The sequence below is a fragment of the Bacillus inaquosorum KCTC 13429 genome, from assembly GCF_000332645.1.
GTDB lineage: Bacteria > Bacillota > Bacilli > Bacillales > Bacillaceae > Bacillus > Bacillus inaquosorum.
On record NZ_AMXN01000004.1, the window covers coordinates 339,485 to 566,730 of the forward strand.

Sequence of the window (227,246 nt, forward strand, 5' to 3'; positions counted from 1 at the left end):
GAAAGCAAAACTCACGTTTATGATTGTCGTAGGAGGCGTACTGCAGGGACTCGGCATGTCCTTGTTTTTATTTCCGCATGATATTCCGACAGGCGGGGCAGCAGGTATTGCGGTGCTGTTGCATTATCTGTTTCAAATTCCCCATGGCTTTTCAGTGTGGGCTGTGAATGTGTCGATGCTTTTTACCGCTTTAAAATGGCTGGAAATGAGAACATTCACCGGCACCCTCGCTTCGATTACCGTCACCTCTGTATCGGTATTAATCTTTGATGCGATTTTTCCGGATATCACATCAAACCTGTGGCTTGATCTGGCAAGCGGCGCTGTGTTATTGGGACTCGGCATCGGACTTTTATACAAATACAAAATTTCAAACGGAGGATTTGGAGCCCTTGCGCTGATGATTTCCATTTACCGTGGCGGGAATCCCGGAACAATCCTGCTCATCATGAATTGCATCATTTTTATGGTGACCGCGTCTATTATTGCATGGGGCATCGTCATTCAAGCCCTGATATGCCAAGTGATATCGACAAGAGTCATCGACTTCATCTATAACATCCGTCTGACTTCACTCCCCTATCTCACGCCTATGTACCGCCATAAAAAATAATAGGCAGAGGCTCTCTTCACGACGAGAGCCCCGCAGCCGCTGTTTTACAAATAAAACGTATCGGATCTTAGCCCTAAACGCAGCGTCTCTAACGCGATCGCATCATGAAATGGGATATTGGCCAAATTCACATTCGACCCGATCCTTTGAATAAACCCTTGCTGGAGCGTTTTGTTCGGCGCTTCAAAAATCAGCCTGCTGATATCAATATCCGAGGAAATGATGTCATCAACAATTTGAAACCGGACATCGCCGCTGCTGGAACATATTCCTCCTGTCCCGCTTTCCCTTGCCTCCGTAATCACTTTTTCCGCGCCAGCTTCCATATCCTCAACGATATACTCTAGCCATTCCTCAGAGCTTTGCCGGCTTGATAATTCCGCATCCTTGCTGCCCACCTCACTGAGCACAAGAAATTCATCAGAAAAATCGGCAATGTAAGCCGCTTTCTCTTTATTCGTCATCGGGAGCGTACCGTTTGAAATCTCGATATATTCACAGCCGAAATAGGTGCAATACCGATGAAATTCATTCACTTTTTTCTGGCTTACATACTTCTCAAATAGTGTGCCGCCAAAGAAAAATTTAATGTCATGCTCTTTCAGCGCGCTGATCTTTTCTTCAAGATCTTTCGTAAGTAATGATGTGCCCCAGCCGAATTTCACAAAATCAATATAGTCGGACGCTGCGGCTATCACATCTTTGAAAAATTGCAAGGGATAGCCGTTATCTATTAAAATGGTCTGCCCGGTTTCTCTCGGCTTGCTTGTTCTCACTGGCAATTCTAGTGAAAAATCATTCATATCATGACCCTCTCTATCGTTGGAACTTCTCTTTCTTGTTTCACTTTCATCACGAAATCGCCTGTCAATTCTTTTGTACAGTACGCGATGTCTTCCGGATCAAACAATGGCTGGCAGCGGTCAAAAAATTTCTCCGCAACAGAAGAGCGTTTTATTCTTTCGATCGTCTCCGCAGCGGTTACCGCATTTGTCCCTTCAATGATGTCCTTGATATACTCCGCACACGCCATGTCGTCATCACCAGACGGATGGGAAGCGACAATATTCATGACACAATCCTTTGCGGCTAGCGTTCTCACATGCTCTGCTGTTGTTCTGGCGTTGGAAAATCCGGTCACGAACAGATGCTGGGCGTTCAGCGCCCCTAACGCCGCTGTGACGCCGTTTGTTGTTTTCTGGATCAGGCGCTTATCCGCCATACCCTGCATCGCCATCCGTTTTGGAGAATTATCCAAATCAAATCCGCTGATACCGACCCCCTTTTCCTCTCCCGTCAATACGTAATCCGGATAGGTTTCTTTCAGCGCAAAGGCTTCCTCTGCTGTTCCGGCCAATAATATCTCTTTCGCCCCGCCGATAAACGCATAATGGGCGACCGTAAAGGCTCTGATGACATCAATGACGATGTTAATATCCGCCGGGGCTAGCGAATGATGATGCCCCTGATAAATGGTAATCGGCATAATACCTCTCCTTGGGCATAAAACCATTTTGCTTAAAAGCATATTCAGCCGGTCTCTTAATGGTTCCGCTCCCTCATTTTAGGCGGCGCCGCCCCTAAAAACCCTGAACGTTTATGTGAAAAATGAATAGTCTGCCTATAACTCGATCAATAGATAAGAAAACAGACAGATGCAAACGGGGGGAAAACGTTGAACGAACAAATCATCACATATGACACATGGAACGACACGCTGTCCAAGCAGATAACGGATCAATTGATCGATGAGCTCGATGTGTTGAAATGGGCTTACCGAACATATGGGGAAAAGATTGTGTACGCGTGCAGCTTTGGCGCAGAAGGGATGGTACTTCTCGACCTCATATCAAAAATCAACAAAAACGCGCACATCATATTTTTGGATACAGGGCTGCATTTCCAAGAAACATATGAGCTGATCGAGACCGTCAAAGAGCGATATCCGGGATTGACAATCCAGTTACTCGAACCCGAGCTGAGCTTAAAAGAACAGGAGACGCAATACGGCGGTGAGCTGTGGAAGCATAACCCGAATCTATGCTGCCAATTGCGGAAAATCGAACCGCTGAAAAAGCATCTGTCCGGCATGTCAGCTTGGATTTCAGGGCTGCGCCGGGAGCAGTCGCCTACGAGAAAGCATATTCAATACGTGAATCTGGATCAAAAGTTTAAGCTCATCAAAATTTGCCCGCTCATCCACTGGACATGGGATGACGTTTGGACGTACATCCGCCTGCACAATTTGCCTTATAACAAACTGCACGATCAACATTACCCGAGCATAGGCTGTGAAATGTGTACATTGCCTTCCGCGGACCCGAACGATGAGAGAGCTGGAAGATGGGCCGGACGGGAGAAAACAGAATGCGGCCTGCATCAAGAATAGCGTCCGGCATGCCCTTGCCATGGAATGATGTTGACGCGCTGCTCGAGGTTTTCAGCCAGCGCAGAAAAGAAAACAAAGGAAACGTAAAAATGGAGGTTGAACACGTTGAATGGAAACGAGCCCCACGGAGGGGTGTTAATCAACCGCTGCGATCCCGCATGCCATTTTGAAGGGTGCACGTGCGAAGCGGAGCTGGATCAGCTTGCACTGAGCGACCTGGAGCTTATCGCGATCGGCGGCTACAGCCCGTTAACAGGTTTTTTGGGAGAAAAAGATTATCATTCTGTTGTGAAAGAGATGAGGCTGGCAAACGGCTTACCGTGGAGTCTGCCGATTACGCTGCCTGTCGGAGAAAAAACAGCAAAACAGCTGTCTGCCGGAGATCGCGTCAAGCTTGTGAAAGACGGCATCACCTACGGCATGATCACAGTCATTGATATATACCAGCCCGATAAAACACAGGAAGCACTGTCTGTTTTTAAAACAAACGATCCTGCCCACCCAGGCGTAAAAAAATTGCTTGAGCGTCCGGATTACTATATCGGAGGGCCTATCACGGTCAGCCGCCTTCCCGTTAAATCCTTCGAACAGTTTTACGCAGCGCCCGCAGAAACAAGAGCGGCCTTTAATAAACTCGGCTGGAAAACGATTGTGGGTTTTCAAACCAGGAACCCTGTTCACAGAGCGCATGAATACATTCAAAAAACAGCGTTAGAAACGGTCGACGGTCTGCTGCTTCACCCGCTTGTCGGAGAAACGAAGTCAGACGATATTCCGAGCGATATCAGAATGGAGAGCTATCAGGTTTTGCTTGATCACTATTATCCAAAGGATCGGGTCATGTTATCGGTTTTCCCTGCTGCCATGCGGTATGCAGGTCCGCGGGAAGCGATTTTCCATGCCCTCGTCCGCAAAAACTACGGCTGCACCCATTTTATTGTAGGCCGTGATCACGCGGGTGTCGGCAGCTATTACGGAACATACGACGCGCAAAATATTTTTCAATCATTCACAGAGGAGGAGCTGGGCATCAAGCCGCTGTTTTTCGAGCACAGCTTTTACTGCCGGAAATGCGGAAACATGGGCACCTCGAAAACATGTCCGCACAGCCCGAGAGACCACATCCACTTATCAGGCACAAAAGTGAGAGAGCTTCTCCGCCACGGCAAAAAGCCGCCTAAAGAATTCAGCCGCCCTGAGGTCGCAAACGTGCTGATCAAGGGTCTTCATCAACAGCCAGTTGCCATCCAGCAAAACAGCGGGGGATTGCAATGACACACAATCCAAACATCATTTGGCACCCCGCTGCAATCTCGAAGTCTGACAGACAGTCCTTAAACGGGCACAAAAGCTGCGCCCTCTGGTTTACCGGACTGTCCGGCTCAGGAAAGTCGGTGCTGGCCAATGCTGTTGATGAAAAGCTTTACCGCATGGGCATTCAGAGCTATGTGCTTGACGGCGATAATATCCGCCATGGCTTAAACAAAGATCTTGGATTTCAGACTGGAGACAGGATTGAAAACATTCGCCGCATCGGAGAAGTGGCGAAGCTGTTTGTCGACAGCGGGCAAATGATTTTAACGGCTTTTATTTCTCCATTCAGAGAGGACCGGGACATGGTCAGAGCGCTCTTTCCTGAGGGAGAGTTCTTCGAAATTTATGTGAAGTGCCCGCTGCATGTGTGTGAACAGCGCGATCCGAAAGGACTATATAAAAAAGCGCGAAACGGAGAGATCAAACATTTTACCGGGATCGATTCACCGTATGAAGCGCCGCTTTCACCCGATTTCATCATTGAGACAGACCAGACATCTATTTCCGACGGAGCTGATCTGATCATTACAGAACTGCAAAGCAAAGGAATCATATAAAAAAACCCGATCAATATCGGGTTTTTTCTCATGTTCCCGCAAACTGTGCAATCAAACGGTTGATCTTCTCTTTTTCTTCATAAAAAGCTCCGTGCCCGCTGTTTACAAACGGAACCAATTCCGACTGTTTGATGCCGCGCTTCAATTCTTTCGCAAAATCAAACGGCGCAATTTTATCCTTTCTTCCGTGCAGGATCAGCGTCGGAACCTTGATCGATGCAAGATCCTTTCTGAGATCCTCGTCTCTTAATGCAATGCCCGAGTGAATCGTCCCGTAGGAGGAAGCCTCCAGCATCAGATTGAGAAACCAAAGTCTGAGCTCCGGAGACACGTTTTTCTCAAAAAACTGTGTCCCTAAATCAGCCAGTGTTTTGGGCCGATCCGTTTTGAATTGTTCAATCATATCGTCAATATCCTGCTTCCTCATCCCGTACGGATAACCCGGTCGTTTTGTAAATGCGGGCGCCGCTGCAGACAATAATATCAGCTTGCCAATATCGGCTCCTTCATGCCTTGCCATATAACGGATGGCGATTGCGCCGCCCATCGAAAAACCGGCAAGAACCGCGTTCTCAAGCTGCAGCGTATAAATGACTGCCTTCACATCATCTGCCATCGTGTCATAATCGTAGCCTTCCCACGGGCGATCAGATTGCCCATATCCCCGTAAATCAATGCCGATAAAACGGAATCCTCTTTTCGGAAGCTCATTCATTTGATATTCAAACATCTTATGATTCAGCGGCCACCCGTGCAAAAAGATGATCGGCCTTCCATGCCCGATATCCTCTACAAACAGTGTCACATGCTCCTCGGTTTTGACGTAATGCCCCATTCCATATTCCTCCTGTTCCCTTTTCTTTCCCGGCCTGTAACCGCCTTGACGTACAGGAAGCTTTCCATTTATGCTTACAAAACAAGCGGGCTGCTGTACCAAGAAAAGGCTCTTCACGGTTTACTATATGTATCAAATTCCATAACGATCTATTAAATTGATCCCGAAGGCCTCTGGTTTTCGGGCAGTAAAGGATGTCATCACATGAATAAAACAGTGATTCAAAAACCGCACATACCGGAAAACCTGCAAACCGCCGATTTTTACGAAACCGCTACGCAGGATGATGTCATCAGCATGTATTTGTTTGAAGATTGTACAATCTGCGGCGAAGATATTGAAAGACTTTGTGTGGAAAAAACGGTATTCAGAAATGTTGTGTTTATCGATGTATCTTTCCGGCATATCGAACTGACAGATGTGATCTTTGAAAAATGTGATTTGTCGAACGCCGATTTCAGCGGGGCTGTCATTCACAGGACTTCAGTAAAGCAATCAAAAATGGTTGGAATGAATTTGGCGGAATCAACGCTGCGGAATGTTTCATTCGAGGAATGCCACGGACATTTCAGTTCATTTTCGTACTCAAATATGAAACAAGTTCGATTTGATCACTGTGCCCTTATGCAAAGTGAGTGCAGCAATATGGCGCTCCAGCAATCACACTTTGACGGGTGCGAACTGGAAGGCGCCAGCTTTACCGGCACGTCCCTTCAAAATATGGACATCAGCACCTGCCGTTTTGAACAGCTTCATGTCTCCCTCGACAAATTGAAAGGCTGCAAAATCGCGCCGGAGCACGCGATTGCTTTCGTCAGGGCGCTGGGAGCTGTCATTGTATAACAAAAGCTTAGGACATCAGGCGGCGGGCTGTATCGGCTGCCGCTTTAATGCCTGTTTCCAAATCCGCAAGAGATGCATAGGAATATGACAGCCTGATGCTGTTTCGGTCTTCGCCGTCATAAATGGAACCGGGATTCACCAGCACCTGCTGTTTCAGCAATTTATGAAAGAAACGGCTGATAGGCAAGGTTTTGTGAAATGTAACCCAAATATAAAAGCCTCCGGCGGGAATCCGCCACGTCGCGATGTCCCCTGCATACTGCTTAAGAAAATGAAGCGCCGCGTCTCTCCTTTGTTTTAGCACCCTCCGTATCCTTGTCAGATGCTCTTCATAATACCCCTGTGACAGCCACTCGGCAGCCGCCCACTGGGACAGGCCGCTCGATCCGTAGTCTGTCTGCATTTTAATGTCTGCCAGCCTTTCAATGACCGGCTCCGGTCCGACAAGCCAGCCGATTCGAAGGCCGGGGCTCACTGTTTTTGAAAAAGTGCCCAGATACAGAATATTGCCTCCATGATCCATTGCTTTTAAGGACTGCGGCGGTTTTTCTTCAAACCATATATCACCGTATGCATCATCCTCAATGATCGGCAGCTGCTCTTTTTTTGAAAGGCTGATGATCTCTTTCCTTCGCTGTTCTGACATGACAATGCCTGTCGGATTATGAAACGACGGAATCGTGTAAAGCAGCTGTCCTCCGTATTGTTTTCGATAAGAAGAAACAAGCCCCGCTTTGATACCTGCTTCATCCATCGGCAAGCCGCGAAGCCGCATCCCCGCTGATTGAAACACATGCAAAGATTGAAGATAAGAAGGTTTTTCAGTCAAAATGACAGAACCTCGTTTCAGAAGCCCGATCGAGATGAGCTGAAGCGCCTGAAGCGCGCCTGACACAATTAAAATCGCTGACGGTGACACATGGATCTGCTTTCCTTTTAAATGCTCCGCCACCGCCTCCCGCAGCTGACGGTTTCCTTTCGGCTGCTCGTACCCTAAAGACAGACCGTGCGGATTGATCTGCTGAAACATCCGGCGCATTGTATCAGCAGGCAGCAGATCCGGTGAAAGCTCTCCTGTGCCTAATCTGATGATATCCGCTCTTGGTTCATTTTGATTTATATCCTGAATGATAGAAGAATTAGGGTGATGAATTCCTGAACGGACGTAATCGCTCCAATTGAGCGGAGGCTCAGCGGCCAGCACGCTCCAAGTACTGTTTACAACCTTCGTGCCGCCTCCTCTCCTCCCCTCTAACAGGCCTTGAGACGTGAGTTCATCAATGGCTGCTGTCACTGTGCTGCGGTTGACTTGAAACATGTCGGCCAGCGTTCTCTGTGAAGGGATTTTCGTCCCTACAGCCCACTCTCCGTGAAGAATTTTGTCTTTCATGTATTGTTCAATCTGCCGATGCAGCGGAATATCCGAATCTCGGCTTGGCTGCCATTGCGACATAGTCATGCCCCCTTTTTTCACATTATACATTTGGCTGGTTCTAAACCCAACCAAATGGCCGGAGACATGATAGAAAATCTCCCTTATGATTGAAACAACAGATGTGAAGGGAGTTTTTTCAGCATGAATGCAATCATCCACGGAGTTGTGCTAGCGTTTGGCTTGATTTTGCCGCTGGGAGCGCAGAATGTGTTTATTTTTCATCAAGGAGCGTGGCAAAGGCATATTTGGCGGGCACTCCCCGCCGTCATCAGCGCTTCTGTCTGCGATACCCTGCTCATTGTGTCAGCGGTTGCTGGTGTATCTGTCATTGTGCAGCAGGTGCCTGTGTTTGAAACGGTAATGATGGCCGGGGGATTTTTATTTCTCCTCTATATGGGCTGGGTGACATGGAACAGCCGTCCGAAAGCAAACCAAAATGAGAAAAATACGTTCACAGCGAAAAAACAAGCTGCGTTTGCGGCCGCCGTTTCTCTATTAAATCCACACGCTATTCTGGACACGATCGGTGTCATCGGCACAAGCTCACTCCAATATTCTGGGCTTGAGAAATGGCTCTTTATGGCTGCCTGTGTCACTGTCTCTTGGTTTTGGTTTATCAGTCTTGCGATAGCGGGCCGGCTGTTTCAGACGATAGATACGAGCGGCAGGCTTATGCTGATTGTAAACAAATGCTCTGCAGTGGTGATGTGGGCAGCAGCAGGATATTTCGGGGTATCGCTCTTCAGCAATTGAAGGAATAACAATTGAAACAGCGAATGTCTTAGAAAAGGAGGCAATGCTAATGACTGATGCAAAACAGTTTTATGACTACCATTCTTGGGCAAACAAGCGAATATTTAACCATATCGAAAACCTGCCGGAGGAAACTGCTTATCAAGAAGTAAAGAGCGTATTCCCTTCTGTCAGCGACGTGCTGCTTCATATGTGCAGGGCTGACTACATTTGGCTGAACGTTCTTTCGGAAGTTGCCTACCAAGAGATCATAGACAGCGTAGGCAAATTCGAGTCCGCGCAAGGTGATATAGCAGCGATTAAACAGCATGCTTCCGAGTTGGAGGCACAGTATCATGATTTCTTCAGCCGACAGATAGACTTGGAACAGACCTTCTCAATGAAACATCCGAAACTCGGGACACTGGAAACAACCTATGCAGACATCATCCTGCATGTCGTCAATCACGGCACTTATCACAGAGGGAACGTGACTGCAATGCTGAGACAGCTTGGCCATTCAGGCGTACCTACTGATTATGTGTATTATTTATATGAAAAGAGCGAAAGCAAGGGCTAAACTGTCCTTGCTTTTTTTGCTAAGAACGATTTGCGGAAGTTGCAGGCGCAATATGATAACGTTTACAAACTAGTATGAGCACGACTCACATCCAGCTGTACAGGCCTGCCGCTTCGATACGAATTGGTCGCGGCAATGCCGACTTCTAAATTGATCGTTGCATCGACATCCGTCACGATCGGCGTTGTTCCATTCCGGACACACTCGGCAAAGTGCTGCAGCTCTAAGCAGTAGGCTTCATGAAAACGAGTTTGAAAGTCTGGGATAATATCATAGCTGCTCCCTTTCGCCGACAGGATGGTCACATGTTGATTTCTCAATGTCCCTATGAAAATACTGCCCTCTGTCCCAATAACTTCCGCCCGGATGTCATGTCCGTATGGAGAGGTTCTGCTTGCCTCGACATCTCCCGCTGCGCCGGAGTCAAATTCTATATACGTCAGCGCCTGATCCACATCGCCGTACTGCTCCATAAACGGGTTGTTCAAGATCCTGCCGTGTCCCGAAACAGAAGTGATCTCCGCACCGAGCAAATATCGGGCAATATCATAGTCATGGATAGAGCAGTCAATAAAGATCCCGCCGCTGTGTTTGATAAACTCTGCGGGAGGCGCTCCTTGATCGCGCGTAAAACCTTTATAATAGATGGGTTTGCCGATTTCCCCAGCGTCGATCCGCCGTTTGGCATCTGCGTACGCGGGATCGAACCGCCTCATAAAGCCGACTTGGCAAATAACACCTGTCTCTTTCACTTTTTCAGAAACTGCTTTTGATTCCTCAAGGCTTAATGTCAGTGGTTTTTCAACGAAGATTTGCTTACCGTTCTCCGCTGCTTTGATGATCATATCGCCATGTGTGCTTGTCGGCGTTACGATAATGACAGCGTCAATGCCGGGATCTTCTAACAACTCGTATGGGTCCTCTGACCATTCTTCGATACCGAATTCTCTGGCCACCTGCTCCGCTCTCCCTTTCAACGGGTCACCGACACTGACCAGTTTTGCCCCCGGAACACTGGTGACGAGATTTTTCGCATGATAATAACCGAGCCTTCCTAACCCCAATACTGCGCATCTTACTTGATGTTCCACGTCCCATCCTCTCCTTTATCTCATTTCAGGATCGCTTCGAGAAAGCGCTTTCTCTTACCAGCTAAAAAAACAGCGGTTCAATCCGCTTTAACACGTTGCGCAAGCGCTTTCTTAAAAGATGATTTCATTTTACACCGCCTCTTGTTAACACGCAATATGTTTTTTAGCTTCAACTGTCAAAACGAAAAGAACCCGCTCATTTGCGGGCTCATGTTTTGAGTGGTGCTGTAGAAAGTCTGACCACAAGCTCAGGCGGCAGCACTATTTTTTGTTTCGTCTTTCGTTTTCCTTCGATTGCTTCTGCCAGCAGTTCGATGACGCTTCGCCCCATATCTTTAATCGGCTGGGCCACGGTGGTCAGGGGCGGGGCAGCCATTTCTGCAAGTATCGTGTTATCAAAACCGATGATAGAAAGGTCATCGGGCACTTTTATGCCTCTTATTCTCGCAGCTTGTATGGCGGCGCAAGCCAATACGTCGTTGAAGGCAAAAATAGCCGTTGGGGCGTTCCTGTCCAGCAATTTTCCCGCTTCTTCCTTGCCGCTTTCCAAAGAAAACCGCGTCGGGATGATAAGCGATTCATCGACAGGCACGCCCGCTTCCTCCATCGCCTGACGGAAGCCTTTGATTCTGTTTTTTTCACCCGTCGTTGACCCATCTCCCACAATGCAGGCGATGTTCGTGTGGCCGAGTGACAGAAGATGCTTGGCAGCCTCATACCCGCCACGAACGTCATCCATCACGACAATATCCATCGGAAGCAGCGGCTTATCCTGAGAAATCATGGCAAGCGGAATTTGCTCGCTGGCGATTTCCTCCAAAGCAGACATGCTGCCATGATTCTCAATTCCTGTCGCAAAAATAATCCCGTCCACCTTTTTCTGCTTCAGCACTGAAAAATATTTCGTTTCTTTTTTCGGATCGTAATCGGTGCTGCAAATCATCATTTGAAAACCGAGCTCATCCGCTCTTTCCTCAATGCTTTTGGCAAGTTCGCCGTAAAACGGATTTGAAATATCAGGCGCCACGAGAGCGATCATATTCGTCCGTTTTCCCGTTAACGCCGCGGCGTGGACATTGGGCGTGTATGCCATTTCCTTCATGACATTCATCACCTTCTGCCGCGTTTTGCCGCTGATTCTGCCCGTATTGTTAATGACACGCGACACAGTTGTGATCGAGACACCCGCTGCCCTTGCCACATCGTAGATTGTTGTTTTCATGTTCATCCCTCGTCTGGTTATTGAACTTTCCGGCTGACAATTTTCCGGTATTCAATTGGTGAAATGCCTTCTATCTGCTTAAAGAGTTTTGAAAAGTATGTCGGGTCTTCCATTCCGACCGTTTCCGCAATGACGCCCATTTTATCATTTGTAGAGGATAAAAGGCGCTTCGCTTCCGTCATTCTCACCCGGTTCGTGTATTGCGCCGGTGTGACGCCGAGCACCTGCTGCATGCAGCGGCTCACATAATCCTGATTATAGTGAAGGGCGAGCGAGAGATCTTTGATTGTCGTCTTCTCCTTAAAATGCTCCTGTAAGTACCGGGCCGCCTCCCAGGCAACCCGCTCTTTTGCAGATGGAATTTGAAATGCCTCTTTCTGAAGGTGCAGCATCAGCTCCTCAAATAAGATTTGCTTTCTAAGCGGCAAATCGGAGTTTTCCGCAGAGTAATCTATGAGCCTTTCAAACTGCTGCGCCAGAAACTGCGGGCGCTGCACCTTGCCTTTTCTCGGCAAAGCAAGTCCGTAGCGGGCCGGCTCCTCGAAGCTCCCTTTTTCCTGCTGAAGCTCAGACCAGTTGCTCCCTCCCTTTGCCGTAAATTCATATCGATGTTCATCAAAGTGAAGCCAATAATAGGAGGTTGCTTCATCACTGCCCTTCGTCCCATAGTGTTCAAGACCGGGAGAAAGCAAGATGTACTCGCCGCCTTCAACAGAGAACGATTTTTCATTTTCCGTTATATAAAGCGTTCCCTGCTTGACGTATATCAGATCAAATACAGAAAAAACGCGCTTCACATGGGTTTCTCCCTTTTTAAAAACCCCTTCTCCGGCTGCAATAAATACCGGAAAAGGCGGGACTGTAAACAGGATGCAAGGCATTTTGATCATCCTCCTTATTAAGTCGGATTTTTGCAAGAAGTATCGTTTCTCTCCCTTTTTATTATAAGGAAATGGAGGTACACTTTAAAACGTTGATTTTATTTACGAAAGGGGTTAGACACGATGAAACAAGCTGTCTTCAAATCAACTGCTTTGAAAAAACCCGCTGACAAATCGTTCTCATTATTTTCGCTTACTTGGCCGATCTTTATTGAGGTCTCATTATATATGTTTATGGGTAATGCCGATACACTCATGCTCAGCCAATACTCAGATAACAGCGTGGCGGCGGTCGGTGTCAGCAACCAGATTTTGAATTTAATTATCGTGATGTTCAGCTTTATCGCAACAGGAACGACTGTGATCATTTCACAATTTTTAGGGTCACGGCAAAAGAAAGAAGCCATGGAAGTCGCTTATGTGTCAATCGGCGCCAACTTCTTCATCAGCCTTGCCATCAGCGCCGTCGTCTTTTTCGCGGCTGTCCCTCTGCTTCATATGATGGGATTATCAAACGAGCTGATGCCTGATGCGAAGGTCTTTTTACAAGTTGTCGGAGGCCTGTCCTTTATTCAGGCTTTAATCATGACATTTAGCGCGATCTTAAAAAGCTACGGCTACACAAAAGATACAATGTTTGTCACAATCGGCATGAACATTTTAAACATTGCCGGAAACTTTGTTGTGATTTTCGGTCTGTTCGGCTTTCCTGTTCTCGGCGTCGCCGGTGTGGCCATGTCCACATCTATCGCCCGCGTCATCGGATTAATCGCGATGATTGTCATTGTCAACAAACGCATCCAGTTGAAGATGTCATTGAAAAAAGTCTTTCATATGCATAAAGAGCATTTGCGCAAGCTGCTGAAAATCGGCATCCCTTCTGCGGGAGAACAGCTTTCATACAACCTTTCGCAAATGATTGTCACTTATTTTATCGCCATCATGGGCGCACAGGCTTTGACAACAAAAGTGTATACGCAAAATATTACGATGTTTATTTTGCTGTTTGGCACTGCAATCAGCCAGGGCACACAAATTTTAATCGGCCGCTATATCGGCGGCAAACAGTTTGATGCCGCGTATGAGCGCTGCATGAAGAGCTTATATTGGGCACTCGGAATTGCTGCGGCCACATCGGTTTTGATGACGATCTTTTCAAAAGACCTGATCGGCATCTTTACACAAAGCCCTGATATTATTGCGACTGCGAGTCTTTTAATTGCCATGACAATTATCCTTGAACCGGGCCGCTCATTTAATGTCATTATCATTAACTCCCTGCGTGCCGCGGGGGATGCGAAATTCCCGGTTTACATGGCAATGATTTCGATGTGGGGCATCGGCCTCCCGCTTGCTTATCTATTCGGCATCCACCTCGGTTTCGGTCTTGCCGGCGTTTGGATTTCCTTTATTGCGGACGAATGGGTCCGTGGAATCTTAATGTACAGAAGATGGCGCTCCCGTATCTGGATTCAAAAAGGTGTGGCGTAACACCCGGCTCAATAAGGCCGGGTGTTTTTTATATGTCAGACAGAATCCGCTTCACTTCATTCTCTGTGAGGGCGTATTGATGTTGAAATACATCATACTGCTCCGCCCGGATTTTTTCTAAAACAGCCCGGTACAAATGAAGAGCGGCTTTCACCGTTTTTTGTGAATATAACGGAAATAGCGGCAATGCATCCAGACACTCCTCAAGATAGGCTTCCGCTTCAAAAGCGATATACTCCCATGTCATAGTAAACGCCTTATTCACGACGCCATTTTGAAGGTCGTCCTCTGTATATCCAAATTGCTGCATCACCTGCCGGGGGATGCGGTTTTTTTGCTGTTGGTCCGTGCCGATATCTCTCAGAAGCCGAATCAGCTGAATCGCTAAACCGAGAGAGCCGGCTGCATGTGTAAGCTGTTCCTGATGCCGGCGCGCCATAGTCGGGAGAAGCATCAATCCGGCCGAGCCGCCCGTCTGGTATGCGTGCATGAGCAGTTCATCAAGGCTTTCGAACGGTTTATCTTCCGCTTTCTGTGCGGTAATGAACTCACGGAATGGCTCGCTGTCCAATGTAAAGGTCTGATACGCGTGGCTGAAAGCCTTCCATAAAACATGATTCCCGTTATATGTCCCGGAAAAAACATGCTCAGCCTCAGCTTCAATGGCAGATAACGCCTTCTCATCCGCATTGGCTGCCGTATGGCAAAACGCCATAACCGCCCAAGCTGCCTGCCTTTGCTTCAGCGGAAGAAACGAGAATGCTTTGTAACAGGCTGGTTCGCGGGCGCTGACGATCTGGCCGCACTGCTGATAGACTTCTTTTATCTCTTTCATTTCTTTTCACTCCTATGTATCACTGCTTCTTCAAGTCTATTATGTTTTCTCGCAATTGTATATGAAGAAAAAGCCGATTCCTTTGCGCAGAATCGGCTTTTTCTTTATCCCTCATCAATATCAATGCGATACGCTTCAAACCATGTATGAATTTGAGCAAGGTGGGCGATCAGCTGAGGCCCCTTCATGAGCTGCCCGAACCATGGAACCTTGAAGGAGGAGCCTTCTGTTTCTAAGAGCTGATCCAATTGTTTTCTATCCAGCAGGGTATGGAGCACGGAGTCCTTTTGGCTTCTGATCGTTTTCAGCCATTCGCTGACGCCTTTTGTATATTCCGGGTGGTGTGTTTTCGGATACGGGCTTTTTTTGCGATACAGAATGTCATCAGGCAAAATGCCTTCAAGCGCTTTACGGAAAATGCCTTTCTCCCGGTTGTCATGCATTTTCATTTCCCACGGGATATTCCAGACATATTCCACGAGCCGGTGATCCGCGAACGGCACCCGCACTTCAAGGCTCGCCCCCATGCTCATCCGGTCCTTGCGATCCAAAAGATTCGTCATAAACCAAAGCATATTTAAATAGAACAGCTGTCTTCTTGCTTTGTCCACACCCGTTTCTCCGTCTAATAATGGCGTTTCTGCCAAGGTTTCTTCATATTTGGCATTTACGTATTCTTTGAGATTCAATTTGTTCTGCCACGAATCAGAAAGCAGCTTGATCCGCTCCTCCGTCGACCTCATCCATGGGAAGCCCGACTCAACGTCTGCCATATGGAACCACGGATACCCGCCGAAAATCTCATCCGCGCACTCTCCCGACAGGCTGACGACAAAGTCCTTTTTGATTTCCCGGCAAAACCACAGCAGAGACGAGTCGACATCAGCCATACCAGGCAAATCTTTGACCAGCACGGCTTCCTCCAAATGATCGACGAGATCTTTTTGGCTGATCACGCATTTGTGGTGCGTCGTGCCGAAGGCCTCTGTCATTTTTTCAATCCATGGTCCGTCATCATTGGGCTGAAAGGCACTCGCTTGAAAAAATTTATCGTTCTCTTCGTAATCAATCGAATAAGTATGAAGCGGCGCTTTCCCTTCCTTTTCAAAATGGTCTGCCGCGATCGCAGTAATGGCGCTTGAGTCCAGTCCGCCTGATAGGAATGTGCAAACCGGCACATCCGACACAAGCTGCCGCGTCACCGCATCCTGAAACAATGATCTGACATTGGCAACAGTATCACCAAAACCATCAGTATGTTTTTCGCTTTGGACATTCCAATAACGCCAAATATTCAGCCCGTCTTTGGAAAACGTCAGCGCATGGGCCGGCCGGACTTCTTTTATGCCTTTAAATACGCCGGTGCCCGGGGTTCTGGACGGCCCAAGCCCGAAAATTTCAGAAAGTCCTGTTCTGTCCACCCGTGCTTTTATATCAGGGTGTGCAAGGATCGCTTTGATTTCCGACCCGAAGAGAAAAGAAGAGCCTTGCTTCGTATAAAAAAACGGCTTCACGCCGAGACGGTCTCTCGCCGCAAACAGCAGATCGCGCTTTTCATCCCACACAGCAAAAGCAAATATGCCATTGAGATGGTCTACACAGTCTTCCTGCCATTCAATGTAGCTGTGCAGCAGCACCTCGGTATCTGATGTCCGCTCGAACTGATGGCCCCGCGCCCGCAATTCTTTGCGCAGATCTTCCGTGTTATACAGCTCGCCATTATAAATAATGGTGTACGTATTTCCTTTAAAGGTGCATGCCATCGGCTGGCGTCCGCCTTCTATATCAACGACCGCAAGCCTTTTATGTCCGAATAAAACATGATGCTCTCCCCAAACGTTAGAATCATCAGGCCCCCGTTTGGAAAGAGTGTCTGCCATTCTGTTGATCGTTTGTTTTTCCTGGACGAGCTGCTTTTTAAAATCGACCCAACCCGTAATTCCACACATGTGATATCAGCTCCAATCCCGTTTCTTTCGTAACAATTTCGTTTCTTTCAGCACCTTAGTAAGTTTATGCATCTATAGGCAGATAGTTGATTTGTCCACAAAAGAGTTGTATGGGACAGGCTTGAATTGGATAGAAAGGAGAGGAAAGAAGAAAAAGGAGACAGCATGTATGGAACGGAAACAATTGATATATACAGAGGAACGAAAGTGGGAGTACGGCACCATCCTCATCGAAGACGGCATCTGTTTAATCGAAAACGAGGAAGGCGATATACTGCTGGCGGACAGTCTCCATCACAGCCCAATCTGGATACAGCATAAAGGAAAGTGGGAGCAGGCCGGCTTTCAGGATCAATTGATTCTGGCATGCGGTGAAGAAAACATCACCCTTTCCGGCGGAGAACGCATCCGCTATGAAAAATCAGTCAAGCGGCCGCTCATGGCACTTTTGGATTCGCTTGATGACGAAACCTTTCTCGCATTTTTGCAGCACTTGCACAGCTTCGGCTTATCGGTATTCGATTGTGTGTTTTCTTATAATAAAGGCGTTTTTTCGAATATTTCGGAGGAGCAGGGTGTTTCTTTTTATCACTTTTCAAATGATACCGCCCAATGCGCGGTGCAGCATCACTACAGCAGCGAAGGGACGGGAGACCGGTTCGAATGGACGGCATCAAATGGAAAGCGATCCATTATGTATTCAGCGGTCCAGCGGGGGCGCAAATAAAAAAAGCGGTGCAGCGAGGCACCGCTTTTTGATTACTTTTCAACAACAACTTTTACATCTTTGCTTTCTTTTTTGTCTGTATCAGCAGCCGTGACGTAAAGCACCGTTCCGGCTTTTTGTTTTTTAATTTTCACCGTGAACGTTCCTTTCGCGTCAGCTTTGGCAGAAGCAATGACTTTCTTTGATTTGTTTTTCACTCTGATCGTTGCCTTGCTGTTCGCCTTCCCTTTCACTGCCGTATCTTTCGTTTTCACAGCATTTACTTTCGGTGTGCCGGAAGGTTTTCCTTTGACGACGACAACTTTATACGATGTTTTCGCATCGCCTTTTGTTGCTTTCACATACAAGACTTGATCTTGTTTTTGAGTCGGGATATTGACCTTGAACTTACTGTCTTTTCCGGCTTTGGCGCTGCCGAGTTTTTTCTTGCCGTTCATCACCTCGATCAGCGTGCCTTCCTTCGCACTTCCTCTGACGGCTGTTTGTGTGCTTTCAAGCTTGTTGACCTTGAGCTGTACATCAGCTGCGCTGACAGCCTTCATGACATTCAGCCGCCCGTAGCCTGAGTGCCAGTCTATTCCAGGCGTCTTTGGAATGTCAATCGGATCGCCATTATCGTCATACAATTCCTCTTCCCCGCCATCGACGCTTTCAAAGGAAATATCGTCCGCCGTCTTTTTCAAAATATCCTCTGCTTCTGTTCTTTTCAGCTTAGGGTTTTGAGCAAACAGCAATCCTGCAGCAGCGGCAGCATATGGCGTCGCCATGGATGTTCCGCTCATGTACGTGACATTCCCGTTAGGCACTAAGCTCGGGATATCAGACCCTGGAGCAGAGATATCCAGACCTTTTCCATAGTTAGAGAAATCCGCGGTCATATCCATGCGGTTCGTTGCTCCGACTGACATCACATATTTAGATGAAGCAGGATACGATAAGAAATTGGCTCCGTCATTCCCGCTGGCTGCGGCAATTAAGACATTTTTGTCAGCAGCGTATTTCAAAGCAAATTCAATCACGCGGCTGTAGCCTCCGCCTAAGCTTAAATTAATCACCTTTGCTCCTTTGTCAGCAGCATATTTGATGCCGAGAGCAATTTGTTCAGTATCTCCTGCTCCTGTGGAATCAAGCACTTTTACCGGGATAATTTTCGCTTTGGCGTTCAAACCAGTCATTGAATAACCGTTATCGCTTTGTGCAGCAATAATGCCGGCGACGTGCGTCCCATGCCCCTGGTCATCCATTGCGTTGTTATTTCGTCCGACAAAATTACGCCCGAGATCGGTTCTTACTTTTCCTTTTAAATCAGCAAGCGTGCTGTCCACACCTGTGTCTACTACCGCAATTAATGTATCGTTCAGCTTGCGTTTAGACAGCAATGTGCTGGCAGGCTCGTATTTCACATCCGCATTTTTAATTCCGCCGTTATCACCATTGTTTTTAAGCGGCCATTGGTACGGGTATTGAATATCCTTTGACAGGCTTTTGTATTCCTGTACAGGTTCTGCAAACTCTACGTTAGACATCTTGGATAATGTCGTAGCAGCGCTTTTCACCCGTTTTGCGCTTGCCGTATATGTGCCGTTTTGTTTCTCATCTTTCGGCAGTTCAAATGAGTAGAGATTGTCAAACAGTTTCTTTGCCTTTTTCACATTAGAAATGTCTTTTTTCGATTGCGCGCTTGCAGAAAAGCCCTTCATTTCGTTATGTACTGACGAGAGGCTTTTATTGTCTTTCACCTTGAAAATGACCTTTGTTGTCTGAACTTCACTTTTTGCCGCAATATTGTTTTCTGTTAACACTGCTCCTGCTGTTTTGCCTTGCAGCTGCTTGATATTTAATCGTTCCGCCTGTATCTTTATCTCCTCTTTAAGGAAAGACGGGACTGATTGTAAAGCTTTATCGTATAGCCGGTTGATTGCCTTTTGATCCTTTTCAGTAATCTTATATGAAGATGACACACCGTTTTCTGACACATCATCAAACAACGGCTTTAATGTCACAAGATCCTGATAAATTTCATTTCTCGCTGTTTTATTGAGTGCGAGCTTTGCCACGATAAACGGCGCCGCTTTGTAGTAAAGGCTAGTCAGCTCTTTGCCTTCTGCTGTTTGGCTCAGCTGCTCATCACGTATCGCTCTCAGCTTGTCCAGGATGCTTTTTCCCGATTTTTTCTGATCGACACTCATTTCCACCGGACAAGCTTCTTCCTCTTCTAAATCTGACGGCTGCTTTTTGGTGCCTTTATATCCAATCGTATACTTGGCTTCCGCAGCTGCTTCTGCCGTTCCGCCGTCCTCTGGTTCTTCTTCACCTAGATATTCAACTTTTACATAGTAAGGGCCGCTCCACGCGTATGGAAAATTGATTTCGCTTTTTCCATCCTCCGCTGTGTAAGAACGGTACATCTCAAACGTTTCATCTTTAAGCGCTTTTTCCATACTTGGATATACAGATACATTCAGTGCTGAATCACTCTTTACGGTCAATGCCATATGTGAATGATTCTGAATATCCACTTTTCCCGGAGTCACTTTGTACCATTTCACCTGTTCCGGTTCCTTCATGGTGCCTGTCTGTTCTTTGCCGTTTTCCAGAGCCGCCGCCTGATCGATCGCACCGGCCGCTGCCGCTTTGGTTCCCGGAGAAAAAAGGCTGAAGATCAGTGCAAAAATAAGCACTGCCGCCACAAACGAGCTGAATTTTTTGCGTTTCATGATATCCCTCCTGCAAAATAATGAATCTACTTGAAGGTATCATAATTTCATAGGACGAGATACCGCTTACAGGGAATTTTAAGGTTATTTTAAATGATTTGGAATATAAGGAGGGAAATATACAAAAACCCGACTCTATCATAGAGCCGGGTTTGCGTTTTTCTATTAAAACAATCGAAAACCGATTGGCAAATGCAGGCCGAGCAGCACTGTCAGCACAAGTACAATGACGAAGCCGATCCATAAGCCTCCGGTTGATTTGTCTTTTTTCTTGCGGATGAGGAGCATTTCCATCAGACCGATGGTGATAATGCCAAGAATCATTTTTCCGGCGTATTCTCCGTTCCAGTTGGCGAAACGGACAAACAGCTCAGCTCCTGTCAAAATAATAAGGATATAGAATAACCGCAGAATCATATGAGTGATTTTTGCGCCCTTCGCACTTTGTGACGAATACAGCGAGTAGCTGACGAAAAGCAGAATCAGCGCTACCACCCATGTTGTAATATGTAGGTGTGTCATATATGTTCCCCCTATCAGATAAATTACCCCACTTATAGTACCATGAACTTGTCCTCTGCCACAAAGATAGACTCAGAAAAAACGGGCGGGTCCGAGTCCGCCCTCCTGTTTGATTCAGCCGATTTGGTTTGACAGCGTTCCGATCGGGTCAATCGTAATGTCGATTTTGTCACCTGACCGCAAGAATTTTGGCGGATTAAATCCCTTTCCGACACCAGACGGCGTACCGGTGGCAATGATGTCTCCCGCTTCAAGCGTCATCCCCTTTGAGAGGGTTTCAATTAATTCTGGAATGGAAAAGATCATATCGCTCGCCGATCCCGATTGGCGCAGCTCGCCGTTGACTCTCGTTTCAACCTTGAGGCGCTCAGGCTCCTGAATCAATGATTTATGTACAAGCACGGGTCCCATCGGACATGTCGTATCCAGGCTTTTTCCGATAAAAAACTGCTTATGCCTTTTTTGCAGATCACGCGCCGTGATATCATTCACAATCGTATATCCGAAAATATGGTCATATGCGTCTTCTTTTGATATGCGAGTGCCGCTTTTTCCGATGACGACAGCAAGCTCTCCTTCATAATCGAGCTGAGAGGTGACCTCTTCATGGCTGTTTACAATATCACCATGCCCTGTAACCGTTACTGGCGATTTTGTAAACACCATCGGATGCTCCGGAATGTCAGCCTCGCTTCCCATTTCAATCGCGTGGTCCCTGTAGTTTTTGCCGATGCAGATGACATTTTTTGACGGCTTAGGAATAGGTGCATGAAGCTTCACCTCAGATAATGAATAAATAAATGATCCCAGCTCATCATTCGGTTTCTTTGCCCACTCTGCCAGTTGCCTTGCATGCGCAACGAATTTATCCCCTTCTGCGATACATTCAATCAGCGATCCCGGAATCGTCTCAAGTTCAAACAGTTTTTTTTCAGCCTTTTGCAAATCCATAATTTTATCATCATCAATGATCAGGCCGACAAATATTCGGTTGTAAAGTTCCCCTGTCGCAAATTTCATGTTATTCCTCCATCATCTTTTAAATCAGAATGCTCCTTCATGTATTCTCTGTCGAATGCTGAAATCCCTTTTTCTCGTGTCCGTTTTCATTTCGTTTCAGGACGGGCTTGCTGCACATATCATACAAATGGCGTTTTGAGGAGGAGGAAAGAATATGGAGAACATACACTTATTTTTTCATCGGCAGCAGCTGAATAGAAAAGGAGCTGCCAAGGGGCTTTTGGTGACAGACCGATCAGTTTCTCCCATTCTTCTCACACAGCGTGACAGAGCGGAAAAGGCATCCTATGAAATCAGCTGGGAGAAGTCTCTGCTTGGTGAAAACACACTTTTTTTGAATGCGGAACAGGATGACCCGTCATTGATGCGGCGCAGGCTCGCCTATTGTTTTTTTGATCAGATCGGCGTTCCTGCTCCCGCTGCCTCGTACAGCTTTCTGACCATCAATGGCCAGCCAGAAGGCATTTATTTGAGCATCAAGAACCATCTGCTAGCCGATAGGGCAGGTTACCAAGTGAAGACCGCCGATCCGAGGGTTCCGCTGTCCGTTTTCAAAGATGGATCTGCCGCGTTCTTACATGAATTTCTCATGCTGATCCGTACAGCTGGAGATGACGAATTAGCTGAGCGCATTAAAATGTATTTGGATGTCAAACTGTTTTTTCTGTGGCTGATCGGCAGCGCCTGCACCAATCAAGGCTTTTATTACACATTGTGTTTAAACGAATCCGGCCGGCTTCACGTTTCCCCGATAGAGACCAGATCGCTTGCCGCACACGGAAGATCTGACGAAGACCCTCTGCTGACTAAAGGGCAGACGCTCTCGTCAAGGCTTCTTTCCATTCCCGCCTTCCGGTCGCAATATCACACGTTAATGAAAAACGTGCTGAATCGGTCGTTTACAATTGAACGATTGTCTCCTTTCATCAGAGATTGGCATCTTGACATTTGTCAAAAGGCTGATGATGATCCATTCATAAAAAAAAGCCCCTTGCAATTCGAAAAGGAGCAGACAAATATACTTAGAGAAATAGAGGAGCGGCAGGACTTTTTGCAAGCACACTTAGCAAGACTATAGTCCTTCCTTCCATAAAAAAGCGCAACAAAAATTGTCGCTTTTTCAGTCAAATTGACGAAAGGCAACCTTTTCAGCAAAAATAGGTTATACTAACGATATCCTGTATTTATCAAAATAAAATTCTAGAATTGGAGATCGTGTAATGAACAGTAAAATTGAAGAAATGAGAATCACACTAATTGAAACAGCACAAAAATACGGCATGAATTCAAAGGAGACGATTCAATGCAGCCAAAAGCTGGACAGTCTGCTGAACAGCCGAATTAAAGAAGAAATGATTTTTGGGGGATATCCTGAAAACTCCCGTATGTGAATCATTTTCTATAACGATTTGAATACACCACATGTAACTCCGCTTTTTGCTCAGCACTTCAGGGATATACCTCAGGGCGAGAATGTGCCCGCCCAAAAACGGATACCGCAGCACGACATACTCCAAAAAGCATTTCCTACACGCAAAAACACCATAGAAACTGAAACAAAAATCACGCAGGCGGATAGCGGCATCCATCGCCGCATTTCCGCTCAGTTTATTCAATACCCGCTTTTGAAATGTTTAAACATAACGGTCCGAAAAATGCGATCGCTTACATTTGAAGCCGATATGTCCCCTCTAATTTTCTCTCACACATATGTGCATTTGTCATAAGCTATCGTGAATAGCCCAATTAAAATCAAATTCTAATTATACTTTACCTGCCTTTTTTCAATATTTCAACAAAGGATGTGCTCGTATGCCGGCCATTGTCGGAGCGTTTAAAATTAATGCGATTGGTACGAGCGGAGTCATTCACATCGGGGACTGTATTACGATTTCTCCTCAGGCCGAGGTCAGAACGTTTGCCGGTGCGGGCAGTTTTAATACCGGTGACAGCCTCAAGGTGATGAATTACAAAAACGCGACGAATGTGTATGACAACGATGCAGTTGATCAGCCGATCGTAGGGAATGCGTAAAGGAGTGTGCTTCATGAACTTTTATATTAATCAAACCATTCAAATTAACTATCTCCGGCTGGAATCAATCAGCAACTCCTCCATTCTGCAAATCGGAAGCGCCGGGTCCATTAAATCGCTTTCTAACCTGTACAATACAGGCAGCTATGTAGAAGCGGCCCCCGAGGTTTCCGCTCAGGGGGAGCCAGTTGAATTAGATGAGCCCGATACAGGAACATTGGTCCCGCTCCAGCCTCCTGGCCGTTAATCATATGAAAGAGGTGAAAGAACATGTATGACCAATCTGTTTCCTCTTACTTGCAAAACTTGAATTCCTTCGTTCAGCAGCAGGCGCTTCATATTCAGCAGCTCGAACGGCAGCTGAAAGAGATTCAAGCTGAAATGAATACGATGAAACAGCGGCCGGCCACTACCATTGAGCGTGTGGAGTATAAATTTGATCAGCTGAAAATCGAAAGGCTCGACGGGACATTGAATATCGGTTTAAATCCGACAGACCCGAACAGCGTCCAAAATTTTGAAGTCAGCCAAACGGCACCTGAAATCGGGATGATGCAGCAGGAAGAGAGCGCCCAGCTCATGCAGCAGATCCGCCAGAATGTCGACATGTACTTAACCGAGGAAATCCCAAATGTGTTGGAGCAGCTTGAAAATCAGTATGACAGCAGGCTTGACGATACAAACAGGCATCATGTCATTGAAGACATCAGAAAACAAATGGACAGCCGGATTCACTATTATATGTCCCATATCAAAAAAGAAGAAAACACACCGCCTAAACAATATGCAGAACATATCGCTGAGCATGTGAAGCGTGACGTGATCCGTGCTGTAGAACATTTTCTTGAACATATCCCATCCGAAATGAAAGGAGATGATCAAGCATGATCTTTACAGTCATCAACCGCAACCTGGAAGTCGGGGATATCCGGATGAATGGTGTATCCAGCTCCTCTGTTTTCCACATCGGAGACACTGAATCTATCTATCTTTCTTCTATTTTCGATACGCCGCCTGAATCTCTTATCATCGGGCCGTTTGCTCCGCTGCCGTCGAATAATGCTTAAGCGTATTTCCCGCATCAGGCTGATTAAATTTAACTCTCTTGGAATATCAAGTGTGTTTCAAGTTGGCGATACAAACGAAATCGATATGAAGATAAAAGTACTGGCTGTTCAGCGCTCGCTTTCAACGTTTTATGAAAATGAAGGTTCATTTAACAGAAAGGAGTACCAGATCTTTCAGCAGCAGGCAGTGAAGCCGATTCCCGAAACAGGTGTACAAAGCGCATTTTGCCACGAAGTGCCGGTCATTCATGTACGCAGCATCAAAATTCAAGGGGTCTCATCCTCTTCTGTTTTTCATGCGGGGGCGGCTTCGCATGTCCGCGGCGATGCGAGAATCAAACATATTAGACAGATTCAGTCACCGCGCTCACAATCGCCCGCCAAGAGCATATAATAAACAGAGACTTCGATAAAGGGTGTCGTTTATGCCAGCAATTGTCGGGCCTATAGCTATCAATTCCATATCGGGCGGAGTCGTAAACTTTGGTGATTCCTTTTACCTATCTCCGAAAAGCTCTTCAAAATCTGCGCTCGGTTCGGGAGCAGGAAACACGGGAGATTTCCTTCTATTAAACAATGCAATCAACGCGACAAATTATATAGACCCCGATGTCAGTGATCAGGATATGGTTGGAAATGGATAAAAGCAGCCGCTCTGCAAAGAGAGGGCTGCTTTTTGGTCATTTTTTCTTTTTTTCGTTCATTTGATTTCTTTGTTTTGATCAGCTTCTCAGGCGGCTGTTTTCTGATCCATTTGACAAACCGGGCAAGCTGCGGATCGCTTCTGAGTTCATCTATTCCGTTTAAGCGAACCGCAAGCTCTTGATTTGTATATAAGGCATGAATCTGTTTATGGCAAGGAATACAGAGCATCGCTGTCGGCAGGAACGTTCCGCCTTCTTCCTTCGGTGTGAGATGGTGCTCTGTCAGCTGGACATCGCTTCGGCCGCACAGCTCACATATTCCGGCAGTCTGCTTTGCCATATTCGGTCCTCCCTTACATCAACTCAAGTGATACCCGTGTACCGCGGCCGCTCGGTTCAGCTGGATGGACGATCAGCTTTTTCGGAAGCCGCGCCCGAAGCTCCTGCACATGGCTGATGACACCGACAGACAGATTGTCTGACTGCAGTTTTTCCAAGGCTGTCACAACCGTATCCAGCAGATCTTGATCGAGGGTGCCGAACCCTTCATCTAAGAAAAAGAACTGGAGCGGGTATTCTCCGCGAAGCTGGATCTGCGCAGACAGCGCAAGAGCGAGAGAAAGCGAGGTGAGGAAGGTCTCTCCCCCAGACAAGCTGGATACCGGGCGTTTGACGCCCCCATTCGCGTCATCCCGCATCACGAATCCGCCTTCTGAATCCACTTCAATGGCATAGCGCTGTCTCGTCAGCATGCCAAGTCTTGCTGATGCGTCCCGCGCAACGCTTTCAAGCTGCTCCTCAGCTAAAAATTCGACGAAGGTATTGCCTTTAAACACAGCTTGCAGCTTGTCCAGCCTGTCGATATGTGTTTGCCATTTTTTCAGTTCAGCTTCAATTTCGTTAAACCGTTTATGATGATCGCGAATGACGGCAAGTGCTTTCGCTGCCGCGCCTTTTTCCTCTATAGCAGCGCCAAATGCGTCCTCTGCTTCTTGTAATGCCGTAACGGTTTCGCTCCATTCGCTCTCTGATAAGGCTCTGCCGGCAAGTATCTCTGCTACACGTTTTAAGTTTGCAGCATTTTGCTTCAGTTTATCCATAAACTGGTCTATGCTGGCTTTCATCTTTTCAAGCTCATCGGCTGGAATGAGACTTTGCTCCACCTCTTCAGTCCGGGTAAAGCGGGTGCTTTTCGCATGCTCAAGCCAATCGGCTTCCGCTTTTTCCAATCTGCCCTTCGCCTCCTGCAGGGTGAGCTCGCTTGCTGAAGCGCGGCTTTTCGCCTGATTGAGTTTCATCTGGGCGCCTTGCAGTTCTTCACATAGAGATTGCTCTTTTTCCTTTAACAGCTTTAGATTCTGCTGGACAGAGCGGAGTTTGATTTCAATCGAATTTCCTTTTGCGTAATCTCCGAGTTCGTGCTCATAATCCGCTATCACGCTCTTGATGCGTTCAGCCGCATAATGAAGCTCCAGCTTTTCACGCTCAAGCTGATGCCCTGACACCCGCAGCTTTTCTTTTTGTGCTTCATGCTCAGCAAGAAATGCGATGCTGCGCTCAATTCGTTTCTCGCATTCTTCTGCAGCCCGGTCTTTTTCTTCAATGGCTTGCTGCCATTTTTCCGCTTTATCCACAGCTTGATCCTGAAATGCTTCTTTAAACATGTTCAGGCGGCTGTCCATTGAGGCCTGAAGCTCGGCGATGATGTTTTCAATGCGGTCAGCCTCTCTTTTTTCAAAACCGATTTTTTCATTAAGCTGCTCGGCTTTTTTTAAAGACTCCTGATAGGCACTGATCATTTGTGCCATTCGTGTTTTAACAGAAAGAATGTCCTGTTTGACTCGTTTCCATTCAATGTTGGCATGATCGAATGCATCATGCACCGGCAGATTTTCGTAAGAAGCTGCTGCTTCAAGGTTCTGCGCTTGAATCGTTTGCAAAAACGGACACTGTTCAATAAAGCGCGCGGACTGTTCTTCAAGAGTGATTTTAGCTGAAAGAATCTCCTGGCTGAGAGCTGCCGCTTCCGTCAGCAACACATCTGTCTGTTTGATGTCCTCTTCAAGATTGCTGTCTAGCTCATATGTTTCATGTGCTGAGGCCGATGGATCATGATGGGTTGAGCCGCAGACTGGACAAGGTTGTCCGGCGGTCAGCTTTTCGGCTAACTCTTTTGTCAGCAGTGCCACCCTTGCTTTTTCACGCTGCGAGTGAAGCTCGTGTTGTCTTTTTCTAGCCTGGTCAGTCATATGTGTTAATGACCGTTCCGTCTCGCATACCAAATGGTACACGGTTTGTACAGCCTCATATGCCTGAATGATGTTGTTTTTTTCAGCTTCCATCTTTTGAACGAGTGTGTTCTTCTCCTCATGCATCTTCTGCAGCGCAAGATTCAATGCGTCACTTCGTTTTTGCTCTTTTGTGATTTGCTCCTCAGTTTGTCTGATGCGCAATGCCATTTCTGCGGCCTGCTGACAGCTTTTTCGCTCATCAGAAGTCACCTGCAGGGATTTAAGCTGCTGCTTTAATTCCGTCTGTCTGTTTTGTCCCCGTGTCAGACGGTCTGTTACAGTCTCCAATTCATTCATGACAGATTGAAGAGCTTCTTCTTTCTGCTGGAGTTCAGCCTTTTTGCGAGCTTTCTCTTGCTTGGCCACGCTCAGTTTGATTTCGATCTCCTGCAATCGGGAAAGCTGTTCCTGCTCAGTTAAAAGCTCAGGCTCCTTCTCGCTTTTATGCCGGCGCCACGCTTCATACTCTTCATGTTTTTGATGAAAGAAACCTGTCCGGTCTGCTAACTCCTTTTGAGCAAGCGTTTGTTCCTTTTCAGCTTTCTCTTCATGCTGAATCGCTTCTGCGTATCGGTCCGCATAGGGCTTCAGAGCGGCGGCTGTTTCTGCTTCCAGCAGGCGCTTTTGCAAGCTGTCTACGTGCGGCTGTTCCTCTTCGAGACGTTTTTTCTCTTCTTCGTAAGAGGATTTTTCCTTTTGGACATTCCAAATCTCCTGATGCTCCGTAAACCGCTCCTTTGCCTGATCACGATTCTTCTTCATCGCTTCCAGCCGGGCTTCAGCTTGTTCGAGAGCCTGTTCCGCCTGCTCAACCGCTTCCGAGCTCGCCTCCCCGAGACCGGACTGTTCAGCAAGCATTTCATTTTTTCTCGCATTGGCTTCCTGCGCCTGCCTTCTCAGCTTTTTCACAAGCCGATCTCCATACTGCTCCAAATTAAATAAACGCTGAAGCATATGTCTGCGCTCCGCCCCTTTTAAAGACAGAAATTCAGCAAATTTCCCTTGCGGCAGGACCACCGCTCTCGTAAAGTCGTCGATCGTCAGCCCCAAGAGCTCCTCCACTCTTTTATTCACTTCGCTGGCTTTATCAGCCAGCACCGTATGCTCATCCTTGATTTCGATAAAGCGGCAGAGTGCCGTTTTCACCTTCATTTCATCGGTTCTCTTAAACACGCGCTCGACTTTGTAAGAGATTTGATGATTCGTCTGAAGCGCAAAGGTAAAGGAAACAGACAGCGTATCTTCCGCATGGTTTAAGATCCCGTGCGTATTATTCGCCGCCCGCTCCACCTTTCCGTATAAAGCAAGCGTCATTGCGTCGAGGATGGAGGATTTACCGCTTCCTGTCGGGCCGAAAATGCCGAAAACACCGGCACCGGAAAGGCCTTCAAAATCTATCGTCTGCTCCTCTCTAAAGCTGTGGAGCCCCTTAATGCTTAAGGCGATCGGCTTCATTTCGCATCCTCCTCTTCAACGCCTGATGCAAGCTCTAAAAACAGCTTCACCATTTCTTCATCCGGCACCGCGCCGCCAGTTTGTTTTTCATAAAATTTCTTAAAGCGGTCCTCGATCGACACATGCTTAACCTCGATCCGTTCCCGGTCTTTGTTCTGTTCTTCATAAACCGGCCTGATATGGATAAAGCCCGGGTGCGCCTTCCTCAGCCTATGAATTTCTTCAAGTGACAGCTGGTCCGCCACACGAATTTCAAGGTCAATCCAGGCATTCTGATCTCTGCCTTCATCCAGCCAGCTGTACACCTCGCTTAAGCCATTTGCCGCTTTCCACTTCACAAGAGGCTTGCCGCTTGATAATAAAACCTCATTCCAAGAGGCCTCTTCCCCCGGTTTTGCGTCCACGATTGTCACTGATTTGGCGTAGCCCGCTTCAGAAAAGCTGTAGGCGAGCGGAGATCCTGAATAACGCGCAAGGGTCCGCGCCCGCTTGATCGTTTGCGGGCGATGCAAATGGCCGAGCGCCACGTAAGCGGCATCCGCCGGCAGGCTTTCTGCAGACACGGTATAAGCGCCGCCGACTTCAATCGGGCGCTCAGAATCCGTTTGGTTTCCGCCTGCGACATAAATATGGCTGGCGGCAATCTTCACTGCATCGTTCCGGAACCGGCTTGTCATATGCTCAAACGCCTGTCTGATTTTCACGTCATAATGATCACGGAGCAGCTTTTCATCAAATGTATCGGAAAGCACTTCATTTAACCGCGCTTCAGATGGGTACGCCAGTGCTCCGACAGCCAAAAGCTCCCCAGTTGAAGGCACTTCAATATGAAGCGGTTCTGTTGTCGGATAGCCGATTAAATAAATGCCGTTTTCATGTGTCAGCGGTGAAGCGGCGGACAAACGGTCAGGATTATCATGGTTTCCGGCAATAATAACAATCGGGCGCTTCCCTCTGTCACTGAGCGCAGACAAGCTTTCATAAAACAGCTGCTCGGCTAAAGCCGGCGGGTTCACGGTGTCAAACGCGTCTCCCGCCATTACAATGGCATCGATCTGCTCTTCCTTTACAATCGTATTCAGTTCATCAAGCACATCGGCCTGTTCACTCAGCCTGCTTCTTCCTTCAAGTGTTTTTCCAAGATGCCAGTCAGCCGTATGTAAAATCCGCAAATACTTTCACCTCTCTTTTGTATAGAAAACGAGATCTGCTCCGCCTGAATTCCCGGAGCTTAAGGATCTCGCTATAATGTCAGAATGTGCCCTCCGTCAAAGAAATAAAGCGCACATCCCTTTACCTTTGTTTTTGCAATTTGCTCAACTGCCTTCGTGTACAGCTGAATTTGCGTTTCGTATCGTTTTTTCAAGATCGGGGCCGCTCCTTCAAAACCGTGCTGGAATTTGCCCTCAATCCGGTCTGATTTATAGTCTAAGAGATATAAACCGTCCTCAGTTTCATAGAGACAGTCGATGATTCCCTGCACTAAAAGCGGCTCATCCGCCTCCTGTGCATCAGGATAGATCTCCTTAGCCGGAAGCGCTAAACTGAATGGCACTTCCCGGTCCTTCCATTTAGCACCGATCAGCTGTCCGCCGATTTCTGTATGGAAAAATTGAACGATTTCTTCTATATCAATAGCGGCTTTTTGTTCTTCAGTGAGCAGCTCTTTTTCATAAAGCTTGTGAACCGTCTGCTCCGCTTCTTCTATTGTCGGCACATGTGTGAGCGGGATATGCTGCATAACCGTATGCATGGCCGTCCCTTTTTCCGCCGCTGTCAGTCCTTTTTTCATCATAAAAGCGGGACGCCTGTACAGAATGCTTCCGTCAGCCGGTTTAACGGGGGCCCTGCCGCTGTATTCATCCTCGTACTCTCTTTTTCTCTTGATCTCAGAAACTGACTGCTTTGTGCGAATTTGCGTCACCTCATGATGCGGATATGTCCAGCTTAGCTGCTTCCGGGCTTTCTCATCAAACGCAAACGGGCCGGGAACTGGTTCACCTCGGCGGATCGCTTCTAGGCGCTCGCTTTTTTCTTCCAATCTTTCTTCCAGATCATCATCCAGCAAATCATAGGAATGGATCATTTGAACGGCAAAACGCGCAGGGTGGCCTGATATGTCAGCATGCGCTCCCGCACCGTTTTCAGCCAAAGCCTCCAAGTCTCTGTGTCTGGCAAGAGCAGGTCCAATGAAATCTAAATAGGTTTTTGCCTGATAGCGGTCAAATTCCGGGAGAAGCCAGTCAGTTTGGGACGCAGTTGCCTGCCATTTTGCGAGCTGTTTCTGATGATCCTTGCACGAGCCAATCAGAAACAGCTTTTCCTTCGCTCTCGTTAATGCGACATAGAGAACACGCAATTCCTCTGACAATAGCTCCCTGCGCATTTTTTTCTTCATGGCAATGAGCGGAAGCGTCGGAAAGCTGATGCGCAATTGCGGATGAATAAACTTCGTGCCAAACCCGAGCTCCTTGTCCAGCAGGTACGATTTGTTCATGTCCATCATGTTGAAGTTCCGTCCGAGACCCGCTGCAAACACGACTGGAAATTCAAGCCCTTTGCTGCTGTGGATCGTCATTAAGCGGACAACATCCTCCTGCTCGCTGAGCGCTCTCGCCGTTCCAAGATCATCGCCCCGCTCCTGCATGCGTTCGATAAACCGCAGGAAACGGAACAGGCCGCGAAATGCCGTCGATTCATATTGGCGCGCCCGGTCATAGAGAACGCGCAAATTGGCCTGGCGCTGTTTTCCGCCCGGCATCCCGCCGACATAATCCATGTATTTTGTATCGCGGTACACTTCCCAAATCAGCTCAGATACTGAGTGGTTTTTCGAAAACGCACGCCATTTTTGCAGATGTCCGTAGAACGTTTGCAGCTTTTGATAAAGCTCGTCGTTCCGGTCGCCGGCAGCCAAGTAGTCTTTCATCGCTTCATAGTACGGCGCTTTTGTATTTTCAAGCCGGATCAAAGACAGCTCGTTTTCATCTGCCCCGACAATCGGTGAGCGCAGAACAGAGGCAAGCGGTATATCCTGATACGGGTTATCGATCACCTTCAGCACAGAAAGCGCGACGGCGACTTCGACTGCTTCAAAATAGCCTGACGTTAAATTGGCGTAAACCGGTATGCCCTGTGCTCTCAGCTCCTCCATGATTTGCGGCGCCCACGGCATGGAACGTAACAATATCACGATATCGCGGTATTGAATATTGCGGTGTGTTTTCGTTTTTCCGTCATACACCTTAAATGGCGATGAAATCAACTTACGAATTTCCTTAGCGATCGCTTTCGCCTCGAACTGCACCGTTTCCAGCTCTTCTGCTTCCTCGCCGGCATCCGTCTCTTCTGAGTTGTCGATCAGCAGCAGCTCTGTTTCCGTCTCATCATTGTCCGGGTACGCCGCACCAAGCTTCAGCTCAGCCTGCTCGTCATAATCAACCTCACCGATTTTGCCGCCCATCAGCTGTTTAAATAAAAAGTTTGTGCTGTCTAAAATATCAGCCCGGCTTCGGAAATTCTTATTCAGGTCGATTTTCCGTCCCGTGCCTTCTCCGCTCTCTGTAAACCGTTTGTATTTGGAGAGGAAAAGAAGCGGCTCTGCAAGCCTGAATCGATAAATCGACTGTTTGACATCTCCTACCATAAACAGGTTGCCGGTCTCTTCCGATCCGCTTGTGACGAGCTGCAGGATCGATTCCTGTACTAGGTTGGTATCCTGATATTCGTCAACGAGCACCTCATGAAACTGCTCCTGATAAAATCTTGCTGCCTCGCTCGGCTCCTGTTCGCCTTTGTCGTTCTCAGCTGTCAAAATGGATAAACAGTAATGCTCCAAATCTGAAAAATCAATGATTGATTTTTCCTGCTTCGCGGCTTCGAATCGTTTTCCGTAGCTGATGACAAGCTGTACGAGTGTTTCAATGACAGGCTTCATGTCGGCTAAGCTTTTCAAATGCTGTTCAGGGCTTCTCGTAAAGTAGTCGGTTTTGAGCTTTTCGAGAAGTTTTTTTGCGCCATTTCTCAAATCCGTCGCTTCTTCAAGGAGCGCAGGATCAAACTCGTCACCTTTTACTGCTTTCGCTCGCTTAAAAGAAACTGCGGGCACCCGCTTATAAAGCTCAGTGAAATCGTCCTGATGCTGAATCAGTTCATCAATCTGCGCAAGATCATCAAGAAAATTGTCAGCGCGCGGCGCCGGTCCGCCCGGCGCTTTCGTCAGTTCAAGCGCGCGCTGCAGCTTCTCCTTCGCTCCGTTAAGCACCATCGCAATATCCTCTTTGACATATTGATAAAACGGAAGCTCTTCGATTGCGCTCTTTTCCGATACATCATATAAATGAACAAAGCTTTCCAGCCATGCCTCCGGGTTTGGGTGAGAACGGGAATACTCGTACACCTGTTTGACGAGAAATTGCAGATCCAGATCGTGCCGGTCTGTCGTGTAGCGGTCAACAAGCTCAAAAAACGCCTTTTCGCCCTTTGCGTATTCGTCTTCAAACAGCTCGTCCAGCACTTCATCTCCGAGCAGCTCGCCTTCTGTCTGATCAGCAATCCGAAAGCCCGGATCAAGATCGATCAAGTAGTAATATTTCTTCAACACTTGCAGGCAAAAGGAATGAAGTGTCGAAATGCTGGCCCGGTTTAAAAGAGACAGCTGGCGTCTGATATGCAGCGAGCCGGGGCGCTTTACAAGCTCTTTTTCCAGGGCATCCGCGATCCGGTGTTTCATCTCTGCCGCTGAGGCGTTTGTAAATGTCACAACGAGAAGCTGGTCTACATCAATCGGGTTTTCTTCTGCGGTAATTTTCCGGATCATTCGTTCAACGAGCACAGCGGTTTTACCGGAGCCCGCCGCCGCTGCCACAAGAATATCCTGGCCGGTTGAAACAATGGCATTCCATTGGTCATCTGTCCATGTGCTGTCTGCCGGTTTAGGAATGTTCATTGCCATCCGCCTCCTTTTTTATCCACTCAAGTATCGTCTTGTCCTTTTCAGCCTTTAACGGGCGATACTCGTTTTCTTCTAATGATTCATCAAATTGGCATACTGATTTGAACGCACAGTATGTGCACGGCGTCTTGTTCTTCATTTTATAAGGCTCAATCGATACGCGTCCGTCGGTGATTTGTTCGCCTGCTTCTTGGAAGGTGCGGCGCACATGCTTCGTCAGCAGCTCAAATTCCTTTTCGCCGACTGCCGCCGAGTCCGATCTGAGAGAGCCGTCTTTTTTCAAGCCGGCGTTGATGATATTTGACCGTCCCTCTTGAAGAGTCGTATCCATGAGGCGAATCGCTTCCTGATCGCCGAGGAGCAGGCCCTTCATCTTAAATTTCTTAAAGATCTCCTGTTCGATCTCGTCAAGCCCAAGCGGGAGGTTAGATTGAATCATCGGGTCATGAATATGGAAATACAGCACTCCGGCCGGCGTCGCTCTCATTCCGAGCCAGTCGGCTGAATGAGTAATTGATAAATCAAGGTACGTCAGCATTTGCAGCGCCAGTCCGTAATATACTTCCGCTAAGTCAAGGCCTTTGTCGCTTGATTTATAATCGACAATCCTTAGAAGCAGGCCTTTTGAGCTTTCCGCTTTATCTACTCGGTCAATTCGCCCGACGAGCTCCATCGTGCAGCCGTTTTTCAGCTTAAAGGTCAGCGGCGGAAGCGGCCCTTTTCCTCCAAAGCCCAGTTCAAGCCCGATCGGCACGAAACCGCTCGCTTTCGCATGCTCGCTTAAAATGCCGGACACGCGTGTCACAATTTTTTGCAGTTTTTCCTTCACATAATAATGCCGGTTTGAGCTGAGCAAAATTTCCTTTTGCAGTTTCGGCGCCAGCCGCTCTACCGCATCATGGGAGAACAGCTCGCACTGCTCTTTCGTTAAATCGCGCCAATCCATTTTTTGCTCGCGCAGCCGGTCTGAAATCAGCTTTAAGCTGGAATGAAACAGCTGGCCGATATCCGGTGCTTCGAGCTTGAAAAATTGCCGTTCCTTCAGATGCAGCCCGTGTGACGCAAAATGGGAGAACGGGCACGCGTTAAAGGTTTCCATTCTCGATACACTGCCCTGAATGCGTTCACCATAGAGCTGTCTCGACACGCTGCGTTCAAGCTGCTTCACTTCATTCCGGAAAAACAGGCTTGAGAATAACTTTTTCGATTGCAGCCTGTCCGGCTCACTCATCAGCACATTGTACGTGCTCCACCAGACGTCGCTGATGTCGTATTCCCGAGTCCATAACCTGAGCTGGCTCGCGGTAAAGGACTGTGCCACGCTTTTATTGACGACATACATCAGCTGTTCCTCATCGCTGACCTGCTCAGGTTCATTTGTCAACAGGCGCTCCTTATGCTGCGGAAACAGTTCTTCCAGCCGCTTAATGACAATCGACGGCAGAAGCGTTTTTCCTTCCGCATCAGCAATCGGATACGATACGTACAGCCGGTCAGACGGACTGGAAAACGCCATATAGATGAGGAAATGCTCATCAAGCAGACGCTCCCGCCCGCCTGAGGAAAGCTCAACCCCAACCGTTTTCAGCCATTCCCGGTCATCATCCGACAGCACTCCGTTTTCATCTGGGCGCGCCGGCAGAACGCCGTCGTTTGCCCCCAGCACAAAGGTACAGGAGGTGCCATACATTCTGGACAAATCCATATTGCCGACAAACACCTGGTCAAGCGCAGGCGGAATAAGAGAAAATGTAAGCGACTCTGCGCCGGCTTCCATCATTTGCTGAAACAAATCAAGAGAAATCTCATCATCCCCCATCATTTCAACAAACTCCTCAAGCAGCTGAATGACTGCATCCCACGCCTGCTGATGCTGCTGTGCTTCAATGATTCTGCCGTCTTCCTCTGCACGCTGTCTTTCCTGATCCAGCTTCAGCGGCACATCCGTCTCTTCTAGATAGCGGTAGAGCGCCTCCGCCTTCTCCTGAACCGTCTTTGCTTTTTTCATTCGTTTCTGGAGCTGAAAAAGCGGAGGAACAATCCAGTCGCGTGTGTCATTCAGCATGTTTTCCATTTCGATTTCCTGGTCGGTCTGCGCAAAATCATCATCCAATGACACAAAACGTCTGTAATGGAAACGGTCGCCCTTTGTCCAGCGGTCACCTTTGATCCCGTAGGCGATACAGTAATTTTCAAGCTGATCGACCTGTTCTCTCACCTTAGTCTTCGGCTCGTTAAGTGGGAATAGCAGTTCGGTTTTCACGCAGCGAAACACTGCTTCATAACGCCAATTCCCTTTCAAAACATCAAGGCTCGACCGGATAAATTCGATTAACGGATGGTTCAGCATTGATGCTTTTCCGTCAATGAAATAAGGAATCTCGTAATCTGCGAAAACTTCCTTCACCATATCCTTGTAGTCTTCCGGCTGGCGCGCAAGAATCGCTACATCCTTATAGCGATAGCCCTTCTCTCTGACAAGAGCGTGAATTTCCCGGGCAATGCCTTCCAGCTCAGCTCGTCTGTTTGCGGCCTGCATCACAGTAAAGGCCTCTTGTTTTTCTGCGTACGGAACGGCTGGACGCGCTTCATACTGCGCCTCTAGATGCGCCAATTCCGGTGTGCGCGTATGCCGTTCAGTCCCGCCTAACTCTTTATACGTAATGTCCAGATTCAGTTCCTTCGCCTTTTGGTGCAGGCGGTAATAGGTTTTTCCCGTCATTCTGAACAATTCCAATTCATGCGGCTCCCGCTCATATGACGGCTTGTCCGCTGTCAGCGAAAACGTGATGTGCTCTGCATGAACCATAAGCTGCTCCAACACCCTGAATTCCTGCGGTGTAAACTGATAAAAGCCGTCCACATAGATATGCGCGCCTTTTATATCTTCTGCAAGCGGAACATGCTCTGCCAGCAATGTTAAATAATCCTCAGAGTGAAGGTATTGACCTGCAAGGCTTTTTTCCATCTGTTGATATAAAATCGATAAATCATGAAGCTTCTCAGATAAAATACGTTCTCCGCGATACTCGGAAGCCGTTCCGCTTTCCGCCATCCGGCGGATGTCTTCCGGTTCCAGACAGTAGCGCTTAAACTCTGTCAGCATCCGTTCTACCTGTGCGGTAAACCCGCTTTTGTCACTCGCTTTTTGATAGACTTTAAACTCCTGTTTATGCTCCTCAATGAGCTTCCGCAGGAGCATCTGTACGCCTGTGCTCGTAAGAAACGGCCTGCTCATGCCTCCCGTATGCTGGAGGACGCGCCAGGCCAATCGTGAAAAGCTGAACACTTGAGCACGTATCATTCCGCCCATATCAGGCGTTTTAGCAAGCTCGTATTCCATTAAAAACGTCATTTGATCCGGGACTAGAAAAATGATCGGTTTCCCGAATGGAGCCCGGCGCAGTTCATCCTGAATGCTGTCGATGATCAGCTTCGTTTTTCCACTCCCGGACCTGCCTACTAAAAACTCTGCTCCCAATTAGAAGACCCCTCTCTTTTTATCTCTATATATTTTATCGAATGTTGACGAAAATGACCAATCTGATCTATTGGTAAAAACGGCCTTTTCGCATATAAAAAGCTGAATTTCTCCGCACATGTCTCCCCGCCCTACATATACTTTTACGAAAGCCCAATTCCTAGGAATGGAGTTGACCCCTCGTGTATTACAGCTACTACCCCTATCCGGCGCCATACCGGGAAGATCCTGTTTTGATTCGGAATTTAAAAAAGGCCATTAACGGAGAATTCAGCGCGATTCAATGCTATCGCAAGCTTGCCGAACTTACCCGCCGCGATGGAGTCAGAAAACAGATTGAAGAAATCAGGCGTGACGAAATGCGCCACCTCCGTGAATTTTCCACACTGTACGGTGCCATTACCGGCAAACACATCATGCCAAAACAGACGGAGGAATGCCCGAACACTTTCACGAGAGGGCTGGACGCCGCTTTTAAAGATGAACAAGAAACAGCCGACTTTTACTTGCGTGCGGCCGAGGAAACCCCAAACTTAAAAGCGAAAGGCATCTTTACGCGCGCCGCCCGTGATGAACAAAATCACGCTGTCTGGTTTCTATACTTCTTGATGAAACGTTAAATATACCTGCACAGTGAATACCCACATATCCCCTCACCCAAAAACGCACTCACCTGTCTTTTTCAAATAAAGCCGGGAAACATAAAACTATACACTGCCACACAGGGGGGGATCAACCATGGAGCAAAATTCAGAAGCTTGTATTGAGGCTTGCATTGATTGTATGGAGGCTTGTAATCATTGTTTTACAAAATGTCTTGAAGTAAACGCGTATCACGATCTCAGCGGCTGTATCCGGCTTGACAGGGAATGCGCGGATATTTGCGCGCTGGCAGTCAAAGCCATGCAAACGGACAGCCCGTTCATGATAGAGATTTGCGCACTTTGCGCCGATATTTGTGAAGCGTGCGGCACTGAATGCGAAAAGCATGACCACGATCATTGCCAGGCATGTGCGAAGTCCTGCTTTGCCTGCGCTGAACAATGCCGCAGCATGGAAGCGTCATAAAGGACGGAGAGGGTTCAAAAAAAAGAACCCTCTTTTTCATTTGGACAGCCACACGGAGTACAAATCAATCCACCCCTCTTCATCAAGCATCAGTCCTTTCACATTCTCACTTGATGTCACCTGCAGCACATTTTGATACAGCGGAATCGCATTGAACTCCTGTATAAGCTGGCAGTCAATATCCCGCAGCATATTGATTCTCGAACAGCGGTCAGGCGTCGAAAAAATGCGTTCTGACATTCCTGAGCATATCTGTTCCAGCTTTTCAGATAGGTGTTGACTCAAAAAACTGTTCTGCGACAGCAGCAAATGCAGAAAACCAAACTCACTGTCTTGATAAAACGTCGCACTGTCATGAATGATATCCGCCATTTGCACGATTTCGGGCCGGCGCAGATCAGCAGGGTCACAGAATTGAAGTTCTAGCCTGATACCTTGTTGGGCGCAAACATTTTGAATCCACTCGGCGTCCTCACGATGATCCGTTTCCGAAAAGGTATACAGCACCAGCGTTTCTCCCTCGTACCCGCTTTGCTTCAGCAATTCAGAAGGTGAAACGCCGCCCCAATCTAAAAGATTCGGATGCAAAAAAGACGTAACCGGGATTCTGCGGTGCCCTCCCGCTTCACGAACAAGACGTTGAGAGGAAATCAGCAGGCGGAGCGCTTTTCTAAAGCTTCGGTGCTGAAGAGGCCCCTTCTTTTTCAGATTGAGCGACAAATACTGAACATGCCTTTCATCAAAAACAATTTGCTGCTCAGGACATGTTTGTTTTTCTTGAATGGTAAAACCGTTCATCTCTCCGGCTTGTTCCGAAAACACAAACTCAACGCGATCCAAAAAGGGCCGCCCTTTGAAGTAGTGTTCATTGGCTTCAAGCACCAGCATCTGGCGGTGATGCTGAATCACCCGAAAAGGCCCTGATCCATTGATCCCGCCGCCCTGTTTCGCCGGCAGAATGGACAGCCGTTCATCACAAAGAACATACGGCAATAGCTCATTTGGCTTATCGAGTATGAGATCCACACAATAAGGGCCATTTTCTAAGACTTGCTTCACTCCGTGTAACAGCCATTTATACGGGTTGTCAGCCTGTGCCAAAAAGCGTTGAAACGTAAATGCAACATCCCGCGCCGTCAGCGGCTGTCCGTTATGAAAAGACACTCCCTTTCGAAGAAAAAATCTCCATCGTTTTTTCCCCGCCTCTTCCCATCCATGAACCAAATGAGGCTTCGGCTCCTGCACAGCCGGATCTAATGTGAGCAATGTATCAAATATCTGTTTGACGAAGTGCCCCTCAGACCGCAAAAATATCTGGCACGGGTCCAAACTGCTGACAGCTCCAGGGGTGATGAACAGCCGGAGCACATCCTTTTCTCCATCCCAGCCGGTCTCTGTCACAAAGCCGAATACCTCAGAAAACCAAATGTCATATTCGTTTTGAAGCCCCGGAAACGCGGATTGATACTGCTGAAGCAGTTCCTTTGCCTTTATAAGCTTTCCAGCCATTGTATATTCCTTGGCAGTTTGAAGAAGCAGCTCCTCCGGCTGGCGAAGAAACGCGATTTTCGATTTACGGCCGCGCCCCGCCCCGCTTTCCCGGATAATCCAATTCTTGTTCTCCAGCTTATGTAATATGAGCTTTGCATTTCTTTCTGTACAAAATAAACTGTCAGCCATTTCAGTGAGCGTCATTTCGTTCATTTGCCCAAACGCAGCGCTTCCTGTTTTTACGAGTGCCACGTAGTGCTCAATCAGCTTCAATCCCCGCACCTCCCGACAAAAGGGGAATCTTTTTCTCTTCTTTTCTTCACTTTTTGGGCCGCCGCCTCTTCTATACACTACTACTATACCAAACAGCGAAAGGCGGCGATCACATGTTGACCAGCTTTCAATCTATAAAATCGAGATACACTGCTCCCGTTTGGCTCCGCTTTTTCGGAGAAATGCTGACAAGCCTGACAGGTGCAATGATGGGTCCTTTCATGGTGCTGTATCTGCATGAACAATTAAACGGCAGTGTCATGATTCCGATGCTTATCATCAGTCTTCAGCCATTTGCTGATATTTGCTTGACGCTCGTTGCGGGACGGGTGACGGACCAGCTCGGGCGGCGCACTGCGATTTTGATCGCACTGATTCTGCAATCAGCTGCCATGACGGGGTTTGTGTTTGCCGAGCATGCGTATTTTTTCGCCATTCTCTACGTCATGAATGGCATCGGGAGATCGTTGTACATACCTGCTTCCCGCGCCCAAATTGCCGAAAGTACGCCGGAAAGCAAACGTTCGGAAGTGTTTGCGGTCATCAATGCGATCTATTCGGCGGGCCTGACGGCAGGGCCGCTAGTGGGAATGCTGCTCTACAATTATAATCCCGTGTGGATATTCGCTTTAGATGCCGCGGCATTGTTTACCTACTTTCTGATCGCTGCACTGAAACTGCCAGAAACAAAGCCGCTAAAGCCAGCTGTTACACCGGAAATGACCACAAGCTTTACGATATACAGGCCTGTACTGCTTCTGTTGCTGCTTTCTCTCCCCATCAGCATGTTATACGCGCAAACAGAAACAACATACAGGATCTTCAGCAAAAACATGTTTTCTGATTATCTGTCAATACTGACGATCTACTCGGCGGCAAAAGCTTCATTCAGCTTTGTTCTCCAAGTTCCTCTTGTAAAAGGGACAGAAAAGCTTTCAATGAAAACAATCCTTTTCATTACTTACATCTGCTACTCCCTTGCGGCTGCCGGCTTTGCATGCTCAGCCTCCCTGACAATGCTTTTAGTGACGGCAGCGGTGATGACGGTTGGCGAGAGCATCGGATTGACTCACATCCAGACCTTCATTTCGAAATTGGCACCGCCCCATCTGCTCGGCCGGTTTTATGCGGTATACGGCCTGCATTGGGATATCTCCCGCTCAATCGGACCCCTGGCAGGAGGGCTGATCCTGACATCGTTTGGCGGAGAAGTGATTTTTTACTCCCTTGCCGCGTGTCTGCTGGCAGCTGGTTTATGCCTGACTTACACAATAGAGAAGCTCGAACACAAGGTCATAAGAAAAATGAATGGTTAATAGAAAATAATTCATAATTTCTTTATCAACGAAAATATACTATAGTAATAATACATTCACTACGTGAACAATTGGAGTGTTACGTGAAAAGGAAGAAGGGTTTTACATTGAAGAAAGACGAAAATCTCCTCAAAGATCTATGGTTTATCGCAATCAGTGCAGCCGGGGGGTTTATTCTTTCATTAACCGGAATGTCGATTGGATGGATGATCGGAACGCTGATTGTCGCCTGCTGCCTCGCCATGATACGTCCGGCATGGCTCATGATGGCGCCAGACCAAAAAGGAATTAACCGCCGATGGCTCGCCCTCGGACAGATGATCCTCGGCATCGAATTGGGCCAAAAGCTGAACTTATCCGTCCTCTCTGTTCTTAAAGACCATTGGTTTTCAGTCGGCGTTATGCTGATATTGTCTATACTGCTGGCCATGCTGTCAGGATATGTGCTTTGGCGTTTCAGCAAAACGGATATGATGACAAGCTTTGTCGGCACGGCTCCCGGCGGGCTGTCTGCCATGCCGAGCATCGCGCAGGAGGTCGGCGCCAATACCGCCATTGTCAGCCTCGTTCAAATGATGCGGGTGCTGCTCGTGGTGCTATCCATTCCATTTTTAGTCATCCTGATCTATACAAAACAAGATTCTTCCGCAAGTGCCGCAGCAGAAACGCTTTCCTCAGCAACGGCAGATTTTAGGCTTGCTCCCGTTCTGTGGACCGCCGTTCTTATTCTCGCTGCCTGGGGAGCTTGTAAAGCTGCGAAACGTTTAAAGTTCCCGGCTCCATGGCTGCTCGGCAGTATGCTCGGTGTGGCACTTGTCCACGTTGGCGGAGCTGCGGTGACGGGACACGACATGATGGCTTGGTGGCCGTCACAAGCTAACCACGTATCGCAAGTATTTCTCGGGGCTACGATCGGCTCTAAGATGTATAAAAGCATGTTTTCCGGCGTCACCCGTGTTATCATCGTCGGTTTTGTCTCATCCGTCGGTTTAATCGCGGCTATGTTTTTGAGCGCCTTGATCGTTTCCAAGCTGACAGGCATCTCGCTCATCACTTCTGTTCTGGCATTTGCCCCCGGCGGCATTGCAGAAATGGCGACGACATCTGTTACCTTGCATGCCGATTCCACCTTTGTCGTCGCGGTTCAGGTCATACGCGTCATCCTTGTCATTGCCCTGTTGCCGCCGTTTTATCGTCTGCTTCACCATCTTCATGGTGAAAAAAAAGACAAAGAAAGCTCGATCAGCGGCAGCAATGCCTAATTGGAAAAACAATCCTCCCATGGTACACTTACAGCAGATGGGGAAGGAGTGACTCTTTTGCTGCGCGACAATCCCGAGAAAACAATGCACTTATATTATGGAATATGCTTAGGAATCTGGCTGATTTATAATGTGGTGACATCCGGCTCCCCTGGACTGCCGCTTACGATTTTAGCCGGAGGAAATCTGATTTACCTTACCATCCTGAAAAAGAAAGAAGAAACGTGAAAAACACGCACCTCAGTGCGTGTTTTTTATTTAAAAACGTTGTGAAGACCATCTTCCATTTCTTCTGACGACGGATACCACTTTGTCACCAAATCCCGAAACAGCCGTTCCGCAAAAAGAATCTCTTCCTCTGTATACCGGTCAAAAAATGACAGAAAACGCTGTTCGACCTTCTGATGATAATATTTATGCAAATTGTGAAGTTTTTTCCCAGCCGGCGTCAGTCGGAAGTAGACCTCCTTTTTGTTATCGCTGAGCTGAGTTCTATGAAGGAAACCTGCGCCGAGCAATTTTGTGCTGATGCGCGATACAGTCGCTTTTGTCGTATTCATTTTTTCTGCTATAGACGTGACATTGATTGGTTCATTGTCCCCGACACAGGATAGAACATGAATTTCTGTCATCGACAATTGAGATTTACTCCCGTGCTCGGCATCAAGCTTCTTCAATTGGTCAGCCAAAAAGGCTTTAATGAGCCCCTCCCATTTCTCCTGCTGATGAATGAGCTCCGCATACAATTCAAAAAGATTGCGTTTCGTATGATCTGTGTTCATCGGGTTTTCCATCCTTTTTCATTCGATTGATTCTTCTATCATACCGTTTTGTTACAGATGAAACAATCGAATTGCCTTACACCCGGCTGGTGACGGAAAGCCAGCGGCTAATCCCTTTTTGAATCAACTCGGCACAATTGGGCGCTGATGCATCCACGGCCCAGGCAACATGTCCGTCAGGGCGAATTAATATTGTATGCACGTCCCTTAACTCTTCATTCGGTTCTGCAAGCGAGGCGGTTACCGTACACAAGCCTTTCAATCGGCTATGCTCATCAGCTTCTTGCATCAATGACAGCAAAACGAATGTCCCATTTTGGAGACAGCTGTACAGCCGTTCCGAACTGCCGTCGGAAAAAATCAGCTCCATATCAGGAAGCCTTGACCCGTTCAAGCGATGCGGCGGCATGTCTGAATCAGCTTCATACCTGACATCGAGCGCAGAAATTTGCCCCGCTACATATCGATTCACTTCAGGATAGGCAAGCAGCTCCGACATCATACTCCGCAAATGGAGGCCTGCTTGAGTGAAATCAATCAGTTTTGTCTGCGCCTCCGTGTTCCTCAGGAGCCCTTCTGCAGCCGGGTGCCGCTCCTCATGATAGCTGTCTAAAAGCCATGAAGGCGCAGCGCCCTTGACGGCCGCCGCCAGCTTCCATCCAAGATTCATCGCATCCTGAAGGCCGACATTCAGCCCTTGGCCGCCCGCTGGAAAATGAATATGCGCCGCATCCCCTGCAAGGAAGATTCTGCCGTCGCGGTACCGCTTCGCTTGGCGTGCGGCGTTCCCGAACCGTGACATCCAGGAAGGCTCGGTTAAACCGAAGTCAGTCCCGCAAATTCGTATGAGATCAGTTTTCAGCTCCTCCTCAGTGACAGGCACATCTTTCGGCGTCTGCGTGCGATAAGGGCTGATCACGACGACACGGTATCGGCCCGGAGAAAGCGGCACGATCATGACACCCCCCTCTTTTGTGCAAAGGGACAGCACGCCTGACGGCGGCGGAGAATGGAGCGCCACATCTCCAAGCGCTGCTGTAATGGTGCTGTCTGTTCCCGGAAACTCAATTCGAGCCTGTTTCCGGACAGTACTTCCTGCTCCATCGGCACCAACGACAAACATGCTTGTGATCGTCCGCAGACTGCCGTCCCGATCCTTGAAAATCGTTTGCGCCTCTGCTTCGTTTTGCGTAACCGCCAGCGCCTCTGCCCCGCGAAACACCTCTGCCCCCAAGCTTCGCGCATGTTCCTCAAGCAGCTGCTCTGTTTTGGCCTGCGGAAGCAAAAGCGTGTAAGGACAGCCCGTATCCAAGCCTGAAAAATCAAGACGGGTATCCAGCATCGAAAAGTGCCCGGAAGGTATCTTGCTTCCCTTGGATACGAAACGTTCCAGCAGCCCTCTCATCTCAAGAAGCTCCAGCGTGCGGGGATGCAGCGTCAGCGCCTTAGAATGCGAAACAGGCTTTTCAAGCCGCTCAATCACACATGTTTTCACCCTAGCCATCGCAAGCTCAGAAGCCAGCATAAATCCGACCGGCCCTCCCCCTATAATCACTGCTTCAACATTCATCCAAATCACTCCTTTTGTTTCATATAAAACTAATAAAAATCAATAAAAATAAAAGAAAAACCAAAAATCAAATATTTTTTGTTACACGCGTAACAATTATGATTATAACTCCTTACAATTTTTTCTTCAACACATTTTTCCAAACCAGCACAAAAAAAGACGCCGCTTCAATTGGCGTCTTTTTGTTCAGCATCGGAAATCACACCGACTATATTTTTTTCTCTAATTGGACCAAAGTGCCGGCTGTCGAAGCTGTATATGCGATTATCTCCAACGACAAAATATTGACCTTTCGGCACCTTGCTTGTTCCTGTCACATCTTTCAACGTAAAATCACCTGTTACATGGCTTCCGGCGGAAACTGATTTCAAATGCTTCAAAAATGGTTCAGCAACCTGCTTTCCGTTCACATACAGCTGATCATCTTTATATTTGATCGATTCACCTGGCAAGCCGATTACCCGCTTAATCAGCACTTTTTGATCAGGGCCTTTAAAAAGGACAATATCAAAACGATGGATGGTTTTAAATCGATGCGAAAATTTATTGACCAACAGTTCGTTCCCTTCCTGAAAGGTCGGGTTCATGCTGACGCCTTCCACTTTATAATCAATAAAGACGGCATTTTTAACCTGAATGGCGAGAACGACGGACACTACACCGGCAAGAAACCAAAACCGTTTTTTCATGTTACTGTCTCCCTCCATCATGCTCACGCTGACTAGCTCTCACATGCAGGTACCGCTCCACCTTTTTGCCGACATACCATAAGACAGCGATCACCAATACGGCGATGACCGTTCGAATCGGCTGTGTGATCAGCGCGTGCAGATCATATCCGATGAAGCTGATCATAAAAATCATGACAAGCTTTCCCGAGGCAGCCGCCAAAATAAACGGCCGCGTTCCGATCCTTGACAAACCGGCAACAACATTCACCGCGGCTGACGGTGTAAACGGAAAACAAAGCAGAAGAAACACAGGGCCGAAGCCGTGCCTTTCCACCCATAACATCAGCTTTCTGACCGACGGATGACTGCGGATAAATCCAAGCAATCTTCTCTGTCCGTATTGACGGACAATCAAAAATACGAGAATAGATCCAGCAGTTGATCCCGCCCAAGACAAGATGAATCCTTCCCACAGGCCAAACGAATTCGTATTCGCCACCACAAACACGATCAGCGGCAAAAAAGGGAGAAATGCTTCAACTAAAGGCAGCAGCACAGCTATGAGCGGACCGAAAGCCCTATAGCTTTGAAATAATTCAGTTAAATGTTCTTGTGTAAAATAGGATAAAAAATGCTCCAACATTTATACTCCTTACCGGGTTTGTCTATCCTTATTCTACACATTATCAGCAAAAAACTAAAAAGTTTTGGTGATTTTTTCTGTCTTGAAACATTTCCCCAGCCGATATAGAATACATATAGAACAAACGTTCCCGTTGGAAAGAAGGAGTCAGCAATGCCGAATTTGCAGGAGGAAATATACGAATTAATTGAACGGGCTCTCTTTTTGCCCATGGCAATTACAATTTTTAATCGTGATCTCGCCGGAATTGAGCAAAGCACATTAAAATTGAAGCATCCTTATAAACAGCTTATCAGCGAATCATTAAAAATAGCACAAAAGGATTTGATTGAAGTCAGAAAAGAACTGAGGAAAAGAAAAATTGCGATCCACGAGGCGGAACGCGATGAGGCCTTTACGCTTTATGTATTTGTGATCGATGGTTATGAAGAAAAGCACCGCTATTTTAATCCTCGAATCCGGGAGCAGGTCAGCGAATTATTAACGTTCTATCTATTTGCCCCTGACAGGCCATGAGTCTTTTGGATCATTCTGCGCTCTTCCAAGACTGCCCGCTCCCCTCTTCGGGCGATTCCAACAATAAATATCAGATAATTCACACTATACAAACAAAATAAATTTATTTATAATTCGAACCACAGCCTTTTCACCCCAAAAAATGACATGTGCTGCCATATCTGCGACATCATTTTCAGTGCGCAGCACAACCCCACCCTAAATCGAAGGAGGATTTTATGAAACTGATTCACGTTCTCGCCGCTTTGCCCTTTATCGGAATTTTACTCGGCATCCCTTTTGCAAATAAAGTGACTCCCTATGTGCTCGGCATGCCGTTTATTCTTGCTTATATCGTGCTGTGGGCTCTTTTAACCTCTGCGTTGATGGCGCTTGTGTATGTCCTCGACAACGAAAATAAAAAGGAGGGAGCAGAATGAACGCAGCTCTCATGATCATTTTTGGCGTCCTGCTCTTGAGCATTTTTCTCGGTATACGCGCCCAAAAAGGAAAAGACATGAACCTTGAGCAGTGGACGGTCGGAGGCCGCGGCTTCGGAACCGTGTTTGTCTTCTTATTGATGGCAGGCGAAATTTATACCACCTTTACGTTTCTCGGCGGAAGCGGCTGGGCCTACGGGAAAGGCGGACCGGCCTTTTACATCATCGCGTACGGCTGTCTGGCCTATATCCTTTCTTATTGGCTACTTCCGGCAGTTTGGACGTACGCAAAACATCATAAGCTGATGTCGCAGTCTGATTTTTTCACCAAAAAATATAACAGTCCGCTGCTTGGCGTGCTCGTTTCACTGGTGGGCATCGCAGCGCTCATTCCGTATCTTGTGCTGCAGCTGAAAGGCCTCGGGCTGATTGTATCGGAAACATCGTACGGCAAAATTTCTCCGGCCGCCGCCATCTGGATCGGCGCCATTTCCATCACGGTTTACGTTATGGTATCCGGCATTCACGGGTCTGCCTGGATATCGGTTGTGAAAGACATCATGATTTTGGTTGTCGTTCTGTTTTTAGGTGTGTATTTGCCGATTCATTACTACGGCGGATTTCAAGACATGTTTCAGCAGATTGAAACGGCAAAGCCGGGCTTTCTTACGCTTCCCGATACGGGACAAAGTGCAGCGTGGTTCAGTTCAACCGTGCTCTTGACAGCGCTTGGTTTTTACATGTGGCCTCATACGTTTTCCGCTTCGTATTCAGCCGAAAACCCAAAAGTCTTTCGCAAAAACGCCATTATCATGCCTTTATACCAGCTGGTTCTGCTCTTCGTCCTTTTCGTCGGCTTTGCGGCTATCCTGCAAGTTCCAGGTTTGAAAGGCGCAGATGGAGATCTGTCACTTTTGAGACTGTCACTGCAAACATTTGACCCTTGGTTTGTCGGGATCGTCGGCGCTGCCGGACTGCTGACGGCGCTTGTGCCGGGTTCTATGATCTTAATGTCAGCCTCCACGCTGTTTGCAAAAAATGTGTACAAAGTGTTCGCTCCCCGCACGACAGATAAGCAAGTATCGGCGCTTGCTAAGTTTTTAGTGCCGGTGTTCGCGCTGATTTCGGTGTACTTTACCTTTAAAGGCGGGAATACCATCGTTACGCTGCTATTGATGGGCTACAGCCTGGTTACACAATTATTCCCGGCCCTTCTGTTCAGCCTGTTTAAGCATCATATAGTAACGAAGCAGGGAGCATTCGCAGGCATTATTACAGGTGTCGGAGCCGTTTCTTATATTACATTGACAGAAACAACAATCGGCACTTTATTTCCGGCGCTGCCGCAAGCCGCAAAAGATTTAAATGTCGGCATAGTCGCCTTGCTTTTGAACATTACGGTCATGATGGCAATCAGCCTTATGACAAGAAAAGCAAAAAGCGCTGCGGCCGATCAGGCGGCATAAGCATAAAAAAGCAATCTGGACATCAGATTGCTTTTTCTTGTTTAGCGTTCACAGGCGATATAATCTTTATCGCGGTCTTTCTTTTTATTGGCATCATAAAGAGCCTTGGAGACGTAAGGCTTGTACTTCGTTTTTCCGCCTTTGTTTTTCACCTTCGACGTGCGGGCCACCCCGCCTTTGTATACTTTATTTAACTCCTTGCAGTTCTTATAGACCTTCACCTTTGTTTTGGCTTCCGCCACATGGTCTGCCCCGTATGAAAAACCGAAAACGAGACCGAGTGACAGCAAGACCGTAGCCGCTTTTTTCATGACGATATACTCCCCTCTTATCCAATATTTAGTTGTTTTATAGCTGGATTTTATCATAATTCATACAGTCCTATTTTACAAGATAAATATGGAAGAAGGGCTGGTTTTTCCTTGTCTTTCAGCGTTCAAACTGCCAAAACATGTTTTTCTCCATATGCTCAGGGGTACACATACGAATGTACACCAAACAGAAAAGGAGCGTTGACGATGTCTGATTCAAATCTTAGCAATCCTTTAACAGCATTTTTTCATGATGAATTTCCTGAACAATACCAAGAACCGCCCGGCCTGCAGCAGAATATGAAGCCGGTGCCGGATTGCGGAGAAAAAAGCTACAAAGGATCTGGCAAGCTGACTGGACGAAAAGCGCTTGTCACCGGCGGCGATTCCGGTATCGGCCGCGCTGCCGCGATTGCTTACGCCCGGGAAGGCGCCGATGTAGCCATTAACTACCTGCCTGCGGAACAGCCTGATGCTGAAGAGGTGAAGAAACTGATAGAAGCAGAAGGGCGAAAAGCAGTGCTGATCCCCGGAGACTTGAGCGACGAATCCTTTTGCCAGGACCTAGTCAAACAGGCGCATCAGGAACTCGGCGGACTCGATGTGTTGGCGCTGGTTGCCGGCAAACAGCAAGCGGTCGAAAACATTGAAGATCTGCCTACTGAACAAATCTATAAAACATTTGAAGTGAACGTCTTTTCCCTTTATTGGGTTGTAAAAGCGGCGCTTCCGTTGTTGCCGGAAGGCGCGTCGATTATTACCACCACCTCAGTAGAAGGCTATAATCCAAGCCCGATGCTGTTAGATTACGCAGCAACGAAAAACGCCATTATCGGCTTTACCGTCGGACTGGGAAAACAGCTGGCTTCCAAAGGCATCAGAGTGAATTCAGTTGCACCTGGGCCAATTTGGACGCCGCTGCAGATTTCCGGCGGACAGCCGACGGAAAACATCCCGAAATTCGGCCAAGGCACGCCGCCATCACCGCTAAACCGCGCTGGACAGCCAGCAGAATTGGCAGATGTTTATGTATTTTTAGCTTCAGAGAATTCAAGCTATGTGACATCCCAGGTATACGGCATCACCGGCGGAATTCCGACGGCCTAAAGCAGGAGAAGGAGCTGCCCTGTTCGGTCAGCTCCTTTCTATTTTCTAATACCGCTCCCCGAGCTCACGCAAAATAAAATCATAAATCATCTTCGTCCGCTCTTCCTTCGGGTACAGCATAAATTCCTGCCTTTTCGGCACGCGGTGTTCGATTCTGTCCTGGAATTTGGTTCTGAGCCATGCTGTCCGGTAAACCTGGTTTTCGAACGAATTGCAGGAGATCGGCAGCTCCATCGTTTTGCCGTTCGAAAACGTCACTTCCGTATCGTCGAATTCAGTCGGTTTGAATTCTTTCACATGCACATGGGAAATCCAGCCGCATTGGGGTCTTGTCGAAGAAAGTGTAGGGAATAAAAAGATTTGGTTCGAAGGGTCCACCATGATCGGCGGTTTGTGTGAAATTTTTGTCACTTCATAAGTTCCCGCTTTTCTTCCCGCATAGCTTGATCCGAAAAACCGGCAGCTTCTATCGACAATTTGCAGCGGCTTCATGCTGACGTAAAACACGCAGTCTTTTTCAATAATTTTGGAATAGATTTTGCCGTCGATTTCTTCTGGCAGCACAGCAATTGTTGCGCCGTTTACTTCATACGATTCTAAAGGTGCGTCAGTTTTCTGACTCATATTATGGCCTCCATCCTTTTTCTGCAAAATTTATACTAATAATCTATCATCTGTTTTTATAAAACGACAGGTTTTTTTAACAAATAAGCTAAAATCATCTTTTAATGATATTTATTGGTACTAAATAACTAGTAATAAACCGATTTTACCTTCTTATGATCTTCCGGTTTACGGCATTTTGCAGGATATGTCGATAGATTGCCAAGTATTAGTTGTCTAAAAATTATAAAAATTTATTGATTTTTTCGACTTATATCCATATACTATAAAAAAGGCATTGGGGGGATTCTTTATGAAAGAGAAAAAATCGTACACTGAGCTCATGAAGTCCCGCAACACGCAAAAAACAAAAGAATTTGATGTCACAATGACGGATGTCTACATTCAAATGGTGCTCGATGAATCCTTGTATAAGCGTCGGCTTGCCATGCTGACGGACCAAATCAACAAAGCCTTGGACGAAAAAGATAAAGATGCGTTTCTTACGCTCTCTAAAGAATATGCAGCGCTCAAGCAGAGCGAATAAGCCAATCCTCAAGGATTGGCTTTTTATTACCCATTTACAATTGTTCCGCCATTAACGTGAATCGTCTGTCCTGTGACATATGTGGAATCGTCACTCGCAAGGTATAAATAGCTTGGCGCCACTTCCACCGGCTGTCCCGGGCGTTCCATCGGCACATCTGACCCAAACACTTCCACATCCTTTGCGGCAAAGCTGGCCGGGATAAGCGGTGTCCAAATGGGGCCCGGCGCTACTGCATTAACCCGTATGCCCTGCTGAACAAGCGACTGGGAAAGTGATCTTGTAAACGTAACGATCGCTCCTTTTGTCGCTGAGTAATCGATCAGCGTTTTATTCCCTTTATAGGCGGTAATTGAAGCGGTATTAATGATAGAGCTTCCCTTTTTTAAATGAGGCAGCACCGCCTTTGTTAAGTAAAACATGGAGAAAATGTTCGTTTGAAAAGTTCTGATCAGCTGGTGGCTTGTGATTTTTTCAATGCCGGGCTGGACATGCTGCTCAGCTGCATTGTTAACCAATATATCAATCGACGGAAATGCTTGGCTTGCCTGCATGACCACATTATTGCAAAACGCTTCATCTCCGACATCTCCTGCAATCAGCAGGCATTTTACCCCTTCCTTTTCTACATACTGCTTTGTTTCCTCGGCGTCCTGATGCTCATTCAAATATACAATGACCACATTAGCCCCTTCTTTTGCGAATAACACCGATACAGCACGTCCGATCCCGCTGTCTCCTCCAGTAATAATAGCGGTTTTGCCCTCTAATTTTTTCGCTTTCTTCGGCTTATCAAAAACCGGACGGGGATCCATGAGATATTCAAAGCCCGGCTGCTGGTTCTGATGCTGAGGCGGCAATGTTTTCTTTTTTTGATTCGCCAATGAAATCACTCCTTTTCAACCCTACTATGTTATGAACAATGCCTGCTTCCTATGTATGAAAAGATAGAATATGGAAAAATTAAGAATAAATCTGATTGGAGGTATAATGGCTTGGCTAATCCATATTTTGCAAAGGAAGCACCCGAAACATACTGGAAAACATCGACTGACCTGCCTTCTTTTCCGGCGCTTCAAGAGGATACTGAATGTGATGTCACCATTATCGGGGGCGGGATTACGGGAATCACAACGGCATATGAACTCACGAAAAGAGGCTTCCGTGTCGTCTTGATTGAAGCAAATCAGGTCCTCAACGGCACCACTGCCCATACAACCGCTAAAATTACCGCACAGCACGACATGATTTACGATGAATTGATCCGCAATTTCGGGTTGAACCACGCGAGGCTTTATTATGAAGCAAATCAAAACGCAGTTGATTACATAAAAGGAATTGTGGATGAACATCAAATTAATTGCGAATGGACCGAACAAGACGCTTATCTCTACACAGCAAATGAAAACGCCGTACAAAAAATCCGCACTGAACATGAGGCATATACAAAGCTTGGAATTGAAAGAGACCTTATTAAGGATCTTCCGATTCCCTTAGGTTCTAAGCTGGCGCTTGTCATGAAGAATCAAGCCCAATTTCATCCGCTGCAATACTTAAAAGCGCTTCTGGAGCAGATTGTTCAAAAAGGCGGACGGATTTTTGAAGACACAGTTGCGCTTGATATCAAAAAAGGAGAAAGGCCTGAAGTCATTACAAAAACCCGGCACGCCATTAAGAGCCGCTTTATCATATGCTGCTCCCACTTCCCTTTTTATGACGGAGGCGGATTATATGCAACGAGAATGTACGCTGACAGATCCTATGTCCTCGCCATCAAGCCGAAGATCGAATATCCCGAGGGCATGTATTTGAGTATCGATAAGCCGTCAGTGGCGCTCCGCTATACCCTTGTAAACGGAGAAAAACTGATTCTCTTCAGCGGAGAAGGCCATAAAACCGGCCAGGGAAAAGACATGTCGACACATTACGAAACACTGAGACAAATGGCTGAAAGCACGATCGGCATCGAAAGCATCCCATATTATTGGTCCACCCAAGACCTCGTGACAATTGACAAAATTCCGTTTATCGGACCGATGTCGGAAAATGAGGACAATATTCTTGTAGCGACCGGGTTCAAAAAATGGGGCATGACGTCATCAGCTGTCGCGGCCACTCTATTGTCAGACCTTGTGGAGAAAAAAGACAATCCATACGAAAGCATTTTCACGCCGTCCCGTTTCCATCTGAACCCCGGACTGCAGAAAGTGATTTCTTACAATGCCGATGTCGCCAAGCATTTCATTAAAGGCAAGCTTGAAAAGCCTGACGTCCAATTTGAAGAGATCGCGGCGGGTGAAGGAAAAGCCGTCACCATTAACGGCAGACGTGCGGGAGCATTCAGAGATGAAACAGGCTGCCTCCATCTCGTCGATACGACGTGCACCCATTTAGGCTGCGAGGTCGAGTGGAACGACGGCGAGCATACGTGGGATTGCCCGTGCCACGGGTCACGCTTTAAGCCAACCGGAGAAGTTGTGGAGGGCCCTGCCATCAAACCATTAAAACAAATAGACCTCAATTAAACCGTTCATTTTAATGAACGGTTTTTATAAATATTTTTCATCTGCATCTTCATTCATGTTCCCCTTGACCGATAAAAAAGAAAAAGGCTTAAAAAGCCAAAAAGTAAAAATTATATTTTTCCCAAGGGGGATCACTGTATTGTTATTTAAAAAAGATAGAAAACAAGAAACAGCTTATTTTTCTGATTCAAACGGACAGCAAAAAAACCGTATTCAGCTCACAAACAAACATGCAGATGTCAAAAAACAGCTCAAAATGGTCAGATTAGGAGATGCCGAGCTTTACGTTTTAGAGCAGCTTCAGCCATTAATTCAAGAAAACATCGTATACATCGTCGATGCGTTTTATAAAAACCTTGACCACGAAAGCTCATTGATGGATATCATTAATGACCACAGCTCAGTTGACCGCTTAAAACAAACGTTAAAACGGCATATTCAGGAAATGTTTGCAGGCGTTATCGATGATGAATTCATTGAAAAGCGAAACAAAATCGCCTCCATTCATTTAAGAATCGGCCTCCTGCCAAAATGGTACATGGGCGCGTTTCAAGAATTGCTTCTGTCCATGATTGACATTTACGAGACATCTATTACAGATCACCAAGAACTGCTGAAAGCTATTAAAGCGACAACTAAAATCTTGAACTTAGAACAGCAGCTTGTCCTTGAAGCGTTTCAAAGCGAGTACAACCAAACCCGCGATGAACAAGAGGAAAAGAAAAACCTTCTTCATCAGAAAATTCAAGAAACCTCCGGGTTGATTGCCAATCTGTTTTCAGAAACGAGCAGATCTGTTCAAGAGCTTGTGGACAAATCTGAAGGCATTTCCGAAGCATCCAAAGCCGGCACAGTGACATCCAGTACTGTTGAAGAAAAGTCTATCGGCGGGAAAAAAGAGCTTGAAATCCAGCAAAAACAGATGAACAAAATTGACACAAGCCTTGTCCAAATCGAAAAAGAAATGGTCAAGCTGGATGAAATCGCACAGCAAATTGAAAAAATCTTCGGCATCGTCACAGGCATTGCTGAACAAACAAACCTCCTCTCGCTCAATGCTTCTATTGAATCTGCCCGCGCCGGCGAACACGGAAAAGGCTTCGCCGTAGTGGCAAACGAAGTGCGGAAGCTTTCTGAGGACACGAAAAAAACCGTCTCTACCGTGTCTGAGCTTGTGAACAATACGAATACACAAATCAACATCGTCTCAAAGCATATCAAAGACGTGAATGGGCTAGTCAGCGAGAGCAAAGAAAAAATGACACAAATTAACCGCTTATTCGATGAAATCGTCCACAGCATGAAAATCAGCAAAGAGCAATCAGGCAAAATCGACGTCGATTTGCAGGCCTTTCTTGGAGGGCTTCAGGAAGTCAGCCGCGCCGTTTCTCACGTGGCAGCATCTGTTGATTCGCTTGTCATTCTGACAGAAGAATAAACATCAAAAACCGGCATGCCATGCAGCCGGTTTTTTCACGTTTAGTATGTTAACTAAAATTAAAATTAAGTTGACATACTAATTTTCTGCATTTATTGTATAACCATATTTTATTACTGTTTGGAGGATTTCACATGCTGAGATTAATAGACATGATGCATATTGCCATTTTTACCGCACTGATGGCAGTGCTTGGCTTTATGCCCCCTCTCTTCTTATCTTTTACACCTGTTCCAATTACATTACAAACGCTTGGTGTGATGCTGGCGGGCAGCATCCTCAAGCCTAAGTCTGCTTTCTTAAGCCAGCTTGTCTTTTTGCTGCTCGTTGCCTTCGGAGCGCCGCTTTTGCCCGGCGGACGAGGCGGGTTTGGCGTTTTTTTCGGGCCGAGCGCGGGCTTTTTGATCGCTTATCCCTTCGCCTCATGGCTGATCAGTTTAGCTATTTCCAGACTGCGAAAGGTGACTGTATTGCGTCTCTTTTTCACTCATATTGTATTCGGCATCATCTTTATTTATCTGCTCGGTATACCAGTACAAGCTTTTATCATGCATATTGATTTGTCACAGGCCGCCTTCATGAGCCTTGCATATGTGCCTGGTGATTTGATAAAAGCAGCTGTATCTGCGTTTCTGGCCATTAAAATCACCCAAGCCTTGTCTCTTTCTGATACGATATTTACGAAAGGAGGCTGATTTTATGACAATTACTCATACCTATTCATCTATTGCCGAAAAATCGCCCGGGCGTGTGGCGATCCATACTGAATCGGAGCAAATCACGTACCAGGATTGGGCTCTTCTTGTCTCTCAAACCGCAAATTGGCTGCGGTCGCTGCCGAGCATGCCGAAGCGTGTGGCGATTCTGCTCCCGAACAGCCTGGCGTTTTTACAGCTGTTTGCCGGAGCTGCAGCGGCGGGATGCACGGCTGTTCCCATCGACACACGCTGGAGCGCGGCTGAATGCAAGGAGCGGCTGTCCATAAGCAATGCGGATCTTGTGGTTACTTTAGCCTTTTTCAAAAACAAACTGACAGATAGCCAGACACCTGTTGTTTTGCTGGATAACTGTATGGCAGATATTTCTGAGGCAGCCGCTGATCCCTTGCCTACCATTGATCCGGAGCACCCTTTTTATATGGGATTTACGTCGGGCTCGACAGGAAAACCGAAGGCCTTCACGCGATCTCACCGCTCATGGATGGAGAGCTTTACGTGTACGGAAACAGATTTTTCGATTTCATCAGATGATAAGGTTCTGATTCCCGGGACGTTAATGTCCTCTCACTTCCTATATGGGGCTGTCAGCACCTTGTTTCTCGGAGGAACCGTTTGTTTGCTGAAAAAGTTTTTCCCTGCTCAAACGAAGGAATGGCTGAACCGTGAATCAGTCAGCGTTCTCTATACCGTACCGACGATGACAGACGCCCTCTCCCGAATTGAGGCCTTTCCCGACAGTCCTGTGAAAATCATTTCATCGGGTGCAGACTGGCCGGCAGAATCTAAGAAGAAGCTGGCCGCAAAATGGCCTCATCTCAAGCTATACGATTTTTACGGCACATCAGAGCTTAGCTTTGTGACATATTCCTCACCGGAAGACAGCAAACGGAAGCCGCATTCAGCCGGCCGCCCTTTTCACAACGTCCAGATTGAAATCCGCAGCGCTGCGGGAGAACGCTGTCAGCCAGGGGAAATCGGGAAAATATTTGTCAAAAGCCCGATGCGGTTTTCCGGCTATGTCAACGGCAGCGCACCAGATGAATCCGGCTGGATGACAGTGGATGATATGGGCTGTGTCGATGAGGATGGCTTTCTATACATATCAGGAAGAGAAAACGGGATGATCGTGTACGGAGGATTGAATATTTTCCCAGAAGAGGTTGAACGTGTGCTTCTCTCCTGTCCAGAGGTTGAAAACGCGGCAGTCGTTGGAATCCCTGACGAGTATTGGGGAGAAATCGCTGTAGCTGTCATTCACGGAAACACTGATGCCAGAAAGCTGAAAGCTTTGTGCAAACAGAAACTGGCATCCTACAAAATCCCGAAAAAATGGGTGTTTACAAACTGCTTGCCGGAAACGAGCAGCGGAAAAATCGCCCGTTCCAGCGTGAGGAAATGGCTAGAAGAGGGTGCAGTGTAACTTGAATGCGGTTATTGTTGATGCAAAACGAACGATCTTTGGAAGACAAAACGGGCTGCTGAACCACTTTCTCCCGGAGGATTTGGCGGCTCCTATCATCAGCTGTCTCAGCCGAAAGCTAGAGAATCAAATCAACGAGGTGATTCTCGGAAACGCGACCGGCAGAGGCGGCAATCTCGCCAGGCTGTCAGCTCTGCAAGCCGGACTGCCTTTATCGGTTCCCGGGATGACGATTGACAGACAGTGCGGCTCCGGCCTTGAAGCTGTACGCTATGCCTGCAGTCTCATTCAAGCGGGAGCCGGCACGATGTATATCGCGGGCGGCTCAGAAAGCAGCAGCCAATCGCCCTTTTCAGAGCGGGCCCGGTTTTCTCCAGATGCGATCGGTGATCCTGACATGGGCATAGCAGCAGAATATACGGCAGCACGCTATTCCATCAGCAGAAAAAAGCAGGATGAATATGCGCTTCTCAGCCATCAACGCAGCAGAAGCGCGCATGATGGCGGATATTACCGTGAAGAAATTGTTCCTCTCGGGGAATTGGAAACGGACGAAGCATTTCTGAAAAAGCGGCCGATAGAAGCAATGATTCCCCGTGCAAAGCCGGTTTTCGACACCAGCTCCGGAACGGTTACAGCAGCCAACAGCAGCGGCATATCAGACGGAGCGGCCGCTCTCCTTGTAATGGAAGAAGAAAAAGCGGCAGCCCTAGGGCTTAAGCCAGTGCTCCGGTTTATCGGCAGCGCCGTCAGCGGGATTCACCCAAACTATCCGCCCGCTGCACCGGTTGATGCGATCCGTAATCTCTTAATCACACACAATTTAACACCTGATGATATCGATTTATATGAAATCAATGAAGCCTTTGCCGTCAAAATTTGTGTCTGTTCTCAAGAACTCGGCATCCCCTTTTCAAAAATCAATGTGCGCGGCGGCGCGTTAGCTCTCGGCCATCCGTACGGCGCATCAGGGGCAGCTCTGGTAACCAGATTGTTTTATGAAGCGCAAAGACGGACAGACTGTCAATATGCCGTTGCTGCTATCGGAAGCGGCGGCGGAATCGGGCTGGCTTTATTATTTGAAATTATGGCATAGGCTTTTTCATAGGATGCGCGCTTTTGATTTAGTATAATAGCGATATAACCAAAGTCAGGAAGGGGATTTTATGACAGCCGTTTGCTTAGTAAGACATGGAGAAACCGATTGGAACCTGCAGCAAAAATGCCAAGGCAAAACCGATATCCCGCTGAACGCGACAGGTGAACGCCAAGCGAGAGAAACCGGAGAATACGTAAAGGATTTTTCTTGGGATGTCATTGTAACGAGCCCGCTGAAAAGAGCGAAAAGAACCGCGGAAATCATTAATGAATATCTGCATCTTCCAATTGTCGAAATGGATGACTTTAAGGAACGCGATTACGGCGATGCGGAGGGCATGCAGCTGGAAGAACGGACAAAGCGATATCCGGATAAAAACTATCCGAATATGGAAACGCTGGAAGAGCTCACTGACAGGCTGATGGGCGGTTTGGTAAAAGTGAATCAGGCGTATCCAAACCAAAAGGTGCTGATCGTCGCGCACGGCGCAGCGATTCACGCACTGCTGACGGAAATTTCCGGCGGTGACCCAGAGCTACAAAGCACTCGCCTTGTCAACGCCTGCCTCAGCAACATTGAATTTGCAGAAGAGAAATGGCGAATTAAAGACTATAATATCAACAGCCACTTATCCGGCTTTATCAAATAAGAAAAAGACAGGCATTCGCCTGTCTTTTCTTTTATTTCTTCTCAGCTGGCATCTCTTGCTGAAGCTCATCCAAAATAGCATTCGCCCCGTCCACACTGCGGCGCAGAGACCATACTGCGCGGTCCACGTGGTACACATGTCCGTTTTTTACTGCCTTCAGCTTCTTCCACAGCACATTCTTTTCGATCGGGCGTTTGCCGTCCGCATCGATGTCATCTGTTTTGCCTGTCATCAGGATGATCACATCCGGATCTGTTTTCAGCAGCTGCTCAAGTGTCATTTTCATGTTCACTGAGTCGCCGCCATTGCCTGATTCGCTGTTATCTGACGTGCTGATTGCATATTGATAGCCAACCTGTGTTAAAAGTCTTGATGTAAAGAAATTTTCATCTCTGGCCATAATCGTATCGTTTGTATTTCCAATTAAAAGCACGGACGCACTGTTAGCACTGATTTTTCGCTTTGTCTCATTAAGCTTTTCTTCATGCGCCGTCAGCTTTTTCTCCATTTCCTGCTCCTTGCCGACTGCTTTTGCAATCGTAAGTGAAGCGTCAATTGTATCCTGATAATCCGCGTTTAAATTATCAAGCGCAATCGTCGGTGCGATTTTTTTGAGCTGATCGTATACCTTTTTATGCCGGGTCGTGTCAGCAATAATTAAATCGGGTTTTAATGAAGCGATTTTTTCCATGCTTGGCTGTGAGCGGGTGCCGACAGATGTGTAGCCGTCAATTTTCTTCAGCACATCCTTGTTGATCAGCTGCTTCGCTTTATTATCATCGGCAACCCCGACAGGTGTAATGCCAAGATCAAGCAGCGTGTCGATAAAACCCAGCTCAAGAACAACAACCTGCTTCGGATGCTTAGGCACATTTGTCTTCCCTAAATCATGTGTTACCGCCACTTTATTTTCTTTGCTGTTTTGATTGCCGCTTGAAGACGAGCAGGCAGCCGTTAAGACAGAAAGAAGTAAAACTGTAAGAATAATCAGTGTTTTCTTCATGCGTTTTAGTCTCTCCTGTATGTAGTTTCTAAGAGTAAGATGTCCAAGAGATAGTATAACACGGAATGAGAATCATTATCACTAATTATTTTTAAAATGAGAAGAGAAAGTCCGGCTTACAGGAAAAACATATCTCACTGTAACTAATAGGAAGAGAGGAGGAAATGGTATGGATAAAAATCAAATAGGTTTCTTAAAGGAAAAGGAATGGTTAAAAACGGCCATGCTTTCAAGTGATACGGAAGCATTGAATCAACATCTGGCTGATGACCTTATTTTTGTTAAACAAGCATTGATGTTTTGGATCAGCGCATCGGAACGCATTTTGAAGGTGAATTTACTTACACACGCGAGCGGCAAAACAAGAATGGCAAATGGCAGATTGTTTGGGGACACAGCAGTTCATCAGCTTAATACCTTGTACATATTCTTGAAAATACAAAAGCTTGCAGAAAAACATAGTTTTCTCTGCAAGCTGGGCCTGTTAAAGCTTCACAATGATTCTTCCTTGAATGCGATTTTGCAAAATATCTTTTAACGCAGCCGGCGCTTCTGCCAATGGTACTTCCCTATCCACGATTGTCAGCAGCTGATCAGGCTTGAGATCGGAAGACATGCGCTCCCAAACAGCGGCTCTGACATCCATCGGACAGTACACTGAGTCGATTCCTAGCAGGCTGACCCCGCGAAGAATAAACGGATACACCGTAGCAGGAACCTCTCCCCCGCCCGTTAAGCCGCTCACCGCGACAGCTCCGCCATATTGGATTTTGCTTAAAAGCGAGGCAAGCTGTTTTCCGCCGACTGGATCAACCGCTCCCTGCCATTGCTGCTTGGACAGCGCCTTAAGCGTTCCGTCATAGACATCTTCCCTGCTGATCACTTCGCTTGCACCGAGCTGCTTCAAATAATCAGCCGCCTCCTGGTTTCCGGTGCTTGCCACCACTTCATAGCCCCGCTTGTTCAGCATCGATACAGCAATTCCGCCGACACCGCCGGTTGCTCCTGTGACAAGCACGCTCCCTTTTTCCGGAGACAGGCCGTTCTGTTCAAGCCGGTGCACCGATAACGCCGCTGTAAATCCAGCCGTTCCGTACACCATCGCTTCTTTTAAAGTAAGATTTGTTGGCAAAGGCACCAGCCAGTCACCAGGCACTGAAGCATATTCACTTAATCCGCCATCGCGGGAGACACCGAGCTCATAACTTGTTGCAATCACTTCATCTCCCTCGGCAAAACGCGGATCATTGGAAGAGACAACCGTACCCGCAGCATCAATGCCTAAAATAAGCGGATACTCTCTGACGATATTTCCACCTGCTTTTCCTGCCAGGCCATCTTTATAATTGATGCCGGAATAAGCAATTTTAATCAGGACGCCATCTTTCGGCAAATCCTCTGTTGACATGGTTTTTACATTGACTGAAACATCATCGGCATTTTTTTCTGCCAGCAATGCTTGAAATAACGTTGACATTCGGCACACTCCTTTTCGTTTCTATCGTAACCGAAGAACGTTCAAAAAACCAAATCATCAAGCTTCCATTTTCACTTCGCTGGCACACTGAGACGATAATGGACAAATGCAGTATCCTCTTCATAGCCGTTTTGCTCATATAAGCTTCTTGCCGTCAGGTTGTGGTGTTCAGTCTGAAGCGATAAACGACTTGCCCCGTTTTCCGCTGCATAATCCTTTGCGGCAGACAGCAGCTGCCCGCCAGCTCCCTTTGTTCGCGAATGAGGAGCGACAAATAAGTCATTTAATATGTAGATTCTTTTCATTGACACAGAAGAAAACGTTGGATAGAGCTGGGTAAAACCTATGAATTCTCCATTTTCTTCAGCTATCAAAATAATAGACTCGTGATTTTCCAGGCGCGCTTTCAAAAAAGCCTCTGCCCCTTTCAGATCGGACGCCTGCTTATAAAATTCCCGATACTGGTTAAATAACGGCGCGATGGCTGCTGCATCTGATGTCTTTGCTTGGCGAATGTTCATCTCATTTCTTCCTCCCTCTCTATAATCGTTTCATTTTAACTTTAATAGAATTTTCTGTAAAGTTTATTTTTCAGAATACTTTTATCAGCATACATAGAAAAAATATCACGATAATATCCATTGATCTCACGGAAACATATGCAGGTCATTTGAAGGATTTTTTTCGACAGGAATTTGCGGGGACTCAGGAGCATTTAACCTGAAAAAGCATGACATTTCAGCATAATGAACATTTACTCATGTCTATTTTCGTTCTTTTCTGTATAAAATTAGTTATTTCGAGTCTCTACAGAAATAGCGAGAGATGATATACCTAAATAGAGATAAAATCATCGCAAAAAAATGGGTCTACTAAAATATTATTCCATCTATTACAATAAATTAACAGAATAGTCCCTTAAGTGGGGCTACTCTGAATCTTTTTATAAAAGGAGAGGGTAAAGAGTGAGAAGCAAAAAATTGTGGATCAGCTTGTTGTTTGCGTTAACGTTAATCTTTACGATGGCGTTCAGCAACATGTCTGCGCAGGCTGCCGGAAAAAGCAGTACAGAAAAGAAATACATTGTCGGATTCAAACAGACAATGAGTGCCATGAGTTCCGCCAAGAAAAAGGATGTTATTTCTGAGAAAGGCGGAAAAGTTCAAAAGCAGTTTAAGTATGTTAACGCAGCCACAGCAACATTGGATGAAAAAGCTGTAAAAGAATTGAAACAAGATCCGAGCGTTGCATATGTGGAAGAAGATCATATTGCACATGAATATGCGCAATCTGTTCCTTACGGCATTTCTCAAATTAAAGCGCCGGCTCTTCACTCTCAAGGCTACACAGGCTCTAATGTAAAAGTAGCTGTTATCGACAGCGGAATTGACTCTTCTCATCCTGACTTAAACGTCAAAGGCGGAGCAAGCTTCGTACCTTCTGAAACAAACCCATATCAGGACGGCAGTTCTCACGGCACACATGTAGCCGGTACGATTGCCGCTCTTAATAACACAATCGGTGTTCTGGGCGTAGCGCCAAACGCATCGTTATATGCAGTAAAAGTTCTTGACTCAACAGGAAGCGGCCAATACAGCTGGATTATTAACGGCATTGAGTGGGCTATTTCCAACAATATGGATGTTATCAACATGAGCCTTGGCGGACCTTCTGGTTCAACAGCGCTGAAAACAGTAGTTGATAAAGCCGTTTCCAGCGGCATCGTTGTTGCTGCCGCTGCCGGAAACGAAGGTTCATCGGGCAGCACAAGCACAGTCGGCTACCCTGCAAAATATCCTTCTACCATTGCGGTAGGTGCGGTAAACAGCAGCAACCAAAGAGCTTCATTCTCAAGCGCAGGTTCTGAGCTTGATGTAATGGCTCCTGGCGTGTCCATCCAAAGCACACTTCCTGGAGGCACTTACGGTGCTTACAACGGAACGTCAATGGCGACTCCTCACGTTGCCGGAGCAGCAGCGTTAATTCTTTCTAAGCACCCGACTTGGACAAACGCGCAAGTCCGTGATCGTTTAGAAAGCACTGCAACATACCTTGGAAGCTCTTTCTACTATGGAAAAGGGTTAATCAATGTACAAGCAGCTGCACAATAATAGAAAAAAAGAAGCAGGTTCCTCCATACCTGCTTCTTTTTATTTGTCAGCATCCTGTTCTGAGGCAGGATGTTCTGGCGCATTCTCTTCTTTTTCCGCTCGTTGAATCCGTTCCATAATCGAAGGATGGCTGCCTCTGAATATTTTAACAAGCTCCGGAGGATTGACCTGGCTCAGTCCCGTCACGGCCAAATCCTGAAACGTTTTGACAGCGGCTTCTCTGTTTTCCGTCAGCTCGATCCCATACTGGTCAGCCTTATTCTCTTGATAACGCGAGACGGCATTAGAAAAAGGCGTGACCGCAAAGCTCAAAACGGACACCAAAAGCAATAACAGCGGCAGTGCTGCAAGGTCATGCCTTCCCTCTAAATGAAACATGCTGCGGGTAAAGCGGACCGTCCGCTTGTAAAGCTTATCAATGACATAAAATCCAGCGAGCGACACGAGCAAATAGCCGGCCAGTCCGATATAGACGTGCTTCATGACATAATGGCCCATTTCGTGGCCCATAATAAAGAGAATTTCTGAATCATCAAGTTTGTTCAGCGTTGTATCCCACAATACAATCCGTTTGTTGGCCCCAATTCCTGTGACATAGGCATTAAGCGCATTTGTTTTTTCAGACATGTTCACTTCATATACATGATTAGCCGGAATATCGGCTTCTTCTGCCAGCTCTAAAATCTTGCTTTCAAGCTCTTTGTTTTTCAGCGGATAAAAATCATTGTATAAAGGATCGATAATGACCGGCTGAATAAAAAACAGAAACAGCGAAAACGGCACAGTTAACAGCCAAGCGTATAACCACCATTTTTTTTCATGCCTTTTGATCAGCCAATAAAACACGAGAACGCAAAGCGTAAAGATCGGAAAGCTGATCCAAAAGTCTATGACCAGATCCTTAGCCCAGCTGGCCGCTGTCTGTGTAGAAATGTTATAGTCAAGCGATACTTGATAGCCTATCCAATCTAAAGGCAGTGTCACCAAAGTTGTGATCAGCGAAAGCACAAACACAAAACCAATGATCTGCAAAAACCGAAAAGGCAAGGCCGCTTCCATCCATCCCTTGATTTTCTTAGAAGCGCCGCTGACCAGCAATACAAAGAACAAAAACCAATCAAGAGGAATCCCGATAAAAAATAAAAAATTCTTTACATTCGAATACTGCTCGGCCACTGCCAATTCAGACGGCTTCATGAAAGAAGCCGGATCAGCCTGCGTCCCTTTCACGGCCTCCGGTACTGCGGAATCACCGGACAGGAAAAAATACCAATAAAAAAACAGCCCGTACAGCACGTATGCAAGCCCTGCTGCCGCAATCCACTTCCGCATAACGCCTCACTCCTCACATCAACCCGTTACTTCTATTGTAATCATAAATTCAAATTCTTAGAACCAAGCTGTGCGCTCGTACTTTTCCGTCCTTTTAAGCATGGAAAGCCCGATCGCTGGGAAAACTAACAATGTTTGGAGTGATGCAAATGAAAAAAATAGTGGCAGCCATCGTGGTTATCGGTCTTGTGTTTCTTGCATTTTTCTATCTTTACAGCCGGTCAGGCGATGTGTATCAATCGGTAGACGCGGATTTGATTACGCTGTCTTCAAGCGGCCGGGAAGATATCGAGATTGAAAAAAGGCAGCACGTCAAAGACATGCTGGACATTATGAATCAGGGAAAACAGCTGAAGACAGAAAAAACATCAACCCCTGATTACGAAGGGACAATCAAGTTTCATAAAGACCGGTACGACTCATTCAGACTATGGGTTGACGGCAGCCAGCAAGCCGTTTATTTGAAGGACGGCACATACTACAAATTAAGTAAACGCGATACAAAGGCGCTGCTAAACATTATTAAAAAAGAAGCAAAGGATTAAAAATGAAAAAGCGAAGCTCCGCCGCTTCGCTTTTTCATTTTTTTCATATTATTGAGGCAAAATATCTCTCAGCGCCCGTCTGAGCAATTTCCCTGTCGCATTTTTCGGAATGTCGTCAAGAAACGTAATGGCAGCAGGCCGTTTGTATTTTGCCAGATGTTTTTCACAATGCTGCATGATGTCCGTTTCTGTTACACCAGAGCGTTTCGGTACAACATATCCCTTTACCGCTTCCCCGCTTTGAGGGTCCGGCACACCGATGACAACCGCCTCCTTGACATCCGGGTGGCTGTACAGCACTTCCTCCACCTCACGCGGATACACGTTGTATCCTCCTACAATGATCATGTCTTTTTTCCGGTCAACAATGTAAAAATAGCCGTCCTCATCCCGTCTTGCCAAGTCCCCTGTATAAAGCCATCCGTCTTTTAACGCATGCTTTGTTTCCATCGGCATTTTATAATAGCCTTTCATTACATTAGGACCTTTCACGATCAATTCACCGACCTGGTGATCGGGCAGCTCGCGTCCGAGCGGATCTACGACCTTGTTTTCGACATGTAAGATACTTGTCCCGATAGAGCCCGGTTTTCTGCCCCTGTCGAACGGGTTAAAGCACGTGACGGGTGATGCTTCCGAGAGCCCGTAGCCTTCCAAAATGGTAACGCCGAATTTTTCTTCAAACGCCGTCAGCAGTGCGACTGGCATGGCCGCGCCTCCTGAAATGCACAGCCGGATGGAAGAAAAATCATCTTTCTTTCCGTTTTCATGCTGAAACAAGTAATTATACATCGTAGGCACACCGGCAAAAATGGTCGCCTGCCTCTCTTTAACAAGCTTAAAAACAGATGCCGGACTGAATTGAGGTTCAATCAAGACAGTTGCGCCGCTCATCAGCGGAGCATTCATGCAAACGGTTAAACAAAACACGTGAAACATGGGAAGAGCGCAGACCACATTGTCCTTCTCATCCATTCCCAAATAACCGGCGACATCGTTGGCATTGCTGTACAAATTCTGATGGGTCAGCATTGCGCCTTTCGGTTTTCCGGTTGTTCCTGACGTATATAAAATAACCGCGGTATCATCAGGGACAAGCTCTGGCCTTTGTTTAGCGACAGATGTCGGACGCAATATTTTTGCAAACGTTGTCAATTTCATCCTGACCTCTGGGTCTGAAGCTGCCGGCTCAGCCTCTCCCGTCTGGCATAAAATGACGAGCTCAACCTTCGGCAGCGATTCATGCATGCTTTCATAAAGCGGCAAAAGCTGATCAACGCCCACAATCGCTTTTACATCGCCATTTGTCAGCATATAACCGATTTCTGTCGGCGTGTACATCGGATTGATGGGTACAGCCACAATTCCGGCCTTTAACGCACCAAAAAACGCGATGATAAAATCCGGCGAATTGCCAAGCAGTAAAGCAAGATGGTCCCCTTTCTCCATACCGGCTTCCTGAAGGCCGTCCGCAAATCGCTGAATGCTTTCATTCAGCTCCTGATACGTCATCATGTGATCCTTAAACCTGCATGCGATGCTGTCGGGCTTCTCAGATGCTGTCTCTTCCAATTTCGAAACGAGATTCATTCTCCCACCCCTTAAAGTGAATGAACAGTCATTCATTATTGAAGATAAGCTTTCCCCTTCATTATAGAGAAACAGAAAAAAACACTCAAGAGCAAAAAGCCCCGAGTGTCCATACTGTTATAGTTTCTTCAATGCTTCGGCAATCGGAGTATCTCCTTCTGTCAAATCAAAGGCCCGATTTTCCGTATTGGTTTCATCCAAAGAGGCAATGACCGTTTTCGCAACGTCATCACGGGAAATAGATCCTCGCTCCAGATCCTTCGCTGCTGAAACAGTTCCCGTTCCAGGCTCATTGCGAAGCCCCCCCGGACGGATAATCGTATAGGTTAAGCCGCTGGATTCGAGAATTTTATCAGCGTAATGCTTGGCCACATAATAAGGTTTAAGTGCTTCATTCCAATTTTCACGGTTGTGGGCTTGCAGGGCGCTGACCATGATAAACCGTTTGATTCCGGCGATGTCCGCAGCTTCCATTGCTTTTGCCGCTCCGTCAAGATCCACCAGCAGCGTTTTATCATAGCCTGTGCTGCCGCCTGAACCGGCTGTGAAAATGATCGCGTCACAGCCTCTTGCCGCCGCGGCGATTTCTTCCGGGCTGCCCTCCAGATTCGCAAGCACAGCTTCTGCACCGGAAGCTTCGAGAGACGCTTTCTGTTCTTCTTTTCTGACCATCGCTCTGACGGAATGATCAGGATTGTCTTGGAATAAAGAAACGAGTCTTTGACCGATTTGTCCGTTCGCTCCGATTAAAAACACTTTCATGTGAATCCCTCCTGCCTCCATTATTTCAAAAACACAATCGCTCTTTCAAACAATGTGTTTTGCCTTAATAAATCAGATCAAGGAAATCCTCTTTCGTAATGTTCCCAAAGTAATGCTTGAGATTCACATCATCCAGCACATCAGCGATAACGCTGCGTTCATATTGTTTTCCGACCAGCAGGTTTTCAATTTCAGATACATCACCGACACCGAAGAAATCTCCGAAGATTTTGCAGTCCTCAATTTTGCCTTTCTTGACTTCCAGGCGCAGATCAATCGACCCGATCGGATAGCGTTTCGAATGATTAAGGTTAAATTTCGGTGAGCGTCCGTAGTTCCAATCCCAATTCTGATAGCGCTCTTTTGAAATTTGATGGATGGCCTCCCAATCTTTTTCCGTCAGCTTATACTCCGGCACATTTTGAATGTCATTTGTGTTAAAAATATGGCGAAGCAAATGGCTGCGGAATTCTTCCGTGGTCATTTTATCGTCAAGAAACTCACTGATGTTTGCCACACGGCTTCTGATTGACTTGATCCCTTTTGATTCAATTTTATCCTTTTTCACCTTTAATGCTGACACAACATGATCAATGGCTGAATCAAACATGAGAGTGCCGTGGCTGAAAATGCGTCCTTTTGTCGCAAACTGGGCGTTTCCGGATATTTTCCGGCCATCTACGACAATGTCGTTCCGGCCGCTCAATTCCGCTTCAACCCCGAGCTGGTGCAAAGCCTGGATCACCGGCTCAGTGAACTTTTTAAAGTTATGAAAGCTGTCCCCGTCATCCTTTGTGATAAAGCTGAAGTTCAAATTCCCCAGATCATGATACACAGCGCCTCCGCCTGATAAGCGGCGGACGACGATAATTCCGTTTTCCTCTACATATTTTGTATTGATTTCTTCTATCGTATTTTGGTTTTTCCCAATGATAATAGACGGCTGATTCACGTAAAAGAGCAAATACGGCTGTTCTGGGTTTAAATGCTTTACACAGTACTCTTCGATAGCAAGATTGATCCGCGGATCATTGATGTTTTGATTGTCTATAAATAACATGGTGCTCCTCCTTTATCCTTCCCACACAAAACCTGATTTCGCAATATTCACTTCGCCGTTAAAAACGGTTTTCGCTTCTTTGCGAAGATTGTCATGCACGCCGAAATGCGGCAAATGCGTCAGCAGCAGCTCTCCCGCTCCCGCTTCTTTTGCAATTCGCCCAGCTTCCAGGCTGTTCATATGGCCTGCGCTTGTCCCGTCTTGATCGGCATAAAAATTGCATTCTGAGATCAACAAATCGGCATTTTTCGAAAACGGAATAAATGAATCCTGATAGCTGGAATCAGCGGTATATACGACAGTATGGCTGCCATCCGTAATCCGCATGGCATAGCACGTCACCGGGTGAATTGTTTTTAAAAAGGTGATCGTAAACGGACCGACAGTCAGCGGCTGATCCGGCTGATAAGCAATCCCTTTTGTATGTGTTTTATATGTAAGCTTTTGAAACTGTTCTATATCAGCATCATGTCCGTAAATCGGAAGCGTGTGCTCTCCTTTGCCGAGAAACGAACCGACTTGCTTGGCAAATTGCAGCGGCCCGATGTCAGCGATATGGTCATGGTGATAATGAGACAGAACCACCGCATCCAGCTTTTCCGCCGGCACATATCCGAACAGCTTAGATAATACGGCACTGCCGCAATCGACAAGCAAAGAGTAATCACCTGACTGAAACAAATAGCCCGACGTCGCTTCATTTGCGGCCGGAAAACCGCCATAGCATCCGATAACTGTAACTTTCATAATGTCCTCCTATCTTTTCAAGAAAATTGATCCTCCTTCAATATACCCATTTTTCTTAAAAAAAGCATGTTTTAAACATTGTATCAAAACAGTTGTTGATTTTTATCATCTGTTATATTACAATAAAAGCATTACAAAGGGGAAAGAGGGATTGGTTATGCTAGAAAAAATGACTGATTTTTTTAGAAACCTGCCTCCGAAAAAGTGTGCAGAATGCGGAAAAAAGATAGATGAACAGCATGAATGTTATATAAATATTTGCAGCGACTGTATAAAAATAAACGATATGTAAAGGGGCGAAAATCTCACACATACAGTGTGAGATTTTTTTATTCGTTTAACTTATATATATTTAAATAATAGTCAGGTTAGGTCAAAGCTCACCCGTTTTTAGATAATTCTGGTGATTTATATTGCATTTTGCAATATTCTTTATTTTCAAAATATAATTTACTATAGACGAATTCGATTCTTATCTATTATAATTTGATCTAATAGTGAGATTAAATATATGTCTATTCATGATATATGTTGATACTTTGTTTTTTGGGAGGTAATCTATGAAAAGAATTAAGTTTGGATTAGCCACACAAATATTCGTTGGACTTATTCTAGGTGTCATTGTTGGCGTTATTTGGTATGGCAACCCAGCATTGCCTACTTACCTGCAGCCAATCGGGGATCTCTTTTTACGCTTAATCAAAATGATAGTGATTCCTATTGTTGTCTCCAGCTTAATCATCGGTGTAGCCGGTGCAGGAAATGGAAAGCAAGTCGGTAAATTAGGCTTCAGAACGATTCTGTACTTCGAGATTATTACGACTTTTGCCATTATTCTCGGACTAGCCCTTGCAAACATCTTCCATCCGGGTACAGGAGTTAATATACACGAAGCTCAAAAAACGGACATCAGTCAATATGTTGAAACTGAAAAAGAACAAAGCAATAAATCCGTGGCGGAAACGTTCCTGCATATTGTGCCAACAAACTTCTTCCAATCCTTGGTTGAAGGGGATCTTCTTGCCATCATCTGTTTTACAGTGCTATTTGCATTGGGAATTTCAGCGATCGGCGAACGGGGCAAGCCTGTATTAGCCTTTTTCGAAGGTGTATCCCATGCCATGTTCCACGTTGTAAACCTTGTGATGAAAGTAGCGCCATTCGGCGTTTTCGCGCTTATCGGAGTGACTGTGTCTAAATTTGGACTCGGTTCTCTACTCTCTCTCGGAAAGCTCGTCGGATTGGTGTATGTCGCCCTTGCTTTCTTCTTAATTGTCATTTTCGGGATTGTCGCAAAAATTGCCGGAATCAGCATCTTCAAATTCCTTGCTTACATGAAGGACGAAATCTTACTGGCGTTCAGTACGTCCAGCTCTGAAACGGTTCTTCCTCGCATCATGGAAAAAATGGAGAAAATCGGCTGCCCGAAAGGCATTGTTTCATTTGTTATTCCGATCGGATATACGTTTAACTTAGACGGTTCCGTTCTCTATCAATCTATTGCCGCGCTGTTTTTGGCACAGGTATACGGCATTGATTTGACAATTTGGCACCAAATTACGCTTGTGCTCGTATTAATGGTGACATCTAAAGGGATGGCTGCCGTGCCTGGTACTTCTTTTGTTGTCTTGCTTGCGACACTTGGCACCATCGGCGTTCCGGCTGAAGGACTTGCCTTTATTGCCGGTGTAGACCGCATCATGGACATGGCACGTACAGTTGTCAACCTGACTGGTAACGCGCTTGCTGCCGTTGTTATGTCTAAATGGGAAGGCATGTTTAATCCTGCGAAAGCAGAAACGGTCATGTCCCAAGCAAAAGCAGACCAAAACGCAACCATTTCCGGTTAATGAAAAGCCTGCGGGGTTCTTGCCCCGCAGGCTTTTTTAATCTTTAACAAGCTCAAACAGCTCTGTAATCAAAACAGTATCCTCATTCAGCTCCAGTTCACCGTTTTTGATCAGTTCCGCCCATGCCATCCGATGGTCCTCCTGAAACTCATCAATTCGATCTCCATTGTCCTCTCCTTTGACTAACCTCATATCAGGCGCTCCAAAGGTCGTTTCAAACACATCTGTCACTTTTATATTGCATCTCGGCTTGTCATGTTTATCATAAACGGTAACAAGCTGACCCGCTGTTTGATACACGTCACTCAATTCAACTTTTGAATATAATGATTTCGGCGCGCACGTGGCTGTTTTTTCTCCGGCGAGGATTTGCTGAATCAGCTGTTCCCCCAAGCCGCCATCACCTTCCCAGCCGAATGTGCTTTTGAGCTCATAAATCTTCATTCGCCTTCCCCTTTAAACCATTGGTGACTGTACATAATAGTACAGAAGCTTAGCCGTATGGCGAAGAGATGATTTATGGGTGCGTTCAAATGCATGCGAAGCGTCAATTCCCGGCCCAATAAGGCCATGCACAATATCATGCCCGGATTTGATCGCTGCTGACGCATCAGACCCGTAGTACGGATAAATATCAAGTTTGTAGTCGATATGGTGCTTCTCGGCTAAATGGACTAAATGCTTTCTAAGCTGATAATGATACGGCCCGCTCGCATCCTTCACACAGATTGATACTGAATATTCATCTGTCGCCTGCCCGTCTCCGATAGCACCCATATCAACCGCCAGATATTCGACCGTTTCAGGAGGAATATTCGAGTTCCCGCCGTATCCGATCTCTTCATTATTTGAAATGAGAAAATGAGTTGTATACGGCAATTCAATGTCTTCTGTTTGAATCTGATGAATTAAGCGGAGCAATAAGGCGACGCTTGCTTTGTCATCCAAATGGCGCGATTTAATAAATCCGCTTGATGTGATCTCAACACGGGGATCAAACGACACAAAATCTCCGACGCCAATGCCAAGCTCTTCCGTATCTTTCCGGCAGTGAACAGGTTCATCGAGGCGGATCTCCATATTCTCTTGATTCCGCTCAGCTTTACCCGCGTCTTTGTATACGTGCACAGACGTTTGATGCATTAAAATTGTGCCTGTATATGTTTTTCCCGAGGCGGTTTCAATTTGGCAATACTCCCCCTCAATCGAGTTGTAGCGGAACCCGCCGATCAAATCGATTTTCAGCCGGCCGTCAGCTTTAATTTCTTTTACCATTGCGCCGAGGGTGTCAACGTGCGCCGTCAGCATGCGGTGCCGGGATGTATCGCGTCCGGGAAGCGTTGCAATTAAGCCGCCCTTATGGTTCCGAACCGTTCCTACCTTCCATTCTTTTAAAAGGCTTTCAATATAATTGATCACCTCATATGTATTTCCTGTCGGGCTTGGAATCGATACAAGTTCTTTAATGAGCTCCATCGTTTTACGTACGGACGTCATAGGACATTCCTCCTTTTATTTTTCTATTTAAAATATACTCTTTTCCCGAGGGACCCGTCCAATCTTTTCCTATCAATCTCTCATATGCTGTAGAGAGCATGGGAAGAGGAGGGATATCTATGTGCTGTCGTCATTCACATGAACAGAAATGTCGTTGTCACGATTGGTTCGATGATTTTTGGTTCTTTGACGAGTGGTTCGATAAAGATTTCCACGACCATTGCAAGAAAAAGAAAGAATGCCATGACCCTTGCGAGAAGAAGAAGAAAAAGAAACACCATTGTTTCTCTTGTAAAAAACACAGACACTCTTGCTGTCATTGCTAAAGACTGAATCAGAAATATTCTGATGACCCATGCTTAATGAATATTTCCATTCACATTTTTCCAAGCGGGCATTACTGCTGCTTGGACCTTTTATTGAAACAGCCTTTTTGCTTTTACAATCCAATAAACTGATACGGCCGCTATCAGAGCAACAATGATTTCAACAGCAGCAGCATGTTCTATGATTCTTTTTTGGTATAAAACCGCCGGTACATTAAACAGCGCATGTAAAAGAATAGAATACAGCAACAACAGCGGCCGGCGGCTTTTAACCGCATACAGGACAAGCAGCGACAGCCCGATCTGGACAGCAATCGCACTGATTCTTTCAATTCCGCCCAGCAGCCACTCATACGAAGGAGTATGCAGCAACTGTTCCTGAATCGGCAAAAGTGCCTGTTTGATGTCGTCATTGATCAAAAGCTGTTCAAACGTTCCGCTATTGATCGCAAACGCATATACAATAAGCGAGATAGAGGACAAGCCTGTAATCAGGATGGCCTCAAGCCCGCCATGTCCTGCTCCGAAAGCCAAGCCATCCGCCCAAGTATGATGGCACTTCATAAAAAATCGCATCATAATATACCGCCCGCACTCCTCAAAAATTCCGGCCATCAAGCACCCGTAAATGCCATACCATAATGGATGTTGCATCGCTTCTTTCGTCATTTCATTCACTTGCAGTACATAAACATGAACGCCGCCCTCCAGCAGCTGAGCAAAGACAAAAAACGTGAGAGCGCCAATAAAAAACACCTTCAGCGAGGCGCCATACCTTCGCTTAAACCATACAATCAGTCCGATCGGCAACAAAAACGCAATAGCCCCGGATATCGCCATAAAGACTACTGCTCCTTGACTGACCATTTTTCAGCCTCCTTTTTCTATTTCATAGATTCCCTATTTCACAATTTCTCTTTTTTTATGAAAAACCCTTCTTTTTAGTACCAGATACTAAGATCTAGTGATATAATCTGACCATAAGGAGTGATTCATATGTCAAAAGCAAAAATTACAGCTATCGGAACCTATGCACCGAGCAGACGTTTAACAAATGCAGATTTAGAAAAGATCGTTGATACGTCTGATGAATGGATCGTTCAGCGCACAGGAATGAGAGAACGCCGGATTGCAGATGAACAGCAGTTTACCTCTGATTTATGCATAGAAGCGGTGAAGGATCTCAAGAGCCGTTATGAAGGGACTCTTGATGATGTGGATATGATCCTCGTTGCCACAACAACATCAGATTACGCCTTTCCGAGTACGGCATGCCGTGTGCAGGAATATTTCGGCTGGGAAAACACCGGCGCCCTGGATATTAATGCGACGTGCGCCGGGCTTACATACGGCCTTCATTTAGCAAACGGATTGATCACATCCGGCCTTCATCAAAAAATTCTCGTCATCGCAGGGGAGACATTGTCAAAGGTAACGGATTATACGGACCGAACGACATGCGTTCTGTTTGGCGACGCAGCGGGTGCGCTGCTGGTAGAACGAGATGAAGAGACACCTGGATTTCTTGCGTCTGTCCAAGGAACAAGCGGGAACGGCGGCGATATTTTGTACCGTGCCGCACTGCGGAATGAACTAAACGGGATGCCGCTTGCTGGTTCCGGTAAAATGGTCCAAAACGGTCGCGAAGTGTATAAATGGGCAGCAAGAACCGTTCCCCGCGAATTTGAACGCCTTTTACATCAAGCAGGGCTGACAAGCGGCGAGCTCGATTGGTTTGTCCCTCACAGCGCCAACTTGCGCATGATCGAGTCGATTTGTGAAAAAACACCGTTCCCGATCGAAAAAACGCTCACCAGTGTCGAATACTATGGAAACACGTCCTCTGTTTCGATTGTTTTGGCGCTAGATTTCGCAGTGAAAGCCGGGAAGCTGAAAAAAGATCAAATCGTGATGCTTTTCGGATTTGGCGGCGGTTTAACCTATACAGGATTGCTTGTCAAATGGGGAATGTAATAAAAAAAGAACTTGTTTCCAAGGAAACAAGTTCTTTTTCATTATGAAGCCGGCTGTTCTTCTGATGTTTCTTCCTTCCGGCTTAAAATCGTAAAGTAAGTAATGCTGAGCAAAATCATAACAAGGGCGATACCGATTAAGACGCCGGCCATTTGCCACATGTAGCCAAAATCCCCGTTTGAAATGACCGCTCTGAATCCGTTAATGCTGTAGGTCATCGGCAATGCGCCGTGGATGACCTGATAGAAATTCGGAAGCAATTCAAGCGGGAAGGTTCCTCCGCTCGCTCCCAGCTGCAGCACTAAAATAATGACTGCGATAAATCGTCCCGGGTTGCCCATCGTTGTGGCCAAAAATTGAATCATCGCTAGGAAAGCGAGACTCGTAATGATCGTAAACACGTAAAATCTCCACGTGCTCTCAACCTCGAGACCAATTCCCAGAAGAAGAACCGTCGCCACAATCAGCGATTGAATAATTCCAACGAGCATCATGACATTGAATTTGCTGAAGAACCACTCAAAACCGTTTCTCGGACGTCCTGACGCTTCCTTCAGCGGGAAGACAACCGTCAGCATGATGCCTCCGACATACAAGCCCATTGACAGGATATAAGGTGTCAGCCCTGTTCCGTAGTTAGGAACGGAATGAATGGCGTCATCATTGGTTTTCACCGGATCGGCAAACATGCCGTATGTTTGATCGTCAGCATCGATATCTCCTGTTTGATCTGCCGCATCCTTCAGCTTACTAGACAGCTCTCCTGTACCATCCAATAGCTTGCCTAAACCTGTATCAAGTGACGCAGACCCGTCTGCAAGTTTTGATGATCCGCTTTGGACCTGTTTAGACCCGTCTAACAGTTTAAACAAGCCCCCGGATACTTGGCTGCTTCCTGTTACCAATTGCTCTGAGCCCGCTTTTGCTTTTGCAAACTGCTTATTATATTCACCGATACCGGCTGTTAATTTATTTTGGCCATCTGTCAGCTGCTGTGAAGCATTGTATAGCTTCTCAGATCCAGCAGTTAATTTGTCAATCGCGTCTTGAGTAGCTTTTGCGCCGTTATAAAGCTTAGAGGTAGCTTCCGGCAATGCCTTCACCTGTGCAACCTCCGCTTTCACATCTTCCAATGAGCTTTTTATCGTTGCAATGTCAGGCAGCTGATCAGCTGCAGGAAGCTGGCTTAGCATTTGATCAAAATCAGGTGCATCAACTTTCGGAAGCTGCTTTTCAACAGAATTGATCAGCTGGCTTTTTTGCTCCGCTGTTAAGAAATCACTCGAGTTGATGAGATTTTTAAATGCCTGATCTCGGTTTTTCAAACTGTTTTCAAAGTCAGACAGTTGTTTCTTAAATTCCTTCATCGCAGTTTCTGACTTTTCCAAGTTGTTCACAGCTGTTTCAAGCTTCGTTAAATCGAGCGCATTAATGAGCTTTTCCGCTTTTGCTGCTTTCTCCGACTCTTCTTTCGCTTTACTGTTGAGCTGATCCAGCCCGTTTGTCAGATTAGGCAAGCCCTGCTGCACTTTTTGAAGTCCGGCATTAAGTTCATTCAACTTGCCCGTTATCTTGCCTGATCCTGCTGCAAGTTTGTTAGAATTATCATAAATCTGATTGCTGCTGTCCTGGAATTTTCCAAGCGAGCTGTCAAGCGATTGGATGCCATTTGTCACCTGAGCTGCTCCATCTGCGAGCTGTGCCGTTTTGTCGCTGATAGTAGCTGTGCTTTCCTTCAGCTTCGCAAGATTTTCTTTCAGCTGGGCGCTTCCGTTTTTCGCATCCTTTGTGCCATCATCAATTTTTTTCGCTCCGCTGCTCGCGTCGCTCAAACCTTTGGCGATATCTTTAAAGTTATCAAAAATGACTTTCGTATATTGCTCGGTCACTTCTTTTGAAACAGAGGCTTTCAGTTTATCAATCGCTTTTTCACCGATCGTTGCCCCTACATAGTTTGAACCGGCATTCGTATGGTATTTCAGATCGAGCTTTTTCGGATTTTTGTCCAATACAGTGCTGGCATTCTTAGAAAAATCCTCAGGAATCTCGACAACTAAATAGTATTTTTGATTTAATAAGTCCTTTAATGATTGGTCGAGATCACTGGAAAAATGCCAATCAAAGTTTTTATTATCCTTTAATTCTTTGACCAGGTCATCACCAATTTGAAGCTTTTCTCCTTCATACGTTGCTCCTTTATCTTGATTGACGACAACGACAGGCAGCTGGTCAACTGTGCCGTATGGGTCCCAATAAGCCTTTAAGAACACGCCGCTGTAAATAAGCGGGACAAACAAAATGGCAATGATGGGAATTAATAATTTTTTACTCGTTACGATGTCTTTCCACTGACTTCGTATTGTGTTCATCCTGATGCCTCCATTCTAAAACTGACTCATCATGAAAAATGGTCATTTTCTTGCAAAGAGAAAGGATTATCTAGTTGGCTGACAATCCATTGACAACATACAATTCAAGCAGCTCCGCAATCGTCTCTTTATCAAGCGGGGGATGCTGTTTTTCCCAATCAAAAATGAGCGCGATATAAAGCTTCAGCATCACAAAAGCTGTCAGTTCAGAGTCGCACGGCTTGATTGCACCGCTCTGAATCCCGTCTTCAATCTTATTTTTGATATAAGACAGAATGGCTCGCTCCATTTTCTGGATCACTTCCTGAACTGCCATTGTACCAATCTCAGCATTTTCTTGAAAAATTTTAATCGTCAGCTGATGTGTTTTCCTGAACTCCAGAATGGCAAACAGCGCTCTGTGCACATTTTCATGGAACGGAAGGTTCGGCTCCATCGCTTCGTCCGCTTTTTGTTTCATTTCCTTCAATAAAGTAGTGAAAATCTCATCAAACAACTCTTCTTTGTTTTTGAAAAAAGTATAGATGGTTCCCTTCCCCACGTTCGCAAGCTTTGCCACAAGATCCATTGTCGTCGCTTTATACCCGAACTGCGTAAAAGACTTTGTGGCCGCCTCCAAAATGAGCTTTTTTCGATCTATTGACATTGTATTCACCTCGAAACTGACCGTTTGAACATTTTAGTCATTAAGTACATATGCAAATGTATCATAACCTGCTAATCAATTCAATCATTTTTTTACTCAATATTGCCATTGCACAATAAAAAAAAACCTCCGCCATACCGCGGAGGTTTTTAACTGAATAAATAGGTAAGCGCGTCAGACACGGCAGCTTTTCCTTGATCAATGCAGTCGGGAATACCGACACCTTCAAAAGAAGCGCCTGTCATGTAGACACCCGGATATGCGGAGGCCAGTGATTCTCGCAGCTCCTTGATACGCTGCTTATGGCCGACATGGTACTGCGGCATGCTTTCATGCCAGCGCGTGACACATGTCATTTCCGGCTCCCCGTTTATGTTCATGACTTTCTTTAAGTCTTCTAACACAATGTTGATAATGTCGTTATCTGAGAGATCGACAATGGATTCGTCTCCGGCTTTTCCGACATATGCCCGAAGCAGCGTTTTGCCTTCCGGCGCTGCGTGCGGCCATTTTTTGTTTGTCCACGTACAGGCTGTGATCGCGAAATCGCTGTTTCTTGAAATGACAAAGCCCGTCCCCTCATGCTCCATTTGGACAGCGCCTTCAGGGAAGCCCAAGGCGACATTTGCCACGGATGTAGAGTGCATATTTTTCAAATGAGAAATCGCAGGAAGCTCAGAAAGCATTCCCGCAGCCGCTTTATGCGGAGCAGTCATAATCACTGATTCAGCATCAAGTGTGACGCCGTTATCCAGATCAAGCGAGTAGCCAGTGCCGCCGCGGCTGATCTTGGTCACTTTTGTGCCTTTGTACACCTTCGTCAGCTTTAATTGCTTTTCAATCTCTTCTACAAGGGTCTGCAAACCGGTTGTCAGTGTCTGAAACTGCCCTTGTTTTTTAGCCGTCAGCTGCTGGCCGGAGCCTTGAGGCCTTGTTTTTTTCATGCCGAGGATCAGGCTTCTGTGCTTTTGTTCCGTCTGGTAAAATTGCGGGAATGTCGACATCAGGCTGAGTTTATCAATGTCGCCTGCGTAGATGCCTGATAGGAGCGGCTCGATTAAATTCTCGACCACTTCATCTCCGACACGTCTGCGGAAAAATTCTCCCAATGACTGGTCGTCTTTTGATTTGCTTGCAGGCAGGATGAAATCCATAGCGGCTCTTGCCTTCCCAGACAAAGAAAATAGGCCGGTTGAAACGAACGGCGCAATTTTTGTCGGGATCCCCATCACGGCACCCTTTGGCATCGGATGCAGGGTGCGGTTTACAAGCACATAGGATTGCCCGGTCGCATTGTTGACAAGCAAATGCTCAAGCCCTACATCTTTGACAAGCTGCGGAGCGCTTTTCTTCCGTTCCAGAAATGAGTCAGGCCCTCTTTCGATGATATAGCCGTCTTTCTTGACAGTCTGGATTTTCCCGCCGACTCTCGGACTTGCCTCAACAAGTGTCAACTCAAGCGGCAGATTTTTTTCTTCGATTTCTTTTTCCATATAGAAGGCGGCGGCTAAACCGGTAATGCCGCCGCCGATGATGACTACATGTTTTTTGCCGTCATTCATGTTCATCGCCTTCTTTAACGTCCTAATTTTTTTAATACAACTGTTGCTAATGCGTCAATAAATTCCGGCTTTGCATTCGGCATTTCCGGGCGGTAATAGCTTGCGCCGATATCGTCAGTAACCACTTTGCATTCATAATCATTATCATAAAGCACTTCTAAATGATCCGCGACAAATCCGACAGGGACATATACAAATGCCTGATAGCCTTTTTGTTCGAATAAATCACGTGTTAAATCCTGCACATCAGGTCCGAGCCAAGGATCAGGCGTGTTCCCTTCACTTTGCCAGCCGACCGCATATTCGGAAACGCCTGCGCCTTCAGCAATCAATTTCGCCGATTCATGAAGCTGATCCGGATACGGGTCTCCAAATTCTTTGATTTTTTCCGGCAGGCTGTGTGCGGATACGATGAGCATCGCGTTTTCTCTTTCATCCTCAGGCATTGACGCATATGTTTCCTTCACTCGGTCAACCCAGTATTTCACGAACTTCGGTTCATCGTACCAGCTTTCAACAGACGTAATCGTTAAGCCGCCAAGTTTTTCAGCCTCTTCTTTGGCACGTTTGTTGTAGGACTGCACGCTGAACGTGGAGAAATGCGGTGCCAGCACGATGCTGACTGCTTCTGTAATGCCGTCCTTATGCATCTCTGACACAGCGTCTTCAATAAACGGCTCGATATGCTTCAGCCCGATATACGCTTTAAATGTAATCTCGTCCTGAATCTCATTTAAGTGCTGTTCAAGCTTGTGCGCTTGCTCTTCTGTGATTTTGGCAAGCGGTGAAATGCCGCCAATTGCTTCGTATCTGTCTTTCAAATCTTGAAGCATTTCAGGCTCAGGCTTTCTGCCTCTTCTGATATGTGTATAATAACGCTCGATATCTTCTTCTTTATAAGGCGTGCCGTACGCCATAACGAGAAGCCCCATTTTCTTTCTACTCACTGTTTACACCCTCTTTAATGATCTGATACAAACATTTTGACAGGATATCATCATGATACCAAAAGATATGCTTAGGAATATTGACCCATTTTTTTGTTTTGTGAATATTTATGGACAAATGCTGTCAGTTTTTTCAAAACCTCAGGACTGACGTCAGGAAATACTCCGTGTCCAAGGTTGAAAATGAAGCTGTCCGATTTCATGCCCTGATCAAGTATTTCCGTCGTTTTCTTCTCAATGACTTCCCATGGCGCAAGCAAAATGGACGGGTCCAGGTTGCCCTGCACTGTTTTGGTGATGCCTTTTGATCTGGCTTCATTAATGCTGAGTCTCCAATCGAGCCCGACCACATCGAGTGGAAGGTCATGCCAATCACCTGCCAGATGGCTTGCACCGACGCCAAACATGATCAGCGGCACATTCTCCTCCGCAAGCTCTGAAAAAATCCGGTTCATTACGGGTTTGATGTATGTTCTGTAATCTGTCTGATTCAGCGCGCCGACCCACGAATCAAAGATTTGAATCGCTTTTGCGCCTGCCTTAATCTGCGCTTTTACGTACACGATTACCATGTCGGCAAGCTTGGACATCAGCAAATTCCATGCATCCGGCATGCTGTACATGAAGGCTTTTGTTTTATTGTAATTTTTAGACGGACCGCCTTCGATCATATAGCTTGCCAGTGTAAAAGGCGCACCTGAGAAACCGATGAGCGGGACGTTCAGCTGTTCATTGACAAGCAGTTTAATCGTCTCAAGCACGTACGGCACGTCCTGTTCCGGATCAATCTGGCCGAGTTTTTCAATGTCCGCCAGAGACCGGATCGGCTGATCAATCACAGGCCCGATCCCGTTTTTGATTTCAACATCCACACCGATTGACGGCAGCGGAGTCATGATATCTTTATAAAGGATTGCAGCATCGACACCGTATTGCTCAACCGGCAGTCTTGTGACATAGGCACAAAGTTCGGGCTGATGTGTAATGTCAAACAATCCGTATTTTTCCTTCAGCTTACGGTATTCCGGCTGTGAGCGCCCTGCTTGTCTCATATACCATACAGGCGTGTGATCCGTTTTTTCTCCACGTGCAGCTTTTAAAAACGTCTCGTTAAACGTTTCTCGTTTACTCATCTGATTTTCCACCTTTCATACTGCAACCATACGTTCGTATTTCTTGACTTATTACACTATACCTCGTTTTGGGCAAATGGTATAGAAATGAGGCTCAAAGTTCAAAAAATCGCCGAATTCCATTAAGAGGAAAACAATTTAGGCTGAACGTAATCGGTTCCTTCCCCTTCTCTTTTTGTCTGTGTATTATAAGGCACAATTTTATAAGAAGCGCCCGAAAACAAGTTGGCATAAGGGATTTCATAGCTTCCCTTTCCTTCAACTGAATCAAGAAGCGTCTCCTTGCCGTCCTTATTTACATAAATTCTGTATACAGCCCGATCATCCTCTTGGGCATTCCATTTTAATTCAATGGTAAACAGTCCCGCAGCTTTAAATGTGTAATCCGCTGTCAGTGTTTTGACCGGCTCCAGCTCAATCGGGCTTTCCAGTTCTTTGACGTTTTTAGGCTTTGTAAACACAGAACCGGTTTCTCCTGCCTGTGTCAAAATATCCTTAAACAGTCTCGTCGGATACGCGCTGCCGCCTTTTAAATAATGGTTTTGATCCGTTTTGTCATAGCCCATCCAGATAGCTCCGGTTATTTTCGGCGTATAGCCGGCAAACCAGGCGTCCTTTGTCGCGCCGGAGACGCCTGTATAAGACGTGGAACCGGTTTTTCCCGCCAGGTCTCCGTGATAGGTGCCGGACGTGGCCGTTCCCTTTTTGACCACCTGCTGCAGCATTCTTGTCATATTCCAGGACGTCTGCTTGCTGAATACCCGCTTTCCTTCTTCTTTATGATCGGCAATTGTTTCTCCGTCTTCATCCATTATGCTAGAAATAAAGTACGGCTCAGTATACATTCCATTCGCTGCAAATGTATGGAACGCGCTGGCAAGCTGAAGCGGTGAAACGCCTTTTTCCAAGCCGCCGAGAGCGAGGGCAAGGCCTTCATCAGGGATATCAATGCCGTTTGCTTTCAAATAAGATTTTCCTGTTTCGACGCCGATCTCATTCAGCGTCCAGACAGCCGGCGCGTTTTTGCTGTACGTAATGGCGTCAGACATGGTCACTTCGCCCTCATACCGGCTGTCATAGTTTTTCGGCGTATAATCTCCGTAGGATTGCAGCTCATCCTTCAATAGAGAATATGGCTTAAATTTCTTTTCCTGCATCGCCGGTCCGTATACTGCAAGCGGCTTAAATGTGGAACCCGGCTGGCGTACAGCTGTGACGCGGTTATATCCTTTGGCTGTGTAATCTCTTCCGCCGATCGCCGCTTCCACACCGCCTGTCTTGTTATTGATAAAGACCGCGCTTCCTTCAGCATTTTGATCTGTTCCAGGATAATAGCTTCCCTGCTTCATCACCTGATAAGCCGTCTTCTGCAGCTTGGAATCAAGCGGCACCTTGATCGTGTATCCGCCTTGAAGGAGCTGCTCTCCGGAAATGGAGTACTTGTCCTCCGCCTCTTCAATCACAAGATCAATATAGCTGTCAAACCAGGGAGTTTCCGACTGTTTCTTTACGTGCAGCCCAAGCGTTCGGCCCTGCGCGCTGACAGCGTCTTTCGCACTGATGTAGCCTTGGTCATTCATCATGCCGAGAATCGTATCACGCCGCTCCTTATTTTTATCAGGATGCAAAACAGGAGAATACGTAGAAGGCGCCTTCGGAATAGCGGCCAAAACCGCCCCTTCGGATACAGTCAAATCTTTTACTTCTTTATTAAAATAATAGTGGGATGCCGCTTGTATGCCGTAGACCCCATGTCCGAAGTAAAGCTGATTCAAATACATTTCCAGCAGCTTGTCCTTGCTGTAATCCCGTTCAAGGTTGATCGCAATGATCACTTCTTTTGTTTTTCTTAAAAACGTTTTGTCATGTGTCAGAAAAATATTTTTGGCAAGCTGCTGGGTGATCGTGCTTCCGCCTTCCACCTTTCCGCCTGCTAATATATCGCGGTACACGGCCCTTCCGACAGATTTCACATCAATGCCGTGATGCTCATAGAACCGTTTATCCTCAACAGCGATAAACGCTTCTCTGACCTGCTTCGGAATCTCATTGATCGAGACCGGCTCGCGATTTTCTGTATACAGGCTTGCAACCTCATCTCCGTTTTGATCCACAATTTTAGAAGAGGCATGAAGAATCAGCTTCTTTTCATCTATGACATAATGCCCGAGAAAAATAATTGAAATATATCCTATTAAAGCGAGAAAAGCAGTTAACACTAAAATAATGATCGGTATAAATAGTTTCTTTTTCTGTACCTTAAACATAAACTCACCTCGCCTTTCTAAAGGTAGTATGGGAAAAATTGTTTGGAATTATGTTCGAAGCACTCGCCAATAGAAACTTATACCATTGTTTTGATATACTAGCAAGCAGGAGGTGGCTGATATGAAGGTTTATATTACATATGGGACAGCCGATTTTTTAAAAACGATCGTAAAGAAGCATCCCTCAGAAAATATCCTTTTGATGCAGGGCCAGGAAAACGCAATTTTGATCCACGAAACAAACGGAGATACAGTTTTCCAGGCACCCCACGCTTATGAAGTCATTGACCAAGTCGGAGAGATGAAGCATCCCGGTTTTGCAGTATTGAACAATATTGCCGTCACTCAGGAAGGACGTCCGCTGTTTGAAAACAGATTTAAAAACAGAGCGGGAAAAGTCGAAAACGAGCCTGGTTTTGAAGCGATTCGCGTACTGCGTCCGCTTGACAGTGACACCTATGTCATTCTGACCATGTGGGAAACCGAAAGAGCCTTTCAAGACTGGCAGCAGTCAGATTCATACAAAGAAGCCCACAAAAAACGCGGCACGTCTGCCGGAGTTGACACAACGTCAATCTTCTCCCGGCCTTCGTATGTCACCACATATTTCGCTGTCGAATAGCTGCCGGCATGTCCGGCAGCTTATTTATTGGAGGAAAGCAAAATGAAGTATACTTGCCCAGTCTGCGGGTTTAAGGGACTGACTGAACCGGCATATGTTAGGGAAGGGAATTATTCCTATGAAATCTGCCCGTGCTGCGGTTTTCAGTTCGGATTTGACGATTACGACATGCAACGCGAGGATGGTTCATATTTCGAACCATCGGAAAGCATCGTCGCCTACAGAAAAAACTGGCTTGCTGATGGGAGCGTCATTTTTTCTCCTGAATGCTTCCCAGAACATCAGCAAAAAGCGAACAGAGTGTTACAGCATCATTTGATTGAACAGCTAAAACAGCTCAATGTTCATCTTCCATCATAACCCTGCCTTCTGTCCCGGCACCTTCCGCCCGCCTATGAATAATCTGTAGGAAGCGGAAGGAGTGATCAATGATGGAAATCGGGATTTTGTCTGTCCATGTTCTTTATGTGTTTTTTATCGGGGCGATTATCCTATTTATGCTGCTGCGGAAAGATACGACCTTTATTTCCTTATTCGGCATTTTTATCATATCATTATGGGCCAGCCATTCACTTTCAGCTTCTGTCAGCAGTTTATTCCACAGCTTTATCTACGCGGCTGGCGAACTGCTGCCCACGATTTTCATCATTTGCTTTATCGTTTCGATGAGTGATTTGTTAACGAAAACAGGGATAAATGAAGCGATGATTTCTCCCTTTATACGCCTTGTGAAAGGTCCTGTAATCGCCTACTGGCTGATTGGCGGCCTGATGTTCGCCATTTCCCTCTTCTTCTGGCCTTCTCCAGGTGTCGCTTTGGTCGGCGCCGTCCTGCTTCCGGCAGCCGCCCGCGCCGGTTTGCCGCCTATTGCCGCCGCCATGGCCATGAACTTATTCGGCCACGGTTTTGCCTTGTCAGGAGACTTTGTCATTCAGGCGGCACCAAAGCTGACAGCAGATGCAGCAGGCATTCCAGTCGGTGATGTCGTTTCGGCCAGCATTCCTCTTGTGCTCATTATGGGCGTGACCACAACGACTGCGGCATGTCTCATGATTCAGCGCGAACGCAAAAAACAGTTACGTCCAGCTTCTTTTACCCCCGTACTTTCTGAGGAACAAAACACCTCGCTGTACTTGCCAAAACGTCTGCGATCCACACTGGCTCTTTTGATTCCGCTTGTCTTTCTTGCTGATATCGCCTGCATGCTCTTGTTTAACCTTCAGGGAAATGATGCGACCGCATTAATTGGCGGGTCTGCGATCTGCATCCTCATGATCGTTCATTTTCTCGTGTATAAGCAAAAAGGACTTGAAAAAATCACTGGCTATTTCATTGACGGATTCCAGTTCGGCTTTAAGGTTTTCGGCCCCGTCATCCCGATTGCCGCTTTCTTCTACCTTGGTGACTCAGGATTTGAAACCATACTGGGCACTTCACTCCCTAAAGGTTCCCACGGAATTGTCAATGATCTTGGCATCGCTTTATCCCATACGATGCCCATGTCAAAGGAGCTTGCCGCCGCTGCCCTAACTGCAGCTGGGGCCATAACCGGCCTAGACGGATCAGGGTTTTCAGGTATTTCTCTCGCCGGCTCTATCGCCAAGCTCTTTTCCTCCGCTCTTCATGCTGATCCAGCCGTTCTGACCGCACTCGGTCAAATATCTGCCATCTGGGTGGGCGGCGGAACACTGGTCCCATGGGCGCTGATTCCCGCTGCAGCCATTTGCAAGGTCGATCCTTTTGAGCTTGCCAGAAAAAACTTTATCCCCGTCGTGATTGGCCTTTCAGTGACAACCATCGCAGCCATGGTTCTGCTTTGAAAGTAAGTTGAAATATTCAGACTTTTTCTATACAATCATGGAAAAGCATAGAAAAGGGGGAAGCGGCTTTGTCCATATCCACACTGCAGAAAGAGATTAACAAACAGCTCGACAGCTGTTTTGAAGAAATGGTCGAGATCAGGCGCCATTTTCATATGTATCCTGAGCTCTCGTTTCAAGAAGAAAAAACCACCGCCTTTATTGCTTCCTATTATGAATCGTTAGGAGCTCCGATCCGCACGAATGTCGGCGGCAAAGGGATTTTAGCATATATAGAAGGAAGCGAACCCGGCCCTACCGTCGCTTTGCGGGCCGACTTTGACGCCCTCCCCATTCAAGATGAAAAAGATGTTCCTTACGCTTCCAAGGTACCAGGTGTCATGCACGCATGCGGCCATGACGGCCATACGGCAGCTCTTCTCGCAGTGGCGAAGGTCCTTCACCAAAACAGACATGAGCTGAAGGGAACGTTTGTGATGATCCACCAGCATGCGGAAGAATATTATCCGGGAGGCGCAAAGCCAATGATTGATGACGGCTGTCTCGAAAACGCGGATGTGATATTCGGCACGCATCTTTGGGCGACTGAGCCGCTCGGAACCATTCTCTGCCGCCCCGGCGCCGTGATGGCGGCGGCAGACCGATTTACGATCAACATTCACGGGAAGGGCGGACACGGCGCTCATCCGCATGATACAAAAGACGCCGTCCTGATCGGCTCGCAAATCGTTTCCTCTTTGCAGCACATTGTCAGCCGCAAAGTCAATCCGATTCAATCCGCCGTTATTTCGACAGGCTCTTTCATCGCCGACAACCCGTTTAATGTTATCGCAGACCAAGCGGTACTTATTGGCACAGCGCGTTCTTTTGACGAAAATGTCCGCAGCATGCTGGAGAAAGAAATTGAAGCAGTTGTAAAAGGAGTGTGCACCATGCACGGCGCGTCCTATGAGTACAACTATGAACGGGGCTATCCGGCAGTTGTGAACCATCCTGCAGAAACAAGCCACTTGGTCAGCATCGCAAAGAACACTGAGGGCGTTCAGTACGTCATTGACGGTGAACCGCAAATGGGCGGTGAGGATTTTGCTTATTACTTACAAAACGTCAAAGGCACTTTTTTCTTTACAGGTGCCGCTCCTGAACAGCCAGAACGAGTCTATTCCCATCATCATCCGAAATTTGACATCAATGAAAAAGCAATGCTGACAGCGGCCAAGGTGCTTGCGGGTGCCGCGATCACATATCATATGCTATAAAAAAACAGCCGGAGTGTTTATTCTCCGGCTGTTTCCTTTACTATTCTCAGATGAAAAACGTGTCTTGCCGTCTCGCCAAGCTGAGCAAGCAGCTTATAATTGGCAATACCGCCGACTGCCGCTCCTACTCCCGGCAAAAGCTGAAAAAGCTTCACGACGTCGATATAATCGCGATATTCCTGCTGGAACACTCTCCAGTCGATGCTCTTTTTCTCCGTCTCCCAATTTTCAATGACAGAAAAAAGCGATTTGCGGCAGTCATCACTCGAAAACGCAAGCTGAAACACGAGCAGCAAGAACATTCTTTCTTGTGCATCCTTCACATCAAAGCCATAAATTGAGGATAAAGTAAATAAACACTTCATCTTAATCGAAAGCAGCAGCGGGAAATCGGCAATGCCTAAAAAAATGCCGCCAGCTCCGGTGCCGACTCCCTCAGCAGCTGCCACCTTCTGATAAGAAACAATTGTTTTTTTCGCCAGTTCGTTTTTTTCACTGAGCGACAGTGTGCTTGTATCCTTCTTATAGGTGATAATATTGGAGCCGGCCATCGTCGCTTCCACCATTTTTTTCACGCTCTCGGTGACAACCGTATGGATTTTTTCAGGAATCCGCTCATTCACCTTCGTTTGCACACGCTTCGAAAAGCGTTCAAACATGGAATCCTTTCGCAAAAAATGCATTTTCCATTGAAGGGCTTCCTGCATCAGCAGCTGATTGTCTGTCATTTGACCTACCCCTTTTTCAAGCTCACAGCTTGCCATGTTTTTTCAGTCTGGTTGTCATATAAGACGGCAGAACAACAAAAATCAGAACGGCAGAACCGATTAGCGCGTACAGAAAACCTGTCATGCCGGCAGCATAGGCAGATGCAGCAGACATCAGCAGCGCTTGAACGCTAAGTACAGTTTTTAATAGAGAGAAATAGCTTTTCAGCTTCGTTTCTTTTGTCACAGGGTAAAGCTCTTGAAGCGCCAGATGGTCAAAATGGCCGAACAGCGGCAGAAGCTGAACGCCCGTAATGAAAATGGTAAACACAGTCAAAACCCCTGCAATGAGCGGGCTTGCCGACACATACATAATAATCAGCGCGAAAATGACCGTTAATCTGACGAGAATGCCCAAATAATCACTTGAACGCAAAAAGGCGCGGGTGAACATGTAGGCAAACGTTTTGCGCTGTTCAAACGGCACGAGCCGCAGCAAAAAGTCGAGGTAGGCTCTCCGTTTCGCTTGCTTTCGCAAATGCGGCACGTCAGTGAACAGGTTGGCAATCCGATAGAAACGCTGCTTCCGTCTCAATTCGGACTCAATATGGCTCTCCCATTTAAACGTTTTCCGTTTTGCTGAGGAAGACATATACAGATAAAGAGCAGCCATAATGACATAGACCACAAGCGCATACATATAAACAGATTGGAGCACAAAATAAAGAACAAGCGTATTCGCCGCAAAGCGAATGATCACATCCATCCGTTTCATGCCTCGGTCATTCTGGAAGGTCGTACGCCATTCCATCACCTGATTCCACGCTTTCAGAAGCAAAAGCTGTGCAAATACTGCCGCATACGATGCGAGCGAAGCTCCCGGTGCGACAGCAAAATAAAGCGGCATCGCAACGATGCTCAGTGCAATCAGCGGAAACAGCTGAGACACATAGCTGTAGACAAACGCCTGCTTCAAGTAAGGCTCCATTTTCGCTTCAAGCGGCAATAAGAAGACAAGGTCAGCCTCCTTCAAAAGCGTCCGCACATAAGAGCTTGTCAACACGAGCGAAAACAGCACGGCCATCACCCAGAAGGACGGAAAGTGAGCGGGAATGTCCCGTATCCATTTGCTGTACCAGCTTGCAGCGCCCGCGAGAAAAAAGATCAAAACAATGACGAGGTGATCGTTGAGCATATATTTCATGTACGTTCTTGTTTCTTTGATATGCTCCTGCAGCCGCGACTGCCAAATATCAAGCATATTATTCATGGCCAGCGTCTTCCTTTGTAAGCTCAAGATACAAATCGTCCAGCGCCGCGTCCTTCATTCCAAACTGCTCTCTCAGCTCGGACAGCGTGCCGCGCGCCCGCACCTCGCCGTTATGTAAAATAATAAACGAATCACAATAGCGTTCTGCCGTTGCCAAAATGTGTGTTGACATCAGGACGCTCGCCCCGCCTTTTTTCGCTTCATTCATTCGCTCAAGCAGTGCGTTAATCGCAAGCGGATCAAGCCCTAGAAAAGGCTCATCAATAATGTAGAGCGCGGGCTCTGCCAAAAATGCGCACATAATCATAACCTTCTGCTTCATTCCTTTGGAAAAATGAGCCGGGAACCACTTCAGCCTCTTTTCCATTCGGAATTCCTTTAAAAGCGCCGGCAGCCTTTTCTCCATCGTTTCTTTTGACAGGCCGTATGCCATGGCTGTTAATTCAAGATGCTCCATCAGCGTCAGCTCTTCATATAAAACAGGTGTTTCGGGTATATAGGTGAATTGTGAGCGGTAGCCTTCCGGATCCTCAGCAAAGGTTTTCCCGTTTAATTCGATCGATCCTTTGTGCGGGTCCATCAGCCCGATAATATGTCTGATTGTTGTACTTTTACCCGCACCGTTCAGCCCGATTAAGCCGACAATTTGATTCGGTTCAAGGGTGAATGATACATTTTTTAAAACCGGATTTCTTGTATATCCGCCGGTTAAGTCTTTTACCGATAGCAGAGACATAGTTTCTCCCCTTATATTGTTTTTCTTCATAGTACCAAAAACAAGGCCTGATTTGAAACAATTCCCTTTTAACAAATGATGAATTTGCTGTCATAAAGAGACAGTTTTCTGGACATCATAATGGTCGTAGAGGAAAAGCATATCAACTGAAAAATGAGGTGTTTGTCAAAGACGTCTTAGATACAGTTGGATAGAAAATAAACATGTCCAATGCTCAAACCATTTCTCTTCACTGAATTGATGAATTCTTCATCTATGAAGCAAATTGTCAAATGAGGTGTTTATCGCAGGAATCGTTAGGCATTAAACAAGTCTTCATTTTATTGACAAATGAGGTGCTTACCAAAGGCATATCACATTTTCTTCATATAAGCTCTTCCTCTGCATTCAGGGTGAACGCTCGCCGTTCATCCTGTTTTCTATTTTCTGCATTTCTGTGGTACGATGAGTGTATACATACTAAACAATTTCATAAGGAGGAACCCTCATGCATAGTGCAGAGAATTGTATCTTTTGTAAAATTATCGCCGGCGACATTCCGTCCGCAAAGGTGTATGAAGATGAACATGTGCTGGCCTTCCTTGATATCAGCCAAGTGACAAAGGGACACACGCTTGTCATTCCGAAAACACATATCGAAAATGTGTATGAATTTACGGATGAATTAGCAAAACAATATTTTCACGCCGTTCCGAAAATCGCCCGTGCCATCCGGGATGAATTTGAACCGATCGGCTTAAATACGCTGAACAATAACGGCGAAAAAGCAGGACAATCTGTTTTTCATTATCATATGCATATCATCCCGCGCTACGGAAAAGGAGACGGATTCGGAGCAGTTTGGAAAACACATGCTGATGATTACAAACCGGAGGATCTGCAGAACATTTCTTCCTCTATCGCAAAACGCCTGGCCTCATCATAAGATGAGGTTTTTTTATTTGTGAACATTTCGCAAACATCCGTCAATTTCTTTTGATTATTCTAATTTTTTATCAAAAAACTGAATTTTTGTGATAGGATAATTGTATTATTTTATACATTAACGTGGAAAACAGGGAGAGATCATGATGGAACGTACAACGAATTTTAACGCAGGTCCTGCAGCGCTGCCATTGGAAGTTCTGCAAAAAGCACAGAAAGAATTTATTGATTTTAACGAATCCGGCATGTCCGTTATGGAGCTTTCCCACCGCAGCAAAGAGTATGAAGCGGTGCACCAAAAAGCGAAAAGCCTTTTAATCGAACTGATGGGCATCCCGGAAGATTACGATATTTTGTTTCTTCAAGGCGGGGCAAGCCTTCAATTCTCAATGCTTCCGATGAACTTTTTAACACCCGAAAAAACCGCGCATTTTGTGATGACCGGCGCATGGTCTGAAAAAGCACTGGCAGAAACGAAGCTGTTCGGAAATACGTCTGTCACTGCTACAAGTGAAGCAGACAATTATAGTTTTATTCCGGAGGTTGACCTTTCAGATGTAAAAGACGGTGCGTATTTACATATCACGTCCAACAATACGATTTTCGGCACACAGTGGCAGGAATTCCCGAATTCCCCAATTCCGCTCGTAGCTGACATGTCCAGCGATATTTTGAGCAGAAAAATCGATGTGTCCAAGTTTGACGTGATCTACGGAGGCGCTCAAAAGAACCTCGGCCCTTCCGGTGTGACAGTTGTCATCATGAAAAAAACTTGGCTGCAAAGTGAAAATGCGAACGTTCCAAAAATCCTGAAATATTCAACGCATGTCAAAGCGGACTCACTCTACAACACTCCGCCGACATTTGCGATTTATATGCTGAGCCTTGTTCTGGAATGGCTGAAGGAAAACGGCGGTGTGGACGCTGTTGAACAGCGCAATGAACAAAAAGCTCAGGTTCTCTACAGCTGTATTGATGAAAGCAACGGATTCTATAAAGGGCATGCCAGAAAGGACAGCCGCTCACGCATGAATGTTACCTTCACGCTTCGTGATGACGAATTAACAAAAACATTCGTTCAGGAAGCAAAAGCAGCAAAAATGGTTGGCCTTGGCGGACACCGCTCAGTAGGAGGCTGCCGCGCTTCTATTTATAACGCGGTATCTCTCGAAGCCTGTGAACAATTAGCTGCGTTCATGAAGAAATTCCAGCAGGAAAATGAGTAAAAAGTCTGGCTATGCAAACCGTTCGTTTGGTATACTGTTTGCATATCACATTCTTTAAGCCTTCGCAATAAATGACGAGCATATTATTGGAGGGCAAAAAGCTTAGCAGAGGAGAGCATAGATATGAAAACAAAAGAGTTAGTCACTATGGCTCTGTTTGCCGCAATCGGCGCAGCGCTTCATTCCATTATTCCGCCCTTTTTAGGCGGCATGAAACCAGATATGATGCTGATCATGATGTTCATGGGCATCATGCTGTTCCCGCGGGTGCAAAACGTACTCGTCATCGGGATTGTGACTGGAATCATCTCCGCGCTTACAACAGCATTCCCAGCCGGACAGATTCCTAACATCATCGATAAACCCGTGTCAGCGTTTCTGTTCTTCACCCTGTTCCTTTTGTTCAGAAGGAGCCAAAAAACAGGTGCAGCAGCAGTGTTGACAGCGATCGGGACCATCTTATCGGGAATTGTATTTTTAACGTCAGCTCTATTGATCGTCGGTTTGCCTGGCGGTTTCACCGCATTGTTCGCGGCTGTTGTTCTGCCTGCCACTGTGCTGAATACCATCGCCATGATCATTATTTATCCGATCGTGCAAACCATCTTAAGACGTTCCAGTTTTATGGAAGCTGCTAAATAATTGTCACCCAAAACCTCTTCCGCTTCCGGGAGAGGTTTTTTCGACAAAGAGCCCGCAGCATGTCAGCATGTTTTAAGCAAAGAGTTTTGTGAAAAAGATAAGACATAGTGTAAAGGCGGTTCCGGTTGAACAAACAAGCGCTTTCTGCCGGATAACCTTCTTGGGCGGATAAGAAGCAGCCTGGCTGAGAAGTCTGATATAATAAACAGCGCCTGAAGCGAAGGCAAGGGTGATGCAGGATAACACAATCATAAAGACAGACAACCTTCTCCCTCCTTTTCACTTAAAAAATATGCTAAAATAAAGCAAGCTATGTATAGAAGTTCAGTCTTTCAACAAAAATGAAAAATGCTGAATGAATCCTATTTCAAGAAAAAGACGGGGTGATTGTAATGGCGGACGGACGTTCTCTATTAACAGGACTATTCGTAGGCGGCATCATTGGAGGAGCAGCAGTTCTTCTTACTGCACCTTCCTCAGGAAAGCAGCTGCGTGAAAAAATGAAAACCAATTATGATTCTTTTGAAGAAACGATCAAACGCTTAAAATCAGACGGGCTTGCATTAAAAGACCAGCTGATCAAAGCGGCAAAAGAAAGCACGGATGTCATTAAAGACGTAAGCGGCGAGCTTCAAACGTCCATTAAAAAATGGCAGGAAGAGATCAAACCTCACCAGCAGGATCTGCAAAAAGAAATCGCTGATATCGAAGAGAAAATCAGACAGCTGGAGAAAACCTTACAAAACTAATATCCTATTCAAAAGAAAAAAATGCGGGCCAAACTTGGACCCGCATTTTTTTTTGCTGAAAAAGCCTCTCACCGCAATGGTTTGTGAATTTATTAAAAAATTCTTAAATTTTCATCTTTATTAATCTTTATTTTATTGGCATAATAGAGAAAAAGAAAAAGAGAAGCAGGTGACGTAATGAATCGAGTGGAACCGCCCTATGATGTGAAAGAGGCTCTGGTCTTCACCCAGAAAATGGCTCAGCTTAGCAAGGCTCTTTGGAAATCAATTGAGAAGGATTGGCAGCAATGGCTCAAACCGTATGACCTGAATATTAATGAGCATCATATTTTATGGATTGCGTATCAATTGAATGGAGCTTCCATTTCTGAAATCGCGAAATTCGGGGTCATGCACGTATCAACCGCATTCAACTTTTCAAAAAAGCTGGAAGAACGAGGATATTTAAGGTTCTCTAAACGGCTGAATGATAAACGGAACACATACGTTCAATTGACAGAGGAAGGCACTGAGGTATTCTGGAGCTTGCTTGAGGAATTTGATCCGACTCGCAATGCGGTTTTTAAAGGGTCACAGCCTCTGTATCATTTATTCGGAAAATTCCCTGAAGTGGCAGAAATGATGTGTATGATACGCCATATCTACGGCGATGATTTTATGGAAATTTTCGAAACGTCACTCACCAATATTGACAATGACTTTGAAAGCGTAAACGGAAAACTGAAGAAAAAAGCAAAGGACAGTGCTGCGGATGAACCGGCAGAAGAGCTCGAACCTGTAAACAGTTAATCGAAGTGCTTCATGATGTCGATAAACACTTCCATCAGCTCTTGATAAAGCCCCTGCTCATACAGGGCAAAAATCGTTTCATGAACATCCAATTTTTCATTCAGCTGTCCGGCAAAAAGCGCAAGGAGCTTATCGAAAGTTACAAATCCTTGCGCTTTTTGTGTTGCCAACTCTTCTGACAACTCATCGCAAATCCTCATAACCTCTTCCCCTTCTTCCTTGCTCAGCCCTTTATCAATGAGAAGCGCATAGAAGGGGTACCTGTCCATATCTACTGTTTTCACTAATAATTGTATGTAATATTCTAATCGCTCAATGCGATGATCCATCGAATCCATCCACACCACTTCTTTCTATCTTTAATCTTATTTTAGCTGATAATTCACTGAGAAGAAAGTTCTAACCCCATATTTCGCAGTTTGTTTGCTTGTTTCAAAAAAATACCTGCTACACGATATTTTTTCTTAAAAAGCATTGATTTTTTCTCTTGGGAGGAGTAAATTATTTTGAGATTCTATTCAAGATGTATGGAAGGATGACTTTGATGAATTGCTGGAAGACCATAAATCTCATGAAGGATTATGGTGCCGTTCGCATAATATTAACTGCTGTATGTTTTATGATTTTGGTTTTTATATCTACCTTTTTAGCATTTGAGCTGCTGCGGCCTGGCACAAGCTTAAGCGATGAATATGTACCTTTATTCGGCGGTTTGCTCGTCGTTATTTTATTTGTACATAAAGTCATCCATGTCCTGCCAATCATCTGCAAAAAAAGAAAAATAGAAAAAAAGTTTTACATATTGCGCATGCGCACATGGAAACGAATACCAAAAACAACAATGCTGATTTCGCTCGTAAGCCCATTTTTGCTGATTACGCCTGTATTGTTTTACGCCGCGCTGGCATTTCCGAATCACGCCCATTATTTCTGCATGATTTCGGGCATTCATGCCGGCTACTGTCTGCCTGACTTTTTGCTGGCTCTCAAGCTGATACAAGCGCCGAAAGCCTGTTTTATTGATCAGGAAGAGGACGGCTTGGATATTCTTGTTGAAAAGTAGTCAAACCTTGGCGCTAGTGGCGATTTTTCAATTTGCATTCTATCTTTTTTAATAAATATTTGGTAATGTAATATGGGACAGTTCAGAGAGAGGGGGAATCTCCCATCATTTTATTCTATTTTATCGTGGCTGCCATGTTTATTTTATACTTCATAAACAGGCTCACCAATACATTATGCCTTGTCAGAGAGATTCCTGAAGAGCGGCAGGATAAGGTATTCCGATTTATTAATGTATCTATATTAATTTTACTGATCTCTTCGTTTGTGGAGATCTCCTTTACTGTGTAAATATGAAAGAAAGCATAGCTGCTGATTAAGCAGCTATGCTTTCTTATTTTGATTAGTACAGCCAAGAAGCGCCGATGATAATCAATAAAATGAACAAAACAACCAATAAAGCGAAACCGCCTGCAAATACTTCACCCATCTTGAAAAGCACCTCCTGTAAAAAGCTTTATTTACCAATTACATCTTATGCAATTCATGATTGAAACGATTAGGCGCTAGTGAAAATAAAGGATCGCTTATCGTGCAAGCGATCCCCGGGCTGCTTAGTAGATGTAAGCTGCACCTACGATGATAAGCAAAATGAACAGTACTACGAGCAACGCGAAGCCGTTAGAGTATCCTCCGCTCATGTTACATACCTCCTTTTCTTGATCAATATATAAGTATGTCATCAGCAAAAGTTTGACTAGACGAATGCCCTTTATTTAAAATCTTTTTACAGAAAGCCACAATATGTTATGATACGCATAGGCAATTTAATTTGGAATGATTAGGAGTGTTTGAAAACCATGAAGAAAATCGCAATAGCAGCTATTACCGCTACAAGCATCCTCGCTCTCAGTGCTTGCAGCGGCGGCGACAAAGAAGTCATCGCAAAAACAGACGCAGGCGATGTAACAAAAGGCGAGCTTTACACAAACATGAAGAAAACAGCTGGCGCAAGCGTACTGACACAGCTGGTGCAAGAAAAAGTATTAGACAAGAAATATAAAGTTACAGATAAAGAAATTGACAACAAGCTGAAAGAATACAAATCACAGCTTGGCGATCAATATACTGCCCTCGAAGAGCAATACGGAAAAGATTACCTTAAAGAGCAAGTAAAATATGAATTACTGACACAAAAAGCCGCTAAAGATAACATCAAAGTAACAGATGCCGATATCAAAGAGTACTGGGAAGGCTTAAAAGGCAAAATCCGTGCAAGCCATATCCTTGTCGCTGATAAAAAGACAGCTGAAGAAGTAGAGAAAAAGCTGAAAAAAGGCGAGAAATTTGAAGACCTTGCGAAAGAATACTCTACAGACAGCTCTGCTTCAAAAGGCGGGGACCTTGGTTGGTTCGCAAAAGACGGTATGGTGGCTGAATTCAGCAAAGCTGCATTCAAATTAAAAACAGGTGAAGTCAGTGATCCTGTAAAATCACAATACGGCTATCACATCATTAAAAAGACAGAAGAACGCGGTAAATACGAAGATATGAAAAAAGAGCTGAAATCTGAAGTGCTTGAACAAAAACTAAATGACAGCAATGCCGTTCAGGAAGCTGTTCAAAAAGTCATGAAGAAAGCTGACATCGAAGTAAAAGATAAAGAACTAAAAGACACATTCAATACATCTTCTACAAACAGCAGCACTTCTTCCTCTTCAAACAGTTCTAAATAATAAAAAAAGCTGTGCACGCTCATTGAGCTGCACAGCTTTTTTTATGCAATAGAATGGTTTGGATTTTCTTCGTCATGCTGCTGAGAACTGCGGCGTTCTCTCTCCTTTTCCATCCTCTCCATATAAATCTGCCCTTCTTTTTCAATAAAGGACTGGTCTACTTTTTCTTCCTCTTTGGCTGCCGCCACAAGTTTATATGCACTGAAAATGATGCCTACAATACAAAGATACACCCACCATGGAAAAAATAACACGGGTTCCTCCCCCTTTTGCATAGATTCTTTATTCTTAACCATATGCGGGAATGAGACGAGTTATGAGCGGCAAAAGCGCATAAAAAAGGACTGACCTGAATGTATCAGCATCAGTCCTTTTTTGTTTATTTGTGAAAAGTCGGTTTATAAAAGGAACGGTTTTCCAGCGCAAATACACGTTCAGTGTACTCGCCCGGCTTCACGCGCTCAAGCGCTCTGTCCATCATATTCATTTTCGCATCCAGGTTGTCTATATAATGTAATATTTCCGCTTCTTTCACCATCGGCGGTTTCGGGCTGCCCCATTCTGCTTTGCCGTGGTGACTTAAAATTAAGTGCTGAAGAATTAACACCTCTTCAGAATCGATTTGAAGCTCCTCAGCCGCTTTTGACAGCTCTGTCACCATAATCGAAATATGGCCGAGCAAATTGCCTTCAACCGTATAAGAAGTGGAAACAGGGCCGGACAGCTCTTTCACTTTTCCAAGATCATGCAGGATAACACCGGCATAAAGCAGATCACGGTCAAGAGACGGATATAAATCTGCAATGGATTTCGCCAGATTCAGCATAGAGACGACATGATACGCTAAACCTGAGACAAACTCATGGTGGTTTTTCGTAGCCGCAGGATAATCCATAAATTCAGCTTCGTGTTTTTTGACTAAAAACCTTGTGATCCGCTGGATATTCGGATTTTTCATTTCAAATATATATTGAGTGATGGTATCCATCATTTCATTTTTCGGAATCGGCGCGGTTTCTAAAAAATCATCAATATTGACGTTTTCATGCTCGCTTACCGGCCTGATATTTCTCAGCTTCAGCTGGGTGCGCCCGCGGTAATGATGAACATCCCCCACGACCTTCACAATCGTCTGCGGCGCATAGGTCACTTCATCACTTTGCTTGGCATCCCACAGCTTCGCTTCAATATCACCTGACTGGTCTTGCAGCATCAGCGTTAAAAACGGTTTCCCATTGCTTGCAATCCCTTTTGTCAAGGATTTAATCAATAGATATTGGTCCACCTGTTCGCCAACCTCATGTAGCATAATCCCTTTAGCCATTCTATTAAAGCTCCCTCCGTATCTTACATAATATCAGTATATCACATACCGATTTACAGCTATAGAACCTCTTTTATGACACCAAATGGATGATCTGACTGCTTTGAAATGCATCTTTAACATGATCATGGCATGTAAAATACAAAATCTGCCTTCCGCCTTCAGATAAATCATAAAGAACGTCTAATACACGTTTCAGCCTTTCCTGATCAAAATGGACAAAGCTGTCGTCAAGCTGGAACGGTAGCCTGGCCCAATCATGACGTGTAACGGCCAGAGCAAATCGGATCGCTGTATACAGCTGCTCACACGTCCCTTGTGATAGCTCTTCGGCATGATAAACAGTTCCATCACAATGCATGACCATAATGGAATCATCCGTTTCAGAAAAATAAATCGTCTTGTAGCTTCCATCAGTCAATGGACGGAAAAATTCTCCGGCGGTCTCCAGAAGGCGCGGAAGCTCGACTTTTTTATGACGCTCCAATTTATTTCTGATCACCTGTTTGATCATTTGTATTGAGGCCCATTTTTTAGCGGTTTCTTTGACACGCTCTTTTTGCATTTCCGTTTGCAGCTTGAGGTCTGAGACCAATCCCGACGCCTCTAATTGTTCCTGTTTGACGAAGAGCAGTGCGATTTGACTCCGAAGCTGTTGGATCTCCTCAGTCAGCCATTCTTTTCTTTCATTCTCAACGAATTGCTTGTTTTTCAATTCAGTAAGCGTATTGGAATCCGCCAGTTCAATCTCCTCTGGGTGTCCGCCTTGAAGCTGTGCGTTTATGTGATGAAGTTTGATCTCCATGTCCTTCAATTTCTTGCTGATGTCTGCAATGGCGCAAAACTCATTTCTGTCTTTTACAGCCGCCGCGGCAAATAACTGTTCGATCTGGGCTTGAAAATACTGTATTTCTTGCTCCAGCTCCAGCAGCTGCTCCTTTGTATAATGAATATCTGTTTCAATTCCCTTTTTTTGCTTCTCGATTTCTTTTTCACGTTCAACGTTTTTTTGCAATGTGTGAAGGGCGTCCGAAATAGAGATGTTCTCACTATGATTCTCAGACATAAGCTTTCTGACGCGTTCTTCGAATGTGCGCCGGTGTTTTTTCAGCCGTCCGGCTTCAATTGTCAGCTCATGCTTTTTCTTCACTTCTTTTTTGACATCCTTCATTAAGCTGTAAGCATCAAGCAAAAAAGACGGATCTTCCTTGAATCCGAGCTCCTTCATAAAACGCTCGACCTGAGTAAAGGACGGGGCCATATCGGCTTCCCACTGTTCAAACTGCTGGATGACCCTTTCATAAGCCGTCTCTTTTTGCTGGAGCACTGCCCGCTGTGTGATGAGATGCTGTTTATTGCGGTCATCCTCCCATAACGCTTCTCGAAGCGCTTCGGCTTCTGCCGGCGAAATGTCCGTCATTGGCTGTCTCGGCTCCCCGCTGTTTCGGGAAGACGGTGTTTTTTTCCCTGATGCAAGCCAATACACGATAAGAGCAGCCCCGATACTTATGGCGGGAATCCATTGCTGCAGCATCAGAAATAGAACGATGAACAACATACCAGCTGCAATAACAGTCTTTTTCTGTTTTGCCTGCTGCCTTTCAAAAAACTTCAGCTGTTCTCTCAGCTTCGCTTGCTCCTGATGCTGCCCCTGTGCTTCATCATATGCTTTAAGAGCCGCTTCTTTATCTTTTCTTTGGCTGTTTTCAAGGATGGCGGACGAAGCAGCATGAACAGCCTTTTCTGCGTCTTCCAGCTCTTGCCGGGCAAGTTCAAACGTCTCATCAAGCTGCCGTTTTCTGTCTCTTGCCTGTACGTATTGCTGCACCGCCTGCTGAAGCTGCCATTCATAGTCATATGACGTGTTCATATTCAAAAGCTCATTTTCATCCGTTTTATTGAGCTGTTCCAGCCCGGCCGCTGCCTGTGCAGACGACTGGCGCAGCTGTGCCTGAATGGCGGCGAGCTGTTCTCCGCAGGATTGATACATATGAAACCCTGCCGAAAGCTCTTGTATCAGCGTTTCTTTCGCCAATATTTCTTTATCCGGGTTAAGCTTTTGCATCTGCTTGTCCAGTTCTGCCATCTTCACCCGAAGTGCCTCAAGCTGTGCGGATTTCGGGTGAAGATGGGATTCATACTTTTCCAGCTGATGCAGCCCGTCAGCCGGAAATTGTCCCGCCCGTTCCGGATATTGAGCAATCGCCTGTTCCAGCGCCGCTTTTTCATTTTGCAGCGGCTTCAGCTCAATCGCTCCCTCAATGGTTCGGATATGTCCTGCCGCCTCCTTCAATTCGGTTTCTGCCGCTGCAAGACGGGCTTCAAGCGTTCTTTTTTTCTCAAGAAGCTGATGATAGCCCGCTTCCTCTGCTTCCGCCTGTTTGAGCTTCGCTGTCAGCTGCTTAAGCGTTTCCAGCTCCTGATTCAATTGAGGGTTTCGCCCGTTTGGTTTATAGAGCCTTTCGCTTTCCTTTGCCAGTCTTGAATCAAGTTTAGATACGGCCTCGGCGCCAAACAAGCTGGAAAACAGCAGAAATTCCCCAATCTTGTCCCGATTAAAGGCGTGAATTTCCTGCAGCCCGAATACGTCAAACGAATAAATGGCTTTGTACAGCACCCTGTCCGTGCCCTGGAATAGCTGCTTTAAAAAATCTCCCTGCTTCACTTCGCCCTTTTCTGTGTACACTCTCAGCTTTTCGGCAGTCCCTTTCGTCCGTTCGATCTTCAACACCCCATACTCAGGATGTTCAGCTTCAAGAACACCGCCGTAGACACCGCCTGTTTTCGGTTCATATTTTTTCGTTTTCGGAAAACCGAACAGCATGCTTTCAATAAATGACATCATCGTCGTTTTTCCTGCCTCATTTAATCCGTAGATTAATTGGACAGGTGAGGCGGAAAAGTGAAAGGTCCGATTGGAAAATTTCCCGTAATGGTAGATATGTAAAGATTTAATTCGCAAAGCTTTCACCGCCTCATGTTTCAAGCACCTTAAGCTGTCTTTTCAATAAAATTTGTGCCTGCTCTTTTATTTCCTTTAACTCCTCTTGGCTAAACCGGTCCGCGTGCCTTCTATATACAGGGTGACGCTCAAGCCCTTCCAGCACATCTGAGAGATCGCCGCCATCAATGTCTTCAAATAAACCGCCGAAAAAAGGGTCAAGGTTTGTAAGGTTTGTTTCTTTTTCTGTCTCATCTTCTAATGAAAGCGGCCAAATGAAGTGTTCCTCCTCCGCCTCTTGCTCCTGAAAAGCTTCAAGAAGCTCGTCCAAAGTGCCTCTCGGAGCCTCCAGCAGCCATTCCGGCGCCCGCCCTTGCAATATGAGTCTTACACAAACAGGGCTCCCCTTTGTCCGCAGCTTCGAAAACGCGTCCTCAACCATTTGGAAAAGGGCAGTCATATTCTTTGCCTCCGTCACATCAACTGCCGCTTTTTCCCACAGGACATCATGCGCTTTCTGAAATTCATAAGAAATGTCTCCGTTTGTCACACGAACGAGATAATAGCCTTTATCTCCAGTCTCCTTCATATGGCGCGCTTGCGTGTTTCCCGGATAGATGACTGCCGGGTTCCCGGCAGAAAGAATTTGGCGTTTATGAATATGGCCAAGCGCCCAATAATCCATCCCGCTTTTTACGAGATCGTCATGTGTAAACGGGCAATACGGATCGTGCCCTTCAGATCCCGATAACGTACCATGAAGCATACCGATATGAAACGGCGCATCAGTTGACCTCCGGTAGCGGGCGGCTTGGTTTTCCGTTACGGCCCTGGCCTGATAGCTGAAGCCGTAAATGCTTGCTATGCGCCTGCCTTCCTTATAAAACGATTTTTCTTCAGGAACAGCGGATGTAAAAATGTGGACATTCTCCGGCCATTCAATCGGCGTCCACTCCCCGCCCAGATGATCGTGGTTCCCAAAGATCACATAAACTGAAATCCCGCACTCTCTGAGTCTTTCAAACTGTTTTTTTAAAAAAAGTTGGGCCTTTAAGCTTCGATTGGCTTCGTCAAACAGATCCCCCGCCAGCAAAATGAAATCAACGTTTTCTCTCACTGCGGCATCTATTATATGTCTCACGCTTGCAAACGTGCTTTCTTTGATCCGGGCAAAAATCGGTTCCGGCAGATGCGATATCCCGTAAAACGGACTGTCAAGATGAAGATCTGCCGCATGAATAAAGGTTAGATCAGTCAACATTCTGCTCCTTTCCAGGATGAAGTACCCTTATTTTAGCACCGAATTCTTGCGAATGCACGTTCTGTCAATAAAGAAACAGCCTGAGAATCCCCAGGCTGTTTTCCAATCAGTTTTTCGCTAAACGCAGCGCTTGTTTGATCGCTTTGAACGCGCTTGAATTGCCGTAAATCAACACACCGCCTTTGTAAATTCTGGCGCCGATGACGGCCAGTATGATAATGGTGAGCAGTGTGATTCCGATTCCGGCAGCCGCCTGCCAAAACGGAATATCAAGCATGCCGACGCGCAAGAACATAATCATTGGCGTAAAAAACGGAATAAACGAAGTTACCGTAATAAATCCTGCGTCAGGTGCATTCAAGCCGAACATCGAGATCATAAAACCGGCGACAACCAATAGCGTCATCGGCGTGATCGTTTGCTGCACGTCCTCTATTCTGCTGACGACACTGCCGAGAAACGCGGCGAGTGTCGCGTATAAAAAGTATCCGAGCAAAAAGAAAATAACAGCATAAACAACGGTCGTTGCTGAAACGTCGGTCAGATTAAGAAATCCCCCGACAGATGAAGCTGTTTCGCTCGTTTTGTTCAACCTTAGCGACAATGAGCCGGCAGCTATAATGACAGCAAGCTGTGTGATCCCGACGAGCCCGATGCCGAGCAGCTTTGCAAACATCTGCTGGATCGGCGGCATGCTTGAGATAAGAATTTCCATGACACGCGAAGATTTTTCGGTTGCGACCTCCATTGCAATCATGCTGGCATACATAATCACAGAGAAATAGATGACAAACAGCATAATATAAACAAGCCCTACCGTCTGGCCCAGCTCTTCCTCAGACTTCGCTCCCTCTTTCAGCGCCTCCTGCCCGACAGTAACGGGCGCATAAAGGCTGCTGATCGTTTCCTGCGAAACGCCGAGCTCCGCCGTTCCGACAGCCGTTTTGGTTTGCGTCAGCGCCTGCTGCAGCGTTTGATATGTGCTTTCATCAGAAATCGTTAACGCTTTATATGTTCCTGAAATGGTCCCTTTTTCATCACGTTTGATGATGAGCATGCCATCGAGGGCATCATCTTTGACTTGCTTTGTGACCTCATCCTCCGATTGCTTCGACTGCTTCACATCAAGATCGCTGTCTGTATCCACCGCTTTCAGCTGCTTCGAGAAAACCGGATATAATTCGTTTGTTTCATCAACAACGGCGATTTTTTCTTTCGCATCATCATCTTGAAACAGAGAAATGATCGACTCCAGATTCGTTACAACTAAAACAAGCAGTACCGTGATAACAGTCGAAATAATAAAGGATTTTGCCATAATCTTATTTTTATATGTATGAGAAAGCATGATCCAAAATTTATTCATAGACGGCCCCCACCTTTTCTATAAAAATATCATGCAGTGACGGCTCTTCAAGTTCGAACTTTCTGATAAACCCTTTTCCTTGGAGCATGGCAAAAATCTCTTGAGAGATGTCTTCATTGGCAATCTGCAGCTTGACGCCGCCGGCCGTTTCCTTCCATTGAAGAATGCCTTCATGAGACTGCAAAAAACGCAGATCGTCATCGGAGTGAATCGTGACATTCTTTTTGCCGAAGGAACGCTTTATCTCCTTCAGCCTGCCTTGCACAACCGGCTTTCCTTTCTGCAATATGCAAAGGTTCTCACAAAGCTCCTCCACATGCTCCATCCGGTGGCTGGAAAATAAAATAGAAACACCGCTGTTTTTCAGAGAGATTACAGCCTCTTTTAACAGCTCAACATTGACAGGGTCCAAACCGCTGAATGGTTCATCAAGAATCAGCAGCTCCGGCTTATGCAAAACTGCCGAAATAAATTGGATTTTCTGCTGGTTGCCCTTCGAAAGCTCTTCCACCTTCTTATTTTCGTAATCTGTTATATTGAAGCGATCAAGCCATGTGCCGAGCTCTTTTACAGCCTCCCGCTTCTCCATCCCTTTTAATCTGGCAAGATAGACAAGCTGATCCTTTACCTTCATTTTCGGATAAAGGCCCCGTTCTTCCGGCAAGTAACCGATTTTGTTGCTGATACTGTAATTCACAGGACGGCCTTTCCAGCTGATTGAGCCCTCCGTAATGCTTAATAAGCCAAGGATCATGCGAAACGTCGTCGTTTTTCCCGCTCCGTTTGCGCCTAAAAGACCGAACATTTGCTGTTCCGGAATGTCTAAGTCTAATCCGTCAACGGCTTTATAATCTCCAAATGTCTTCGTTACGTGATCAATCTTAAGCACCGAATCTCCTCCTTCCCTGACCCATTATATACTAATTTTGGATGAAACATAATAAAGGATTTTGATTTCCTGTTTAGAATATAAATGAAGAAAGAACGATAAATCTTGAAAATGGAGGAGAAACCTGATGGCTGATTATTTCCTTACAGCTTTTGATCCTTCGGGGAAAACACTGGTAAACGAACGATTCGAGGCAGAAAATGAAGAAACGGCAAAAACGCATGGTGAGGCCCTGTTAAAAGAAAAAGAGCTTCACAGTCATACCCATCGTTTAGTCAATGCAGCCGGAAAGCTGATTTTATTTCACAGATGATCAGCTTTCCGGCTGATCTGTTACACTTGGAACTTCGGCTCCCGTTTTTCTAAAAAGGCACGGATTCCTTCTTGGTGATCCTTGGTCCTTCTCATTTTCTCTTGGGCGCTGCGTTCAAGGGCAAGCACCTTTTTCAGTTCTTCAAGCTGGAGGCTCTGAAAGATGGCTTTCGTTTCGATCATCGCCAAAAGAGGTGAGGCCAAAAGGGTTTCGATAAAGGGCCTCGCGCCTTCCGCAGGGTCTCCGGCAAATGTCCCGTCAATGAGGCCCATATCGGCGGCTTCCGCGGCGGAAAGCTTTTTCCCGGTCCAAATCAGCTTTTTCGCTTTCGCCTCTCCAATTCTTTTCTTCAGCAAATAATGCCCTCCGCCGTCCGGAACAAGCCCAATGCCGATAAAATTCATCGCGAGAACAGCGTTTTTTTCTGCGAGCACAATGTCAGCGCACAGTGCCAAACTCAGGCCCAGTCCCGCAGCAGCACCGTGAATAGCAGCAATTGTCACTTTCTTCATTTGATATAATGTCAAAGTGACAGCCTCAATCGTATCCATCAGCTGCTTAAATTGATCAGGGTCATGCTCTGACGTCATCATCCGGATGTCTCCGCCGGCCGAAAAGCCTTTCCCGGTTCCTCTCAGGAGAACGATAAGCGCCTCGCTTGCAGCCGCCTTATCAACCGCCTCCTTCAGTTCAGACAGCATCTGTTCATTCAGGGCGTGATGGGCATCAGGGCGATTCAGGATAATCTCGGCAACGGCTCCATTCCGTTCATATTGAATAAATTCCATATGAAGCACCTCCATGTATGCGCTTGCTTTTTTCTTTCTCCTATACATTCCCCGCCATCCTCAAATAAACCTTTTTATTTTTCAAGGTCAATAGATACTGAAAAATGCATATTGTTTGAATGAAAACATAAAGTTTTATATAGTGAAAAAGAAGGGATTATCAGGATGAGAAAGGGGGAAAGGAACATGGATAAATTGCTGATCAGTTTTCTGTTAAGTTTATTTATGGTGTACTTTCCCCCTTCGGACGTGGTTCTGCCTTCCCAGCTTGAAGCAAGCACTGACAGCTATGTGCCTATGTCCTCATATCCGCAGGAAACACAAACGGCCAAAACACCGTCGCCGGGCAGCATGTACCCGGCAGAGCTGATCAAAGAGTACAGCCCGCTGGCGCAGTCTGTCAGGCAGCTGTCTGTCAAACCTCTTGACGAACCGCTGATAAACAGGTTGGAAAAGGTTTGTGCCGTCCCTGTCAAATACCAGTCTAATTACCTCCGAATATAAATGTTCTTGTTTTTAACTTACCCCATTTAGCCAACACTACATTCGGAGGGATTTTCATTGAATATTAAAGAAAACGATCTGCCGGGCATCGGCAAAAAATTTGAAATCGAAACGAGAAGTCACGAAAAAATGACGATTATCATTCATGATGACGGAAGAAGAGAAATTTACCGGTTTAATGACCGGGACCCCGATGAGCTTCTTTCCAATATCTCATTGGATGATTCTGAAGCAAGGCAAATTGCCGCTATTTTAGGTGGCATGGTCTATAAACCGCAAGCGCTGGAATCCATCGAAATGGCCTTCAGCGATCTCATTATTGAATGGTTTAAGGTCGAAAAAGGCGCCAAATCAATTGGGCGCACGCTCGGGGAGCTTGATGTCCGCCAAAACTACGATGTCACTGTGATTGCCATCATCAAACACAGCCAGGAAAAGCTTTTAAATCCCGGAGCCGATTCGGTTATTGAAGAAAATGACACACTTGTCCTCTCAGGTGAAAGAAAGCATCTGAAGAAACTGATTCATGATTTTCTTTCTGGAGAGGGCGTGTGAACGGCCGATGGATCATCTTGTATTTGAAGTCGGGACTGCGCTTGTTCTTGTGGCGATTGCCAGTGTAATCGCCAACAAAATTAAATTTTCGATTATTCCATTTCTGATTGTGCTTGGAATGCTGCTTGGACCGCACGCGCCGAAAGTGGGGATTATTGACCTTACGTTTATAGAAAGCAGTGAAATCATCGAGTTTTTCGGGCGGATGGGCGTGCTGTTCCTCCTTTTCTATCTCGGACTCGAATTCTCCGTAGGAAAATTAATCAAATCCGGAAAATCAATTGCAATTGGCGGAACGATTTATATCTTGATTAATTTCAGCCTCGGGCTGCTTTATGGATTTATCACCGGGTTTTCCTTTCTAGAAGTCCTCGTCCTCGCAGGCGTCATCACAATCTCGTCAAGTGCGATTGTCGCAAAAGTGCTCGTCGATTTAAAAAGAACGGCCAATCCGGAAACCGAGCTGATTCTCGGCATCATTATGTTTGAGGATATTTTCCTTGCCGTGTATTTGTCCGTTGTTTCAGGTCTTGTGTTAGGTGATGCGACATCAGTCGGGAGTGCGCTCTTGTCCATTTTGATCGCTTTCGGTTATATGCTGCTGTTTTTTATCGCAGCCAGAAAGCTCCCGCCGCTCTTGAATAAGCTGTTGGACATTCGCTCAAATGAAGTGTTTATTATCGTCATTTTCGCCGCACTCTTTTTTATCGCCGGGTTTTCAGAGACGATCCATGTAGCGGAAGCGATTGGCGCGCTGCTGCTCGGTTTGGTTTTTTCAGAAACAGAGCATTCCGATAGGATTGAGCACCTTGTCGTTCCGTTTCGCGACTTCTTCGGCGCGATGTTCTTTTTCAGCTTCGGCCTTAGCATCGACCCGTTTTCGCTCGGTGAAGCGGTTTGGCTTGCACTGGGAGCAGTGATTCTGACCATTCTCGGAAACTTTATCGCCGGAATGGTGGCAGGACGACGCGCAGGGCTTTCCCATAAGGCTTCATCGAATATCGGACTGACGATCGTTTCACGGGGAGAGTTTTCGATTATCGTTGCGAATCTCGGGATAGCCGGCGGCCTGTCAGCCACTTTAAAGCCGTTTGCCGCATTATATGTCCTCATTCTGGCGATTTTAGGACCGCTTTTAACAAAGGAATCAAAACGAATTTACCGCTTACTGAACAAGGTATTTAAATGGAAGCCTGATGTTCAGCCTGCAAGAAAACAGGGATAAAAAAAAGCAGCACTGTGATCAGTGCTGCTTTGTCGTTCTCTCAAAAATCTGCTCTAAATATTTGATTTTTTCGTCCGTGTAGTGTTCAAAGCGCTCATTGTACGATTTCGGATCTTTCGGATTGGCAAAGTGCGTAATTTTCCCTGTATCACGGTCTATAAATTTGCTTGCTGCGCCGCAGCCGATGCCGATAATCGTCTGCACCTCTTCCATAATCATGATGTTGTAGATGCTTTCTTGTCCCGGCAAAGAGTATCCGACGTTTTCAAGGTTTCCAAGAATATTTTTCTGGCGGTATAAATAATAAGGCACGTACCCATGCTCTTTCGTCCAGGCTACCGCGTCATCCATCATTTGAGAAACCTCTTCCCTGCCGGCGACTTTGTACTTATGCTTGTTTCTCGTCATTTCTGAGGCCCGTTTAAAGGAAAGAGTATGAACCGTAAGGGATTCCGGCATCAGTTTTTCCGTTTCTGAAAGGCTGTGTCTGAACTCCTTCACGCCTTCCCCGGGCAAACCGATAATCAGATCCATGTTAATATTATTCATGCCGTGCTGGCGTGACAGATGATATTTCTCAATGGTCTCTTCAACTGTATGATGCCGTCCGATCGCCTTCAGCGTTTCGTTTTCATAGGATTGTGGATTGATGCTGATCCGGTCAATGTCATATTTGTTTAAAACGGCGAGTTTTTCTTCCGTAATCGTGTCAGGGCGGCCGGCCTCTACCGTAATCTCGCGAATGTTTTTCACATCAGGGAAGGAGCGGACCATTTCTTCATACAGCAGATCCATTTCCTCCGCTGTAATGCTTGTCGGCGTCCCGCCGCCAAAGTAAATGGTTGTAACCTTCACATCATGCGCCTTCAGCCATTCGCCGATTTTCTGCATTTCATAATGCAGCCCCCATAAGAATGAGCCGACTCTGCCCGCCTGCCCTTGGATGGCGTACGCAGGGAATGTGCAATACGCGCATTTTGTCGGGCAGAACGGAATGCCGATATAAATACTGACTTCATCCTTTACTTGATACAAATCCGGCACTGCCGCCAGCTGCCGGTCAACAATTTCCTGCATTAACCCGATTTTCTCATCATGAATTAAATAGTCCTTTTTCAATTCAGCATGTGCCTGCTCCTGCGGCATTCCGCTTTGCAGCTTTTTATGAAGCAGCTTTGTCGGCCGGATCCCTGTCAGGATTCCCCACTTTTGCGTGATGCCCGTATGCGCTTGAAGAAGATTGAGATACACATAAGAAATCGTGTTTTTCACTTGCTTAAAAGCTTCTTTTTCATTCATGCCGGGAGAAAAAGATTTTGTATGCTGTTCCGTTATGCCAGTTCCCTTCACTTCTCCCGAAACCGTCACATGCTCATCCGTTTGTGAACAGTCTAAAGAAATGACAACATCTGCGGGCTCCCCTCCGCCGTACACAAGCTCGCACTCTTCATAAAACAAATTTGCAATATTTTGCAGAGGCCGATGCAGGCGGTCATCATGTATGCCTTCTATTTTAATTTGCAACTTCATCACCTAATTTATCAGATTCAAAACTTTCTTTAGTGTACAGAAATAAACCGTTAAAATCAATCCGGCAAAAAAGCCGCCGCACCTGTCAGGGCGCGAGCGGCTTTTTTACACACGTTTCATGTGGAACTTATCAAGAAATCCTTTTCGCTGCTGCATCCGGAAATATTCCTTCATCATGTAAGCAACACCCTGCTCGTCATTGGACCTTGTGACCCAATCGGCCTTTCTCTTAATCTCCGGAGCGGCGTTCCCCATCGCTACCCCAAGACCGGCAAGTTCAATCATTGGGAGATCGTCATACTGATGTCCGATGGCCACGACATCATCCATGGTCAGGCCCAGCTCTGAAGCGACGAGGGCCAGACCCGCTTCCTTCGAGACACCTTTCGGGACGATATTCAGCTTCTCATCGTTTACGCGAATAACATCAACCGCAGAGAAAGCTTTCGTAATCGTTTCTGTAATGTCATGCTGAATGTCGTGCTCCGTGTACACCTCGATGACAGGTGCGCTCACTGGCTCATCCATGAGAAGATCACTTAATGATTCAACAAACTGGACTGGATAAAAGATCGGATCAGACGGGTGAATGAGTGCTTTCCCTAATAAATTTGAATTCACCTTTTTCTTGTTTCCGATCGAATACTTCTCGTGAAGAAGCCGAATATTGCATTGATAGCTCTCCAGCACTTGAACAATATTAAAGGTGTGATCGTCAGAGATTCTTTTTTCAAACAACGGGGCGTCTATTTTCTCAGCGATGTATGCCCCGCTATGAGTGATCAGCTTGGCATCAAGCTTCAGCGATTTTGCTATTTTCTGTGCTGAACGAAAATGACGGTTGGTTACGAGTGTGACGTAAATCCCTTTTTTCTTAACATATTCAATCGCGTCTTTCGTTGCCTGATGAATCTTTCCGTTCGACCGAAGAAGCGCTCCATCTATATTTAAGGCAAGCAATTGTTTTGACACAGAGATGTCCCCCTCCTTGATGACTGTACTTGTGTATAGAATATGACCCTGTCTCTGTGTTTAGAACAACCTTTTCTGCAAAGCAAAAAAAGCCTGGCTCAGCAGACTTTATGTTTTTGGCATTATGATAGGATACGATCGAAGCAGCCATTCTCCCTAATATCGTTATTTCGATTTACGAAAAATCATGTATCAGGAACCCCTTGTTTGACCAATGATGCGCTCCGAACACTTACTCTCTGTTGCTTATCCCCTCTATATAACGGCATGATATGCGACCGTATCCAATTGAAATCAGGTAAGTGTAGGCGCTTTCAAAGCCATTATCTCAGTTTTTCTTGCTGATGACAAGGGTTTTTTTAACTAAAAAAAGTATCCAAATGATGTATACTAAGGTAGGATCGGTTGTTAATTTTTGGAATATATCGCTTGATTCAGAACATATATTCCCATATAATATAAATAATAAATGAAAGAGCGGTGATCAGGTGGCTGACTTAAAAGAAATATACAATGAAAAACTGATATCTCAATTGATACACCATATAAAGGCATCTTGTCCTGATTTTAACCAAGACAGATTCGAGGAACAATTGCTGCAGGAAGACTGGCCTGAACTCGCTTTAAAAGAGCGGATGCGCCCCATTACAGCTTCCTTATACGAAACACTGCCAAAACATTACGATGAAGCGCTCACAATTTTACGGGATGCAGCCCCTCATTTTAAAGGACTAAGCGGAATTCTATTCCCTGATTATGTAGAACAGTACGGGTTAGCGCATTGGGAAGAATCAATAAAGGCATTGGAATACTTTACGCAATATTCAACCTCAGAATTTGCTGTGAGGCCTTTTTTGCTTTTAGATCAAGAAAAAATGATTGCACAATTGCTTAAATGGTCCGAGCATAAAAATGAACACGTGAGAAGACTTGCGAGCGAAGGAAGCAGGCCACGCCTGCCATGGGGAAAATCGATACCCGCTTTGAAATCAGACCCTTCCCCCGTTCTGCCGATCCTTGAGAAGCTGATGCAGGACAAGTCCTTGTATGTAAGGAAAAGCGTGGCCAACAACCTTAATGATATATCAAAAACGCATCCTCATTTGCTAAGAAAAGTCGCAGATCAATGGTACGGAACACATCCCTATTCCGATTGGATCATCAAACACGCCTATCGGACCTTATTAAAAAAGGGTGATAAACAGGCCTTATCGCTTTTTGGTTATGAAAATGCTGATTCAATACAATTACATGATTTAACATGTCAATCAAGCCATATAGCCATTGGCGAAAGCCTTGAATTTTCTTTCTATATTCATTCAGACAGGGATCAAAAAGTAAGAATTGAGTACGCAATTGATTTTGTAAAAGCAAGAGGTCAGCGTCATCAAAAAGTATTTAAAATAACAGAAACAAATATTAGAAAAAACGAAACTAAGCCGTACACAAGAATTCAATCCTTTAAGGATCTAACTACCAGAAAACATTACAAAGGAATTCATACATTATCAGTGATCATCAATGGAGAGGTAAAAGATTCATTGGATTTCCAAGTTTGCTGAAAGAATAAAAAATCCCTTCTTTTCCAAGAAGGGATTTTGCTGTTTAGCCTTCGACACTGCCGTAAAGCTCTTCTAAAGGCTTCATAATGATTTTGTTCAATTCACCGATCAGCACGCTCATGCGCTGCTCCGCTTCCATCAGCTGAGAAATTTTTTCGTGCTGCTGTACAAGCGCAACTGTTTTTTGAGCCTGCGTCACTTCTTCTTGTGTAATTTCTTCTCCTGCCATTTGTTTTTGCTGGAGTCTAAGCTGCACATCACGGAAGTTTTCGAACATGCGCTTCGCTGATTCATCTGCGTTTACTTCATCGTACAGGTTTTTTAAACGGGTGAACTCTTCGCTCCCGCGTAATGCTTTTTCCAGATCATACGCTACATCATAAAAATTAACAGCCATTGTGTATAGCTCCTTTCATCATTGCCGTTTGACATACCACTCCACTATAACAGACTATGGAGCTGCTTTCATTAATCAAAAACCATTTCTTCTTAAAAAAGGATGACAAACAATGCTTGAATCGCACCTATGATTCCGCCGAGAAGGCCTCCCAAATAGGTAATCATTTTAAATTCTTTTTTGGAAATGGACAGCACCATTTCTTCAAGACGCTGCACCGGGAACTGATCCACCTGCTCCTTGACGATTTCCTCAAGGCGCATCCGTTTTAAAACACTTTCAAGATTGGCCGAAATCCCTTCAAGCAATTTGTCTAACAGCGCTGGCAGCATTTGCTGGGTCAGCTCAGATTCATAGCGCACGGTAAGCGTGCCAATCGTATTGTCAAAGAAAGGAGCAGTCGAGAATGTTTGCAGCACTCTTCGTTTCAGGCTGAAAATGAGCGCTTTGGCATTCCATTTTTCGTCTGCCTCATAAAACGTGTACTCCCTCAGCTTACCCCATTCATTTTGCAAGAGATCAGAAAGCAGTTTATTTGTTTCCTCATTCCGCAAAAACTTCAGCAGCTCCGGCAGCACGCGGTCCGCGAGGCTTGTATTGCCCAAAAACATTTGCACCATGCTTCCAAGCATGCCGCGCTCTTTTAAAAAGTCATCAATCATATTGCCGAGACGGATTTTCCCTTCATCACTTTCAAAATAACTGACACTTCGTGACAATATATATCCTGAAATCATCGGGATCTTTTCCTCAAGCTTTTCCTGCACTTCCAAAGGCACCAGCTCTTTTAACGATTGATGCTCGTATTGGCGGAAAAGCTTATTCAGCTTATCATCGGTCCAGTTGCTGATCCATGCGTCTGCCGCTTCATCAGGACGCTTTACCCCGGCATTTTCAAGTGCTTCTTTTACTGTCATTTCAGAAAGTGACAGCTTTTGAATCAGCTGTTCCCCGACTTGAAGAGCCTGCGCTTTGGCTGTATCAGAGACGAGCCGCTTTTTAATACCCTCAGGGGTTAAGAGATGATTCACTACCATCAGCCCCATTTGTTTTGCAAGTTCATCCCGTCTTCTCGGAATCAGCCCGGGCGTGAAAGGAACTCGTTTCCCAAACAAATAGTACGCTTTATATGGCCTAAATAGCATTTGAATTGCTAAATGATTGGTTACCGCTCCAATGGCAGCGCCGATCACGATCATAAAAATAAAGGTTCCTGCAATACCCATTCCTATTCATCTTCCTCCATCTGTGCTTCAGCTTTTTTTCATATAGATGTTGTACCTATTCGTATTATAGAGGCTGATGCAATCACTTAGCAAATGAGGAGACAAATTCCTGTTGTCAGAAAATCAGCTTGTTCTTTTGGAATAGGGCAAGGTGGAGAATCGTATTCTGTAAAGTAGAATACCGTCAGCTGCGTTCGTCTTACACGTATTTAGCGTAAAGCTGCTGACACCCGCCGGCAGCTTTTGAATAAAAGGGGGAGTCTCACCATGATAACACTTGGTTTTATGTCCTTATCCCGCCAGCATGAAGCGGACTATTCCGCAGAGTTGGCCAAAAGAGCACCCGAATTTGGCATACGTTTCATCCGGTTTACACCGTTTGATATTTTACCTGACACCTTGCGTGTCAAAGCATCGGTCTATCACTCGGCCAGCAGCACATGGAACGAAACTGAAATGGCGATTCCAGATTATATTTATGACCGCTGTTTTTACGGCAAGGATTCACAATCCCAAAAAGCAAAACCGATCGTTGAGTGGCTCAAAAAATATCCGAAAACGGAATTCATCGGGCTGGGTCTTCCCGATAAGTGGACCGTTCTTCATGATCTGCAGCAGCACGCTGTGATCAACCCCTATATTCCGGAAACGATGAAGGTGAGCCGCTATGAACAAATCCACTCCTTCTTAACCAAAGAAAAAGCCTGCATCTTAAAACCGGCGTTCGGCGCAGGAGGCAGAGGCGTTATTCTTTTGGAGCTGGGTAAGAAAAACATAACCGCTACTTATCACATCGGAAAGGATAAGCAGACAAAAACCTTTTCCAACCAAACTTCTTTCAAAACATGGTGCAAAAAAGTGCTTCAGCATCAATATTTGCTTCAGCCTTATTTAAATATTCAAGATAAGGAGCAATACCCGTGTGATATCCGCCTCTTCATGGAAAAAAACGAAGCAGGTGAATGGAATACAGTCGGAAAGGCAGTGAGACGCGGATACAAACACGGGCTTTTGGCCAATTTGTCAGGCGGATCTGATGCGTTGACATTCGATTCATGGTTTGAAGATATACCGAAAAAACAGCAAGTGGTCTTACTTGATGACGTGTTCTCGATTACCCAGTCGGTTCCGTATTACCTTGACGAGCGCTACGGGCCGCTGTTTGAACTCGGGCTCGATATATGCCTTGCGAAGGACGGGAGAATTTGGATCCTAGATATCAATTCCAAACCGGGCAGGAAATCAATCCTGCGTGTCTCTCCCGAGCAAAAAGAACAGCTGTATACCTGTCCCCTTAAGCGCTGCCAATATTTGTTTTCTGAGCAAAGCCAGAAAGGAGTTCTTCCGCGTGAATCGTAAACGGTTTTTGATCGGCATAGACAAAACCAGTGAAAATACCCTGTTTCTCCCCTCTTCCATGAAGCGAGACGGACTTTTGCATGCCGCATTCGGGACGAAGGTTGTCAGATGCCACATTTCTTACAGACGGCATCTAGAACAAACCGTGCTTCTCTCTGAAAATCTGTTTCATGAGCTTTTGCTTCCCCATCGAAGCAGGGCTGACATCCTGATTCATGATCATACGGTGCATATCGGGCCGTTAATCGGCATCTTTACGGCAGGTTTTACCGTATCTCTTGAGCGCCCTTTTAAGGATCGTTCCCTCTTTTTTTCTAAGCTTGTTACGTTACACGAGCAAGCAGGAGGCTACTGCTTCGTTTTCGGCGCACACCAAATCAATTGGGAGGAGGGTACGATTGAAGGGCTCCTATACAGAGAAAACGGCTGGGAGAAAAAAATCGTCCCGCTGCCGAACGTCGTTTATGACCGTTTGCCAAACAGAAAAATTGAAGATTCGCTTCTCTTGCAACATACAAAAAAACGGCTGATTGATGAATATCAAATCCCATGGTTTAATAAAACATTTTTTAATAAATGGAGCGTTCATCAATTGCTCGAAAAAGATCCGAGAACCGCCCCTTTTTTGCCGAAATCCGAGCTGACACCATCTGTGGAGAAAATTGCAGAACTCTGTGAAGCATACAAAAAAGTCTATATCAAACCGGCAAACGGAGCACTCGGCACTGGGATATATCAGCTGACAAAAACAGACGATGGCCTGACAGTGAAACATACAAACGACGCCAAAACGTTTTCTTCAATCGATTATTCAGATGCCTCCGCATTTCTGGCAGAATTTCAAAAACAGCACGACCCGTCTGACTTTCTCATTCAGCAAGGTGTTGATCTGATCAAATTTCAAGGCAAACCAGCGGATTTTCGTGTCCATACCAATAAAAACAGAAAAGGGAAATGGACTGTGACAGCAATAGCCGTAAAAATTTCCGGAGAAAACAGTATTACAACACATCTTTCTAATGGCGGAACTGTAAAAACACTTGCAGAAGTATACGATGATCCTGCTGAAAGAATTAAGGTCATTAAAAAGCTTTCTGCTGCGGCACTGACGGCAAGCCATGTGCTTCACGATCATATTGAGGGGTTTATCGGGGAGATTGGCTTCGATTTTGGCATTGATCAGAACGGTAAAGTATGGATGTTTGAAGCGAATTCACGTCCGGGCCGCAGTATTTTTTCTCATCCGAATTTGTATCATGTTGATTCTTTAACAAAACGAAGAAGCTTTGAATACGCCTCCTATCTATCCGAGAAGGCGATCACCTCCCATGAAGCGCTGTGGCCTTCGTAATCTGTCCGCTTTTTTTATTAAAGCGGGCCTATCTTTATCCAGGGCTAGGACAAACTGTATCCCAAAGACCTCTTCAATGATGTTCTGAAACAGTGATACAATGAACATAATTCGTTCGTATCCAGGTCAATTGACATCAATTTTAAGGAGCGTGGCCGTAATGATTTCTCATTTCAGCTGGAAACCTTTGTTCCAAAAAGAAAAGCTGCCCGGATGGAGAATTTCGTTTTATTATAAAGGAACTCATTATGAAGGCATCTATCATAAAAGCGGTGAGATTGAATGGGGAAATTTGTTTCCCGCCCGCGCTGACGAGCCTGCTCTTAAAAACGAGATACATGAACTGATGCTTTTTCATATTTATGACTAGCTTAGCCTGAACGGCTAAGCTTTTTTTTATGTCTTCTCAAGATTTACCACTCAATTCTCCGCATGAGTTTCCGGCCATTTTAACATAATACTAGTAACAAGCCGGCAAGCATTGGGTTACGCCGAGACGGCAGTGATACCCGAGACGGGTCCACAGACTGGTGCAACTCCAGTTAACCCAACCATACTAAACAAAAAGGAGATTTTACACATGGCTAACCAAAACTCTTCAAATGACTTACTAGTTCCTGGCGCAGCTCAGGCTATCGATCAAATGAAACTTGAAATCGCTTCTGAATTCGGCGTTAACCTTGGAGCGGATACAACTTCCCGCGCTAACGGTTCTGTCGGAGGAGAAATCACAAAACGTTTAGTATCTTTCGCTCAGCAGCAAATGGGCGGCAGAGTACAATAACAACTCAATATATGGCTATGAGGGCGCGGTTTCCGCGCTCTCTTTATATTTGTCACCCTTTTTTCCTGATCCACATATCCTAGAAAAAAAGGGAGGGAATAAGGGTGTCATTCATCGCCGTTGTGAATTGGGAACTGGTTCAGTTCGTAAGTATATCCATGATTCATGAATATGTTTCCCATCGTTCTGTCTATTTGTACAGGTATTCTTTCCCGCGCTGTTCAAATTGAGAACATCCTTTTATAATGAGGGCGAGGAGGTTTTTTGATGAAAATCGCTTTATTTGGAGCCAGTGGCCGCGTCGGACAAGCTTTTTTAAAACAAGCTGCCGCAGATGAACAATTTGACATTTATGCTCTGGTCAGATCTCAACCTACTGAGCTTCCCCTTCCAAAAGACCGAATCGTTATGGGGAACGCACGCTGCCGGGAAGATGTGAAAAAAGTTATGAAGGATGCTGAAATCGTGATCAGCTGTCTCGGTACAGATGGTGATGATACCCTGTCAGCAGCTTTGACACACATTCTCGACATTATGCTGGAACAGCATATCAAAAGGCTGATTACAATCGGCACTGCAGGCATTCTTGATTCCCGATATGAACCGGGAAAATACCGGTTTGAAACAAATGAATCAAAACGAAAGCTGACCCGCGCAGCCAAGGAGCATGCAAAAGTATACGAAATGCTAAAAGAATCATCTTTAGACTGGACCATCATCTGCCCCACTTACCTCCCGGACGGAACAGCCACCGGCGTTTATCGTGCGGAGCGTGACGTTTTGCCGGAGGGCGGTTCAAGCATTACGGTCGGTGATACTGCTGATTTTCTCTATCGTGAGCTCGTTACAGGAGAGTATGTCGGATACCGTGCCGGACTGGCTTATTAAGTACATATAAAAAACCCAAAACACGATTGTTTTGGGTTTTTGAGCGTTATGCAATGGAATGCTTTTGACCCTTTTGCAGCTCATACATTTGATAATATTGGCCTTTGACCTCCATCAATTCCTCATGGTTCCCTCTCTCAACTATTTCTCCTTTATCGAGGACCAAAATCTGATCCGCGTTTCTGATTGTTGAAAGCCGGTGGGCAATGACGAAGGTTGTGCGTCCTTGTTTGACGACATCGAGCGCCTTCTGAATCACGGCCTCTGTCTCTGTATCAATGTGTGCCGTTGCTTCATCTAAAATCAAAATGGCGGGATCAAACGCCAAAGCTCTTGCGAAAGAAATTAACTGCCGCTCTCCAGAGGACAGCGTGCTCCCTTTTTCAATCACAGGTTCATTAATGCCTTTCGGAAGCTTTTCCAGAAGCGGCTCGGCTCCGACTTGCCGCAATGCTTTTTTGATATTTTCTTCAGTCATTCTCTCGTCATCCAGACTTACGTTAGAACCGATTGTGCCCGAAAATAAGTACGGGTCCTGAAGCACAATGCCCATATGGGATCTGAGTTCCTGTCTTGACATGTTGTAAATGCTTCTCCCATCAATCAGAATATCCCCTTTTTGTGCGTCATAAAAACGAAACAGGAGATTCAAAATTGAGCTCTTTCCTGATCCGGTATGGCCGACGAGCGCTACGGTTTCGCCTTTTTGGGCGGTAAAGGAAATATGCTTTAATACCTCTTCACCTTCTTGATACGCAAATGACACATCACGAAATTCAACCCGCCCCAGCGCGCGCTCCTTCGCCGGTTCACCCGCTTCTTCCGTATTCTTTTCTTCAAGCAGTTCAAAAACGCGGCCGGCGGAGACCCGTGCAAGCTCCAGCTTTGAAAACTGATTGACGATGCCTGTAATCGGCTGAAATAACCGGTTTAAATAATCGACAAACGCGTACAGCACACCGATGGAAACAACCCCGGCCGCATTCAGGCTTGCACCGCCAAAATGCCAGATCAGACTGACAAACGCAAGGTTCCGGATCACATTGACAAGGTTATGGGACATTAAGGAGTTTAAATTCAGCATCCTGTTTTGAAAGTAAAAATGAGATTCATTTAATTCCTCAAATTCTCTCATCGTTTCCTTTTGATGACGGAAAGCCTGAATAATCGTCATGCCTTGAATGGACTCATTCATTTTTGCGTTAATGTCACTGTTGATCGAACGGATTTTTTGATTGTAATAAGACGCGTATTTTCGGTATATGACCGACCACAGCCAGATAATCGGCACAATTGCCAGACACACAAACGCGAGCTTAACATCCAGCAGAAACAAAGCCGTGAATATCCCGAGCATATAGATTCCGCTTGTCACAAATGTTGACAGCACTGTGACATATAAATCCCTGACGGCCTCCGTATCATTGGTAATCCGTGCAACCACTTTGCCGGCCGGAAGGTTGTCAAAATAGCGAATCGGCATTTTTTGTATATGCGAAAACACGTCCTGCCTCATCTTTTGGATAATACGGTTGGCGCTCATCTGCAGCAAATAATGCTGTCCGTATTGAAAGAATACCGAAAAGACAAGCAAGCCCCCATACAGACAGATCAGAAACACCATTCCCATTATTTCTGGTTGATAGAACTGGAAAAGTTCCTGCTTTGACAGCTTTTCGGCAGCATATGTCCGGCTCTCATCGCCGTTTGTAATCGTCAGCTTTCCGTCAAAAACCGTTCTGTTTCCGTCAAAACTGACCGCCTGATCAACAAAATAAAACGCCATTCCCACTTGATAAATATGCGCTTCTTTTTCTTTAGAAACAGGTCCCTGCATACGGTCCTCTCTGACATAAGAGACGCCGTGAAACTGAACGGCGTTTTTATCTTTTTCCGCAGCTTCATACCATGTTTTCTCAATGCCAAGGATATGGTCGTCAATCATTTTTTTGCCGATAAACGGCCCGGTCAGTTCTGCCCCGACAGCGATCGCAAGCAATAGGACGGCTGTGATCAGCAATTTTCGATAAAGGAGTGCGTATCTCCATAACGTTTTCCCTGTTTTCATGCCCCTGTTCCCCCTTCCTCCGCAGTGAACAGCTGCTGTCTTTCATATTGTTCCCGGTACCACCCATTATTGGCCAGCAGTTCCTGATGCGTGCCTCTCTCAGAAATCACGCCGCCGTCCATCACAAGGATCAGGTCAGCATGCTCTACCGCGGATAAACGGTGCGTCAAAATAAATGTCGTTTTTCCTTTGCGGTTTTCTCTGATATTGCTGATAATCGCCGCCTCTGTTTTGGCATCTACAGCAGAAAGCGAATCATCCAAAATCAAAATCTCCGGATTCGCCATGAGTGCTCTCGCAATCGAAATTCTTTGCTTTTGCCCGCCGGACAGCGCCACGCCTTTTTCACCGACCATTGTCTCCAGACCGGACGGAAGCATGTGTAAATCGTTTTTAAAGTGTGCTTCGGCAATCGCTTGCTTAACCTCTTCATCACTTGCATCCTGTTTTCCGTATACAATATTTTCTTTTACCGTCCGTGAAAACAGCAAATGATCCTGCGGCACATATCCGATCCACCCGCGGAGCCGGTCAAGAGGGATCTGCTCAATCGGCACGCCTGAGAATGTGATGCTCCCTTCACCGGTAGGGTACTGGCGCAAAAGCTGCTTAATAATCGTCGTTTTTCCGCTCCCGGTTTTACCGGCAATCCCGACAGTCTGCCCTTTTCGCACTGTAAAAGAAACATCTTGAATATTGCTGCTTGTTGAGCTTGGATATGTAAAGCTGACATGGCTGAAAACGATATCTCCAGGCTCTTTCAATTCAGCTGGCTGCTTTGGATCTGTCACATCCGGTTCATAAGATAGGGTTTCATTTACCCGATCTAATGACGCATTGCCTCGCTGCATCACATTAATGAGTTCACCGATTGCAAACATCGGCCAAATCATCATGCCGAGATAAACATTAAAGGAAACAAGCTCGCCAAGCGTCAGCTCATTCCGGAACACTAGAAACGCTCCGTAGCCGAGCCCAATCAGATAGCTGGCGCCGACAAGCAGCTTCACCGTCGGCTCAAACAGCGAATCAATAAAAGCCACTTTCATATTTTTCTGATAAACATCGGCGGTCATTTCATTAAACCGGCGGACATCGTTTGTTTCCTGTACATACGCGCGAACCACCCGCACGCCTGAAACAGATTCAAGCACCCTGTCATTCAGCGCCCCGAACGCATTTTGGGCCTCCGTAAACCGCTCGTGAATTTTACTTCCGTATAGACTGATTGCAATCGCCATGACGGGAAGCGGGATAATGGCGGCAAAGGTCAGCTTCCAGCTAATCAGAAACCCCATCGTCAAAAAGATCGTCATCATAAACATCGTAGAGTCGACTAACGTCAATATGCCAAACCCCGTCGTTAAACTGACAGCCTGAAGATCATTCGTCCCCCGTGCCATTAGATCGCCTGTACGGTTTTTTTCATAAAACGGTGGTGACATGGCCAGCAGATGCCCCATCAGCTTCGTACGAAGAATTTTCTCCATCACATTCGCTCCGCCAAACAGCTGATGCATCCAAAAATAAGACATGATATACACGGCCGCCGTCAACACAAAAAAGATACCGATATAAAACAACAGCCCTTCCGCAGTAAACGCCCCCGATTTCATATCATCTATGGCGTTCCCCAAGAGCTTAGGCGGAAACATTTCAATTACATTGACTCCTAATAAAAGCACAATCGCAATCGTATAGCGCAGCCAGTAAGCTTTAAAAAACCAGCCAAGCTTTTTCAATACTGAAAACATCGATTCCCATCTCCTCATCAGCCGCCTTCTATTTTTTCCTTGCAGCTTTTTTCGTTCAGTTTGACATGAGCTGCCCTCGCCTTTGTATTTGTCTTCACATCCCATACACCTGTCTTTCCTTAGATTTTGTATATAAAAAAGGCATGAAGCGACAGCTCCATGCCTTTTTTAACCGATATGATATGCACAGCGCTTTTCAGCGCGCGGCTCGACCAAAAAAACCGTTCAATTAAACAGAACATAGGGTTTGCCGCGCCAATATGAAACTGTTTGATAAACACGCAAATTCCTTGGCATAGCAAACCCTCCTTCCATTCTGATTTCATCTTTTTTCATCATATAAACAAAACCTTTTTTTGTCAATCATGACTTGAATAGGAAAAGGTTAATTGTACTCAAATCCGGGTATTGTGTTGTAAGACGTTTTTTGAAAGGGTGAGAATGATGTTTCATGCTGACCGTATCATTGTCGCGTTTGACGGAAGTGAAAATAGTAAGAAAGCGCTTCAGACAGCCATCGATCTTGCTAAAACCGTAAATGCCGCCATTACCGTCGCCCATTCACATGATATGAAAGACAATCAAACCATCATCGACCCGCCGAGGCCCGCAGCAGGGGCAAGCTATATTGGCGGAGGCATGACAAGTGTTCCTGATCCGCTGATATCAGATGTTGCACCACCTGAGCCAATGATCTATGAAGACCGTACGGAAGAAGTCATCGCCGAAGCCAGAATGATGCTGAATGACCAGCAGGCAAATGGAGATATCGATATATTAGAAGGTGATCCGGCTGAATCGATTATCGAACATGCAAACCGCATTTCTGCCGATATGATCGTAACCGGAAGCAGAGACCAAAACAGGCTGAAAAAGCTAATATTCGGAAGTGTAAGTGAAAAGCTTTCAGCGAAATCTGATATACCCGTTTTAATCGTGAAGTGAGCACGCCCTGTGCTCGCTTTTTTATATTCATAATTGTGAAAAAACATAGATTTTCGTTTTTTTCTGTTATAATGCTTTCGTGCCCAAAAGCACAAAAGCATTAAAGATATATATGGGGTGTTATTTTGGATTCTCAAAAAAAGCTGACATTTCCGTTAGCCGTCGGTTTATTTATATTCATGTTAGCCATCATTATTTCTTGCTTATTCTTTCTTCATACAGAACCGCATATCCCGCTGTTTCTATGTGTTGTCATGCTTTCAGCAGCCGGTTTATGGTTCGGTTTTTCTTGGAAGACCCTAGAAAAAGGGATTGTGGATGGGATCAAAAACGGCGCACAGCCAATTATTGTTCTGGCGCTGATCGGCATCTTAATCGGCGCTTGGATGTACAGCGGCGCCATACCGTCCGTAACAGTTTATGCCCTGTCCTTTATTGAACCAAGCCACCTTCTTTTGACAGCTTTGTTTTCATGCATGATCATCAGCACACTTGTCGGCTCAAGCCTGACAACTGTGAGCACGATTGGGGTAGCGCTGATCGGCGTGGCGAGTGCGGCCGGCGTTCCCCTTGAATGGACAGCAGGCGCAGTCATATGCGGTGCTTGTTTTGGTGATAAAATGTCTCCGATGTCGGACACAACCAATTTCGCCGCCGGCATAGGCGAAATACCGATCTTTGAACATATTCGCCATATGATGGGCACTACCATTCCAGCTTTGCTTATCACCATCGTTTTGTTTTACTTTCTCGGTTTATCTGTATCAGCGGATGCTGCTTCAACCGATGATATCCAACATGTCATCACCGGAATAAAGGATGCCGCAAACGTGACACCGTGGGCTCTTCTTTCCCCGCTCTTAGTCGTTTTGCTGGCGATTAAGCGTGTATCTGTAATTCCCGTTCTGACTATCGGAATTATTTCCTCGGGAATTTTGACTGCTATTTTTGTACCTGACAGCAGCTTGCAGGCGTTTATGACAGCTTTGCAAAATGGCACGACGTTCCAAACTGACAATGAAGCGGCCGCAAAAATTATCAACAGAGGGGGACTGCAATCCATGATGGGCTCTGTCTCTCTCATTATGATTGCTTTTGCACTGGGCGGATTAATGGAGAAAATCGGATTGATTTCTGCACTTTTGGAAGGCGTCATGAAAGGCATCCGCTCAAAAGGCCGTCTTGTTGCGGCGACCGTCGGCTCAAGCATCGGCGTCAATCTTGCAACCGGCGAACAGTATTTATCAATATTAATACCGGGACAATCATTTAAATCCTTATATGACAAACAAAACATCCAGCGAAAATTTCTGACAAGATCATTGGAGGACGGCGGGACATTGATTAACCCGTTGATCCCTTGGGGCGTCAGCGGCGCTTTTATGGCGAGCGCGCTTGGTGTTCCCGTCATAGACTATATCCCGTTTACGTTCTTCCTCTATATATCACCGATGATCTCCATTTTGATTGGATTTGTTAAAAAATAAAAAGAGAGCCGCTTGCAAAGCGGGCTCTTTTTTTATGCTTCATTATGAAATGCTTGCGGCCTGCTGAATGCTTTCTTGAAAAGCAGCCTGAAGCTGTTTTGTCACCGGTCCGGGTTTACCGCTTCCGATCGACTCTCCATCGAGCGTCACGACCGGAATGATCTCCGCCGTCGTTGAGGAAATAAAGATTTCTTCCGCCTGTCTCAGCTCTTCCTCACTGACAGGCTTCTCATCAAGCTTGATCCCATTCTTTTCAATCAGCCCTAAAATCTTCATCCGTGTAATTCCATTAAGAATGAGCCGGTTAGCAGGATGTGTCCGCACCGTTCCATTGATAACAACATAAACGTTAGAGGATGTACCTTCCGTGACAACACCGTCTCTCATTAAAATGCTCTCAAATGCTCCAGCTTCATAGGCTTTTTGCTTTGTCATAACATTATACAGTAAATTCAGACTTTTGATGTCGCATCTCAGCCAGCGAAGGTCCTCATCTGTAATGGCTGCCACTCCGTATGCCTGCTCTTGCTCCGGTTTTTTCACAGTAAATGTGTAAGCAGTCGTCTGCGGCTCAAGTCCTGCTTCATACTGGTGTTTTCGCGGCGCCACACCTCTTGTTGTCTGAATGTATACCGCTCCTTCACTGACCGCATTCTCCTGTACAAGCTTTTGCAGGTCCCACTCGAGATCTTCTATACTGAACGGCAGTGAAATCCCTATTTCAGCCGCACTTCTGAAAAAACGCTCCGCATGCTCGCGCAAGCCGAACAATACCCCTTTGTACACCCTGATAACCTCATAGATACCGTCACCAAACTGATAACCGCGATCCTCCAAATCGATCGATGCTTCGCTGCGCCCAATCAGCTGGCCATTGACTAAAACCTTCATAAAAGCCCTCCCTTTTCGAGATTTTCCCTGATGCTTTTCAAGCTGTTGTTGTCACTTATTCTATCATATTGGACAAGCTGAAAAACAGAAAGATCAAGAGATCTATAGCGGGAAGGAGTTTATTTTTCCCTTAAAATCTGATATTTCGACAAATTCCCTATGTTCTTTCCAGTTTTATTCCTGTATACTTGACTGGTAATACATAGGTTGTAAACATATGGCATCTTCATAAGCTGCCTGCTGTACAGCGATATGTAGAGATTTTATGCCAATGGAGAGATTGTTATGCGACAAACGAGAGGAGACGCTTCTCCTTCTGCAGTTTCGCTTGCTTTTAAATTTGCAAGTTTAGCAGTTTTATGTGTGCTGCTTTTGCTTATGGTGATTTTAGGTTATTCCAACAGCTCATCAAAAGCAAAGGAAGTCACTGTCACAACAAACGGCCAGCTTCGCAATGAGAAGGAAAGCCTGAAGCTGAAAAACGACTCCCCCGATCTGCTGATAAAACATCTGCAGACAAAGCGGAACATGGGAGATAAGACGGTTTACTTAACCTTCGATGATGGCCCGTCAGCCTTTACAAACCGCTTGCTCGACGTACTGAAAAGCGCTGATGTAAAAGCGACATTTTTTATGCTGTCACCGCGGATGAACGAATTCAAACAAGCTGTGAAAAGGTCAGAAAAGGAAGGCCACGCACTCGGTTTACACGGCGTTACCCATAATAACAAACTGTTCTATCAAACGCCGACATCTCCGTTAAAAGAAATGGAGGAGGCGCGTGACACGCTGCAAGATATTACAGGTTATAAAACCGATCTTGTCAGAACGCCATACGGGAGCAAGCCGTCACTGACCGCCTCACAAATCCGCAATCTTGAAAAAGACGGTTTTGTGTACTGGGATTGGACGATCGACAGCATGGACTGGAAATACCGCAATTCAAAATATGTGACTGCAGTATTACAGCAGCTTGAGAATATGGAACACGGCCATTCAAGCCGGCCGTATGTGATTCTCATGCATGATCTTCCTGCTACAGTAAACGCGCTGCCGGTACTAATCAATAAACTAAAAGAAAAGGGCTATTCCTTCGGAGTGTTAGAGGACACAATGGTTCCTGTTCACGAATAAAAAAAGTGAGGCGCATAAGTGCAGCCTCACTTTTTTATGCCCAAACTCCGGGCAAACTCTCCAATTTTTTGATGGATGACCATGTCAAACAAGCTGTCGCAATACGTCGGCTCGAGGTTAATGATGACTTTCTTCATGCCGGGAATCCGGCTTGCGTCCTCAGGCACAAACCTCGCCGGAGCAACCTCGAGAGACGTGCCGATGACCAATAAAAGATCTGCTTGTTCCAGTTTTTCATAAAGGGTGTCAAAGTGCAGGACGGCATCGCCAAAGAGAACAACATCTGTTTTTAATACCGTTCCGCAAATCTCCCCATCTTTTCCGGCTGCCGTACACTCCGGCACCTCCCGATCCAGCAAATGAGGAAGATCATATCGGGCGCCGCATGCCGGACAAGCTGCTGTCTGAATAGAGCCGTGCAGTTCATATACATGTCTGCTCCCGGCTTTTTTATGAAGGCCGTCAATGTTTTGTGTAAAAATATCGACCTGCTTCCCTTGCTTCTCCAGCTCAGCTAAAAGCAAGTGCCCTTCATTCGGTTCAAAGCTGCCGCTCATTTTCATTTGGAACAATTCTTTGAATTTGGGCCAAAACAGACGCGGATGGCTTAAAAAATAATCAAGGCTCATCGCTTCCATTCTTGAGGCATCCTCCGTCCAAATGCCCCCGGCTGAACGAAAGTCGGGAATTCCTGATTCTGTGCTCATTCCCGCTCCGGTCAGCACGACAATTCGCTGCGCTTCATTTAAAATATTTCTGAATGCTTCCACCTCAACACCGCCTTTTTTCTCTTATTTTACCATGAAAAAGACTCCGCCTCTGTCAGACGAAGTCTTCCCCTTTTTAAGCCCGTTCCTTTTCCTCTTTATTTAGATTCACTTGGAACGGATCGTTTTGGTGCTTTTGCTTTACAACAACCATTTGGCCGGGATATGCAAACTCGACACCTTCTGCGCCAAGGATTTCAATGATTTTATAGTTGATGTCCTCTCTAATATCGAGGTTTTCAGCCCAAACCGTTGTTTTTGTATAGAAGTTGAAAAATAAATTGTAATAGCTGTCGGCAAACGTATCAAAATTGACCATGATCGTTTCATTATCAACGCCCTCATGCTCCAAGAGCATTGTTCTGAGAGAACGAATAGAGCGTTCAAGGTTCTCGATCGGCGTAGCGTAGGACACATGAATGGAAAACGTAATCTGGCGTTTGGTCATTCTTGTCCAGTTCGTGATCGCTTCCATCGACAGCGTAGAATTCGGCACCGTTACAAGCGCCCCCTGTGCTGTTCTGAATCTCGTGCTCCTGAAGGTAATATCCTCTACTGATCCGGTTACCGTCGACGTCTCCACCCAGTCACCGATAGTAAACGGCTTCTCAGTAATAATAATGATCCCGCCGAAGAAGTTGCTGATGGTATCCTTCGCGGCAAGCGCAAAAGCCAGCCCGCCAAGACCAAGGCCCGCTACAAATCCGTTGACATCATAATTGAATTCCTGAGCGATCACACTGACACTGAGCGCAATAATGACAAAACGGAGCAATTTGGATAAAAACGGCGCCAGAATATCATCCATGTCCAGCTCGAAGCGCTGATTCACCTTATGGAAGATAAACGAAGACGTTGCGGTTAAATTACAAAGCCCCCAGCACAAGAGCGCCACAATCAGTGAACGGTATATTTTGCTGATGACCGGCATTTGCTCGTCTAAAAACGGTGAATAGCGGATCGCTAAAAACAGCCCCAAGGCAACAAAAAACCATCTGGCCGGCTTGTCAAACGCAAGTACCACCTGTTTGAAAATTTCTGTTTTCGGCCGGTTTGTCAAATTAAAAAGCAGATTAAAGAAATATCTTGTAAACAGTTTTCTAAGTATAAGAAACACCAGCAAAATCGCCAAGCTGATGCCGATTTGTATGATTTTATCAAGCGTGAAATATTGCTGCAGATAATCTGGCATGACAGTCTCCCCTCTATCTCAATCGAATGTTTATTATACTAAAAGATTCGTAAAGATGCTCTTCTAAATGTCTCTTTGCAGCACAAAACCCCGGCGGAACGCCGGGGCCAATTCTCAATTCATCTTTTCAGCCAGATTCAATAGGGACAGTCACTTACTTTTTTTCGTTTGTGTCTGATCAAGGAGAGTTGCTTTTTGCATTTCAGCATCCGTTTCGGCTTTAATTCTTTCCTCCACTCTAATTCTCCCTTTTCCCATGATCTCGCCTCCTTTTTTGCTATTATAAAGGATCAGAATTTGTTGTGAACATGTCGAAAGACCTAATTTTCTGCCGAAATATGCTCTAATACGCTGAGTGTCTTTTTTTAGTTATACGCAACGCTCAGCCCGGACGATTCCGATCTGGCAGAAAAAATTCACCAGTTTGTATCGCCGCGCATATATGGATTTGATACAATAACAGAAATGCCCATACGAGGAGCTGACTGAGCTTGTACACCATTGCCCATCGCGGAGCATCCGGCTACGCTCCGGAAAATACGATTGCCGCCTTTGACCTTGCGGTGAAAATGAATGCAGATATGATCGAACTGGATGTCCAGCTTACTAAAGACAGGCAGATTGTCGTGATACACGATGACAGGGTTGACCGAACAACAAACGGATCAGGTTTTGTTAAGGATTTTACATTGGAGGAATTGCAAAAGCTCGATGCAGGAAGCTGGTACGGCCCCGCTTTTCAGGGAGAGCGTATTCCAACCTTGGAAGCGGTGCTCAAGCACTACCACAAAAAAATCGGCCTTTTAATTGAATTAAAAGGCCATTCATCTCAAGTCGGAATTGAAGAAGAAGTGGGACAGCTGTTAGGGCAATTTTCTTTTTCTATTAATAATATTGTCCAATCCTTTCAGTTCCGCTCCGTCCAGCGGTTCCGCGAGCTTTATCCATCGATTTCGACAGCAGTCATTACAAGGCCCAATTTTGGCATGCTATCCAGAAATCAGCTGAAGGCCTGCCAATCTATCGCAAACTATGTCAATATAAAATACACACGACTCAACCGGCTAATGATCGCTTCCGCCCATAAAAGCGGCTTAAAAGTATTTGCATGGACTGTCAATAATCAAAAGGCAGCAGCAAAATTACAAGCCATGGGCGTGGACGGCATCGTAACAGACTACCCGGATTTCATCAAAAAGGATGGCAAACATGAAAATATATAGCGCGGTTTTTATCGGAGGCGCGCTTGGCGCCTGCCTCCGATACGGATTAAACATGTGGATGCACACCGGTCCGTTCCCGGCAGCAACCTGGCTGGAAAACGCGGCAGGCAGCCTTCTATTAGGCATTCTGACCGGCTTTTTTATGGTCAGGGCAAAACGCCCTCTGCTGTCGGCTTTTTTAGGCACAGGTTTTTGCGGCGGCTTTACAACAATGTCCACATTTTCTAAAGAAACGGTGATGCTTTTGCAAACACAATCCTCACTGGCTGTTTTGTATATGGCAGTCTCATTGATATCAGGAATCGTTCTTGCGCTGATTGGTGTTCTGGCGGGACGGCGCATTGCAGGCATTCAGCAAAGAAAGGGGCTGCAGGAAAGATGACACTAGCAGGTATCTTCATAGCGGGCGGACTTGGTGCGATGCTGCGCTTCTGGCTTGGCAATGTCATAACCGCCAAAACCAAAGGCCTCAGCCTGCCCATTGGCATATTAACAGTTAATATTTTCGGAGCTCTCGGGCTCGGCATGTTTACAGGGCTTCACGTTACGAATGCTTCGGCCTCCCTCATCATCGGCACGGGATTTTTTGGCGCCTTTACGACCTTTTCCACTTTCAGTGTTGAAAGTGTTCAGCTCCTGCTGGCCAAACGCGTAATGGAAAGCATCCTGTACATCGCCCTGACGCTTTGCGGGTCGCTTTTGGCATTTTGGTGCGGCTGGACAATCGCAGCGTAAAAAAACCTTGAGCTTATTTCTCGCTCAAGGTTGCACTGTTCAGCATTACAGGCTCGGGCATCGGCAGCGTATGGTGCGCTGTAACCCCGATTGTACTGCCGGCCTCTTCTTTTATATCAATTTGCTTGATTAATCGGCCCTCCATCTTCAGCACCTTTATCGTATATGAACCGATGCGGATGGATTCACCAGCCTCAATATCGATGTTTTCTTTCAATATCAGCCCGCCGATCGTATCGACGTCTTCTTGAATCGATGCGCCAAGAAGGCTGTTCACCTGATCAATTCGAACCTTTCCATCCATCACATAATGGCGGTCGCCAAGCTTTTGGATCAGCGGCTGTTCATCTTCATCAAATTCATCCCTGATCTCGCCGACAATTTCCTCAAGAATATCCTCAGTCGTCACAAGTCCCGAGGTCCCTCCGTATTCATCCGACAATATGGCCATATGAATGCGTTCGCGCTGCATTTTAATCAGCAAATCATGAACCGGGATGGTTTCAATCACTTCGATTACGGGCCGCACATACGGATGAATCGTCATCTTCATTCGTTCCTCTTCTGTCATAAACAGCAAATCAGAAAACAAATGCTTCGTATTGACCAAACCGATGACACTGTCTTTGTCCCCGTCTGTGACAGGCCAGCGCGTGTATTTTTCCTTCAGCATGACTTCAAGCATCTCAGCCATCGTCATCTCTGTTGACACAGCGGCCATTTCCTTCCGCGGTATCATAATTTCTTTGGCGATCCGATTATCAAATTCAAAAATCTTATTCACATATTTATATTCAGACGGATTAATCTCTCCGTTTTTTAAGCTCTCAGACAACAGCATTCTAAGTTCTTCCTCAGAATGGGAACCATCATGTTCTGACGCAGGCTTTAAACCGAACATGCCGCATAAAAGCCGCGCCGATCCATTGAGGATCCAAATAAACGGAAACAGGAGCAAATAGAATAAACGCAATGGACCAGCTATCAGCAAGGTCAGCTGTTCTGCCTTTTGAATCGCGACCGTTTTCGGGGCCAGTTCACCCACAACAACGTGCAGGAACGTGATCAAGGCGTACGCGACTGCAAAAGAGACTGCATGAGAAACCGATTCCGGCAGGCCGAGCGGTTCAAACAATGGTTGCAGCAGCCGTTCAAATGCCGGCTCCCCCAGCACGCCGAGTCCGATTGATGTCAATGTAATGCCCAGCTGGGATGCGGATAAATATTCATCCAAATCTGTAATGACACGCTTTGCGAGTATCGCCCGTTTGTTTCCTTCCGTTATAAGCTGATCAATTCTGGATCTCCTTACTCTAACAATCGCAAACTCGCTTGCAACGAAAAACGCGGTTAAAGCAATGAGCACGCCAATTAAAATCAGACTGTCAATATCGTCCATTTAACCTTATCCTCTCATCAAAGGATAAGGAGTCACCTCCTGATATAATCATTTTTCCTTAACATTGAGGTACGCGGTGTATTGTTGCCTAAGCAGAGGGCCCCATCATACCACCTCCAAGTCAAAGTTTGATTATAAATTGTATATTTTATTGTAACACAACTCATTCCAAAAATGATTTTTAATTTTTAGACTTTTAGAAACGGACGGAATCATTAACGCTCAGTTCAATCCCGAGTTCTACCGTTTGTTCTTTACCGAGCAAATTTAGCTGGACTTTTGCTCTTTTTTTGCGTTTATCAATTTTTTTAATGGTGCCTTCCAGCCCGTGAAGAGGTCCTGAGACCACATAAACTTTGGATTCCTCTATTTTAATCTTCGAATAGCTGATAATGTCGCCTTTTTCTATCAATTTAAATAAAACGCTCATTTCCTCTTCTCTTATTTGACAATAATATTCCCCGGCTTCTTTAGTGTAACAGCTGCCATTATTTACGAATCGATAGAAGTCAGGAATTGAACGCATTTTATGTAACATGTTGCCATTCATCCTTGTTTTGATAAGTACGTAGCCCGGAAATAATGTTTTCATGACATGATAAATTTTCCCTTTTCTTCGTTCGGGCACAACCCTCCTCGGGACCATTGAATAAAGTGTATCCGCATCAAAATACATGCTCAAATACTTTTGGACAATTTCTTCTTTTCCGCTTTCAACAAAGATTGCATACCAGTTCATTTGATATTATCCTCCAAGTAAAATAGAAATATCTCATTTTAATGTCGGCGCCATCTCTTTGATCGGCAAAACAGCAGCTGCTCGACTGTGCACAGCATCTGGATTTATTCTGTCCCAATCTAGATGCGCAGCCTTGTTTTTCAACAAATTTTCACTGAGGTACCGGACATGGATTCGTTTTCAAGCAGATCTTAATTCAATTGTTCCGCCTTTATACCATCGGGGAGGGAGAATGCATAAAACAAAATTCGTCTGCGATGGTATAACACAAAGCCGATGTTTTTTATTTTTCCGTTAAGCGGCGGCTTGTGCTTCTGATCCTTCGATCTAAGCTTTAAGATCCTCCTAATCACACAGTGCTGCCAGCGTCAGCTTTTGCCTGGAGCCAGTTTACGTATATTATCATTACCCTCATCAATTTCTGGATAAGTTCTTTATCAGCAAAACAGCGGCCAGCACGGGCACCACAAAGTGAAAAAGTATTGGAACTGTTCACACCACTATCGCATTGTCATATCTTAAATCAAGGGTATCTCTGATGTATTTAAAACTGCAAAATCCTTATAAAATTCATCTATGAAGACGAGTCCGGAGAACATACGGGCCAGTCTTTCTGCTTCTGAGGATGGCTGCAGGAGCACTGTCGGAGCATTCGATGTCGGATATAATCGCATGTTTTCTTCTCAGTACTTCCCTGACTAAAACTGGAGGCGGATATGAATTTTCACTCAGATTCAGCTTGATGGCTCTGCTACCTTTTATGGGCTGGCATGCAGATACATACGGGTCATCAGTTTGATATGAGGCAAAGTGACAGGCATGTCTTACAATCCTTAACTATTAAAATCTAGCAATTATATACATAAGTTTGAAGAAATGTTATGATTACCGTATCAAAATTTCAGAAAATGTTAAATGGTCAGTTTTTGTTTACTTTTGGATGTCAGTTTATTAATAAAGGAGTACTATCAGTGATTGAACTCACGCCGCTACTGAATGAAAAATCGAATATCCCTTTGTACATACAACTGTACCAATACATACGCGAGGAAATCGTATCGGGGAGAATCAAACAGGATACAAGGCTTCCATCAATCAGAAATCTATCAGTATATTTAAAAATCAGCAGAACGCCTATCGCTGATGCCTATGAACTATTGCTAGAAGAGGGATACATCAGAAGCAAGCCTAGAAGCGGTTTTTACGCTGTTTCACCGGAAACCATATCGGTTTTGCAAACTGAAGCTTCCAGAGAACCCAAAGAAGAGAACCCCAAAAATCAAATTGCGAGTTTCGACTTTCATTATGACCATGTCGATCTCTATCATTTCCCTTTTAAAAAATGGAAAAAATGGAGCAGTTTATGTTTAACGTCTGAAAATCTTCATCTGCTCCAAAAAAACGCTGACTTGCAGGGTGAATATGGCTTACGAAAGGAAGTTGCTTCGTACTTGCATCAAGTACGGGGGGTGTGCTGTTCACCAGATCAAATTATAATCAGTGCAGGAACCTATCATTCACTTCAGCTTTTGTTTCATCTACTGAAGGATGATGTCAAAATAGTAGGTACTGAAGAAGCTGTGAACATTGGAGTAAAAGCAATATTCGAACAATACTCATCCTTCAGCTATCGCTCAATAACCCTGGAGTCTGATGGCATTAGTATGGAAGATTTATATAATAGCCAGGCTCAAGCCGTTTATGTAACCCCCTCTCATCAATTCCCTTTTGGTATGACGTTTTCGATTAAAAAGCGAATGGAGTTGCTGCAGTGGGCTTATGAAAAAAACGCTTACATAATCGAAAATGACTATGACAGCGAATTCCGTTTTAATGGACGTCCGCTCCCGGCGCTCCAAAGTCTAGATAAGCATGATAGGGTGATTTATATCGGTACTTTCTCGAGGATTTTGTCACCTTCTTTCAGAATCAGTTATCTCATCCTACCCCGCTCTTTGTTTCACCGCTTTCAGCAGCAGACACACAGCTATAATCAGATTGTGTCCCCTATATTGCAAAAGACACTCCAATTGTTTATGGAATCAAATGATTTTGCAAGGCACATGCGGAAAATGCGACATTTATACCAAAAGAAACATGATATTTTAGTTGATGCGGTAAATTATTTCTTTAAGGATCAAGCAGACATTTCCGGGCAGGGGTCAGGCTTACATATTTTGTTGAAAGTAAAGAATGGTATGACTGAAAATGAATTGATTCTTGCCGCGAAAAAAGAGGGCATCAACGTGTACCCATCATCCATTTATCATCTGGAATCGTCATCGGCATCATCCGCTGCCGTTCTGCTAGGATTTGGTGCATTATCTGAAGAAACGATAAAGCAAGGTATAAAAAAGCTGGCAAAGGCTTGGAGAATCAAACAAATATAAAAAGCTAACAGCACGCACTGTTAGCTTTCTAGCTAGCTTATTCATGTGTTGGATATCTTCTTCAAATCTCATCAGCCGGTTGTATCGAGGAAACAAAGATATGACAATCGCGCTCCTTTTAAGGCTAATTGTTCATCCACTTGCTTCACTCTTTACACAAAATCTTTATATAAGGCAATAAAGATATCCCGTGAGTTTTTAATCTGTTCTATCGGCACACTGAAGGATAAACGGAAGTGCCCTTTCATTCCAAAGCCGCTGCTCGGCACGATTAATAATTTGTATTTTTGGGCAGCATGCACGCAAAATGCGACTTCATCTTCAATTGGCGATTTCGGAAACACAAAGAAGCCGCCCTTCGGCATTTCAAATTCAAAGCCGGCTTCTTTTAAAATGCCGACCATTAAATCCCTGCGCTCTTTATAAGCGCTTGCGTCGACTCTTAAATCATCCATTCTTGCCACAGCCCGCTGCATCATGACAGGCGCATTCACAAATCCAAGCGTTCGATTACAGAACACAAAAGCGTTGATCAAAAGGGCGGCATCCGGCATCTTGCTGTCTAATCCGATATACCCGAGCCGCTCTCCGGCTATGCCGAGATCCTTACTGAATGAGCTCGCCAAAATCACACGATGATACGATTGAAACGGATTTGCCAGCTCTTCATCATAGATTAATTGACTGTACGGTTCATCAAACAGCACATAAATCGTCTGTCCGCTCTTCTCTTCTATTTCTTTTAATAAAGCGCCTAAATCATCTATATTTTTCTGGCTGAGAACAGTGCCTGTCGGGTTATGAGGTGTATTGAGAATCAGCCCTTTCGTCTTTGAGGTAATCGATTGTCTCACCGCCTCAATATCAATCTCAAACCGGGACGTCAACGGGCAGCTGACAGCTTTTCCCCCGTAGTTCTCAATATACAATTTATACTCGGCAAAATAAGGTGCGAGAATAATAACCTCTTCACCCGGATTTACGATACTTTTTAACGCGACATTCAATGCGCCGCCTGCGCCTACCGTCATGACGACTCGCTCCGCCGAGAACTCGGCTTTAAAACGGGACCCCAGAAATTGCGCGACTTTTTCTCTTGCTGCCGGAAGCCCTTGATTTTGTATGTATCCGTGATTGCCTTTGGCAGCTTCCTCTATTAATGCTCTCTTAAAAGCTTCAGGCGGTTCAACAACCGGATTTCCGATTGAAAAATCAAACACCTGGTTATCCCCGAACTCTTTCTTCAGCCTTGCGCCTTCATCAAACAGCTTGCGGATCCATGATCCTTTATTTAAGTTTTCTTCAACTTCCCGGGATAACCCAGCCAATTTCATCTGTCCCTTCCGCACTTAAAAATTAAAATTCTATCTTTAATTGATCATCGCGAGATAACGCTGATTCAATAAATCGGCAGTTTCCGTTATCAATTTTTTTCCAATTTTATGGACGTGGCGGTTTCTCCAATTTTCCAGTTCTGATCCTTTGACCCATTGGTTAAAAGCGCCGAGAGCAGGACCACAGTGAATCTGATAGTTTACTTTTTGCTCTTCATCCCCAATTAGTGCAAGCCGCGTTGCGTTTCCGAAATACCATTTAAAGATAAGTGCCATTTTGTGTTTTGGCTGACGTTCCGCTCTTTCTATCTCATGCGGAGACCTATATTTTTTTATGTCTCCATAAACTTCTTTAAATGTCCGGTGAAAATATTTATCTTCTATCATTTTTCTCGTTTTTTCATCTATTTCATCTATTGATTTATAATTCCGATACAAGTCATAAAGCTTATTAGCTCTGACAGGAAAAAATAATCCTTTTTTGAGTACCTGGACTTTGGCCCCGATTTCAAACATATCTCCGGCTGGAGCATAATCGGTATCTTGTACATTCGCGAGCTGAAGCAAATCCTTTACGGCATCGCTTGTCCCGGCTTCCACAGTACACTGGTTAATGGAGCCTGTCACAATATAATCAGCGCCGAGCATAAATGCAGCAGCAGCCGCTTCTGGCGTTCCAATCCCCCCCGCTGAGCCGATTCGTACTTTTTTGGGATAGCGGTATTCAGCATGAATCTTATCCCGCAACTTAATCATAGCTGGCATGAGAGCGTACGCAGAACCATTGTCCGTATGTCCGCCAGAATCAGCCTCGACAGTTATATTATCAGCCATCGGAATTTCTCTCATTAATTCGGCCTGTTCCCGAGAGATTTTCCCCTCCCTAGTTAACTGCTCCAATAAATGATTCGGGGCAGGTCGCAGGAAAACTTCTGCCACCTCAGGCCGAGAGACCTTCGCAAAAATCCGGTTTTTCGCTTCAACCTTTCCATTCTGATTTCGTTTGACACCCCGAGCCCTATACATCACGAGCGGAGCTGTTAAGCTGATATAGGCGGCTGCTTCAATAATGTTTATCCCATACTGCAAATACAATTTTATCCTTTCTTCCTCTATATAAGGCTTGTCCGGACTGCACAGTAAGTTCATGCCGAAAGATTCAGCATTTGTCATTTCACGTTGGATACATTGAATTGCTCGTTCAATTGATTCAATTTTCATGCCTCCCGTTCCATAAAACCCAAGCATCCCCGCTTTTCCGACTTGTACCACCATTTGTTCCGACGCAATCCCTTTATACATAGAACCTGTCACATATGCATATTGTAAGCCGTATTCTTCTTTAAATGCATTGCTGCCAAGAGCCTTCGGTGTAATCTTTGTGACGGGCACAGACTGTTCTTTCCTATGATTCAGCTGAAGGGGCTCTGCTTCTTTTTGAATTTTTTGCGTCAGCTTCGTGAGCACATTACCTGGACCCACTTCCTCAATGGACTGCACCCCAATTGCAGACAAGTACCTTATGCTGTCTGTCCATTTGACTTGATGGGTAATTTGCATGGTAATATTCTTTTTAATGTCATCTCGGACATAAGGCATTCCTTCAACATTTGAAATAACAGGAATTTTTGGAGTCTTTAGTTGTATGCCTTCTAGAAAGTCGGAAAACTCTCTTTTCGCATCCGCCATATAACGGGAATGAAATGCTCCGCTTACCTTTAACGGGATAAAAGCAGCTGCGCCTGCCTTTTCAAAAATAGGCTGCGCCTGCAGGATATCCGATTCCAAACCAGAAATCACAATTTGTGTCGGTGAATTGTCATTAGCAATATCAACCGGCAGGCTATTTTCTTTTAATAGGTGCTTAATCTTTTGGACAGAAAAACCGATGACTGCAGCCATACCTCCGTTAACGGCCTTGCCCATCAGTTCTCCTCTTTTTTTGACAAGCCGCAATCCAGTTTCAAAATCAAATACACCTGCGGCAAACAAAGCGTTATACTCGCCAAGGCTATGTCCAGCCACAAAATCAGGCATTTTTCCTGTTTCATTGACCTTGTTTAAATAGCATAATGCATTCACAACAAAAAGGGCCGGCTGAGTATATTCAGTTTGTTTTAGTTTTTGGTTTTCGTCATGTAAACATAAATTCTTAATTGAATATCCCAAAATATCATCTGCTAGTTTTGTCAGGTTTGAAAACTCATCAAATAGGTTGCTGCCCATTCCCTTATATTGAGAGCCTTGACCCGGAAAAACATATGCTTTCAATCTTTTGTCTTCCTTTCTGTTTTGTAATAAGTCTGATTATTTCACAGCAGAGCAAGACCAATATTTCTTTTGGCGAAATTATCCGAAGACCATAAAAGATTAATTTCGACATACATATATGTAAACCATTAATTACTCTCACCGACAGTCAATGATTTCATCTGCGAAGCGGACATGAGGCTGCCTGTCAGGCTAGATTAGTTATAATGAGGCTGGCACAGACAGCGTGATAAAAGGCGAACTTAATTCCTGCAATACATTTCCAAGAGAATTACTAAAGAAGCATTTGCAAAGGGCTGCCAAACCGCCAAAACAGCAAATTCCAAGCCGCACCATCGCTGAACTCTCTTCTCGATTATGCTTTTGGAGGCTTTAATGAAGAATTCCTCTTTATATCTGCTCTCATATGAACTCTCTCCTATCCTTATCGTCAAGCTCAGTAAACAGAATTGCAAATCTATATCCATCTGATAGTACGAGAGCCTTGATTAGAAATACAGTGCGGTCATTCAGCATTTATTCCTTTATGTGTAAAAGAATAAATTCTTAATATTCAGAAAAATAAAAACAAGTATAATCAAATATACAGTTATAAAAAATTGTATATCATAAAGTTCGCAAGATCAATGCTTAGCACGCCAGGATATTAACCTGGTGAAATCTTGTGAGATTGTTTCCATTTCCCTTGATCTCTGCTTATGTTCCCTATGTTCCACCATCGTGCCGCAACAGCGAATGGCTTCCCTTATTTCTTTTTCGATTTCGTTCTGTATCACACTTGATTATGCAAAATATGTATCATTTAGTCAATGCTTTTATAGGATATTTTCAAAAAACACACTAAATTTATATTCTTGCCTAAATTAGCTTCGCGAACTCATCAAAAACAATAAACTTGTGCAAGACACCGTTCATATATTAAACTATTCTCATAACTATAACGTGATGGTTGGGAGGGATATAGATGGGGCTGAGACATATCGTATCAGTGAACTAGCGGCACTTGCCGGAGTAACGAAACGAACAGTTGATTATTATACGAATCTCGGTCTGCTTACGCCGGCCAGATCCTGTTCAAATTACCGTTACTACGATGAAAACGCACTAAAACGACTCATATTTATTGTAGATTGCAAGAAGCAGCGATTGGCCCTGTCCGATATTAAAGATCGACTGGAGAACCAGTTTCCCTCTTCAGCTAAACTTGATGATGAAATTGGAAATCTGGCATTAGAAATTGATCATATGAATCAAAACATCTCCGGAATCTTGCATCGGTTTGAACGGCTGAAGCCCGAGGAGCGTGACAAGCTGAAAAGCAAGCTCCCGCCCGAAAAGCTCGCCGTGTTCCAATCATTTATGCTGCTGTTAAGTTAAAACCATTTTATCTAACAGGAGGTGTTACCTTCATTCTCATTGCTAGGATGAAGGTTCTAATTGGACATAGTGAATTTGATTTTTGTCGCTGTTTTAATCGCCCTGACGGCATTTTTCGTGGCATCTGAGTTTGCCATTATCAGAATCAGAGGCTCACGGATTGATCAGCTGATCGCGGAAGGAAATAAAGCAGCAATAGCCGTAAAAAAAGTGACCACGCATCTTGATGAATATTTATCTGCGTGTCAGCTCGGAATTACATTGACTTCCATTGGATTAGGGGTTTTAGGTGAATCAACGATTGAAAGGATGCTTCATCCGCTTTTCGTACAATTGAACGTTCCAGGTTCCCTTTCACATGTCATATCGTTTATTTTTGCGTATGCCATTATCACGTTCCTGCACGTTGTTGTAGGAGAACTTGCACCTAAGACAGTCGCTATCCAAAAGGCGGAAGCAGTGTCTATGCTGTTTGCGAAACCGCTGATTTGGTTTTACCGCATTATGTTTCCATTCATTTGGCTTTTGAACAATTCCGCACGGTTATTGACAAAAGCATTTGGCCTGGAGACCGTTTCAGAAAACGAACTGGCTCACTCTGAAGAAGAGTTGCGCATCATTCTGTCTGAAAGCTATAAAAGCGGTGAAATTAACCAGTCAGAGTTTAAATATGTGAATAAAATCTTTGAATTTGACGACAGGCTCGCGAAGGAAATTATGATTCCGCGGACCGAAATTGTCAGCCTTCCGCATGATATAAGAATTTCTGAAATGATGGACATCATTCAGATTGAAAAATATACCCGCTACCCTGTGGAAGAGGGCGATAAGGATAATATTATCGGGGTTATTAATATTAAAGAAGTGCTGACCGCCTGCATCAGCGGCGAGGTATCAGTTGATTCCACGATTTCACAATTCGTCAACCCGATCATTCATGTCATTGAATCTGCGCCGATCCAAGATCTGCTTGTCAAAATGCAAAAAGAAAGGGTCCACATGGCCATCCTGTCTGATGAATATGGCGGGACTGCCGGGCTCGTAACGGTTGAAGACATCATTGAAGAAATTGTCGGCGAAATCCGCGATGAATTTGATATTGATGAAATTAACGAAATTCGCAAAATCGGCGAAGGCCATTATATTCTTGACGGAAAAGTGTTAATCGACCAAGTAAACGACCTCCTCGGCATTCATTTAGAGAACGAAGAAGTCGATACAATCGGCGGATGGTTCCTTACCCAAAAATACGATGTTGAAAAAGACGATTCTATCATCGAAGAAGGCTGCGAATTTATCATCAACGAAATCGACGGCCACCACGTCGCTTACATTGAAGTGAAAAAGCTCGCGACAGAAGAGCTGATCGAAGCTGGAGAACCGAAAGAAGCGTAATATAAAAAGGCACCTTTTATTGAGGTGTCTTTTTTATTATGTTTTGTCTTAACATTCCTATTCTTCTCCTATGAAAACTGCTGCTAATAAAACGGTAATCCTCGGGAATTCTAATCAGGGGACTGGATCTCATTTAAAAGCGAGAAAAAGGAGTGAAAACATGAAAGTAGTGGTAACTGGAGCAGCAGGTAAAATAGGACGGTGGGCCGTAAGAGCAATATTGGAGGCCGGCCATGATGTAACAGCGTCAGATCGGTTATTAAGAGAAGAATCAGCATCGAAAAAATTTATTCAAGCAGATTTGCGGGATTATGGCCAGGTATGTCAGCTTATTATGGGCTGTGATGCTGTGGTCCACCTTGGGAATATTCCGACCGATGTCAGGAATACCTCCCAGGCGATATTTGAAAATAATATGCTCGTCAATTTTAATGTCCTGGAAGCCTGTAAAGATTTTAAAATCCCTAAGCTGGTATGGGCTTCAAGTGAAACGGTGCTGGGATATCCGTTTGTCCCGAAAGAGCTCAGCTACCTTCCTGTAGACGAGGAGCACCCGACGATCGTAAAATCATCTTATGCCATGGCAAAACGGCTGACTGAAATCCTCTCAGACATGTATTCAAAGCTTACCAATACACAAATCGTCACCCTCCGTTTTGCGAATATATACGAGCCTGATGAGTACGAAAAAATCCCTGGCATGCACTGGAACGAGCAGCAAAAAGATATACAAAAGAAAAATGCATGGGCCTATTGTGATGTCAGAGATGCTGCACAAGCTTGCCTTCTTGCAGTCGAAAAAAACAATCTCGGAAACGATGTCTTCCATATTACTGCGCCGGACACCATCATGAAAGAACCGAGCGAAGACTTAGTTAAGCGGTTTTTCCCGGATGTCTCTTTAAAAAGAGATATAAAAGGATATGAAACGCTGATGGCAATTGATAAAGCGAAAAAGATCCTTGGTTATGAACCGCGTTATACATGGCGTAATGTGTTAAATAATGACGGTTCACTCAAAGCACTGCCAGAGGATCAGCTGTCATTGTCAAACAAATAAACACCAAAAAGCAGCAGATGTTCAATGAACTTCTGCTGCTTTTTTTATATCATAATCCTCTAAATTGATATCTACATCCATTTTGAGAGCCAGCTTCGCCAGCTGTTGCCCCATATAGGGCCCCATAGTCAATCCTGACGATCCAAGCCCATTTGCTGCTATTATCCCGTCCCAGCCGGGAAGACGTCCGATCACCGGCACATCACCTGGGGTAAAAGGGCGTAAACCGACTCTTGCCTCCTGAAAGGTGCTGTTTTCTAAACCAGGAGCCATTTCTAACCCCTTGTTCAACAACTCCTGCAGCCCGCCGGCCGTTATCCGTACATCATGTCCTTCTATGTTATCTTCACGAGTCGCTCCGATGGCCATTCTCTTGTCAGCATAAGCTAACAGATATTCCTTAGAAGGCGGCATCACAGCAGGCCAGCTTTCCATATTGTTTGCGGCCGGAACCTGCACATATATGATTTGCGCTTTTTGCACGCTTACTTTGAAGTGAATGCCTAAAGGTGCCAGCAATTGGTCTGCCCATACACCGGCACAAACAATCACCTCGTCAGCAGCATAACTTTCATCACCGACGGTTACGCCTGTCACTCGTTTTGAATGATATTGAAGCTTGGCATCGCCTGTTAAAAAAACGGCTCCCATTCTTTGAGCAGAACGAACTAATGCATCTCTCAGCACTTCACCATCCACTCGGGCTGCTCCGCTTATATGAATGGAATGGTACCGTTTAGCCAGCATCGGAAACATGTCAGCGGTTTTCATTTCAGAAAGAAAGGAAATCTCACCGATTTCCGGGGCATCTAGTTTACGTTCCTGCACCCGTTTTTGAATTTTCTCTATCTTTTCTTTCTCGTGATGTACACTAAGAGCACCAACAGGAGCATAACCCGTTTCTTTCTCGCCTTCTTTTCTAAGCTCCTCTATGAAACAGGGGTAAAAGTGCGCTCCTGCCTTCGCCATCCTGTACCACGCCTGATTTTTCCTGGGTGACAGCCATGGACAAATAATGCCTTTCGCCGCATGGGTGGCCTGTCCCTTATCTTTCCGATCTATAACAAGAACCTCAGCCCCCATTTTAGCTAACTGATATGCTGTTGACGCTCCTAAAATCCCAGCCCCTACTACAATGATTTTTTTCATTTTCCGTAACCTTTCCCAATAATCAATTCCTCAATTAGTATAGCTAATTGCCGAGGAACTTATAAACAATCGGGAAACCAGTGCGTGCAAGTAATGATGGTTTATAACTGCTCCAGCTTCATTTCAAGCTCTTTAATACTGTTATTCAAAGCCTCTGTCATTGCTGCGAGTCTTTCCTTTGACGGCAGGTGGGCAAAATCAGCCTGTTGAAGAGGTTCACCGATAATAAGCTTCATTTTACCTTTTTTGAACAATTCCTTTCCGCTCGAAGGTCCTTTATAAGCAGCGGGAACGAGCGGCGCTTTCCCCATTTGCGCAATCGTTACCGCACCTCTTTTCAAAGGCACGTCCTCAGAGGTTCTTGTTCCGCTTGGGAAGATACCGACGATCTCTCCTTCTTTCAGCAGCTTAATCGGTGTTTTAATACTGCTTGGCCCGGGATTTTCCCGATCTACCGGAAAGGCATGAATTTTCTTCAGAAACGAACCGATCCATCTATTTTGAAACAGCTCTTTTTTCGCCATGTAGTGTATTTGATAAGGAAGAATCCCGACTCCGAGTGTGATCACATCAACCCAGCCAGAGTGTGTACACGCGATGACAAAACCTGAATCGGCCGGAAGGTTTTCTTTGTTATACACCTTCACTCCTCCGCGAAGAGAAAGAATAACTTTTAAAGCATTTGCACAAAACTTATACATATCGCACTTCCTTTGTCGTAATCAATGATTCTTTCTGTTACTTATTATAACAACATTTTTTATTACCTGGTACTAATTTTTATGATTTCTCAGGTTAAAACGCGAAAAAGCTGAGGATTCGCCCTCAGCTTTTGTTATATTTCCTCCCTGGTCGGAGGTGCCATAAACTCTGGCCCGACCGGGTCTGATATCGTATTTTCCAATATGGTATTGATGTCTTTTTGATCTTCACTGCTCAGCGTCCAGCCTGTAATCTCAGATATCGCCTCAACCTGCTCAGGCTTTCTTGCCCCCCAAAGAGCGATATCCGCCCCCGGCTGGTCTAAGATCCATCTGACGGCCAAGTGAATCACTGATTTTCCATAACGTGCCTTCGCCAGCTCGTCCAATTGATGGACAGCAGAAAGATATTCTTTAAAGCGGGGCTTCTGGAATTTCGGATCGTGATTTCGCAGATCGTCGCCCTCAAATGTATACTCTTCGGTCATTTTGCCTGTTAACAGCCCTCTGCATAAACTGCCGTATAATAATGTTGTGATCTGTTTGTCTTCCGCATACGGTAGTACATTCTCTTCAATTTCTCTTTCAAACAGATTATATGGCGGCTGAATCGTATGAAGCGGTGCAGCGGCGCGAAATGTATCCATTTGCTCAACTGAAAAATTGCTGACGCCAATCGCCCGGATTTTCCCGGCGTCATATAATTCCTTCATGACTTCAGCCGTTTCTTCAATTGGCACAAGCGGATCAGGCCAATGCACCTGATAAAGATCAATATAATCCGTTTGAAGCCGTTTCAAAGAATTCTCGACTTCCTCTATGATTCTCGCTCTGTTCGCATGTCGGAACAGCTGGTTGTTCTTCCAGTCCAGAGCCGTTTTTGTTGCGAGAATCACCTGATCTCTTTTGCCGTACTCCTTTATCGCCTTCCCGACGATTTCCTCGGACTGCCCGAAGCCGTAAGCCGGCGCGGTGTCAATCAGTGTGATCCCCTGTTCAAGAGCGGCGCGGATTGTTTTGATTGATGTTTTTTCGTCCGTGCCTCCCCACATGGTTCCGCCAATCGCCCATGTGCCGAGGCCGATTCTGGAGGCTTTGATTCCTGTGTCTGCTATACTGGTATATTCCATTGTGCCACTCCTTCACTTTTTCACTATCTTTTCCCCGCTGGCAAAAATGTTAAACATTTCTCGGTACTATCTTTTGCGGCCATTTTTGGTTACTATATATAAATGGTGTTTGATTAGGTATAAAAAAGCCGTTTGCACGTAATGTGCAACTTTAAACCTTTCTTATACGTGTATAAGATAGAGGGGAGAAAAGGCAGTGACGATCGATGAAATTTACCAAATGTACATGAATGATGTTTACAGGTTCCTGCTCTCCATGACAAAAGACAAGCATCTTGCCGAAGACTTGCTGCAGGAAACCTTTATGCGGGCATACATACACATTCACTCCTATGATCACAGCAAAGTAAAGCCCTGGCTTTTTCAAGTGGCGCGAAACGCCTTCATTGATTACGTCAGAAAGCATAAGAAAGAAGTAACCATTTCTGATGACTTGATCGGAAGCCTCTTTCAAAATGCTGTTCAGAGCCCTGCCCACCAGGTAGAGATAAAGGAAGTGCTGACTGGTTATATGTCCGAGCTCCCCGATAATTATCGGGAGGCCTTAACGCTATATTATTTAAAAGAGTTAAATTACAAAGAAGCATCCCATATTATGAATATTTCAGAGGCGAATTTTAAAAGTGTTTTATTTCGTGCCAGACAGCGGCTGAAAGCACTTTATAATAGAGGTGTTAATGATGAATGAAGAATTTAAAAAGCGTTTTGATCAATATAAAAACGGGGAAATGAGCGACCAGGAAATGACCGCATTTGAGGAAGAACTTGAGAAGCTCGAAGTGTATCAGGAATTGATTGACAGCGAGCTGCAGGACGATAACGATTGGGATGTCAGCATCAGTCCTGAAAAACAAAAAGCGATTTTAGCCTACGGCAAACGCAAGTCTTATTTGCGAATTTCTGTGCTTGCCGTCATTTCGACATTGATGATTTTGCCGCTTTGTACGCTGGGAAGCTACCTCTATTACGGAATGGGAGGAAAACACAGCACCGGCAATGAGTTTATGGAAACCGCCGCAGTCACTGTAGCCCTAACCATGCCGAATGTTCTTGTCGATACATCCGGACTGAAAAGCCAAGTGAAGCTGTTTGGCATGAATACGGAATTCCCGCTGCAAAAGCAGATCGGTACGAAGACGGTCGCAGTAGGGAATGAACGGGTTGAAATGTTTTATAATAAAGTGAAAGCGCCGGCCGTTAACTACTATGACCTAGAAGTGCATAAAACCGGCCATTACTTTACACACCCATCAAGTGCATCAGAACAAACAACCGCAAAAGCAGAAAAAACGTTAAAGACATTGCCTGAAGGAACTGTATCCGAGGTCTACCTTTCATATGACCGTGCATACCCGACAAAAGAAGTGTATAACAAGTTCAAAGGCTATGATGTGAGCTTTTTATGGAATGCAATCGAAACAGAGAAAAACACAAATGATACAGTATACGCAGAGCCGCTTGGCTATCCTGGAAAGGATTCAAAGTTCTTGGCTGCGCTTAATTCAAAAGGCAAATCAAATGGCGATCAGTTTATCAACGCCCTGACATTCATGTCCAAGCATGAAAAATGGGCACAGGTCATTTCAAAACGAAAAGACCTGAAAGTGGATAACCGATTGGATTATGTAGAGAAAAACGGTGTCAATGTATACGGTTCGGTCGTTACAGGACCAACCAAGGAAATTCAACGCATGCTGAAAAACAAATCTGTAAAATCAGCGAATGTCGGCGAGGTGGAATTATGGAACTGGTAAGAATTTTTAAAGAGCACAATGTATTCGGCTGGATTTCAGTCGGGACAGCGATTCTGTCCCTGCTCTTGCTGAATTTGGCGATTATCAGCAACGTCACAATTTATTCCTATCAAATGCTTCCGTTCGCCATGGCTGCCGTTCCGTTTGGCATTATTGAGCTCTTCATCAAGAGAGGGCGCACAGGCCCCGGCCTGCTCGGCGTCGTCCTTAATCTCTTTGTAATTATTTGTGTGTATACCATTGTATCTGTTGATACCAATTTACAGTTTGGCTTTTAAAAGAAAGACGCCTGAAGAGGCGTCTTTTTTCATTACACTGGCTTTCGAAACAAGTAGCTTTCTATAGTAAAACCCATTTTGTCTGTATAAAATCGGTGTGCGTCTTTGCGCTGAAGGCCAGATGAAAGACTGACAGAGCCAAATCCGGCTTTTTTCGCCCAGTCTGCGGCATAATCCAAAAGCATTTTGCCGTATCCCTTTGATCGGCAAGGCGCGGTTGTCACAAGATCCGCAATCCATAAGTGCTCTCCTTTATGAATGGAAACCCTCGGCAGCGCGCCGCACAGCGCCCTGATTGCTGTATCCTCATATAAGGCAAACAGCATATACGATTCTTTCCGCACACAGGCTTCAAGCCTTTGTAAATACGTCTCTTCATCCAATTCTGTTCTCAATTCACTCATTACCGGAAACGACTCGGCCCATTCTTCTTTCGTGGTTAGTTGTTTCATATGTATCATCTTCTCAATCCCCTTTCCTTTCGTTACAATGATCATAGCTAATAAATGGCATTTGCCAAATAGCCAATATCAGAAAAAATGACCAGGCCAGATATAAAGGAGATATACGATGGATATCACGCCGTTTCTTGATAAAAAAAGCAAAACACCGCTGTATGAGCAGCTTTATACCTTTTTTAAACAAGAAATTTCACATGCGAGAATAACGAATGGAACAAAGCTTCCGTCAAAACGCATGCTCTCCGGCTCGCTCGGTGTCAGTACGGCAACAATCGAACGTGCTTACGAGCAATTAACTGCTGAGGGCTATGTCAAAAGCAAGCCAAAAGTCGGCTGGTTCGCGGCGGGAGTAGAAGCAGACTTCCCAGTGGCTCCTGTACATTTTCAGCAGTCTACGCAACCGGTCATACATGAAGAAAACGCACCTGCTATTGACTTTCATCAAGGCAATGTTGATCCGGTACACTTCCCCTTTAACGCATGGAGAAAAAGCATAGTAAAAAGTCTGGACCGCTATTCCGGATCGTTCCACACCTCTGGCGATCCTCTAGGAGAACCTGAACTCAGGCAGATGATTGCCCATTTTGTCAAGCTGTCTCGGGGAGTAAATTGCGAGCCCGGCCAGATCATCATCGGCGCAGGAACCACCGTACTTCTGCAAATTCTTTGTCTTACGCTTGGGCGCGGAACAAAAATCGGTTTTGAAGAACCGGGATTTCACCGTTCAAGAAGGATGTTTGAAGCAAATCACATGAATGTCATTCCTATTTGTTCTAATGAAGAAGGCGTCCTGCCGGGTGAGCTTAAACGGCGGAATCCGCACCTCGTGTATACAACTCCTTCGCATCAGTTTCCACTAGGGACCATTATGACGATAGCCCGCAGACAGGAGCTTCTGGCATGGGCAAAAGAAGCACACTCGTTCATTATCGAGGATGATTACGATGGAGAATTTCGCTACAGCGGCCAGCCCATTCCGTCTTTGCAAGGGCTTGATCCGAATGGCAGAGTCATCTATCTCGGCACTTTTTCAAAATCACTGCTGCCTACCTTGCGGCTCAGCTTCATGATTTTGCCTCCCGCGCTGATGGAATCGGTCGGAAAAAACGCTCATTTAATGAAGCAAACGGTCTCTTCCCACTCGCAAATGGCACTGGCGGACTTCATCGAAAGCGGAGAGTGGCAAAAACATGTAAACAGAATGAGAGCCTTATACCGAAAAAAACACGCTGTCCTGTTAGAGGCCATACGGTCTGAATTAGGAAACAGCGTTGAAGTTCTCGGAAAAAACTCCGGGCTTCATATCGTGCTGCGGCTTTTGTTTCCAGCAAGTGAGGAAGAAGCAATTAAAGCAGCCGCCGACAATGACGTAATCATCTATCCCGTATCTCCCTCTTATAAAGGGCAGCCGCCATTTGTTTCTGTTTTAATCGGTTATGGCGGATTGTCAGAAGAGGACATTAGGCTCGGTATCCAAAAACTGAAAACGGCGTGGACTCCGCTGATCTCGTCTTGTTAAACAAAACAGGCTCCGGGAACGGAGCCTGTTGTTTAAAATGATAAAATACCGATTAAATTTAAGAATACAATAATAATTGCCAGCGGCACGATAAAACGAAGCAAATAAAACCATGTATAAAAGAATGCTTTACTTGCATTTGATCCGTTTCTCATTTCTGCCAAGAGCTCTTGTTTCGGAATTTTCAGCGGTATAAATAGAGAAATTAATAGAGCGCCTAATGGCATCAAAACATTGCTGACGGTAAAATCGGCAATATCAAAAAACGTTTTACCAAACATGTGTACATCGCTCAATACACCATAAGACAAGCAACAAGGGATTCCGACCAAGAAGATCAAAAGCCCGCTCGTCCATGACAGTTTTATTCTCTTCTTTTCGTCCCCTTTTCCGATCGTAGCCACAATAATTTCAACCATCGAAAAAGCGGAGGTTAAGGCTGCAAATAAAAACGCAACGAGAAAACCGATAAAAAACAAGGTGCCGAACGGAAGCTGTTCAAAAACAGCCGGAAGCACTGTAAACAGCAATGTCGGACCTTCATTTGGCTGAAAACCGAATGAGAAAACCGCCGGAAAAATGGCCAAGCCCGCCAAGAGAGTCACAATGATATTCATCACGACAATGGAGGCTGCCGAGCGTGGGACGTTTTGTGTTTTCGGCAAGTAGGAGCTGTAAGTCACCATCACCGAAACCCCCAGTGTTAACGTAAAGAAGGCTTGTCCCAGCGCGAATAATATGGATTCCGGAGTCAGATCGCCGAAATGAGGCACAAGCAAAAATTTTACGCCTTCCATCGCACCATTAAGTGTGAGAGACCGAAGAACGAGCAGAATAAACAGTAAAAACAAAATCGGCATCATCACTGCGCTGACTCGTTCAATCCCTTTTTGAACACCTCTGGCGACTACTATAACAGTCAGCACCATAAAAACAAGCTGAGCCGCGAGTGTCTGCACAGGATTTTGAATAATAGAAGCAAAAAGAGCGCCATACTGTGCTTGGGTAAGCCCTGACAGTGAACCTGACGCTGTTTTCACTATATATAGCAAAATCCACCCTCCGATTACACTGTAAAACGACAGCACTAAGAAACATGCGGCTACGCCGATCCATCCTGTAAGAAACCAAGCTGTTCTCGGCGCTTCTTTTTTATATGCATCAATGGCATTCGTCTGGTTCCGTCTTCCAAAAATAAATTCTCCCACTAAAAGCGGATAGCCCAAGAGAATGGTAAATAACACAAAGATAAGAAAAAAGGCGCCTCCTCCATTGGTCCCCGCTACATAAGGGAACTTCCATATCGCGCCTAAGCCGATAGCCGAGCCGGCGGCTGCCATGACGAAACCGATTTTCGAAGCCCATTGGACTGGTTTTTGCTCAGACAATAAAGTCACTTCCTTTCCAGCCTATATTATCTCTTATTTTTGTCTTCATTTCTATAGATTCATTTGCCAAGAACATAAAAGAGAGAGCGGCCCTGTATGACCGCTCTCTCTTGAACAAAAGATTATTGATTTAATTTTGAATGCTTTCTTGAATACAGGAAATAGATTGCCAAGCCGATTAACAGCCAAACAAGGAAGCGGACAATCGTCACCCATCCAAGATTTAAAATTAAGAACAGGCAGAACAGAATCGCCAGGCCTGGGATAACCGGAACCCCTGGGCATTTAAAGGCTCTCGGAAGATCCGGCTGTTTCTTTCTCAAAACGATAACTGCCACAGAAATCAGCACAAATGCTGACAGCGTTCCGATGTTTACCAGTTTTGCAAGTTCATCCAGCGGAACAAGTGAGCCTAGAAGCGCCGACATCGTTCCGAAAAACCAAGTGGCTACATAAGGTGTTTTGTGCTTTGGATGCACCTTAGAAAGTGAACCCGGCACCAGTCCATCACGCGACATGGCAAACATGACGCGTGTCTGTCCATAAAGCATCACAAGCATAACTGTTGTCATTCCCAAAACGGCGCCAATATCAATGATGCCTGCCACCCAGTTTTGCCCGGCGCTTTGAAGGACGAGAGAAACCGGATGATCCACACCCGCAAACTGGGCAAACGGGATAACCCCTGTCATGATCGCTGATACGGTGACATATAAAACCGTGCAAACCAATAAAGAGAAAATAATGCCTTTAGGCAGATCCTTCGCAGGATTTTTTGTCTCTTCCGCAGCAGAGGATACAGCGTCAAATCCGATAAAAGCAAAGAATACGAGCGCCGCTGCGCTGAATACGCCGCCAAAGCCCATCGGCATAAACGGCTGCCAGTTATGCGGCTTCACGTAAACGGCTGCCACCGCGATAAACAGCAGAACGACAAGCACTTTCAAGATAACCATGATGTTGTTGACTCTTTTTGATTCTTTGATCCCTAAATAAAGCAAAAACGTTATCGCCATCACAATCACGAATGCAGGCAGATTAAAAATGGTAAATGTACCTTTTACCGCCCCAGGTGCCGCTGTTAAAGCAACCGGAAGATGAATGCCGAGCCCTGATAAAAACGATTGGAAATAACCAGACCAGCCGACTGACACCGCGCTTACCGCCAGCATGTACTCTAAAATTAAATCCCACCCGATAATGAAGGCCATAAGCTCTCCCAAAGTCGCATAAGTGAATGTGTACACCGAACCAGAAACAGGCACACTTGAAGCAAATTCTGCGTAAGACAGGGCAGCGAATAAACAAGCCAGCGCCGCTACAACAAATGAAACGGTTAGTCCGGGACCAGCCGTGACTGCACCTGTTCCTGTCAGTACAAAAATCCCTGTGCCAATAATGGCTCCTATTCCAAGCAATGTTAAGTCGAATGCCCCTAATTCTCTTTTTAAAGATTTTTCACCGCTCGTCGCAGCGAGTAAATCCTGAATGCTTTTCTTCCTAAATACGCTCCCTTTCATTCCCCTTCAACTCCTAGACTAATTATCTATTTTTATATATTTTATTTGAATTTTCTGAATTCATGAGTGACAATGGTCATTTTTCTTTTTTTCTACTCTATTTGTACCGGTGGCGAATCATTCCTTTCTCCTACTCAATATTATATATAAAATCACAAAAATGAAAACAAAATTTTTAGAAAAATCGACAAATTTTTTATTTTAAAATATCTTGCCGCGCAAAAAAACCAGCAATCATGCTGGTTTTTCGTTTCATTATGTTGAAATAAAACGGCCGCCATTTACGTGAATGGTCTGACCTGTCATATAGGAAGATTCATCAGACGCCAGCAGGACATAGGCGCCTGCATGCTCAACCGGCTGTCCCGGTCTCCCCATTGGGGTATCCAAGCCATGCTGTTTCACTTTTTCCTCCGGGAATGTCGCCGGAATAAGCGGTGTCCAAATTGGGCCGGGCGCCACTGCATTCACTCTGATGCCTTTATCCGCAAGGGACATCGCCATGGACCGCGTAAAGGAGACAATCGCACCCTTTGTGCTGGAATAATCAATTAACATCGTATCGCCTTCATAAGCGGTAATCGATGTCGTATTAATAATGGCACTCCCCTCTCTAAGGTGGGGCAAAGCTTTCTTCGTCATATGAAACATGGAAAAAATGTTTGTGCGAAATGTTTTTTCCAGCTGTTCTGTTGAAATATTGAGAATGCTGTCCTGCGGATGCTGTTCAGCAGCGTTGTTCACCAAGATATCGAGTTTACCAAAATGGTCCACTGTTTGCTGCACAGCTTGTTCACAATGGTTCTCGTCCCCGACATCTCCCGGGATAAGCAGGCAGCGGACATGTTCCTTTTCGATCCGTTTACGCGTTTCCTCTGCGTCAGAATGCTCATCTAAGTAAAGAATGGAGATATCGGCCCCTTCTTTAGCAAACGCAATCGCTGCCGCTCTCCCTATTCCGCTGTCGCCCCCAGTAATGATCGCGACTTTTCCTTTCAGTTTTCCGCTTCCTTGATAATCCTCGTCCTCTGACAGAGGCAGCGGATTCATTTGTGACTCAATGCCCGGCTGTCTGTCCTGATGCTGCGGCTCTTGCCCTTCTGTTTGTCTGTCCATTGGGTTCATATTCTTCACTCCTAGACATGTGGTTGATACTGAACGTTACCACGCTATAGAAGCGAATAAACAGCAAAATATGTTATGAAAGAACTTCTTCAGGAATGGCACCTGTATATTTCGCTGACGGGCGGAAAATCATGTTGTTTTCTGCCTGTTCCAGCACATGGGCGCACCACCCTACCATTCGGCTTGCTGAAAAGGTCGGTGTGAACAATTCATCGTCAAAATCAATCGCCTTCATCACAGCAGCCGCATAAAATTCAACATTTGTATATAGCTTGCGTCCCGGTTTGTAGATTTCAAGCAAACGAATCGCTTCTGCTTCTACGTGCAGTGCAAGATCAAGGTCGCGGTCATTGCCGGCCACCTCTTCTGCTTTCTGTCTCAGAGCTTCTGCCCGCGGGTCCTTCGTCTTGTACACCCTATGGCCGAACCCCATCAGGCGCTCTCCTTTCTCGAGTTTTTTTGTCAGATAAGCTTCAGCATTTTCTTTTTCTCCAATGTCTTCAAGCATTTTGGTCACCGCAGAAGGAGCGCCTCCGTGCAGCGGGCCTTTCATCGTGCCGAGAGCAGCAGTGACAGCTGACACTAAATCACTCTCTGTAGATAATGTGACACGTGCAGAAAAAGTGGAGGCGTTCATGCCGTGCTCCATGGCCAGAATCATATATGTTTCAAGCGCTTTCTTTTTTGCCTCTGAAGGCTGTTCACCTGTGAGCATATAATAGTAGTTTTCGACATGTCCGTACTGGGAAGATGGCGCAATTGCTTTTTCATCTCGCGTCCACCGTTTTCTGTACGCAATGATGGAAGGCGTGATTGCAATCAGCCGAATTGCTTCTTCTGTTTTCGGATGAAACGTGTACGCATTTTCCCCCAATGCTGAAACAACCGTTCTCAGCACCGACATGTCGTCCATGTTGTTTGGCAGTGACTGAATCAAGCGCTCTATGTGTTCCGGCAAATGCCGCTCCGCAGCAAGCTTCTCTTCAAATGTCTGCAATTCTTCAGATGACGGCAGCTTCCCAAATAAAATTAAATAAGCCGCTTCTTCAAAGCTGTGATTCAGGGCGATGTCTTTAGCATGCTGCCCTCTGTAAATCAGGCGGCCTTTTTCGCCATCAATATGGCTGATAGATGTTTCTACACATGTAATTCCCTTTAATCCGTAATGTACCATTTGTATTCCCCCTATCCTTTTCTGTTATTATAGTAAATATAATATTTAAAAAATATTGAATATTTTAAAGGGAATTAATTAAAATTATTAATCAGAGGGAGATTAGAAATGGATTTCAAATGGCTACACACCTTTGTGACCGCTGCGAAATATGAAAACTTCCGAAAAACAGCGGAAACGCTTTTTTTATCTCAGCCTACTGTGACCGTGCATATTAAGCAATTAGAAAAAGAAATCAGCTGCAAGCTGTTCGAGCGAAAAGGCAGGAAGATCCAGCTGACTGATGAAGGCAGGGCTTATTTGCCGTATGCACTCAGGCTTCTTGATGATTACGAAAACAGCATGGCAGAGCTTCACAGAGTGAGACAAGGCTACTGTCAAACCTTACAGCTCGCAGTTTCTCCGCTTATCGCAGATACTGTGCTTCCGTCTGTCATGAAGCGGTACACAGCAATGAATACAGAAACAGAAATGGCGGTAACGATTTTTGAATCGGCAGAAATCGCGTCACTGATTAAAGCCGGGGAAGCAGATATCGGACTGAGCTGTTTAAAGGTGCAGTCTTCCTCTTTAACCTGCCACTGCTTATATAAAGACCCTGTTGTCCTTGTTGCCCCGCCCGATCAGCGTTTCATGGCAGACAAAGAAATTGATGCCAAAGAGGTGCTCGAGCAATACCTGCTTTTGACCCACAATCATCCTGATTACTGGGACGACTTGCTCCGTCAGGTCAGAGTGACATTTCCATTTGTGAGAACAATGAAAGTCACACAAACACATATAACGAAACGGTTTATCAAGGAAGGACTCGGGGTTTCATTTCTGCCCTTATCTACGGTAAAGCGTGAGTTGGCAGAGAAACAGATGATCAAAATCCCTTATCAATCTGTACAGCTGCCCTATGCCGGCGCTTACGCAATCGCCCTTTATGAAAATAAGAAAGAAAAAAAATTCTTGGATTTTTTATCACATTTTCATTTTTAGATGCAACCAAAACGGATGAGCTCCGTCTAATGAAAAAAACCCGTTCCAATGAACGGGTTTCCTTCTAAAATTAGAATCTTTTCGCACCGAGGTAACGAGGCTTCCAGTAGCTGTTGTTCAGGCTGCTGATTTGTACGCCGTCAGATCCTGCATGAATGAAACTGTTGTTTCCAACGTAAATCCCCATGTGAGAAGGGCCGGATTTATATGTTGTGAAGAAGACGAAATCACCGACAGACGGGTTGGCAATGCTCTTCATAGAACTCCAGTAGCCCGCAGTGCTTGTTCTGCCCACACTTGTTTGTTTATTCAGTACGTACCAGATGAACCCGCTGCAGTCAAAGCCGGAAGTTGTCGTTCCGCCCCATTTGTATGGCGTTCCGACTAACGCTTTTGCATCAGAAACCAGCTTGCTCACATTAAGTGATGTAGATGACGTTTTGCTGCTTGAAGATGATGAAGTGCTGGAAGAAACATTTTTTGATCCTGTGCTTGAGCTTGTTCCTTTCACTTTCAACACTTGGCCGGCATAGATTAAATCTGATTTTAAGCCGTTTAAGCTTTTTAATTTGCTAACTGTTGTGCCATATTTGCTCGCAATTTTAGAAAGGCTGTCTCCGCTCTTTACTTTATATGTAGAAGTTGAAGACGATGACACCTTAGATGAGCTGGAGCTGCTTGAACTTGTTGAACCTTTCAGTTTCAGGACTTGTCCAATGCGGAGCAAATCTGATTTTAAGCCATTCAGTTTTTTCAGTTCACTGACTGTCATGCCGTATTTGTTCGAAATTTTCCAAAGGCTGTCCCCGCTCTTTACTTTGTATGTAGAAGAAGATGAAGAACTGCTGCTTTTTGAACTTGTAGATTTGCCGTTAATCGATAAAGTCTGCCCTGCGTAAATGATGTCTGAACGAAGGTGGTTCTCTGATTTAATTTTACTGATCGTTGTGTCGTATTTTCTTGAAAGTTCCCATAACGTGTCGCCTTTTTTCACCTTGATGCTTTGTGCAGATGCCGCTCCTGCAAATAATGTCGATCCTAAAACTACTGCTGTTGTGGCTGTAATGATTTGCTTTTTCATATTTTCCTCCCCAAATATTTATATCTATATATATTGATCTCTTTTTTTAAATTAATCTTATTGTTTTCTATTATAAGGATAGATTCCCAACAGAAATAGACTTGACTTCATGTGACAAATTTCTTAATTATTCGTTCTAAAAAAAAGTTTGTAAGGGTATTAAATATTTCATTTTCGTTTCAAAGGTGACAAAAAACGAGTCCTTTTGTCATGTGATTTGGGAGGTTTTTCAACTTAAAGGAAATAAATGAAAAACTTTCGGGGTCTACACACATATTGGAAGAATGAGTGATAAAGAGTATTCGTGGAAAGCTGCGGGGAACCGCAGTTTTTTTATTTAAACAAACATATCATGCAAGGACAGAGAGGTAAAGATTTTTCTGGAAAAATGAATGCTTTGAACCAAATAAGACAAAATAACGAAACGACGTTTTTCTTTTCCTTACAATGCTTTACTTAATGTTTACACGGTCAACAGCCGCATTTAACAAAATTCCCCTAACATAATATACAGAATACATTAAAGGAGGCCTGCAAAAAAATGAGTCTGTTTCAAAACTTGAAATCAAAACTTGTGCCCATCGCAGCTGTTTCCGTGCTTACAGCCGGCATATTCGCCGGTGCAGAACTGCAGCAGACCGAAAAAGCAAGCGCCAAAAAACAAAACAAAGACGAGATCAGAAATGTCATTGTGATGATTGGTGACGGCATGGGAGCATCGTACATAAACGCCTACCGTTCCATGAAAAATAACGGTGAAACACCGAATAACCCGAAGTTAACTGAATTTGACCGGAACCTGACAGGCATGATGATGACGCACCCGGATGACCCTGACTATAATATTACAGACTCAGCCGCAGCCGGAACTGCATTGGCGACAGGCGTTAAGACATATAACAATGCAATTGGCGTCGATAAAAACGGAAAAAAAGTAAAATCAGTGCTCGAAGAAGCCAAACAGCAAGGCAAATCGACCGGACTCGTCGCAACGTCTGAAATAAATCACGCCACCCCTGCCGCATATGGCGCCCACAACGAATCTCGGAAAAACATGGACCAAATCGCCAACAGCTATATGGATGACAAAATAAAAGGCAAACAAAAAATAGACGTTTTGCTTGGCGGCGGAAAATCGTATTTTAACCGTAAGGACAGAAATTTAACGAAGGAATTCAAACAAGCAGGCTACAGCTATGTGACAACAAAACAAGCGCTGAAGAAGAATAAAGATCAGCAGGTGCTTGGGCTTTTCGCAGACGGAGGGCTTGCTAAAGCGCTGGACCGTGACAGCAAAACACCTTCTCTCAAAGACATGACGGTTTCAGCCATTGACCGTCTGAACCAAAATAAAAAAGGATTTTTCTTAATGGTCGAAGGCAGCCAAATCGACTGGGCGGCCCATGACAATGATACAGTAGGAGCCATGAGCGAGGTTAAAGATTTTGAACAGGCCTATAAAGCCGCGATTGACTTTGCGAAAAAAGATAAACACACGCTTGTCATTGCAGCTGCTGACCATACAACCGGCGGATTTACCATTGGCGCAAACGGTGAAAAGAATTGGCACGCGGAGCCGATTCTCGCCGCCAAAAAAACACCTGAATTTATGGCAAAGAAAATCAATGAGGGCAAACCGGCAAAAGATGTGCTCGCCCGCTATACTGACCTTGACTTCACAACTGAAGAAATCAAAAGCGTTGAAACAGCAGCCCAGGCTGACAAGGACAAAGGCGCCTATAAAGCCATCATCAAGATCCTGAACACACGGTCTAACAGCGGATGGACGAGTACCGATCATACGGGCGAAGAAGTGCCGGTATACGCGTACGGTCCAGGAAAAGAGAAATTCCGCGGACTGATTAACAATACCGACCAGGCAAAAATCATCTTTAAGATTTTGAAAACAGGAAAATAAAAAAAGAGGATGCAGAACGCTGCATCCTCTTTTTTTTAAAGGTACCTGCGGTGAACACCTTTTCCGTCATACGAAAACACGACTTCCTTATCCTCAAGCACAGACTCGATGTGCACGCTTCTCCCCCAAAGCTGAAATAAATAAGGGAGCACTTTCTCCAAATATTTCAAATCCAGCTCTATGCCCTCATACCAATGCTTAATATAGAGCTCGTTATTTTTCATATAGTCGCCGTCGTTTACTGTCAAATACGGAAACCCGCCGTTTACCCGCATGCTCACGAGCTGGTCGCGCACCGACTCCCACTCTTTATCGACGATTTTATAATCTCTGCCCTGCTTTTGAAATAAATAAAGATCCTCCCGCATAACTAAGTCTTTTGTTAAATAATTGCGGATGAAAGAGATATCGGATTCAATTTCCCTGACCTCAAACATTTTCTCCCGGCCCGAGTCAGGCTTTACGCCTATTTTTTTCATTTCCTCAGTCGGGTTGTTGTACCGCTCCTCAATGTCTTCAAAAATTTTCAGCCCTAAATAATAAGGATTGATACCCGTTTTGGACGGCTGGACGACACCTGCATTCAGCTTGGCGAACTCTATCGCTTCATCAGAAGTTAAATCAAGCTCACGTATAATTCGCTGGTGCCAATAGGAAGCCCAGCCCTCATTCATAATCTTTGTTTCCAGCTGAGGCCAGAAATAAAGCATTTCCTCTCTCATCATCGTTAAAATATCACGCTGCCACGGCTCTAGATCCCGGGAATGCTCCTCGATAAAAAGCAGAATATCTTTTTCCGGCCGCGGCGGGAAAGGTTTTTTCGATTTTTTCACTTGTTTTTTCGGTTTCTTTTCATCCAAAGACCATAAATCATCGTAAGGCGTCGCTGCCTCTTCAAGCTCCTCTTCCTCATCATCCACACTCCATAGGAGCTTCGGACGGACCAAAGACGGATCGATATGCTCCTGAATCGATAGGATCGCGTCTAAAAAAGCCTCGACTTCCTTTATCCCGTGAACCTGTTCATAGTGTTTAATCCGCTCGGCCGTTGCCGCCATGCTTTCCACCATATCGCGCTTCGTGTTTTGGAAGCGGCAGTTGTTTTTGAAGAAATCACAATGGGCGAGAACGTGAGCAACAATCAATTTATTTTGGATCAGTGAGTTGCTGTCCAGCAAAAAAGCGTAGCATGGATCTGAGTTAATGACCAGTTCATAAATCTTGCTTAATCCAAGATCATAATGCAGCTTCATTTTGTGAAACTGCTTGCCGAAGCTCCAGTGGCTGAATCTTGTCGGCATCCCGTACGCGCCGAATGTATAAATAATTTCAGCCGGGCAGATTTCATATCTCATCGGGTAGAAATCAAGGCCGAATCCCTTTGCAATTTCGGTAATTTCCTCAATTGCCCGCTGTAATCCCTTCTTCTCCTCCGCGTTCAACCGAATCCCCCCTACTTGGACTTATCTATAATGTATGAGCCCGCCTGACAAAAGATGATAGCCGCACTTGGGCAAGAAAAAAATTCGCCCCGCACATTCAGCTGTTTGCCGATTGTGTCAGTGGGTAAAAACACATCATATTACGAAAAAAAGGAGCGATACCAATTGAATGTAGCAGACATGCTTTCTTCTTATCTCAGTAAGCTGCCAAACTTAATCATTGCCTTACTCGTCTTATTAATCGGATGGGCTATCGCTAAAATCATTGAAAAAGCGGTATACAAAGGGCTCAGAAAAACAAAAATCGACGACAAGCTCTTTGCTGGGAAAAAGCCATCACGCTATTCCTCGGAAAAAGTCATAAGCAAGGTCGTTTATTTTATTGCATTGATTATCGTCTTTATTTTATTCTTTAACATTCTGCACCTGACAACAGTGGCATCACCGTTTGTCAGCATGCTTTCCGCAATTACAGCGGCTATCCCAAGCGTGCTGAAGGCCGGACTCATCCTGCTGTTAGGATGGGCTGCAGCCGCTGTATTGAGCTTCCTTGTCAAAAAAATCGGGATGAAGCTGAGCACGAGTGACAAGGTGCGCAAGTGGAATTTGGTATCTGAAGGGACAGATATTCATCAGGCAGTCAATGCCGCTTCACAAATTGTCTTTTACCTTGTGCTGCTCGTTTTCCTCCCAGGGGTCTTATCTTCTTTGAAAATCAGCGGCATTTCAGGCCCGTTTACAAATATGATGGAAAGCGTGCTCGCTTTTCTGCCGAAATTATTTGCTGCGGCGCTTATCGTTTTAATCGGCTGGCTTGTTGCCCGTCTTGTACGTGACATCATTACGAATTTCCTAGCAAGCATCGGCACGGAAAGATTCGCTGCACGTATGGGTTTATCTATTTATTTAAAAGATACAAGCCTTTCTGCAGTCATCGGAACAATCGCTTATGTGCTGATTTTAATACCGGTTGTCATTTCTGCGCTTGACCAGCTTGATGTCGCCGGCATTTCGAAACCGGCTGTCTCTATGCTGAATACCATTTTAAACATGCTTCCGAATATCATCATTGCCATTGTGCTTATTTTAGCGGGTATGTGGGCAGGAAAATGGGTGAACACCATGGTGTCCGGACTGCTCCATCGTGCAGGCTTTGATTCTGTGTTAGGAAAAATGGGTATGGAAGCAGGAACATCTGCAAAGCTGTCCCTGTCTCAAGTTGTCGGTATGATTGCGCAAATCATTGTCATTCTGCTGTTTACAGCCGAGGCGCTACAAATTGTTCAGCTGCACTTCCTCGTAGAGATTGCGACTGGCATCATCGCGTATCTTCCAAATGTCCTTGTCGCCATATTCATTCTCGGAATCGGCCTTTACGCCGGAGAAATGGTGCGAAAAGTGCTCGCCAGCATCATTAAAGGCCAGGAATTCAAGTCTTTAGCAGCGATTGCTAAGTATACGATTATTGCACTTGCTTTCTTTATGGCCCTGGATCAGCTTGGTGTCGCTGAAACAATCGTCAATTCCGCGTTCATTATCGTGCTTAGCGGCTTCGCACTCGCTTTCGGTTTATCCTTCGGCCTTGGCGGAAAGGATTTTGCATCACGTTATCTGTCTACATTTGAACGCAAAATGCAAAACACCGAAATCGATAAGAACCGTAAAAACCAAAATCCACCGAATCACATGTAAATAAAAAACGTGCACCCAGCAGGGTGTACGTTTTTTATTGAAAAATTCCTTTTTTTTCATTTTTCGATCGATTATGATAAGATATAGAAAATGTCTTATTATGAGGTCTTATTATGAAGTTAACAAATTATACAGATTATTCGTTAAGAGTGTTGATTTTTCTGGCTGCAGAACGTCCCGGAGAACTTTCAAATATAAAACAGATTGCCGAAACATATTCTATTTCAAAAAACCATCTCATGAAAGTCATATACAGGCTCGGCCAGCTCGGCTACGTAGAAACGATACGCGGACGAGGCGGCGGCATACGTTTAGGCATGGACCCTGAAGACATCAATATCGGTGAGGTTGTCAGAAAAACGGAAGATGATTTTAATATTGTGGAATGTTTTGATGCGAACAAGAATCTTTGCATTATTTCCCCGGTGTGCGGCTTAAAACATGTACTTAATGAAGCGCTTATGGCCTATCTTGCGGTTTTAGACAACTATACGCTGCGCGACCTTGTTAAAAACAAGGAAGATATCATGAAGCTTTTAAGAATGAAGGAATAGAAAATGATTCCTTCTTTTTTTATGTCCTTTTTCCCCCTTTTTGTTAAGATAATATGGCTGTTTTTAAAAAAAGGCAAAACGATGAGACAAATCTGCCGATATAAAAAAGAAACAGCGAATTCAAAATCATTGGGGGAAAAAGGAGAGCTCAGATGAAAAAGAAATTAGCAGCAGGGCTGACAGCATCTGCGATTGTCAGCACAACTTTAGCAGTGGCACCAGCTGAGGCAGCAACGATTAAGGTGAAAAGCGGAGATTCTTTATGGAAACTGGCCCAAAACTACAATACAAGTGTGGCGGCTATCACATCCGCCAACCATCTTTCGACTACTGTTCTGTCGATCGGCCAGACGCTTACCATTCCAGGCAGCAATTCCAGCACTTCATCTACTTCAAGCTCAACAACCAAGAAGAGCGGAAGTTCTGTTTACACAGTGAAAAGCGGAGATTCACTTTGGCTGATCGCAAATGAGTATAAAATGACGGTGCAGGAACTGAAAAAATTAAATGGCCTAAGCAGCGACATGATTCGTGCGGGGCAGAAATTAAAGGTATCCGGTACGGTTTCCTCAAGCTCTAGTACCAGTAAAAAAAGCAGTTCCAATAAGAGCTCAAGCTCTTCATCTTCTACCGGAACATATAAGGTGAAGCTTGGAGATTCGCTTTGGAAAATTGCAAACAAAGTCAATATGTCCGTCGCTGAATTGAAGGTCTTGAACAACTTAAAATCAGACACCATTTATGTGAATCAAGTGTTAAAAACAAAATCTAGCGGTTCTAATACGTCTTCCAAAGACACTTCATCTAATTCGAACCAAACTTCAGCAACAACGAAATACACTGTAAAAAGCGGAGATTCACTTTGGAAAATTGCAAACAACTATAACCTGACTGTACAGCAAATCCGAAACAGCAACAATCTGAAATCAGACGTGCTGTACGTCGGACAAGTGCTGAAGCTGACAGGTAAAGCATCTTCAGGCTCTTCTTCATCGTCATCGTCTTCTTCGTCAAATGCAAGCTCCGGCATGACGACGACTACATACACGGTGAAAAGCGGCGATTCCTTGTGGGTGATTGCTCAAAAGTTTAATGTAACAGCTCAGCAGATTCGGGAGAAAAACAATTTAAAAACGGATGTCTTGCAGGTTGGCCAAAAGCTGGTCATTACCGGAAAAGCCTCATCTTCATCCTCTGCTTCATCCGGGTCATCAAGCACTACCAGCTCTTCAAGCGCGAAAATCAACACTATGATTGCCGCCGCTAAAGAGCAGCTTGGGGTTCCATATCGCTGGGGAGGCACGACACCCGCCGGATTTGACTGCAGCGGTTTCATTTACTATGCACTGAACAAAGTCACATCCGTATCAAGATTAACGGCAGCCGGATATTGGAACACAATGAAATCTGTCAGCCAGCCTGCTGTCGGAGATTTCGTTTTCTTTACAACATATAAAGCAGGCCCTTCCCACGTCGGAATTTATCTTGGAAACGGGGAGTTCATTAATGCCAATGATTCCGGAGTTGTCATTTCCAGTATGAACAACTCTTACTGGAAACAGCGCTATCTCGGTGCAAAACGATATTTCTAAAAACAGAAACTGTATGGCCTCAGGGCTGTACAGTTTTTTGCTTAGAGCCTAAAGACGTTGATGCTGATCATATGTTTTGTCAACGGATGAAAATAAACTTCTGCCCGAACAGAAAATGTGTCGTCATTCTGTTTGACCGTCACCCGAAAGACATCTTTCGTCTGCTCATCATTCACCTCGGTCCGTCCCATATAAGCGTAATCAGAAAACGAAGCCCCCTTATATTCATCCTGAATTTTGCTCCAGGCGAGCTTTTCCCACTTTTGAACGGACTCGTTTGTGTCCGTTGAATGCCCTTTTGCAGCCATTGACACGATGATTAATCCGCAAAAAAGAAGCGCAATGGTATACGGCAGAGATTTCATGTTTTCAGTCTCCTGTACCCAGATTATGTTCTTTCATAGGATTTCCAAAAGCGATGGCTTCATTCAGGCATTTTGATTTTATGTCTCCCTCATATTGCTACCCCTGTACTGCCGCAGACGCCAAGTTTTGCCCCGTCAATAACATAGGATGCGGCATAAACTAATCATGAACTTCTCACACAAGAAAGGAGAAGCGATTCATGGATTATGCCGATTACGATAAAGCGCTGTATTACACTCACCGTTCTCAATGGGATAATTTATTGATTTTAATGGTGCGTACAGAGGATGATTTGTTATCAAAACGAATCGAGCATTTTTTGCATGCGTATCATTTTGAACAGGATTACGCCGTTCTTGAAAAGATGCTGTATTCCCTTCTCCGTTATATTGATCATGCCACAGAGCTGACTTACGAAGATCAATTAGCCTTGCTCACATAAACAAATCCCGGCGTTCAGACGCCGGGATTTCCTGCTTTTGCGAACAGGCTTAGTTCTTCGACAAGCTCTTTTAAGCCGGCCTTTATATTTTCCGTCACTGCAGCATTTTCAACATCAATGTGCACCGGATCAAGCACGAGCTGCTTCGGAATGACATTGGCGTAGACACCCCGCATGACCGTTCTCATATTGTTCAGCGCGTTGATGCCGCCTTTTCCGCCTCCCGCCACTGCCAATAACGCAACGGGCTTATATTTAAATTGTTCGCTGCTTAGAAAATCCAGCGCATTTTTTAAAGCGCCGCTCATGCCGCTGTGATACTCAGGAGATAATAAGATAATCGCATCCGCTTTAGTGACGCGCTGCTTAAGCTCCTGTACTTGCAAAAGTTCGGATTGCTCCGCTTCACCATTAAAAATCGGCAATATAAACTCGCTTAGATCAATCAAGTCCGCGTGATACAGCGCTGAAATATAGGATGCGGCAATTCTTGTTCTGCCATGTTTTCTGGGCGTACCGTTTATGACTAACATGTTCATTTCGTGATCTCTCCATTCAGGTTATATTTCACTGCGAAAAGCGCTGCTTGCGTTCGGTCGGCTACATCAAGCTTTGCTAAAAGATTCGACACATGGGTTTTCACTGTTTTTTCTGAAATAAACAAGGCTGCCGCGATTTCTTTATTGCTTTTGCCGTTGGCAATTTCGTTCAGAACGTCCTTTTCCCTTCGTGTTAATTGATAAAATTTTTCTTTTTCCGGATCGTGCTGATTTCTCATATGTGTCAGCACATGGGGCATAATAGCTGAAGAAAGCTTGTATTCGCCGGCATGCACTTGTCTTAGTGTTTTTACCAATTCCTCTGGCTCCGTATCCTTTAATTGATACGCCTTCGCCCCCGCCTGCAGCGCCGGGATGACGTGCTCTTGATCGGAATAGCTCGTCAGCACAATGATATTAATGCCCGGAAATTGCTGTACTGCTTTTTTTATGGCTTGAATGCCGTCCATCTCGGGCATAGACAGATCCATCAGCACAAGATCAGGCTTTGTCTCTTCAATGACACGGAGAGCTTCTGTTCCGGTTGCGGCCTCGCCGGCAACTTCAATATCATTCTGGATGGCGAAGAAAAAACGAAGCCCCTTTCTGACAACATGGTGATCATCCGCAATTACAATTTTCATTGCACTGTCCTTCCTTTCTGATTGGTTAGCGGAAGCCTGACGAACAGCTTTGTCCCCGCACCAAGCTCTGACTCAATCACAAACGCCGCGCCGGCTTTTACTGCCCGTTCTTTCATACCCTTGATGCCAAGTGAAGGCACCCCGTCATGCGCTTCATAGCGAAACCCTGCCCCATGATCGATGATATCCAGCTCCGCATGGTACGAAGAAGCAGTCAGGCTGACATACGCCGTATCAGTACCGGCATGCTTTTTGCAGTTGTTTAAAGCTTCCTGTACTATACGCCACAGCATATGCTCCTGCTCATCAGTAAGAGCAAGACAGCCTTTTTGTGTGAAAATGACATTTAATCCGATCAGCGCGCCATAGCTTTTAATGGCTTCAGACAGCCCTTTTTCCAATCCTCCGGGACGAAGCTGCCAAATTAATGCTTTCATTTCTGCGAGCGCGTCCTGTGATAAGTTCTGAATGAAATCAATCATCTGCTGCAAATTCTCATCTTTTGTTAGTGTCTTTGCCGCTCTGGCTGTTAAACTGACGGAAAACAGCATTTGATTGACGGAATCGTGAAGCTCCTGAGCGAGGCGGTTGCGCTCCATTAAAAGAGCATTTTTTTGTTTATATTCTGAAAGCTTCATGCGCTGGATTGCCGTTCCGATCTGAAAGGCGACAGACTCGAGTAAATGCAGCTCTTCCTCATCAAACATGGTTTTTCCGGCCGCCGCTACATTTAACAATCCGAATCTCCTGTCCCCGTCTTCTAAAGGCACAGTTGCATGATGCGTAATCCCTTCAGTGTCAAAACAATGCAGTTCCTTGGCTGATTCTATGCGTTTGCAGTTCATTATATTAGCGGCCCTTCTCAGCCCTCCGTTATTGAATTTCGTCAGGCAGTAGCACTCCCCTTCGCACATCAGCACTTTTTCCTTGCGGCTTAAAGCCGGGGGCAGATAAGCGTCGGCCGCTAACGTATAGGAGCCGTCTTCTTCGATCAAAAAAATCCATCCGGATTGAAGGTTCGTCAGGCTCAGCAATTCTTTTAAAACCTCATCCAGTGTTGCTTTGACATCGTGCCCTTGATTTAAGGTTTCCGCAATCGTTTTCAGCGTTTTTAATTTTTCCATCCTCGTATTGCTCATGTTTCTCACTCCGGCATTGGTCTTGTTATTTAAGATTATACCAGTTTTTTGTATTTCGTTACTTCGCTTGAGGGATGATTTTCTTTCAGACTTTTGGATGAGAAAAGAAAAAAGCCGGATCATTTACAATGATCCAGCTTATGCTTGAACTATTTAGCTGTAGCCTCTACAATGTCGTCTACAGCCTTCATTACATCGTCAGAAAGCGCGGCAAGACGCTTTTCACTGTCTTCTAAAGAGGTTCCTTTTACAGCGAAGTAGAATTTGACCTTCGGCTCAGTTCCGGAAGGGCGGAGGCAGAACCAAGACCCGTCTTCCAGGAAGTATTTCAGTACATTTGATTTTGGCAGATCGATCGCTTCTTCTTTGTTTTCCGTCAGAAGCGTCCGTTTGCTTACAGCATAGTCTTCGGCTGTGACAACCTGTTTGCCGGCCATTTTTTGCGGCGGATTTTGTCTGAAGGAAGCCAAAATCGCTTCAATCTGTTCTGCTCCCTGTTTTCCTTTCAGCGTCAGGGATTTCAGCCCTTCACGATAAAAACCGTATTCGTTGAAGAGATTGATGAGCGCTTCATACAATGACATTCCTTGTTTTTTATAGAACGCGCAAACTTCAACTGCCAAGAGCGCTGCCTGAATGGCGTCCTTGTCGCGGGCAAAATCCCCGATTAAGTAACCGTAGCTCTCTTCATAACCGAATTGGAAGGTATACTGGCCTGATGCCTCGTATTCCTTAATCTTTTCACCGATAAACTTAAAGCCTGTCAGCGTATCAATCGTATCAAGGCCGAATGAAGAAGCGACAGCACGCCCGATTTCACTTGTGACGATTGTTTTGAGCACAACACCATTGTCAGGCAGGATGCCTTGCTTTTTCTTTTCAGAAAGCAAGTAATGAAGCAGCAGCGCACCGGTTTGGTTTCCTGTCAGCACTGTATATTTGCCTTGATCGTTTTTCACCGCAATGCCGAGGCGGTCAGCGTCAGGGTCTGTTGCGATGAGAATATCTGCATTCTGCTCCTCCCCTAGCTTAATGGCATATTCGAATGCCGCATGCTCTTCCGGGTTTGGAGAGCTAACAGTAGAGAAGTCTGAATCCGGCAGCTCCTGTTCTTTGACAACCGTTACATTTTTGTAGCCGAGTGCTTCAAGACCGCGTCTAACCGGTTTATTTGCAGTTCCATGCAGCGGTGTGAAAACAACGTTTACTTCTACTTCTCCGGATAACTCAGGATGAACAGAAATGGACGTCAGTTTTTCTGTATAGACTTGATCAATGTCTTCACCGATGATCTTGATTAAGCCTTTTTCTTTTAACGCTTTTTCATCGTCGACTGTGATCGTCAGCTCATTTTCAATCGCATTTACCTGATCAATGACGATGTCCGCTTCCTTTGGAGGCAGCTGGCCGCCGTCATCTCCGTATACTTTGTAGCCGTTATATTCAGGCGGATTATGGCTTGCCGTCACCACAATTCCCCCATAGGCGTTCAGCTGTCTGACAGCGAATGACAGCTCCGGCGTCGGGCGAAGCTCATCAAATACGTATGTTTGGATTCCTTGTGTAGCAAGTGTTTTTGCCGCTTCCATCGCGAACTCCGGCGATTTATGTCGGGAATCATAAGCAATGACAACGCCCCGTTTTTTCGCTTCCTCACCTTGCTGCAAGATATATGCCGCAAACCCGGCTGATGCTTTGCGCACAGTGTAAATATTCATGCGATTCGTCCCGGCGCCGATTTCTCCGCGCATTCCGCCAGTACCGAATTCAAGGTTTTTATAGAAGCAGTCCTCAAGAGCCTGTTCATTCCCCTCTAATTCAGCGAGGCGCTCTTTTAGTTCCGGATCTAAATTTTCTGTCTGTTTCCAGCGTTCATAGCTCTTTCTCCAAGTCATATTCGTCCTCCTATGTATCAGCTTATGCCATTATTTTATATGAAGCGAGTGCCTCTGTCACTTGATAACCTGAGATCTGGCACTTTCGGCTCGTAAAAGAAATAACGGGCTGACAGGCAGCCCGTTATGATTTATTGTTCGAGCGGCACAACCGCATCGTGTAAAAGCTTGTTAAGGTTTTCTGTATGTTTGTTTTTCGTCTGCTCATCCCATTGGAATCGCTCGCTCATAAAATCAATAACGGCATCTTTATATGTTCTTACCCAATTGATATCAAAAAATAAACGTCCCGTTCTGCGGACAAAGAAGTCAGCAGGTGTTGCGGCCAGCTCTTCTTCTATACTGTATTCTGTCTCAGCAAGAATATGAACCGGAACGTGGCGTTTCGCCGCCTCGTCCTTCAGTCCTTCCACGCGGTTAAATACATGCTCTACGTTAGAGCCGTATCTGATCGCCAGCTGTTTTGCGTCTTTTTCTGATAAACCGGCTGCGATTCCTTCTTTCGTTTTCGCCGTAACGAATGACATGAGATTTTTAGAACCGCCGACGTGCCCTCCTGAGATTGGCATGTTTTTCGTTTTACATGGCCCGAAATCCTTTTCGCCTTCTTCTTTTAAGCGATCACGCACAAGATCGACGATGTGCTCAGCCATTTTTCTGTATCCGGTCAGTTTTCCGCCGGCGATGGTGATCAAGCCTGAGTCAGATGTCCAAATCTCGTCTTTCCGTGAAATTTCAGAAGGGTCTTTGCCTTCTTCATGAATCAGCGGACGCAGCCCCGCCCAGCTGGATTCAATATCGTTCGCAGTGATATTCAGTTCCGGGAACATATAATTGATTGAATTGATGACGTAATCACGATCCGCCGTTGTCATTCGCGGATGCTCAAGCGCCTCTTTGTAAACGGTGTCTGTTGTCCCCACGTATGTTTTGCCTTCACGTGGAATCGCAAATACCATACGGCCGTCAGGTGTATCGAAATATACCGCCTGTTTCAGCGGGAAGACAGACTGGTCAAATACAAGGTGAACGCCTTTTGTATGCTGCAAATGCTTTCCGTTTTTCGAATGGTCTTTTTCTCTAAGCTGATCGACCCAAGGGCCTGTCGCATTAACAATTTTTTTCGCATACACTTTATATTCTTTCTTTGTCAGCACATCTTCAATTAATACGCCGACTGCTTTGCCTTTTTCGTAAAGGAGCTCTTTCACTTTGGAATAATTCACAGGCTCTGCTCCGAATTTCACCGCTTCCTTCATGACTTCGATTGTCAGTCTCGCATCGTCAGTGCGGTATTCCACATAGTATCCGCCGCCTTTTAAGCCGTCTTTTTTCACCAATGGCTCCTTTTGCAGCGTTTCTTTTGCTGAAAGCATGCTTCTTCGTTCTGACTTTTTCACACCTGCCAGAAAGTCATAAACTCTTAACCCGATAGATGTTGTAAACGAACCGAATGTGCCGCCTTTGTGAAACGGAAGCAGCATCCATTCCGGCGTGGTGACGTGCGGGCCGTTTTCATAAACAATCGCCCGTTCTTTCCCTACCTCAGCGACCATTTTCACTTCAAATTGTTTTAAATAGCGCAAGCCGCCATGAACCAGCTTCGTTGATCGGCTTGATGTTCCCGCCGCGAAATCCTGCATTTCGCTGAGCGCAACCTTCATTCCCCTTGATGCCGCGTCAAGAGCTGTTCCCGCTCCTGTAATTCCTCCTCCGATAATAAATAGATCATATGTTTTTTTCGTCATGTCTGTCAGCATGCGATCTCTTTCAAGACTTGAAAATTGATGTTTCATTATTGCTCCTCCTTGTTGTCACGGTGTGTAAATAGAAAAAGAGACCACAACAGCCAAAGTGCATGCTTACACTTTGGTGCTGTGGTCTCTCCTCATCTCAGGACCGTTCTTATTAACTTGTAATCAGTATATCATACTCTCAGTCTATTTAAAAGCCATAGCTGCTTTAACAGCTTTTTGCCAGCCTGTATACAGCTCATTTCGTTTTTCTTCTTCTAATTCAGGTTCAAACCGTTTATCCAGATTCCACTGGTTCGCGATTTCAGAACGGTCCTTCCAGAATCCCACAGCAATACCTGCCAAATAAGCTGCGCCAAGCGCAGTTGTTTCATTAATTTCCGGCCGCTCCACAGGGACATTCAGAAGATCTCCCTGGAACTGCATCAGGAAATTATTTTTCACGGCACCCCCGTCTACACGAAGCGTCTTTAATTGAATGTTTGAATCAGCTTCCATTGCGTCAAGCACATCTTTTGTCTGGTAAGCCAAAGACTCCAGTGTCGCGCGGATAAAATGTTCTTTTGTTGTGCCTCTTGTCAGGCCGAAAACCGAACCGCGCACGTCGCTGTCCCAGTATGGCGTTCCCAAGCCGACAAATGCGGGAACAACATATACGCCGTCAGTTGAATCCACTTTCTCCGCGTAAGATTCACTTAGCGAAGAATCCTGGAACATTCTCAATCCATCTCTGAGCCATTGGATGGCAGAGCCTGCGACAAAAATACTGCCTTCTAAAGCATATTCAACTTTTCCATCAATGCCCCATGCAATTGTCGTTAAAAGCCCGTGTTCGGACTTAATTGCTTTTTCCCCGGTATTCATCAGCATGAAACATCCTGTGCCGTACGTGTTTTTCCCCATGCCTTCTTCAAAGCACGCCTGGCCGAACAGCGCGGACTGCTGGTCGCCTGCCGCTCCCGCAATCGGAATATTTTTGCCGAAGAAGTGATAATCAACAGTTTCAGCATACACCTGGGAGGATGGTTTCACCTCAGGAAGCATTGATTTCGGTACATCTAAAATGTCGAGAAGCTCATCGTCCCATTTCAAATCGTAAATATTAAACATCAGCGTTCTGGAGGCATTGGAGTAATCAGTCACATGCGCTTTTCCTCCGGACATTTTCCAGATGAGCCATGTATCAATCGTTCCAAACAGCAGCTCGCCTTTTTCCGCTTTTTCTCGCGCGCCTTCCACATTATCTAAAATCCACTTCACCTTTGTGCCGGAGAAATACGGATCGATTAAAAGCCCCGTTTTTTCTCTGAATAGATCATTATATCCTTTTTCACGAAGCTCCTCACAAATACCGGACGTCTGTCTGGACTGCCAAACGATCGCATTATAGACAGGGTTTCCTGTGTCCTTATCCCACACAACTGCCGTCTCACGCTGGTTCGTGATACCTATGCCGGCAATTTGCGAAGCACTGATCCCCGATTCAGAAATGACTGTTGCAATAACAGCGAGAACAGAGCCCCAAATTTCATTGGCATTATGCTCAACCCATCCTGGGTGCGGGAAGTATTGTGTAAATTCCTTTTGAGCGGAGTGAACGATTTTGCCTTCTTTATTAAACAGAATCGCTCTTGAACTTGTCGTCCCCTGATCTAAGGATAAAATGTACGTTTCCATAAGATGTCTCCCCTTTGATTAAATATATTTTGAATTTGATAATGTTTTAGCTGAATGTGATTTCGTATAAACATAGAGTCCTAACAATACCACAACCAATATAACGCTTACAATCCAGAAACTGCTTGTGATGTGCCCTTTAAATGCAGCGTTGTAAAATACGCCGCCGAATGATCCGCCTAAAATCGGGCCGACTACCGGAACCCACGCGTATTTCCAATTTGATGAGCCTTTCCCCGGAATCGGAAGAAAAGCGTGGGCAATCCGCGGGCCTAAGTCACGGGCCGGATTAATCGCATAGCCGGTGGTGCCTCCAAGAGAGATACCGATCGCCACAATGAGGAAACCGACGATTAAAGGATTAAGCCCTTCTGTAAATTGATTTGCCCCAATGGCCAGGATTCCAAGCACAAGGACAAAAGTCCCAATTACTTCACTTAAAACGTTTGCAAATGTATGCGGTATGCTCGGGCCAGTTGAGAAAACACCCAGTTTGGCAGCGGGATCATCCGTTGACTTCCAATGCGGAAGGTAATGCAAATAGATAATCACCGCACCGATGATCGCTCCGATCATTTGCGCCGCAATATAAACGGGAACCTCTTCCCACGGAAAATCTCCAACAAATGCAAGCGCTATCGTTAGCGCCGGATTCAAGTGTGCTCCGCTTATGCCGCCAACTGCATAAGCCGCCATGGCAACACCCAATCCCCACCCAAATACAACAACAATCCAGCCAGACTGGAATGAAAGCGATTTCTTTAAATTGACACCTGCACAAACCCCTGCTCCAAAAATGATCAGCAGCATCGTACCGATGACTTCTCCCCAAAATGCTGTCATAGCACATTCCTCCTAGAGTCACGATTAAGAAGTATGATAGAGAAGAAGAGAAGAAAAAAACCACAACAAACCGCTTTACGGGTGCATAAACATTTACCGTAAAGAGCTGCTGTGGTCTCCGAGTTCTCCATCACAATGTATTAACCTAGTGCAATTGTATCAGTGGATGAAAGCGGTGTCAATCACTTTCTGTCAAAAAGTTTTCATATTTCTTCCATAATTTGGTATTAGATGTAGTGACAGCAACAGCTCCCGCTTTCAAGGCCTGTTCTACATCCTCTTCCGTACGGATGAAACCGCCAGCAAAGATAGGAATCCCTGTTTTCTCTTTTATTTCTCGAATGAGTGACGGGACGATGCCGGGCAGCACTTCAATGAAGTCAGGCTTATGCTTGCCGACAAACTCCATGCTTTTCTCCATCGCACTTGTATCGAGCAGAAACAGGCGCTGGATCGCATAAATTTTCTTCTGCTTCGCTTTGGCAATCACGTTCGATCTTGTTGAAATAATCCCAGCGGGCTTGATGTCCTGGCAAATAAACTCAGCTCCGTATTCATCGTGCTTGATCCCTTGGATGAGATCGACGTGCACCATCATGTTCTTTCCGTGCTTTTGCGCCTCTCTGATCACACCCTTCAGCTGGCCGAGATGAATATCAAGAATAACGCCGTAGGAAAATGAACTGTTCAAAAACTCATCAAATTGCTTCATATTTCGAATAGCCGGTAAAATAGGCTGATTGTGAAAACTCATCGTGTGCTCCTTTAACAAATCACTTTTATATTAAATCGTCTGAAAGCTATCTTTCACCGTTTTCACGATAAAGGAAAGGTCCTCTTCTGTCAGGCAAAATGGCGGCGCAAGCTGGATGACGTTGTTGTAGCCGGCGACTGTATCGCCGTTTTTGCCGATGATCAGCCCTTTTTCTTTGCACGCCGAAACCACTTGGTTTACTTTGTCGGCATCAGCCGGCTCTTTTGTCAATTTATCTTTGACGAGCTCGATTCCGATCAGCAGCCCTTTTCCTCTAACATCTCCGACTGCCGGGTGTTCTCTTAAGGCCTGAAGCTCACCTAAAAGCTTTGCTCCAAGGTCGCGGGATCGCTGAATCAGCTGTTCGTCCTCCATAATTTGCAGGTTTTTCAACGCCAATGCACAGGCAGCTGGGCTTCCGCCGAATGTGTTCACGTGGCGAAAACGGTCATAAGGCGCTTCACCCTGATACGCTTCGAAAATATCCCGTTTCACAGCAGTCGCTGACAACGGCAGATACGCACTCGTGATTCCCTTTGCCATCGTAATAATATCCGGCTTCACGCCGTAATGCATAAATCCGAACGGCTCGCCTGTCCGTCCAAACCCGCAGATGACTTCATCGCAAATCAAAAGAGCTCCGTGGCGGCGGCAAATGTCCTCCACCTTCTTCATATATCCGTCCGGCGGCATTAAGATGCCTCCGCCTGTAATGATAGGCTCCATGATGACCCCGGCAATTGTTTCGCTTAATTCCCATGTCATGATGCGGTCAATTTCATTTGCGCTTTCAAGCGTATCAGCATCCTCAGGATTCCGGTATACATCTGGCGGGGCTGCATGCAGAAATCCCTGGCTTAAAGGCTCATATTTATATTTCCGCTGCGCCTGTCCGGTTGCTGAGAGCGCTCCCAATGTGTTGCCGTGATATGCCCGATATCTTGAGATGAATTTATAACGGCTATGGTCACCGTTTTGCAGATGGTACTGGCGGGCAATCTTAAAAGCAGTTTCGTTAGCTTCCGATCCGCTGTTGGAAAAAAAGATCACATAATCGCCGCCAAGCCATTCATTCAGCTTTTCTGCCAGCTGAATTGCCGGTGCGTGGCTTTGCGTTAACGGGTAATAAGGCAGCTCCTTTAATTGCTCATAGGCAGCCTCTGCAAGCTCCTTCCTGCCGTAACCAATATTAACACACCATAAACCGGACATCGCATCCAAATAGCGGCGTCCGTCTATGTCAGTCACCCAGGCCCCTTCAGCCTTTTGGGCAATCAGGCTGTCCGCTTGATGCGCTCCCTTCATGGCATGCCACACAAATTGCTCATCTTTTTGCTTTAATCCCTGATTTTGCTGAATGTTTTCCATCCCCATCATCTCCATTTCTTTAGCGTTCACTAAAGCGCCAATTCAATTAAAACAGACCTTCTCTTATGTGATGTCTAGGTGATGATTTCCCTGCCTTCAATATAAAGCCAGACGGGGTTGGAGTCAATAAACCGCGGAAATAATAAAACTTCCTCTTTCTCAAGAAGAAAGAGGATGCAGCATCCAAAGCAGAACAGGCAAGGTGACAATACTCAGCATCGTGCTGATAAAGGTAGCGCTCGAAACGACTTCCGGCCTTGTATTAAACTGGACAGCCATTAAAGTCGTATTGGCAGCAGTCGGCATAGCGGCGACGAGAATCATGATTTGTTTTGTCATGTCATCCACAGGCAATATCAATGTAAAGCCTAGTGCAATCACCGGCGATACCATCAGCTTCAAAAGCAATGAATAAGAAATTTTTCTGTATTCAATATTCTTGAAAGAAATCAGTGCAAGCTGCATGCCCAGAATGATCATAATCGTAGGAATTGCCGCATTTCCGACCAGCTCAATTCCCGTCATTAACTCTTTTGGGATTGAAATATGCATAAGCTGAAGTATTGCGCCTAAAAGTGCCCCGTACGCAACAGGCATACGGATAACCCGGGTCATGACCGTTTTAAATCCGCCTTCCTCCGAACCTCCTTTTGCTGCATAATACATGCCGATCGTACTCATGATTAACTGCTGTAGCACCATTAACACAACGGCCGTGTCCAGACCGGCTGTCCCAAACACCAGCAGGACAACAGGCGTTCCGTAATTGCCGTTATTCATAAAAGCAGATGACAGAATCATGGCACAGCGATCTTGATTCGGGTACTTATGAAAAAAAGATAAAAAGTAGACAAATAGAACAAGAACCAAGCAAAGCCCCAGCACAAATATAGAAAGATAGACATAATCCATCGTCAGCTTGTTCGTATAAAACGTATCAAACGCCAGAAAAGGAGACATTAAGTATAAGGACATTTTGGACAGTGTTTGAATATCAAAGCCGAGTGTTTTCTGTCCGATATAACCAATTGCGAAAATTCCGAAAACAGGAACTAAAACAAGCAGAAACTCCATAAGGCACCTTCTTTTCTGATATACAATTTACTTTTATTTTAAAGAAAGCGCGTAAGCGTTTCAATTCCGCTTTTAATAAAAAACCCGCCAATAGGCGGGTTTTGGGATTATTTTTTATACTGAATATGATAGATATCACGCCGTCTGTCTTTTAGCTGGCGCACTGTACCGTTTTGGCGCTGTCTTCTGAGAATTTCCAGGTCAACATCGCCGATGACGACCATTTCGATATTCGGATTTGTTTCACCGACAATGCCGTCTCTGGCGAATTCAAAATCAGATGGTGCAAAGATGCCTGACTGAGCGTATTGAATATCCATATTTTCCGTTTGCGGAAGGTTTCCAACCGTTCCGGAGATGACCGTATAAATTTGATTTTCAACCGCTCTTGCCTGCGAACAGTATCTGACACGCAAATAGCCTTGGCGGTCTTCTGTACAAAATGGCGTAAAAATGATTTTTGCGCCTTTATCCGCCGCAATCCGGGCGAGCTCAGGAAACTCAATATCGTAACAGATTTGAATCGCGATTTTTCCGCAGTCCGTATCAAACACGCGAACCTGGTCTCCGGCGCTGATTCCCCACCATTTGCGTTCATTCGGCGTAATATGGAGTTTATATTGCTTCTCGATCGTTCCGTCCCGTCTGAACAGATAAGCGATATTATAGATCTTGCCTTCCTCTTCGACGAAATGAGACCCGCCGATAATGTTGACGTTGTACTTCACGGCCAAATCAGTAAAAAGGCTGATGTAATCTTCTGTATACTCGGTAATTCTTTGTACCGCCAAGCTCGGTGACCGTTCCTCAAGAAAAGACATCAGCTGGGTTGTGAAAATTTCCGGGAACACCGCAAAATCAGATCTCGCGTCGGAAGCGACATCGACATAGTATTCTACTTGATTCGCAAATTCCTCAAAGGAATAAATTTTCTTCATTTCGTATTGGATCACACAAATTCTCACAGGGAACGCTGATTTATAATAGCGTTTTGTCTGCTGCGGAAGATAATCGACATTGTTCCATTCCATCAGCGTCGCATACTTGATCGAAGCTGTATCATCCGGGAGATAATTCGGGTTAATCCGCATAAGGGTAAAGCCGTTCATCAGCTGGAAAGAAAGCACCGGATCGTAAATTTGGTGGCGTGTCACCTGTTCAACATACTCTCTCGCTGTCATTTCATCTGCATATTTGTGATAGTTCGGAATCCGTCCGCCTATGATGATGCTTTTTAGATTTAAGCGTCTGGCTAAGTCCTTTCTAGCCTCGTACAAACGGTGGCCGATTTTCATTCGTCTGTATTTCGGATGCACCATGACCTCAATTCCGTACATGTTCAAACCGTCGGGATTATGGTTGGTGATATAGCCGTCATCTGTAATGTCCTGCCATGTATGGCGATCATCATATTCATCAAAATTAATCAGGAGACTTGAGCACGAACCGATAATTTCACCTTCGAATTCTGCACAAAACTGCCCTTCAGGAAAATGTTCCAGATGGCTGATTAAATGCTCCCGCTTCCAAGGCTCCATTCCCGGAAAGCAATCCTTTTGAAGATCGATAATCTTGTCAATGTCTTTCTCTTCGATATTGCGAATGACCATTTTCTTTTCAAAACGGGTCAAATCTAATTTCTCAGACAAACTACTCGCTCCTTTCTAGTGTTGTGTGTTCAGATGATCAAGCAATAGGGCGAGCTCCATCTCCGCCATTGATTCAAGCCTGTGATCATAATCTTCAAACATCAAGGTGCTTGTTACTTTATTCGGGACGATAACACACTTCATCCCCGCTCTTTTCGCAGCAATCGAACCGTTGACAGAATCCTCAAACGCCAGACATTCAGATGGCGATACGCCAAGATTCTTTGCCGCCAATAAATATAGTTCAGGATTCGGCTTTACCTCTTCCACATCATCCGCCGTTTGAATGACCTCAAAATCATCAAACAGGCCGATTTGCTTCAAATGGCCCGATACCCATTTATAATCAGAGCTGGAGGCAAGGCCTACTTTTAAGCCTAAATCCTTTGCCGCATTCAGATACGCCTCGACACCCGGTCTTGCTTTTTCTGTTTCCATGCGTTTCGCAAACCATTCTCTTCGCAATGTTGTCAGCTCTTCATGGTTCAGCTTTTTGCCGATCTGCTCTTCTAAATATTCAAAGGGCCGAAATCCCGCGGCTGTTCCGATCACCTTTCCCCAGACGGATAGCGGCAGGACAGAGCCGTGTTCCTCAAATATTCCCTGAAGGACTTCATATTCATGTGTTTCTGTATCTAGAATAAGTCCGTCAAAATCAAAAATTAACGCTTTAATCACTGCGTACAACTCCTTTAGTCCGAATTGAGACATATGTATAACTATACCCCTAAACGTGTCTGCTTTCAAAAAGGAAGAGGTTATGTGAAGAAAGAGCCTGCACATCGCAAGCTCTTTCTTATTAATGAATGTTTTGATGAGAAATGTTTGTCAGTGCTTCTCCAGCAGACTCGTTCGACATCTGATTGACTGCCAGGTCTCCAAGCGCAACGATCCCGACTAGATTGTTTTGATCTACAATAGGAAGGCGGCGGATTTGGTGCTGGGCCATCAGCTGCGACGCGTCTTCCAGACTCATATTAGGATTTCCTGATACGAGGTCTGTTGACATCACTTCTGAAACGGGTGTCTGGCCATCTCGGCCCTGAGCTGTAGTTCTTAATGCAATGTCACGGTCAGTCAGCATTCCTTTTAACGCACCTTGCTCTACAACGGGAATCACCCCGACGTTATGCTGTTTCATGAGAGAAGCCGCTTCCTGAATCGTTTGATTCGGTGAAACGGTTGCCACCTGCGTTGTCATTGTATCTTTTACTGAACTCATTGTCAGCACCCCTTTCAATCATTAGTATGTTCAGACACGTGCCGATTAAAAAGGGAGTTAGAGGAAAGGTTTTATGATATGATTTCTCTGATGCAAAAAAGAGCTTTTCTGAAAATGGAAAAGCTCTTGCTGCAAGATTATATCAGCCTTCTGTGACCGAAAAAGGCTTTGTTTGTTTTCGTTTGAAAGTCAGAAAAAGCAAACGGAAAATAAATCCCGAAATCATTCAGCATCTTGCTGTTTTTCTCAAAAATCGCCTGATCACTCACATCAAAGTGCGGCGAAGGCTTTGTCAGGATAATATGTATCATTTGCAGACAAGCCATAATTTGAAACGCTTCTTTTAATGTTCCTTGGTAATAATGGTTATTTAAAGACAGAACGCCTTTCTTTTTAAAGCGCTGAATATCCAGTTCGGAGAAATAAAGAGGAAATACATCATGGAATAGCTCCATTGACAGCTCCTTGATAAAGCTCTCCTGTTCTGCAGTTGCTGCGTTCATAATTCTCACGTCAATCACCTTTCTTGCCATCGAATATCCTAAGTCTTAATCAAGAATAGCACAGAAAAAAACACGAAAGCTAAGGTAAGTGTTTCCTATGAGAAACAGCGGCCTTCCGCTTCGAAAAGGAGCCATTTGACATGAAACAAAAAGGCAGAGGGCTTGAGCTCCTCATCAATGACAAACAAGATGGCCAATGGATGTTTTCTGTACTGAAAACATCGCTCAAAGCCTCTAAACCCGTGATTCAAGACTGGGTGTCGCATCACCAGATAAAGGTCAATCATGAATCAGTCACAAACAACGTCATCGTTAAAAAAGGTGACCGCGTGTTCATTGATCTTCAGGAAAGTGAAGAATCCTCCGTCATTCCGGAGTATGGAGAGCTTGATATTTTATTTGAAGACAATCACATGCTTATCGTCAATAAACCTGCTGGCATAGCGACACATCCCAATGAGGAGGGCCAAACCGGAACACTGGCTAATTTGATCGCATACCATTATCAGGTGAATGGCGAAGCATGCAAGGTGCGCCATGTTCATCGCCTTGATCAGGATACATCCGGTGCAGTCGTTTTTGCCAAGCATCGTTTGGCACATGCCATCTTAGATCAGCAGTTAGAGAAAAAGACGCTGAAGCGTACGTATACCGCCATCGCTGAAGGAAAGCTAAAGACGAAAAAAGGGACAATTGATTCACCCATCGGCAGAGACCGATCACACCCGACAAGACGCCGGGTTTCACCAGGCGGGCAAGCAGCTGTCACTCATTTCAAGTTGATTGCCAGCAATGCGAAAGAGCGGCTGTCACTCATTGAATTAGAGCTGGAAACAGGCAGAACACATCAAATTCGTGTTCATATGGCGAGCATCGGCCATCCGCTGACAGGAGACTTGCTTTACGGAGGCGGGAGCAAACTGCTAAACAGGCAGGCGCTGCACGCCAAAAAGGTACAAGCGGTTCATCCGATAACCGGCGAGCTAATTGTTGCCGAAGCGCCTTTCCCAGTTGATATAGAAAGCCTTTGCCACACATATTTTTCATGAAGAAAAGCCGCAGGAATAGCCTGCGGCTTTTTAAGTGACTCGTTTTCCGTATATAATATAGCGCTTCGGGGCATTGCCGATGTATGAAAACGGATAGCAGGTCGTTAGAATGAGTTCTTCCTTTTCATGCTGGAGTGTAATAATGGATTTGTCATCCTTATCGACAATTTTTGTTTTTACAATTTCATATGTGAAATCTCCATATGACAGGAGAATACGAAGCCGGTCCCCTTTTTCCAGCTCTCCCGTCCGGCGAAACACGGTATCCCGATGTCCCGACAGCACAATTTGCCCGTTTTCATCAGGATAATAGCTGTCCTTATAATGCCCGACACCTTTTTCTAAATCATCTGCATCGGTGCCCTCCACGATCGGAAGCTCTGCGCTGATTTTCGGTATTTCCAAAATGCCGCTCGCTTGGCCGGTCTCAGGCTTAAATGATGCTTTATTCTTTGCTTGATCTGCACTTTTTTTCGTGTCCGAAGCTTCCTGGGGCTTTTCAGCCGCCAGTTTTGCTTCTTTTAATGTCTGTTCGGTCTTCATATTCGTGTCGATTAATTTAAGGCCCCCATAGCCTGCGATCACTAGACCGGCCGCAATGATGACAAGTGGAATAACTTTTTTCACGTTCTGGAGGCACTCCTTTTTCTTCTGACATATAGATAAGTTCCGGACAGTGTCACCGCCGCACCGATCACCATAATGTTATAGTAGCCCGCTGATGTATCCGGAAGCTGATGATCAGACCCGCTTTCCGCAGTCTCATTTTGTAAAGGCAATGTGCTGATCTTGTCGGCAGTGTCAGCATTTTTTTCATCGCTCGGTAATTCACCTAATCTCAAAATGTTTGAAGGCGTCAGTTGATGAACCGGCACAGTACCCGGAGTCTCTTTTATATCAGTCTGATCTTCTACAGGCTCTGGATCCTCTTTAATCGGCTGCTCTGTCCCCGGGCCGTCTCCCGGTTCTTCCGTAACTGGGTCTTCTGTTACAGGGTCTTCAATGTCACTGGCTTCAGCAAGCTTAATTCTGCCCTCTTTTGTATATGCAATAGGCTTATCAAAACTCTTCACGTACTCGACTGTCGCTTCCAAATCCTCAGGCCCTGTCACTGGATTTTTCCCAAGCAATCCGATTGGCTGATATTTGGTTCCTGTCGCCGTCGCCATAAAATTGTTGACGGTCAGTGTGTATGTGGCATCGGGCTGAATCTCGGTGCCATCTGCCATTTTCAGCTCGACAGCTTTTCCGGATTCTTTATCCCACGTATACGTAAACCCGCTTATGCTGTAGTCAGGCCCAAAAACCGGCGAGATTTGCGCATTGATAATCTCTCTTAAATCTTTACCTTTAATCTCAAGCTTCGTTAACACATTTCCGAACGGCTGGATATTGTAAAGATCTCCCCACGTAATGGGACCCTTCTTCAGCGCTTCCCGTATTCCGCCGCCATTCATAAGGGCAAAATCCGTTTTCATGGACGCTCTCATGCCATCCGCAATCAGGTTTCCAAGAGGGGTATCGCCGTCATTCGAATACCCGCCTTCCATATCAACAGCCGCTTCACCGACAACCTCGCTGATAATCGGTTCAGCAAGTGTTTGGTATTTCTTTAAAATGGCTGACGCGCTGGCATCCGGTTCTATTTTGCTTTGATCGACATATTCGATTTCTGCCGACTTTTTGACAATGTCTTTTGTTGTTTTATCGATCTCTACATCAACAACACCTATCGCTTTTCCATATTCAAACGCCTGAACAATCAGTTTCCCGTTCACTTCACCGTTAACAACCTTATGATTATGTGCTGCAAAAATTACGTCGATTTCAGAATCTGTTTTGTTTGCAAGATCAGCAGATTCCCCGGTAATGGATGTGCCATTTTGCTCGGCTGACATATGCGCGAGAACTGCGATGGCCTTTACGCCTTTTTTCTTCAGCTCTTCGGCCGCCTCATTTACCGCTGTCACTTCATCTGTAAACTCGATGTTTTTGATTCCGTCAGGCATGACCATGCCCGCTGCCGACTGTGTGACAACCCCGATAAAAGCAACGGGGATGCCCTCCACATTTATGATGTCATATGCCGGTAAAAAGGGCTCTCCGGTAGATTTCATTTTACAATTGGCGCATACAAGGGGAAAGTTCTGTCCATCATATCCGCTTGTGCCTTTCGGATGATCTCCGCCATTTAAGATCCTTAGCAGTTCATCTGTACCTTCATCGAACTCGTGATTACCGACAGTTCCAACATCAAATCCGATGTCCTCCATCAGTTCTACAGTCGGTTCATCTTGAAGAAGAGATGAAACTGGAGAACTTCCTCCGATCATATCTCCTGCATGCACAATCATCGTGTTTTTCTTTTCGGCCTTTTTTTCCTTCAAATATGCGGCGGCATAGTCCATGCGTCCAAATGTGCCGTCTGCAGTTCCGTCTCCATCAAGATCAAGCTCATATTGCTGATCGATCTTGCCATGCAAATCATTCATGCTTAGAATTCTTAGCGGCACATTTTCTTTGGGTGCCGTTTGCCTCTTTTGATATCCCGCGTTTTCCGCTTCACTTGCTGAGGCGAAGAAAATTCTGTTTTCCACAGCTATCTGCTTCCAGTCAGCCGGCTGCACATACGTTTTATTTGACGAATCTCCCACATATCTTGTCAGGCCTTTCCCCTGCTCTCTGGCCCTAAACTCAAACGGCATTTCCATGAGCGGATCTGCTTCATTCCAAATGCCTTTTTGCTCTTTTTTCGCAGCGGCTGCGGCAGCCTGAAACTGCTGATAATCCTCTTCATTGTCAACCGGCCAAATAAAATACGTCGGAGCATAGCCATTTTTCACAAGCTCTAAGTTCACGTTTGAACCCGATTCGGTTATGACCTGCCCGAGAAGTCTGCCATAGCTGTCTTTGGCTTCACTTCCGACCTTGACAGTAATCTTATCTCCTGGGGACAGAACCGTTTTTAGATAGTCAGATGCTTTTTTGCCAAATCTTAATTGATTTTCGTCTGCTTCATTTTTTGGTGTGTGATACGTTTCAGGTGTATCTACATTTACGAACCGGATTTTTGTCGTTCCAAGTACCGGAGATTTGAGATGAATGGTATCACCGTCAACAACGCGATCAACAATACCTTCATATTCACCCTCCGAAGACGGAGGTGCGGGCTGTTCTTCAAGCAGCTTCAGGTCAGATGATTTTCGCGGAAGCAGCTGAAAGGATTGGTATCTGCTTAATATACCGGTAAATTCATACCATTTGCCCTCATTAAGTCCGTCTATTATCCCTGTTTCATTCATAACCCGGAGCATCATAGCTTGGTGATCTTCATCAATCACCGTTACATTGTAACCGCCTCCGGCAGGTGAATTTGGAATTGAGGAAACATATGCTTTTAGTGCCACAAGACGGCCTTCAAGCTGATCACCGAGACTGCTGTTAACCAGTTCATTGATTGTTGAATGTTTAGGAACGGGGAGAGATTGATTTGACTGGTTGATTTTGATGCCTGATGAGTTAGGAACAATTTCTGTAAGCCCTTGGTATGTCGCTATTTTCCCTGTCACCGTGATGTCCATGCCTTCTTTTAATTCAGGAAATTGTTCAGGGGCAGACGAATAAATGTTAATGCCTCCGGTTTCATCCTGCATAAAGGTCGACAGCTTCCCGCCTCCGACCGCGCTTTGATCAGCAGTGACGATCCCTTTTATCGTTACTTCTTCATTCAGCCGTCCCCGCGCTTCATTTATCGACACTGGCTGTTCAGCCGGCGGAGTTTTCGTGTCATCAGTTAAGTCCATCGACTGGACGTTCTTAAGCCCTGTTGTGCTAAAGTAATCTTCAAGCTGTCCTTGAACCGTTATCTTTTTTCCAAGAAGAAGCGGATTGGTTTGCAGCCCAAATTGGCTTCTGAAGGCGGAGGGGATTTGCACAGGAAGGATGTGATCGGGCGATGTCTCATTTTCGCTGTCTGCCAGCGCAACATTATAATTATTTGAAAAAGGGCTTGCCAGCTTATAATGCTGCGGGGAAACAGCCTGGCCGACAGCGTATCCTTCGACAAGAGCCTGTCCTTCTTTTTGTTGTATCGCTTGATCAACCGATATCGGCTGTTGCTGCTCAGCTGCCTTTACTGCTTCGCAAGTGTACATCACATTCAAGAACACCAATGTCGTGATTAACACAATATGCAGAATACGCCTCATCATTTTTCCTCCCTTAATATACACAATATGACAACGACTTTGTCTGCTTATCATTTCGACAGCCAGCATTTAATTCCTTTCAGGCTTCTGCATAAAACGCGGCAGACTGACACAAAATACAGCTGATCTGAAAAAAAGGAGGAATTGGGTTTGGATCAGTTAAATCAGCAGCAATCCCAAATGAATAAAGGTATCCCTGGCAAGCCGCATAAAAACCACGGCGGACATGAAATGTTTGATATGCACGAGGTGCTTTCCGGAACCCTTACTGTGCTTGATCAGTTTATGATGCTGAGACAATTTTGTAAGGATCAGGAATTATTAAACATCCTTGATCGTCAATATCAATTCATTACGTCTCAATATAACTTAACTGCAGAATGCTTTAAAACAGGAAACGAACCTTCACAAAAAACAGCAACTTATATGATGAAGGAAGACAATCAGACTGTTTACGGCATGCAGCCGTCACAGCCTAAAAAACCGGTTCAATCCATGAATGATATTGATGACAGCATCATCAGCCGACAAATGCTTTGCGCGATTAAAGCACAGGCTTCTATGCTGACAATGGCTTCACTGGAAATGACAAACCCAGCCGTAAGACGCGTACTGTCAGCGCAAATTCAGGAGTATGTTGAAATGGCTTTTGAAATTTTCCTATACCAAAACAAACACGGCTATTACCAAGTTCCTCAGCTTGATGCGCAGGATATGGAACAAATGAGAAATTCATTTGCTCCTGCACAAGGACAAATGCCTCCAACGCAAGGCGGAATGGGCCAGCAAGGACTTCATTAATAACAAAGGCATTGGATAGCTACTATCCAATGCCGCACTGTTTTCTTCAAATGTTTTCTTAAATTCTTTTTCAAATTGATCAAGACTTTCCTTTGTTGCCGATTTAAATCCTTTCTTAAAGTCCCCTTTTTTTGCCGTTTCCTTTATCATTTCTGAAATAATGTCTTTCCCGTATTTGTCCGTCAGCTCATTGATCATATAAAAGCTTTGCAAATAGACATCAGTTTCATATTCAGCTCGGGCTTCCTGCCAATCTTGATCTGTCTGCAAACGGTCAAAGGGCACAACAGAAAACGAGATCGGATCTATGAGCAATTCATAGTTCGCGATCCACTCGCTTAACCCTTCATGAAACCATAACGGAAACTTATCGGGGTCAGCCTCAAGCTCCTTCAATTTCTGGTGAAACGCATGGTGCGTGTATTCATGAATCAACAATCTCTGGTACAAATAAACCGCTACCTCGTCACCTTCTAAAAGCTTCTTTTTCTCTTCAGGCAACAATCCGATCAGCTGCTCCTGCTCAGAATAAAAACCGACTACATCCATTAAACCGGAGTAAGCCTCCATCTGTTTTTCATTATGAAAAAAAATAATATCAATAGGCTTTTGATTCGAATATCCAATCATAATCTGATTAATACTGACCGCATATTCAAGCGTTTCTTTCGTCAATGGCAGTAAGGACTTTTCCTTAGAAGTGTAATAAATATCGGCCTGTTTGAATGACTCTTTCTTCATGTGCTTCGTCACTTGTTCTTTTGTTATACCAGATGCCTGCCCTGGCAAAGACAGTATATACATCGTGCTTGATACGATGGCTGAACTTACAGCCAGCATCACAAGGACTCCGCACAGGAATAGAGCGGATGCCGCACGCTTTCCTATGCCATCCCGCAAACGTCTCCCTCCCTGAGCCGGTCCGTCTTGTACCTTTTATTTTTACTCTATGCAGCCTGAGTTCGCGGTGTGTCATTAACGCAAAGAAAAAGCCGCACAAATTATGCGGCTTTTTTCATTTATTCAGCTTGCGGGAATATACGCTGTACAGTTTCACTGAATTCATCAAAGAATCCTGCAATTGGATCGCCATTTTGTATCCGCTCGCCATAGCCCTGCATTCGGTCTACAAAGTCCGGATTTGCAGAAACATAAACATTATCCATGTTTTTATCAGTGTCTCTCACTTTATCTGAAATCTTCTTTTTGAGGTCTTTTCCAACTTCTTTATTTCCATTTGTTAATACAACTGCAACATATGCTTGATTTCCGGCAACAATTACATTTGCATGTTTTACTTCTTTCATATCAGTGATTTTATCGGCAGCGTCGTCAGCAACATCTAATTTACGGTTGTTATTACCGTTATTATTGTTGTTATCGTTATTGTTGACATTGTCAGTTACATTATTATCGACATTGTCACGATTATTATTGACATCGTTAATATTTCTTGTGCCATTATCGTTCACCGGATTGCGATAGTTAACATTTTCTGGTTCTAAATTATCACGTCTGCCCTCACCCTGGTTGGCCATTCCGCAGCCAGTCATAAGCAAAGGGATAAGAAGCATAGACGCAAGGACTTGTTTTTTTCCAAGCATGTGAATTCCTCCTTTATCACTTTACTTATAGGTTTTTCTAATTGGCTTTAAATATGCATGTAAATCTGAAGGAAATGCTTTCCCGGGAAATAAAACGGTTAATTTGTCTAATGAGGGGGAAAATATGAATACACTAAGAAGGAGGGATCATGTTGTTCAACCAGCGAAAAGGAATCAGCCCCGCAACATTGATTATAGGGTCAACTATGCTTATTGCTGCTTTATCACCTCAGATTCGCCAAAGAGTCGGCGGATTTATTACAGGTCAAATGAACAGACAGAATTCTGAAAATAAGATGTTTGATGCTTCTAATGTAGGTAATATGGTCAAACAAGTTTTTGGCGGCGGCAATAACCAGGAACGTTCGCAAAATCAAAGCCAGCAGCAAAATGGCCGTCAGCATCAGAATGCCGGACAGCAGCAAACACAGCACCAGCATACCCAGACTCAAACTAGGCAAGCTGAGACAGCAACGAAAAAAAGACAGCCGCATTATGCCGAACCCATTCATTTTGAACAAAGCGCAATGAATGTGATGGACGACAACACCATGATGGGAATACTTGAGGACTTAGAACCCGGCCGTTAAAAAAACGTGTAATCTCAGGCGGATTGCATAATGGTTCAAGTAGTTAATTTTATTGGCTTTTCAGGAGTTTTTTGCATTTTTCCGCCTGTTTTGAATTGGTGAGCATTAAAAAATCCTTCTTTCGTTCAATGAAGAACGCTTGAAGGATTTTTTTAATGCGCCACTCTATCCGAAGCAATCTTTATCAATTCATTGTTAGTTCCCACAAAGTTGAAAAGGACAGAACACTAGTTAACACTGCTACTGCGAATATAACCCGAGTGAGTTTCATTAATAATCTAATTTTATTTCTTGCTTCAACGCTCAACATATAATTTTCACTCGAGCGTTAGAAATCCTGTCAGCAATATAATAACAAACAAGCCGAAGCCCATTTCAATATGTGTTTTTATGTTTCCACTTCTAGTGATTTAGTTCGTCTAAAAGATATCAGGTGAATGAAAAAAGAACCTTTTTAGGCTCTTTAATCATGATTTCCTTGAATCAAATTGGTTAGTATCTATTATGAGAAATCATCCACTCTTTTTCTTACTTTTTTACTTAGCTTAAAACCGAACCTATTTATATACTCTTCATTTTTCGCCATTATTTGATAAGCCTCAATTATCGGCAGGGTGCGAATTAAAATGCAGACACCAATAGCGATCAAAACAACACAAACCGGATAGTAGGCATTGAAACCTGAGACTATATGTTTTCTTTCAAGAAAAAAAGGAATTCCGCCTGCTACAATGGAACAAACACCAGCGACCATGATAGCAGCATACCTTTTTTTCATATCATTATATCTCGCTGTCAGCTCTTTATGATGATTTTGGTCAAAAATCAGAGCCTCTTTCTTGAGCACCTTGTATTTATCTTCTACCGAGATCAATCCTGTCACAATAGCCCCAATGCCGAGTACAGCTATGATCATGATAAGGAGTGTATAGATGGCTGGTTCTTGTTTAAAAACCAAATAAGGGATAGTAGATAAAATAAGCAGGCAAAGTCCGAAAGAAACATATTTGGAAACTTTGCGTTCATGCAATAAAAAGCCGCCTGCCATTTCTCTGCTAACATAATATCCTTCTTTATTGTCACGACGCGGCTCAACAGAATCTTTTAACAAATAATCAATTGATACTTCAAAAATGTTTCCAATCATTAAAAGCTTTTCGGTTTCAGGAAACCCTTGCCCATTTTCCCATTTGCTAATCGCCTGCCTTGTCGTGTTTACTTTTTCAGCTAAAGCTTCTTGAGACAGTCCTTTTTCTTTTCGCAACTTAAAAAGTTTTTCACCAAATGTCATAGTTAAGAAACTCCTTTGCTTTGATGACTATATTGTATGAAAACAACGATCCTTGTTCTATCTTCCAGCAAATGCACTTTGTCAACTTACGGTTGCAACGATGTTATACAGTGTGTTTTTGCCTGTTCAGACCATGTCTAGAATAAAGAGGAGTAAATGTTTTCAAAAATAAACATCTAATTCCTGTTCCTTCTTTAGTATAGATAAACAATTCATTCTTTTCCACTTTTTATCCATTCCCCTTAACTTGTTATGTAACAGTCATGAAAGAAGCATTGAGGTATGAAGGGCAACCGTATGCATGAGATGGTTCAAATCCGAAAACTGGATTTTGATTGTTCAGTGGTCTTTTGAGAAAGCTGGAATTACTCTTCCCAGAACAGCACAAGAACAGCATGAGGCAACAAAGAAACAGGTGGAACAGTTGCTTATTTCAGCGTGCAAAAAAATCACAGTAGAATTCTTGAGGACATTATAAAAAGACCACCGTTGATGGTCCTTCAATTTACTAACACACCCATTATTTCAACAAGACGGAAACATTAAATTACCATCTCTGAGATTGTTGAGATGCCATTATACCTTAAAATTTACAGTACCAAAAAATCGCAATTTCATTCGCTGTTGGAAAGTTGGAATAAAGCATAGTATCAACTGCACCTATTACAAAGTGGTTTTTGGCATAAAAATGACAAGCTGAAACATTAATATCTTGTGTTTCAAGCATAAGACCACTAAAGTTATTCTCCTTTGCCCATTCAATGGCTTTATTTAATAATGCTGTTCCAACACCATTTTTTCTATACTCTTTTGCAACAGCAATGTCCTCTATTAGTGCATATCCATTCCAATTAGAACGAATCTTAATCCGACCAATGCAATTGTTTTCAACATAATAAAAAAAAACAACTTTCCCCTCTTCTTCAATATAACTAACATCAATTTCATCATCTTCATATTTCTTGAAATAAGGTTCAGAAAATAGTTCCTCTGTATATTTCCAAACATTGTTTTCAAATGTAGGTATAATTCTACCTGAAACAAGGAAAGGTTCGTTTGGTTTATTGAAATCTTTCATATTAAATTGATTCATTTTAATTATCATATCAATCTCCTTCCAAACGAAAACTTGTATTAAGAACTCTCAACTTCCATTATATGTTATTCGATAAATAAATCAATAACCGCTCTTAAAACAACAAACTTTGTGAAAACAGCACTTAAGACGTCCATCAACCTTTGTTTCCAATAACTTTTAGTAAGTGGAGTAAAAGCAAATCATAAATAAAAGAACCCATGAAACCTTTATATTACAGGGTTCATGGGTTCTTTTATTGAAATGAACTATCAATCCTAGGCGGATTATACGTTGTTACGCTTCTTCTGCTTCAACCACTCTGGATTGATCATTGAATACCCCTGGATCAATTTCCTTCGTGATCTTACTCGTAATGAGACCAGATGTCATGCTCCCGCTGACATTCAGAGCAGTACGCCCCATGTCAATTAACGGTTCGATTGAGATTAGTAAACCGGCGAGCGCCACAGGCATATTTAATGATGATAAAACTAGAAGCGCCGCGAATGTCGCTCCGCCGCCAACTCCGGCAACACCGAAGGAGCTGATGGCAACGACTGCGATAACTGTGATGATGAACACCGGGTCAAACGGATTTTGGCCGATAGTTGGGGCAATCATCATCGCCAGCATCGCAGGGTAAATGCCCGCGCATCCATTTTGACCGATCGAAAGACCGAACGAACCGGCAAAGTTTGCGATTCCTTCCGGCACACCCATGCTTCTCTGTGTTTTAATATTCAGCGGTAAAGCACCCGCGCTTGACCGTGATGTAAATGCAAATACAAGTACAGGCACTGCTTTTTTCAAATAAACAATCGGATTCAAGCCACTGAGCGTCAGCAGCAGCAAATGAATAATAAACATTGTAATTAACGCGGCATACGAAGCAATTACAAACATACCCAGTTTTAGAATGCTGTCAATATCACTCGTCGCGATCGTTTTTGTCATAATGGCCAGCACCCCGTAAGGCGTCAGTCTCAAAATGAGGGTGACAACGCGCATGACAATGGCATAAACGGCATCAACCAGCTTTTTAAATGTTTCTGCCTGTTCCGGCTGTTTACGTTTCACGCCTAGGAACGCCATTCCAAGGAAAGCTGCAAAAATAACGACAGCGATCGTTGAAGTCGGTCTAGCTCCTGTAAAATCTAAAAACGGGTTTCCCGGCAGCAGTTCAACAATCTGCTGCGGCAGCGTTGTCGCTGTCATATCCTCTGATTTCTGCTGAAGCTCCTGTCCACGTGAAAGCTCTGTATCCCCTTGGTCAACCTGAATCGCCTGCAGGTCAAAAGAAAGCGCGGACGCAATGCCGACAGCTGCCGCTACAGCTGTTGTCGCAACTAAAATCCCGATAATCAAACCGCTGATTTTTCCGAGATTTTTTGTCAGCTTCAGCTTTGTAAATGCGCCGAGAATTGAAATAAAGACGAGCGGCATGACAACCATTTGAAGCAATTTGACATATCCGCCCCCGGCGATATTAAACCAGTCAGCTGTTTGAATGACTATATTTGAAGTCGGGCCGTAAATCAGCTGAAGCGCAAATCCGAATACAATCCCCAGCCCCAGCGCAGTAAATACACGTTTAGAGAAGGAAACATGTTTTTTCTGCATCACAAAAAGCCCTAAGATAAGTAAAAATAAAATAAATACATGTAATACGACTAGTAAAGTCTCCAAAGCAGGTAAACTCTCCCTTCGAATTTTCTCATATACTATATTACACTAATTCCGATGGGTCAAGTGCGAATTATTAAAACAATAAAATCCAAGTAAAAAAAACTTATATAATCCCTTATTTGTCCTTTTCTTTCCCTTCCATCTTTAGTACCTTATATTAGGGTGATAATATTTGCTGAAAGAGCTGTTTGTAAACTTGACCATTTTAATCACATTTAATTATCTCTTCACCCACCTGTTTAAAGATAGGCTGGTACATAAAAAAGACAGCATATCCTTCCAAGCTGTTAAAGGACTGGCCTGCGGTTTCCTCGGGGTTATTCTGATGGTTTTTGGATTTACCTATCAGCATTCAATCATTGATTTTAGAAATATCCCTATTATGATCGCTGCTCTTTACGGAGGCTGGGTTTCAACGGCAACGGCCTTGGTTATGATCGGTGCAGGCCGCATGCTGATCACGATGAACACATCTGCACTATACTCGGTTATTATCATTTGTATTGCTGCCATCCCGTCACTCATTGTTTCTAGAAGAAAAAAAGTACAATTAAAACATGCTTTCTACCTTTTAATGATCACAAATAGCATGATCTCATTTTCCTTTTATTTTCTTATAGATTTACATTCATATGAACTTCACTTTTATTTTTGGATCATCTCCATAGCGGGCGGCATGCTCAGTTTATATATTATTGATCATGAAACAAATGCACATCTTCTTTTTAAACAATATAAGTTTCAGGCCCACTTTGACTTTTTAACAGGCATTTATAACCGAAGAAAGTTTGAAGAAATCACACAAACTCTGTATCAACAGGCGGCCAATAACCCGCATTTTCAATTCGCTCTGATTTATATGGATATCGACCATTTTAAAACCATCAATGACCAATATGGCCATCATGAAGGCGATCAAGTGCTGAAAGAGCTGGCTTCACGTCTGAAGCATAGCATCCGAAATACTGATCCTGCCGCACGGATTGGCGGTGAAGAATTTGCCGTGCTCCTGCCGAACTGTACGCTTAATAAAGCAGTCCAAATCGCGGAACGAATCAGGCGCGCTGTCAGTGACGAACCAGTTAGATTAACAAACGGAGAAGAGCTGTCAGTGACGATATCACTGGGGGCCGCTCATTATCCCAATAATACGGAACATCCAGAATCCTTGCCGATTCTTGCCGATCAAATACTCTACAAAGCGAAAGAAACGGGACGGAACAAAGTATGTTTTTCAGAAAAAAAAGAATGAATTCAATGTTCGAATTCATTCTTCCAATCTGAAAGACGTTTTAAAGGCAGAAAAGCCGGAACAAGATCCCCTTGGTATTCCTTTTCTATAAATGCCGCTGTATCATCAGCTTGATAAAGTTCAAGAATGGTTTGCAGTGCTTCCCGATCTTGATCCTCCGCTCTGACAACAATCAAATTCATCTCTTCCTCTGACATTAGTCCGCCGCTCTTTATGGTGTGTTTTTTCGGGTTCAGCCCTGCTTTTTTTGCATCAGATGGTTTCATGACAAATACATCGGCGCCGCTCACTGCATCCTGCTGCCGGACGGTCTTCAATTTCAGGTGCCTCGGATTATCTTTAATCATATCGACTGAACCTGTTCCGTTAAATCCGTTTTTCAACGTTAGCAAGCCCGCCTTCTGAAGCACCGTAAGCGCCCTGCCAAAATCGAACGCTTTATCCGGAACCGAAATAACAGCTCCGCGCGGTATATCTTGGATTCGGCCATATCGTTTTGAATAAATGCCCATAGGCGTTATGTATGTCGTACCGAGCGGTGCCAGCTTATGTTTGTATTTTTGGGTGAACGACTGAAAATATGAAATGGTTTGAAAAGCGTTGGCATCAATTTCTTTGTTCGCAAGCGCGATATCAGACTCCGCATAATCCGAAAAAGGAATCAGTTGAATATCCAGCCCTGCCTCTTCCGCCTTTTCAGCAATATAGTTCCATATTGCCCTGTCAGACTCAGCAATTCCGATTTTGATCGTTTCATGTTCTCCTGACGGTGAGCATGCAGTGAATGAAACGAGCAGAACAAAAACAAAACTGCATATAAGCCACTTTTTCATTGTGACCATACTCCTATCTATGTATTAGAGCATGCAAGCAATATCAAACATAAAAAACATACGCTCTCTTTAGTTGATAAACGTTGTCATTTGTAATATTGGTTAACTTTTACCTTACTCATATACAATAAGGTTGTCAATTCCTATTGCATTCTCTCCAGAAAAGCAGGAATATCTAAGGCAAACGTATGATCACGTATCGAGAAAGCAGGTGAATTTCCGTGAATAAATATCAAATCGAAAAATAAATATGGTATTTTCCGAAAAAAGTTTCATTTAGCAGTTGTTTTTTCTGAAGATTACTGGTAGAGTAAAGGTAATTATTTTTGTTCGAACTATCTTTAAGAAGAAAGTTTTGTAAGAGTTTTCGTCTTGGAAGTTTGTTAAGAGCAAGAATAGTGAATTTAAGCGTTATGATCGCTTTAGGAGGAAATTTCATGTTAGAAGGTAAAGTAAAATGGTTCAACTCTGAAAAAGGTTTCGGATTCATCGAAGTAGAAGGTCAAGACGATGTATTCGTTCATTTCTCTGCTATTCAAGGCGAAGGCTTCAAAACTTTAGAAGAAGGCCAAGCTGTTTCTTTCGAAATCGTTGAAGGTAACCGCGGACCACAAGCTGCTAACGTAACTAAAGAAGCGTAAGCATAAATTGATATGCATAACTGCAGGTGCAAACCTGCAGTTTTTATTTCGATAAAAAAGCTGTTTTGCATATGCAAAACAGCTTTTTTTCATTAGTTCGCAATATCCCGCTTCATGAAGATTCCGAAAGCGAGCAGAAGGAAGACAACAAAGTAAACTGCCAGCATGACAACAGAGAAAGTCATGGTCATCCCTTCCACTAATGGTGTCCCCTCTACATATTGCAGCAAATTAACATTGGCAAATAAAATATACTTCGCCCAGTCAAATTTCGTTGCAATAAATGCAGTGGCTGTAGTACCGGCAACCAACAAAAAGATGGAAAATCCTACTGCAAGAGAGCTGTTTCTGAATACAGCGGACAGCATAAATGCCATCGTTGCGATCATTAAAGCCGCAACAGATTCTGAGAGATACGTTTTTGCCAAATATCCCATCATGTTTTGCTCAAAGACATGGCCGTCCTTGTAGATTAAATGAACATTCGCAACAGTGTCGCCGCCTGTCCCGAAGAAGATCAGGCCCAATAAAGTAGAACCCATAAATAAAATAAACAGCAATAAGAACCCAAACAGGAGAACTGTAATATACTTGGAGAGCAAAATCTGAAAACGGCTGAGCGGCCGGATCATTAACAGCTTAATGGTACCCCAATTAAATTCGTTCGCGACAATTCCAGCTGCGATAATAATGGTAAACAGTCCGGTAAGGATTGTAAAACCAGCTGAATCCGTTACATAAGACCATACAGTATAGCCAGTGTCATCAGGGATGTTATGTTCAATACGGTAGTTGTTGAGTGTGATTGTTTCTTCATAGCCATCTTTCAGTGAAGGATCTTCTTTCATTTCTTTCTTCAATGCGGCATTTTCCGCTTGAAGCGCTTGTTTCCATTTCGGATTTGCGTCATCGGGTGAAAAATGGTTTGTTAAGAATGCCCATCCAATCATGGTTAACGCTAAAATTCCGATCATCACCCATGTTCCGGCACGGCTGAAAATTTTGATCCACTCATTATAAATCAAATTAAGCATGTTGAACCTCCTCTTTTGCTTCACCTGTCATTTCTAAGAAACGGTCCTCTAACGATTTTGTCACTACTTTAACTTCATAAATGCGGACTTGCTGCATCACCAGCAATTCAATAGCCCCAGGGACTTCGTCTTTAGCCAGTTTGACTTCTACACCATTTGTCTTCTTCACCAAATTGTACTCCTTCAGAACAGAAGCGGCTTCATTCGGCTGCTCAACTTGAAAGAAATATGTATCGTTCTCATCAGTGATTTCATCTCTCACATTTTGAATATCGATAAGCTTTCCTTTTTGCAGAATCGCAATTCGGTCACACATCAGTTCCATTTCTGACAGCAGGTGGCTTGAGACGATGACAGCCATTCCTTTTTTTCGCGTCAGTTTCTTTAAATGATCTCTGATTTCCCTGATCCCCGCCGGATCAAGGCCATTTGTCGGTTCATCCAAAATCAGCACTTTCGGGTCATGAAGAAGACATTGGGCCAAGCCAAGACGCTGTCTCATCCCAAGAGAATACGTTTTCACCTTGTCATGGATTCTGTCTGTTAAACCGACCAGCTCAACGACTTCATCAATTTTTTCCTTCGTGACACCCTTGACCATCCTTGCGTATTGCTGCAGATTTTTATATCCGCTTAAGAATTTATAAAGCTCTGGGTTCTCTACGATCGCTCCAATATGCTTAATCGCCTTAGCATAATCCTTCGTAATGGATTGGCCGCAAATGAGCACATCACCTTTTGACAGCTTCATTAACCCCACCATCATCCGGATCGTTGTCGTTTTCCCTGCTCCGTTCGGCCCCAAAAAACCGAATACTTCGCCTTCACGAATCGAAAAACTCAGATGATCAATGATCGTTCGGCCTCTGATGTTTTTCGTCACATTTTTTAATTCCAATACTGTCGTCATCATGTTCCTCCTCTTTCTAGCAAACTTCCATTTTTGATTTAAACCATTGCAAAACAGACATGCCTTCCTGCTCACGAATATCTTCCACATCACGCTGCTCAACTTTTTCTCCATTTGCGAGTATGATTACTTCGTCAAGCAAGGTTTCAATTTCATCAATCTCATGCGTCGCGATCACGACAATTTGCTGTTCAAAATCAATGTATGACACCAAGCTGTTTACGATGGAGTCCCTGACCATCGGATCAAGCCCGGAAAAAGGTTCATCCAGCAAGATGACGGATGCCCGTCTTGCTAAAGCAAGAACGATTTTCAGCCTTCCCCGATTTCCTTTTGATAGCTTTTTGATCTTTTTTTTCGGATCAAGCTGCATTTCATTCAACAGTTTATAAGCTTGTTCTATTTGAAAATCAGGAAATTGTGACTGGTAAAAGTTCACCATATCTTTAACAGTAAAATGCGGGTAAAACATATCAAGCTCAGTGAGATAAGCCGTTTGACGGACCATATCTCTCGTAACCGGCTTTTCATCCGCTTTAACCAATCCTGAAGTCGGAAACAGAAGGCCGGCCATCATTTTTAAGGTTGTTGATTTGCCGCTGCCGTTCGGTCCGATCAGACCATAAATCCGTCCGGATGATAAGGTGATCGACACATCATTGACGGCGGTTTGGCGGCCGTATTTTTTTGATACATGTTCTAAAGTGATTTCCATTTTAGCCTCCCTCAGTGAATTCTTTTATCCCTTCCACCATCTCTTCTTTCGTTAGCCCCAGCTCTGTCATTTGCTTCACAAAGCCTTCCAGTACTTCTCGTGTCAGCCTGTCTTTCAGCTCATCTACGATTTCTGCTTTTTCTGCTATAAACGTTCCTTGACCTCTTCTTGTCTCCACAATACCCAGCCTTTCCATCTCACTGTATGTCCTTTGAATTGTATTGGGATTTACCTTGGTTTGAATCGCCATTTCTCTTACAGAAGGAAGCTTGTCTCCTGGGAGCAGTTCCTTTCTGACCAGCCGATAAAAAATCTGATCAGCGATCTGCAGATAAATCGGTTTCGAGGATTGGAAATGATTGTCCATATTCACACCTCTACTTTACGATCAAGCAGTTTTGAAGCCGCGATGAGCAGCAAGATCGTGATGACAATAGTAATAGGAAACCCAAGCACGGACAGGTGTATCGGTTTTAATTCCAATCTCCAAACGTTGCGGAAGTGGAAATCAAAATTACAATAGACTGTTACAGGCCAGAAATGCTTTTGAGATTCAACTAAAGGGCTTATGATGTATTCATCGAAGAAAAACCACACTGTGACCAACAGCCCCATCGCAGCCCATCGCATTCCGCGCCAGTTCTTAATTGAGTGGAAAACAGTCCAAAACACAACTACAGTCACTGACATATATAACGAGGAAATAAGACCGTACATATTCAGCAATACCGTTGTACTTGTTATATCAACTTGATGCTCCAGCAGATTTTTCAAAGAGAGCATATGATAAATCCAAATACCATAAGCGGTTAATGCCAATTGAATCAGAAATTGATAGAGCAAAGATGCTGCCAATTTAGAAGAAAGCAGCCAGAAGCCGCCATTTGGATTGTACAGCCAAAGCTGTGATTTCCCCTCTTTGTGAAGGTGATAAAACACAAAAACAGGGGATAAGAAAAGCAGAAAAAAAGCAACTGCAACAAAGAAACCAAAAATGACAAGAGGTTCTTGCGTACGAGAAGCTATGATATGACCTGTCATAAATAAGAAAATGATTCCGCATATCCAGGCTAGCAGCCATATTCTTGAAATTTTTATATCTTTCTTTAACAGACCTAAAAAAGAATCCATGTCTTTACCTCCCGGAAGCCTCTTTGGTGTATGAGTAACATAGTACACTAGATCAAATCGCAATACAACATATTCCATGGATTTATTTGATAAAAAATCATAATGCATGCATGAAAACAACAAAAAAAAAGCAAATCCGTCATGAGTAAACGGATTTGCCTTTTTCATTACTTCTTCTTATTTTTCATGGAGAGCAGCGCATCACGATAGCTGCTGTCCTGCATTTTGTCACGTTTCTCAGTGACCTCTTGCTCTGCCTGATCTTCATCAGAATGCTTAAACTTTTGCAGCGCCTGCCTGTAAATATCATCACCCATTGTGTCTCGTTTCTCTTTTGGAGAATCATTTTTCACAACAGGCGTATGCTCAGCAGCCCTTGCTTCAGCTGGGTATTGCGCTTCGTTTTTTTCCTCTTCTGGAGGGGTGATTCTTTCGGTTGCTTCTTGCTTCTCGGGTCCAGGAGAGGCGTTGCGGACATTGAATGTAATAAGAGCCGCAATGACAATGACAGCAGCAATAATTGCTATAATAATGGCCATTTCAACCTCTCCTTACTGTCCTGCTGTTAGGTTTCCTGTAACTTGGGTGACGCGTCTTCCCAGAGCGCGTCCCAACTGAATACCTTCCTCAGACATTAACTCATCACTGTCAACCGGACAAGTGACGCCTGCTCCGTAATAAGAGCCGTACAGTGCGTTTTCAGGCACATTGCCAGGCAGGCCGACAACGATCATGCCTTGATGGAACATCGGCGTGATCAAGTTGTGCATTGTCATTTCCAAGCCGCCGTGAGTTGTTGCCGTTGTGCAGAAAACAGCGCCGACTTTGTTGATCAACTCACCTTCAGCCCATAAGTAGCCAAGTCTGTCGATCCAAGCTTTAAGACCGGAGCTGATTGTTCCGAAATGCCCCGGGCATCCCCAAATAATCGCATCCATATCTTTCAGCTTGCGGATATCTGCTTGATCGACATGGTCGATCAATACCTCAGCCGCCTCGTTTTCTCTCGCGCCTTCAGCAATCGCTTCTGCAAGAACTTTTGTATGTTCACCTTCACTGTCATACACTACATAAATTTTCATTCAGGAAACCTCCTTGTACAGATTAAGATTCCTTCACTTCTTTAGGAGCCGGAAGCAATGAAAGCTCTTCTTTTTTCTTTTTCTCCGCACGTGCTTTATCTCTTCTCACGTCACGCAAGAAAAGACTTAGAATCAAACCGAACACACAGAATATTGTTGCCCACATAAAGGCATCATTAATCCCCATAACGTTTGAATCAAGTGACGCATGTTTGTAAAGATGAGAGTAAACATACGTTTTCGCTGTGTCATAAGACATGTTCATATTCACCATTAAATTAGAAACTGCATTTTGGAATGCATGGAGGAAGTTCGGGTCCGCCGTGCTTGTTTTATCTGCAATTTGTGAATAATGGAACGTCGTACGGTTTGTATAAATCGTCGTAATTAAGCTTGTACCAATTGATCCGCTGATTTGGCGAAGCGTGTTGCTCATCGCCGTACCATGGCTGTTCAGACGGGCAGGAAGCTGGTTCATACCCGCTGTCATAACCGGCATCATTAAGAGTGACATACCGAATGCACGGATTGAGTAGATCAGCATGATGTGTGTATATGGTGTATCAATCGTTAATTGCGTATATTGATATGTTGTCACCACTGTAACGAGAAGCCCGATAATCGCAAGCGGTCTCGGACCGAATTTATCAAACAAAATACCTGAGATCGGTGACATGATCAGCATGACGATCGCACCCGGAAGCAGAAGCAGACCAGATTGAAGCGCCGTAAAGCCGACCAGATTCTGAAGATAAATCGGTAACAGGAACATACCAGTGTACAATGCTACTGTAATAATGATATTAATGACACTTGAAAGTGAGAAAATGTCGTATTTAAACACTCTGAAATCAAGCATCGGATCATCATGACGCAATTGCTGAATAACAAAAGCAACAATTGCAATCACACCTATTACAACTGTAGACAGGACAACCGGGTCAGTCCAGCCGTCAGAACCCGCTTCACTGACTCCGTATAATAAGGAGGCGAATCCGACAATTGAGAGGATCGCTCCAAGTGTATCGAGTTTGATTTTTTGCGGCTCCACCAAATTCTTAAAAATGAAGAAAGCCACGATGATAACAATTGCGCCGACCGGCACAAGTCCGTAAAACATGATGCGCCATGTGTAATGCTCAATAATCCACCCGGAAAGAGTCGGGCCGACCGCCGGAGCAAACATCATTGCAAGTCCGAAAATCCCCATTCCTTTCCCCCTGCTTTCAGGCGGGAAGATTAACAGAATGGTTGTCATAACGAGCGGCTGCAAGATACCTCCGCCCACGGCCTGAATCAAACGGCCGATCAGCATGGTAGAGAAGTTAGGTGCGATACCGCAGACTAACGTACCGAGCGTAAAACAGAACATGGCGACGAGAAAGAGACTCCGTTGGCCAAAACGTGTAATCAGGAAGGCAGATAACGGAATCAATACGCCGTTAACAAGCATGTAACCTGTTGTCAGCCACTGAATCGTCGTTGCACTTACGCCAAATTCAGTCATTAAGTGCGGCATTGCGACGTTAAGCAATGTTTGGTTTAATATTGCCAAAAATAAACCCGCCATTAGCACAATCAGCAATGTCATAGGGCTTTTTGTATTTTTTTCTTTGCCTGTAGCCATCTAAGACAACCTCCTTTCATGGTTTGATGACTGATCTGTTTTACTCAGAAATCTTAACAGATGCATTCATACCAGGAAGCACCTTATCAGATGGGTTTTTGATTGAAATTTTCACAGGAACTTTTTGTGTTACTTTTGTGTAGTTTCCGCTTGAATTTGTAGATGGAAGCATATCAAAAGTTGAGTTAGTCGCATAGCCAATTTCTTCTACAGTACCGTCAAATGTTGTATCAGGATCTCCGTCAACTACTACGTCTACACTATTTCCAACTTCAACATCCGCAATATCTGTTTCTTTAATATTTGCTGTGATGTACAGGTTGTCCATGTCAATTGTTTGCGCAATTGTTGTACCAGCCTGTACGGTTTGTCCGTTTTTTACTTCGTTTTTCACAATTGTTCCATCCATGATGGATTTTACATCAACAGTTTGTTCACCTTTGATTTTTGCAACTGTGTCGCCTTTTTTCACTGTTTTTCCTTCTTCAAGATCCCAGTCGGATACTTTACCTGCTGCTGGAGCTGAGATAGCTGCCATATCGCCGGCTACTTTTGCTTCATCTGTTTTTACGTAGTTTGTGCTTTGATAATAGTAGTAAGCACCTCCGCCTATAATTGCAAGAACAACAATCAAACCGATAATGTTGGTCAGAATTAAACGTCCTCTGTTCATTTTGTTTTCTCCTTTCGTTTCATCCTCTATCATTTTGTGGAAAGCTGGTGAAAATATGTGAGAAGTTTTTAATTACCGCTTTTTTCTGAACAGCCTTTAGCAAGCTTTGTTAAGCTTCCGGCAAGCTTGCGCAAATACTGCAGCTGGGATGTGTCGAGCTTCTGATACAGGCTCGCACCCATTTTTGCATATTCAACAGCGGCTTTTTCTATCAGTTCTTCCCCCTCTTCGGTTAACTGAATCATGACGATACGGCGGTCATCCGGACTGTCATATCGATTCATCAATTGGCGCTTATACAGAATATCTGTCATCCGCGTCACAGAAGCGGGCTTAAGGTCAAGCGACATCGCCAGCTTGCTTAGCGGGGTGCTTCCGCTTTGATGAATTTTAAACATCAGCAAATATTGAAGGACTGTAATATCAAAAGGCTCAAGCACAATCTCCAATATCTTCTTCTGTTTTTTATAGATCGACCGAGACGTATCGAAGAGCTGTTCAAAAGTGAGCAAAGCACGTTCTGATTCAGTCAACTCCTTTTCACCTCATTCCTCAATAATAGTTCACAAGATAAAATATTAATAAATGAAAGAAGATTTGTCAAAGGAAAAATTTCTTTTTCTCCCGTATTTTTTTCGCAACCGTTTTCTTACTTTTATTAAATAAAAAAAAGCCCTGAAACGGGCTTTTTTTACGAAAATTGATGGCTGACGCCAGACTCCTCATTTCTGAAAAAGTTCTTCAGCGCCTGAAAAACATCTGACTTTTGTTTTAAAATATAGTACTTAAATTTCTCGTCTTTCACATTTTTGTATGCAGACATTAGTGTTGAATGCCTGTTGTATTGATTGACCTCGCCGTAGCAGAAAAGATTGGCCTTCTTCATAATATCATTAACCAGTTTCACACACCGCGCGTTATCCGATGTCAGGTTGTCACCGTCAGAAAAATGAAACGGGTAAATATTATAGCGGGCGGGATTGTACTTTTCATCAATCAGCTCAAGCGACTTCCGGTATACGGATGAACAGATGGTTCCGCCGCTTTCTCCCTTTGAGAAGAAGTCCTCTTCCGACACGACTCTTGCTTCCGTATGGTGGGCAATAAATTCAATTTCTACAGTCTCATATTTCGTCCGCAAAAAACGGGTCATCCAGAAAAAGAAGCTTCTGGCCATGTATTTTTCCCAAACACCCATACTGCCGCTTGTATCCATCATTGCTAAGACGACGGCTTTTGACTCGGGCTTTGTTATGTCATTCCATGTCTTATACTTCAAGTCCTCCGGGTAAATCGGATAGAACGACGGCTTCCCTGTCATCGCATTTCGTTTAAAAGCTGACATCATCGTTCTTTTCTTATCAATATTACCGGTTAACCCTGTTTTACGGATATCATTAAACTCTATATCTGTATGAATGATATTGTCTCGCTCTTTTTGCTGGAGGTTCGGAAGCTCTAATTCCTTAAAAAGCGCTTCTTCTAAATCCATTAATGAAACTTCTGCTTCATAATAATCTTCGCCTGCCTGGTCACCGGCGCCCTGCCCTTTTCCGGGTCCCTGTTTTTTGTCTGATCCATCCCGGGCCACAACATCTCCAACCTGGCTGTCGCCGTCTCCTTGCCCTACGTGTTTATTTTTATCATAGTTATAACGAATTTTATACTCATCCAGTGAACGGATTGGGATCTTCACTACATCTTTTCCATTAGACATAATAATGCTTTCCTCAGTCACGAGGTCCGGAAGATTGTTTTTGATCGCTTCCTGCACTTTTTTCTGGTGGCGCTGCTGGTCATCGAAGCCTTTGCGATGGAGGGACCAGTTTTCCTCAGAAATCAAAAAATGGCCGCTGTCATTTTGGGACATGAATTCCCCTCCTTAACCATTTGTGGTCGTGATACATACGTATTCCGGCTTGTGCCAGATTATGAAACAAGTCTTTTGAAAAGATTTATATTCATCATATGCACAAACGTACGGTTAATTGACAAACTATTTAGAAAATGGGACAAAATAACCCGCCCTATTCGGACGGGTCACGTTGCTTATCGGTTCAGCAGGCTGCCGACATATTTCAGCAGCTCATTGGCGCTCGTCGAGTTGTAGCCGTGCTCATCAATTAAACGGGCCACGACTTCATTTACCTTTTTCAGCTGCTGCTCATCCGGTGTTTTTGTTGAAGTCGTAATTTTAACGACATCCTTCAGATCAGCAAACAACTTTTTCTGAATGGCTTCACGCAGTCTTTCATGAGAATTGTAATCAAACCGCTTACCTTTTCTCGCATACGCCGAGATGCGGATTAAGATTTCTTCGCGGAACGCTTTTTTAGCGTTTTCCGAAATGCCGATCTGCTCTTCAATGGATCTCATCAGCTTTTCGTCCGGATTCATTTCTTCTCCTGTCAAAGGATCCCGAAGCTTGTTTTTGTTGCAATAGGCCTCTACGTTGTCGAGGTAATTGTCCATAAGCGTTTTTGCTGATTCTTCATATGAATACACAAACGCTTTTTGAACTTCCTTTTTCGCAATATCGTCATATTCCTTGCGGGCGGCAGAAATAAAATTCAAATACCGCTCCCTGTCCTCGCTTGAAATCGAAGGATGCTGATCAAGACCTTCTTTTAAGGAACGAAGAACATCAAGAGAATTAATCGATTCCATATTTTTTCTGATAATCGTTGAAGAAATCCTGTTGATCACGTACCGCGGATCAATTCCGCTCATGCCTTCATCATTATATTCTTTTTTCATATCCTCAACGTCGACAGAGTTATATCCTTCCACACTTTCCCCATCATACAGTCTCATTTTCTTGACCAGATCAATATCCGACCGCTTTGGTTCTTTTAACCGGGTAAGAATCGAGAACATCGCAGCGACCTTCAACGTATGCGGGGCAATATGAACATCCGCTACATCGCTTTCTGCGATCATTTTTTCATAAATTCTCTCTTCTTCAGACACTTTTAAATTATAAGGAACGGGCATTACAATGATTCTCGAGTGCAGGGCTTCATTCTTCTTATTAGAAATAAATGAGCGATACTCCGTTTCATTCGTGTGAGCCACGATCAGCTCATCAGCAGAAATTAACGCAAATCGCCCCGCTTTAAAATTCCCTTCCTGTGTCAATGAAAGCAAATGCCAGAGGAATTTCTCATCACATTTCAGCATCTCCTGAAACTCCATCATCCCGCGATTCGCTTTATTCAGTTCTCCGTCAAACCGGTAAGCGCGCGGATCTGATTCTGAACCGTACTCCGCAATGGTTGAGAAATCAATACTTCCCGTCAAATCGGCAATATCCTGAGATTTCGGATCAGATGGGCTGAATGTTCCGATTCCCGTACGCTTATCTTCTGAAAAGAAAATGCGCTCAACCTTCACATCCTCAATTCTTCCTCCGTACTCTTCCTCCAGCCTCATCACATTTAAAGGAGAAAGACTTCCTTCTATTCTTATGCCGTACTCTCTGTAAAAGTCATCTCGCAAATGATGGGGGATTAAATGTAGAGGGTCCTCGTGCATCGGGCAGCCTTTAATCGCATATACGGCACCATTATCCGTCAGCGTATACGCTTCGAGACCTTTTTTAAGCATCGTGACCAGCGTGGATTTACCGCCGCTCACAGGTCCCATCAGCAATAAAATCCGTTTTCTGACATCAAGCCGTTTCGCGGCCGGATGAAAATACTCTTCAACAAGACGCTCCAAAGATTCCTCAAGCCCAAACAGCTCGCGGTCAAAAAAGCTGTACTTCTTCCGTCCGTCAATCTCCTCTATCCCGCTGTCTTTTATCATATTAAAAACACGAGAATGAGCAGATTGCGCGACCATTGGATTTTCTTTAATAATCTCCAAATAATCGGCGAATGTTCCTTCCCATTTCAGCCGCTGCTCTTCCTCTCTGTACTGTTCAATTTTCTTTAATATATCCATAAGGACCTCCTCCATCATGATTGATGCGCTATGCAAATAAGGTACTTTGATACAATCTATGCCGCCATCTCGTGATACATGCTTTGGTTTCTTAAAAATAAAGATACTTATACGGCGTTGACAAGGCAGACCGCGACCGTTCATAATAAAGAAAAATACAGAATCATCCAGACTCGGGCAGCACGGAAAAATTGAAGAGGGGGAGAGACGGTGAAAACAATCATCATGATGGGTGTCATTGTCACTTTTTTAGTATCAATTTTTACTGCAGGGTACGAAAGCAAGCCGGGAAAAGAATAAAAAAGGGTGCTCCTCATAAGAGCACCCTTTTTGTATAACAGAACAGTGTTTTACAGTTTTATTTTTTCTTTAACCTTTGAATGATGATCGCATTCGTATTTGTTTTTGTACTCAATTGTTCCGATGCTGCAGCCCGGCCCGATGATCACTTCTTTTCCCCTGACAACTGCCGCCTCGGTATTCTCCAAATAAACCTGATCTCCTTCTATGACATCGGCAATCAGTTTTGTATTCTTCCGTTTAAAAAAGCTCGCGCGTCTTTTCACTGTTATTGTTGTTCCGCCCATTTCCCGCACATAGCTTACATCATGGCTCAATCCAAGCTTAATGTCACCCGCATTCAATAATCCTGACACATCAACGCAGCCTGTGACATGGAACATTTCTGTTTCACAATCGCCTTTGACGCTAAGCTTCCCTTTCATATCGCACGATTCTCCAGTCATATTCCCGCCAATTTCAGTCAGGCCTTTCAGATTGAACCGATCAAATTGAAGTGAACCGCTCACTTTCATTGTGCCGTATACATTGATTCTGCCGGCTGTCAGATCGCCTTTAAACTCACTTTCTCCATACACACGCAGCCGATCAGTCTCTACTTTCCCGAGAAAACATCCTGTTCCGAATATGCGGCAGCCCGCGGCAGACAGCCCTTCACCGACCACACCTTCTCCTTTGATGCTGACATGGTGATATGCGCCTCCTGCAGCGTGACCGGCACCATATAATTTTAAATTTCCCAGTTTTGTTGTCTCCATTACGATCCTCCTCACATCTTCGTGCATGTTTCTACCGATGCGCTCGGATCACAAGTATAGTCCCCGCTGTATTCCACGGTTTCAATCTGGCAATTCGGTCCGATTTTCACTTTATTTCCGCGCACGGTTTTCGCCTTTGTATTTGTCAGTTCAATCACGTCACCTTCGATCAGTTCAGCCGTTAAAACAGGCTGCGGCATCAGTCTGAGCATTGTCAGCATCCCTTTTCTTCCTGTCACTTGAAGATGGCGGCAGCCGATCTCACGTACATAACTTTCACCGGCAGAAAGCTTAATGATTACCTGGTCAGCGTTTAAAAGCCCGCTGACTTTGCATTTCCCTTCCGATTGAAAGGTTTCCGTTTCACAATCCGCTTCCATGACTGCTTTTCCGCTAATGACAATGTCATCAGCCTTGACTGTACTGCCAAATGTTGATGATCCAGCAATCTTCAATTGTTTTGCAGATACCTCTCCCTCAATTAAACCTGTTCCGTTAATTCGAATAGATTCTGCTTCAACGTCTCCATGTATCTTACCTGAACCGCTGATGGTTACCGCTTTCGCTTTGACGCTGCCGTCAGCTTTCCCGGTTCCATTAAAAGAAAAAGTATCACACTCCACGTCCCCGGCGACTGTTCCGCTGCCGTTAATTTCAACTGATTGAAATGTTCCTCCCTTTGAACTTCCTGATCCGTTTATCACCAGCTTTTCCATTACATCCATTGATGGCCCTCCTGCATATATGTTGTTTTTAATTCCTCTGACGCCTTAGCTAAATCTACCCGTTCCACGACCTTAACGGACGATTCAAACAGAATGCTGTCCGCTGCAGCTGCTATAAAACAGGTTGTGACACCGAGCTTCCGCAGCACAATCAGCTCCATCTGTTTCTTGATCTCTTCAGTATCATGCTGCTTTAACACCCCTGCAGCCATTTTCGCTTCTGCCAAGCTGACATTTCCGGACTGCAGCAGCCCTTCAAGCACATACAGCGAAAGCAGATCGCGGGAAGAAAAAACCGAATTCTCACCGCCCTCTGAAAAGACATCAAGAGCAGTCCTTGAAATCAAACCTTTATGAATCAAATCATCAGCGGTCATGCTGACATCCATCATTTTCGGCGACAGCATTTCCCTCATTTCATCCAGTGACAAATTTTCCTTCATCTTTTGAATCATTGAAATGCGTTTTAAAATATCCTCTCTCGGAAAAAACGTCTCTTGCCCTGTAAATGTGGACTTTCGAATAAACCATTCCTCAGGAATTAAGTTTTTCCGCTTCCACCGATACAGCTGACCGTAAGAAATCGATGTTTTTTCAAGTAATTCTTTTTTAGAGATTAATTGTTCTTCCATAAGTCCAGCTCCTTCGATGGATCCATTGTAACATAACACTGTTACGTTGTTAAGCCCAAATACAAAACAAAGCATCTCTAATAACATAAAAAAAAACCGCCCATCATTGATGAGCGGGTTTTTTTCACTATTTTAAATCACGGTAATTTTGCTGGCGCAGCGCTTCATAAACGAGAATCGCCGCGGTGTTGGACAGGTTTAACGATCTAACGTGCTCAGTCATCGGAAGACGCAGGCAGCGGTCCATGTTATTTTGAATTAAATCCTTTGGCAAACCGCTTGTTTCTCTTCCGAACACGAAGAAATAATCCTCGTCAAGATCAGTGTAATCAAACGATGTATGAGGCTGCTGGCCGAATTTCGTGATAAAGAAAAACTGGCCTTTTTGATATTCCTCAAACAATTCTTCTAACGAATCATGATACACAACGTTCACAAACTCCCAATAATCGAGTCCGGCACGCTTCAGCATTTTATCATCCGTTGAAAAGCCGAGCGGACGAATCAGGTGGAGCGTTGTATTGGTTGCTGCACAAGTACGTGCAATATTCCCTGTATTAGCGGGAATTTCTGGTTGATATAAAACGACATGTAATGCCACAATGTTCACCTCTGTTTTTCTTATCCGCCCATCATTATATCATTAATTACTCTTTTGTCGTATCATCAAGAATATGAAAAAAGGCATATCGTATTGACGGCGTGTATGCCGTAGAATCCTCGTATGACCAATATCTCATCCGGCTGTCATAGGACTGGGCATTGACAAGCGGCATATTGCCTTTGTCCTTTGCCACGACAATCGTTGTGTGATTAAACCGGCCGTCACCTTCAAAGTCATAGCAAATCACATCGCCAGGCATCAGCTCTTGCGCTGATTTAACCCGCACTGCACGAAGGCCAGCCTTTGAATTCGCAAAATACATTTTCATAGAGTGAGCCACCGTCCAGCTGTAGCTCCAGGAACTTTGCTTCATCCACCAGCCTGATCCTCTGTTCGGATGGCCGCGCATCGGTGCGCCTCCAGCATGGAGACACTGAGAAATAAAATTCGTGCAGTTATCGCTGAAATTTTTATAAGCCGGGTTGCGCTTGTTCCAAAATTTCTCGGCATATTGCACAGCGCCGAGGCGATCGTATTGAAAGGCTCTGCCAAACGCTTCCCTCTCCTCTTGAGAATAGTCAATAATACTGGTGCCTTCATGAAATCCAGCCGGTGTTTTCGCAATTTCCTGATCACTAATCAAAATGTGATCATAAAGAAAAGCGATCCGCTCCTCTATCTGCTCTTCCATATACAAGCTGTCGTCCTGCTCCTTATACACGTATTCGTAATGGATGGTATACGTAAGGCAGGTCGTTCCGTCATCCTCAACCCGTACATGATCAATGACGGCCTTTGCTTTCGCTTTTATAATGTCAACTTTACGTTTTTCCAGAAGCTTCTTCTTTCGCTCCATGACTTCAAGGTCTCCGACTTCAGACTCCTGTCTCATAGCATGCCCGTTAACCAGATAGCTCAGCCGCTCCTCCGCTAATTGTTCTAAAATGTGCTTCAAGCTCACCCCACCCGCCATACTTTTTTATAGAGAAAAAACACTTGGATGCATCTCAAGTGTTTTTTCCTTCTTCTCTATACGTATGTCAGGACAGGCCTTGTTTAGTCATGCCTGAAGCTTTTAGCAAATCAATTCCTTTTTCAATTTCCAGCTTTGCCTCTTCATCCTTCTCTTTTTCCAGCGCTTTTTCAAGCTCTTCCGCGTATGCGGGGTCTCCGATTTTCCCGATTGCCCATGCAGCTGTTCCCCTGATGACAGGACGCGGGTCCTTATGCATCAGTTCTGCCAATTCAGGCAGTGCGGAAGCATCCTTAAAGTGGGCAAGGGCGAGAATGGCGTTTCGCTGAATCGGTTTCTTCCCGCGCCAAGAACCTGAGACATGCCCGAATTTCTCCTTAAATTCACGGTTGCTGATGGTCAAGAGCGGCTTCAATAACGGTTTGGCTATCTCAGGGTCAGGCTCCATTTCCGGATGAAGATGAAAATCCTTCCCTTTATTAAGAGGACACACCGTTTGGCACGTATCGCATCCGTACAGACGGTTTCCGATCTTTGTCCGGAATTCATCAGGCAAAAATCCTTTCGTCTGGGTCAGAAAAGAGATGCAGCGCTGCGCATTAAGCTGTCCCGGATTTACAAGCGCTCCCGTCGGGCAGGCGTCCAGACATTTCGTGCAAGAGCCGCACATATCTTCAATCGGCACATCAGGCTCAAAAGGTATATTCGTAATCATTTCTGCCAAATACACATAAGAGCCGTACTCAGGCGTTGTAATCATACAGTTTTTCGCACTGAATCCGATGCCGGCCCGTTCTGCAACCGCCCGATCAGACAATTCACCTGTATCAACCATTGACTTTGTTCTGATATCCTCATGCTTGCTTCTCAGAAATTCCTCCAGCAGATCGAGCTTTTCCCTCAGCACATCGTGATAGTCTTTGCCCCAGGAGGCTCTGCAAAAAATGCCCCTGCGCTCCGTTCTCGTGCTTCTCGGCGCATCCTTCATTCTGGAAGGATATGCGAGTGCAATCGCGACGATTGATTTCGCTTTCGGCAAAAGCAGCGTCGGCGTCACCCTTTTCTCAATATCGGGCTCTTCAAAGCCGGAAAGATAGCCGAGTGATTCTTGTAGAATCAAACGGTCTTTTAAACTGTCAAAAGTATCAGCGGTCGTAAAACCAATCTTGTCCACACCAATGCTTTTCGCGTATTCAATTAATTCTTCTTTGAGCTGATAAACGTTCATGTTTTGCACAGCCTCCTTTCTTTGTGATAAAACAATACAGGGTTTATAATAGGTTGATATCCCGTAACTGGAGTGAATGCTTGTGAATATCAAACTTGATTCTGTTATTACTGAACGTGCGGCCGGCTTACAAGCGGCGGCTGTGATTTATAAGAATATCGAAGTCGGTTCCTCTCCGCAAATGCTGAAAGGCAGGCTTCGCCTATTTCAAGAATCCCTGTTTTTCGACTATGCGGACGGCGGAATATCCGATGAATCCTTCGCCAAGGAATGGCAGGAACTTTTTAAACAGCTTAACCCTTCATTTGAGGGAGAAACAACCCCAATGGAGGACATGCTGATCCCGATATCCAAAGAACAGTTCATGGAAAGCAAGGATTCAGCACATGACACCATCGATTTTTTTTCATTAAAATATTCTCTGCCCATTATGATTTATGATGCCTGCAAGCTTCATGAGCCAGTCCGCATCTCATTGGGTGAAAAAGAAAACATACTGCTTTACTCTGATCAAAACGGCATATTTGGCGATTTTAAAAACAGCGTCAATCGCTACCCCGTTATAGATGAGACCAAGAGCATGCTGCAAATCATCTTTTTCCCGCCATCGATTGAAAAAAACAGTGCTGTAAAACTCTTATCATCATTAACGAAAATGTTCGAACAAATTCACGGCGGCTCCCATACAGTACATTGGCTTACGTAAAAGAACACGAATAACGTGTTCTTTTTTACATAAAAAAACGCAATACTTCGTTTATCTGAGAAACGAAACACTGCGTTAATAACGTATGTATGGAGCGGGTGATGAGAATCGAACTCACGACATCAGCTTGGAAGGCTGAGGTTTTACCACTAAACTACACCCGCATTTATGGTTGTCAGCAACAGTACCGCTCTGACTTTTCTTATGTTACACGTTTATTGATTTTTCGTCAAGGGAATATGAAAATTTTGTCGAAAAAAAGTTTTATTTTTGTAAAGATGTTAAGTTTCATTTACATAATGTTAAGCATACTATACAATATATTCAATCGAGAATGTGAAGGGGACAGACGTCATGATGAAAAATAAAGTAAAAGAGCTGAGGGCACGTTTCGGCTTTTCTCAAGAAAAACTTGGGGAAACGGTCGGCGTCACAAGACAGACTGTGGCAGCTATCGAAAAAGGCGATTATGTTCCCTCACTGCTATTAGCACTGAAAATCTGCAAAGCCTTCTCCAAGAAAATGGAGGATGTCTTTTGGTTAGAGGAGGAAAACTAAGATGAGCATGAAAACAAAAGCAGCTTTTCAACTTGTTCTATTTGGCCTTGCATGCTGGACGCTGATTTCGTACTTTGAAGCTTCAGAAGGCATTGCATCCTTTTTCCGCACAAAGAGCGGCGAGATGGTGTTTGAATTAAACCTCACCCCCTTTATTCTGTTTGTTGCGGTGTCTGCGGTTTATTTGTACTTACAAAAGAAAAGCCGCCCTGCTGCAAAAAAGCTTCTTCTGCCTGATGAATTTGAAGAGCAGGACGAAAGAGAGAAGATGATGACGGCAAAAGCATGCCGCGCGTCATATATCGCCGTCTACTTCTCGCTTCCTGTCGCAGCGGTTCTTCTCATTTTTTATCCGCTTTTTCAATCGCGTATTCCGTTTTTCCCTATTATTATTGTGTTTATCATCATGATCATACAGCATCTATCCTACGTCATTTCTTTCAAGAAAAACGAAAAAAACTCCGGCGCGCTGTAATCGGCCGGAGTTTTTTCTTACCAGCTTGCTTTTTTCACACCGGGAATCTGGCCTTTATGGGCCAGCTCCCTGAAAGCGATTCTGGACAATTTAAACTTCCTCATATATCCTCTCGGGCGCCCCGTTACCATGCAGCGATTGTGGAGTCTTCCCGGTGCTGAATCTCTCGGCAACTTGCTGAGTGCCTCGTAATCTCCTTTTTCTTTTAGCTCGCGTCTAATTGCAGCGTATTGTTCAACAAGCTGCTGGCGTTTTAACTCTTTTGCCACTTTTGATTTTTTAGCCAAGATATAGCCTCCTTTTCAAATCGAAACAATTACGATTTGAAATGTATCACGCACAATAAAAAAAAGCAAGCATACCGATTTGTAAAACAGACGGCTGAAAGCCGCCCGTTTCTAGTGATGCAATTCCACATCATACAGTAACGCATCTTGATGCTTTCAAAATAAACAAATTGTAATGTATCGGGTTTTTCCTCAGAATAATCTGCACTTACCGGACCAATCCTCTCAACTAGCTTCCCCTTTTGATAATGTTCGATGTACATGCGGCTGAAGAAATACCTTCACTGATATTGACGGCTTCGGCAATGAATGACTGTGAAGCTGCAGCATCCATTCAAGCTCTGAGATGTCCGCCGCTTTGACTCCATCTGCTTTGAATGTCTGCATGCTTACAGCATAGCTAACAGGTAAATGCCTGATGCGCTTATCAATGTGTTCAGAAAAACAGCCCCCTTTTTGAATACCATGTTCGGGGGCTGTATTTTACTTAAACTGACGCATTTTTCTCTTTGACAAAATAAGTGTTCCCGACCGCTTCTCCCCTTTTGTTCTGAAGCTTTCTCGTCCGCTCATTTTCAAATGGCAAAAGCGGAAACACGAGCTCTGCAAAATAATACGCTTCTTCTAAATGAGGATAGCCTGAGAAAATAAACGATTCTATACCGAGTGCCTGGTACTCCGCTATCCTGTCGGCAATAGTCTGCGGATCACCGACAAGAGCTGTTCCTGCCCCGCCTCTGACTAGGCCGATACCTGCCCACAGATTCGGGCTGATTTCAAGCTTCGTCCGATCGCCTTGGTGAAGGACGGCCATCCGCCGCTGGCCTGAAGAATCGTATCGGCTCAAAGCTGCCTGCGCTTTGGCGATGGTGTCATCATCCAAGTGGCTGATCAAGCGTTCGGCCGCTTCCCACGCCTCTTGTTCGGTTTCACGGGCAATGACATGCAGCCTGATGCCAAATCGAACGGATCTCCCCTCTTTTTCAGCTTGCTTTTTGACCCTCTCAATCTTTTCTTTTACTAGTTCAGGCGGCTCGCCCCACGTTAAATACACGTCTGTATGCTTTGCGGCTGCCTCAATCCCCGCCTGTGACGACCCTCCGAAATAGATAGGCGGATGCGGCGCTTGCTGCGGCGGAAAGAGCAGATTGCTGTTTTCCACTTTTATATGCTTACCTTCATAGGAAACCGTTTCTCCCTGCAAAAGTCTCCGCCAAACGGTTAAAAATTCGTCTGTCGCTTCATAGCGTTCATCATGGCTGATAAACAGGCCATCTCCAGCCAACTCGTACGGATCGCCTCCTGCCACAACATTGATCAGCAGCCGGCCTTCTGAAATGCGGTCTAAGGTGGATGTCATTCTGGCTGCTAGAGAAGGCTGCATTAAACCGGGTCTTACCGCGACTAAAAACTTTAAGTCCTTTGTTTCTCCTGCCAGCGCCGATGCTGTAAGCCACGGGTCCTCGCACGATCTTCCCGTCGGCAGAAGAACACCCGTATACCCCAGCCTGTCAGCCGCCTGCGCGACTTGTTTAAAGTAAAGATGATCCGCAGTCCGTCCATCGCTTTCAGACCCTAAATATCTCGCGTCTCCATGAGTCGGTATAAACCAAAGAATTTCCATATCCATCTCCCCTTCACGTATATTACCCTTCATAACTGTTTCTCCATTTTAATAGTTTTCGTTCAAGCAGCCTGACAAAGGAATCCGTCAGCTTTCCAACCACCGCAAAGATGATAATCCCGGCAAAGACTTTATTTGTTTGTGAAAACTGTCTAGCATCCATGATCATGTAGCCGACTCCTGAGCTGGAGCCCATCAGCTCTGCTACAACAAGTCCGAGCCATGCAATGCCGAGCGATAAGCGAATGCCGAGCAATATATTCGGCAGAGATGCAGGCAATATCACTTTGGAAATCTGCTGATGCCATTTAAATTCAAGCACCCGGGCGACTTCAAACAGCTTCGCGTCAACGCCGCGGATGCCGTTAAATGTATTAATATAGACAGGAAAGAAGGCGCCAAGCGCAATCAGCAATATTTTAGATACTTCATCAAAACCGAACCATAAAATAAACAGCGGCGTAACCGCCAGATGCGGAACGGTTCTAAGCATTTGCAATGACGGATCAAGATACAGCTCCGTCCGTTTGGAGAATCCGGCCAAAATCCCGATGATCAAGCCAAGCCCTGCGCCAAGCAAAAAACCAAGCGCCGCCCGATAGATACTGATTTGCAGATGGCCGAACAGCTCACCGGAAAAAACAAGCTCTTTAAACGTCAGGACGATCGTAACGGGCGTAGGCAGCACTGTAGCGGACACAACACCAAGGCCGCCGATGATCTGCCAGATGGCAATGATGACAACGGGCAGCAAAAGCCCCTTCATCCAGCCGTATTTCATGCTTCGGGGCTTTTTTTGCACCACCTCCGCATTCGTTTTGGGCAGCGAACCTGCAGCCTCTGCTTTCATCATTGATCACCTCCGGAGGAATTTTCCTTTAACGCTTTTTTAATAAATGTGTTATCCACAACCTCTTTCACGTCGATCTTCATGTCTATCGCCTTTGTTTGATATTGAAAATCTGCTGTCTCCTGCTGCGCTTTCACAATGTCGTCACTGATAACCTCATTCAGAGGCTCAGTATTTTTCAGCACATTTTTGACGACCTTTTTATCGAGATCTTTAATGTTTGCATACAAGTCCGCGGCTTCATCCGGATGTTCCTTTTGCCACACAACAGCCTTATTAAACACCTTCAGAAAACGGACCACTTCGTCTGGATGTTCCTCTGAAAACTTTGTTCTTACTAGAGTAAATCCGGGTGAATATAAATCTGTGCTTTCCCCGTTCACAAGGATTTTTGCTCCATGCTTGATTGTTTCTAAAGACAAGTACGGCTCCCAGATGGACCAGGCATCAACAGATCCGTTTTCAAATGCGGAGGCTGCTTCATCAGGCTGAAGCTGAATGATCGTCACATCATTAGCTGACAAACCCACTTGATCAAGCGCTTTATACAGAAAATCAAAACCGCTGCTGCCTTTGGCGACTGCAATTTTCTTTCCCTTTAAGTCCTTGACGTCCTGAATGCCGCTGTTTTGATTCACAAGGATGCCGTTCGCCTTCAACCCATCCTGGGATAAACCGATTTCTTTAAAATCAATGCCTGCCGCCTGTCCTGAGATCACAGGCGAATTGCCGACCTGAGAAAAATCAAGTTTGTCTGCCGCAAGGCCTTCAAATTGGGGCGGACCGCTTTGAAACTCCACCCACTTCACTTTGATGCCTTCTTTTTCAAATGCATCCTCAAACCAGCCTTTCTCCTTCGCAATCAAAAGCGGGCTTAAGCTTTGCTGAATACCAATTCGAATTTCTTTCAATGGTTTGTTGTCACCGCTGGCTCCATTTGCTTCACAGCCTGCCAGCAGAAAAAAAACGGTAACCAATACAATGAGTCCTTTTTTCATTTCTGCTTCCGCCCTTTCTATATCCCTGATCCCTCAGCGTACTCTAGATCTTCTGTTTTCTCGAATTCCGACAGCACTTTCTGTCTGATCGCTTGGAAATCCGGTGTCGTCCGGTTTCGCGGATACGCCAGATGAATGGGCATCAACTTATGGATGTTCCCCGGTTTGGCCTTAAGGATCGCAAGCTCATTTCCTAAATAAACAGATTCATCTATATCATGAGTGACGAGAATCATCGTTGTTTTTTTCCTCCGCCATATATCCAGCAGCACGTCCTGCAGGTGTTTTCTTGTAAAAGCGTCGAGTGCACCAAACGGTTCATCTAAAAGCAGCACCTCAGGCTCCCGCAGAAGAGCCCGTGCGATGGCCACTCTTTGTGACATACCGCCTGACAGCTCACGAGGATATGCTTTCTCCGATCCTTTCAATCTGACAATCTCGATCAGTTCATCCACCTTCTGTTTGACTTTTGGATCTTTCAAGTTCAAATCAGCGGCAATATTCTGCTCAACCGTCAGCCATGGAAAGAGGCGGTGCTCCTGAAAAATAAATCCTTGCTGAATACCCGGAGCTGTTACGCTGCGTCCGTTAATTTCAACACTCCCGTCATAATCAGAATCAAGTCCTGCAATAATCTTTAACAGAGTGCTTTTTCCGCACCCGCTCGGTCCGATGACCGTTAGAAATTCACCTGGTGCGATTGATAATTGAATGTTCTCCAAGACCGTTGTTTTGCGGCCCTCTTGAACAAATGCCTTTTCTTTGATGCTGATGGTCACAGCCACTTTTATCCCTCTCTTTCTGCCAACCCCGCCTTCTAAAAAAACAAAAAGGCCCCCATCTCTGTTCTTTATAGAGATGAGAGCCTTCGGCGGTCCGATCAGCTGCCCAATTGTTTTTTTGTTTGAATATCATGTTAATTCAAATTATTCCGATATGTCAACTATTTTTTAAACGAGATTTTTGTCAGCCTTGTTTATCACTTACTCTGCTTGTTTCGCAAATAGAGAGGAAAAAATCATTTCTTGAAAAATATTTTTTCTCTCCTTTAAGCTGTTATAACAAGGGTTTATCAACACTTTTAATACTAGGTATCGCTTAATATAGATAACTATTTTATAATAATTATAAAATAATATTGACTTTTTACTTAGAGATGATATTATGTTTTTATAAATTCCAAGAGGTGATCACATGAGTTCAAATAAACTGACAACTAGCTGGGGCGCCCCGGTTGGAGATAATCAAAATTCGATGACAGCCGGTTCTCGCGGACCAACTTTAATCCAAGATGTACATTTACTCGAAAAATTGGCCCATTTCAACAGAGAACGTGTTCCCGAACGTGTCGTTCACGCCAAGGGAGCAGGCGCACATGGATATTTTGAAGTGACAAACGATGTAACAAAATACACGAAAGCCGCTTTCCTTTCTGAAGTCGGCAAACGCACACCACTGTTCATCCGTTTCTCAACAGTTGCCGGTGAACTTGGCTCGGCTGATACAGTTCGCGACCCACGCGGATTTGCTGTTAAATTTTATACTGAAGAAGGAAACTACGACATCGTCGGTAACAATACACCGGTATTTTTCATCCGCGATGCGATTAAGTTCCCTGATTTCATCCATACACAAAAAAGAGATCCAAAAACACACTTGAAAAATCCTACAGCTGTATGGGATTTCTGGTCACTTTCACCAGAGTCATTACACCAAGTAACAATCCTGATGTCTGACCGCGGAATCCCTGCAACACTTCGCCACATGCACGGCTTCGGGAGCCATACATTCAAATGGACAAATGCTGAAGGTGAAGGCGTATGGATTAAATATCACTTTAAAACAGAACAAGGCGTGAAAAACCTTGATGTCAATACGGCGGCTAAAATTGCCGGTGAAAACCCTGATTACCATACAGAAGATCTATTCAACGCGATCGAAAATGGTGACTTCCCTGCATGGAAACTATATGTGCAAATCATGCCTTTAGAAGATGCAAATACGTATCGCTTCGATCCGTTTGATGTTACAAAGGTTTGGTCTCAAAAAGACTATCCGTTAATCGAGGTCGGACGCATGGTTCTAGACAGAAATCCGGAAAACTACTTTGCAGAAGTGGAACAAGCGACATTCTCACCTGGAACACTCGTGCCTGGTATTGATGTTTCTCCGGATAAAATGCTTCAAGGCCGACTGTTTGCTTATCATGATGCACACCGCTACCGTGTCGGTGCAAACCATCAAGCGCTGCCAATCAACCGCGCACGCAACGAAGTGAACAATTATCAGCGTGACGGACAAATGCGCTTTGACAATAACGGCGGCGGATCTGTTTATTATGAGCCTAATAGCTTCGGCGGTCCGAAAGAGTCACCTGAGGATAAACAAGCTGCATATCCGGTACAAGGAATCGCTGACAGCGTAAGCTACGATCACAATGACCACTACACACAAGCCGGTGATCTCTATCGTTTAATGAGCGAGGATGAGCGTGCCCGCCTTGTTGAAAATATCGTTAACGCCATGAAGCCGGTAGAAAAAGAAGAAATCAAACTTCGCCAAATCGAGCATTTCTACAAAGCGGATCCTGAATACGGAAAACGCGTGGCAGAAGGCCTTGGATTGCCAATTAAAAAAGATGCTTAATAAAAATGCAAAAACCCGCTATAAATAGCGGGTTTTTTTATATTTAGTGACGCACTGCCGTATGTTTCTCATCAATCTTCATATAAATTTCCTCCATCAGCTCCGCACTGTTCATAATCTCTCGTTTGTTTTTTTCAATCAGGAGCTCCAGCGGTAAAATCTGATTTCCGTATGTTTTTCGCTTCTTGAATCGCTTTCTCCCCTTCTCTTTTTTGATTCCCATCACTGTTCCCTCCTTTTTTCATACAAAAAAGGCCCTTATCTAAAAGATAAGAGCCTTCGGTGTTCCGATCAGCAAATGCTGGAAATGTATATTAGCTATATTAAAACGTATTCCATTTCGCCTGTCAATCTATTATTTATACAGCTGGCTGCCTTGATTCACAAATTCTTCGGCTTTTTCTTTCATCCCCTCTTGAATCGCATCCCATTCACTAATCTCTTTATCCTTCGCATAATCCCGAATATCCTGAGAAATTCTCATGCTGCAAAACTTCGGTCCGCACATTGAACAGAAATGAGCGGTTTTTGCTCCTTCAGCCGGCAGGGTTTCATCATGATATTCAAGCGCTCTTTCCGGATCAAGAGATAGATTAAACTGGTCTCGCCAGCGGAATTCAAAGCGGGCTTTCGATAACGCATCATCCCGTATTTGCGCTCCAGGATGCCCTTTTGCAAGGTCTGCCGCGTGCGCAGCAATTTTATATGTAATGACCCCTTCACGAACATCATCACGATTTGGCAGCCCCAAATGCTCCTTCGGCGTTACATAACAAAGCATTGCTGTCCCATACCAGCCGATCATCGCTGCCCCGATCGCTGAAGTAATATGGTCATAGCCCGGTGCAATATCTGTCGTCAGAGGCCCCAATGTGTAAAAAGGCGCTTCTTTGCAAATGTCCATTTGTTTATCGACGTTCTCTTTGATTTTATGCATCGGCACATGCCCCGGTCCCTCAATCATTACCTGAACATCATGCTTCCAGGCAATTTGCGTCAGCTCTCCAAGCGTCTCTAATTCAGCAAACTGCGCTTCGTCATTGGCATCAGCGATTGATCCGGGACGCAGACCATCCCCAAGAGAAAAAGCAATATCATACGTTTTCATGATTTCGCAGATTTCTTCAAAATGTGTATACAGAAAGCTTTCCTGATGATGAGCCAGACACCACTGCGCCATAATCGCTCCCCCGCGTGACACGATTCCAGTTGTCCGTTTGGCAGTCAGCGGCACATACCGAAGCAAAACACCAGCGTGTATCGTAAAATAATCCACTCCCTGCTCTGCCTGCTCGATCAGCGTATCACGATAAATCTCCCACGTTAAATCCTCCGCTACGCCGTTTACCTTTTCAAGCGCCTGATAAATCGGAACAGTTCCAACAGGCACAGGGCAATTGCGGATAATCCATTCACGCGTCGTATGAATGTCTTTTCCGGTGGAAAGATCCATCATCGTATCCGCTCCCCAGCGAATGGCCCACGTCATTTTTTCCACTTCTTCTTCAATTGATGACGTAACCGCTGAATTCCCGATATTCGCATTAATCTTCACATGAAAATTCCGGCCGATAATCATCGGTTCACTTTCAGGGTGATTAATATTTGAAGGAATGATCGCCCGGCCGCTTGCTACCTCATCTCTGACAAATTCGGGAGACACATGCTCGCGTATTGCGATAAACTCCATCTCTGGTGTAATGATCCCTTTTTTGGCATAATGCATTTGTGTGACATTTTGACCCGCTTTCGCCCGCAGCGGGTTCCGCTTTAGTCCTGGGTAGCTTACGTTTGGATTTGCTTTTTTATAACCGTTATCTTCTGGTTTTATAGCTCGTCCTTCATATTGTTCAACATCGCTGCGCTCCGTGATCCATTTTTGGCGGAGCGGCTTTAACCCTTCTTGAATATTAATGGTCACATCAGGGTCGGTATACGGTCCGCTTGTATCATAGACACGCACAGGCGCGTTTTCCTCTTCGCCGAACGACCCTGTCGTCGGACTCAATGCGATTTCCCTCATCGGCACTTGGATGTCCGAAGAAGAACCCTCCACATACACTTTCTTGCTCCCCGAAAAACTCGACATAATGGAAATGTTGGCTTGCTGCACTGAATTGTTTTGCATTACTTATCCTTCCCCTCTCTTCGTTTGAAAGGACAAAATCAAGCCCATAACCAGCACAAAAAACCGGATTCAAATGAATGAACCCGGTTACAGTCAGAAAGAAACATATTATTGCCCAGCACGACAATAATAAAAACAATTCCTCTACTTCCCCACGCTGGTACGAACCAGATCAGGTCCAAAGGGTTAAGAAGCTTACCTTCTCTCTCAGCCCGAAAGCGGGCACCCCCAGTAACTATTAATTTCGGTCTCATCTTAACATAAAACCAATCGAAAAAAAAGAGGAATATAGAAAATATTCAGCTAATTCATCCCAAATAGTTGACCGGCAGCGGCGTTTCAGATATTTCATGATCACCCATCATCACCCGATATGCCTTTGCACCCGGTCTTGAACTCACTGTCTGAAACAGCTGATCATTTATGAAATGGAGAGCTGCTCCGTCGTCCGCCGCATAGCCATCGCACAAGAATTCGTTAGATATCAGCTGGTGGTATATCGGTCTCCGATCCTTTTCACCGTCATAATGAGGACAAAAGCTCCCTTGCAAAAAACCTAAACTTTTCATGCTTGTCAGCGGTCCGGCTGAATCTGTCACCCCTTCTTCAAACCAGCAGATCGCACCTGCACTTAAACCAGCTAAAATCACACCGTTCTTCCATGCTTCCCTGAGAATAAGATCCAGCCCCCACTCTTTCCACAGCACAAGCATATTCCTCGTATTTCCCCCGCCGACATAAATTATGTCCTTTTCCATAACAAAAGAAATTAAATCTGTTGACGGCGGCTTAAATAAGGATAAATGAGACGGCACACAATCCAGTGTTTGAAATGCATCATAAAACCGCTGAACATAGTTTTGGGAATCACCGCTCGCCGTCGGCAAAAAACAAACGCGAGGTGACTTCCGGTCTGATTGATTGATGATATATTGATCGAGGGACAAATTTTCCGGTTCCATCGAAAAACTCCCGCCGCCCATCGCAATAATCTGTTTCATCATCTCACCGCCTGACAAAATTTGTTATTCATTATAGCATTTTGTATAAAAACAAGATAGCAAGCCAAATACTTTCTTATCAGGGGAACTAAAAAATAAGGAAGTGGATTGCCATTGAACAATGTCTCTAACCCGATAAACGCCAAAGACATACCTGCATTTGTACTTAATTTCTTAATAACAATAAAAACAAGCATTAACAATTACACTGTCGCGATGACAGAAACCTCGAACCCTCACCTCCGAAGAGCATTGCGTGATCAATTAGATGTAGCTGTTTATCTGCATGGAGAACTTTCTGAACTCCTGATGGAAAAAGGCTTGATCTTGGATAAACAATTGCAAATCGATTCGCTTTTATCTTGCAGAGAACTGTAACAAAGTCATATAAAAAAGACGGTCTCTCATTTACGAGAGACCGTCTCTTCCTTTTATTGCTCCACTCTTCTTAAAGCCTCGTTTACCGTTTCTTTTATAAACGTGTCTTCTCCGCTCAAGCGGTCTAAACTGAGATCGCCGTTTCTCAGCCGTTCAGATATATTGTTTATATCCTCTTCTACCGTGATTTGCAGTTCACCAGCCAAAAACATTCTGTGTAATTCATCAGCAACCATACTTTCTTTATTCATTTCAATCCGCTCCTTTGCTTTCAATATTATTCATAGTCTGTCCCAAGGCCGGACGAATAATAGGAAAAAAGTATGAATCAAATGAATCTTTTTTCCTCCTTCTTACGTATACCTGTTGAGAAAAAGAAAAAGGGGAAGATTTAACATGTCATTTTTTAAGAAGCTTGCAGCAAGTGCCGGAATCGGTGCTGCAAAAGTAGATACGATTTTAGAGAAAGACGCATATTATCCTGGAGAGGAAGTGCGGGGTACTGTACATGTCAAAGGCGGAAAAATCGCTCAGGACATCCGCTATATTGACTTACAGCTTAATACACGGTACGTCATTGTAAAAGACGATGAAGAGCACCGGAAATACACTACAATTCATTCTTTCCGGGTCACTGGTTCATTTACCATTCAGCCTGGAGAACAGCATCAATTTCCGTTCTCATTCATTCTCCCACTTGATACACCAATCACTGTAGGGAAAGTAGAGGTCGCCGTGGTGACAGACCTTGACATTCAAGGCGGTATTGACAAGTCAGATCACGATCGAATTTTCGTTGAAGCGCACCCTTGGATCGAAAGTGTGCTGGAAGCAATCGAAAACCTGGGCTTCCGCCTTAACGAAGCAGACTGCGAACAAGCGCCTTACTTCCAGCGCCGCCTTCCGTTCGTTCAAGAATTTGAGTTCATTCCGACATCAGGCTACTATCGTCAGATGCTTGATGAATTAGAGCTTATATTCCTTTTAGACGAAGACGGTTTAGACATTATTTTCGAAGTCGACCGCAGAGCAAGAGGACTGCGAGGATGGCTGGAAGAGATGTATAATGACGGAGAACAGCTCGTACGCGTCCGCTTCAGCCAATCAGAGCTTGAGGATGCAGAAGGACTTGAAGAGGTGTTAGAAGAGATTTTAGACCAATACGCTGAGTAAATATAAAAAGGAGCCTAGCTTAGCTGAGCTCCTTTTCTTTGATAAAAAATAAAAACCCGTTTCTCATAAGAAACGGGTTTTTCAGTATACCGGTGGTCGGGGTCGAACCGACACTCCAGAAGGAACACGATTTTGAGTCGTGCGCGTCTGCCAATTCCGCCACACCGGCAAGTTTTACGTCTTATCTAACCGACGAATATAAATATATCATGGATTTTTTAAAGTGTCAACGTATTTTCAAAAAAGTTTTTTTGGAAATATAATAATAAAAAAGTGTTAAGAGACTTAACTAAACATAATGGCTCAAGCAGCTTTATGATCATGTATCGGAACTTAGCTGCTTATGATAAATCAAAGCAATAAAAAAATGATCTACTCAAGTAGATCATTAATATGATTAGTTATAGTTTAAATACGCAAACACCAATTCAACTTACCAAGTAAGTAAAATTGGTGCCGAGGGCCGGACTTGAACCGGCACGGTAGTCACCTACCGCAGGATTTTAAGTCCTGTGTGTCTGCCAATTCCACCACCCCGGCAAAAGAAAGGCGACACCCGGATTCGAACCGGGGATAAAGGTTTTGCAGACCTCTGCCTTACCACTTGGCTATGCCGCCGTAATTGGAGCGGAAGACGGGATTCGAACCCGCGACCCCCACCTTGGCAAGGTGGTGTTCTACCACTGAACTACTTCCGCATCTTAAGGGACTTAATACATCATATGCAGTTGATATAAAAGTGAGACTGGGCTAGCTGGATTCGAACCAACGCATGACGGAGTCAAAGTCCGTTGCCTTACCGCTTGGCTATAGCCCAATGATAATATGGGGCGATTGATGGGAATCGAACCCACGAGTGCCAGAGCCACAATCTGGTGCGTTAACCACTTCGCCACAACCGCCATAATCTCAAGATGTCATAAATTTGGCAGGGGCAGTAGGAATCGAACCCACACCGGAGGTTTTGGAGACCTCTGTTCTACCGTTAAACTATGCCCCTATAAATGGTGGAGGGGGGCAGATTCGAACTGCCGAACCCTGAGGGAGCGGATTTACAGTCCGCCGCGTTTAGCCACTTCGCTACCCCTCCACATTAAGTTTTGAAAAAACAGTGCCGGCAAGAGGACTTGAACCCCCAACCTACTGATTACAAGTCAGTTGCTCTACCAATTGAGCTACACCGGCATAGGTGGTGGCTCGGGACGGAATCGAACCGCCGACACACGGATTTTCAGTCCGTTGCTCTACCAACTGAGCTACCGAGCCTTATTATTTAAATGGCGGTCCGGACGGGACTCGAACCCGCGACCTCCTGCGTGACAGGCAGGCATTCTAACCAACTGAACTACCGGACCGTATTGAATTATTTTGGTTGCGGGGGCAGGATTTGAACCTGCGACCTTCGGGTTATGAGCCCGACGAGCTACCGAACTGCTCCACCCCGCGATGATAATGGTGGAGGATGACGGGCTCGAACCGCCGACCCTCTGCTTGTAAGGCAGATGCTCTCCCAGCTGAGCTAATCCTCCATCATATAATGACCCGTACGGGATTCGAACCCGTGTTACCGCCGTGAAAGGGCGGTGTCTTAACCGCTTGACCAACGGGCCCAGACTTTCAATTGTAATTATGTATAAGTATCAGTGGCGGAGAGCAAGGGATTCGAACCCTTGAGACGGAGTTGACCGCCTACACGATTTCCAATCGTGCTCCTTCGACCACTCGGACAGCTCTCCAATAATGGCTCCGCAGGTAGGATTCGAACCTACGACCGATCGGTTAACAGCCGATAGCTCTACCACTGAGCTACTGCGGAATGAAGTCTGCCTGGCGATGTCCTACTCTCACAGGGGGAACCCCCCGACTACCATCGGCGCTGAAGAGCTTAACTTCCGTGTTCGGTATGGGAACGGGTGTGACCTCTTCGCCATCATCACCAGACAATTTCAGTGACATTTAACATTATACTATGTATTCTTGAGAAAATCAAGTGTTTTTTTGAAAAAACTTATTCTCTCAAAACTAGATAACAGATGTGACATCATGATTAGAAATGTGGTTAAGTCCTCGA

At 45.0% G+C, this 227,246-nt stretch carries 219 protein-coding genes, 17 tRNA genes, 1 rRNA gene, 8 pseudogenes and 1 riboswitch (1 of these 246 cut by a window edge); of the genes and pseudogenes, 94 read left to right on the plus strand and 151 right to left on the minus strand.

What is annotated here, in order from left to right; translation table 11 throughout:
• Window positions 1-613 carry the 3' portion of a YitT family protein gene (locus BSI_RS08875; protein ID WP_029316808.1) on the plus strand. It extends 17 nt beyond the left edge of the window, so 613 of the gene's 630 nt are visible here — the last part of the coding sequence; its start codon lies beyond the left edge, outside the window; its stop codon occupies window positions 611-613.
• Window positions 614-657: 44 nt separating this feature from the next.
• On the opposite strand, the gene BSI_RS08870 is transcribed toward BSI_RS08875, so the two are convergent.
• The gene (locus BSI_RS08870) at window positions 658-1,416 is read right to left on the minus strand and encodes a phosphosulfolactate synthase (RefSeq protein ID WP_003239380.1); all 759 of its coding nucleotides are present in this window, start codon (window positions 1,414-1,416) and stop codon (window positions 658-660) included.
• Window positions 1,413-2,099: a 2-phosphosulfolactate phosphatase gene (locus BSI_RS08865; protein ID WP_003239381.1), complete on the minus strand. Its 687-nt coding sequence runs from the start codon at window positions 2,097-2,099 to the stop codon at window positions 1,413-1,415. Before BSI_RS08865 ends, BSI_RS08870 begins: the two co-directional genes overlap by 4 nt.
• Window positions 2,100-2,288: 189 nt before the next feature.
• On the opposite strand from BSI_RS08865, the gene BSI_RS08860 reads away from it, so the two are divergent.
• The 3 genes from BSI_RS08860 to cysC all read left to right on the plus strand — a co-directional run bounded on the left by BSI_RS08860 (window position 2,289) and on the right by cysC (window position 4,873).
• A complete protein-coding gene (locus tag BSI_RS08860) occupies window positions 2,289-3,002 on the plus strand; it encodes a phosphoadenylyl-sulfate reductase (RefSeq protein WP_003239382.1) in 714 nt (237 codons plus the stop codon).
• A gap of 105 nt (window positions 3,003-3,107) precedes the next feature.
• Entirely contained in the window at window positions 3,108-4,277 is a 1,170-nt protein-coding gene (gene sat, locus BSI_RS08855; protein ID WP_003239384.1) for a sulfate adenylyltransferase, read from the plus strand.
• Window positions 4,274-4,873, plus strand: coding sequence for an adenylyl-sulfate kinase (cysC, locus tag BSI_RS08850; RefSeq protein WP_003239385.1), 600 nt, complete (start codon window positions 4,274-4,276; stop codon window positions 4,871-4,873). The genes sat and cysC overlap by 4 nt, the downstream gene beginning before the upstream one ends.
• A 28-nt stretch (window positions 4,874-4,901) precedes the next feature.
• Here cysC and BSI_RS08845 read toward each other — a convergent pair whose 3' ends face one another.
• Entirely contained in the window at window positions 4,902-5,708 is an 807-nt protein-coding gene (locus BSI_RS08845) for an alpha/beta fold hydrolase (RefSeq protein ID WP_032732142.1), read from the minus strand.
• 204 nt (window positions 5,709-5,912) lie between these two features.
• Here BSI_RS08845 and BSI_RS08840 point away from each other — a divergent pair, with 204 nt between their 5' ends.
• Entirely contained in the window at window positions 5,913-6,551 is a 639-nt protein-coding gene (locus BSI_RS08840) for a pentapeptide repeat-containing protein (RefSeq protein WP_003239387.1), read from the plus strand.
• Between the two features lie 7 nt (window positions 6,552-6,558).
• Here BSI_RS08840 and pdxR (BSI_RS08835) read toward each other — a convergent pair whose 3' ends face one another.
• Entirely contained in the window at window positions 6,559-8,010 is a 1,452-nt protein-coding gene (pdxR, locus tag BSI_RS08835; protein ID WP_080030842.1) for a MocR-like pyridoxine biosynthesis transcription factor PdxR, read from the minus strand.
• A 79-nt stretch (window positions 8,011-8,089) separates the two neighbouring features.
• On the opposite strand from pdxR (BSI_RS08835), the pseudogene BSI_RS08830 reads away from it, so the two are divergent.
• Together BSI_RS08830 and BSI_RS08825 are read left to right on the plus strand one after the other, a co-directional pair.
• Window positions 8,090-8,739, plus strand: a pseudogene (locus BSI_RS08830) (LysE/ArgO family amino acid transporter).
• A 49-nt stretch (window positions 8,740-8,788) separates the two neighbouring features.
• A complete protein-coding gene (locus BSI_RS08825) occupies window positions 8,789-9,298 on the plus strand; it encodes a DinB family protein (RefSeq protein WP_003239392.1) in 510 nt (169 codons plus the stop codon).
• 62 nt (window positions 9,299-9,360) lie between these two features.
• Here BSI_RS08825 and iolX read toward each other — a convergent pair whose 3' ends face one another.
• From iolX to BSI_RS08810, 3 genes are all read right to left on the minus strand, one after another.
• Window positions 9,361-10,389: a scyllo-inositol 2-dehydrogenase gene (iolX, locus tag BSI_RS08820; RefSeq protein ID WP_003239393.1), complete on the minus strand. Its 1,029-nt coding sequence runs from the start codon at window positions 10,387-10,389 to the stop codon at window positions 9,361-9,363.
• A 208-nt stretch (window positions 10,390-10,597) separates the two neighbouring features.
• Window positions 10,598-11,611, minus strand: coding sequence for a transcriptional regulator DegA (degA, locus tag BSI_RS08815; RefSeq protein WP_003239394.1), 1,014 nt, complete (start codon window positions 11,609-11,611; stop codon window positions 10,598-10,600).
• A 17-nt stretch (window positions 11,612-11,628) separates the two neighbouring features.
• Complete coding sequence (locus BSI_RS08810; protein WP_003239395.1) at window positions 11,629-12,492, minus strand: AraC family transcriptional regulator; 864 nt, start codon at window positions 12,490-12,492, stop codon at window positions 11,629-11,631.
• Window positions 12,493-12,615: 123 nt separating this feature from the next.
• Here BSI_RS08810 and BSI_RS08805 point away from each other — a divergent pair, with 123 nt between their 5' ends.
• Window positions 12,616-13,983 carry an MATE family efflux transporter gene (locus tag BSI_RS08805; RefSeq protein ID WP_003239396.1) on the plus strand — a complete coding sequence of 456 codons (1,368 nt, stop codon included), beginning with the start codon at window positions 12,616-12,618 and terminating at the stop codon, window positions 13,981-13,983.
• Between the two features lie 28 nt (window positions 13,984-14,011).
• Here BSI_RS08805 and BSI_RS08800 read toward each other — a convergent pair.
• Both BSI_RS08800 and asnB read right to left on the minus strand, forming a co-directional pair.
• Window positions 14,012-14,841 (minus strand): annotated as a pseudogene (locus tag BSI_RS08800) (phytoene/squalene synthase family protein).
• A gap of 81 nt (window positions 14,842-14,922) precedes the next feature.
• On the minus strand, window positions 14,923-16,767 hold the full coding sequence (gene asnB, locus BSI_RS08795) for an asparagine synthase (glutamine-hydrolyzing) (RefSeq protein WP_003239398.1): 1,845 nt from the start codon (window positions 16,765-16,767) through the stop codon (window positions 14,923-14,925).
• Window positions 16,768-16,936: 169 nt separating this feature from the next.
• Between asnB and BSI_RS08790 the strand changes: the two genes are divergently transcribed.
• Window positions 16,937-17,494 (plus strand): DUF2777 domain-containing protein, encoded by a 558-nt coding sequence (locus BSI_RS08790; RefSeq protein WP_003239399.1) that lies wholly within the window; start codon window positions 16,937-16,939, stop codon window positions 17,492-17,494.
• 32 nt (window positions 17,495-17,526) lie between these two features.
• Here the strand turns inward: BSI_RS08790 and wprA are convergent, their stop codons facing one another.
• From wprA to BSI_RS08775, 3 genes are all read right to left on the minus strand, one after another.
• Window positions 17,527-20,211 (minus strand): cell wall-associated protease WprA, encoded by a 2,685-nt coding sequence (gene wprA / locus BSI_RS08785; protein ID WP_003239400.1) that lies wholly within the window; start codon window positions 20,209-20,211, stop codon window positions 17,527-17,529.
• A gap of 165 nt (window positions 20,212-20,376) precedes the next feature.
• On the minus strand, window positions 20,377-20,733 hold the full coding sequence (locus BSI_RS08780; protein WP_003239401.1) for a YisL family protein: 357 nt from the start codon (window positions 20,731-20,733) through the stop codon (window positions 20,377-20,379).
• Between the two features lie 114 nt (window positions 20,734-20,847).
• Complete coding sequence (locus BSI_RS08775; RefSeq protein ID WP_003239402.1) at window positions 20,848-21,753, minus strand: fumarylacetoacetate hydrolase family protein; 906 nt, start codon at window positions 21,751-21,753, stop codon at window positions 20,848-20,850.
• 154 nt (window positions 21,754-21,907) lie between these two features.
• Between BSI_RS08775 and BSI_RS08770 the strand changes: the two genes are divergently transcribed.
• The 8 genes from BSI_RS08770 to BSI_RS08745 all read left to right on the plus strand — a co-directional run bounded on the left by BSI_RS08770 (window position 21,908) and on the right by BSI_RS08745 (window position 25,498).
• Window positions 21,908-22,831 carry a CotH kinase family protein gene (locus BSI_RS08770; protein WP_003239404.1) on the plus strand — a complete coding sequence of 308 codons (924 nt, stop codon included), beginning with the start codon at window positions 21,908-21,910 and terminating at the stop codon, window positions 22,829-22,831.
• A gap of 142 nt (window positions 22,832-22,973) precedes the next feature.
• The gene (gene yisI, locus BSI_RS08765) at window positions 22,974-23,144 is read left to right on the plus strand and encodes an aspartyl-phosphate phosphatase YisI (RefSeq protein ID WP_003239407.1); all 171 of its coding nucleotides are present in this window, start codon (window positions 22,974-22,976) and stop codon (window positions 23,142-23,144) included.
• A 421-nt stretch (window positions 23,145-23,565) separates the two neighbouring features.
• On the plus strand, window positions 23,566-23,787 hold the full coding sequence (locus BSI_RS08760; protein WP_003239409.1) for a spore germination protein: 222 nt from the start codon (window positions 23,566-23,568) through the stop codon (window positions 23,785-23,787).
• Window positions 23,788-23,800: 13 nt separating this feature from the next.
• Window positions 23,801-24,034: a spore germination protein GerPB gene (locus BSI_RS08755; protein WP_003239410.1), complete on the plus strand. Its 234-nt coding sequence runs from the start codon at window positions 23,801-23,803 to the stop codon at window positions 24,032-24,034.
• A 23-nt stretch (window positions 24,035-24,057) separates the two neighbouring features.
• Window positions 24,058-24,675 carry a spore germination protein GerPC gene (locus BSI_RS08750; RefSeq protein ID WP_003239411.1) on the plus strand — a complete coding sequence of 206 codons (618 nt, stop codon included), beginning with the start codon at window positions 24,058-24,060 and terminating at the stop codon, window positions 24,673-24,675.
• A complete protein-coding gene (gene gerPD / locus BSI_RS0121265) occupies window positions 24,672-24,854 on the plus strand; it encodes a spore germination protein GerPD (RefSeq protein ID WP_019258000.1) in 183 nt (60 codons plus the stop codon). Before BSI_RS08750 ends, gerPD begins: the two co-directional genes overlap by 4 nt.
• A complete protein-coding gene (locus BSI_RS0121270) occupies window positions 24,847-25,248 on the plus strand; it encodes a spore germination protein GerPE (RefSeq protein ID WP_032732143.1) in 402 nt (133 codons plus the stop codon). The genes gerPD and BSI_RS0121270 overlap by 8 nt, the downstream gene beginning before the upstream one ends.
• A 31-nt stretch (window positions 25,249-25,279) precedes the next feature.
• On the plus strand, window positions 25,280-25,498 hold the full coding sequence (locus BSI_RS08745) for a spore germination protein (RefSeq protein WP_003239412.1): 219 nt from the start codon (window positions 25,280-25,282) through the stop codon (window positions 25,496-25,498).
• 40 nt (window positions 25,499-25,538) lie between these two features.
• On the opposite strand, the pseudogene hlpB reads toward BSI_RS08745, so the two are convergent.
• The 5 genes and pseudogenes from hlpB to addB all read right to left on the minus strand — a co-directional run.
• Window positions 25,539-25,838 (minus strand): annotated as a pseudogene (gene hlpB / locus BSI_RS08740) (HNH nuclease-like protein HlpB); the annotation flags it as partial.
• A gap of 13 nt (window positions 25,839-25,851) precedes the next feature.
• Window positions 25,852-29,244: an exonuclease subunit SbcC gene (gene sbcC, locus BSI_RS08735; protein WP_003239414.1), complete on the minus strand. Its 3,393-nt coding sequence runs from the start codon at window positions 29,242-29,244 to the stop codon at window positions 25,852-25,854.
• Window positions 29,241-30,416, minus strand: a complete 1,176-nt coding sequence (gene sbcD, locus BSI_RS08730; RefSeq protein WP_003239416.1) for an exonuclease subunit SbcD — start codon at window positions 30,414-30,416, stop codon at window positions 29,241-29,243. The genes sbcC and sbcD overlap by 4 nt, the downstream gene beginning before the upstream one ends.
• A 71-nt stretch (window positions 30,417-30,487) precedes the next feature.
• Window positions 30,488-34,192 (minus strand): helicase-exonuclease AddAB subunit AddA, encoded by a 3,705-nt coding sequence (addA, locus tag BSI_RS08725; protein ID WP_003239417.1) that lies wholly within the window; start codon window positions 34,190-34,192, stop codon window positions 30,488-30,490.
• Entirely contained in the window at window positions 34,179-37,679 is a 3,501-nt protein-coding gene (gene addB, locus BSI_RS08720) for a helicase-exonuclease AddAB subunit AddB (RefSeq protein WP_003239418.1), read from the minus strand. Before addB ends, addA begins: the two co-directional genes overlap by 14 nt.
• Window positions 37,680-37,861: 182 nt before the next feature.
• On the opposite strand from addB, the gene BSI_RS08715 reads away from it, so the two are divergent.
• Together BSI_RS08715 and BSI_RS08710 are read left to right on the plus strand one after the other, a co-directional pair.
• Window positions 37,862-38,299, plus strand: coding sequence for a ferritin family protein (locus BSI_RS08715; protein WP_003239419.1), 438 nt, complete (start codon window positions 37,862-37,864; stop codon window positions 38,297-38,299).
• 118 nt (window positions 38,300-38,417) lie between these two features.
• Complete coding sequence (locus tag BSI_RS08710) at window positions 38,418-38,747, plus strand: four-helix bundle copper-binding protein (RefSeq protein ID WP_003239420.1); 330 nt, start codon at window positions 38,418-38,420, stop codon at window positions 38,745-38,747.
• A gap of 36 nt (window positions 38,748-38,783) precedes the next feature.
• Here BSI_RS08710 and BSI_RS08705 read toward each other — a convergent pair whose 3' ends face one another.
• The gene (locus tag BSI_RS08705) at window positions 38,784-40,511 is read right to left on the minus strand and encodes an SgrR family transcriptional regulator (protein WP_003239421.1); all 1,728 of its coding nucleotides are present in this window, start codon (window positions 40,509-40,511) and stop codon (window positions 38,784-38,786) included.
• 113 nt (window positions 40,512-40,624) lie between these two features.
• Here BSI_RS08705 and BSI_RS08700 point away from each other — a divergent pair, with 113 nt between their 5' ends.
• The 3 genes from BSI_RS08700 (at window position 40,625) to BSI_RS22785 (ending at window position 43,317) form a co-directional block, all read left to right on the plus strand.
• The gene (locus BSI_RS08700) at window positions 40,625-41,827 is read left to right on the plus strand and encodes an MDR family MFS transporter (RefSeq protein WP_003239422.1); all 1,203 of its coding nucleotides are present in this window, start codon (window positions 40,625-40,627) and stop codon (window positions 41,825-41,827) included.
• Between the two features lie 107 nt (window positions 41,828-41,934).
• On the plus strand, window positions 41,935-43,089 hold the full coding sequence (locus tag BSI_RS08695; RefSeq protein ID WP_032732145.1) for an AbrB family protein: 1,155 nt from the start codon (window positions 41,935-41,937) through the stop codon (window positions 43,087-43,089).
• A 57-nt stretch (window positions 43,090-43,146) separates the two neighbouring features.
• Window positions 43,147-43,317 (plus strand): hypothetical protein, encoded by a 171-nt coding sequence (locus BSI_RS22785; RefSeq protein WP_003239424.1) that lies wholly within the window; start codon window positions 43,147-43,149, stop codon window positions 43,315-43,317.
• A gap of 26 nt (window positions 43,318-43,343) precedes the next feature.
• Here the strand turns inward: BSI_RS22785 and BSI_RS08690 are convergent, their stop codons facing one another.
• From BSI_RS08690 to BSI_RS08675, 4 genes are all read right to left on the minus strand, one after another.
• Complete coding sequence (locus BSI_RS08690) at window positions 43,344-43,871, minus strand: MarR family transcriptional regulator (protein WP_003239425.1); 528 nt, start codon at window positions 43,869-43,871, stop codon at window positions 43,344-43,346.
• Window positions 43,872-43,947: 76 nt separating this feature from the next.
• Window positions 43,948-45,447 (minus strand): monooxygenase, encoded by a 1,500-nt coding sequence (locus BSI_RS08685; RefSeq protein WP_080030856.1) that lies wholly within the window; start codon window positions 45,445-45,447, stop codon window positions 43,948-43,950.
• Between the two features lie 161 nt (window positions 45,448-45,608).
• Window positions 45,609-46,130 (minus strand): signal peptidase I, encoded by a 522-nt coding sequence (lepB, locus tag BSI_RS08680; RefSeq protein WP_003239429.1) that lies wholly within the window; start codon window positions 46,128-46,130, stop codon window positions 45,609-45,611.
• A 1-nt stretch (window position 46,131) separates the two neighbouring features.
• On the minus strand, window positions 46,132-46,755 hold the full coding sequence (locus BSI_RS08675; RefSeq protein WP_003239430.1) for a TVP38/TMEM64 family protein: 624 nt from the start codon (window positions 46,753-46,755) through the stop codon (window positions 46,132-46,134).
• Window positions 46,756-46,908: 153 nt separating this feature from the next.
• On the opposite strand from BSI_RS08675, the gene BSI_RS08670 reads away from it, so the two are divergent.
• From BSI_RS08670 to BSI_RS08660, 3 genes are all read left to right on the plus strand, one after another.
• On the plus strand, window positions 46,909-47,271 hold the full coding sequence (locus tag BSI_RS08670; RefSeq protein ID WP_003239431.1) for a YhjD family protein: 363 nt from the start codon (window positions 46,909-46,911) through the stop codon (window positions 47,269-47,271).
• A 218-nt stretch (window positions 47,272-47,489) separates the two neighbouring features.
• On the plus strand, window positions 47,490-47,690 hold the full coding sequence (locus tag BSI_RS08665) for a DUF3311 domain-containing protein (RefSeq protein WP_003239432.1): 201 nt from the start codon (window positions 47,490-47,492) through the stop codon (window positions 47,688-47,690).
• Window positions 47,687-49,156 carry a sodium:solute symporter family protein gene (locus BSI_RS08660; protein WP_003239433.1) on the plus strand — a complete coding sequence of 490 codons (1,470 nt, stop codon included), beginning with the start codon at window positions 47,687-47,689 and terminating at the stop codon, window positions 49,154-49,156. Before BSI_RS08665 ends, BSI_RS08660 begins: the two co-directional genes overlap by 4 nt.
• Before the next feature lie 41 nt (window positions 49,157-49,197).
• Here BSI_RS08660 and BSI_RS08655 read toward each other — a convergent pair whose 3' ends face one another.
• Complete coding sequence (locus BSI_RS08655; protein ID WP_032732146.1) at window positions 49,198-49,467, minus strand: excalibur calcium-binding domain-containing protein; 270 nt, start codon at window positions 49,465-49,467, stop codon at window positions 49,198-49,200.
• Between the two features lie 207 nt (window positions 49,468-49,674).
• On the opposite strand from BSI_RS08655, the gene BSI_RS08650 reads away from it, so the two are divergent.
• Entirely contained in the window at window positions 49,675-50,574 is a 900-nt protein-coding gene (locus BSI_RS08650; RefSeq protein ID WP_003239437.1) for an SDR family oxidoreductase, read from the plus strand.
• A 45-nt stretch (window positions 50,575-50,619) separates the two neighbouring features.
• Here the strand turns inward: BSI_RS08650 and comK are convergent, their stop codons facing one another.
• Window positions 50,620-51,198: a competence transcription factor ComK gene (gene comK, locus BSI_RS08645; protein WP_003239439.1), complete on the minus strand. Its 579-nt coding sequence runs from the start codon at window positions 51,196-51,198 to the stop codon at window positions 50,620-50,622.
• Between the two features lie 292 nt (window positions 51,199-51,490).
• Between comK and BSI_RS08640 the strand changes: the two genes are divergently transcribed.
• Window positions 51,491-51,724, plus strand: a complete 234-nt coding sequence (locus BSI_RS08640) for an IDEAL domain-containing protein (protein ID WP_003239440.1) — start codon at window positions 51,491-51,493, stop codon at window positions 51,722-51,724.
• A gap of 26 nt (window positions 51,725-51,750) precedes the next feature.
• Here the strand turns inward: BSI_RS08640 and BSI_RS08635 are convergent, their stop codons facing one another.
• Window positions 51,751-52,608 (minus strand): SDR family oxidoreductase, encoded by an 858-nt coding sequence (locus BSI_RS08635; protein WP_003239442.1) that lies wholly within the window; start codon window positions 52,606-52,608, stop codon window positions 51,751-51,753.
• A gap of 111 nt (window positions 52,609-52,719) precedes the next feature.
• On the opposite strand from BSI_RS08635, the gene BSI_RS08630 reads away from it, so the two are divergent.
• From BSI_RS08630 to phoE, 7 genes and pseudogenes are all read left to right on the plus strand, one after another.
• Window positions 52,720-54,249, plus strand: coding sequence for an FAD-dependent oxidoreductase (locus BSI_RS08630; protein ID WP_003239444.1), 1,530 nt, complete (start codon window positions 52,720-52,722; stop codon window positions 54,247-54,249).
• Window positions 54,250-54,304: 55 nt separating this feature from the next.
• Window positions 54,305-54,931 (plus strand): annotated as a pseudogene (locus tag BSI_RS23295) (protoglobin domain-containing protein); the annotation flags it as partial.
• 240 nt (window positions 54,932-55,171) lie between these two features.
• Window positions 55,172-55,687 carry a methyl-accepting chemotaxis protein gene (locus BSI_RS23300; RefSeq protein WP_373695039.1) on the plus strand — a complete coding sequence of 172 codons (516 nt, stop codon included), beginning with the start codon at window positions 55,172-55,174 and terminating at the stop codon, window positions 55,685-55,687.
• A 134-nt stretch (window positions 55,688-55,821) separates the two neighbouring features.
• The gene (locus tag BSI_RS08620) at window positions 55,822-56,382 is read left to right on the plus strand and encodes a biotin transporter BioY (RefSeq protein ID WP_003239449.1); all 561 of its coding nucleotides are present in this window, start codon (window positions 55,822-55,824) and stop codon (window positions 56,380-56,382) included.
• A gap of 4 nt (window positions 56,383-56,386) precedes the next feature.
• Window positions 56,387-57,826 (plus strand): acyl-CoA synthetase, encoded by a 1,440-nt coding sequence (locus BSI_RS08615; protein WP_003239451.1) that lies wholly within the window; start codon window positions 56,387-56,389, stop codon window positions 57,824-57,826.
• Window position 57,827: 1 nt separating this feature from the next.
• A complete protein-coding gene (locus tag BSI_RS08610; RefSeq protein WP_003239452.1) occupies window positions 57,828-58,922 on the plus strand; it encodes an acetyl-CoA C-acyltransferase in 1,095 nt (364 codons plus the stop codon).
• 70 nt (window positions 58,923-58,992) lie between these two features.
• A complete protein-coding gene (phoE, locus tag BSI_RS08605) occupies window positions 58,993-59,574 on the plus strand; it encodes a phosphatase PhoE (protein WP_003239453.1) in 582 nt (193 codons plus the stop codon).
• A gap of 31 nt (window positions 59,575-59,605) precedes the next feature.
• Here the strand turns inward: phoE and BSI_RS08600 are convergent, their stop codons facing one another.
• Window positions 59,606-60,577, minus strand: a complete 972-nt coding sequence (locus tag BSI_RS08600; RefSeq protein ID WP_003239454.1) for an ABC transporter substrate-binding protein — start codon at window positions 60,575-60,577, stop codon at window positions 59,606-59,608.
• Window positions 60,578-60,746: 169 nt separating this feature from the next.
• Between BSI_RS08600 and BSI_RS0121275 the strand changes: the two genes are divergently transcribed.
• Window positions 60,747-61,115 carry a hypothetical protein gene (locus BSI_RS0121275; RefSeq protein ID WP_032732149.1) on the plus strand — a complete coding sequence of 123 codons (369 nt, stop codon included), beginning with the start codon at window positions 60,747-60,749 and terminating at the stop codon, window positions 61,113-61,115.
• Here BSI_RS0121275 and BSI_RS08595 read toward each other — a convergent pair.
• Window positions 61,062-62,054, minus strand: a complete 993-nt coding sequence (locus tag BSI_RS08595; RefSeq protein WP_003239455.1) for an NADPH:quinone oxidoreductase family protein — start codon at window positions 62,052-62,054, stop codon at window positions 61,062-61,064. The genes BSI_RS0121275 and BSI_RS08595 overlap by 54 nt on opposite strands.
• A 71-nt stretch (window positions 62,055-62,125) precedes the next feature.
• The gene (locus BSI_RS08590) at window positions 62,126-62,575 is read right to left on the minus strand and encodes a GNAT family N-acetyltransferase (RefSeq protein ID WP_003239457.1); all 450 of its coding nucleotides are present in this window, start codon (window positions 62,573-62,575) and stop codon (window positions 62,126-62,128) included.
• A 444-nt stretch (window positions 62,576-63,019) separates the two neighbouring features.
• On the opposite strand from BSI_RS08590, the gene aprE reads away from it, so the two are divergent.
• On the plus strand, window positions 63,020-64,165 hold the full coding sequence (gene aprE, locus BSI_RS08585; RefSeq protein WP_003239459.1) for a subtilisin AprE: 1,146 nt from the start codon (window positions 63,020-63,022) through the stop codon (window positions 64,163-64,165).
• Window positions 64,166-64,204: 39 nt separating this feature from the next.
• Here aprE and BSI_RS08580 read toward each other — a convergent pair whose 3' ends face one another.
• Window positions 64,205-65,497: a M48 family metallopeptidase gene (locus BSI_RS08580; RefSeq protein WP_003239460.1), complete on the minus strand. Its 1,293-nt coding sequence runs from the start codon at window positions 65,495-65,497 to the stop codon at window positions 64,205-64,207.
• Window positions 65,498-65,646: 149 nt separating this feature from the next.
• Between BSI_RS08580 and BSI_RS08575 the strand changes: the two genes are divergently transcribed.
• Window positions 65,647-66,042 carry a YhfM domain-containing protein gene (locus BSI_RS08575; protein WP_032732151.1) on the plus strand — a complete coding sequence of 132 codons (396 nt, stop codon included), beginning with the start codon at window positions 65,647-65,649 and terminating at the stop codon, window positions 66,040-66,042.
• 48 nt (window positions 66,043-66,090) lie between these two features.
• Here BSI_RS08575 and lcfB read toward each other — a convergent pair whose 3' ends face one another.
• The 4 genes from lcfB to BSI_RS08555 form a co-directional block, all read right to left on the minus strand.
• On the minus strand, window positions 66,091-67,632 hold the full coding sequence (gene lcfB, locus BSI_RS08570; RefSeq protein ID WP_003239466.1) for a long-chain-fatty-acid--CoA ligase LcfB: 1,542 nt from the start codon (window positions 67,630-67,632) through the stop codon (window positions 66,091-66,093).
• A gap of 117 nt (window positions 67,633-67,749) precedes the next feature.
• A complete protein-coding gene (locus BSI_RS08565; RefSeq protein WP_003239467.1) occupies window positions 67,750-68,394 on the minus strand; it encodes an SDR family oxidoreductase in 645 nt (214 codons plus the stop codon).
• A gap of 64 nt (window positions 68,395-68,458) precedes the next feature.
• Complete coding sequence (lplA, locus tag BSI_RS08560) at window positions 68,459-69,454, minus strand: lipoate--protein ligase (protein ID WP_003239468.1); 996 nt, start codon at window positions 69,452-69,454, stop codon at window positions 68,459-68,461.
• Between the two features lie 12 nt (window positions 69,455-69,466).
• Complete coding sequence (locus tag BSI_RS08555; RefSeq protein WP_003239469.1) at window positions 69,467-70,201, minus strand: MBL fold metallo-hydrolase; 735 nt, start codon at window positions 70,199-70,201, stop codon at window positions 69,467-69,469.
• Between the two features lie 157 nt (window positions 70,202-70,358).
• Here BSI_RS08555 and yhfH point away from each other — a divergent pair, with 157 nt between their 5' ends.
• Entirely contained in the window at window positions 70,359-70,493 is a 135-nt protein-coding gene (gene yhfH, locus BSI_RS0121280) for a protein YhfH (RefSeq protein WP_032732181.1), read from the plus strand.
• Window positions 70,494-70,761: 268 nt separating this feature from the next.
• Entirely contained in the window at window positions 70,762-72,051 is a 1,290-nt protein-coding gene (gltT, locus tag BSI_RS08550; protein ID WP_003239471.1) for a glutamate/proton symporter GltT, read from the plus strand.
• 36 nt (window positions 72,052-72,087) lie between these two features.
• Here the strand turns inward: gltT and BSI_RS08545 are convergent, their stop codons facing one another.
• The 4 genes from BSI_RS08545 to BSI_RS08535 form a co-directional block, all read right to left on the minus strand.
• Window positions 72,088-72,495, minus strand: a complete 408-nt coding sequence (locus BSI_RS08545) for an ASCH domain-containing protein (protein ID WP_003239472.1) — start codon at window positions 72,493-72,495, stop codon at window positions 72,088-72,090.
• Window positions 72,496-72,507: 12 nt separating this feature from the next.
• On the minus strand, window positions 72,508-73,548 hold the full coding sequence (locus BSI_RS08540) for a M42 family metallopeptidase (protein ID WP_003239473.1): 1,041 nt from the start codon (window positions 73,546-73,548) through the stop codon (window positions 72,508-72,510).
• 134 nt (window positions 73,549-73,682) lie between these two features.
• Window positions 73,683-73,868: a hypothetical protein gene (locus BSI_RS22790; RefSeq protein WP_250648307.1), complete on the minus strand. Its 186-nt coding sequence runs from the start codon at window positions 73,866-73,868 to the stop codon at window positions 73,683-73,685.
• Between the two features lie 96 nt (window positions 73,869-73,964).
• Window positions 73,965-74,741: a YhfC family intramembrane metalloprotease gene (locus BSI_RS08535; RefSeq protein WP_003239476.1), complete on the minus strand. Its 777-nt coding sequence runs from the start codon at window positions 74,739-74,741 to the stop codon at window positions 73,965-73,967.
• A 129-nt stretch (window positions 74,742-74,870) separates the two neighbouring features.
• Here BSI_RS08535 and fabHB point away from each other — a divergent pair, with 129 nt between their 5' ends.
• Window positions 74,871-75,848 carry a beta-ketoacyl-ACP synthase III FabHB gene (gene fabHB, locus BSI_RS08530; RefSeq protein ID WP_003239478.1) on the plus strand — a complete coding sequence of 326 codons (978 nt, stop codon included), beginning with the start codon at window positions 74,871-74,873 and terminating at the stop codon, window positions 75,846-75,848.
• Window positions 75,849-75,889: 41 nt separating this feature from the next.
• Here the strand turns inward: fabHB and BSI_RS08525 are convergent, their stop codons facing one another.
• The 6 genes from BSI_RS08525 to BSI_RS08500 form a co-directional block, all read right to left on the minus strand.
• Window positions 75,890-78,217: a YhgE/Pip domain-containing protein gene (locus tag BSI_RS08525; protein ID WP_003239480.1), complete on the minus strand. Its 2,328-nt coding sequence runs from the start codon at window positions 78,215-78,217 to the stop codon at window positions 75,890-75,892.
• 70 nt (window positions 78,218-78,287) lie between these two features.
• Complete coding sequence (locus tag BSI_RS08520) at window positions 78,288-78,863, minus strand: TetR/AcrR family transcriptional regulator (protein ID WP_003239481.1); 576 nt, start codon at window positions 78,861-78,863, stop codon at window positions 78,288-78,290.
• Window positions 78,864-79,012: 149 nt separating this feature from the next.
• The gene (gene hemY, locus BSI_RS08515) at window positions 79,013-80,425 is read right to left on the minus strand and encodes a protoporphyrinogen oxidase (protein ID WP_032732155.1); all 1,413 of its coding nucleotides are present in this window, start codon (window positions 80,423-80,425) and stop codon (window positions 79,013-79,015) included.
• A 14-nt stretch (window positions 80,426-80,439) separates the two neighbouring features.
• The gene (gene hemH / locus BSI_RS08510) at window positions 80,440-81,372 is read right to left on the minus strand and encodes a ferrochelatase (RefSeq protein ID WP_003239483.1); all 933 of its coding nucleotides are present in this window, start codon (window positions 81,370-81,372) and stop codon (window positions 80,440-80,442) included.
• A 71-nt stretch (window positions 81,373-81,443) separates the two neighbouring features.
• The gene (gene hemE / locus BSI_RS08505) at window positions 81,444-82,505 is read right to left on the minus strand and encodes a uroporphyrinogen decarboxylase (protein WP_003239485.1); all 1,062 of its coding nucleotides are present in this window, start codon (window positions 82,503-82,505) and stop codon (window positions 81,444-81,446) included.
• 122 nt (window positions 82,506-82,627) lie between these two features.
• Complete coding sequence (locus BSI_RS08500; RefSeq protein ID WP_003239486.1) at window positions 82,628-84,772, minus strand: transglycosylase domain-containing protein; 2,145 nt, start codon at window positions 84,770-84,772, stop codon at window positions 82,628-82,630.
• A 121-nt stretch (window positions 84,773-84,893) separates the two neighbouring features.
• Here BSI_RS08500 and hmoB point away from each other — a divergent pair, with 121 nt between their 5' ends.
• From hmoB to sndC, 4 genes and pseudogenes are all read left to right on the plus strand, one after another.
• Window positions 84,894-85,394: a heme-degrading oxygenase HmoB gene (gene hmoB, locus BSI_RS08495; protein ID WP_003239487.1), complete on the plus strand. Its 501-nt coding sequence runs from the start codon at window positions 84,894-84,896 to the stop codon at window positions 85,392-85,394.
• Between the two features lie 42 nt (window positions 85,395-85,436).
• A pseudogene (locus BSI_RS08490) lies at window positions 85,437-85,754 on the plus strand (hypothetical protein).
• A 68-nt stretch (window positions 85,755-85,822) separates the two neighbouring features.
• Entirely contained in the window at window positions 85,823-87,214 is a 1,392-nt protein-coding gene (locus BSI_RS08485) for a hypothetical protein (RefSeq protein WP_080030843.1), read from the plus strand.
• Window positions 87,215-87,282: 68 nt separating this feature from the next.
• Complete coding sequence (gene sndC, locus BSI_RS08480; protein WP_003239490.1) at window positions 87,283-88,473, plus strand: N-acetyl amino acid acetylase SndC; 1,191 nt, start codon at window positions 87,283-87,285, stop codon at window positions 88,471-88,473.
• Between the two features lie 17 nt (window positions 88,474-88,490).
• Here sndC and BSI_RS08475 read toward each other — a convergent pair whose 3' ends face one another.
• From BSI_RS08475 to ecsA, 3 genes are read right to left on the minus strand one after another with little or no spacing between them, the layout of a single operon-like run.
• Entirely contained in the window at window positions 88,491-89,201 is a 711-nt protein-coding gene (locus tag BSI_RS08475) for an EcsC family protein (protein ID WP_003239491.1), read from the minus strand.
• A gap of 22 nt (window positions 89,202-89,223) precedes the next feature.
• Complete coding sequence (ecsB, locus tag BSI_RS08470) at window positions 89,224-90,450, minus strand: ABC transporter permease EcsB (protein WP_003239492.1); 1,227 nt, start codon at window positions 90,448-90,450, stop codon at window positions 89,224-89,226.
• Window positions 90,443-91,186, minus strand: coding sequence for an ABC transporter ATP-binding protein EcsA (gene ecsA / locus BSI_RS08465; RefSeq protein ID WP_003239493.1), 744 nt, complete (start codon window positions 91,184-91,186; stop codon window positions 90,443-90,445). The genes ecsB and ecsA overlap by 8 nt, the downstream gene beginning before the upstream one ends.
• A 487-nt stretch (window positions 91,187-91,673) precedes the next feature.
• On the opposite strand from ecsA, the gene BSI_RS08460 reads away from it, so the two are divergent.
• The 3 genes from BSI_RS08460 (at window position 91,674) to trpP (ending at window position 93,978) form a co-directional block, all read left to right on the plus strand.
• Window positions 91,674-92,111, plus strand: coding sequence for an HIT family protein (locus tag BSI_RS08460; protein ID WP_003239494.1), 438 nt, complete (start codon window positions 91,674-91,676; stop codon window positions 92,109-92,111).
• 145 nt (window positions 92,112-92,256) lie between these two features.
• Window positions 92,257-93,336 (plus strand): 3-phosphoserine/phosphohydroxythreonine transaminase, encoded by a 1,080-nt coding sequence (gene serC, locus BSI_RS08455; RefSeq protein ID WP_032732157.1) that lies wholly within the window; start codon window positions 92,257-92,259, stop codon window positions 93,334-93,336.
• Between the two features lie 123 nt (window positions 93,337-93,459).
• Window positions 93,460-93,978, plus strand: coding sequence for a tryptophan transporter TrpP (gene trpP / locus BSI_RS08450; protein ID WP_003239497.1), 519 nt, complete (start codon window positions 93,460-93,462; stop codon window positions 93,976-93,978).
• A 72-nt stretch (window positions 93,979-94,050) separates the two neighbouring features.
• On the opposite strand, the gene yhzF is transcribed toward trpP, so the two are convergent.
• On the minus strand, window positions 94,051-94,242 hold the full coding sequence (gene yhzF / locus BSI_RS08445; protein ID WP_003239499.1) for a membrane protein YhzF: 192 nt from the start codon (window positions 94,240-94,242) through the stop codon (window positions 94,051-94,053).
• Between the two features lie 128 nt (window positions 94,243-94,370).
• Between yhzF and BSI_RS08440 the strand changes: the two genes are divergently transcribed.
• Together BSI_RS08440 and BSI_RS08435 are read left to right on the plus strand one after the other, a co-directional pair.
• Window positions 94,371-94,727, plus strand: coding sequence for a YtxH domain-containing protein (locus BSI_RS08440; RefSeq protein WP_003239500.1), 357 nt, complete (start codon window positions 94,371-94,373; stop codon window positions 94,725-94,727).
• A 177-nt stretch (window positions 94,728-94,904) separates the two neighbouring features.
• On the plus strand, window positions 94,905-95,516 hold the full coding sequence (locus tag BSI_RS08435) for an HTH-type transcriptional regulator Hpr (RefSeq protein WP_003239501.1): 612 nt from the start codon (window positions 94,905-94,907) through the stop codon (window positions 95,514-95,516).
• On the opposite strand, the gene BSI_RS08430 is transcribed toward BSI_RS08435, so the two are convergent.
• Window positions 95,513-95,854 (minus strand): YhaI family protein, encoded by a 342-nt coding sequence (locus BSI_RS08430; RefSeq protein WP_003239502.1) that lies wholly within the window; start codon window positions 95,852-95,854, stop codon window positions 95,513-95,515. The two genes, BSI_RS08435 and BSI_RS08430, sit on opposite strands and share 4 nt — an antisense overlap.
• 206 nt (window positions 95,855-96,060) lie before the next feature.
• Between BSI_RS08430 and BSI_RS08425 the strand changes: the two genes are divergently transcribed.
• Window positions 96,061-96,579, plus strand: a complete 519-nt coding sequence (locus tag BSI_RS08425) for a DUF3267 domain-containing protein (protein ID WP_003239503.1) — start codon at window positions 96,061-96,063, stop codon at window positions 96,577-96,579.
• A gap of 342 nt (window positions 96,580-96,921) precedes the next feature.
• On the opposite strand, the gene yhzE2 is transcribed toward BSI_RS08425, so the two are convergent.
• A complete protein-coding gene (yhzE2, locus tag BSI_RS0121290) occupies window positions 96,922-97,008 on the minus strand; it encodes a sporulation protein YhzE2 (protein WP_003155248.1) in 87 nt (28 codons plus the stop codon).
• A 124-nt stretch (window positions 97,009-97,132) separates the two neighbouring features.
• A complete protein-coding gene (gene yhzE1, locus BSI_RS22155; RefSeq protein ID WP_003327753.1) occupies window positions 97,133-97,219 on the minus strand; it encodes a sporulation protein YhzE1 in 87 nt (28 codons plus the stop codon).
• 159 nt (window positions 97,220-97,378) lie between these two features.
• Here yhzE1 and prsA point away from each other — a divergent pair, with 159 nt between their 5' ends.
• A complete protein-coding gene (gene prsA / locus BSI_RS08420) occupies window positions 97,379-98,254 on the plus strand; it encodes a peptidylprolyl isomerase PrsA (protein ID WP_003239505.1) in 876 nt (291 codons plus the stop codon).
• 41 nt (window positions 98,255-98,295) lie between these two features.
• Here prsA and yhaL read toward each other — a convergent pair whose 3' ends face one another.
• From yhaL to BSI_RS08390, 6 genes are all read right to left on the minus strand, one after another.
• A complete protein-coding gene (gene yhaL / locus BSI_RS08415; protein WP_003239506.1) occupies window positions 98,296-98,508 on the minus strand; it encodes a sporulation protein YhaL in 213 nt (70 codons plus the stop codon).
• A gap of 125 nt (window positions 98,509-98,633) precedes the next feature.
• Window positions 98,634-99,578 (minus strand): 3'-5' exoribonuclease YhaM, encoded by a 945-nt coding sequence (yhaM, locus tag BSI_RS08410; protein WP_003239507.1) that lies wholly within the window; start codon window positions 99,576-99,578, stop codon window positions 98,634-98,636.
• Window positions 99,579-99,651: 73 nt separating this feature from the next.
• The gene (locus tag BSI_RS08405) at window positions 99,652-102,549 is read right to left on the minus strand and encodes an ATP-binding protein (RefSeq protein WP_080030858.1); all 2,898 of its coding nucleotides are present in this window, start codon (window positions 102,547-102,549) and stop codon (window positions 99,652-99,654) included.
• Between the two features lie 4 nt (window positions 102,550-102,553).
• The gene (locus BSI_RS08400; protein WP_003239509.1) at window positions 102,554-103,780 is read right to left on the minus strand and encodes a metallophosphoesterase family protein; all 1,227 of its coding nucleotides are present in this window, start codon (window positions 103,778-103,780) and stop codon (window positions 102,554-102,556) included.
• Between the two features lie 106 nt (window positions 103,781-103,886).
• Entirely contained in the window at window positions 103,887-105,146 is a 1,260-nt protein-coding gene (locus BSI_RS08395; RefSeq protein ID WP_003239511.1) for an ABC transporter permease, read from the minus strand.
• Window positions 105,139-106,035, minus strand: a complete 897-nt coding sequence (locus BSI_RS08390) for an ABC transporter ATP-binding protein (protein WP_003239512.1) — start codon at window positions 106,033-106,035, stop codon at window positions 105,139-105,141. Before BSI_RS08390 ends, BSI_RS08395 begins: the two co-directional genes overlap by 8 nt.
• Window positions 106,036-106,162: 127 nt before the next feature.
• On the opposite strand from BSI_RS08390, the gene BSI_RS08385 reads away from it, so the two are divergent.
• Entirely contained in the window at window positions 106,163-106,348 is a 186-nt protein-coding gene (locus BSI_RS08385) for a YhzD family protein (protein ID WP_003239513.1), read from the plus strand.
• Window positions 106,349-106,368: 20 nt separating this feature from the next.
• Here BSI_RS08385 and BSI_RS08380 read toward each other — a convergent pair whose 3' ends face one another.
• Entirely contained in the window at window positions 106,369-107,136 is a 768-nt protein-coding gene (locus BSI_RS08380; protein WP_032732182.1) for an enoyl-CoA hydratase, read from the minus strand.
• A gap of 186 nt (window positions 107,137-107,322) precedes the next feature.
• Between BSI_RS08380 and khtS the strand changes: the two genes are divergently transcribed.
• The 3 genes from khtS to khtU are packed head-to-tail and all read left to right on the plus strand — an operon-like array spanning window position 107,323 to window position 109,420.
• A complete protein-coding gene (gene khtS / locus BSI_RS08375; RefSeq protein ID WP_003239515.1) occupies window positions 107,323-107,640 on the plus strand; it encodes a K(+)/H(+) antiporter modulator KhtS in 318 nt (105 codons plus the stop codon).
• A gap of 57 nt (window positions 107,641-107,697) precedes the next feature.
• Window positions 107,698-108,195, plus strand: coding sequence for a K(+)/H(+) antiporter subunit KhtT (gene khtT / locus BSI_RS08370; protein ID WP_003239516.1), 498 nt, complete (start codon window positions 107,698-107,700; stop codon window positions 108,193-108,195).
• Between the two features lie 7 nt (window positions 108,196-108,202).
• Entirely contained in the window at window positions 108,203-109,420 is a 1,218-nt protein-coding gene (gene khtU / locus BSI_RS08365) for a K(+)/H(+) antiporter subunit KhtU (RefSeq protein WP_003239517.1), read from the plus strand.
• A gap of 18 nt (window positions 109,421-109,438) precedes the next feature.
• On the opposite strand, the gene BSI_RS08360 is transcribed toward khtU, so the two are convergent.
• Both BSI_RS08360 and BSI_RS08355 read right to left on the minus strand, forming a co-directional pair.
• Window positions 109,439-110,944, minus strand: coding sequence for a coproporphyrinogen III oxidase (locus BSI_RS08360; protein WP_003239518.1), 1,506 nt, complete (start codon window positions 110,942-110,944; stop codon window positions 109,439-109,441).
• 111 nt (window positions 110,945-111,055) lie between these two features.
• The gene (locus BSI_RS08355) at window positions 111,056-111,922 is read right to left on the minus strand and encodes a Cof-type HAD-IIB family hydrolase (protein WP_003239519.1); all 867 of its coding nucleotides are present in this window, start codon (window positions 111,920-111,922) and stop codon (window positions 111,056-111,058) included.
• A gap of 488 nt (window positions 111,923-112,410) precedes the next feature.
• On the opposite strand from BSI_RS08355, the gene BSI_RS08350 reads away from it, so the two are divergent.
• On the plus strand, window positions 112,411-113,484 hold the full coding sequence (locus BSI_RS08350) for a DNA alkylation repair protein (RefSeq protein ID WP_003239520.1): 1,074 nt from the start codon (window positions 112,411-112,413) through the stop codon (window positions 113,482-113,484).
• 43 nt (window positions 113,485-113,527) lie between these two features.
• Here BSI_RS08350 and BSI_RS08345 read toward each other — a convergent pair whose 3' ends face one another.
• Window positions 113,528-113,881 carry a YlbF/YmcA family competence regulator gene (locus BSI_RS08345; RefSeq protein WP_003239521.1) on the minus strand — a complete coding sequence of 118 codons (354 nt, stop codon included), beginning with the start codon at window positions 113,879-113,881 and terminating at the stop codon, window positions 113,528-113,530.
• A gap of 92 nt (window positions 113,882-113,973) precedes the next feature.
• Complete coding sequence (locus BSI_RS08340; protein WP_003239522.1) at window positions 113,974-115,107, minus strand: DUF445 domain-containing protein; 1,134 nt, start codon at window positions 115,105-115,107, stop codon at window positions 113,974-113,976.
• A 267-nt stretch (window positions 115,108-115,374) separates the two neighbouring features.
• Between BSI_RS08340 and spaC the strand changes: the two genes are divergently transcribed.
• From spaC to BSI_RS08315, 6 genes are all read left to right on the plus strand, one after another.
• The gene (gene spaC / locus BSI_RS08335) at window positions 115,375-116,466 is read left to right on the plus strand and encodes a spore coat associated protein SpaC (protein WP_003239523.1); all 1,092 of its coding nucleotides are present in this window, start codon (window positions 115,375-115,377) and stop codon (window positions 116,464-116,466) included.
• A complete protein-coding gene (gene yheD / locus BSI_RS08330; protein WP_003239524.1) occupies window positions 116,456-117,817 on the plus strand; it encodes a spore coat associated protein YheD in 1,362 nt (453 codons plus the stop codon). Before spaC ends, yheD begins: the two co-directional genes overlap by 11 nt.
• Before the next feature lie 151 nt (window positions 117,818-117,968).
• Window positions 117,969-118,187 carry a YheE family protein gene (locus BSI_RS08325; protein ID WP_080010759.1) on the plus strand — a complete coding sequence of 73 codons (219 nt, stop codon included), beginning with the start codon at window positions 117,969-117,971 and terminating at the stop codon, window positions 118,185-118,187.
• A 210-nt stretch (window positions 118,188-118,397) separates the two neighbouring features.
• Entirely contained in the window at window positions 118,398-118,601 is a 204-nt protein-coding gene (gene sspB / locus BSI_RS08320) for a beta type acid-soluble spore protein SspB (RefSeq protein WP_003233287.1), read from the plus strand.
• A 104-nt stretch (window positions 118,602-118,705) separates the two neighbouring features.
• Window positions 118,706-118,831 (plus strand): hypothetical protein, encoded by a 126-nt coding sequence (locus BSI_RS22160; protein ID WP_080010758.1) that lies wholly within the window; start codon window positions 118,706-118,708, stop codon window positions 118,829-118,831.
• 37 nt (window positions 118,832-118,868) lie between these two features.
• Complete coding sequence (locus BSI_RS08315) at window positions 118,869-119,489, plus strand: NAD(P)-dependent oxidoreductase (RefSeq protein WP_003239526.1); 621 nt, start codon at window positions 118,869-118,871, stop codon at window positions 119,487-119,489.
• 46 nt (window positions 119,490-119,535) lie between these two features.
• Here the strand turns inward: BSI_RS08315 and bmrD are convergent, their stop codons facing one another.
• The 3 genes from bmrD to BSI_RS08300 all read right to left on the minus strand — a co-directional run bounded on the left by bmrD (window position 119,536) and on the right by BSI_RS08300 (window position 123,592).
• Entirely contained in the window at window positions 119,536-121,557 is a 2,022-nt protein-coding gene (gene bmrD / locus BSI_RS08310; protein ID WP_003239527.1) for a multidrug resistance ABC transporter ATP-binding protein/permease BmrD, read from the minus strand.
• Complete coding sequence (gene bmrC, locus BSI_RS08305) at window positions 121,554-123,311, minus strand: multidrug ABC transporter ATP-binding protein BmrC (RefSeq protein ID WP_003239529.1); 1,758 nt, start codon at window positions 123,309-123,311, stop codon at window positions 121,554-121,556. Before bmrC ends, bmrD begins: the two co-directional genes overlap by 4 nt.
• Window positions 123,312-123,430: 119 nt before the next feature.
• Window positions 123,431-123,592 carry a hypothetical protein gene (locus tag BSI_RS08300; protein ID WP_003239530.1) on the minus strand — a complete coding sequence of 54 codons (162 nt, stop codon included), beginning with the start codon at window positions 123,590-123,592 and terminating at the stop codon, window positions 123,431-123,433.
• 163 nt (window positions 123,593-123,755) lie between these two features.
• Between BSI_RS08300 and BSI_RS08295 the strand changes: the two genes are divergently transcribed.
• Together BSI_RS08295 and nhaC are read left to right on the plus strand one after the other, a co-directional pair.
• A complete protein-coding gene (locus BSI_RS08295; RefSeq protein WP_003239531.1) occupies window positions 123,756-124,256 on the plus strand; it encodes a universal stress protein in 501 nt (166 codons plus the stop codon).
• A 125-nt stretch (window positions 124,257-124,381) separates the two neighbouring features.
• Window positions 124,382-125,743, plus strand: a complete 1,362-nt coding sequence (nhaC, locus tag BSI_RS08290) for a Na+/H+ antiporter NhaC (protein ID WP_003239532.1) — start codon at window positions 124,382-124,384, stop codon at window positions 125,741-125,743.
• A gap of 42 nt (window positions 125,744-125,785) precedes the next feature.
• On the opposite strand, the gene dat is transcribed toward nhaC, so the two are convergent.
• Entirely contained in the window at window positions 125,786-126,634 is an 849-nt protein-coding gene (dat, locus tag BSI_RS08285; RefSeq protein ID WP_003239533.1) for a D-amino-acid transaminase, read from the minus strand.
• A gap of 285 nt (window positions 126,635-126,919) precedes the next feature.
• Between dat and BSI_RS08280 the strand changes: the two genes are divergently transcribed.
• Window positions 126,920-127,768, plus strand: a complete 849-nt coding sequence (locus BSI_RS08280) for a polysaccharide deacetylase family protein (RefSeq protein WP_003239534.1) — start codon at window positions 126,920-126,922, stop codon at window positions 127,766-127,768.
• Window positions 127,769-127,794: 26 nt separating this feature from the next.
• Here the strand turns inward: BSI_RS08280 and srtN are convergent, their stop codons facing one another.
• From srtN to BSI_RS0121300, 3 genes are all read right to left on the minus strand, one after another.
• Complete coding sequence (gene srtN, locus BSI_RS08275) at window positions 127,795-128,538, minus strand: sirtuin NAD-dependent deacetylase (RefSeq protein ID WP_003239535.1); 744 nt, start codon at window positions 128,536-128,538, stop codon at window positions 127,795-127,797.
• Between the two features lie 73 nt (window positions 128,539-128,611).
• Window positions 128,612-129,727 carry a small-conductance mechanosensitive channel protein MscY gene (gene mscY, locus BSI_RS08270; RefSeq protein WP_003239536.1) on the minus strand — a complete coding sequence of 372 codons (1,116 nt, stop codon included), beginning with the start codon at window positions 129,725-129,727 and terminating at the stop codon, window positions 128,612-128,614.
• 150 nt (window positions 129,728-129,877) lie between these two features.
• Entirely contained in the window at window positions 129,878-129,985 is a 108-nt protein-coding gene (locus BSI_RS0121300) for a YhdX family protein (RefSeq protein ID WP_003224203.1), read from the minus strand.
• A gap of 233 nt (window positions 129,986-130,218) precedes the next feature.
• Here BSI_RS0121300 and BSI_RS08265 point away from each other — a divergent pair, with 233 nt between their 5' ends.
• From BSI_RS08265 to crcB, 3 genes are read left to right on the plus strand one after another with little or no spacing between them, the layout of a single operon-like run.
• On the plus strand, window positions 130,219-130,950 hold the full coding sequence (locus BSI_RS08265; protein ID WP_003239538.1) for a glycerophosphodiester phosphodiesterase: 732 nt from the start codon (window positions 130,219-130,221) through the stop codon (window positions 130,948-130,950).
• Window positions 130,937-131,332: a fluoride efflux transporter FluC gene (locus BSI_RS08260; RefSeq protein ID WP_003239540.1), complete on the plus strand. Its 396-nt coding sequence runs from the start codon at window positions 130,937-130,939 to the stop codon at window positions 131,330-131,332. Before BSI_RS08265 ends, BSI_RS08260 begins: the two co-directional genes overlap by 14 nt.
• Window positions 131,329-131,685, plus strand: coding sequence for a fluoride efflux transporter CrcB (gene crcB, locus BSI_RS08255; RefSeq protein ID WP_003239541.1), 357 nt, complete (start codon window positions 131,329-131,331; stop codon window positions 131,683-131,685). Before BSI_RS08260 ends, crcB begins: the two co-directional genes overlap by 4 nt.
• Before the next feature lie 13 nt (window positions 131,686-131,698).
• On the opposite strand, the gene BSI_RS08250 is transcribed toward crcB, so the two are convergent.
• Both BSI_RS08250 and loaP read right to left on the minus strand, forming a co-directional pair.
• Window positions 131,699-133,084, minus strand: a complete 1,386-nt coding sequence (locus tag BSI_RS08250; RefSeq protein WP_003239542.1) for a hemolysin family protein — start codon at window positions 133,082-133,084, stop codon at window positions 131,699-131,701.
• Between the two features lie 196 nt (window positions 133,085-133,280).
• A complete protein-coding gene (loaP, locus tag BSI_RS08245) occupies window positions 133,281-133,823 on the minus strand; it encodes an antiterminator LoaP (RefSeq protein ID WP_003239543.1) in 543 nt (180 codons plus the stop codon).
• Window positions 133,824-134,794: 971 nt separating this feature from the next.
• Here loaP and pdxR (BSI_RS08240) point away from each other — a divergent pair.
• Window positions 134,795-136,213: a MocR-like pyridoxine biosynthesis transcription factor PdxR gene (gene pdxR / locus BSI_RS08240; protein ID WP_003239548.1), complete on the plus strand. Its 1,419-nt coding sequence runs from the start codon at window positions 134,795-134,797 to the stop codon at window positions 136,211-136,213.
• A gap of 152 nt (window positions 136,214-136,365) precedes the next feature.
• Here the strand turns inward: pdxR (BSI_RS08240) and BSI_RS08235 are convergent, their stop codons facing one another.
• Together BSI_RS08235 and fabD are read right to left on the minus strand one after the other, a co-directional pair.
• Entirely contained in the window at window positions 136,366-137,547 is a 1,182-nt protein-coding gene (locus BSI_RS08235) for a pyridoxal phosphate-dependent aminotransferase (RefSeq protein ID WP_003239549.1), read from the minus strand.
• Window positions 137,548-137,583: 36 nt separating this feature from the next.
• On the minus strand, window positions 137,584-139,818 hold the full coding sequence (gene fabD, locus BSI_RS08230) for an ACP S-malonyltransferase (RefSeq protein ID WP_003239550.1): 2,235 nt from the start codon (window positions 139,816-139,818) through the stop codon (window positions 137,584-137,586).
• Between the two features lie 945 nt (window positions 139,819-140,763).
• Here fabD and cueR point away from each other — a divergent pair.
• The 3 genes from cueR to BSI_RS08215 all read left to right on the plus strand — a co-directional run bounded on the left by cueR (window position 140,764) and on the right by BSI_RS08215 (window position 143,650).
• Window positions 140,764-141,195, plus strand: coding sequence for a Cu(I)-responsive transcriptional regulator (cueR, locus tag BSI_RS08225; RefSeq protein WP_003239551.1), 432 nt, complete (start codon window positions 140,764-140,766; stop codon window positions 141,193-141,195).
• Window positions 141,196-141,255: 60 nt separating this feature from the next.
• Window positions 141,256-142,590, plus strand: a complete 1,335-nt coding sequence (locus tag BSI_RS08220) for a hemolysin family protein (protein ID WP_003239552.1) — start codon at window positions 141,256-141,258, stop codon at window positions 142,588-142,590.
• 160 nt (window positions 142,591-142,750) lie between these two features.
• Entirely contained in the window at window positions 142,751-143,650 is a 900-nt protein-coding gene (locus BSI_RS08215; RefSeq protein WP_003239553.1) for an NAD-dependent epimerase/dehydratase family protein, read from the plus strand.
• A gap of 21 nt (window positions 143,651-143,671) precedes the next feature.
• On the opposite strand, the gene BSI_RS08210 is transcribed toward BSI_RS08215, so the two are convergent.
• From BSI_RS08210 to akrN, 3 genes are all read right to left on the minus strand, one after another.
• The gene (locus BSI_RS08210; protein WP_003239554.1) at window positions 143,672-144,799 is read right to left on the minus strand and encodes an NAD(P)/FAD-dependent oxidoreductase; all 1,128 of its coding nucleotides are present in this window, start codon (window positions 144,797-144,799) and stop codon (window positions 143,672-143,674) included.
• Window positions 144,800-144,900: 101 nt separating this feature from the next.
• The gene (locus BSI_RS08205; protein WP_003239555.1) at window positions 144,901-145,500 is read right to left on the minus strand and encodes a 1-acylglycerol-3-phosphate O-acyltransferase; all 600 of its coding nucleotides are present in this window, start codon (window positions 145,498-145,500) and stop codon (window positions 144,901-144,903) included.
• Between the two features lie 134 nt (window positions 145,501-145,634).
• Window positions 145,635-146,630 (minus strand): aldo/keto reductase AkrN, encoded by a 996-nt coding sequence (akrN, locus tag BSI_RS08200; protein ID WP_003239557.1) that lies wholly within the window; start codon window positions 146,628-146,630, stop codon window positions 145,635-145,637.
• A gap of 196 nt (window positions 146,631-146,826) precedes the next feature.
• Here akrN and sigM point away from each other — a divergent pair, with 196 nt between their 5' ends.
• The 3 genes from sigM to BSI_RS08185 are packed head-to-tail and all read left to right on the plus strand — an operon-like array spanning window position 146,827 to window position 148,662.
• The gene (gene sigM / locus BSI_RS08195; RefSeq protein WP_003224177.1) at window positions 146,827-147,318 is read left to right on the plus strand and encodes an RNA polymerase sigma factor SigM; all 492 of its coding nucleotides are present in this window, start codon (window positions 146,827-146,829) and stop codon (window positions 147,316-147,318) included.
• Window positions 147,308-148,384, plus strand: coding sequence for an anti-sigma factor (locus tag BSI_RS08190; protein ID WP_080010757.1), 1,077 nt, complete (start codon window positions 147,308-147,310; stop codon window positions 148,382-148,384). Before sigM ends, BSI_RS08190 begins: the two co-directional genes overlap by 11 nt.
• Window positions 148,372-148,662: a hypothetical protein gene (locus tag BSI_RS08185; protein WP_003239559.1), complete on the plus strand. Its 291-nt coding sequence runs from the start codon at window positions 148,372-148,374 to the stop codon at window positions 148,660-148,662. The genes BSI_RS08190 and BSI_RS08185 overlap by 13 nt, the downstream gene beginning before the upstream one ends.
• A 32-nt stretch (window positions 148,663-148,694) precedes the next feature.
• Here the strand turns inward: BSI_RS08185 and BSI_RS08180 are convergent, their stop codons facing one another.
• A complete protein-coding gene (locus tag BSI_RS08180; protein ID WP_032732158.1) occupies window positions 148,695-149,123 on the minus strand; it encodes a GNAT family N-acetyltransferase in 429 nt (142 codons plus the stop codon).
• Between the two features lie 109 nt (window positions 149,124-149,232).
• Here BSI_RS08180 and pdxR (BSI_RS08175) point away from each other — a divergent pair, with 109 nt between their 5' ends.
• On the plus strand, window positions 149,233-150,642 hold the full coding sequence (gene pdxR, locus BSI_RS08175) for a MocR-like pyridoxine biosynthesis transcription factor PdxR (protein ID WP_003239561.1): 1,410 nt from the start codon (window positions 149,233-149,235) through the stop codon (window positions 150,640-150,642).
• A gap of 32 nt (window positions 150,643-150,674) precedes the next feature.
• Here pdxR (BSI_RS08175) and BSI_RS08170 read toward each other — a convergent pair whose 3' ends face one another.
• The 4 genes from BSI_RS08170 to citA form a co-directional block, all read right to left on the minus strand.
• Window positions 150,675-152,030 carry a sodium-dependent transporter gene (locus BSI_RS08170; RefSeq protein WP_003239562.1) on the minus strand — a complete coding sequence of 452 codons (1,356 nt, stop codon included), beginning with the start codon at window positions 152,028-152,030 and terminating at the stop codon, window positions 150,675-150,677.
• 122 nt (window positions 152,031-152,152) lie between these two features.
• Complete coding sequence (gene bcaP / locus BSI_RS08165) at window positions 152,153-153,550, minus strand: branched-chain amino acid transporter BcaP (protein ID WP_003239563.1); 1,398 nt, start codon at window positions 153,548-153,550, stop codon at window positions 152,153-152,155.
• A gap of 255 nt (window positions 153,551-153,805) precedes the next feature.
• A complete protein-coding gene (locus BSI_RS08160) occupies window positions 153,806-154,675 on the minus strand; it encodes an SDR family oxidoreductase (protein ID WP_003239566.1) in 870 nt (289 codons plus the stop codon).
• A 73-nt stretch (window positions 154,676-154,748) separates the two neighbouring features.
• A complete protein-coding gene (gene citA, locus BSI_RS08155; RefSeq protein WP_003239567.1) occupies window positions 154,749-155,849 on the minus strand; it encodes a citrate synthase CitA in 1,101 nt (366 codons plus the stop codon).
• 108 nt (window positions 155,850-155,957) lie between these two features.
• On the opposite strand from citA, the gene citR reads away from it, so the two are divergent.
• On the plus strand, window positions 155,958-156,833 hold the full coding sequence (gene citR, locus BSI_RS08150) for a transcriptional regulator CitR (protein WP_003239568.1): 876 nt from the start codon (window positions 155,958-155,960) through the stop codon (window positions 156,831-156,833).
• 70 nt (window positions 156,834-156,903) lie between these two features.
• Here the strand turns inward: citR and lytE are convergent, their stop codons facing one another.
• Window positions 156,904-157,914 (minus strand): peptidoglycan endopeptidase LytE, encoded by a 1,011-nt coding sequence (gene lytE, locus BSI_RS08145; protein WP_003239569.1) that lies wholly within the window; start codon window positions 157,912-157,914, stop codon window positions 156,904-156,906.
• Window positions 157,915-158,455: 541 nt separating this feature from the next.
• On the opposite strand from lytE, the gene phoA reads away from it, so the two are divergent.
• A complete protein-coding gene (gene phoA, locus BSI_RS08140; protein ID WP_003239571.1) occupies window positions 158,456-159,832 on the plus strand; it encodes an alkaline phosphatase PhoA in 1,377 nt (458 codons plus the stop codon).
• A 35-nt stretch (window positions 159,833-159,867) separates the two neighbouring features.
• On the opposite strand, the gene spoVR is transcribed toward phoA, so the two are convergent.
• Window positions 159,868-161,274: a stage V sporulation protein SpoVR gene (gene spoVR / locus BSI_RS08135; RefSeq protein WP_003239572.1), complete on the minus strand. Its 1,407-nt coding sequence runs from the start codon at window positions 161,272-161,274 to the stop codon at window positions 159,868-159,870.
• Window positions 161,275-161,439: 165 nt separating this feature from the next.
• Between spoVR and BSI_RS08130 the strand changes: the two genes are divergently transcribed.
• From BSI_RS08130 to lytF, 3 genes are all read left to right on the plus strand, one after another.
• Complete coding sequence (locus tag BSI_RS08130) at window positions 161,440-162,966, plus strand: mechanosensitive ion channel (protein WP_003239573.1); 1,527 nt, start codon at window positions 161,440-161,442, stop codon at window positions 162,964-162,966.
• 113 nt (window positions 162,967-163,079) lie between these two features.
• Window positions 163,080-163,520 (plus strand): nitric oxide-sensing transcriptional repressor NsrR, encoded by a 441-nt coding sequence (nsrR, locus tag BSI_RS08125; protein WP_003239574.1) that lies wholly within the window; start codon window positions 163,080-163,082, stop codon window positions 163,518-163,520.
• Window positions 163,521-163,672: 152 nt separating this feature from the next.
• Entirely contained in the window at window positions 163,673-165,112 is a 1,440-nt protein-coding gene (gene lytF / locus BSI_RS08120; RefSeq protein WP_003239577.1) for a peptidoglycan endopeptidase LytF, read from the plus strand.
• Window positions 165,113-165,153: 41 nt separating this feature from the next.
• Here lytF and BSI_RS08115 read toward each other — a convergent pair whose 3' ends face one another.
• Window positions 165,154-165,477, minus strand: a complete 324-nt coding sequence (locus BSI_RS08115) for a YqzG/YhdC family protein (RefSeq protein WP_003239578.1) — start codon at window positions 165,475-165,477, stop codon at window positions 165,154-165,156.
• 200 nt (window positions 165,478-165,677) lie between these two features.
• Here BSI_RS08115 and BSI_RS08110 point away from each other — a divergent pair, with 200 nt between their 5' ends.
• The gene (locus BSI_RS08110) at window positions 165,678-165,920 is read left to right on the plus strand and encodes a YhdB family protein (protein WP_003224139.1); all 243 of its coding nucleotides are present in this window, start codon (window positions 165,678-165,680) and stop codon (window positions 165,918-165,920) included.
• A 14-nt stretch (window positions 165,921-165,934) separates the two neighbouring features.
• On the opposite strand, the gene BSI_RS08105 is transcribed toward BSI_RS08110, so the two are convergent.
• From BSI_RS08105 to BSI_RS08040, 14 genes are all read right to left on the minus strand, one after another.
• The gene (locus tag BSI_RS08105) at window positions 165,935-166,459 is read right to left on the minus strand and encodes an NADPH-dependent FMN reductase (RefSeq protein ID WP_003239579.1); all 525 of its coding nucleotides are present in this window, start codon (window positions 166,457-166,459) and stop codon (window positions 165,935-165,937) included.
• The gene (locus tag BSI_RS08100; RefSeq protein WP_003239580.1) at window positions 166,456-167,103 is read right to left on the minus strand and encodes a response regulator; all 648 of its coding nucleotides are present in this window, start codon (window positions 167,101-167,103) and stop codon (window positions 166,456-166,458) included. The genes BSI_RS08105 and BSI_RS08100 overlap by 4 nt, the downstream gene beginning before the upstream one ends.
• Window positions 167,100-168,242, minus strand: coding sequence for a GAF domain-containing sensor histidine kinase (locus tag BSI_RS08095; protein WP_032732159.1), 1,143 nt, complete (start codon window positions 168,240-168,242; stop codon window positions 167,100-167,102). The genes BSI_RS08100 and BSI_RS08095 overlap by 4 nt, the downstream gene beginning before the upstream one ends.
• A gap of 149 nt (window positions 168,243-168,391) precedes the next feature.
• Entirely contained in the window at window positions 168,392-170,137 is a 1,746-nt protein-coding gene (locus BSI_RS08090) for a phospho-sugar mutase (RefSeq protein ID WP_003239582.1), read from the minus strand.
• A 131-nt stretch (window positions 170,138-170,268) separates the two neighbouring features.
• The gene (gene glpD, locus BSI_RS08085) at window positions 170,269-171,936 is read right to left on the minus strand and encodes a glycerol-3-phosphate dehydrogenase (RefSeq protein WP_080030844.1); all 1,668 of its coding nucleotides are present in this window, start codon (window positions 171,934-171,936) and stop codon (window positions 170,269-170,271) included.
• A 141-nt stretch (window positions 171,937-172,077) separates the two neighbouring features.
• Window positions 172,078-173,568, minus strand: a complete 1,491-nt coding sequence (gene glpK, locus BSI_RS08080; protein ID WP_003239584.1) for a glycerol kinase GlpK — start codon at window positions 173,566-173,568, stop codon at window positions 172,078-172,080.
• Window positions 173,569-173,586: 18 nt separating this feature from the next.
• Complete coding sequence (gene glpF / locus BSI_RS08075) at window positions 173,587-174,411, minus strand: glycerol uptake facilitator protein GlpF (protein WP_003239586.1); 825 nt, start codon at window positions 174,409-174,411, stop codon at window positions 173,587-173,589.
• A gap of 178 nt (window positions 174,412-174,589) precedes the next feature.
• Complete coding sequence (gene glpP / locus BSI_RS08070; protein ID WP_003239587.1) at window positions 174,590-175,165, minus strand: glycerol uptake operon antiterminator GlpP; 576 nt, start codon at window positions 175,163-175,165, stop codon at window positions 174,590-174,592.
• Between the two features lie 30 nt (window positions 175,166-175,195).
• Entirely contained in the window at window positions 175,196-176,548 is a 1,353-nt protein-coding gene (locus tag BSI_RS08065) for an aspartate aminotransferase family protein (RefSeq protein WP_080030859.1), read from the minus strand.
• A 144-nt stretch (window positions 176,549-176,692) separates the two neighbouring features.
• The gene (locus BSI_RS08060; protein WP_003239589.1) at window positions 176,693-177,607 is read right to left on the minus strand and encodes an AEC family transporter; all 915 of its coding nucleotides are present in this window, start codon (window positions 177,605-177,607) and stop codon (window positions 176,693-176,695) included.
• Window positions 177,608-177,714: 107 nt separating this feature from the next.
• Window positions 177,715-179,256, minus strand: coding sequence for a bifunctional GNAT family N-acetyltransferase/carbon-nitrogen hydrolase family protein (locus BSI_RS08055; protein WP_003239590.1), 1,542 nt, complete (start codon window positions 179,254-179,256; stop codon window positions 177,715-177,717).
• A gap of 15 nt (window positions 179,257-179,271) precedes the next feature.
• Window positions 179,272-179,934: an HAD family hydrolase gene (locus tag BSI_RS08050; protein WP_003239591.1), complete on the minus strand. Its 663-nt coding sequence runs from the start codon at window positions 179,932-179,934 to the stop codon at window positions 179,272-179,274.
• Window positions 179,935-180,055: 121 nt separating this feature from the next.
• Window positions 180,056-180,478: a CBS domain-containing protein gene (locus BSI_RS08045; protein ID WP_003239592.1), complete on the minus strand. Its 423-nt coding sequence runs from the start codon at window positions 180,476-180,478 to the stop codon at window positions 180,056-180,058.
• A gap of 137 nt (window positions 180,479-180,615) precedes the next feature.
• Window positions 180,616-181,011, minus strand: coding sequence for a YhcU family protein (locus tag BSI_RS08040; RefSeq protein ID WP_003239593.1), 396 nt, complete (start codon window positions 181,009-181,011; stop codon window positions 180,616-180,618).
• A 110-nt stretch (window positions 181,012-181,121) separates the two neighbouring features.
• Between BSI_RS08040 and BSI_RS08035 the strand changes: the two genes are divergently transcribed.
• Complete coding sequence (locus BSI_RS08035; protein ID WP_003239594.1) at window positions 181,122-182,030, plus strand: RluA family pseudouridine synthase; 909 nt, start codon at window positions 181,122-181,124, stop codon at window positions 182,028-182,030.
• 30 nt (window positions 182,031-182,060) lie between these two features.
• On the opposite strand, the gene srtD is transcribed toward BSI_RS08035, so the two are convergent.
• Window positions 182,061-182,657 (minus strand): class D sortase, LPxTATN-specific, encoded by a 597-nt coding sequence (gene srtD, locus BSI_RS08030; RefSeq protein ID WP_003239595.1) that lies wholly within the window; start codon window positions 182,655-182,657, stop codon window positions 182,061-182,063.
• Window positions 182,654-186,238, minus strand: coding sequence for a sortase-dependent nonspecific endonuclease YhcR (yhcR, locus tag BSI_RS08025; RefSeq protein ID WP_003239597.1), 3,585 nt, complete (start codon window positions 186,236-186,238; stop codon window positions 182,654-182,656). The genes srtD and yhcR overlap by 4 nt, the downstream gene beginning before the upstream one ends.
• A 150-nt stretch (window positions 186,239-186,388) precedes the next feature.
• On the opposite strand from yhcR, the gene BSI_RS0121305 reads away from it, so the two are divergent.
• On the plus strand, window positions 186,389-187,039 hold the full coding sequence (locus BSI_RS0121305) for a spore coat protein (RefSeq protein ID WP_019257883.1): 651 nt from the start codon (window positions 186,389-186,391) through the stop codon (window positions 187,037-187,039).
• Here BSI_RS0121305 and BSI_RS08020 read toward each other — a convergent pair.
• Window positions 186,971-187,939, minus strand: a complete 969-nt coding sequence (locus BSI_RS08020; RefSeq protein ID WP_003239598.1) for a gluzincin family metallopeptidase — start codon at window positions 187,937-187,939, stop codon at window positions 186,971-186,973. The genes BSI_RS0121305 and BSI_RS08020 overlap by 69 nt on opposite strands.
• Window positions 187,940-188,058: 119 nt before the next feature.
• Window positions 188,059-188,643 carry a YhcN/YlaJ family sporulation lipoprotein gene (locus BSI_RS08015; RefSeq protein ID WP_003239599.1) on the minus strand — a complete coding sequence of 195 codons (585 nt, stop codon included), beginning with the start codon at window positions 188,641-188,643 and terminating at the stop codon, window positions 188,059-188,061.
• A 149-nt stretch (window positions 188,644-188,792) separates the two neighbouring features.
• Here BSI_RS08015 and BSI_RS08010 point away from each other — a divergent pair, with 149 nt between their 5' ends.
• Window positions 188,793-189,233 (plus strand): hypothetical protein, encoded by a 441-nt coding sequence (locus tag BSI_RS08010; protein ID WP_003239600.1) that lies wholly within the window; start codon window positions 188,793-188,795, stop codon window positions 189,231-189,233.
• A gap of 502 nt (window positions 189,234-189,735) precedes the next feature.
• Here BSI_RS08010 and BSI_RS08005 read toward each other — a convergent pair.
• A complete protein-coding gene (locus BSI_RS08005) occupies window positions 189,736-190,524 on the minus strand; it encodes a helix-turn-helix domain-containing protein (RefSeq protein WP_003239602.1) in 789 nt (262 codons plus the stop codon).
• Between the two features lie 251 nt (window positions 190,525-190,775).
• Here BSI_RS08005 and BSI_RS22165 point away from each other — a divergent pair.
• Window positions 190,776-190,948 (plus strand): annotated as a pseudogene (locus tag BSI_RS22165) (endopeptidase); the annotation flags it as partial.
• 159 nt (window positions 190,949-191,107) lie between these two features.
• Here the strand turns inward: BSI_RS22165 and satA are convergent.
• Both satA and tcyP read right to left on the minus strand, forming a co-directional pair.
• A complete protein-coding gene (satA, locus tag BSI_RS08000; RefSeq protein WP_003239605.1) occupies window positions 191,108-191,629 on the minus strand; it encodes a streptothricin N-acetyltransferase SatA in 522 nt (173 codons plus the stop codon).
• A gap of 267 nt (window positions 191,630-191,896) precedes the next feature.
• On the minus strand, window positions 191,897-193,288 hold the full coding sequence (tcyP, locus tag BSI_RS07995; RefSeq protein ID WP_003239606.1) for an L-cystine transporter TcyP: 1,392 nt from the start codon (window positions 193,286-193,288) through the stop codon (window positions 191,897-191,899).
• Between the two features lie 172 nt (window positions 193,289-193,460).
• Here tcyP and dgcK point away from each other — a divergent pair, with 172 nt between their 5' ends.
• Entirely contained in the window at window positions 193,461-194,540 is a 1,080-nt protein-coding gene (dgcK, locus tag BSI_RS07990) for a diguanylate cyclase DgcK (RefSeq protein ID WP_003239608.1), read from the plus strand.
• Between the two features lie 2 nt (window positions 194,541-194,542).
• Here dgcK and BSI_RS07985 read toward each other — a convergent pair whose 3' ends face one another.
• Complete coding sequence (locus tag BSI_RS07985; protein WP_003239609.1) at window positions 194,543-195,373, minus strand: MetQ/NlpA family ABC transporter substrate-binding protein; 831 nt, start codon at window positions 195,371-195,373, stop codon at window positions 194,543-194,545.
• Window positions 195,374-195,810: 437 nt separating this feature from the next.
• On the opposite strand from BSI_RS07985, the gene cspB reads away from it, so the two are divergent.
• Entirely contained in the window at window positions 195,811-196,014 is a 204-nt protein-coding gene (cspB, locus tag BSI_RS07980; RefSeq protein ID WP_003224086.1) for a cold shock-like protein CspB, read from the plus strand.
• A 92-nt stretch (window positions 196,015-196,106) separates the two neighbouring features.
• Here the strand turns inward: cspB and BSI_RS07975 are convergent, their stop codons facing one another.
• The 18 genes from BSI_RS07975 to queG form a co-directional block, all read right to left on the minus strand.
• Window positions 196,107-197,048, minus strand: a complete 942-nt coding sequence (locus BSI_RS07975) for an ABC transporter permease (protein WP_003239611.1) — start codon at window positions 197,046-197,048, stop codon at window positions 196,107-196,109.
• Entirely contained in the window at window positions 197,041-197,958 is a 918-nt protein-coding gene (locus BSI_RS07970; protein ID WP_003239612.1) for an ABC transporter ATP-binding protein, read from the minus strand. Before BSI_RS07970 ends, BSI_RS07975 begins: the two co-directional genes overlap by 8 nt.
• A 16-nt stretch (window positions 197,959-197,974) precedes the next feature.
• The gene (locus BSI_RS07965) at window positions 197,975-198,673 is read right to left on the minus strand and encodes an ABC transporter ATP-binding protein (RefSeq protein ID WP_003239613.1); all 699 of its coding nucleotides are present in this window, start codon (window positions 198,671-198,673) and stop codon (window positions 197,975-197,977) included.
• A gap of 1 nt (window position 198,674) precedes the next feature.
• On the minus strand, window positions 198,675-199,040 hold the full coding sequence (locus tag BSI_RS07960) for a GntR family transcriptional regulator (protein ID WP_003239614.1): 366 nt from the start codon (window positions 199,038-199,040) through the stop codon (window positions 198,675-198,677).
• Between the two features lie 2 nt (window positions 199,041-199,042).
• Window positions 199,043-199,804, minus strand: coding sequence for a hypothetical protein (locus tag BSI_RS07955; RefSeq protein WP_032732183.1), 762 nt, complete (start codon window positions 199,802-199,804; stop codon window positions 199,043-199,045).
• Between the two features lie 167 nt (window positions 199,805-199,971).
• On the minus strand, window positions 199,972-200,343 hold the full coding sequence (locus BSI_RS07950; RefSeq protein ID WP_003239618.1) for a hypothetical protein: 372 nt from the start codon (window positions 200,341-200,343) through the stop codon (window positions 199,972-199,974).
• Between the two features lie 12 nt (window positions 200,344-200,355).
• Complete coding sequence (locus BSI_RS07945) at window positions 200,356-200,886, minus strand: NAD(P)H-dependent oxidoreductase (RefSeq protein ID WP_003239619.1); 531 nt, start codon at window positions 200,884-200,886, stop codon at window positions 200,356-200,358.
• Window positions 200,887-200,908: 22 nt separating this feature from the next.
• Entirely contained in the window at window positions 200,909-202,513 is a 1,605-nt protein-coding gene (locus tag BSI_RS07940) for an MFS transporter (protein WP_003239620.1), read from the minus strand.
• Window positions 202,514-202,553: 40 nt separating this feature from the next.
• Window positions 202,554-203,219 carry a biotin/lipoyl-containing protein gene (locus BSI_RS07935; protein ID WP_003239622.1) on the minus strand — a complete coding sequence of 222 codons (666 nt, stop codon included), beginning with the start codon at window positions 203,217-203,219 and terminating at the stop codon, window positions 202,554-202,556.
• Window positions 203,220-203,254: 35 nt separating this feature from the next.
• A complete protein-coding gene (locus BSI_RS07930; protein ID WP_003239623.1) occupies window positions 203,255-203,719 on the minus strand; it encodes a MarR family transcriptional regulator in 465 nt (154 codons plus the stop codon).
• A 158-nt stretch (window positions 203,720-203,877) separates the two neighbouring features.
• The gene (yhbH, locus tag BSI_RS07920; protein ID WP_003239625.1) at window positions 203,878-205,056 is read right to left on the minus strand and encodes a sporulation protein YhbH; all 1,179 of its coding nucleotides are present in this window, start codon (window positions 205,054-205,056) and stop codon (window positions 203,878-203,880) included.
• A gap of 179 nt (window positions 205,057-205,235) precedes the next feature.
• A complete protein-coding gene (gene prkA / locus BSI_RS07915; protein ID WP_003239626.1) occupies window positions 205,236-207,131 on the minus strand; it encodes an ATP-dependent protease PrkA in 1,896 nt (631 codons plus the stop codon).
• 350 nt (window positions 207,132-207,481) lie between these two features.
• Window positions 207,482-208,189 (minus strand): polymer-forming cytoskeletal protein, encoded by a 708-nt coding sequence (locus BSI_RS07910; protein ID WP_003239628.1) that lies wholly within the window; start codon window positions 208,187-208,189, stop codon window positions 207,482-207,484.
• A gap of 11 nt (window positions 208,190-208,200) precedes the next feature.
• Complete coding sequence (locus tag BSI_RS07905; protein ID WP_003239629.1) at window positions 208,201-208,914, minus strand: bactofilin family protein; 714 nt, start codon at window positions 208,912-208,914, stop codon at window positions 208,201-208,203.
• Window positions 208,905-209,546: a YhbD family protein gene (locus tag BSI_RS07900; protein WP_003239630.1), complete on the minus strand. Its 642-nt coding sequence runs from the start codon at window positions 209,544-209,546 to the stop codon at window positions 208,905-208,907. The genes BSI_RS07905 and BSI_RS07900 overlap by 10 nt, the downstream gene beginning before the upstream one ends.
• A 127-nt stretch (window positions 209,547-209,673) precedes the next feature.
• A complete protein-coding gene (gene trmL, locus BSI_RS07895) occupies window positions 209,674-210,156 on the minus strand; it encodes a tRNA (uridine(34)/cytosine(34)/5-carboxymethylaminomethyluridine(34)-2'-O)-methyltransferase TrmL (RefSeq protein WP_072183318.1) in 483 nt (160 codons plus the stop codon).
• A 37-nt stretch (window positions 210,157-210,193) separates the two neighbouring features.
• Window positions 210,194-211,123 carry an amidase domain-containing protein gene (locus BSI_RS07890; protein ID WP_080030846.1) on the minus strand — a complete coding sequence of 310 codons (930 nt, stop codon included), beginning with the start codon at window positions 211,121-211,123 and terminating at the stop codon, window positions 210,194-210,196.
• A 67-nt stretch (window positions 211,124-211,190) separates the two neighbouring features.
• Window positions 211,191-212,351 carry a tRNA epoxyqueuosine(34) reductase QueG gene (gene queG / locus BSI_RS07885; protein WP_003239634.1) on the minus strand — a complete coding sequence of 387 codons (1,161 nt, stop codon included), beginning with the start codon at window positions 212,349-212,351 and terminating at the stop codon, window positions 211,191-211,193.
• A gap of 82 nt (window positions 212,352-212,433) precedes the next feature.
• Between queG and BSI_RS07880 the strand changes: the two genes are divergently transcribed.
• Entirely contained in the window at window positions 212,434-213,057 is a 624-nt protein-coding gene (locus tag BSI_RS07880; RefSeq protein WP_032732161.1) for a B3/B4 domain-containing protein, read from the plus strand.
• Window positions 213,058-213,147: 90 nt separating this feature from the next.
• Here BSI_RS07880 and BSI_RS07875 read toward each other — a convergent pair.
• A tRNA-Gly gene (locus BSI_RS07875) sits at window positions 213,148-213,221 on the minus strand.
• 193 nt (window positions 213,222-213,414) lie between these two features.
• Here BSI_RS07875 and BSI_RS07870 point away from each other — a divergent pair.
• Window positions 213,415-213,615 (plus strand): helix-turn-helix transcriptional regulator, encoded by a 201-nt coding sequence (locus tag BSI_RS07870; protein ID WP_032732185.1) that lies wholly within the window; start codon window positions 213,415-213,417, stop codon window positions 213,613-213,615.
• A 1-nt stretch (window position 213,616) separates the two neighbouring features.
• A complete protein-coding gene (locus tag BSI_RS07865; RefSeq protein ID WP_003239637.1) occupies window positions 213,617-214,090 on the plus strand; it encodes a hypothetical protein in 474 nt (157 codons plus the stop codon).
• A 17-nt stretch (window positions 214,091-214,107) separates the two neighbouring features.
• On the opposite strand, the gene rpsN is transcribed toward BSI_RS07865, so the two are convergent.
• The 6 genes and pseudogenes from rpsN to BSI_RS07840 all read right to left on the minus strand — a co-directional run bounded on the left by rpsN (window position 214,108) and on the right by BSI_RS07840 (window position 218,634).
• Entirely contained in the window at window positions 214,108-214,377 is a 270-nt protein-coding gene (gene rpsN, locus BSI_RS07860) for a 30S ribosomal protein S14 (RefSeq protein ID WP_003239638.1), read from the minus strand.
• Window positions 214,378-214,529: 152 nt separating this feature from the next.
• A pseudogene (locus tag BSI_RS0121310) lies at window positions 214,530-214,808 on the minus strand (YgaN family protein); the annotation flags it as partial.
• 56 nt (window positions 214,809-214,864) lie between these two features.
• The gene (ssuD, locus tag BSI_RS07855) at window positions 214,865-216,001 is read right to left on the minus strand and encodes an FMNH2-dependent alkanesulfonate monooxygenase (RefSeq protein WP_003239640.1); all 1,137 of its coding nucleotides are present in this window, start codon (window positions 215,999-216,001) and stop codon (window positions 214,865-214,867) included.
• Between the two features lie 22 nt (window positions 216,002-216,023).
• Window positions 216,024-216,854: an ABC transporter permease gene (locus BSI_RS07850; RefSeq protein WP_003239641.1), complete on the minus strand. Its 831-nt coding sequence runs from the start codon at window positions 216,852-216,854 to the stop codon at window positions 216,024-216,026.
• Window positions 216,851-217,849 carry an aliphatic sulfonate ABC transporter substrate-binding protein gene (locus BSI_RS07845; protein ID WP_003239642.1) on the minus strand — a complete coding sequence of 333 codons (999 nt, stop codon included), beginning with the start codon at window positions 217,847-217,849 and terminating at the stop codon, window positions 216,851-216,853. Before BSI_RS07845 ends, BSI_RS07850 begins: the two co-directional genes overlap by 4 nt.
• Window positions 217,850-217,866: 17 nt before the next feature.
• Complete coding sequence (locus tag BSI_RS07840) at window positions 217,867-218,634, minus strand: ABC transporter ATP-binding protein (protein ID WP_003239643.1); 768 nt, start codon at window positions 218,632-218,634, stop codon at window positions 217,867-217,869.
• A gap of 409 nt (window positions 218,635-219,043) precedes the next feature.
• Between BSI_RS07840 and katA the strand changes: the two genes are divergently transcribed.
• Window positions 219,044-220,495 (plus strand): catalase KatA, encoded by a 1,452-nt coding sequence (gene katA, locus BSI_RS07835; RefSeq protein WP_003239645.1) that lies wholly within the window; start codon window positions 219,044-219,046, stop codon window positions 220,493-220,495.
• Between the two features lie 18 nt (window positions 220,496-220,513).
• On the opposite strand, the pseudogene senS reads toward katA, so the two are convergent.
• From senS to BSI_RS07820, 3 genes and pseudogenes are all read right to left on the minus strand, one after another.
• Window positions 220,514-220,718, minus strand: a pseudogene (senS, locus tag BSI_RS07830) (transcriptional regulator SenS).
• 132 nt (window positions 220,719-220,850) lie between these two features.
• Entirely contained in the window at window positions 220,851-222,623 is a 1,773-nt protein-coding gene (gene thiC / locus BSI_RS07825; RefSeq protein WP_003239647.1) for a phosphomethylpyrimidine synthase ThiC, read from the minus strand.
• 132 nt (window positions 222,624-222,755) lie between these two features.
• Window positions 222,756-222,863: riboswitch (TPP riboswitch) on the minus strand.
• Between the two features lie 68 nt (window positions 222,864-222,931).
• Window positions 222,932-223,624: a Type 1 glutamine amidotransferase-like domain-containing protein gene (locus BSI_RS07820; protein ID WP_032732162.1), complete on the minus strand. Its 693-nt coding sequence runs from the start codon at window positions 223,622-223,624 to the stop codon at window positions 222,932-222,934.
• Window positions 223,625-223,738: 114 nt separating this feature from the next.
• Here BSI_RS07820 and BSI_RS07815 point away from each other — a divergent pair, with 114 nt between their 5' ends.
• Window positions 223,739-224,002, plus strand: a complete 264-nt coding sequence (locus tag BSI_RS07815) for a spore coat protein (RefSeq protein WP_003239649.1) — start codon at window positions 223,739-223,741, stop codon at window positions 224,000-224,002.
• A gap of 53 nt (window positions 224,003-224,055) precedes the next feature.
• Here BSI_RS07815 and BSI_RS07810 read toward each other — a convergent pair whose 3' ends face one another.
• Window positions 224,056-224,259 (minus strand): hypothetical protein, encoded by a 204-nt coding sequence (locus BSI_RS07810; protein WP_080030861.1) that lies wholly within the window; start codon window positions 224,257-224,259, stop codon window positions 224,056-224,058.
• A gap of 139 nt (window positions 224,260-224,398) precedes the next feature.
• Between BSI_RS07810 and spo0M the strand changes: the two genes are divergently transcribed.
• Entirely contained in the window at window positions 224,399-225,175 is a 777-nt protein-coding gene (gene spo0M / locus BSI_RS07805) for a sporulation control protein Spo0M (protein ID WP_003239651.1), read from the plus strand.
• 87 nt (window positions 225,176-225,262) lie between these two features.
• Here spo0M and BSI_RS07800 read toward each other — a convergent pair.
• From BSI_RS07800 to rrf, 17 genes are all read right to left on the minus strand, one after another.
• Window positions 225,263-225,344, minus strand: a tRNA-Leu gene (locus tag BSI_RS07800).
• 282 nt (window positions 225,345-225,626) lie between these two features.
• Window positions 225,627-225,715 (minus strand) — tRNA-Leu (locus BSI_RS07795).
• 7 nt (window positions 225,716-225,722) lie between these two features.
• Window positions 225,723-225,793, minus strand: a tRNA-Cys gene (locus BSI_RS07790).
• Window positions 225,794-225,798: 5 nt separating this feature from the next.
• Window positions 225,799-225,873: transfer RNA gene (locus BSI_RS07785), tRNA-Gly, on the minus strand.
• A gap of 47 nt (window positions 225,874-225,920) precedes the next feature.
• Window positions 225,921-225,992: transfer RNA gene (locus tag BSI_RS07780), tRNA-Gln, on the minus strand.
• Window positions 225,993-226,001: 9 nt separating this feature from the next.
• Window positions 226,002-226,077: transfer RNA gene (locus tag BSI_RS07775), tRNA-His, on the minus strand.
• A gap of 24 nt (window positions 226,078-226,101) precedes the next feature.
• Window positions 226,102-226,175: transfer RNA gene (locus tag BSI_RS07770), tRNA-Trp, on the minus strand.
• 5 nt (window positions 226,176-226,180) lie between these two features.
• Window positions 226,181-226,265 (minus strand) — tRNA-Tyr (locus tag BSI_RS07765).
• Between the two features lie 22 nt (window positions 226,266-226,287).
• Window positions 226,288-226,360, minus strand: a tRNA-Thr gene (locus BSI_RS07760).
• 5 nt (window positions 226,361-226,365) lie between these two features.
• Window positions 226,366-226,441: transfer RNA gene (locus BSI_RS07755), tRNA-Phe, on the minus strand.
• A 12-nt stretch (window positions 226,442-226,453) separates the two neighbouring features.
• Window positions 226,454-226,530 (minus strand) — tRNA-Asp (locus BSI_RS07750).
• A 14-nt stretch (window positions 226,531-226,544) separates the two neighbouring features.
• Window positions 226,545-226,621: transfer RNA gene (locus BSI_RS07745), tRNA-Met, on the minus strand.
• A 7-nt stretch (window positions 226,622-226,628) separates the two neighbouring features.
• Window positions 226,629-226,704, minus strand: a tRNA-Val gene (locus BSI_RS07740).
• 9 nt (window positions 226,705-226,713) lie between these two features.
• Window positions 226,714-226,785 (minus strand) — tRNA-Glu (locus BSI_RS07735).
• A 34-nt stretch (window positions 226,786-226,819) separates the two neighbouring features.
• Window positions 226,820-226,911: transfer RNA gene (locus BSI_RS07730), tRNA-Ser, on the minus strand.
• Window positions 226,912-226,916: 5 nt separating this feature from the next.
• A tRNA-Asn gene (locus tag BSI_RS07725) sits at window positions 226,917-226,991 on the minus strand.
• A gap of 9 nt (window positions 226,992-227,000) precedes the next feature.
• Window positions 227,001-227,116 (minus strand): 5S ribosomal RNA (gene rrf, locus BSI_RS07720).
• Between the last annotated feature and the right edge of the window lie 130 nt (window positions 227,117-227,246).

Bases quoted from the DNA above. Each gene is read 5' to 3' on its own strand.
- BSI_RS08870 (WP_003239380.1), bottom strand. From the start codon at position 1,416: ATGAATGATTTTTCACTAGAATTGCCAGTGAGAACAAGCAAGCCGAGA.
- BSI_RS08865 (WP_003239381.1), bottom strand. From the start codon at position 2,099: ATGCCGATTACCATTTATCAGGGGCATCATCATTCGCTAGCCCCGGCG.
- cysC (WP_003239385.1), top strand. From the start codon at position 4,274: ATGACACACAATCCAAACATCATTTGGCACCCCGCTGCAATCTCGAAG.
- BSI_RS08845 (WP_032732142.1), bottom strand. From the start codon at position 5,708: ATGGGGCATTACGTCAAAACCGAGGAGCATGTGACACTGTTTGTAGAG.
- BSI_RS08840 (WP_003239387.1), top strand. From the start codon at position 5,913: ATGAATAAAACAGTGATTCAAAAACCGCACATACCGGAAAACCTGCAA.
- pdxR (WP_080030842.1), bottom strand. From the start codon at position 8,010: ATGACTATGTCGCAATGGCAGCCAAGCCGAGATTCGGATATTCCGCTG.
- BSI_RS08825 (WP_003239392.1), top strand. From the start codon at position 8,789: ATGACTGATGCAAAACAGTTTTATGACTACCATTCTTGGGCAAACAAG.
- degA (WP_003239394.1), bottom strand. From the start codon at position 11,611: ATGAAAACAACAATCTACGATGTGGCAAGGGCAGCGGGTGTCTCGATC.
- BSI_RS08810 (WP_003239395.1), bottom strand. From the start codon at position 12,492: ATGCCTTGCATCCTGTTTACAGTCCCGCCTTTTCCGGTATTTATTGCA.
- BSI_RS08805 (WP_003239396.1), top strand. From the start codon at position 12,616: ATGAAACAAGCTGTCTTCAAATCAACTGCTTTGAAAAAACCCGCTGAC.
- asnB (WP_003239398.1), bottom strand. From the start codon at position 16,767: ATGTGTGGAATTACGGGTTGGGTCGATTTTAAAAAGCAGCTCGTCCAG.
- BSI_RS08790 (WP_003239399.1), top strand. From the start codon at position 16,937: ATGGAACGGAAACAATTGATATATACAGAGGAACGAAAGTGGGAGTAC.
- wprA (WP_003239400.1), bottom strand. From the start codon at position 20,211: ATGAAACGCAAAAAATTCAGCTCGTTTGTGGCGGCAGTGCTTATTTTT.
- BSI_RS08780 (WP_003239401.1), bottom strand. From the start codon at position 20,733: ATGACACACCTACATATTACAACATGGGTGGTAGCGCTGATTCTGCTT.
- BSI_RS08775 (WP_003239402.1), bottom strand. From the start codon at position 21,753: ATGAAATTTGCGACAGGGGAACTTTACAACCGAATATTTGTCGGCCTG.
- BSI_RS08770 (WP_003239404.1), top strand. From the start codon at position 21,908: ATGGAGAACATACACTTATTTTTTCATCGGCAGCAGCTGAATAGAAAA.
- yisI (WP_003239407.1), top strand. From the start codon at position 22,974: ATGAACAGTAAAATTGAAGAAATGAGAATCACACTAATTGAAACAGCA.
- BSI_RS08760 (WP_003239409.1), top strand. From the start codon at position 23,566: ATGCCGGCCATTGTCGGAGCGTTTAAAATTAATGCGATTGGTACGAGC.
- BSI_RS08755 (WP_003239410.1), top strand. From the start codon at position 23,801: ATGAACTTTTATATTAATCAAACCATTCAAATTAACTATCTCCGGCTG.
- BSI_RS08750 (WP_003239411.1), top strand. From the start codon at position 24,058: ATGTATGACCAATCTGTTTCCTCTTACTTGCAAAACTTGAATTCCTTC.
- gerPD (WP_019258000.1), top strand. From the start codon at position 24,672: ATGATCTTTACAGTCATCAACCGCAACCTGGAAGTCGGGGATATCCGG.
- BSI_RS0121270 (WP_032732143.1), top strand. From the start codon at position 24,847: ATGCTTAAGCGTATTTCCCGCATCAGGCTGATTAAATTTAACTCTCTT.
- BSI_RS08745 (WP_003239412.1), top strand. From the start codon at position 25,280: ATGCCAGCAATTGTCGGGCCTATAGCTATCAATTCCATATCGGGCGGA.
- sbcC (WP_003239414.1), bottom strand. From the start codon at position 29,244: ATGAAGCCGATCGCCTTAAGCATTAAGGGGCTCCACAGCTTTAGAGAG.
- addA (WP_003239417.1), bottom strand. From the start codon at position 34,192: ATGAACATTCCTAAACCGGCAGACAGCACATGGACAGATGACCAATGG.
- BSI_RS08710 (WP_003239420.1), top strand. From the start codon at position 38,418: ATGGAGCAAAATTCAGAAGCTTGTATTGAGGCTTGCATTGATTGTATG.
- BSI_RS08700 (WP_003239422.1), top strand. From the start codon at position 40,625: ATGTTGACCAGCTTTCAATCTATAAAATCGAGATACACTGCTCCCGTT.
- BSI_RS08690 (WP_003239425.1), bottom strand. From the start codon at position 43,871: ATGAACACAGATCATACGAAACGCAATCTTTTTGAATTGTATGCGGAG.
- lepB (WP_003239429.1), bottom strand. From the start codon at position 46,130: ATGAAAAAACGGTTTTGGTTTCTTGCCGGTGTAGTGTCCGTCGTTCTC.
- BSI_RS08675 (WP_003239430.1), bottom strand. From the start codon at position 46,755: ATGTTGGAGCATTTTTTATCCTATTTTACACAAGAACATTTAACTGAA.
- BSI_RS08670 (WP_003239431.1), top strand. From the start codon at position 46,909: ATGCCGAATTTGCAGGAGGAAATATACGAATTAATTGAACGGGCTCTC.
- BSI_RS08665 (WP_003239432.1), top strand. From the start codon at position 47,490: ATGAAACTGATTCACGTTCTCGCCGCTTTGCCCTTTATCGGAATTTTA.
- BSI_RS08660 (WP_003239433.1), top strand. From the start codon at position 47,687: ATGAACGCAGCTCTCATGATCATTTTTGGCGTCCTGCTCTTGAGCATT.
- BSI_RS08655 (WP_032732146.1), bottom strand. From the start codon at position 49,467: ATGAAAAAAGCGGCTACGGTCTTGCTGTCACTCGGTCTCGTTTTCGGT.
- BSI_RS08650 (WP_003239437.1), top strand. From the start codon at position 49,675: ATGTCTGATTCAAATCTTAGCAATCCTTTAACAGCATTTTTTCATGAT.
- comK (WP_003239439.1), bottom strand. From the start codon at position 51,198: ATGAGTCAGAAAACTGACGCACCTTTAGAATCGTATGAAGTAAACGGC.
- BSI_RS08640 (WP_003239440.1), top strand. From the start codon at position 51,491: ATGAAAGAGAAAAAATCGTACACTGAGCTCATGAAGTCCCGCAACACG.
- BSI_RS23300 (WP_373695039.1), top strand. From the start codon at position 55,172: ATGAACAAAATTGACACAAGCCTTGTCCAAATCGAAAAAGAAATGGTC.
- BSI_RS08620 (WP_003239449.1), top strand. From the start codon at position 55,822: ATGCTGAGATTAATAGACATGATGCATATTGCCATTTTTACCGCACTG.
- BSI_RS08615 (WP_003239451.1), top strand. From the start codon at position 56,387: ATGACAATTACTCATACCTATTCATCTATTGCCGAAAAATCGCCCGGG.
- phoE (WP_003239453.1), top strand. From the start codon at position 58,993: ATGACAGCCGTTTGCTTAGTAAGACATGGAGAAACCGATTGGAACCTG.
- BSI_RS08600 (WP_003239454.1), bottom strand. From the start codon at position 60,577: ATGAAGAAAACACTGATTATTCTTACAGTTTTACTTCTTTCTGTCTTA.
- BSI_RS0121275 (WP_032732149.1), top strand. From the start codon at position 60,747: ATGGATAAAAATCAAATAGGTTTCTTAAAGGAAAAGGAATGGTTAAAA.
- BSI_RS08595 (WP_003239455.1), bottom strand. From the start codon at position 62,054: ATGTCAACGTTATTTCAAGCATTGCTGGCAGAAAAAAATGCCGATGAT.
- BSI_RS08590 (WP_003239457.1), bottom strand. From the start codon at position 62,575: ATGAACATTCGCCAAGCAAAGACATCAGATGCAGCAGCCATCGCGCCG.
- BSI_RS08580 (WP_003239460.1), bottom strand. From the start codon at position 65,497: ATGCGGAAGTGGATTGCGGCAGCAGGGCTTGCATACGTGCTGTACGGG.
- BSI_RS08575 (WP_032732151.1), top strand. From the start codon at position 65,647: ATGAAAAAAATAGTGGCAGCCATCGTGGTTATCGGTCTTGTGTTTCTT.
- lcfB (WP_003239466.1), bottom strand. From the start codon at position 67,632: ATGAATCTCGTTTCGAAATTGGAAGAGACAGCATCTGAGAAGCCCGAC.
- BSI_RS08565 (WP_003239467.1), bottom strand. From the start codon at position 68,394: ATGAAAGTGTTTTTAATCGGAGCGAACGGACAAATCGGTCAAAGACTC.
- lplA (WP_003239468.1), bottom strand. From the start codon at position 69,454: ATGTTATTTATAGACAATCAAAACATCAATGATCCGCGGATCAATCTT.
- BSI_RS08555 (WP_003239469.1), bottom strand. From the start codon at position 70,201: ATGAAAGTTACAGTTATCGGATGCTATGGCGGTTTTCCGGCCGCAAAT.
- yhfH (WP_032732181.1), top strand. From the start codon at position 70,359: ATGCTAGAAAAAATGACTGATTTTTTTAGAAACCTGCCTCCGAAAAAG.
- gltT (WP_003239471.1), top strand. From the start codon at position 70,762: ATGAAAAGAATTAAGTTTGGATTAGCCACACAAATATTCGTTGGACTT.
- BSI_RS08545 (WP_003239472.1), bottom strand. From the start codon at position 72,495: ATGAAGATTTATGAGCTCAAAAGCACATTCGGCTGGGAAGGTGATGGC.
- BSI_RS08540 (WP_003239473.1), bottom strand. From the start codon at position 73,548: ATGACGTCCGTACGTAAAACGATGGAGCTCATTAAAGAACTTGTATCG.
- BSI_RS22790 (WP_250648307.1), bottom strand. From the start codon at position 73,868: ATGACAGCAAGAGTGTCTGTGTTTTTTACAAGAGAAACAATGGTGTTT.
- BSI_RS08535 (WP_003239476.1), bottom strand. From the start codon at position 74,741: ATGGTCAGTCAAGGAGCAGTAGTCTTTATGGCGATATCCGGGGCTATT.
- fabHB (WP_003239478.1), top strand. From the start codon at position 74,871: ATGTCAAAAGCAAAAATTACAGCTATCGGAACCTATGCACCGAGCAGA.
- BSI_RS08525 (WP_003239480.1), bottom strand. From the start codon at position 78,217: ATGAACACAATACGAAGTCAGTGGAAAGACATCGTAACGAGTAAAAAA.
- BSI_RS08520 (WP_003239481.1), bottom strand. From the start codon at position 78,863: ATGTCAATAGATCGAAAAAAGCTCATTTTGGAGGCGGCCACAAAGTCT.
- hemY (WP_032732155.1), bottom strand. From the start codon at position 80,425: ATGAATGACGGCAAAAAACATGTAGTCATCATCGGCGGCGGCATTACC.
- hemE (WP_003239485.1), bottom strand. From the start codon at position 82,505: ATGAGTAAACGAGAAACGTTTAACGAGACGTTTTTAAAAGCTGCACGT.
- BSI_RS08500 (WP_003239486.1), bottom strand. From the start codon at position 84,772: ATGTTTAAGGTACAGAAAAAGAAACTATTTATACCGATCATTATTTTA.
- hmoB (WP_003239487.1), top strand. From the start codon at position 84,894: ATGAAGGTTTATATTACATATGGGACAGCCGATTTTTTAAAAACGATC.
- BSI_RS08485 (WP_080030843.1), top strand. From the start codon at position 85,823: ATGATGGAAATCGGGATTTTGTCTGTCCATGTTCTTTATGTGTTTTTT.
- BSI_RS08475 (WP_003239491.1), bottom strand. From the start codon at position 89,201: ATGACAGACAATCAGCTGCTGATGCAGGAAGCCCTTCAATGGAAAATG.
- ecsB (WP_003239492.1), bottom strand. From the start codon at position 90,450: ATGAATAATATGCTTGATATTTGGCAGTCGCGGCTGCAGGAGCATATC.
- ecsA (WP_003239493.1), bottom strand. From the start codon at position 91,186: ATGTCTCTGCTATCGGTAAAAGACTTAACCGGCGGATATACAAGAAAT.
- BSI_RS08460 (WP_003239494.1), top strand. From the start codon at position 91,674: ATGCATAGTGCAGAGAATTGTATCTTTTGTAAAATTATCGCCGGCGAC.
- serC (WP_032732157.1), top strand. From the start codon at position 92,257: ATGGAACGTACAACGAATTTTAACGCAGGTCCTGCAGCGCTGCCATTG.
- trpP (WP_003239497.1), top strand. From the start codon at position 93,460: ATGAAAACAAAAGAGTTAGTCACTATGGCTCTGTTTGCCGCAATCGGC.
- BSI_RS08440 (WP_003239500.1), top strand. From the start codon at position 94,371: ATGGCGGACGGACGTTCTCTATTAACAGGACTATTCGTAGGCGGCATC.
- BSI_RS08435 (WP_003239501.1), top strand. From the start codon at position 94,905: ATGAATCGAGTGGAACCGCCCTATGATGTGAAAGAGGCTCTGGTCTTC.
- BSI_RS08430 (WP_003239502.1), bottom strand. From the start codon at position 95,854: ATGGATTCGATGGATCATCGCATTGAGCGATTAGAATATTACATACAA.
- BSI_RS08425 (WP_003239503.1), top strand. From the start codon at position 96,061: ATGAATTGCTGGAAGACCATAAATCTCATGAAGGATTATGGTGCCGTT.
- yhzE2 (WP_003155248.1), bottom strand. From the start codon at position 97,008: ATGGGTGAAGTATTTGCAGGCGGTTTCGCTTTATTGGTTGTTTTGTTC.
- yhzE1 (WP_003327753.1), bottom strand. From the start codon at position 97,219: ATGAGCGGAGGATACTCTAACGGCTTCGCGTTGCTCGTAGTACTGTTC.
- prsA (WP_003239505.1), top strand. From the start codon at position 97,379: ATGAAGAAAATCGCAATAGCAGCTATTACCGCTACAAGCATCCTCGCT.
- yhaM (WP_003239507.1), bottom strand. From the start codon at position 99,578: ATGGCTAAAGGGATTATGCTACATGAGGTTGGCGAACAGGTGGACCAA.
- BSI_RS08400 (WP_003239509.1), bottom strand. From the start codon at position 103,780: ATGTTGACTGATCTAACCTTTATTCATGCGGCAGATCTTCATCTTGAC.
- BSI_RS08395 (WP_003239511.1), bottom strand. From the start codon at position 105,146: ATGAATAAATTTTGGATCATGCTTTCTCATACATATAAAAATAAGATT.
- BSI_RS08385 (WP_003239513.1), top strand. From the start codon at position 106,163: ATGGCTGATTATTTCCTTACAGCTTTTGATCCTTCGGGGAAAACACTG.
- BSI_RS08380 (WP_032732182.1), bottom strand. From the start codon at position 107,136: ATGGAATTTATTCAATATGAACGGAATGGAGCCGTTGCCGAGATTATC.
- khtS (WP_003239515.1), top strand. From the start codon at position 107,323: ATGGATAAATTGCTGATCAGTTTTCTGTTAAGTTTATTTATGGTGTAC.
- khtU (WP_003239517.1), top strand. From the start codon at position 108,203: ATGGATCATCTTGTATTTGAAGTCGGGACTGCGCTTGTTCTTGTGGCG.
- BSI_RS08345 (WP_003239521.1), bottom strand. From the start codon at position 113,881: ATGGCTGTTAATTTTTATGATGTAGCGTATGATCTGGAAAAAGCATTA.
- BSI_RS08340 (WP_003239522.1), bottom strand. From the start codon at position 115,107: ATGGGTATTGCAGGAACCTTTATTTTTATGATCGTGATCGGCGCTGCC.
- spaC (WP_003239523.1), top strand. From the start codon at position 115,375: ATGATAACACTTGGTTTTATGTCCTTATCCCGCCAGCATGAAGCGGAC.
- sspB (WP_003233287.1), top strand. From the start codon at position 118,398: ATGGCTAACCAAAACTCTTCAAATGACTTACTAGTTCCTGGCGCAGCT.
- BSI_RS08315 (WP_003239526.1), top strand. From the start codon at position 118,869: ATGAAAATCGCTTTATTTGGAGCCAGTGGCCGCGTCGGACAAGCTTTT.
- bmrD (WP_003239527.1), bottom strand. From the start codon at position 121,557: ATGAAAACAGGGAAAACGTTATGGAGATACGCACTCCTTTATCGAAAA.
- bmrC (WP_003239529.1), bottom strand. From the start codon at position 123,311: ATGTTTTCAGTATTGAAAAAGCTTGGCTGGTTTTTTAAAGCTTACTGG.
- BSI_RS08295 (WP_003239531.1), top strand. From the start codon at position 123,756: ATGTTTCATGCTGACCGTATCATTGTCGCGTTTGACGGAAGTGAAAAT.
- dat (WP_003239533.1), bottom strand. From the start codon at position 126,634: ATGAAGGTTTTAGTCAATGGCCAGCTGATTGGGCGCAGCGAAGCATCG.
- BSI_RS08280 (WP_003239534.1), top strand. From the start codon at position 126,920: ATGCGACAAACGAGAGGAGACGCTTCTCCTTCTGCAGTTTCGCTTGCT.
- mscY (WP_003239536.1), bottom strand. From the start codon at position 129,727: ATGCCAGATTATCTGCAGCAATATTTCACGCTTGATAAAATCATACAA.
- BSI_RS0121300 (WP_003224203.1), bottom strand. From the start codon at position 129,985: ATGGGAAAAGGGAGAATTAGAGTGGAGGAAAGAATTAAAGCCGAAACG.
- BSI_RS08260 (WP_003239540.1), top strand. From the start codon at position 130,937: ATGAAAATATATAGCGCGGTTTTTATCGGAGGCGCGCTTGGCGCCTGC.
- crcB (WP_003239541.1), top strand. From the start codon at position 131,329: ATGACACTAGCAGGTATCTTCATAGCGGGCGGACTTGGTGCGATGCTG.
- BSI_RS08250 (WP_003239542.1), bottom strand. From the start codon at position 133,084: ATGGACGATATTGACAGTCTGATTTTAATTGGCGTGCTCATTGCTTTA.
- loaP (WP_003239543.1), bottom strand. From the start codon at position 133,823: ATGAACTGGTATGCAATCTTTGTTGAAAGCGGAAAAGAAGAAATTGTC.
- BSI_RS08235 (WP_003239549.1), bottom strand. From the start codon at position 137,547: ATGAAATTGGCTGGGTTATCCCGGGAAGTTGAAGAAAACTTAAATAAA.
- cueR (WP_003239551.1), top strand. From the start codon at position 140,764: ATGGTTGGGAGGGATATAGATGGGGCTGAGACATATCGTATCAGTGAA.
- BSI_RS08215 (WP_003239553.1), top strand. From the start codon at position 142,751: ATGAAAGTAGTGGTAACTGGAGCAGCAGGTAAAATAGGACGGTGGGCC.
- BSI_RS08210 (WP_003239554.1), bottom strand. From the start codon at position 144,799: ATGAAAAAAATCATTGTAGTAGGGGCTGGGATTTTAGGAGCGTCAACA.
- BSI_RS08205 (WP_003239555.1), bottom strand. From the start codon at position 145,500: ATGTATAAGTTTTGTGCAAATGCTTTAAAAGTTATTCTTTCTCTTCGC.
- akrN (WP_003239557.1), bottom strand. From the start codon at position 146,630: ATGGAATATACCAGTATAGCAGACACAGGAATCAAAGCCTCCAGAATC.
- BSI_RS08190 (WP_080010757.1), top strand. From the start codon at position 147,308: ATGATGAATGAAGAATTTAAAAAGCGTTTTGATCAATATAAAAACGGG.
- BSI_RS08185 (WP_003239559.1), top strand. From the start codon at position 148,372: ATGGAACTGGTAAGAATTTTTAAAGAGCACAATGTATTCGGCTGGATT.
- BSI_RS08180 (WP_032732158.1), bottom strand. From the start codon at position 149,123: ATGATACATATGAAACAACTAACCACGAAAGAAGAATGGGCCGAGTCG.
- pdxR (WP_003239561.1), top strand. From the start codon at position 149,233: ATGGATATCACGCCGTTTCTTGATAAAAAAAGCAAAACACCGCTGTAT.
- bcaP (WP_003239563.1), bottom strand. From the start codon at position 153,550: ATGAAAGGGAGCGTATTTAGGAAGAAAAGCATTCAGGATTTACTCGCT.
- BSI_RS08160 (WP_003239566.1), bottom strand. From the start codon at position 154,675: ATGAACCCAATGGACAGACAAACAGAAGGGCAAGAGCCGCAGCATCAG.
- citA (WP_003239567.1), bottom strand. From the start codon at position 155,849: ATGGTACATTACGGATTAAAGGGAATTACATGTGTAGAAACATCTATC.
- citR (WP_003239568.1), top strand. From the start codon at position 155,958: ATGGATTTCAAATGGCTACACACCTTTGTGACCGCTGCGAAATATGAA.
- lytE (WP_003239569.1), bottom strand. From the start codon at position 157,914: ATGAAAAAGCAAATCATTACAGCCACAACAGCAGTAGTTTTAGGATCG.
- phoA (WP_003239571.1), top strand. From the start codon at position 158,456: ATGAGTCTGTTTCAAAACTTGAAATCAAAACTTGTGCCCATCGCAGCT.
- nsrR (WP_003239574.1), top strand. From the start codon at position 163,080: ATGAAGTTAACAAATTATACAGATTATTCGTTAAGAGTGTTGATTTTT.
- lytF (WP_003239577.1), top strand. From the start codon at position 163,673: ATGAAAAAGAAATTAGCAGCAGGGCTGACAGCATCTGCGATTGTCAGC.
- BSI_RS08115 (WP_003239578.1), bottom strand. From the start codon at position 165,477: ATGAAATCTCTGCCGTATACCATTGCGCTTCTTTTTTGCGGATTAATC.
- BSI_RS08110 (WP_003224139.1), top strand. From the start codon at position 165,678: ATGGATTATGCCGATTACGATAAAGCGCTGTATTACACTCACCGTTCT.
- BSI_RS08105 (WP_003239579.1), bottom strand. From the start codon at position 166,459: ATGAACATGTTAGTCATAAACGGTACGCCCAGAAAACATGGCAGAACA.
- BSI_RS08100 (WP_003239580.1), bottom strand. From the start codon at position 167,103: ATGAAAATTGTAATTGCGGATGATCACCATGTTGTCAGAAAGGGGCTT.
- BSI_RS08095 (WP_032732159.1), bottom strand. From the start codon at position 168,242: ATGAGCAATACGAGGATGGAAAAATTAAAAACGCTGAAAACGATTGCG.
- BSI_RS08090 (WP_003239582.1), bottom strand. From the start codon at position 170,137: ATGACTTGGAGAAAGAGCTATGAACGCTGGAAACAGACAGAAAATTTA.
- glpK (WP_003239584.1), bottom strand. From the start codon at position 173,568: ATGGAAACGTACATTTTATCCTTAGATCAGGGGACGACAAGTTCAAGA.
- glpF (WP_003239586.1), bottom strand. From the start codon at position 174,411: ATGACAGCATTTTGGGGAGAAGTCATCGGTACGATGCTGCTGATCATT.
- glpP (WP_003239587.1), bottom strand. From the start codon at position 175,165: ATGAGTTTTCACAATCAGCCTATTTTACCGGCTATTCGAAATATGAAG.
- BSI_RS08065 (WP_080030859.1), bottom strand. From the start codon at position 176,548: ATGGAGATGATGGGGATGGAAAACATTCAGCAAAATCAGGGATTAAAG.
- BSI_RS08060 (WP_003239589.1), bottom strand. From the start codon at position 177,607: ATGGAGTTTCTGCTTGTTTTAGTTCCTGTTTTCGGAATTTTCGCAATT.
- BSI_RS08045 (WP_003239592.1), bottom strand. From the start codon at position 180,478: ATGAGTTCAGTAAAAGATACAATGACAACGCAGGTGGCAACCGTTTCA.
- BSI_RS08040 (WP_003239593.1), bottom strand. From the start codon at position 181,011: ATGGCAAGAAAGGTGATTGACGTGAGAATTATGAACGCAGCAACTGCA.
- BSI_RS08035 (WP_003239594.1), top strand. From the start codon at position 181,122: ATGAAACAAAAAGGCAGAGGGCTTGAGCTCCTCATCAATGACAAACAA.
- yhcR (WP_003239597.1), bottom strand. From the start codon at position 186,238: ATGAGGCGTATTCTGCATATTGTGTTAATCACGACATTGGTGTTCTTG.
- BSI_RS08015 (WP_003239599.1), bottom strand. From the start codon at position 188,643: ATGCTTGGAAAAAAACAAGTCCTTGCGTCTATGCTTCTTATCCCTTTG.
- BSI_RS08010 (WP_003239600.1), top strand. From the start codon at position 188,793: ATGTTGTTCAACCAGCGAAAAGGAATCAGCCCCGCAACATTGATTATA.
- BSI_RS08005 (WP_003239602.1), bottom strand. From the start codon at position 190,524: ATGACATTTGGTGAAAAACTTTTTAAGTTGCGAAAAGAAAAAGGACTG.
- satA (WP_003239605.1), bottom strand. From the start codon at position 191,629: ATGATAATTAAAATGAATCAATTTAATATGAAAGATTTCAATAAACCA.
- BSI_RS07985 (WP_003239609.1), bottom strand. From the start codon at position 195,373: ATGAAAAAGTGGCTTATATGCAGTTTTGTTTTTGTTCTGCTCGTTTCA.
- cspB (WP_003224086.1), top strand. From the start codon at position 195,811: ATGTTAGAAGGTAAAGTAAAATGGTTCAACTCTGAAAAAGGTTTCGGA.
- BSI_RS07975 (WP_003239611.1), bottom strand. From the start codon at position 197,048: ATGCTTAATTTGATTTATAATGAGTGGATCAAAATTTTCAGCCGTGCC.
- BSI_RS07970 (WP_003239612.1), bottom strand. From the start codon at position 197,958: ATGACGACAGTATTGGAATTAAAAAATGTGACGAAAAACATCAGAGGC.
- BSI_RS07965 (WP_003239613.1), bottom strand. From the start codon at position 198,673: ATGGAAATCACTTTAGAACATGTATCAAAAAAATACGGCCGCCAAACC.
- BSI_RS07960 (WP_003239614.1), bottom strand. From the start codon at position 199,040: ATGGACAATCATTTCCAATCCTCGAAACCGATTTATCTGCAGATCGCT.
- BSI_RS07955 (WP_032732183.1), bottom strand. From the start codon at position 199,804: ATGGATTCTTTTTTAGGTCTGTTAAAGAAAGATATAAAAATTTCAAGA.
- BSI_RS07950 (WP_003239618.1), bottom strand. From the start codon at position 200,343: ATGGCCATTATTATAGCAATTATTGCTGCTGTCATTGTCATTGCGGCT.
- BSI_RS07945 (WP_003239619.1), bottom strand. From the start codon at position 200,886: ATGAAAATTTATGTAGTGTATGACAGTGAAGGTGAACATACAAAAGTT.
- BSI_RS07940 (WP_003239620.1), bottom strand. From the start codon at position 202,513: ATGGCTACAGGCAAAGAAAAAAATACAAAAAGCCCTATGACATTGCTG.
- BSI_RS07935 (WP_003239622.1), bottom strand. From the start codon at position 203,219: ATGATAGAGGATGAAACGAAAGGAGAAAACAAAATGAACAGAGGACGT.
- yhbH (WP_003239625.1), bottom strand. From the start codon at position 205,056: ATGTCCCAAAATGACAGCGGCCATTTTTTGATTTCTGAGGAAAACTGG.
- prkA (WP_003239626.1), bottom strand. From the start codon at position 207,131: ATGGATATATTAAAGAAAATTGAACAGTACAGAGAGGAAGAGCAGCGG.
- BSI_RS07910 (WP_003239628.1), bottom strand. From the start codon at position 208,189: ATGGAGACAACAAAACTGGGAAATTTAAAATTATATGGTGCCGGTCAC.
- BSI_RS07905 (WP_003239629.1), bottom strand. From the start codon at position 208,914: ATGGATGTAATGGAAAAGCTGGTGATAAACGGATCAGGAAGTTCAAAG.
- BSI_RS07900 (WP_003239630.1), bottom strand. From the start codon at position 209,546: ATGGAAGAACAATTAATCTCTAAAAAAGAATTACTTGAAAAAACATCG.
- BSI_RS07890 (WP_080030846.1), bottom strand. From the start codon at position 211,123: ATGGCGGGTGGGGTGAGCTTGAAGCACATTTTAGAACAATTAGCGGAG.
- queG (WP_003239634.1), bottom strand. From the start codon at position 212,351: ATGAACGTTTATCAGCTCAAAGAAGAATTAATTGAATACGCGAAAAGC.
- BSI_RS07870 (WP_032732185.1), top strand. From the start codon at position 213,415: ATGAAAAATAAAGTAAAAGAGCTGAGGGCACGTTTCGGCTTTTCTCAA.
- BSI_RS07865 (WP_003239637.1), top strand. From the start codon at position 213,617: ATGAGCATGAAAACAAAAGCAGCTTTTCAACTTGTTCTATTTGGCCTT.
- ssuD (WP_003239640.1), bottom strand. From the start codon at position 216,001: ATGGAAATTCTTTGGTTTATACCGACTCATGGAGACGCGAGATATTTA.
- BSI_RS07850 (WP_003239641.1), bottom strand. From the start codon at position 216,854: ATGATGAAAGCAGAGGCTGCAGGTTCGCTGCCCAAAACGAATGCGGAG.
- BSI_RS07845 (WP_003239642.1), bottom strand. From the start codon at position 217,849: ATGAAAAAAGGACTCATTGTATTGGTTACCGTTTTTTTTCTGCTGGCA.
- katA (WP_003239645.1), top strand. From the start codon at position 219,044: ATGAGTTCAAATAAACTGACAACTAGCTGGGGCGCCCCGGTTGGAGAT.
- thiC (WP_003239647.1), bottom strand. From the start codon at position 222,623: ATGCAAAACAATTCAGTGCAGCAAGCCAACATTTCCATTATGTCGAGT.
- BSI_RS07820 (WP_032732162.1), bottom strand. From the start codon at position 223,624: ATGAAACAGATTATTGCGATGGGCGGCGGGAGTTTTTCGATGGAACCG.
- spo0M (WP_003239651.1), top strand. From the start codon at position 224,399: ATGTCATTTTTTAAGAAGCTTGCAGCAAGTGCCGGAATCGGTGCTGCA.